The sequence below is a fragment of the Aurantimonas coralicida DSM 14790 genome, assembly GCF_000421645.1.
Classification (GTDB): Bacteria; Pseudomonadota; Alphaproteobacteria; order Rhizobiales; family Rhizobiaceae; genus Aurantimonas; species Aurantimonas coralicida.
The window spans coordinates 171560-398901 of record NZ_ATXK01000003.1 but is presented as its reverse complement, the minus strand read 5'-3'; the positions used below and the strand labels follow the sequence as shown (position 1 = coordinate 398901).

Below are 227342 nucleotides of genomic sequence, written 5' to 3'. Positions count from 1 at the left end.
ACTGGGCAAGTTGGGCACGCAGGGAGTTGTGACGGCCGCCGTCGGTCTCGTCGCCATCCTGCTTGCGATCGGCTGGGTCACCCGCGAAACCGATGCGGACCGTCCCTACCTGACGATCGCCGGCTCGAGTTTCATCTTCAATTATCGCGAAGCCGAGGCCTTCTATGGCTTCACCGCGGTCGTGCAGCGACCGGTGAAGAGCTATTCGCGCATCGAGGCGGTGTTCGAGGAACCTGGCGGTGGCCCGCCGATCCCGGTCAGCGCGAAACTGACGGCCCGCACGACGCGCTACGGCCTGCGCACGCCGCCACTGCGTGGGATCGTCAAGGGTCGTCCCTACCGCGTCGTCGTGCGCCTGGTGCAGAACGGCGACGGGGCCGTGCTGTTCGAGGATAGCTTCACGGTCACCTCGCAGATGTCCGACGCGGTGATGCCGCCCGCACCACTCACCGTCGGGCCGGGCTATACGCGCAATCCTGATCTGCCGGATGGCTGGAAGGCTTCGCAGGCCGACAAGACTGACCGGGCCCGCCGTTAGGCCCGCCATTCACGGCGCTGTCTTGTCCATCCGCGCGCCTTGGGGTATAGGCACGGCGTCCGCGCAGACACCCTTGGAGGCAGCGCGGAGTTGAGCGGTCCCTCGCAGGTCCGCTCTTCGTCGTTTCAGGCACACCGTCTGATCGACCACCTCACAGCACGAAGGACAAAGCCATGAGCGAGACCTTTACGGTCAAGGCCGAGGCGCGCGAGAAGGTCGGCAAGGGGGCCGCCAGACATCTTCGCCGCAACGGTATGATCCCCGCAGTCATCTACGGCGACAAGCAGGACCCGCTGCCGATCGCCATCCCCTACAAGGAAACCTTCCTGGCGCTCCACGCCGGCGGTTTCATGACCCACGTCGCGACCATCGAGGTCAACGGCCAGAAGATTTCGGTCCTGCCGAAGGACTATCAGCTGGAGCCGGTCCGCGACTTCCTGATGCATGTCGACTTCCTGCGCGTCTCCGAGAAGACCCGCGTGACGGTCAACATTCCCGTGCATTTCGAGAACGAGGAAGCATCCCCGGGTCTCAAGCGCGGCGGTGTCATCAACGTCGTCCGCCACGAGGTCGAGGTCCATGCCCCGGCCAGCGCGATTCCGGAGTACTTCACGCTCGACCTGACCGGTCTGGAAATCGGCGACTCGATCCACGCCTCGGCACTCACCCTGCCGAAGAACGTCGAAGTGACGATCACCGACCGCGACTTCACCATCGCGACGATCGCCGCCCCGGCCGCCCTACGGTCCGAGGATGACGAGGCCACCGAGGTCGAGGCCGATGCGGTCGAGGCTACCGAGGTCAGCGAAGACGGGTCCGGCGAGGACAAGTAAGTCCCAGCCTCGGCTCAACGCCGAACGAAACAGAAAGGAGCCGGGCGATGTTGCTGATCGCAGGATTGGGCAATCCCGGCTCCCGTTATGCCGGCAATCGGCACAATATCGGGTTCATGGCGCTCGACGAGATCGCCCGCGACCCTGCCTTTTCCCCCTGGTCGAAGAAGTTCTCGGCGGAAATCTCCGAGGGCCAGATCGGCGGCGAGAAGGTCGTCCTCATCAAACCCCAGACCTTCATGAACGAGTCCGGCCGCTCGGTCGGCGACGCCGCGCGCTTTTTCAAGCTGGAGCCGTCGCAGATCGTCGTCATCCACGACGAGCTCGATCTGCCGCCCGGCAAGCTGCGGGTGAAGACGGGCGGCGGTAATGGCGGCCACAATGGCCTGCGTTCCATCGACGCTCATCTCGGCACCAAGGACTACCGCCGCGTGCGCATGGGCATCGGCCATCCGGGCAACAAGGACGCCGTCTCCCCTTATGTCCTCGGCGATTTCGCCAAGGTCGACCGCGAATGGCTGGAGCCGTTCATCGAAGCCGTCGCCCGGCATGTCGACAGTCTCGCCAAGGGCGAGGACGCGGTGTTCATGAACAAGGTCAGCCTTTCGACGAGCTCGAACGAGCCATCGGGCGCCAAGGGTGCGGCCAGCGCAAGCAAGCCCGCGGGCCCGCCCAAGGGGCGCAGCCACATTCGTCAGGCGCGCGGAGCGCCGCCGCCAGTGAAGGTGCCCGACAAGGGCCCGATGGCCGACATGCTGAAGCGGCTCTTCGGCAAGGACTGACCGTCGCCGCCTTCCCGGATGGCGCCAGAGTTGACCCCTCGCCGCGAAGGCTGCAAACAGCCCCCAAGATCGGCGCGATACGCGTCAGACACGACCATCTTCGAAGGACCACCCCATGGGTTTCAGATGCGGGATCGTCGGCCTGCCGAATGTCGGCAAGTCGACGCTGTTCAACGCTCTCACCAAGACTGCCGCCGCGGCCGCAGCCAATTATCCGTTCTGCACGATCGAGCCGAACACCGGCGACGTGCCGGTTCCCGATCCGCGGCTGAAGGACATCGCCGGCATCGCCAAGTCGGCGAACATCCTGCCGACGCGGATTACCTTCGTCGACATCGCCGGACTGGTGCGCGGCGCCTCCAAGGGCGAAGGCCTCGGCAACCAGTTCCTCGCCAACATCCGCGAAGTGGACGCGATCGTTCACGTGCTGCGCTGCTTCGAGGATGACGACGTCGTTCATGTCGAGGGTCGTGTCGATCCCGTCGCTGACGCCGAGACGGTCGAGACCGAGCTGATGCTCTCCGACCTCGAGAGCCTGGAGCGCCGCATCGTGGCGACCCGCAAGAAGGCGACCGGCAAAGACAAAGAAGCGATCCAGGCCCTCCCCGTGATGGAAGCGGCGCTGGCGAAGCTGCAGAACGGCGAGCCGGTCCGCGTGCTTCTGGCCGGGATGGATGCCGAGGAGCGCAGCGAACTGAAGACGTTGAACCTCCTGACTTCCAAGCCGGTCCTCTATGTCTGCAACGTCGCCGAGGACGATGCGGCGAGCGGCAACGCCCATTCGGAAGCCGTCGCGGCGATGGCCCAGAAGCAGGGCGCCAAGAGCGTCGTCATCTCGGCCGCCATCGAGGCGGAGATCGCGCAGCTTCCCGCCGAGGAAGTCGGCGACTATCTGGAGGCGATGGGCCTGACCGAGCCCGGCCTCGACCGGCTGATCCAGGCGGGCTACTCGCTGCTCGACCTGATCACCTACTTCACGGCAGGCCCGAAGGAGACCCGCGCCTGGACGGTCCGGCGCGGCGCCAAGGCTCCGCAGGCTGCTGGCGTGATCCATACCGATTTCGAGAAGGGTTTCATCCGGGCCCAGACCATCGCCTTCGACGACTTCGTCTCGCTCGGCGGCGAGGTCGCAGCCAAGGAAGCGGGCAAGGCCCGCGACGAAGGCAAGGAATACGTCGTCCAGGACGGCGACATCCTGATGTTCAAGTTCAACAACTGAGCTTGCGGGGGCTGGCGCAGAGCTGCGGCGGCCCCCACGGAATTCGGCGAAAGGAGGGAGAGCCTTTTCGCCACTGGGGAGGCCCAATGCGCACATACGAGGACTTCACGGAAGGGCTTGAGATCGATCTCGGCCCCTACCCCGTGACCCGGGACGAGGTGATCGAGTTCGCCCGCGAATTCGACCCGCAGCCCTTCCATCTCGATGAGGAGGCGGCGAAGGATACGCTTCTCGGCGGTCTGTCGGCCTCGGGCTGGCACAGCTGCGCCATGATGATGCGCATGATGGCCGACGCCTACATTCTCGATTCCTCGTCGCAGGGCTCGCCCGGCGTCGAGTACGTCCGGTGGAAGCGGCCGGTCCGGCCGGGCGACGTTCTTCGCGGCACTGCCCGCGTCGTGTCGCGCCGCCTGTCCTCCAAGCGTCCGACCCTCGGCATCCTCAAGATCACCACGGATCTGCGCAACCAGACCGGCGAAACGGTTCTGGAAAGCGCCTACACCCTGCTCGTTCTGACGCGGGAAGGCCTTGCCGCATGACCTTCTGGGACAGTCTGATCGTCGGCGAAGCCCGTGAGATGGGCTCGCACACCTTCCTCGCCGAGGACATCAAGCGCTTTGCGGCCAAATACGACCCGCAGGCCTTCCATCTCGACGCAAACGCAGCGAAGGCGTCCGTTCTCGGCGGCCTGTGCGCGTCCGGCTGGCACACCGCCGGCGTCTGCATGCGGCTGAATGTCGAAAGCCAGGTTGCGCTCGGCCGGGCATGGGTCGCCGCCGGCAACCAGCCGCCACGCATGGGCCCCTCCCCCGGCGTGAAGAACCTTGCCTGGCCGAAGCCGGTCTACGCCGGCGATACGGTGACCTTCACCCAGACGCTGACCGGCAAGCGGGCGTCTGCCAGCCGCAAGGGCTGGGGCGTCCTCGAGTTCACGACGCAAGGCGTCAATCAGCACGGCGACACCGTGTTCTCGTTCGACGGCGCTGCCTTCTGCGGAACCGACTGAGCATCGTCGCCCGTCGCGACCCGCGCGTAGCCTCGGTCATCACGCCAGACCGGGGCTGCGGACAGCAACCCAGCCGCTTCGTTCCGGATGCCGGAGCGGGGCCGCTGCGCTCATACTTTTGACCTAAACCAATCAAAAATCTGCGATTACGCGCGCCGCTTTACGTCATGTTAGATGGCAACGGACATTGATGAGTGGATCAGTTCGTCAGCGGCACCCATCCATCATGTTCGACGCATCATCCGCCAAGCCTGCCCGGGAAGAGCCTCAAGGCCACGCCGCCGATCGTCTGCGCGGCGTCCAGCTGACGAGCATCCTCAAGACCACCCCGGTCATGATGTTCGGCAACGTGATGAACGCGATCATCATTCTGGGCATGTCATCCGGCGAGGCGTTTTCTCCCTGGGCGCTGATCTGGCTCCTGGGCCTGTCCTATATCGTTCTGGTCTCGATCCGCGCCTGGTCGCGCTTCCAGCGGCGTGCACCGCTGGTGTCGGCATCGAGCCGCGCCACCGCGCATGCCGTGCGGAACGCTTTCATCCTCGGCACCTGGTGGGGTCTGGCGATCCTGACCTTCTATCCCTCCTCCGATGGTGATGCGAAGAGCGTCATCGCCGTGATCGCCATGGGAATGATCTGCGGCGGCGGCTTTGCGCTGTCCGCGCTGAAGCGAGCCCTGCAGGCCTTCATCATCCCGCTGTTCGTCGGATCGGCGGCCGCACTCGGCATCTCGCAGGGGACGAACGACTATTTCCTCCTGGCTCTGCTTTTGGGTTTCACCTTCATCGTCTATCGCGCGAGTTGCGCACGTGGCGAACTGTTGCAGGAGAATTTCGAAGGCCATCAGAAGCTCGCCGAACAATCCTCGATCATCGAGCTCCTCCTGCGCGAATTCGAGGAAGGCACGAGCGACTGGATCTGGCAGACGGATCACGACGGACAACTGGTGCGCGGCGGCGACCGATTCTCGCAGATCTTCGGTCGCGGGACCGACAGTCTGATATCGAACAGCGACCAGACCTTCGCGGGACAAGGCCTCGACCTGTCGCCCGTCGCCCAGCCGATGCTCGAACGCACCCCGTTCCGCGAGGCGATCATCAAGGTGCCCGGTCAGCAGGGGTCGGCATGGATCGCCATGACGGGCAAGCCGATCTTCGGCCATGATGGCGCCTTCACCGGCTATCGCGGGGTGGCGTCGGATATCACCGCGACCACGCATGCCGAGCGCCGGATCGCCTATCTCGCCCATCACGACAGCCTGACCGGCCTGGCCAACCGCAGCCGGTTTGCCGAAGAGATCGACCGCATCTGCGCGTCCCCGCCGCCACACGGCCCAACCTCCAGCCTGCTCTATCTCGACCTCGACAATTTCAAGCTGATCAACGATCGCAACGGTCACCTCACCGGCGACCAGCTCCTGCGGCAGGTCGCGGCCCGTTTGCTGCGCATCGTGGAGCCGGGCGACATGGTGGCGCGGATCGGCGGCGACGAGTTCGCCATCGTCGCCCACTCGGCGCCCGATACGGCCTCGGCCGACCGTCTGGCGGCAGCCATTCTGGCGTGCTTTGCCACGCCCTTCAGCCTGGGTGCCGAATTGGCCAATGTGGGCTGCTCGGTCGGCATCGCCTTTCCGGGGCTCGATGGCGCCAATCCCGACGATCTCCTGCGTAACGCCGACCTGGCGCTCTACGAGGCCAAGGCAGCCGGCAAGAACACGTTCTGCTTCTTCGAAAGCGAAATGGCACAGCGCCTGCGGGATCGGCACCGTCTCGAATACGATCTGCGATGCGCCGTCGAACGCAACGAACTGGTTCTCAACTATCAGCCGATCGTCGACAGCCGCACCCGCCAGACGCTCGGCTTCGAGGCCCTTGTCCGGTGGGAGCATCCCTTGCACGGGCGCGTCCAGCCCGACCATTTCATCCCGCTTGCCGAACAGACCGGCGCGATCTGCGGGATCGGGGCCTGGGTCCTGCGCGAAGCATGCCGCAACGCGGTCGCATGGGGCGATCGTCTGACCGTGGCGGTCAACGTCTCGGTCGACCAGTTCCGGCACGGCACGATCAAGGCGGATGTGGAAGACGCGCTCGCCAGTTCCGGCCTTGCGGCGCACCGGCTCGAACTGGAGATCACAGAGAGCCTCTTCATCGACGATCCCGAGACGGTCGTAGCCGTGCTGCATGGGCTGCGAGCGCTCGGCGTGCGGATCGCGCTCGACGACTTCGGAACCGGCTATTCCAGCCTCTCCTATCTGCGCAAATTCCCGTTCGACAAGCTGAAGATCGACCGGTCCTTCGTCAACGCGATCAAGGACGATCGGATTGCCCACGGAATCCTGGAAACGATCCTGGCGCTCGGCCGCGTGCTCAATCTCAGCGTGACGGCAGAAGGTGTCGAAGATGCCGAACAGATCGACATCCTCACCCGGATGACCTGCAACCAGTTCCAGGGCTATTATTTCAGCCGTCCGATGGAGGCCGCCGATCTCGGCGCCTACCTCCTGCGCGATTTCTGCGCCACGGCCGAGGCCAGCCGGGCGTCCAGCGCGGCTCTGGCGACCGCCTGACCGGCAAATCTGCCTGCCATTGCCGTCCGCGCCGTCAGTCGCCTTCGAATGCGATCAGCGTGCGCACTTCCACGCCGAGCGCTTCGAGCCGCTTGCGTCCGCCCAGATCGGGCAGATCGATGACGAAGCAGGCCGCGACGATCTCGGCGCCCAGTTCCCGCAGCAGCTTGACCGCGCCTTCCGCCGTGCCGCCCGTAGCAATCAGATCGTCGGTGAGCAGCACGCGCTGGCCCGGACGGACGGCATCCCGGTGCATCTCCATCTCGTCGACGCCGTATTCCAGGCTGTAGGCCACGCGGATCGTGTCGTGCGGCAGCTTGCCCTTCTTCCGGATCGGTACGAAGCCCGCGGAAAGCTGGTGGGCGAGCGCACCGCCGAGGATGAAGCCCCGCGCTTCAATGCCGGCCACGAGATCGACCTTTTCGTCCCGATGGCCATCGACCAGCGCATCGACGGCGCCGCGGAAGGCATCCGCGTCGGCTAGAAGCGTCGTGATGTCGCGGAACTGGATGCCGGGCTTGGGGTAGTCCGGGATGGTCCGGATCGCCGCGGTGAAGTCGAAGCCCTTGGCCATCGAAGCTGCCTTGCTCGTGCTCACGCGCCGTCCTCTCGTCCAATGGTCTGGATCACGTCGAATCCTTCAAACTGCGGATGCCCGTCATAGAGCGGGCGCGTACCGCCGGCCTTGCCGTGGGCGGCGCGGAACGCCTCGGATCGCGTCCAGGCTTCGAACGCACCATGATCGCGCCAGACGGTGTGCGAGGCATAGAGCGTGTGCTCTTCGCTGGCCGGGCCCTTCAGCATATGGAACTCGACGAAGCCCGGCACGTCCTGCAGCCGGGATTCCCGGTTGAGCCAGAGCGCTTCGAACTCCTGTTCGGCGCCCGGCAGCACCCTGAAGCGGTTCATCGCGATATACATGCAACGCGTCTCCTCGGCTGAAGTGGATCATGCGAACGGGTCGGCAGGCCACATGCTGCCCTTGCACCGGCGCAGGAAAAAGGGGGCCGTAGCCCCCTCGATTCCATCATCGTTCACGTCGTCGACGATCAGTGCGGCGTACCCGCCCATACCCGGCGCTTCACCAGGAACAGCATCGCGGCGAAGATGATCAGGAAGACCATCACGATGAGGCCGGTTGCCTTGCGCTCGACCATGTGCGGCTCGGCGGCCCACATCATGAAGGCGGTCACGTCGCGCGAATACTGATCGACGGTCTGGGGCGCCCCATCCGGATACTCGATCAGGTCGTCCGACAGCGGCGGCGGCATCGCCAGGGCGGGGCCCGAGATGAAGTACGGGTTGTAGTAGGTCCCCGGCTGGATCGTGATATCGGCCGGTGCCTCTTCGCCGTATCCGGTCAAGAGGGCATGGATGTAATCCGGACCGCCTTCGGCATACTGGGTGAAGATGTCGAACACGAAGGTCGGGAAACCCCGTTCGACGGCGCGCGCCTTGGCGAGCAGCGAGAAGTCTGGCGGATGGGCACCGCCATTGGCCGCAGCGGCGGCTGCCGGGTTCGCAAACGGCGCCGGGAAGTAATCCGACGGAATACCGGGCCGCTCGAACATCTCGCCGGAATCATCCGGGCCGTCCTGGACGGTGTATTCGGCGGCGAAGGCCTTCACCTGCGCTTCGCTGTAGCCGAGATCGGTCAGCGTGCGCATCGCCACGAGGTTCATCCCGTGACAGGAGGCGCAGACTTCCTTGTACACCTTTAGACCGCGCTGCAGCTGGCCGAGGTCGTAATGACCGAACGGGCCGGCAAAGCTCCAGCTCATCTCTTCCGGCTTGCGAAGCGGGTAATGCGGCGTTTCGCCGTGTCCCTCTTCGGCTGCGGCCTCGTGTTCCGCCTCGGTCTCGGCTGCACCTTCGGCCGCCGCACCCTCGGCTTCCGTGCCTTCGGCCTCGGCCTGAGCCTCGACCGCTTCCGGCTGTGCGTCCTGAGCCATCGCCACCGACATCGGAGCGGTGAAGACGCCGGCCGCGAGCAGGGCTGACAATAGTCTAATCATGGAATGTTCTCTCCGAAGCCGTCCGAGCTCAGCCTTTGGTCTCTGGTGAAGCAGTCGCGCCGGCCGGCCGACCGCTGCCGCCATGCTTGGCCAGCACGGCCTCCGTGATCGAGTTCGGCAGCTTCTTCGGCTTCTCCACGAGACCGAGGATCGGCAGGATGATCAGGAAGTGCGCGAAGTAGTAGATCGTGCCGATGAGGGCGAGCGTCGGGTAGATGCCCTCCGCCGGCTTCGCACCGAGCCAGCCCAGGAACACGCAGTCGAAGGCGAAGACCCAGAACAGCACCCGGTAGATGGGACGATAGGCCGCCGAGCGCACCCGCGAGGTATCGAGCCACGGCAGGAAGAACAGGACGATGATCGATCCGAACATCACCAGCACGCCGCCGAGCTTGGAATCGATCGGGCCGATGTTGAAGGTGATGGCGCGCAGCATCGCGTAGAACGGCAGGAAGTACCATTCCGGAACGATGTGAGCCGGCGTCTGAAGCGGGTTTGCCTCGATGTAGTTATCGGGATGGCCGAGGAAGTTCGGCAGGTAGAAGACAAAATAGGCGAAGATCGCAAGGAACACGACCATCGCGAAGCCGTCCTTGACCGTGGCGTGCGGCGTGAACGGAACCGTGTCCTTCGACGACTTGACCTCGACGCCGGTCGGATTGGTCTGGCCGGTCACATGCAGCGCCCAGACGTGCAGGATAACGACGCCGGCGATCATGAAGGGCAGCAGGTAATGCAGCGAGAAGAAGCGGTTCAGCGTGGCGTTGTCCACTGAGAAGCCGCCAAGCAGCAGCTGCTGGATCGGCTCGCCGATCAGCGGGAAGGCGGTGAAGAAGCCGGTGATCACCGTGGCGCCCCAGAAGGACATCTGGCCCCAGGGCAGAACGTAGCCCATGAAAGCGGTCGCCATCATCAAGAGGAAGATGATCACGCCGAGGATCCAGAGCACCTCGCGCGGCTGCTTGTACGAGCCGTAATAGAGGCCGCGGAAGATGTGCAGATACACCGCAATGAAGAAGAACGACGCGCCGGTGGCGTGCATGTAGCGCAGCAGCCAGCCCCAGTTGACGTCACGCATGATCTTCTCGACCGACTCGAAGGCGATGCCCGAGGAGGCCGCATAGTGCATGGCCAGGACGACGCCGGTGAGGATCTGCGAGACCAGGAAGATCGCGAGGATTCCGCCGAAGGTGTAGGCGTAGTTCAGGTTGCGCGGCGTCGGATATGCCACGAAGGAATCGTAGACGAGGCGCGGTAGCGGCAGACGGGCGTCCAGCCACTGCATGACACCGCTCGACGGCACGTAGGAAGAATGACTGCTCATTATGGGTAACCTTCTCCCGGATCAGCCGATGCGGACGGTGGTGTCGGACGTGAACGTATAGGGCGGGATGTCCATGTTCGTCGGCGCCGGCCCCTGCCGGATGCGGCCGGCGGTGTCATAGGACGATCCGTGGCACGGGCAGAACCAGCCGTCGAACGGGCCGGAATTGCCGAGCGGGATACAGCCCAGATGCGTACAGACACCGACCATCACCAGCCAGGCTTCCTTGCCCTCCGTCGCACGGTTTTCGTCGGTCGCCGGCGCGTCACCCGAAAGGTTCGCGTTCCGGGCGATCGGATCCTTCAGCTCTTCGAGCGGAACCGCACGGGCCTCCTCGATCTCGGCTTCCGTACGCTGACGGATGAAGATCGGCTTGCCGCGCCACTTGGCGGTGATCGACTGGCCCACCTCGACCTGGCTGACATCGACGTCGATCTCGGCGAGAGCGAGCGTCGCGGCATCGGGGTTCATCTGGTCGATGAACGGCCAGGCCAACGCCGCCGCGCCGACTGCGCCGACCGCACCAGTGGCGATGTAGAGGAAATCCCGACGGCTGGGTTCGGTGGTTTCGTTGAGGCTCACGGCGGCTGCCACTCCTTGACTGATCGTGCGCGGATCGCCCCGCTTGTTGCGGATTCGACCCCGTGCGGCAAGAGGAGACATGACGCAATATCGCCACGCTCCTGACAGGATTACGATTTCGGGCGTTTCTATGCGCGAACCTTGGCGCTTGTCCAGACTGGAAGGGCTCCAAGGTCCAAGTGTCGCTGTGCGATCACAAGCCTCAGGGCAGCCGGGTGGGTGCCGGCTGACCAGTCATGGCCCTCATGCGGGGGCGCGATCGGGCTCCTGAGGAACTGGTTCGGTCCTCGTGGCGTCGCCCGCATAGAGGAAGCCGCCGGACTGGCGTGCCCAAAGGCTTGCATACAGTCCCCCGCCGGCGATCAGCTCCGCATGGGTCCCCTCCTCCACGATCCGCCCTTCGTCGAGCACGATCAACCGGTCCATGGCGGCCAGCGTCGACAGGCGGTGGGCGATGGCGATCACGGTCTTGCCCTGCATCATGGTGGACAGATTGTCCTGGATGGCAGCCTCCACCTCCGAATCGAGCGCCGAGGTCGCCTCGTCGAGAACGAGGATCGGGGCGTCCTTGAGGAGGACGCGGGCAATGGCGATCCGCTGGCGCTGGCCACCCGAGAGCTTGATGCCCCGCTCACCCACATGGGCATCGTAGCCGCTGCGGCCCTTCGGGTCACGCAGGCCGGGAATGAACTCCTCGGCGCTGGCGCGCTCGGCCGCCGAGAGGATGTCGCCATCGTCGGCGCCGGGCCGGCCATAGGCGATGTTGTCGCGGATTGAGCGGTGCAGCAGCGACGTGTCCTGCGTCACCACGCCGACGGCGCCGCGCAGCGAGGCCTGGGTCACCGCGGCAATGTCCTGCCCGTCGACCAGGATGCGGCCGCCCTCGAGGTCGTAGAGCCGCAGCAGCAGGTTGACGAGCGTCGTCTTGCCGGCGCCGGAGCGGCCGACGAGCCCGACCTTCTCGCCCGCCCGGATCGTGAGCGACAGATCCTCGATGACCCCGCCACCCTTGCCATAGTGGAACGTCACGTTCTCGTAGCGGATCTCGCCGCGCGTCGCGGTCAGCGGCTGTGCGTCCGCACGGTCGACCAGCGCAGGCTGCGCGGTCACGGTGGCGACGGCGTCCTGGATGGTACCGTAATTGCGCACCAGACCGTTGATGTTGAACATCATCCAGCCCGACATCTGGTTGAGGCGCAGAACCAGGCCCAGCGCGATCGCAACGCCGCCGGTGGTGACGCTGCCCGCCTGCCAGCCGAGGATCGCGACCGCTCCGACACCGGTCATCATCAGGCCGTTGAGGACGGCGACCGCGGTGCGCACGCCGGTGAGCGCCCGGGTCATGCGTCGTACCGCGTCGACGAGATAACCAAAGCCGTCCTTCACGAAGGCATCCTCGCGCCGGGACGAGTCGAACAGCTTCACCGAGAGGATATTGGTGAAGCTGTCGACGACGCGGCCGGAAACGACCGACCGGGCCTCGGCGGCCGCCCGGCCGTTCTCGCGGATCTTCGGCAGGAGATTGCGGATGATCCAGACATAGCCGAGCGTCCACAGGCCCAGCACCATCGCCATTCGCCAGTCGATGGCGCCGAGGATGCTGACGGTCAGGATGATGAAGGTGACGAAGGACCAGAAGGTCTGGAGGATCGTCGTGATGAAGTCGCCCGTGGCCTGCCCGACCTGCTGGACCTTCTGCGACAGCCGTCCGGCGAAGTCGTTCTGGAAGAAGGTGTAGGTCTGCTCCATCAGCCGGCGATAGCTCTGCCATCGGATGCGATTGTAGAAGCTCGGCGAGATCACCTGCTCTTCCAGCACCGAGGAGGCAAACAGCACCAGCGCGCGGCCGATCAGCGTCAGGAAGGCGAGGATCGCCACCAGCCAGAAATTCTCCGCCAGGAACGTCGCCGGCGTGGACCGCTCCATGGCGTCGATCAACCAGCCGACGCCGGTATAGAGCGCTGCTTCGATGCCCCCGGTCAGCCCGCCCGTGATCAGCAGGGCTCCTAGCGGCCATTTCGCCTGACGAGCGAAGTGCCAGATGAAGCGGTTGGTCTCCGACGGCAGCGGGGCCAGATGGCCGGTGCGATTGAGCCGCGCATCCTCGCGGTTCTCCCCCTGATCCTCGAAGGGATCGAGCAGCGTCTCGAAGCGCCGGAGAAAGCGGTCCATCATTCGGCGGCCCTTATGGTCGAGGCCGCATCCGCGTCGGGGTCACCGAGCAGGAAGCCGCCCGTCTGGCGGGTCCACAATTGCGCATAGAGGCCGCCCCGGTCGAGCAGTTCGGAATGGGTCCCCTCGTCGACGATGCGGCCCTGGTCAAGGACGATCAGCCGGTCGAGGGCCGCGATAGTCGAGAGGCGATGGGCGACCGCGATGACGGTTTTGCCTTCCATCAGACGGTAGAGATTGCCGGCGATCGCCGCCTCGACCTCGGAGTCCAGCGCCGAGGTGGCTTCGTCGAGCAGCAGGATCGGCGCGTCCTTCAGCATGACGCGGGCAATGGCGATGCGCTGGCGCTGGCCGCCCGAGAGCTTGACGCCCCGCTCGCCGACCTCCGCGTCGAGCCCGCTGCGTCCCTCGATGTCCCGAAGCTCGGCGATGAAGTCGGCCGCCTCGGCGCGTTCGATGGCGCGCAGAAGATCGGCCTCGGTGGCGTCGGGCCGCCCGTAGAGGATGTTGTCGCGGATCGAACGGTGCAGCAGCGAGGTGTCCTGCGTGACCATGCCGATCTGGCTGCGCAGCGATTCCTGCTTCACCGTCGCGATATCCTGCCCGTCGATCAGAACGCGGCCGGATTCCACGTCGTGGAAGCGCAGGAGAAGATTGAGGATGGTGGACTTGCCTGCCCCCGAACGCCCGACAAGGCCGACCTTCTCGCCCGGCCGCACGGTCAGCTCGAAATCCTGCAAGACGCCGTCGCCGCGGCCATAGTGGAAGGCGACGTTCTCGAAGGCGATCTCGCCGCGGTCGACGACCAGCGCGGGCGCGGTCTTGCGATCGGTAATGGCGTGCGGGATCGTGAAGGTGGACATGCCGTCGCGGATCGTGCCGATGTTCTCGAACAGCGCCGAAACCTCCCACATGATCCATTGCGACATGCCGTTGATCCGCAGAACGAGGCCGATCGCCGCGGCGATGGCGCCGACGCTGACCAGTTCGCCGAGCCACAGCCAGATCGACAGGGCGCCGACGGCGAAGAGCAGCAGCGAGTTCAGCGCGTAGAGCGAGACATAGAAGAGGTTCACCAGCCGCATCTGACCGTAGACCGTGCCGAGAAAGCCGCGCATGGAGCGCTGCGCGTAGTCGGCCTCGCGCCGGGTGTGGGCGAAGAGCTTGACGGTCGCGACATTGGCATAGGCGTCGACCACGCGGCCGGTCATCTCGGCACGGGCATCGGCCTGACTCTGCGAGACCCGGTCGAGGCGCGGGATGAAGTACCACAGGATCAGCGCGTAGATCGCGACCCAGGCGGCGAAGGGCAGAACCAGCTTCCAGTCGGCCGCCGCCACGAGGACGACGATGCCGGTGAAATAGACGACCACATAGAGGAAGACGTCGATCGACTTCATCACCGTCTCGCGCACGGCGAGCGCGGTCTGCATCAGCTTGGTGGAGATCCGTCCGGCGAATTCGTCCTGATAGAAACCCATCGAATGGCCGAGCATCCAGCGATGCACCATCCAGCGGAAACGCATGGGAAAATTGGCGGCGAGGCCCTGGAAGGTAACGAGCCCTTCGAGAAAGACGAGGCCCGGAAGCAGCACCAGCACCACGGCCGCCATCAGCGCCAGCGTCAGGCCGTTCTCGGCCATGAAGGTCTCGCGCGAGACGCCCGAGAACCAGTCGACGATCTGGCCGAGGAAACCGAACAGCGAGACCTCGACGATCGAGATCAGCGAGGTCAGGATCGCGGTCGCAACGAGCAGCGGCCAGACGGGCTTGGCGTAGAACCAGACGAAACGGAACAGGCCGCCCTGCGGCGGCGTGGTCAGATCCCGCGGCGGGAACGGCTCCACCATCCTCTCGAACAACGAGAACATCAAAAAGGCTTTCCAATCGGTGTGTCGGGGCGGCTCCGCCGCTCCGGAAACACCCGAACGGCGGCGGAGCGGCGCTCCCGGATCCCGGCGACCATGCCGCGGGACATTGACTGCAGACTGTGTCGTCGTTGCGAAGGATGGCGCGCTCGCCCCCTGTCAGGAGCATCGCCGACATATTCGGGATATAGGAAGCCTGGCTGCGGAATCACGGGGCCGGACAGCGCAGGCGAGTGACAGCATCGTGAAACCAGACAGCACCGACACGCCATCCGAGAGCGGGCCGCAGATCTCGTTGGCGCTGTACCAGCCCGACATCGCCGGAAACACCGGCACGATCCTGCGGCTGGGCGCCTGTCTGGGACTGCCGGTCGAGATCATCGAACCGGCCGGCTTCGACTTGTCGGACCGGGCGCTGAAGCGTGCGGGGATGGATTACCTTGCCATGTCGCGGCTGGTCCGGCACGTCGATTTCGCCGCGTTCGACGCGGCGCGCCGCGCGGCCGGACGGCGGATCGTGCTGTTCACCACCCGCAGCTCCGAAGTCTATACGGATTTCGCCTTCGCACCGGGAGACGTCGTGATGTTCGGTCGCGAGAGCGCCGGCGTCCCCAACGCCATCCATGCGATGGCGGACGCAAGGGTGACGATCCCGATGGATGGCGGTGGACGGTCGCTCAATCTGGCCGTCGCCGCCGGAATGGCGGCGGGTGAAGTTCTCCGACAGTTACGCTGGCAACAATAACTCAAGTCGGAATCGTCATCGTTAGCGTCCGATTAAGCAAATCCAAGCAATATGAGGAACCGACCTGCGAAAGGCACGTTGCCTGTCCAACGTTGGAAATTTGCTCTCTTCTACCTGAAAGGCCAATGAAATGAGTGAACTGGCCAGAACGCTTTCGAACAGACGGCGCCAGTCGGAGATCGCGCGTTTTCTTCAGAACACGCCGAGCTTCTCGGCGCCGACAGGGCTGCCACAGTCGATCCGCGAACAACTCGAGCGTCTGCAGGTTGCCGAAGCCAAGATGCCGCAGCCGGGCAGCAATCCGCGCTGATCGCGAAGCCGCGCCGTTCCAGGCGCGGAACTGTCGCTGATTCCTGATCGGCGAAGACAAACCGGCCTGCGTCGACGATGTTCCGAGGCCTTTCATCGCTCAACTCGCGCGATTTCTTTCCTCCCCCCCCTTTTTCCGATGCCCCCATTCGTCCGCAGCGTCGTGTCGCCGGCTTGCAGGATGCGGTTTCTGCCGGATCTCCTTCCCACAACGCTTGGCGGAACGAAGATGGCTTCCCACATCGCCGATGTCGGACAGGCAGTACGCCTGAACCATCACCGGGCTTGCTGCCCTCGAATTTCGGGTTGAGACCGCATTGCCGATCGTCTGGGATATTGCCTACCTCGTTGCCGGTGCCGTCCTCCTGTTCGGTGGCGGCGAGTTCCTGGTTCGCGGCAGCGTCGCCATCGCCACCCGCTACGGAATCTCGAAACTGGTCGTCGGCCTGGTCATCGTGGGCTTCGGCACGTCGGCGCCGGAACTGCTGGTTTCCGTGCAGGCAGCGCTCTCCGGTTCGCCGGACATCTCGGTCGGCAACGTCGTCGGCTCCAACATCGCCAATGTCCTGCTGATCGTCGGCGCCGCCGGTCTCATCGCGCCGGTCGTCAACGGCGATCCGGCAATCCGGCGCGACCTGATCATGATGGTTGCGGCCTCGCTCATCGCCGTGGCGCTTTTCCTGACCGGCAGTATCGGCCGGCTGGCCGGCGCCGGCCTCCTCGCCGCTCTTGCCGTCTACCTCTTCACCACCTATGCGCTGGAGCAAAAGCGGCGGCGGCTTGCGAAAGGGTCGGACCGCGACGACGCAGACAGGGATGACGACGAAGAGGGTCTGGCGCTCCTGCCGGCGCTGCTCCGGGTGGTCGCCGGCATCGTGATGCTGGTGGTCGGGGCCCGGCTGATGGTCACGGGCGCGGTCGGCATCGCGCGTGACTTCGGCGTATCGGAAGCCGTGATCGGCGTGACCGTTGTCGCGATCGGAACGTCCCTTCCCGAACTGGCAACGGCGCTCATCGCCGGATGGAAGCGGCAGTCGCAGGTGGTTCTCGCCAACGTCGTTGGCTCGAACATCTTCAACATCCTGAGCATTCTCGGCGCGACCGCGGTGATCGCTCCGATCGCGGTGTCCGGCCGCTTCGCCATCTGGGACGGGCCGATCATGGCCGCGATCGCGGTGGCCATGCTGGTCTATCTCTTCGCGTTTCGCACCATCGGGCGCCCGATGGCGGCGGTCATGCTCGTCGCCTATGCCGGCTACATCGTGGTTCAGGCGGGGCTCTGAAACGCCGCGGCCGGAGATGCGCTGCGATCGGCCGTGCTTTCGCCGTCAGTCGGCGCTGGGCAGCCGGCGCATGGTGAACTCGATGTCGCCCTCCGGCAGGGCACGCCAGCTTTCCACCGACGTCCAGTAGGCCGCCTTGGGGTAGCGATCGAGCCATTCGCGCGCCTTGGTGCGCGCGGCGTCGCGCGGCAGGATGAAGGTCTCGCGCACGAAGCTGTCGCCTGCCGATCCCGCCATTCTGCTGGCATCGCGGCCGACGCCGCGTGAGCCGCGCGTCCGTTTGAGCTGGCGGGAAAGACCGCCAAGCGGCGGCGGTGTCAACCGGGACATGCTGGTCGTCTCTCGAACTTCCGATCGTCAGGACCCACAAGATAGCGGGCAGCGAACGCTTTTGCGAATCGCGCGATACCGGCACAACGGAGACCATCCGCCTCGTCACGAGGTTGGCATTTTGCGGTTCGGCTCCAGATGTCGTGCCTGTAAGACCGGCGGCGCATCGGTCCGAGAGACCGGCGCAAGTGCCAGACAGTCAGTGCGGGATGTCCCGCCAGCATCGAAAAGAGTGCGTCGCATGGAACGGCCGAATTTGCCCGAGGGGCTTCCCGAAGACATCGAAACCAAGAAGGCGACCGCCCAGGCCTGGTTCGAGGCCCTGCGCGACCGCATCTGCAAGGTATTCGAGGAGATCGAGGACGGTTTCGGCGAGGAGACCGGACTGGAGCCGGGCCGGTTCGAACAGACCGAATGGTCGCGCGAGAACGAAGGCGGTGGCGGCCTGATGTCGATGATGCATGGCCGCGTCTTCGAGAAGGTCGGCGTCCATACCTCGACGGTGCATGGCGAGTTCTCGCCCGAGTTCCGCAAGCAGATCCCCGGCGCCGAAGAGGACCCGACCTTCTGGGCCTCCGGCATTTCGCTGATTGCCCATATGCGCAATCCCAACGTGCCCGCCGTCCACATGAACACCCGCATGGTGGTGACGACCAGGCAGTGGTTCGGTGGCGGCGCCGACCTCACTCCGACGCTCGACCGGCGCAGGACCGACGACGACCGCGACACGCTCGCCTTCCACAAGGCCCTGCAGTTCGTGTGCGACCGCCATTCGGGCGTCGCCGACTACGCCAAGTTCAAGGAATGGTGCGACACCTATTTCTATCTGCCGCATCGCAACGAGGCGCGCGGCGTCGGCGGTATCTTCTATGACTGGCTGCACTCGTCCGACGAGGCCGGGGGCTGGGACGCCGATTTCGCCTTCACCCGCGATGTCGGCAAGGCGTTTCTCGTCGTCTATCCGCACATCGTCCGGCAGAACGTCGTCCAGCCGTTCACCGAGGCCGATCGTGAAGAGCAGCTCATTCGCCGGGGTCGCTATGTGGAGTACAATCTGCTCTACGACCGGGGCACGCTGTTCGGCCTGAAGACCGGCGGCAACGTCAACTCGATCCTGTCGTCGATGCCGCCCGTGGTGAAATGGCCCTGACAGGCAGCGAAACTTTCCGTCGACCTTGAACCATTTAAAAGATCGGACGTTTTTCCTGCTCTAGTCGTGACGGATCAGGGAGGATCTCATGTATGAGCTGGATTGTTCAGGCGTAATTCCCGGTTGCCGGAGAGTCATTCGCGCCGAGTCCGAGGCGGAAGTCATCCGCAGGGCCATCGTTCAGGCCCGCCAGTTCGGCCTCGAGCACATCTCGCCGGCAATGCTGGATGCGATGCGGACCCGCACCCGCGAAGAGGCGAATATCCGTCGATCGACGATCGCGGCGTAGAAAAAGCGGGCGCGAGGCCCGCTTTTTTGTATCGGTGCGATGCTGCGGACCGAGTCAGACCCGTTCGAGCAGGCTCTCGCGCCCGAGAACGAAGCCGCTGCTCGCCCACAGCTTGCGCAGCCTGTCGAGGGTCTTGCCCATCTCCGGCCCCGGCGCGATACCGGCCGATTTCAGATCCTCGCCGCTGACCGGGAAGGCAGGTGGCGCGAAAGTGGCGACGATTTCCAGCTGGCTGGTTAGCCTGGCGATGGCGTCGAGCGTCTCGCGCGAGAATTCGGCCTTGCCGCGCGCCGATGCGACGGCCAGCCGCAGCCGGTCGGCGATGGCGGCCCGATCTCCGAAATACAGCCGGGAGCGAAAGGCGGAGTCGCTCTCTTCCGGTTTTGCCGGTTCGGCGATGGCGAAGCCGACGATGCGATCGCGATCGGCGTTGGACAGCTTCAACCGTTCCGCCATCTGGGTCAGGCGCGCCGGATCCGGCGGCACAATGGCTGCGAGCCGCAGCATCGGATCGGGTGCCCAGCCGAAGGCTCCCTCGCTCTCCACCAGCGAATGGATCGCGTCGATCCCCCAGCGCTCACTCTCCGGCAGTATGCGGGTCAGGACGCCGGTCTGGCGCATCCACAGCAGCGCACGCGACGGGTCCGGTGCCGCGAGGAGCTTCTTCAGCTCGGTCCAGACCCGTTCGACCGACAGTCCGTCGAGCCCCTCCTTCAGGCGCGTCGCAGCCCGTATGCCGGCGGCGTCCGGCCGGCCCTTCCCGTACCAGGCGAAGAAGCGGAAGAAGCGCAGGATGCGCAGATAATCCTCGCGGATCCGGGTCTCCGAATCGCCGATGAAGCGCAGCGTCTGGCTGCCGAGATCCTCGATGCCGCCGACGAGGTCGACGATGCTGCCGTCGGCACGGGCATAGAGCGCGTTGATCGTAAAGTCCCGGCGCTCGGCATCGGCTTTCCAGTCGCGGCCGAAATGCACGACCGCGTGGCGGCCATCGGTCTCGATATCGCGACGAAGGGTCGTGACCTCGTAGGCATGCTCGGGCGTCACGACGGTTACGGTGCCATGCTCGATCCCGGTCGGGACCGCGCGGAAGCCGGCCGCCTCGACGCGGCGCACCGTCTCGCCCGGCACCGTCGTCGTGGCGATGTCGATGTCGCTTACCGGATGGCCGAGCACGGAGTTGCGGACGGCGCCACCGACGATCCGCGCCTCCTCGCCATCGGCCGACAGGGTTGCCAGCAGGGTCTGCAGAGCCGGCGTCGTCAGCCAGTCTGCCTCGATCGTCGTGGCGGTCATGCGTAAAGTCCTTCGTACAATGTGCGGATGATGCCCGCGGTGACGCCCCATATGAAGCGCTCGCCGAAGGGCATCACATAGTAACGCCGCTCGATGCCCTGCCAGATGCGGCTTTCCTCGCGGTGGTTCGCTTCGCTCATCAGGAAGCCGAGCGGCACCTCGAAAACGTCCTGCACCTCGTCGGGATTGGCGACGAGGCTGAAACCCGGCCGCACGATCGCGACGACGGGGGTGATGCGGAAGCCTGTCGTGGTCAGGTAGCGCGGCAACCGGCCGACCGGTTCCACGTGGTGCGGATCGAGCGCGATCTCCTCGACGCTTTCCCGGATGGCGGCGGCTTCCGGCGACGCATCCTCCGGATCGACGGAGCCTCCCGGAAAGGCAATCTGGCCGGAATGCTTGCGCAGATGCGCGGTGCGGGTGGTCAGGATCACCGTCGCACCCTCGCCCCGGTCGACGATCGGCACCAGCACGGCGGCGTCCCGCGCCCGGTCGCGCTCCATCAGCTGGACGAGATCGGGGTTCAGCAGATGGTCGCCATATTCACGCGTCGGCGCGGCATCGCCGGCCCAGCCGCGCGCGGCGATCCGCGCCCGCAGATCGGTCGCGGTGAAGTCGTTGTAGCGCCCGGCAGGCGCGTCATCGGCGGCGCCCCGTCCGGTCGGGTCTGCGGCCAGCACGGTCAGGACCCGGCCTGCGATGCGGCTATGTCGAAGGTCGCGCCGCCGGAGCGCACGAACTGGCGTTCGCCGTCGGTCTCCACATGGTCGGCGAGATCGAAGGCCAGCGCCCGGGTCAGCCGCGCCTCCAGCCGGCCGCGCACCGTGACATAGGGGCGAAACTCGCCATTCGGACCGATGCTAAGGCGCAGGGGATTCTCCGGCCCTGCGGCGCAGACGTCGCCGACATCGGTGCGGAACGTCAGGAGCGGTTCACCGTCATGGATCTCGCGATTCATCTCCACGGCCTGGAAATGCGCGTCTTCGACGGTGATGCCGAGCTTTTCCACAGGGGTAACGAGATAGGTGCGCCCGTCGGCATCCTTGCGCAGAACGGTGGAGAACAGCCGCACCAGGGCCGGGCGACCGATCGGCGAGCAATTGTAGCTCCAGTGGCCATCGGCGTGGATCACCATGTCGATGTCGCCGCAGAACTCCGGTTCCCAGCGTTCCACCGGCGGGGCGCCCTTGCCTGCACGCTCGGCACGGGCGACAAGAGCCGCGAGGCTGGCGCCGGCATCGGTCGGCACGGTTCCTGTTGCGTCGTCCTGCGTGTCGCTGGGCTGGTGCGGCAATGGGTCCTCCGATCGGGATTCGTCTTATTTTGGCCGGCCTTCGCAGTCACGAAATAGTTGCTCCTCGCCAGCTTGCCAGGAGTCTCGGTGGCCGATTTGATGAGTGGAAGCGGCCGTGCGACGGCCATCGCACGTCGACGCTGATCTGGCCATTTCCCTTCGATACCTGACGGAGACCGTCCCGATGACGATGATGAAGCCCGAGGAGGAGACCCTCAGCGAGGACGCCATCGTGGGGCTGGCGGAGACGGCACTGACCGACATCGCACGGGTTCGCGAATCCGTCGGGCGGGTCATCTTCGGCCAGGAAAGCGTCGTCGAGCAGAGCCTCATCGCGATCCTCTCCGGCGGGCATGCTCTGCTGGTCGGTGTTCCGGGCCTTGCCAAGACCAAGCTGGTCGACACGCTCGGGCTGTCGCTGGGCCTGGATGCCCGCCGCATCCAGTTCACGCCCGATCTGATGCCGTCCGACATCGTCGGCACCGAGGTGATGGACCAGGACGAGACCGGCCGCCGGTCGTTCCGCTATGTGAAGGGCCCGGTCTTCGCCCAGCTCCTGATGGCCGACGAGATCAACCGCGCCTCGCCGCGCACCCAGTCCGCGCTGCTCCAGTCGATGCAGGAATACCATGTGACCGTCGCCGGCGAGCGGCACGATCTGCCCAAGCCCTTCCATGTGCTGGCGACCCAGAACCCGCTGGAGCAGGAAGGCACCTATCCGCTGCCCGAAGCCCAGCTCGACCGCTTCCTGATGCAGGTCGATGTGTTCTATCCCGATCTGGAATCGGAACGCCGCATCCTGCTGGAGACCACGGGCGGCGCCGATCAGGTCGCCGAGCCGGTGATGACGTCGGACCGCCTGCGCGAGATCCAGACGCTGGTGCGCCGCATGCCGGTCGCCGAGAACGTCGTCGACGCGATCCTCCGGCTGGTGCGATCAGCCCGGCCGGGCAACGGCCACAAGGAGGCCGACGCCCACATCGCCTGGGGTCCCGGCCCGCGCGCCAGCCAGGCGCTGATGACCTGCGTGCGCGCCCGCGCTCTCTACGACGGGCGCTTCGCACCGTCGGTGGACGACGTGATGGCGCTGGCCGAGCCGATCCTGCAACATCGCATGGCGCTGAACTTCTCGGCCCGCGCCGAGGGCATGAATGTCCGCGACGTCATCGGCGCGCTGAAGCGCGACGCGGCGTAGGGTCAGGGTCCAGCATGCCGATCGGCTCCACCGTCGACCTCACCGCCGCACCGGACGCGCTGGCCCGTTCGCGTCAGCGTGCCGCTTTGATGCCCGACCTTCTGGTCGAGGCACGGCGCGTGGTGTCGACGGTCATCGCCGGCTGGCACGGCCGTCGGCGGCGCGGCGTCGGCGAGAATTTCTGGCAGTTCCGGCCCTTCGTGCAAGGCGAGCCGGTCTCGCGCATCGACTGGCGCCGCTCGGCCCGCGACGACCATGTCTATCTGCGCGACCGCGAGTGGGAAGCTGCCCAGACCGTGTGGCTGTGGGCCGACCCGTCGCCGTCCATGCGCTTCATGTCGAGTGCCGCCCAGGTCTCCAAGGAATCGCGCGCATTGGTCATCGTCCTGGCCCTTGCCGAGATCCTGTCGCGCTCGGGCGAGCGCATCGGCTATCCCGGCGTCGTCGATCCGATCTCCGCGCGCAATGCCGCCGAGCGGATCGCAGGTGCGCTGCTCTCCCGGCGACCCGACGATCCCTTCCCGCCGGACGACCGGCTCAAGCGTTTCACCGAACTGGTCATCGTCAGCGATCTTCTCGATCCGGTCGACGAGGTGGTGGCGCGCATCGACCAGCTCGGCCGGCGCGGCATTCGCGGCCACATCGTGATGATCTCCGATCCGGCGGAGGAGATGTTTCCCTATGCCGGCCGGACCGAATTCCGCGATCCCGAGACCGGCGCGACGCTGACGGCAGGACGTGCCGAGACCCTGCGCGAGGAATACGCCACCGTCTACCGGGCGCGCCGCGAGCACATCGCCGAGCATTGCCGCCGCCTTGGCTGGAGCTTCATACCGCACCGCACCGACCATCTGGCCTCCGAAGCCCTGGTGGCCGTCCACGGGCGGCTGAGCGGCGCACCGCAGGCCGTCGCGCCGCGCGTAGCGGGAGCCTCGGCTTGATCGGCGGGCTCGCCCTTTCGTTCGGTGCGCCACTGGTGCTGTTCGGGCTTCTGGCACTGCCGGCGATCTGGTGGCTCTTGAAGCTGACGCCGCCGCGGCCGCAGATGGAGACCTTTCCGCCGCTGCGCATCCTCGAACGGGTGCTCAAGCGCGAGGAGACGCCGTCGAAGAGCCCATGGTGGCTGACGTTGCTGCGCCTGCTGCTCGCCGCGCTGATCATCTTCGCCTTGGCCGCCCCGACCCTCAATCCGCGCGAGGGCCAGTTGACCGGCACCGGGCCGTTGGCGCTGCTGGTCGACAATGGCTGGGCCAGCGGCGGCGATTTCGATGTGCGGCGGACGGCTGCCGAAGGGCTGATCCGCGAAGCCGGCGAAGCTGGGCGCCCTGTCTCCCTCGCCTTCACGGCCGAGGGCCAGTCCGACGACGCGACCCCCGTCGAAGCCAACGCCGCGCTGGAGCGCCTCGCCGCGGCTTCACCGCGCCCCATCCCCGCCGACCGGGCAGCCGCAGCCGAGCGTATCGCGACCGCGCTTGCGGGCAACCGCGTCGGCTCGCTGGCCTTCGTCGCCGACGGTCTCGATGCCGAGGGAACCGACGCTGCCAGCCGCAGCCTTGCCGCCCTCGCCCCGTCGCAGGCCATCGTCTATGCGCCGGAGGTTGGCGGTCTCGTCGGCCTCACGGGCGCCGACAATTCGACGGAAGCGCTGGTCGTGCAGGCTGTCCGCCCCGGGGTGGCCGAACCGCGTAGCTTTGCCGTTCGCGCGATCGACGCGCAGGAGCGCGAGATCGGTCGCACGTCCCTCGATTTCGCAGCCGGGTCGGCCAGTGCCGAAGCCCGCTTCGCGATCCCCGTGGAACTGCGCAACGACATCGCGCGGCTGGAGGTCGAGGGCGCCGAGACCGCCGGCGCGGTTCGGCTGGTCGACGACAGCTTCCGGCGCCGCCGGGTCGCGCTGGTCTCGGGCGAATCCTCTGACCTCGCCCAGCCGCTGCTGTCGCCGCTCTACTACATCACCCGGGCGCTGGAGCCCTTTGCCGATCTCGTGCGACCGCAGAGCGCCAATCTCTCCGAGGCCATCCCGGCGCTGATCGCGCGGCGGCCCTCGGTCATCGTCCTTGCCGATATCGGCATTCTGCCCGACAATGCCCGCGAGGCGCTGCAGGGCTTCGTCGAGGATGGCGGCTATCTCCTGCGCTTTGCCGGCCCGCGCCTCGCCGCCGCGCCGGGCGACGACACGCTGGTGCCGGTGCGCCTGCGTACGGGCGAACGCCAGCTCGGCGGCGCCATGTCTTGGTCCGAGCCCCAGAAGATCGCGCCGATGCCCGACGACGAACCCTTTGCCGGGATCGCCGTGCCGGAAGACGTCACAGTGACCCGCCAGATCCTCGCCGAGCCGGCGGCGGATTTGTCCGAGCGGACATGGGCGAGCCTTGCCGACGGTACCCCGCTTGTGACCGCCGAGACGGTGGGGGCCGGCACCATCGTCCTCTTCCACGTCACCGCCGAGGCGACCTGGTCGAACCTGCCGATCTCCGGTGCCTTCGTGGAAATGCTGCGGCGGATCGTGACGCTGTCGCGGGCGGGTGCCGGCCCCAGCGAAGGCCGCACCGCCGCCGACAGCCTGCCGCCCTATCGCGTGCTCGACGGTCAGGGCCGCCTTACCAGCCCCGGAGCCGACGTCCAGCCGCTGCAGCCCGTCGCCAATGGCGACCAGCCGGTGACACGCGAAAACCCGCCGGGCCTCTATGGCAGCGAGGAAGGCTATCTCGCCCACAACCTCCTGCCGGCCGACGCCGAATTGCAGCTGCTGCCTGCGCTGGATCTCGGTGCGCCGGTCGAGGCGCGCGGCTATGGCGGCGAGAATGCCGTCGATCTGGCGCCCTGGCTGTTTGCCGCCGCCCTTGTCCTCTTCGCGCTCGACGCGCTGGCTCTGCTCTGGCTGAACGGTGCGGCGACCCGCATCGGCAACAGCTTTTCGCGCGGCCGTGCCGGCGCGCTCCCTTCGATCCTCGCGATTGCGGTGATCGGACTGGTCGCCACGGTCCCGGATGCCCGCGCACAGGAGCCGGCACCGACGCAATCCGGTCAGCCGGCAGCGGACGACGACGTCGATGTCGAACGGGCGATCCGGGCGACGGAGACGACGCATCTGGCCTATGTGCTGACCGGCGACGAAGCGACCGACGAGATCTCGCGCCAGGGCCTGTCCGGCCTGTCGCAATTCATCACCGCCAAGACGGCGCTGGAGCCAGGCGAGCCGATGGGCGTCGACATCGCCACCGACGAACTCGCCTTCTTCCCGATCATCTACTGGCCGATCGACGCCAGTGCACCGATGCCGAGCGAAACCGCAATCGGGCGCATGGATGCCTACATGAAGCAGGGAGGCACGGTGCTGTTCGACGTGGCCGACGATCCGATCTCCGGCCTGTCCGGCGGCAACGTCTCGGCAGGACAGCGCCGGCTGCGCGAGATCCTCGCCGATCTCGACGTGCCGCCGCTGGACCCGGTGCCGACCGACCACGTCCTGACCAAGGCCTTCTACATGCTGGACGACTTTCCCGGCCGCCACACCGGCTCCCAGCTCTGGGTGGAATCGCTGGTGCGCGACGGCGAAGGCGGCGCGCGGCCGGCGCGCGGCGGTGACGGCGTCTCCTCGATCATGATCACATCGAACGATTTCGCCAGCGCCTGGGCGGTCGACAGCCAGGGCCTGTTCCTGTTCCCGACGGATTCCGCCGATCCCGCGCAGCGCGAATATGCCTATAGGGCGGGCGTGAACATCGTGATGTACGTGCTGACCGGCAACTACAAGGCCGATCAGGTGCATGTGCCGGCGCTCCTGGAAAGGCTGGGCCAATGAACTGGTCGGTCGATTTCGCGCCGTTCTTTTCCTGGACGGTGATCGCCCTGCTCGCGGTCCCGGCGGTGCTGCTCGCGCTGGCGCTGGTGGTTGCGCGCATCCGCGGCGCGCTGGTGCGCATCCTCGCCATTGCGGCGCTGCTGCTCGCGATCATGAATCCGGTGGTGCTGCAGGAAGAGCGTGATCCGCTGAAGAGCGTCGTCGCCCTCGTGGTCGACCGCAGCCAGAGCCAGACCATAGGCGAGCGCAACGCCCAGGCCGACGCTACGGAAGCGGCGCTGAAGGAGGGCCTTGCCCGCTATCCCGAATTCGAAGTGCGCACCGTCGAGGCCCGCTCCGGCGCCTCACCCACCGACGGCGCCACCACGGCCCTGTTCGCCGCTCTCTCCGGCGCGCTCAAGGATGTCGCGCCGGCCCGCGTTGCCGGCGCCATCATGGTGACGGACGGCCAGATCCACGACATTCCGGCCGAAGCCCAGGCACTCGGCTTCGACGCGCCGGTGCATGGTCTGATCACCGGTCAGCCGGACGAATTCGACCGGCGCATCGAGATTACCACCAGCCCGCGCTTCGGCCTGGTCGACGAGGACCAGAGGCTGCGCTACCGCGTCCTGGAAGACGGCCCGGCCGCTTCCGACCGGCCGGTCGAGGTGCAGGTCTTCCTGAATGGCGACCTGATCTCCCGCGAGAGCGTGCGCCCCGGCGGCGATGGGGAGTTCGTCTTCCAGCTGCCGCGCGCCGGCAAGAACATCCTCGAACTCGTTGCCGCCCGTGACCCGAACGAGATCACCCCCGTCAATAACCGCGCGATCGCGGTGGTCGACGGTATCCGGGAGAACCTGCGCGTGCTGCTGGTCTCGGGCGAACCCCATGCCGGCGAACGGACCTGGCGCAATCTCCTGAAATCCGACGCCGCCGTCGATCTGGTGCATTTCACCATCCTGCGGCCGCCGGAAAAGCAGGACGGCACGCCGATCGACCAGCTGTCGCTCATCGCCTTCCCGACGCGCGAGCTCTTCGTCGAGAAGATCGACGATTTCGACCTGATCATCTTCGACCGCTATCAGGAGCGCGGCGTGCTGCCGTCGCTCTATTTCGACTACATCGCCCAGTATGTGCAGAATGGCGGCGCGATGCTGATCGCCTCCGGCCCGGAATATGCCAGCCAGGAGAGCGTCGCCCGCACGCCGCTGCAATCGATCCTGCCGGCCCTGCCCACGGGCGACATCGAACAGAGTGCCTTCCGGCCGCAGATCTCGGAGATCGGCCGCAAGCATCCGGTGACGCGCAACCTGCCCGGCTCGGCCAGCGAGCCGCCGGACTGGAGCCGCTGGTTCCGCTCGATCGACGTCAGCGAGCCGGAGGGCGAAACCGTGATGGACGGGCCGGACGGCAAGCCGCTCCTGGTGCTGGACCGGGTCGGCGAAGGCCGCATCGCGCTTCTCCTGTCCGATCAGGAATGGCTGTGGTCGCGCGGCTTCGAAGGCGGCGGTCCGCATGTCGCCCTGTTCCGCCGTCTCGCCCATTGGCTGATGAAGGAGCCGGAACTGGAGGAAGAAGCGCTGGACGCCGAGGCCCGCGGTTCCGACCTCGTCGTCACGCGCCAGACCATTGGCGATGCCCCCGGCCCTGCCACCGTCCTGACGCCATCGGGCGGAGCGGTGACGCTGCCGCTGAACGAGGTGGGTGCCGGCCGCTACGAAGGCGTGCTGGAGACCGAAGAACTCGGACTGTTCCAGGCGGCCAACGACGATCTGCGGGCGCTGGCCAATGTCGGTCCGGTCAATCCGCGCGAATATCGCGAAGCCATCTCCACCGGCGACAAGCTGCAGCCGCTTTCGGATGCCACCCGCGGCAGCGTGCGCCGGGTGGCCGACGGTGACGGCGAATTATCATTCCTGCGGGTCGTGCCGGTCAGCGGCCGCGCCAATGCCGACGGTCGCGACTGGATCGGCCTGAAGACCACCGACGAGACGGTGCTGCGCGGCGTCGACCGCACGCCTCTCTTCGCCGGCTTCCTTGGCCTTGCCGTGCTGCTCATGGCGCTGTCGGCGACCTGGTATCGCGAAGGGCGGTAAGACTGGCGCCTCTGTCGAGAGCCTTGCCTAACGCATCGGCACCTCTAGTGTGAGGAACACGTCGACACGCCGAACATGCTGGAGCCGCCATGTGGTCTCGCCTGCTTGCCACGGTCTTCGCGGTGCTTCTGCTGCAAGTCCAGACCGCCGCTGACGTCAAGGACAGGGTCGCGTCCCTCGCGCCGTCCGGGCTGGTGTTCGTGCTGGACGAAGACGGCAACGAGCTGCTCGCCCAGAACGCCGACAAGCCCTTCGTCCCTGCGTCGGTCGCCAAACTCGTCACGGCGTGGCTGGCGATGGAGGTTCTTGGCGGCGACTACCGCTTCAAGACGCAGTTCTATCTCGGCGACGACAGGGTCCTGTATGTGCGCGGCGGCGGCGACCCGTTCCTGGTCTCCGAGGAACTCGCCGTGCTCGCGCCGAAGCTCCTCGAGGAAACCGGCACGGAGCCCTTCACCGGCATCGTGGTCGATGCGAGCTACTATCCCGCCGAGCTTAGCATTCCGGGGATCGAGGCCACCGACGAAGCCTATGATGCGCTGAATTCGGCCCTCGCCGTCAACTTCAACACGATCAACGCCCGTCGCAACGGCCAGACGGTCCGGTCCGCCGAGGAGCAGACGCCGATCACGCCCCTCGCCATCAGCCAGTTCCGTGCGCGCGGCCCCAACGGCCGCAGCCGGATCAGCCTGACCCAGGAAGATCCGAGCATCGGCATCCGCTATGCCGGCGAGCTGCTTGCCGCCTTCATCGAGCGGTCCGGCGGCAGTATCGAGGGCGACATATCGCTCGGGCCGGCCCCCGCCGGGATGACACCGGTCTATGTGCACGAGCAGTCGCGCGATCTTGCTGAAATCCTGCGGCAAATGCTGATCGGCTCGAACAACTACATCGCCAACCAGGTCTTTCTGGAGATCGGCGCGCATCGCGAGGGCGGCCCGGTCAGCCTCGAGAAATCGATCCGTGTCGCGCGCGAGATCTTCGCCGCGCATAACGTACCCGACGCGATGCAACTGGTGGAAGGCTCGGGCATCAGCCGCGACAATAGCTTCACGGCGCGCGGCCTTGCCCGCGTGCTGGGCCATTTCGCCCCTCACGCCGAGCTCCTGCGCAAGACCCGCGCCGGCTCCCGCTACAAGACCGGCACCTTCTCGGGCGTCAGCACGCTGGCGGGCTTCGCCAGGACCGCAGGGCACGGCGACGTGCGGTTCGTGATCTCGCTGAACGGCGGCGGCAAGCTGCGCTTCCGCCTGCTCACCGCCATCGAACGCGGCTTCTGACAAAAGCCGGCTGTGCACTGAACGGCCCGATCGTGCGAGCGCTGCATTCGCGTGGGTAATGGACCAATCTGCCCCGACCGGAAGACGTGAACCGACCGGTCGGGGCGATCGCTGACGGGGAGACCGCCGATCTAAATCGAATCGGTCAGAAGCCTTCGAGGACGATCTTGCCCTTGGCCCGGCCGGTTTCGGACTTGCGGTGTGCTTCCTTCAGGGTCTCGGCATTGATCGGCGTCATCACCTCGCCCAGCGTCGTGCGGACCTTGCCGGTGTCGATCAGCTCGGCGACCTTGTCGAGCAGCTTGCCCTGTTCGTTCATGTCGGCGGTCTCGAACATCGATCGCGTGAACATGAACTCCCAGTGGGTGGAGACGGATTTCTGCTTGAACGCCGAGACATTCAGGGCCTCGGGGTCGTCGATCAGGCCGAAATGTCCCTGCGGCGCGATCAGCTCGGCGATCGCGTCCAGATTGTCGGCGGTTCCGTTGGTCGAGAAGACGAAGCCGGGCGCACCGATGCCGAGGGCCCTGATCTCGTCGGCCAGCGACTTGCTGTGATCGATGACGTGGTGCGCGCCGAGATCCATGACCCAGTCGCGGGTTTCGGGACGCGAGGCCGTGGCGATGACCGTCATGTCGGTCAGGGCCCGAACCAGCTGAATGGCGATCGACGCGACACCGCCGGCGCCGCCGATGATCAGGATGGCGTTCGCCGAACCCGGCACCGGCCGGGTCAGGTCGAACCGGTCGAACAGCATTTCCCACGCCGTGATCGCGGTCAGCGGCAGCGCCGCCGCTTCGGCGTCGGAGAGCGAGGTCGGCTTGTGTCCGACGATGCGCTCGTCGACGAGATGGAACTGGCTGTTGGCCCCGGGACGCACCAGCGATCCGGCATAGTAGACGTCGTCGCCGACCTTGAAGCCCTCGACGGATTCGCCGGCCTCGACGACACGGCCCACCGCGTCCCAGCCCAGCACCTTCCACGCGCCGGCCGGATCGACATTTGCCCGGATCTTGTAGTCGACCGGATTGACCGAGATCGCACGCACCTCGACGAGAAGATCGCGGCCGGCCGGAACGGGGCGGTCGAGTTCCACGTAGACCAGCGCGTCCGGCCGATCGATCGTTCCGGCATTCCTGTACGCAATCGCTTCCATCATCCTGCTCCGTCACACCATCCGATTGAACAGGGCCGAAGATGTTCCTATGCTCGCATGAGAGCAATACGCACAAATGACGCCACTAGTATCAAGAAGGATACCACCATGGCGAAGATCCGGCATTCCCGGTTCGACTGCACGCCCGGCTGCTCCGTCGAGGCGGCCATCGGGCTGATCGACGGCAAGTGGAAGTCGGTGATCCTGTTCCATCTGCTGGACGGGACGTTGCGGTTCGGCGAACTGAAGCGGCATCTCGTCAGCATCACGCCGCGGACGCTGACGAACCAGCTGCGGGAGATGGAGGAAGACGGCCTCATCGACCGCAAGGTCTATGCGCAGGTGCCGCCGAAGGTCGAATACAGCCTGACGCCGCTCGGCCGCAGCATGGAGCCGATCCTGCGATCGCTGAAGCAGTGGGGCGACGCCAATATCGGCCTCTACGGCAAACCGCAGAAGCTGGAACCGCGCGCCGAACACGCGGCTGCGTGAACCGAGGCCGGCGGTACGCGGATCACGCGGCGGGGAGGCAGTCGACGGGCAATCGTCGGGTCGGACGGTGGCCTGCCTCGAAGCGGTTTGCGGACATGTCAGAGCATGGCGCCGCTGGCAGATCCCCGATCGCGCCTTCGGCTTGGGAAACGAACGCACTCGGCGATCACCGCGATCCCGTTTCGCGGTCTCTCACCTCTTCGACGCGGCAGACGGGGTCACGATCTTCAACCCTTGCATCGAGTCCGCCTCGACGTCGACGCTTCCGCTGACAACGCTCCCGTCCGGCCCCAGGGTCTCAAGGGTGTAGGTTCCGGGCGGAACGTCATCGAACTGGAAGTAGCCGGAATCGTTCGTCACGGCCTGCATGCAGGTGTCCGGCTCCGAACAGAGGCTGATGAGCTGATCGGCCAGCGCCTTCTCCCTGCCTGCGCGGCTTCTCGGCGCCCTGGGGGATGCGTCGTCGCCGGTATTGGCGGCCTCGCTCGCCACCAGATCGCCGAACAGGCCGCCGGCATGAACGGGTTTCATTGCGAGCGCGATCGCCAGGGCGGGAAGCGCCAGGCACAGCGCAATCGCTGATCGAGAAGTCCTGGTCTCAATCATCCGCGCGGCCTCCCGCTTCGCTGAGGATGATCTCCGATGCTCTTCCCCGGCGCACGGGCTCGAGGACCTGCTTGCCGTAGTCGATCGTGTCGATCCCGCTCAGCAGGGTCCCGCCATTGACCGGGATCATCTTGCTCTGGTGCCCATCGTAGGAGACGACGAAATAGTCGAAAAACCAGGGGGATTTGCCGTCGGGGTTGATCTTCCTGGGAACCGACGCCGTCCACCGCACCAACTGAGGGCCGACCGTGCCTTCCTGTCCCCATTGCCGCGGACTGATACTCATCCGGAAGGATCGCATGTCGAGCTCGTTCTCGGCGACGCCGCCGATCTCGACCGTGCCCTGCATCTTGACGATCTCGTAGCGGGGCGAGCTGATCGTCATGGGTTTCAGGAACAGGATCGCGATGAGGAAGATCACGACATAGCCGGCGACAGCGCCGCCGAGCTTGAAATTCACGCCGGCCAGCGCGCCACTCGCCTGTCCGGTGGACGGGACGGACCTGTAGAGCAGGATCGCCGGCACCAGCGGTGCCAGGATCGTCACCAATATCGCGACTATGTCGATCATGGCGGGCATTGCGTCGAACCTTCCGCATTCCCCTACGGAATTTTAGGACGGATTGCCGCTCGGCGCAATCCGGCGCTTGCCTGTGGTTCATCGAGCCTGCCGGACAGCGCTAAGAGGCGCCGCGCGCCGACATGTCCCGTCACCCCGCCGAGCGCACCGTCGACGAGCTCCAGGCCAAGGAGCCGGGCCAGATCGACGGGGCCCGGCATGATCACCGAGCCGCGCGGCAAGGGTCGATAGCCGAGCGGCGCGTAATAGGGCGGATCGCCGACGAGGATGATCGAGTTCTCGCCGGCCTCGCGGGCAGCCGTAGCGGCGCGCTGCATCAGCGCCTTGCCGACGCCACGGTTCTTGAAGGCCGGCCGGACCGCGAGCGGCCCCAGCATCAGCGACGGCGCGTTACCGATCGCGATCGGGGTCAGCCGGACCGAACCGATGATCGCCCCACCGTGCTCGGCGACGAAGGAGAGCGCCGGCGCATGGCGGGCCATCTCGCGAACACGCTCGGCGGCGCGGGTGAAGCGACCGGGGCCGAACGCCTCTGCGGCAATGGCATCGATGGCGGCATGGTGATCAGGATGTTCCGGCAGATACCGGACGTCGGAAAGGGCAAGCATGAGGGGCATTCCAGGTCGGGCGGGCGTCAGCGCCGCTCGCTGGGCTCCCATCGGCTGATCGGGATACCGGCAAACGACGACGGTCAGTGCGCGTGCGCGCAGATCCTGTGTCGTCGTCGGCGGATGATCATCGGAGCACTCCTCAAGTCCGGCAATCCGGTTAGCACTGCGATCCGGCAAGGTCCAGCCGGGCCCCTCCGGCCGATCGGTGCCGGAGCGTTGACGCTGCGTCGCGGCTGCCACAGGAACGCGCCGGGGCCACTTCGGTTAGTCTGACGAACCCGAACCGAAGGAGATCGCCAATGGGACTGCTCGTAGACGGCCAGTGGCAGGACAAATGGTACGATACGAAATCGACCGGCGGCAGCTTCCAGCGCTCGACCACGAGCTTTCGCGACTGGATCACCGCCGACGGATCGCCCGGCCCGGACGGCCAGACCGGCTACAAGGCCGAGCCCGGCCGCTACCATCTCTACGTCTCCCTCGCCTGCCCTTGGGCCCACCGCACGCTGATCGCCCGCAAGCTGAAGAAGCTGGAGGACGTCATCTCCCTGTCGGTGGTCGATTACCACATGGGCGAGGAAGGCTGGGTCTTTTCCGACCGTCCCGGGGCAATTCCCGATCCGATCTTCGGCAAGAAGCGGCTCTATGAAATCTACCTCGAAGCCGACCCGCACTACACCGGGCGGGTGACCGTGCCGGTCCTCTGGGACAAGCAGACCGGGACCATCGTCAACAATGAATCCTCGGAAATTCTGCGCATCCTGAACCGCGGCTTCGACGCCTATGGCGACGCCTCGGTCGACCTGTCACCCGACGATCTGCGCGACGACATCGACGCGATCAACGCGGATGTCTACGACCACGTCAACAACGGCGTCTATAAATGCGGTTTCGCGACGACGCAGCGGGCTTACGAGAAGCCCTTCGAACAGTTGTTCGATGCGCTCGACCGGCTCGAGGCGTTGCTGTCGAAGCAGCGCTACCTCGTCGCCAGCGCCGCACCGACCGAGGCGGACTGGCGGTTGTTCACGACGCTGATCCGCTTCGACCCGGTCTATTTCGGGCATTTCAAATGCAATCTTCAGCAGATCAGGGACTACCCGAACCTCTTCAAATACATGCTTGAACTCTATCAGGTTCCGGGTGTGGCCGAGACGGTCGATTTCGACCATATCAAGGGCCACTACTATTCCAGCCATGCAACGATCAATCCGACCGGCATCATCCCCGTCGGTCCGAAGCAGGATCTCACCGTGCCGCATGGGCGCGAGCGGCTGGCCGTTCACCAATAGGGATCGCGCGCCGTCTCGCCGGCCAGTTCGGCGAGACGGCGCCGGGTTGCGTTGGTGGTACCATCCGGCAGCTCGCCTGGCGCGAAGAACCCCATCTCGGCGATCTCGGCGCCCGGCTTGTGGTTCGCCTCGCGCCGGAACGCGCCGCAGCGATAGAGCAGCACGTGGTCGCGGTTGGAGGCATTGCGGTTGAAATGGGCCGAGACCAGCTCCGGCTCGTCCAGAAGCACGATCCCCGCCTCCTCTCGCACCTCGCGCGTCATCGCCTCGGCCGCCGTCTCACCGGGATCGACCCCGCCGCCGGGCAGGTACCAGCCGGAGACATAGGTGTGCCGCACGAGGCAGATCCGCCCCGCGTCATCGAAGACGAAACCGCGGACGCCGAGGGTCATGGGCCGGGCCACCACATGCACGCCGTGCAGGATGCGTACCATCAGTTTCTCGAAACGCATCGCCGTCCTTCGTTCGCCAACCCTAGCAATCCGTCTCTCCTCACCTAGGATGACAGGCATGTTTCGTCTTGCCCATCTCTCCGATATCCATCTCGGTCCATTGCCTGAATTGTCGATCCGCGAACTCGCGTCGAAGCGTGTGACCGGCTACGTCAACTGGCATCGCAATCGCCGCAGGGTGATGTTCGGCGACACGCTCGCCAACCTCATCCAGGACCTGCAGCAGGAAGCACCGGACCACATCGCCGTCACCGGCGACCTCGTCAATCTGGCGACCAAGGTCGAGACCATGGCGGCTCGCATCTGGCTCGAGGAACTCGGCAAGCCGCACGACGTCTCCGTGGTGCCAGGCAATCACGACGCCTATGTCCCCGGCGCGCTGAAGCGGTCCTACCGGGAATGGTACGAGTACATGATTGGCGACAATCCGCTGAACGCCATCGGCAACTCGTTCCCCTATGTGCGGGTCCGTGGTCCCGTCGCGATCTTCGGCGTCTCGACCGCCGAAGCGACGGCGCCGTTCTTCGCCACCGGCACGTTCCGCCGGCGCCAGGCGATGGCGCTGGCCAAGCAGCTCGAGCACGCCGGCGCGCATGGCCAGTTTCGCGTGGTGCTGATCCACCATCCGCCGATCTCCGGCTCGACGGCGTGGCACAAACGGTTGATCGGCAAGCAGTTCTTCTCGAAGGTGATCCACGAGATGGGCGCCGAGCTCGTGCTGCACGGCCACACCCATCTCGATACGCTGCATTGGCTGAAGGGGCCGCAGGGCATGGTGCCTGTGGTCGGCGTGCCGTCGGCGAGCCAGGCCCCCGGCAGCTCGCATCCGGCCTCGCGCTACAATCTGTTCGAGATCGACGGCGAGCCGGGAAAATGGTCGCTGATCCAGCGCGAACGCGGCGCCCGTGAAGAGCGTCCGGGCATCGGCTGGGTACGCCAGCGCGAACTGCTGACCGACGGGCGCGCCGTCAACACGACCTCGCGCGAGGATTCGCGGCCGGCGGCCTGATCAGCCGACGGAGACGCCGAGATAGGACGAAATCGCCAGCAACAGGCCGGCGCCGACGACGACGCCGATCATCAGCCAGACGGCCGCGATGACGAAGTCGGTCGAACGCGAGCGCTGCGGCTCCGGCTGGCGCAGCGGCGCCTCGTTGGTGCGGCGAACCGGATGCGCCGGCTTGGCGATCCGCTCGTTCAGCTCGTCGTTGACCGCGAAAGCCTTGTCGCGCTCCACGATCCGCTCGGCGACGTAGTCCGTCACCCGATCGGCAATGATCCGCGCTTCGGTGGATTCGACCAGCGTCACCCGGCCGAGGCGCGTTTCACGGACGAGCCGATAGGTGCGCCGGTCGCGGGCCATGACGACGTTGGCGGTGCCGTCGATCCACAGCCGCGCATGGGCACCGCCCGACAGGGTGAAGTCGAACATGTCCTCGCCCGCCGGCAGTTCGTCGATCAGCGGCTGCAGCTCTTCCTGCAGGATTTCGAGCCGCGCGCGATCGGCCTCGCGGATATCGACGACGACGTCCGAGCGCTGCGCAGCAGCGATCTTGGCCTGTCGCACGGCATCGGCCAGTCGCTTCGTCCCCATCAGGGTCGCGACATTGTCCTTGCCTTCGCCCATCGATCGTCGCCTCGAATCCAATTCGTTAACTGGGGGTTTATCATATTCGGAATCGCGATTGGAAGAAACTGCGTGACGCTCCGGCTCAGGCGCCATCGACCCGCTCGATCGACGCCAGAATCGCGCTCTCGCAGGCGTCTTCCGCCTCCAGCATCAGCATGTGGCCGTGTCCGGTCAGCGCGGTCACGGCGAAGCCTGGCGGCGCCTCGGCGCCCTGCGCAAACGGCGTGACCGGATCCTCCGTACCCCACACGAGCGAGATCGGCACGCCGCTCGCCGCGATGGTCTCGAGCGGCAGAACGCCCTGCGTCCCGCCCCCGCCGCCATCCCTGGCCGTGAACAGGAGATCGAACATCTGCGCGACCGCGGCGCGGTCCTCTGGCGTGCGGGCGGCGGCGATCGCGGCGGCCGTCTCGCTGTCCGGCTGCCAGTCCGGGGCGCCCATCGCGCCAAGCGACGTGCGGACCGCCTCGGCGCCCTCGGCCGTCATCACCGCTGCGATCAGGTCGCTGCCGATCTCCGGACCAAATCCGCCCGGGGCAAGCAGCGTCAGCGAGGCCATGCGGTCCGGTGCGAACAGGCTGACGAGGCAGGCGATGGCGCCGCCCATCGAATGGCCGACGAAATGGGCGGAGGCGATGCCCCGCGCCGCCATCTCGGCGATCACCGCCCGCGCCGCCACTTTGGGCGGACCGAAGCCGGGATAGTCCCGCGACCGGCCATGGCCCGGCAGGTCGAAGGCGAGAATCCGCCGCTGCGGAGTGGCGAGGCGCCGTTGCAGCGCCTCCCACACGGCCGCCCGACCGTCGAAGCCGTGCAGCAGCACGACGGGCCGCGCTGTGCCGCCGGCTTCGCCGCCCTGTTCGGTGGCAAACAGGCGCGGTGCTTCGGCGTCGCCCATCAGCGCGACGCCAAGAGGCGGTTCGCCGCGGCGACCAGCGCTTCGAGCGAAGCCGTGACGATGTTCTTGTTCATGCCGACGCCGAACAGCCGTCCGCCCTCGTGCTGCACTTCCATGTAGCAGATGGCGCCCGCATCGGAGCCAGCTCCCAGCGAGTGTTCCGAATAGTCGAACACCGAGAACTCCAGCCCCAGATGGCGGCAGAGGGCGTTGACGAACCCGTCGATCGGCCCGGTTCCGATCCCCTCGATCGTGGTCTCCACGCCATTGTCGAGGATGGTCGCCTCGACGATCCGCTCGCCCTTCACGTTCGCGCTCGGCCGGGTGGTGTGTTCGACGAAGCGGATGCGGCCGTCGGGCTGCTCGACATAACGCTCGATGAAGCGCTCGTAGATGCGCTTGACCGGCAGCTCGCGGCCTTCCTCGTCGGTGATGTGCTGGATATCCTCGCGGAACTCCACCTGCAGGTTGCGCGGCAGGTTGAGGCCGTAATCGGCCTGCAGCACATAGGCGATGCCGCCCTTGCCCGACTGCGAGTTGATGCGGATGATCGCCTCGTAGGACCGGCCGACATCCTTCGGATCGATCGGCAGATACGGGACTTCCCACAATTCCTTGTTGGCGACCTTGCGGGCCTTCATGCCCTTGTTGATCGCGTCCTGATGCGACCCGGAGAAGGCCGTGTAGACCAGTTCGCCCACATAGGGATGACGCTCGTGGATCGTCATCTGGTTGCAGTACTCGAAGATTTCCTTGATGTGGTTGATGTCGGAGACGTCGAGACCCGGATCCACCCCTTGCGTGAACATGTTCAGCGCCAGGGTGACGAGATCGACATTGCCGGTGCGCTCGCCATTGCCGAACAGCGTGCCCTCGACCCGGTCCGCCCCGGCCATCAGGCCCAGCTCCGTCGCCGCGACCGCGGTGCCGCGGTCGTTGTGGGGATGCAGCGAAACAATCAGGCTGTCACGATTGTCGAGATTGCGGCACATCCATTCCATCTGGTCGGCATGGATGTTCGGCGTCGACATCTCGACCGTCGCCGGCAGGTTGAGGATCAGTTTGTTGTCCGGCGTCGGCTGGACGATCTCGGCGACCGCGTTGCAGATCTCGACGGCGAAATCGAGCTCGGTCCCGGTGAAGCTTTCCGGCGAATACTGGAAGCGGTAGCCGCCGCCGGCTTTGGCCGCCATGTCGACGACCATCTTGGCGGCGTCAGTAGCGATCTCGCGAATGCCGGCGCGATCCTTCTGGAACACGACGCGGCGCTGCAATTCGCTGGTGGAATTGTAGAAATGCACGATCGGCCGGTGCGACCCCTCCAGCGACTCGAAGGTGCGCGAGATCAGCTCAGGCCGGCACTGCACCAGCACCTGCAGCGACACGTCGTCAGGTGTCTCGCCCTCCTCGATGCACCAGCGCACGAAGTCGAAATCGGTCTGCGAGGCGGACGGGAAACCGATCTCGATCTCCTTGAAGTTCATCGCCTTCAGGAGCGCGAAGAACCGGGCCTTGCGGTCCTGTCCCATCGGATCGACCAGTGCCTGGTTGCCGTCGCGCAGGTCCACCGAGCACCAGATCGGCGGCTCGGTGATGGTCTTGGACGGCCATGTCCGGTCAGGCAGATCGACCTGGCCATAGGGCTGGTACTTGCGGGAGGCCAACGGCATCGTGCCGCGGCGCTCGGCCGTTTCGGGCGGCGCCTGCCGGACGTCTGCGGCCGAACGGGTGGCGGGTGTAACGGACATGGTCTTCGCACCTTGATCGCTGGGCGGATGACGGCTGCGGCGGCTTCGCGCGCATCTGGCCGGTCATCGGCAATTGGAACCGTCTTGTAAAGCGAGAGGGGCTGAGCGCGCGGGCCGGGTCGGACCACAGTGCCGGCTCGACCGCCGGACGCCCCCTTCAGGTCAACGGGTCCGACGGCCGCAGCTAAGAAGGAGAAGGCGTAGAAGCGAGAGCGGACGCGCGGCATCGCCGGCCCGGCTCTGGGCCGCGATCATGCCGAAAGTGGATGGCGTCGCGTTCATGCGGCGAAGAGTAGCCGCAAATCCGTCGATGGCAAGCCGAAAATGCAACAGTCGCGGGCGCCCGCTCAGTCCGCCGGCGCTTGCGCGAAGGCCGGCCGCGCCTCGAAGACGAGCGTCGCCACCGCGCCGCCGTCGTTCGACGTCTCGAAGCGTCCGCCGATCTGCTGGGTCAGAGAGGCGACGATGCGCATGCCGAGATTGCGGGACGCGGCAATGGAAAAGCCGTCCGGCCAGCCGGGCCCGTCGTCGGCGACCTGCAGCCGCTGGGTCCAGCCCTCGCCCGCAGTGCCCGCCATGTCCTCGCGGCGAAGCGAGACCCGGATGGTGCCCGGCCGGCCGTCGGCGCAGCCATGCTCGATCGCGTTGGAGATCAGTTCGGTCACGATCAGCGCCAGCGGCACGGCCGTCTCGGCATCCACCTCGGTGGGCGCGACATCGGTCAGATAGGTGACGTTGGTCACCCCCGATGCCGCCAGGAGGTCCGGCCCGAGCTGCGCCAGATAGGGCGCCATGTCGAGGCTCTGGCGGCTCGGATCGTGGAGCTGGCGCTGGATCTTCGACACGAGGCCGATGCGGGCGGAGGCCTGCTGCAGGGCGGCTGTCGCCTCGGCGGAGGAGGACACGCGCGCCTGGGTGTTCAAGAGCGCCGACACCACGGCGAGATTGTTGGAGACCCGGTGCTGGAGCTCGCGGAACAGGAGGTCGCGCTCGTTTGCGTAGCGGGCGGTCGCCTCCTTCTCGACGGTCAGCCGGTCGAGCGCGACGTGCATCCAGTGGATCAGCACGATGTCGACCGTCACGATGAAGACGTAGAAGACCAGCGCCAGCAGCGAACCGCCGGTGAGCAGGAAGGAATCGAAGGGCGGAATGAAGAAGTACCAGGCCGACAGGCCGCCAAGGAGACCGACCAGCGCTCCCGGCGCCGTGCCGGCGAGGAAGGTCGTGATGATGACGGCCGGGAAGAACGACAGATACGGGAAGCCGGCCGGCAATTGCTCGTCCAGCCCGTAGCGGACCCAGAAGGCGAGCCCGATCGCCACGATGGCGAAGACCCAGCGAAGCACCGGCCTCTCGCGCCAGGAGATGGCGATGAGAAACGCCTGCACGCCGTTCAGGCCGGCGAGATTGGCCCTGCCGCGCGGCGCGCCGATGTCGACCCCCATGGTGATCCCCGTCCAGTTGCAGTGCGCCGCGAACCCGTCACGACTCCAGCGTCCCTTCCGCCGCCAGCTATTGCCGCTGCGGCGGGAAATGGCAAGCAATCGTCGTTTGATTTCAAGGGGCTGCCCCTGGTCTCAGAGCCTTGGCGAGCCGGCGGGGTCAGAGAACCGGTACGCCCGTCTGCTTGGCCTCGCCTTCCGGCTCGACATGGATCGACACCCGGGCCCCGTCGAAGGCCACCTGCAGCGCATCCTCGATGCGATCGCAGATTTCATGGGCAATGCCGACGGTCATGGTTTCCGGCACGACCATGTGAAACTCGATGAAGATCGCCCGGCCGGCCAGCCGTGTCTTCAGATCGTGAACTTCGAGCGCTCCATCCGCATGCGAGGAGATGATGTCGCGGACGGTGGCCTCCTCCTCCGGGTCGATCGCACGGTCCATCAGCCCGGACAGCGAGCTCATGACGACGAGATACCCTTCGCGCAGGATATTCAGGGCGACGAGGGCCGCCATTAGCGGATCGAGGATCGTCCAGCCGGTGCTGGTGGCGATCAGCAAGCCGCCGATGACGCCGACGGAGGTCACGACATCCGCCATGATGTGGCGCCCGTCCGCCGCAAGCGCGGGCGAGCGCCGGGCGGCGCCCTGGCGGATCAGATAGGTCGCCCAGACGGCATTGATGGTCGTTGCCGCGGCATTGATGGCGATGCCGATCAGCGGCTCCTCCATCGCCCGCGGCACCAGATAGGCCTGCCATGCCTCGCGCAGGATGAGCAGCGCCGCCAGAACGATCAGCACGCCCTCGATCACCGCGGACAGATATTCCGCCTTGGTGTGACCGAAGGGGTGGTCGCTGTCGGCCGGCTTGTAGCTCAGCGTGACCGCCCAGAGCGCGATCAGGCCGGCGACGACGTTGACGATGGATTCCAGCGCGTCGGAGAACAGCGCGACCGACCCGGTCATCCGGTAAGCGGCGTATTTGATCGCAAGCACGATCACCGCCACGGCGACCGACGCCATGGCAATGCGCTTCACCAGCGGGGCACCAGCACCCGCCGCCATCTCCGACCCGCCGCTCACCGTGTCAGGCCGCCTGTTCGCGGGCCCGGCGCGGAAGTGCCGCGACGATGTTCTCGATCATCCGCATGCCGGCATCGCCGCCCAGGCTCATGATGCTCTCCGGATGAAACTGCACGGCCGCGACCGGTTCGGTCCGGTGCTCGAAGGCCATGACGATGCCGTCCTCCGTCTCGGCGGTCACGTTGAAGTCCTTGGGCAGACGGACGGGATCGGCGAAGATCGAGTGGTAGCGCCCGACGGTGACCTCTGCCGGCAGGCCGGCGAAGATGATGCCAGGATCGGAAATGCGGATGCGCGACGGCTTGCCGTGCACCGGCATGTGCAGCGTCCGCAGTGTGCCGCCATAGGCTTCGGCCAGGGCCTGGAGACCGAGGCAGACGCCGAAGATCGCCGCGCCGTGCTCGCGCGCCCGGGCAATGGTGCCCTTGCAATCGAAGTCGGACGGATTGCCCGGTCCCGGCGACAGTACCACCAGATCCGGTGCGATCCGCTCGAAGATCTCGGCCGGCACCGGCGTGCGGACCGTCGAGACCTCGGCGCCGGTCTGGCGGAAATAGTTCGCCAGCGTATGGACGAAGGAATCCTCGTGATCGACGAGGAGGATGCGCAGCCCCTCCCCCACCTTGGCGGAATCGCGCTTGGCGGCGGCCGGATCGGGCGCACCCGCCTCGCGGATGGCGCCGATCAGCGCCGAGGCCTTCAGTTCGGTCTCGGCCTCTTCGTCCTCGGGGTTCGAATCGTAGAGCAGCGTCGCGCCGGCCCGCACTTCCGCGATGCCGTCCTTCAGACGGATCGTGCGCAGGGTCAGGCCGGTGTTCATGTCGCCGTTGAAATGCACCATGCCGACGGCGCCGCCATACCAGGTGCGCGGGCTCTTCTCGTTGTTCTCGATGAAGCGCATGGCCCACAGCTTGGGTGCACCGGTCACGGTCACCGCCCAGGCATGGGAGAGGAAGGCGTCGAAGGCGTCCATGCCGTCGCGCAGCCGACCTTCGATGTGATCGACCGTATGGATCAGGCGCGAATACATCTCGATCTGGCGCCGGCCGATCACCCGCACCGAGCCCGGATCGCAGACCCGGCTCTTGTCGTTGCGGTCGACGTCGGAACACATGGTCAGCTCCGACTCGTCCTTCTTGGAGTTCAAAAGCTTCAGGATCTGCTCGGAATCGGCGATGGCGTCGTCGCCGCGCTTGATCGTGCCGGAGATCGGGCAGGTCTCGACCCGGCGACCGTTGACCCGCACGAACATCTCCGGCGACGCGCCGATCAGGAACTCGTTTGACCCGAGATTGACGAAGAACGAGTAAGGCGACGGGTTCACCGCCTTAAGCCGGCGCGAGATTTCCGATGGCCGGTGTTCGGCGCGCTCGTAGAAGACCTGCCCGGGCACGACCTCGAAGAGATCGCCGCGCATGAACTTCTCCTTGGCGGAGCGCACGAGGTCGGCATATTCGCCAGGCTTGTGGTCGCCGCGCGGCGGGATCCGATCCGAGGGCGCGAAGGGCGCATCCGGCCCGCCGCCTTCCAGACCTTCCGTCGAGGCGCCGTCCATGGCGAAGTCGTAGCGGGTCCGGAATGCCGAGGCCGAATAGTGATCGACCTCGAGCAGCTCGTCGGGCAGGTACAGCACCAGGTCGCGGCGCTCGGCATCGCGCTCCAGCACTTCCGGCACCGGCTCGAACTGATAGGCGAGATCGTAGCCGAAGGCGCCGTAGAGGCCGAGTTCGCGCCCCTCCTCGGAGCGGAACAGCGACACGATGGTCCGCAGCACGGAAAAGACGCTCGGCATGCGCGAACGCTCTTCCTCGGTCACCGCCGCGGTCGGCTCGACGATGGTCAGGTCGATGATGTCGTCGCTACGCGTGCGGCTCGCGATGTCGTCATTGCCGGCCAGCGCCGCGTCGATGAAGCCGAGCAGCACACGGCCGCGCGGGTTCAGCGCCTCGATGCGCATGTCGCGCCTGTCCGACGAGATGACCAGCGGCGGATCGACGAAGGCGACGTCCTGGCGCGTGTAGCGGCCGGGATATTCGTAGTTGGAGAACAGGACGGCCCCGCGGCGGGTGTCGAGCCAGTCGAAATAGGGCTCGATCGCGCCCTCATACGCCACGGCCTGCCGGCTGCGGGTGATGACGATGCCTCCGGCGGTCACATACCGTTCCCGTCCGTCTTCGGTCTGTTCGGTCACCATGAATCTTCTCCGGGTCTTGCGACAAGCTCGTTGCGGGTCTCGTGCCCGGACCCCCGGCGACATAGCAAAAAGGCCGCCGGATGATCCGAGGCGGCCTTGAGGTACTGATCACATGCGTGATGGTCCGGCCGCTATCAGCGAGCCCACCACCAGTTCTTTGCAGAGATCATCGTGTCCATGGGAATCGGATAGACGACCCGGCCCCAAAGGGCAATGGGAAAGGCTGCTAGCCGGCGGCGCGATCGGTTCCGGCAATCTTCCGAAACCCTATGCGGCCTTCGCGATGAGCTGATCCGGACGGCTTGCGTCGGCAAGGAATCCCGCGAAGGGCTCGATCCCGAGGGGCCGCGAGATGTGGTAGCCCTGCACGAAGTCGATCGCCGGGCGGAAGGCGCGTAATTCCTCGAGACGTTCGGCCGTCTCGATTCCCTCGACCACCATCATCCGGCCGGAGGAATGGATCATCTCCACGGCGTGATACAGCATCCGGGCCATCATGCTGTCGGCCGGCGCCATGGCAAAGGCACGGTCCAGCTTGACCCCGTCCACCGACAGCGCCGCCAGGTTCTGGATGTTCGAATAGCCGCTGCCGAAGTCGTCGATGTAGGTGCGGATGCCGGTGTCGCGCAGCCTCTCGATCTCGCGGGGCGCCGTCTCCATGTCGATGGCGTCGCTTTCGACGAGTTCGATGATCACCCGGAAGCGCTCAGGCTCGGCGAGGAACGGCCCGAAGATGTCGCAGAGCACGGCACTGTCGAGATCGCGCGGGAAGACGTTGAACGTGACCTTCAGCAACAGCCCCGCCGGCATCGCGGCGGAGAGTTCGCGGTGCGCCTTCTCGACCACCATCCGGGTGAACTGCCGGGTCAGGCCGTAGCGCTCGACCAGCGGAATGAAGCGGTCCGGATAGACGATGGTGTCGTCGATGTCGCGCCAGCGCGCCAGCACCTCGCAGCCGGCGATGCGGCCGGTCGCGAGCTCCATGATCGGCTGGTAGCCGCACACCACGGTCTCTGCGTCGAGATAGCGGCGAAAGCGTGCATCGAAGGCCCAGCGCCGGACGATCAGCGCGCGCGCCTGGATGGCAAGGACAGCCGACAGCAGCGCAGAGAACAGGAGCGCCACGATGGCATAGGGCGCTACGCGTGCGAGCAGGGAGGTCAGCGAGGCCTGGGTGGCCACGCAGATCATTCCGTCGTCGCCGCAATCGATGCTGCGAACGGTGCCGGACAGCGGCGCGGTGCCGTCGATGGCGGCCTGGCGGTTGGCATCGAAGACACCCTCGACGCCATCGAGGTGCCATCGACGACCGCTCGAAGCCGTTGCAACGGTCTCGAACTCCATCCATTGCGGGACCGCGTGCGGCACTTCGTCCTGACGCACGACAATGGCGAAGTCGCCTTCCTGGACGATGCTCCCAAAGAGACCCTCGAATCCCGAGAAGGACAGGTCGCGCTGCATCCAGACGACGGTCTCCGCGCCGACCCGGATGTCCGGCTCGCCGAACTGCAGGGGTGTCTCGAACACCCCGATGCTGGCCGAGCAAAGCGCCGCGCCATCAACAACGTAGAGGAACTCGTGGAAGCCGTCCGGAAGGAAGGCCACGCGGCGGAGCTGTTCCCGGAATTCAGCGCTGCAGGGCGCGGCCGTGACCTGCTTTTCCAGCTCGGCAAAGGTCGAGTCGAGATTCCGGCGGATCTGGGCGTAGGGCGCCAGCGCCACGCGGCTCTCGGCCCGCATCGACTGACGCGCCTCGTACAGCGCGAACACACCGGCCCCGCCGGTCAGCACAAGAAAGATCAAGCTCCCCACGACGATCGCGATGATCGTCTGCTGGCGACGGGAGATGAACAGACTGACAAGCTTCGCCATGGCGTTACGGCCTATTCTTCGGTCATCTCAGTGAATGGGAAAGCCCTCTATGAGTGCTTAAGAAGCAGGCAGATCCGGCCGGTATCGCGAAGGTTTTGCGCGATGGCGAGCGCGCGACTTCCGTAACGGCTGCGCGCAATCGACCGCACCGGCCGACATTCCCCAAGCCGAAAGTTTCGGCTAGAGCGAGGTCATGGAAGAATTCGACTATATCGTCGCCGGGGCCGGTTCGGCCGGATGCGTCCTCGCCAACCGGCTCTCCGCCAATCCGCGCAATCGCGTGTTGCTTCTGGAGGGGGGCGGCAAGGACAACTGGATCTGGTTCCACATCCCGGTCGGCTATCTCTTCGCCATCGGCAATCCGCGCTCGGACTGGATGTTCAAGACGTCGGCCCAGGCCGGGCTGAACGGGCGGGCCCTCTCCTATCCGCGCGGCAAGACCCTCGGCGGATCGTCCGCGATCAACGCCATGATCTACATGCGCGGCCAGGCGGCGGACTACGACCATTGGCGCCAGCTCGGCCTCCGGGGCTGGGGCTGGGACGACGTGCTGCCGCTGTTCAAGGCGATCGAGGACCATGCCGACGGTCCGAGCGAGTTTCACGGCGCGGGTGGCGAATGGCGGGTCGAGCATCCGCGCATCCGCTGGGAGATCCTCGACCGGGTCCGGGACGCGGCACATGCGGCCGGCGTGCCCAAGATCGATGACTTCAACACCGGCGACAACGAGGGCTCGGCCTATTTCCAGGTCAACCAGAAGGGCGGGCGACGCTGGAGCGCAGCACGCGGCTTCCTGAAGCCGGTCCTGCACCGGCCGAACCTGAAGGTCGTGACCGGCGTGATGATCGACCGGGTCACGGTCAAGGATGGGCGCGCCGTCTCGCTGCAATATCGCCGTGACGGCCAGACCTTCGAGGCGAAGGCGGCCGGCGAGATCGTGCTGTCGGCCGGCGCGGTCGGCACGCCGCTGATCCTCGAGCGGTCCGGCATCGGCGACACCGACCGCCTGCGGCCGCACGGCATCGCCCCGGTCCGGCACCTGCCCGGCGTCGGCGAGAATCTGCAGGACCATCTGCAGATCCGGCCGATCTACAGGGTCGACGGCATCAAGACGCTGAACAGCGAATACAAGAACCTCTTCCGCCGGGCGATGATGGGCGCGGACTACGCGCTGCGCCGCCGTGGGCCGATGACCATGGCGCCGAGCCAGGTCGGGGCCTTCGTCAAGTCGCGCCCGGACCGGGCGACCGCGGATCTGGAATTCCACTTCCAGCCGCTCTCCCTCGACGACTGGGGCAAGGGTCTCCACCCGTTCTCCGCCTTCACTGCCAGCGTCTGCAATCTGCGACCGACGAGCCGCGGCAGCGTCCACCTGACCGGCTCTCTGGTCGAGGACACGCCGGACATCTCGCCCAACTATCTCTCCACGGACGAGGACCGACAGGTCGCGGTGGACAGCCTGAAATGGGCCCGCCGGATCGTCGCCCAGTCGCCGCTCGCGCCCTACAAGCCGGAAGAATACAAGCCGGGTGCCCATGTCGTGTCGGACGATGACATGCTGGTGGCGGCAGGCGATCTCGGCACGACCATCTTCCATCCGGTCGGGACGGCGAAGATGGGGCCGGACGGCGATGCCGGCGCCGTGGTCGACGAACGGCTGCGGGTGCGCGGCATTGAAGGGCTGCGGGTCGCCGACGCCTCGGTGATGCCGACCATCACCTCCGGCAACACCAACTCGCCGACGATCATGATCGCCGAAAAGGCCGCCCGGATGATCGTCGAGGATTCCCGCAGCTGATTGCCGTAACACCGCTCGCTGGACCGCCCGTCATCTTCCTGTCACGGGTGGCGCTGTAGTCGCCCTGCCCGTGGGCGCCGACCTTTCCGCGAACCCCGAACACGATCTGAGGAGACCACCATGATCCGCAGCCTCGGCTTCGCCGCCGCCACTTTCGCCGCCATTCTCCTCTCCGACACGGCCTTCGCCCAGTCCGGCAAGCTGGCGCTCTATACGAGCCAGCCGAACGAGGACGCCCAGGCGACCGTCGACGCCTTCAAGGCGAAGCATCCCGACGTGGACGTCGAATGGGTCCGCGACGGCACGACCAAGGTCATGGCCAAGCTGCAGGCCGAGTTCGCCGCCGGCAACCCGCAGCCGGACGTGCTGCTCATCGCCGACAGCGTGACCATGGAAGGCCTGAAGCGCGACGACCGGTTGATGCCCCATGCCGACGCCGACACGACCGGCTTCGCGGACGGCCTGTTCGACACCGACAAGACCTATTTTTCGACCAAGCTGATCACCACCGGCATCGTCAACAACACCCGCGCCGAGACCACGCCGTCCTCCTGGAAGGACCTGGCGGACCCGGCGCTCAGCGGCCAGACGACCATGCCGAGCCCGCTGACCTCGGGCGCTGCGCTGGTGCATCTGGCGACGCTTACCCAGAACCCCGATCTCGGCTGGGACTATGTCGCGGCGCTCGCCGAAAACGGCGCCACGGCGTCCGGCGGCAATGGCGGCGTCCTGAAGGCGGTGGCCGGCGGCGAGAAGCCCTACGGCGTGATCGTCGACTTCCTGCCGATCCGCGAAGCTGCGAACGGTTCGCCGGTCAATTTCGTCTTCCCCGAGGAAGGCGTTTCCGCCGTCACCGAGCCGGTCGCGATTCTGAAGACCGCGCAGAACCCGGAGGCCGCCAAGGCCTTCGTCGATTTCGTCCTCAGCGAGGACGGCCAGAAGCTGGCGGCGAGCCAGGGCTACCTGCCGGCCCGCGACGGCGTCGAGGCGCCTGCCGGCTTCCCGGCCCGCGACGCGATCAAGCTGATGCCCTTCGATGCGGCCAAGGCGCTCGCCGACGAGGAGGCGAACAAGAAGCGCTTCGCCGAACTCTTCGGCGGCTGACCTCTGCCCGCCATCACTTCCATTGCCAGACGCTGGAACGGCGAGAGCATCACTCTCGCCGTTCTCGTCGTTTTCGTCGGCCTCGTCAGCGTCCTGCCGGTCACGCGGCTCGTCGTCGAGGCCTTCGCGCCCGGCGGCACGCCCGACCTTGCCAATATCCGTACCGTGCTCACCGCCGGTTCCACTTGGACGGCGGCCTGGCATTCGCTGGTCACGGCCACGCTCGGCACGGCGATTTCGCTCGTCCTCGGCACGCTCTTCGCGCTGATCGTCGCCCTCACCGATATCCGCGCCAAGGCGGCGCTGGTGTTCTGCTTCCTGCTGCCGTTGATGATCCCGCCGCAGGTGACGGCGCTGTCCTGGGCGCAATTGTTCGGACCGGCGAGCCCGCTCCTGATCACGCTCGGCTTCGCCCCGCCGCTCGGCTCGCCCAACCCGATCTACAGCCCCGGCGGCATCGTCCTGCTGCTCGGCATCCAGCATGCGCCGCTGGTGTTTCTCGCCGTGCGCGCCGGCCTGCGCGGCCTGCCGCGCGAGATGATCGAGGCAGCACGCGCCTGCGGCGCCGGCCGGCTGCGGGTCATGGCGACCATCGTCCTGCCGATGATGACCCCGCCGCTGGTCGCCGGCGGCGCCTTGGCCTTCGTCTCGGCCGTCGGCAATTTCGGCATTCCGGCGCTGCTCGGCATTCCGGCCGGCTACACCGTTCTGCCGACCCTGATCTATCAGCGGCTGGCGAGCTTCGGCCCGTCGATCATCTCGGAGGTCGCGGTGCTGTCGATCGTCGTCGGCGCCCTCGCCTTCGTCGGCTTCGCGGTGCAGGCGCTGGTCATCGGCAAGCGCGACTATCGCACCGTCGGCGCCCCCGCTCAGGCCCTGCGCTACGCCCTCGGCCGCTGGCGCGGACCCATCGAGGGGCTCGCCTGGGCGATTATCGTCGCCATTCTGGTGGTGCCGCTGATCGCGCTCCTCGCGACCTCGCTGGTCACGGCCTATGGCGTGCCCCTGACCGGCCGGACGGTGACTTTGTCCAACTACGCCGAGGTGCTGTTCCGGCAGGATTCCACCGTGCGCGCCTTCCGCAACTCGTTCCTCCTCGCGGCCGGGACCTCGCTATTCCTCGTCGCGGTCTGCGTGCCCTTCGCGGCCTTCGTCGTGTGGCGCAAGAGCCGGCTTCTGGATGCTCTGGCGATGATGGCGGAACTGCCCTACGCCCTGCCCGGCATCGTGCTCGGCATTGCCGCGATCCTGATCTTCATCATGCCGCTACCGGTGCTCGGCATCAGCCTCTACAACACGATCTGGATCATCTTCTTCGCCTATCTGGCGCGCTTCCTGACCCTGTCGCTGCGCCCCGTCGTAGGGGCGGTGCAGCAGGTGGACCGGGCATTGGAGGAAGCTGCGCGCATGACCGGCGCACGCTATCTGTTCCGGTTGCACACGGTGGTCTTCCCGCTGCTCGCGCCGGCCGCGGCGGCGGGCGCGATCCTCACCTTCATGACCAGCTTCAACGAACTGACCGTCTCGGCGCTGTTGTGGTCGGCCGGCAACGAGACGCTCGGCGTGGTGGTCTTCAATCTCGACGATTCCGGCGCGACGGTGCTGGCCTCGGCAGTGGCGGCGGTCACCGTGGTGGCCATTGTCGCAATCATGGGCGTGACGGCCCTGTTTGCGCGGCGCCTGCCGCGCGGCGTCCTGCCCTGGACCGACTGAGCGGCCGACCGCCGGTTCAGGCAGCGCGTGCCGGCTTCGCCGCAGAGGCGTGACCGGACGGCAGCAGCCAGCCATCCTTCGCCCTGACCCGGATCATGCTGCCGATAGCCGCCAGATGCGGGGCCCAGACCGGCAGCACGGTCTCGGGTGCCGCCTCAGGCGACACGTCGAGGATCACATGCGAGCCCTTGAAGGTCGCCTTGCGCACGGTCGCGGCAAAGCCGGCGCCCTCGGTCGGCTCAAGATGCTCGGGCCGCAGGCACAGACGTGCGGTGGTGCCGGTCGCCGGCATGGCGTCCGGCTGGCACCGCACCGCCACCTCGCTGCCGAACAGCTGGACGGCGATGCGGTCCGGCCCGAGCCCGCGCAGGATGCGGCCATCGACGATCTGGCCGTTGCCGACGAACCGGGCCACCTGCTGCGAGCCCGGCTCGGCATACAGCGTCACCGGGTCCGCGACCTGCAGGATCCGGCCCGCCTCCATCACCGCCACCCGGTCGGCCATGGCCATCGCCTCGGCCTGATCGTGGGTGACATAGACCATGGTCGCGCCGGTGCGCTGGTGGAACTCGCGGAAGGTGTCTTCCATCGAGGCGCGCAGATTGACGTCGAGATTGGCCAGCGGCTCGTCGAGCAGGACCACTGCCGGATCCATGGCAAGGCACCGCGCCAACGCCACACGCTGACGCTGCCCGCCGGACAGATCGGCCGGACGCCGCGCCTCGAAACCGGTCAGGTCGACCGCCGCCAGAGCCTCGGCGACCTTTCCGGCCCGCGCCGTTCCCTTCAGGCCCCGCACCCGCAGCGGATAGCCGACATTCTCGGCCACGCTCATATGCGGCCAGAGCGCATAGGACTGGAAGACGATACCGACATTGCGGTCCTCCGGCGGCACATGCTGGCCATCGCCGGCCACCAGAGCCCCGTCGAAGCGGATCGCACCGCCGGACAGCGTGTCGAAGCCGGCGATCAGGCGAAGCAGGGTCGTCTTGCCGCAGCCCGACGCACCGAGCAGCGCGACGAACTCGCCCGCCCGGATCTCGAGGAAGACGTCGTCGACGGCCGCGGTCTCGCCGAAGCGTTTGGTGACGGCGGCGAGCGAGATGGCGGACATGCAAGGCTCATGGCTGGACTGCGGACGGCCGGAGAATAGTGCGGGCGGGCGCAAAGGGCGAGCCGCCGGCGCACCGGCTAGCGGAGCTACCGTCCTATGCGGAGAACGGCAACGCTGTCGTGACGGACGATCGCGAGACCGACCTGTCCCGCTCGGCGATCAGAACAGCCCCTCGACCTCGCCGTCGGCATTCAGACGGATGGTCTCGGCAGCCGGTTTCGACGGCAAGCCAGGCATGGTCATGATCTCCCCGCAGATGGCGACGACGAAGCCGGCCCCGGCGGACAGGCGCACTTCGCGTATGTGGACGGTGTGGCCGTCCGGGGCGCCGCGCAGGGTCGGGTCGGTGGAGAAGGAATATTGCGTCTTGGCCATGCAGACCGGCAGGTCGCCATAGCCGGCCTCCTCCCAGGCGGTGAGCTGCTCGCGCACGCTCTTGTCGGCGGTCGCCTCGGCGCCGCGATAGATGCGCTTGACCACGGTCTCGATCTTGTCGAACAGGCTCATCTTGTCGGGATAGAGCGGCGCGAATTGCGACGCACCGCTGTCGGCGAGCGCCACGACCCGGTGCGCCAGCTCCTCGATACCGGCCGAGCCATCGGCCCAGTGGCGACAGACGATCGCCTCCTCCCCGAGCTCCGCGACATAGGCCTTGATGGCCTCGATCTCGGCGTCCGTGTCGGTGACGAAATGGTTGATCGCCACGGTGGCGGGCACGCCGAACTGGCGGATATTCTCGATATGCCGACCGAGATTGGCGCAGCCGCGCGTCACCGCGTCGACGTCCTCGGTCCCCAGCGCGTCCTTGGCGACGCCGCCATTCATCTTCAGCGCCCGGACGGTGGCGACGATGACGGTCGCGGCCGGCTTCAGCCCGGCCTTGCGGCACTTGATGTCGAAGAACTTCTCGGCACCGAGATCGGCGCCGAAGCCGGCTTCGGTCACCACGTAGTCGGCGAGTTTCAGCGCCGTCGTCGTGGCGACCACCGAATTGCAGCCATGGGCGATGTTGGCGAAGGGGCCGCCATGGACGAAGGCCGGGTTGTTCTCCAGCGTCTGGACGAGGTTGGGCTGCATGGCGTCCTTGAGAAGGACCGCTATGGCGCCGTCCGCCTTCAGGTCGCGCGCATAGACCGCGCTCTTGTCGCGGCGGTAGCCGACGATGATCGCGCCCAAGCGTTTTTCCAGATCGGCGAGGTCCTTGGACAGGCACAGGATCGCCATGACCTCGGAGGCGACGGTGATGTCGAAGCCGGTCTCGCGGGGATACCCGTTGGCGACACCGCCGAGGGAAGCCACGATGCCGCGCAGCGCCCGGTCGTTCATGTCCATCACCCGGCGCCAGGTCACGCGGCGTGTGTCGATCTCCAGGGCGTTGCCCCAGTAGATGTGGTTGTCGATCATCGCCGACAGGAGATTGTGGGCAGTGGTGATGGCGTGGAAATCGCCGGTGAAGTGGAGGTTCATGTCCTCCATCGGCACGATCTGCGCATAGCCGCCGCCGGCCGCACCGCCCTTCATGCCGAAATTGGGGCCGAGCGAGGCTTCGCGGATGCAGATCGCGGCGCGCTTGCCAATCCGGTTGAGGCCGTCGCCGAGGCCGACCGTGGTGGTGGTCTTGCCCTCGCCGGCCGGCGTCGGATTGATCGCGGTGACGAGGATCAGCTTGCCGTCCGGCCGATCCTGCAGGGACTTGATGAACGGGGCGGAGATCTTCGCCTTGTCGTGGCCGTAGGGGACGATGTCCTCTTCCGCGATGCCAAGCTTGGCTGCGATCTCGCGGATCGGCTTCTTCGCCGCGGCACGCGCAATGGCGATGTCGGTTTTGATCTCGGCCAAGCCCGGTTCTCCCTGTCTGGTCTGCCTCGCAGGCGACCATAGGCAGCCTGACGCGCCAATGCCAATGCCTGTCCGCGTCAGGATTTCCTATCCCGCGATAAGCCGCACTTGGTGCGGCGGCCGGACAGGAAGCCGGCTGGCCGTGGCGCATGGCGGAAGGCCGAAACGGAAAGAGCCCGGGCGCAGGCGCACCGGGCTCTTCATTCCATGATCACGATGGGCGGCGTTGGGAGGAGGAACACCGCACTCGGATCGGTATCGCGGCTGTGGTGTCGAACGAGCCCGTCAACAGGGAGGATGAAGTCGGGGTCCCCGTCCGTCCAATACCGCAATATCCAGACTGTAACCCAAGTCGCCGCAAGACGCTGTCACTATTTTGCTACGGACCGTGCCAAATTCGCACAGTTGATGCTGCGAGGAGACATGCACGCCATTGCGGAAAATGCCCGAACGGCGTGTAGGCGGCGGCCCCGCATCCAACTGCGAAAGCCCGGAATTCCCGGCTGTTCGAGGCCGTGCAAGGCGCTGTCGCAGCCGACAATAAGTCCTGCGAACTGTTGCGTTCACGGGCTACCGCGGCAATAACAATCGCCATCACATTCATGCAGCAGCGGGGCGTGCCCAGCGTCCCCGGCCTGCCGACCAGGAGACGATTCCTATGAAGCTTTCCCGAATGTTCGCAGCCGCCATGCTCGGCACCGCTTTCATCGGCACCCCGGCGCTCGCCCAGGAAGCGGAGTCCTGTTCGACGGTCCGTTTCTCCGATGTCGGCTGGACGGACATCACGGCGACGACCGCCGTCACCACGGAAATCCTCAAGGGCCTCGGCTACGACACCGACACCAAGGTCCTGTCGGTGCCGGTCACCTTCGCCTCCATGAAGAACGAGGACATCGACGTCTTCCTCGGCAACTGGATGCCCTCCATGCAGGCCGACATCGCGCCCTATCTCGAGGACGGATCGGTCGAGGACGTCAAGACCAACCTGACCGGCGCCAAATACACGCTGGCGGTGCCGCAGTACCTGTTCGACGAGGGGCTCAAGAGCTTCGCCGACATCGCCAAGTTCTCCGACCAGCTGGACGGCAAGATCTACGGCATCGAGCCGGGCAATGACGGCAACCGCCTGATCCTCGACATGATCGAGAAGGACGCCTTCGATCTCGGCGATTTCGACATCGTGGAATCCTCCGAGCAGGGCATGCTCAGCCAGGTCGCCCGCGCCACCCGTTCCGAAGACCCGATCGTCTTCCTCGGCTGGGCGCCGCATCCGATGAACAAGAACTTCGACCTGCAGTATCTGGCCGGCGGCGACGATTTCTTTGGCCCCGACTTCGGCGGCGCCACGGTCCACACCACCGTGCGCAAGGGCTATCTCGAAGAGTGCCCGAATGTCGGCGCGCTGCTGTCCGACCTCACCTTCTCGCTGGAGATGGAGAACGCCGTGATGGGCGCGATCCTCGACGATGGCGAGAAGCCGGAAGCGGCGGCCCAGGAATGGCTGAAGGCCAATCCCGACCAGATCGCCACCTGGCTTGAAGGTGTGAAGACCAAGGACGGCGAAGATGGCCTGCCGGCGGTCAAGGCCTATCTCGGCCTCTCGTAAGCCGCAGAACACCTGACGAGGGCCGGCCGGCGCCGGCCTTCCGTGGCATTGGCAGGCCGGGCCGCTCAAGTTCCGGACTGCGTCCCGCACGGGGCGCCCGATCTGATGCCGGGCGTCCGGCCGAAACGGCCAGTCTCGCGCCGAACATCCTGCCGTCACGGCGCTTCAGCCGCCGTGACGCGACCCTGAAGGACCCGATTGCCCGTGCAGTGGCTCGTAGATCACCCGCTCCCCATCGGCGATTACGCCGAAGCCTTCGTCGATTGGCTGACCGCCAATTTCACGTTCCTCTTCGACGCGATCCGCGACGGGCTGGGCGCCTTCATCGATGCCATCCTGTACATCCTGCAATGGCCGCATCCGCTCATCGTCGTCGCGGTCTTCGCCGCCATCGCCTATGCCGCACGGCGCTCCATCCCGATCGTCATCTTCACGGTGGCCGGCCTGCTCCTCATAATCAATCTCGGCTTCTGGGAGGAGACGACGGAGACGCTAGCGCTGGTGCTGGCCTCGACCGCCGTCTGCATGCTCATCGGCGTACCGGTGGGCGTGGCGGCGGCGCGGCGCGAATGGCTCTACGCCATCCTGCGGCCGATCCTCGACCTGATGCAGACGATCCCGACCTTCGTCTATCTGATCCCGGCGCTGATCCTGTTCGGCCTCGGCCTCGTGCCGGGCCTCGTAGCGACGGTGATCTTCGCCCTGCCCTCGCCGATCCGGCTGACGCGCCTCGGCATCGCCTCGACCCCGCGCCAGCTTCTCGAAGCGGGTGACGCCTTCGGCGCCACGCCAATGCAGCGCCTGATGACCATCGAGATCCCCTACGCCCTGCCGCAGATCATGGCCGGGCTGACCCAGACCATCATGCTGTCCCTATCGATGGTGGTGATCGCCGCCCTCGTCGGCGCACCGGGCCTCGGCGTGCCGGTGCTGCGCGCCCTGAACACGATCAATATCGGCCAGGGCTTCGAGGCCGGGCTGGCGATCGTGCTCCTGGCGATCATCCTCGACCGCTTCTTCCGCATCGACGAGGAAGGCCGTTCATGAGCCCGATCGTATCCTTCCAGAACGTCTCGATCGTCTTCGGTCGCAATCCCGAGCAGGCGCTGCCGCTGGTCGATGCCGGCAGGAGCCGGGCCGAGATCCGCGACGAGACTGGCGTGACCCTCGGTGTCGCCGATGCCTCCCTCGACATCCAGGAAGGCGAGATCGCCGTGCTGATGGGCCTGTCGGGCTCCGGCAAGTCGACGCTGCTGCGGGCGGTCAACGGTCTTGCCCCGATCACCCGCGGCAAGGTGCTGATCGATACGGGCAAGGGCATCGTCGATCCCAAGGATTGCGGTGCCAAGCGGCTGCGGGATCTGCGCCGCCACGAAGTGGCGATGGTGTTCCAGCAATTCGCCCTGCTGCCTTGGCGCACGGTGGCCGACAATGTCGGGCTCGGTCTGGAGTTTTCCGGCGTGCCGCGCAGCCAGCGGCGCGAGCGCGTTGTGGAGCAGCTCGAGCTCGTCGGCCTCGGCGACTGGGTCGACAGCCGCGTCGGCGAACTGTCCGGCGGCATGCAGCAACGCGTGGGCCTTGCCCGCGCCTTCGCCACCAACGCCCCGATCCTCCTGATGGACGAGCCGTTCTCGGCCCTCGATCCGCTGATCCGTTCGCGGCTTCAGGACGAGCTTCTGGAAATCCAGCAGCGGCTGAAGAAGACCATTATTTTCGTCAGCCACGATCTCGACGAGGCGTTCAAGATCGGCAATCGGATCGCGATCATGGAAGGCGGCCGCATTGTCCAGGTCGGCACCGCGCAGGACATCGTGCTGCGCCCGGCCGACGACTATGTCGCCGACTTCGTCGCCCACATGAACCCGCTCAACGTCCTGACGGCGGCCGACGTGATGAAGCCCTACGACCGCACGGGCGAGGCCAGCCCCGCCAATGTCGCGCAGATGGCCGAACCCGGCACGCCGCTGCAGAAGGTCATGTCCGCCGTCAGCCACGGCAAGGGCACCGTGGTGGTCGCGCGCAAGGGCGAAATCCTCGGCCAGATCGGCCCGCAGGACATCGTCGACGCACTGGAGCGGCATCAGGCCGGCTGATCGAAGGTGTAGATCCTTGGACCGCGTTGTTTCTCGTACCCGGATCGTCGTTTCATCATCGCCAGGCAGAGGTTATAGTCGGGGGCTGAAGCTGCGAGAGGAGTTCGAGGTGGCCGATGGAACTGATCAATAAGGTCCAGATTGCCACCATCCCGCATTGGGCTAGGGTGCTCATTGGACTGATCATACTGGCGTTGGCAGTAGTTTGCGGTGCGCTCTTCTTCGTGGCGATGTATGAGGGGGACCGATCAAGCTGGGTACAGGCTGCTGCCCATCTCACCGGCGTAATCGCTCCGATATTACTATTCACACTCTGCATCGCGGCGGTGCAGTCTGGAACACTCTCAATCGCGAAGCGAACCGAACAGACCTTAAATTCCGTAATCCCGAGCCAACTCAGGCTGATTCCAGAGTCAGCACCTGATTTCAAGCGATGGTCGCGGAACTTCCGCTCATCCCAAGATGATCGAACGGCCGATGTTTCGATAAGTCATATTCGTGGGCGGTGCTACGCCGACTACGAAATCAAATATCAAGACGATGACGGCCAAGAGATCACCTGTCGCATACGTGTGGAGCTGAACGTCCACCGGGTGAACTTCAATCTCTACATCCCCTGCCACGAGCCTGTGTACCTTGAGGCGTGCTCCGAGCATGAATTGGACGCGACCGTTTTGATCGACAATCACCTGAGGCATACTGTCGGGGCAAACAAGAAACATTCGGATGCAGGAGGCCTCGCAGCTCCGATTGGTTGTTACGTGTTCCGTCCGGACTTGCTCCGCCGAAGGCTAGGCACCGATGAGTACGTTGTACTCGTTGCCTCAGCAACACTGCCGTCAGATCTCCTCTGGAACCCGGCGGAGCGCCTTTATTTCGCACAGGATCTGATGTTCATGGTCCGATCGATCGTGAACGAGGCGCCTTATCTTTTCAGAAATGAGAAGCCTAGCAGATCAACTGGGACGCCTATGCGTACAGAATTGGCCGCCTCAGCTTAGCCCAGCCTTATCGGAGCAGCTTCTTGGGACCTTTCGTTCCCCGCCCGATCAGGGCGGCGGAAGCCGGCCTTCGTCCACCGCGAAACAGGCGACCTTGGTCTCGCCGTGCTGGGTCAGCACCGGCAGCTCGGAGCGGCAGCGCTCGTTGGCATAGGGACAGCGCGGATTGAACGAACAGCCCGGCGGCGGGTCGAAGGGCGACGGCAATTCGCCGGACAGGCGGATACGCTCGCCGCGGTCGCTCGGCCGCGTCGCCGGCGTCGCCGACAGCAGCGCCCGCGTATAAGGGTGCAGCGGGTTGGCGTAGAGCGCGTCGACCGGCGCGATCTCGACCGGACGGCCGAGATACATCACCATCACCCGATCCGCGACATGCCGGACCACTGACAGATCGTGGCTGATGAAGATGTAGGTGAGGCCGAGCCGCTCCTGCAGATCGGCCAGGAGGTTCAGAATCTGCGCCTGGATCGACACGTCGAGGGCCGAGACCGGCTCGTCGAGGACGAGGATCTTCGGCTCCAGGATGATCGCCCGGGCGATCGCGATGCGCTGCCGCTGGCCACCGGAGAACATGTGCGGATAGCGGGCGTAATGCTCCGGCCGCAGCCCCACCTCGGCCAGGGCCGCCTCGGCCTTCCTGCGCCGCTCGGCCGACGACAAATTGGTGTTGATCTTCAGCGGCTCCTCGATGATCGTTCCGACCTTCTGGCGTGGATTGAGCGCGCCATAGGGGTTCTGGAACACGATCTGCACGGTGGAGCGGAGCTTCTTGACGTCGCCCTTGTCCTTGCCGGACACGCGGACGCCATCGATGTCGAGCACGCCCTCGGACGGGGTCTCGATCATCGTCAGCATGCGCGCGAGGGTGGACTTGCCGCAGCCGGACTCGCCGACGATGGCGAGGGTCTCGCCCTCCTCGACGACGAAATTGGCCTCCTTCACCGCCCGCAGGTCGAGCGGCTTCTGGAACATGCCGCGCCGGACCTCGTAGGACTGGCTGAGATCGGTCGCGGTGACGATTGCGGTCATCGTGCGTCTCCCCGCAGATCCGTTGCGATATCGGCGGGGCGGCCCGCCCCCTCCTGGAAGCTACCGTCCGGGCCGAAGCCGGCCGGCACGTCGCCCGGCGCACGCGGATCGGCGCCCAGGGGATAATGGCAGAGCGCCTCGCCCAGAGCCGGAGGCTGGCGCGGCGGCACGACCGTGCGGCAGACATCGTCGGCCTTGGGGCAGCGCGGATTGAACAGGCAGCCATCCGGCCGGTCGCCCTGCCCCGGCACGACGCCCGGAATGGTCGGCAGGCGTGTGCCCGTCGCCCGCTCGGGAATCGCCGAGAGAAGGGCCGCCGTATAGGGATGGTGCGGCTCGTCGAAGAGGGTCGCCACCGGCTGGCGCTCGACCTGCTGGCCGGCATATTGCACCACCACCCGCTCGGCGGTCTCGGCGATGACGCCCATGTCATGGGTGATCAGGATCATCGCCATGCCGTGCTGCTTTTGCAGATCGAGCAGAAGATCGAGGATCTGCGCCTGGATGGTGACGTCGAGCGCGGTGGTCGGCTCGTCGGCGATCAGCAGCTTGGGATTGCAGGCGGTCGCCATGGCGATCATCACGCGCTGACTCATGCCGCCCGACAGCTGGTGCGGGAACGCCGTCAGCCGCCGCTCGGGTTCGGGAATGCCGACGAGCTGCAGCAGTTCGACGGCCCGCGCCTGCCGCGCCTTGCGGTCCAGTTCGGTATGCGCCTTCAGCGCTTCCTTGATCTGGTAGCCGACATTGAAGCACGGATTGAGGCTGGCCACCGGCTCCTGGAAGATCATCGCGATGTCGCGGCCGATGATCTTGCGGCGCTCGCGGGCCGACATCGCCTGCATGTCGCGCCCCTCGAAGGAGATCTCGTCGGCGGTCACGGTGGCCGACGGCGGCAGCAGGCCCATCAGGCCGAGCATGGCCACGGACTTGCCGGAGCCGGACTCGCCGACGATGCCGAGCACCTCGCCGGAATCGATGACGAGATCGATGCCGTCGACCGCCTTGAACGGACCGGAGGCGGTGTCGAAGGTCACCGACAGATTGCGGATGGAAAGCAGGGGCATGGCTGTCAGCTTCGCTTCATCTTCGGGTCCAGCGCATCGCGCAGGCCGTCGCCGACGAGGTTGATCGCGAGCACCGTGATCAGGATGGCGAGGCCCGGGAAGGTTACCACCCACCAGGCGCGCAGGATGAACTCGCGCGCCTCGGCCAGCATGGTGCCCCATTCGGGCGTCGGCGGCTGCGCACCCATGCCGAGGAAGCCGAGCGCGGCGGCATCGAGAATGGCGTTGGAGAAGGACAGAGTCGCCTGGACGATTAGCGGTCCGAGACAATTGGGCAGGATCGTCACCAGCATCAGCCGCAGCGGTCCCGCGCCGACGACGCGGGCGGCGGTGACGTATTCGCGCTGCTTCTCGGCGAGAACCGACGCGCGCGTCAGGCGGACGAAATGCGGCTGCAGGACAAGCGAGATGGCGATCATCGCATTGGTCAAGCCCGGTCCGAGCACGGCCACGAGAACCAGCGCGAGGAGCAGCGACGGAAAGGCGAGGATGATGTCCATCACCCGCATGATCACCGTGTCGACCCAGCCGCCGACATAGCCGGCGATCAGGCCGACGGCGATGCCGACACTCACCGCGATGACGACGACCACGACGCCGATAAACAGCGAATAGCGCGAGCCGTAGATCAGCCGCGAAAGGATATCCCGGCCGATGGCATCGGTGCCGAGGAAATAAGCCCACTGGCCGCCTTCCTGCCAGGCCGGCGGCAGCAGCTGCGCGTTGGAGTTCGTCAGCACCGCCGAATGCGGCGCCAGCAGCGGCGCCGCCAGGGCGATGAAGACGATCGTGAGGAACACGACGAGGCCGACCACCGCGCCCTTGTTCTCGGAGAAATAGAACCAGAACTCGGCCAGCATCTGCCGGCGCACGCTCTTGGCCGGCTTGCGGTCCGGAATGTCGGTGCCAACGCCTTCGGCGGCTTCCTGGGCTTCGATATGGCTCATCGCTCGCCTCCTACTTCGCCCGAACGCGGGGATTGATGACGCCGTACAGGAGATCGACGATCAGGTTGACGAGCATGATCATCATGGCGATCAGCAACAGGCCGCCCTGGACGACCGGGTAGTCGCGCCGGAAGACGCTGTCGACCATCCACTTGCCGATGCCCGGCCACGAAAAGATCGTCTCGGTGAGGATCGCGCCGGCCATGAGCACGCCGACCTGCAGGCCGATGGTGGTGACGACCGGGATCAGCGCGTTGCGAAGCGCATGAACGCCGACAACGCGCTTGCGGGCGAGGCCCTTGGCCCGGGCGGTGCGGACATAGTCCTCGCCGAGAACCTCCAGCATGGCCGACCGGGTCTGCCGGGCGATGACCGCGAGCGGGATGGTCGCAAGGACGATCGACGGCAGGACGAGATGCGACAGCGCCGAGGTGAAGGCGCCCTTTTGACCCGACAGCAGCGAATCGATCAGCATGAAGCCGGTTTCGGCAGGGAAATAGTAGAGCAGCGAGATGCGGCCGGAGACCGGCGTCCATTGCAGGGTGCCCGAGAACAAGATGATCAGCAGCAGGCCCCACCAGAAGATCGGCATGGAATAGCCGACGAGCGCCGCGCCCATGACGCTCTGGTCGAACCAGGATCCCCGCTTCACCGCCGCGATCACGCCGGCCGGAATGCCGAGGCAGATGGCGATCACGATGGCGCAGAAGGACAGTTCGAGGGTTGCCGGGAACAGGGTGAAGAACTCGCCGGCCACGCCGCGCTTGGTGACGATAGAGGTCCCGAAATCGCCCTGGAACAGGCCGAAGAGATAATCGAAATACTGGACGAAGAGCGGCCGGTCGTAGCCGAGCTGCTGCATGATCGCCGCGTGGCGCTCGGGGTCCATGACCCGCTCGCCGGCCATCAGCGCCACGGGATCGCCCGGCAGAAGCCGGATGAAGGCGAAGGCGACGATCGAGACACCGATGAAGGTCGGGATCAGGACCAGTAGTCGAGAGAGAAGAAAGCGCTGCATATTGGCTTGTCGCATGTTTCGGGTGAGGCCGGTAGCGGTCTCGCGGCAGCGTCCTACACCATCGCGGCACCAAAGCGAACCCGCAAAGGTCAGGAGTTCTGCGTCTTTTCAACCGCTTAGCGTTACGCCACGGCACTGGCGACGGATGTCCGACGCCCAACGCAAACGGGGCGGCTCGATGCCGCCCCGTTCCATGCTCGCAATGTCGCGTCGAAGTTACTCGGCGATGTCGACGCCGTCGAAGCGGTGATAGCCGAGCGGGTCCTGAACGAAGTTCTGGACCGACTTCTGCATCGGCATGAACACCGTCGAATGGTCGATGGTCATCCAGGGCGCCTCTTCCTTGAAGACCTTCTGCGCCTGCTTGTAGAGCTCGACGCGTTCGGCCTGATCCGAGGTTTCCTTGGCCTTGCTGACCAGCGAATCGAACTCCTCGTTGCACCACTGGGCGCGGTTGTTGCCGCCGACGGCATCGCAGCCGAGCAGCGTGTCGAGGAAGTTGTCCGGATCGCCATTGTCGCCGGTCCAGCCGAGCATCACCGCACCGTCGCGGTCCGCGGCCTTCGACTTGTCCAGATACTCGCCCCACTCGTAGGAAACGATCTCCGAAGTCACCCCGACCTTCTGCAGATCGGCCTGCATCAGCTCGGCCGCGCGGCGCGCGTTGAGCATGTAGGGACGGCTGACCGGCATCGCCCAGAGCTTCATGGAGAGGTCGGTGACGCCGGCCTCCTCGAGCATCTTCTTGGCAGCTTCCGGATCGTAGGTGTCGTCCTCGATGCTGTCGTCATAGGACCACATCGTCGGCGGGATCGGGTTCTTGGCGACGGTGGCGGCGCCCTGGAACACGGCGTCGACGATCGCCTGCTTGTTGACCGCCTTGTTCAGCGCCTTGCGGACCTCGACCTTGTCGAAGGGCGCCTGGGTGGTGTTGTAGGCGAGATAGGCAACGTTCAGGCCTTCCTGCTCGAGAACCGTCAGGTTCTCGTTTGCCTGCATCGACTCCACGTCGGCGGCGTTCGGATACGGCATGATGTGGCATTCGCCGGCCAGCAGCTTCTGGGCGCGGACCGAAGCGTCGGTGGTGATGGCGAAGACCAGGTCGTCGATCGGCTGCTTGCCGGCCCAGTAGTCCGGATGCGCGCCATAGCGGATCACGGCGTCGGGCTGATAGGCGACGAACTGGAACGGGCCGGTGCCCAGCGGCTGCTGGTTCAGCATGGCCATGTTGCCGTCAGCTTCCAGCTTGTCGGCATATTCCTTCGACATGATCGAGGCGAAGTCCATCGCCAGATCGGCCAGGAACGGCGCTTCGGGCCGGGTCAGCGTGAACTTCACCGTAAGGTCGTCGACCTTCTCGATCGACTCGATCAGGTCCGGGAAGCCCATGCCGTTGGCATATTCCCAGCTGGCGCCGGTCACATACTGGTTCCACGGGTTGTCGGACTTCAGCTGACGCTCGAAGGAGTAGATCACGTCGTCGGCGTTGAGCGGCCGGGTCGGCGTGAAGAAGTCGGTGGTCTGGAACTGCGCGTCGGCGCGCAGCTTGAAGGTGTATTCCTTGCCGTCCTCGGAGACTTCCCAGGATTCGGCGAGGCCCGGCTCGATCTCGGTGGAGCCGTGCTTGAACTCGACGAGGCGGTTATAGACCGTGCGCGACGCCGCGTCGAAGGTGGTGCCGGCGGTGTAGAGCGCCGGATCGAAGCCCTCGGGCGACCCTTCCGAGCAATAGACGAGCGTCTTGGCCGATGCGGCCGAGCCGAGCGCCATGGTCAGCGCGGTCGCGGCCAGCAGCCGGGTTGCAAACTTCATGGATGACATCTCCCGAATAGCGATGCGGACGGAGAGTCCGCTGAGGCCGGCATCCCACAAGTTTTGCAAAAATCATGCAAGCGCAATTTTTGACCAGTTACTCAAAAACGATCTCGGGAGCCGGCGCCGCATGGGCCCCCAGTTCCAGGCGGGCCAGCGTGCGCGCGGCGATGTCCTTGTAGATGGCGGCATGTGGGCCGTCCGGATCCCCGGCGACGACCGGATGGCCGCTGTCCGAGCTCTCGCGGATCGCCATCTCGATCGGCACTTCGCCGAGGAACGGCACGCCCAGCCGCTCGGCCTCGTCGCGGGCGCCGCCGTGGCCGAAGATATCGTAGCGATGGCCGGTATCGGGTGCGATGAAATAGCTCATGTTCTCGACGATGCCGAGCACGGGAACATCGACCTTCTGGAACATGGCGAGACCCTTGCGGGCGTCGATCAGGGCCAGGTCCTGCGGCGTCGAGACGATGACCGCCCCGGCCAGCGGCACATTCTGCGCCATGGTGAGCTGCGCGTCGCCGGTGCCCGGCGGCATGTCGACGACCAGAATGTCCAGCTCGCCCCATTCCACTTCGCGCAGCATCTGGGTCAGCGCCGACATCACCATCGGCCCGCGCCAGATCATTGGCACCTCCTCGTCGACGAGGAAGCCCATGGACATCGCCTTCAGCCCGTAGGCCTCGAGCGGGATCATGGTGCGGCCGCCGGAGGTGCGCGGCTTGCCTTTCAGATTGAGCAGACGCGGGATGGACGGGCCGTAGATGTCGGCGTCGAGAATGCCGACCTTCATGCCGACCGCGGCAAAGCCGAGCGCCAGGTTGACTGCGGTCGTCGACTTGCCGACGCCGCCCTTGCCCGACGCGACGGCAACGATCCGGGCAATGCCGGGGATGCCGGGCTTCTGCGACGGCTGACGCTGCGGGGCCGGCGACGATGGTGCCTCGCCCTGCCGGATCGCCTGCCCCGGACGGGCTGACGGCGCCGGCCGCTCGGGCGCCGAGCCGGCGGGGCGTTCGGCGGTCAGCGCGACCAGTGCGCTGGTGATCCCGTCGACGCCCGCGACGGCGCTTTCGATGCTGCGGCAGAACGGCTCGAAGCGCTCCGCTTCCGTCGTGGGAACCGACAGCGAGAAGAACGCCTTGCCGTCGGCGATGAAGATGTCGGAAACCATGTCGCGCGAAACGACGTCGCCCTTGCCGTCCGGCGCGTCCATCGCTTTCAGGATGGTCAGGATGCGCGACTTCTGCGCTTCGCTCATTCTCGGCTCCTTCGGTCTGGCCGCGCCCGCCGATCCGCTTCTGCCTTGCCAGGCATTCAGCGGCCCATGCGGACGATGCCGGCGCGTTCGCCCCGGCTCGGCCCCGTGCTCGTGTGCTTGATGCTTCTGCGCTGATATCGTGCCTCGGCGGCGATATCCAACCGGGGTGCCCGGACTTAATGCAACGCCGCCGTCCTGATGCGCATCGCCGCGCGCCGGGCTAGTCTGCCGGGATGACCGATCGCACCGCACCACCAGAGACCCCCGCCGCCTTTGCAGAATGGGACGCCGCGCCGGCGCCGCGCGCTGGCGATTCCATGCCATCCGTCCTGCAGCCGGTGGATGATTCGGCGCGGCAACTGGCGCGGTCACTGCTGCGCGGCGCGCGGGACGGGATGCTGGCGGTGCTGCGACCAAGCGACGGACATCCGTCCGCGAGCTTGGTTCTTGTTGCAACGGACTTCGAGGGCCGCCCGCTCCTGCTTGTCTCCGCGCTGGCGCTGCACTCAACGGCGCTCGACGCCGACCGGCGCTGCTCGCTGCTGGTTTCGCGCCCCGGCAAGGGCGATCCCCTCGCCCATCCCCGGCTCACGATCTTTGCAACCGCCAGCGTCATTGCGGCGGACGATCCCGAGCGGCCAGGGCTGCGGGACCGCTTCCTGGCGCGGCACCCGAAGGCAGCGCTCTACGCGGACTTCGCAGATTTCCGGATGATCCGGCTCGAGCCGGAGACCGCTTCGCTCAATGGCGGCTTTGCCCGAGCCTTCGCCCTCGAACGGGGTGACCTTGTCGACCCGCCTGTGCCGGAACTTGCGGCGACGGCAATGCGCGCCCGCGACCACATGAACGACGACCACCGCGACGCCATCGACACGCTGGCGGCGTCGGCCGGGCTTTCGGAAGACGGATGGCGGATCGCGACCATGGATCGCTTCGGGTTCGAAATCATTCGCGGAGATCGCATGGCGCGGATCGAATTCGGCCTCGATGCGGCCGCGCACGGCTATCGCGACGCGTTCGTTTCGCTCGTTCGCGGCCAATCGGACTGAACCCGATCGGCGCAGATCGGAAACGCGCTAGAGCCTGTAGCCGTCCGGGCAGGAAGAGCGGAACCGCAGATTGCTGTTGCCGCGCACATAGATGCACTGGCCGGCAGCATTGGCGGCCTGACCGATGACCCGGTCGCCTGGCTCCGCGGCGACCTGCGGAAGGCGCCCGACGCGGTAGGGTGCATCCTCGGCGCCCTCTAGTCCGAACACCGCGCCGAAGACCAGCGGCAATCCCGTGCCCGAACATCCCGAGACGAGCAGCAGGCCGGCCATTGCGGCTCCGCGCGCAATGAGAGCCGGCGCGCGCCGCTTTCCCGGTGCCTGTCGGCAATCCTTCGTCATGTGAGCCAGATTCCCCTGATCCGCGAATAGCTGTCTGTGCACCCAAACGAAAAACGGCCGCCGAGCGCAAGCTCGACGACCGTCATTCTCGTCAGCGGGTCGCGAGACCCGCTGTAATCAATAGCCGTCCGGGCAGCGGTAGATGTTACCGTCCGAGTAGCGGCAGTAACCTTCGCGCTCCTGGGAGCGGCCAATCACGTTACCCGCGATGGCGCCACCGGCCGCACCGATCGCGCCGCCAATCAGCGCGCCTTCGGCATTGCCGCTCACGCCCGCTCCGATCGCCGCGCCGCCGAGGCCGCCGAGCGCCGCACCGCCTGCCGTGTAGCGATCTTCGGTCGTGCAGCCTGCTGCCGCCAGGGTCAGTGCGGCGACAGCCGCGATCGAAAGCTTCTTGAACATATTTCCACCTCTCACAAACACAGTCGTCCCACCACGGAACGCTACGCTATCGTTTTGGTTCCATCACCCGTGCACGATCGTATCCCCCGGCCGATCCGGCCGAACGATCCTTAGCGCGATGCGACCATCTGCGGCTCGGCGTCGAAGGTGATCAGCAGCTGACCGTCCCGGCTGACCGCCCAGTCGATGGACGCGGACTGCTCGAAGACCTTTTCGTCGACAGCCTTGCAGGCGCCGTAGACCTTGCGCTGTTCCGAACCGCTCAGGCGGATCTGCAGACCCAGATCCTGCTGGCATTCGGCAACGGTTTCGTATGCGGGGACGGGAACTGGAATTTCCTTGCAGACGGAAGCATCGCCTGAACATCCGACCAGCAGCATGAAAGCAGCAACGTGTTCCATCGAACCTCTCCTTTGGCTCTACAACGGGCCTTCGGCAGAGAGGTTCCACAGCGGTAGGTTCGGATCGCGATTTTTCCGGAACTACATGATCACGGGGGCGTGTCACGAAGCTTACGTTACGGCGCGCTTACGAAACCGGCGTCAGGCGGAATCGCGCCGGCCGTTGGAGGTGATCTCGTACTGCGCCGCTGGAATGACCAGCGTGTAGCGGATCCCATCGGGGAGATATTCGAGCCTCGCTTCGCCGCCGACGGCGTTCGGAACGATGCGCTCGAGCGTCGAGGTGCCGAAGCGCGGGTCGCGCTCCAGCCGCACTCGCGGCCCATTGCGCTCCTGCCAGACGAAGACGATCACCTGATCGTCGCCACGCCAGTCGAAGCTGGCACGGATCGAGACGGATCCGCCGGGGACCGACAGCGATCCGTAGGAGGCCGCATTCACCGCCAGTTCGTGCAGCGCGAGTCCGACATGAAGCGACGCCGTCGGCGACAGATAGACGTCGAGCGCGTCCACCGCGATCTGGTCCATTCCGTCCGGCGCATAGCGCTCGACCTGCATCCGCACGAGGCTCATTAGGTCGGCGCCGCGCCAGTCCGCATCGGTGACGATGTCCTGCGAGGAGGCCAGCGACTGGATACGGCCGCGGAAGCGGACGAGGAATTCGGGGACGGTGACGGAATGCCGCGCGGTCTGGCTCGCCAGGCTCTGGATGATGGCCAGGAGATTCTTGGAGCGGTGCGACAGCTCGCGCAGCAGCGTCTTGAGGGTGTCTTCGCGGCGTTTCTGCTCGGTGATCTCCACCGACGTGCCGATGATGCCGCAGACCTCGCCGGCTTCGTTCTCGTCGACGTCGATGCGGATGTCGAACCAGCGCACCGAGGCGCCCTTGATCGTCGACAGCTCGAACCGGGCCGGCTTGCGGGTGTCGATGACGTCCTGCTTGAGCTTTTCGGAGCGTTCGGCCGCGCCGGCCGGCAGGATGTCGCGATCGGCCATGCCCTCGACCGCCAGAGCAAGCCAGGACTCGCCGGCATTGTAGACCCACGCATAGCGTAGATCACAATCCTGGGCGAAGACGGACACCTCCGTATTCGCCAATGCCCGCAAGACCTTGTTCACCAACATCGTATGCTCAATCGACACGAATACAACGGAGCGCATCCGTCACCATTCGGGTTGCCGCCTCGCCTTGCGAAACGACCGCCCGTCCTCGACGACGCCCTGCCCCGTCCGGACCGTGGCGACCGGCGCCCGGTGTCGGGCGATGCCACCGCGGCACCGCAAGCAAAGTGCTCCCGGCGGGTCGCGTCCGGCCGATCACGGGTCGACACGCACCGCGCCGGGGACAACAGGCGACGTCCGTCAGGCCGCCGCCTTCTTGTCGGTCTCGAAGAACAGCGCCTGGCTGATCAGCGCCTTGACCATGTCGGGATTGAACGGCTTAGTCACCAGGAAGGTCGGCTCCGGGCGCTCGCCCGTCAGCAGCCGCTCCGGGAAGGCGGTGATGAAGATCACCGGCACCGACACCTTGTTCAGGATGTCGTTGACCGCGTCGATGCCCGAGCTGCCGTCGGCGAGCTGGATATCCGCCAGCACCATGCCGGGCCGCTGCTTGTCGAAGAGCTCGATCGCTTCCTTGTGGGTCCGGGCGATGCCCGTCACCGCATGACCGAGGCTCTCGACCATCTGCTCGATGTCCATCGCGATCAACGGCTCGTCCTCGATGATCATGATCTCGGTCGAGACCTGGCGGCCGATATCGGTGCTTGCCTGATCGATCAGCTCGGAAAAGCGCGTCTCGTCGATGCTCAGGATCGTCGCGGCTTCCTCCGAGGTGAAGCCCTCGACGGCGACGAGCAGGAACGCCTGCCGCGGCAGCGGCGAGATCGCCTTCAGATTATGCGACGCCTTCTCTTCCCAGGCCGAGGTCGGCGCATCCTCACGGATGTTCACTTCGACGGACTGCCAAAGGGAGGAAAACAGCTTGTAGAGCGAGATGCGCGGCGTCTGGTCGTCCGAGAACAGGCTCGGATCGGCGATCAGCGCTTCCAGAACCGCAGCCACGTAAGCGTCGCCGCTCGCCTGCGAGCCACTCAAAGCCCGGGAATAGCGCCGAAGATACGGAATATGCGGCGCTATGCGGGATGACATCGACATATAAAAACCCCTCGATTCGATCGAGACAAACACGTTCACAATGCGCTCGGAAACGTCCTTGTCGAAATAAAGTTCCGTGACCGGGAACCGGATCCGCCTCCCAGCCCTTTCAGATGGGATGTTGAAGTCGGATGGAAACCTCGGCGCTTGGATTCCAGGGCAAAAATTGCCTTGGACTTGAGGCGCCGATGTCTGCGTCTATATTCCGACCTCGACTGGAAGCAATGCGAGCTACGAATGCACACCATGCCGAACGCCAGACACGCGAATTCGAACAGAGCGCTGCGCTCCGGGACTGCCGTAACCGTGCTTCGAGACGCGTGATGGACGACCGAAAGAGCAAGGACGAGAGCATGCAGACTTCCCACGCACAGCGATCTGAGCGCTCGTCGGACAACGGCGTCCAGTCCGCCATCGGCAAGCGTCTGAAGGCCTATTACGACGATGTCGCGAGCGAGCCGGTCCCCGACCGCTTCCTGTCGCTGCTGGATGCGCTGGATGCCGCCGAGTCGTCGTCCAAGGCGGGCAGCAAGTAGGCTCCCATGACAGAACAGACGGATTTCCGCAGCGATCTGATCGCCATCATCCCGAATCTGCGTGCTTTCGCGGCGTCGCTCGCCGGGTCGTTCGACCGTGCCGACGACCTCGTGCAGGAGACCCTCGTCAAGGCCTGGGACAAGCAGCACACCTTCCAGCCCGGCACCAACCTGAAGGCCTGGCTGTTCACCATCCTGCGCAACGAGTTCTACACGCAGATGCGCAAGAAGGGCCGCGAGGTTCAGGATGTCGACGGGATCCACGCCATGCAGCTGGCGGGCCATCCCGAACAGCACGGCCATCTGGACCTGCAGGATTTCCGCAAGGCGCTCGACATGCTGCCCGACGATCAGCGCGAAGCCCTGATCCTGATCGGCGCATCCGGCTTCTCCTATGAAGAAGCAGCCGAAATCTGCAAATGTGCCGTCGGCACCATCAAGAGCCGTGTGTCGCGGGCCCGGACCCGCATTGGCGAACTTCTCGGCATCGAGGGTGACGGCGAATACGGGCCGGACTCCATCTCCTCCCAGATCATCGGCGTCGCGCCCGCCGCCTGAGGCCACGTCAGCAAACAGCGCGGCGCCGCGCTGCATCGCGAGAAAACCCTCGCGAAACCGGGAACCCCAAGCCCTCGAAACAGTTTCAGTCAGAACCGGATCGCTCACCTCTGAATGGAGGAGACAACCGGATCGTCAGTTTCATTTCGAATGAGGTTCAGCATGGTTTCCGACACCACCCCCCACAATTTCCAGTCCGGCGGCACTCCGGGGGGCGCTTCCACCGCTGAGGACAAGGCGGATTTGGAAACCCAGATCGATCATCTCCGCAAGGATCTCGCCGGCGTGACCGATGCGCTGAAGTCGCTGGCCTCCAACCAGGCCGACGATGCCCGCCGCAACGTGTTTGCCCTGCGCGACGACGTGCGTGAGCGCGGCGAGCGCTACATCCAGCAGGCTCAGGACGCAGCGTCCGACCTGGAAGAGCAGCTGAGCGAGCGCGTCCGCGCCGAGCCGATCAAGAGCGTCCTGATCGCCGCGGCCGCCGGCTATCTCTACGCGCGCATCTTCCGCCGCTGATCATGCTCTCTCAGCTAGTTACGAAGCTGATCACCGGCGAGGCGGGCGTCTTCCTCGCGCGGATGAAGCGGGTCGTCGCGCTCTATGTCGTGATGGCCGTCTTCGCCCTCGGGATGGCGATGTCGCTGCTTCTGGCGCTGTTCGTCTACCTCGCCCAGATCTTCGGCCCGCTTCCGGCCGCACTCGGTTTCGCCGGCGTGTTCCTGGTACTGGTGATCCTGACCTACATCGCGGTCATCATCGCCCGGCGTCCGCCGAAGAAACGGGCGGACGACCGGCTGCAGCGTGACATCGCGTCCATCGCCGGTGTCGCCGCCGTCTCCAACCTGCCGCTGATCCTCGGCACGGTGAAGCGCAAGAAGAGCCTGCTCATCCTGCCCATGGTCGCCGCCGGCGGCTGGGGCGTGTGGCGGGCGATCGCCGCCTACAAACGCGACGGCCGCTACCACTGAGACGTTCGGCGCGCCCGCGGCCCGGTCGCGCCGAGCCTCCTCCTCATCGCGGTCCCGAACGAAACGAGGTGCTCCCATGACAGCTCCGACCATCGACCACGACACATGGATTCTCGTCGCCGACGGGCAGAAGGCACTGTTCCTCTGCAACGAGGGCGACGACGAGCTTCGCAACTTCGCGGTTCGCCGCGTCGAGGAACAGGACAATCCGCCGGACCGCGAGCAGGGTACCGATCGCCCCGGGCGGATGGGCGACCAGGGGTCGGCGCATCGCTCGTCGGTGGCGGAGACCGACTGGCATCAGCTCGCCGAAGACCGGTTCGCCAAGGACCTCAGCGATATCCTCTATCGCATGGCCCACAAGAACCGCTTCGAGAAGCTCGTCCTTGTCGCTCCCCCGAGGGTTCTCGGCGAACTGCGCCAGGAACTGCACAAGGAAGTCCAGGACCGGATCGTCGGTGAAGTGCCCAAGACGCTGACCAATCATCCGATCGACCGGATCGAGACGCTTCTCGCCGACTGACAACAATCGACGCCACCCGCCGCCCAGACGCAGCGGGGTCGTCCGGAGGAACCCATATGTCCAATATCGATCCCAATCGCGCCCGTCAGGGCGAAAAGGGCGCACCGGTGCTGATGATCCTCGTCGCCGGCCTTGCCCTGTGCGCCGTGGTCTTTGCCGGTCTCGGCATCTACGCATGGACGATGCCCGATGAGGATGTCGCCGTCGAAGGCGAGGCCATCGAAAAGCCGGCCGAGGCGCCGACGACGGACGGCAGCGGACTCGCAACGCCGCAGGATTCCGACACGGCCGCGCCCGAAGCCGAGAGCGCCCAGTAATTTCGCATATCGGCGTCCGTCATGGACGTCCAACACAAGGAGAGGTGCCATGCCCGATCCGAACGAACATCCGCAGAGTGAAGTGATCGCGGTCGATCAGGAGCCCGGCGGCGACGCCGACCAGCCCGGCATCGCCCAGCCGATCTCGCAGGACGAGATCAGCGACCTGCTTAACAACACCCAGATGCCGATCGAGGAACGCGAAGCCCGTCTGCACGCGATCGCACAGCGTCTCGGCACCCGCGAAAATATCGATCTCGCCGACGAGTTCGATCCGATGCGCGAGCAGGTCAACGAAGCGCTGAACATGCTGGCGAGTGGCGGCCACAGCTACGGCTCGCTCGACGCCGCCGGCTTCGATCCCGACGAGCGCTCGGATGCACAGGCGCCGGACGATACCGGACCGTCCAAGGTCTGATACCGAAGATCGCCGCAGCCGCAGCGACACGACATTTGATATGAGAAGGGGTGCAGCCGGGCTGCGCCCCTTCTTGCGTTGTCAGCGCAGATAGGTCGCGTCGCTCGGCGCGAGGACGTTCAGCCCCTTCGGGGTCAGCGTCACGGTCATTTCCGGCTCGATATCGACCAGTTCGCCATCCCGGACCGCACGGTTGCGATGGTGGCGTCCCCGGTAGAAAATTCGGACCTCGTGCGCGGAGGTCACCTTCAGGCTCCGGTTCTGGCGCCAGGTTCCCAGCATGATGTCCACGGCGACCTTCAGGACCGAACGCAGGTCGCGGTCGATGCAGATATAGATGCCGAGCTCGCCGCCCCTCGGATCGTCGGCATAGGGAATATGGCCGTCACCGTAGAGATTGTTGGAGATGGCGATCGCCGGGCTGGCGATCCGCTGCATGACGCCGTCGATTTCCAGTTCCAGCTCGACCACCGGGAAGCGCCGCAGCGCCATGAACACGGCGCGGGTCGTCGCCATCATCTTGCCGAGCCGCGAGGCGTAGGAGATCTTCTTGCGCATGCGCACCATGCGGGCATGCAGGCCCACGGCATATTGATGCACGAAGGGCGTGCCGTTGACGGAGGCGATATCGACCGGGGTGATGACGCCCGATGCGAGCGCGGCCACCGCCTGATCCAACGGCAGCGGAATCTGCAGCGTGCGGGCGAAGAGGTTCATCGTGCCGGCCGGCAGGATGCCCAGAGCAATGCGCCCGTTCGCCAGCGCCGTGGCCGCCGCCGAGACCGTGCCGTCGCCGCCGCCGACGAGCAGAACGTCGATATCCTCGCGCTCGGCCGCCTTTCCGATGGCAGCGACGATCTCGTCCCCTGAGCAGTCGTCCACGGTCAGCTCGTGGCCGTGCATCCGGAACTCGTCCTGCATCAATGTCGTGAGTTGTCCGAGATCGGTTGTCTTCAGACTGCCGCCGTCGCGGTTGAGGAGAGCGAGAATCTTCATGGGGGGTGATCCGGAACGCGTATTGCGGGAGCCTGGGCAGCGGACGACTAACTAGGCCGCCCCTGTAGCATCGCCACGTCCGCCAGACACGACCAATCGCATCCATCGATAGTTGCCGATCGGAACCACCGGGACGATGGGGCGTTCGCCCCCATACAAACGCCAGGCGCCGGTTCCCCCGCGCCCTCACTAGGAGACTCCCATGATCGAATGGATCGTCATTCTGCTCATCGTCGCCGCCGTCGCCAGCCTTCTGGGCTTTCGCGGCGTCGCCGGGGCCTCTGCCGGCATCGCGAAGATCCTGATCTTCATCGTGCTGGTGGGCCTGCTGCTCATGCTGCTGTTCGGCGTTCTGGTGTTTGCCTGAAGCAGGACACAAGCATGCATCCGGCGCAGCGCGGCTGCGCTGGATGGCAAAAAACAGGAAGAGAACCGGAACCTTACGGCCGCTCAGTTCTTCCTCTCCCAGATGCCGCGCGACACATGTTTTCCACGACACCATGCCGCGCGGCAGTCGCCTATCGGAAACAATAGACCAGGAGGTCTTATCATGATCCGCACGTTGCTTGCCACTACCGCTCTCGCATCCGTTATCGCAACGGGTGCCTATGCGCAGGACGCCGCCACGACCGCAGAGACCACGGCCCCGGCCAAGGTCGAAGCATCCGCCGATGCCAACGCGACCGCCACGGCCGCCCAGTCCGGCAATTATCTCCGCAATCTCTCCGCCGACCAGTATCTGGCGTCGGAGCTGAACGGCAAGACCATCTACGCGAGCGACGCCGAGGATGCAGAATCGATCGGCGAGATCGAGAACTTCCTGGTCGGCAGTGACGGCAAGGTCGTCGCAGCGGTCGTCGATGCGACCGTGAACGACGAATCGCGCCGCGTCGCCATTCCGTTCGATCAGATCTCCTGGTCCATGACGGATGAGGACGATGTCCGCGCCGTCCTGAGCGCCGGTGCCGATCAGCTGGCACAGGCTCCCGAGTTCACCATGCCGGACGAGCAGCAGGCTGCTGCAACCGACGCCGGCATGAGCGGCGACGCCATGGGTACGGGGACTGCTTCCACGCCGCAGACCGAGACGGCCACCGCACCGGCGGCGCCGGTCGCAGCGGATGATGCCGCGGAGACCAATACGATGGCTGCCGGTTCCGCGACCTCGGAGACGGCTTCCCAGCCGGTCGAGACCGCTGCCGCCGGTCAGGGCGAGTATCCGAGCACCGTTGGTGCCGACCAGTATCTCAGCGAGAACCTCATCGGCGCGTCGGTCTATTCCGGCCCGGGTGAGGACGCGGAAAGCCTCGGCGACATCGGTGATCTCGTCGTCTCGTCGTCCGGCCAGGTCGAAGCAGGCGTCGTGGGCGTCGGTGGCTTCCTCGGCATCGGCGAGAAGGACGTCGCCGTTCCGTTCGACCGTCTCGAGATGACCCGCGCCGACGGTGACGAGGTTCGCATCGTAGCCTCCGCCACCCGCGAGGAACTCGAGCAGGCTTCCTCCTTCGAGGACGAGCGTCCGTCCGAGATGGCGGCCGAGAACGAAGGCGAGATGACGCCGACGGCCGAAGCTCCGACCGATGAGCCGACCGAGCGCGTTGCCGATGCGGCCGAGACCACCGAGCAGCCGGCCGACAACATGGCCGCGACGGACGGTGTCGTGACGGCGACCGGTACGGCAGCCGGCACGGGCATGGCGGCGAACTCCACCGCCGAGAACGACACGACCGCTTCGGTCGGTGGTTCGTCCGAGCGTTCGCAGATGACCCCGGTCACCGACTCGGCTCAGCTGACCGCTGACAACCTGATGGGCACGACCGTCTACGGTCCCGATGACTCCACCGTTGGCGACATCGGTGACATCGCCCTCAACGCCGAAGGTTCGGTCGACGCCGTGATCGTCGATGTCGGTGGCTTCCTGGGCATTGGCGAGAAGCCGGTGGCCGTGGCCATGGACAACCTGCAGTTCATGCAGGACGCCAACGGCTCGATGTATCTCTACACGCAGTTCACCGAGGAGCAGCTCGAGAACGCGCCGGAGTACAACGCCGACACCTACGCCGACAACCGCGAGACCATGCGGATCCAGAACGGCGGCATGATGGGCAACGACGCCTCGACGTCGGAGGCACCGGCCGTCGCAAACTAAGCGACATCCGACTGCACGCATCGAAGGGGCTCGCCGAAAGGCGGGCCCTTTTTCGTTGGGCGGTTCGGTGCGGGAATGGCCACCCGTGCCGAAGTGCCACGCTTGTGATCGCGTTGTTACGGCTGAATTACAGTTCGTAACAAATCCAGCCGCAAACCGCCGAAATCTCTCCTATACTGGCAGCTTCGGCCAAGGCGGCCGGACCTCGCGCAATCCTTACGAGTACAAGCGATCCCATGGGTTTCCTGAAGCAGATCTTCGTCACGATCCTGGTGCTGGCCGTCGCGGGTGCGGCCTACATCAAGTTCGACCCGTCGGCGGGGCGTTCCCTGCTCGCCTCGGATCTGCCTCTGCCCGATCCGCTGCGCTCGGCCATTCTGTGGATCGCCCCGGAAGCCGGCGAACCCGCCCCGGAGATCGCCAGCGGCCAGGGTCAGCGCTCCGGCGGGCGTCGCCGCGGCGGTGGTGCGACGATGGTCGTTTCCGCCCCGGTGACGACGGGCTCCACGCGGACCCGCATGCGGTCCATCGGCACCGGCGAAGCCGCCCGTTCGGTGGTCGTCCATCCCGACAACACGGCAGGCATCATCGAGGAAGTCGTCGTCCAGTCTGCCGACATGGTGGAGGAAGGCACGGTTCTGGTCCGGCTGGAACGGGCCAGCGAGGAACTCGCGGTCGATCGTGCCCGGCTCGCCCTCGAGGCCGCGGAAGACAAGGTCGCCCGCTTCGAGCGCCTGCAAAGGGCCAACACGCTCAGCGCCGTCGAGGTCACCGACGTGACCCGCGAGCGCGACAACGCCAGGCTCGACCTGCGGTCCGCCGAGATCGCGCTTGGCAAGCGCGACATCCGCGCGCCGATCTCCGGGCGGGTCGGCATCATTGCCGTCGATCGCGGCGATCTGGTCTCCACCGATACGGTGATTGCCACCGTGGACGATCGCGAACATCTGAAGGTCATCTTCTACACGCCGGAAAGCTTCGTGCAGCAGCTGGCCATCGGCACGCCGGTCGAGGCGGTGTCCACCGCGCGGCCCGACACGGTCTATGAGGGCGAGATCACCGCCATCGACAGCCGTCTCGACGAGGCGAGCCGAACCCTGCGCACCGAGGCGCGCATCGAGAACGGCTCCGACGATCTGCGTCCGGGCATGTCGTTCAGCGTGTCGCTGTCGCTGGAAGGCGAGACCTTCCTGTCGGTCGACCCCATTTCTGTCGTCTGGGAGCGTACCGGTCCGATCGTCTGGAAGATCGTCGACGGCAAGGCACAGAAGGCATCCGTGCGGATCGTCGAGCGGACGATCGACCGTGTGCTGGTCGCCTCGGACGATCTCGCCGCCGGCGACTCCGTCGTCGTCGAAGGGCTGCAGTCGGTCCGCGAAGGCGGCGCCGTCGAAAGCATCAATGACGCCCCCGCGCCGGACGGCGCCGCGCCTGCCGCGCCGGTCCCCTCCGCCAGCACCGCGCCGAAGCCCGGCAGCGACGACCGCGCAACGGCGCAGGGCCTAGTCGGCATTGCGCAGGCCAATGCGGCCGAGCAGCCGCAGGTCGGCGGACAGGCTTCCGCGGGAGCCGCCCGCTGATGAGCACGCCGGCCAAGCCCGACGGCATCACTGCCTTCACCAGCCTGTTCATCCGCCGGCCGGTGCTGACCATCGTGGTCAACCTGCTGATCGTGGTGGCGGGCCTCGCCGCCTTCGGCGCCATCGAAGTGCGCGAACTGCCGAATGTCGACCGCCCGGTCATCAGCGTGTCCATCGACTTTCCCGGCGCGTCTCCCGAAACCGTTGACAGGCAGATCACCAGCGAGATCGAAAGCGCCGTGGCGCGCGTTTCGGGCATCGCCTCGGTGTCGTCGAAGTCGGAATTCGGCGACAGCCGGGTAACGATCGAATTCACCGACACCACCGATCTCAACGTCGCCGCGAGCGACGTGCGCAACGCCGTCAGCCGCATCGCCAACAGCCTGCCGGAGGGCGCGGAGGAACCGCGCATCGTCAAGGCCGACGCCGACGCCTCGGCGATCATGCGCCTGGCGGTCACCGCCCCCGGCCTGTCGATCGAGGACCTGACGACGCTGGTCGAGGACCGGATCGCCGATCAGCTTGCCGCCGTCGAGGGCGTTGCCGACCTGCAGATCTACGGCGAGCGCGAGAAGGTCATCTATGTCGACGTCGATCCGGACAAGCTGGCGACGCGTGGCCTGACGCTCGGCACCGTCTCGACGGCTTTGCAGAACGCGGCGCTCGACGTGCCGGCCGGCTCGCTCGGCTCGCCCTCGCAGGACCTCATCGTGCGGGCCGACGCCAACGTGACCTCGCCGGAAGAGTTCGAGACCATCTTCCTCGACGAGCGCACCCGGCTGGGCGATGTCGCCAGCGTGCGCTTCGGCCCCGATGATGCCGCGTCGCAGCTGCGCCGCAACGGCGAGACCGGCGTCGGCATGGGCGTCGTGCGCCAGGCCGGGTCGAGCACGCTCGACATTTCCGATGGTATCCGCGCCGAGGTCGCCAATCTCAACGAGACCCTGCCCGACGGCGTCACCGTGCGCGTCACCAGCGACGACGCGACCTTCATCAACGGCGCCATCCACGAGGTCGAGATCGCCCTCGGCATCTCGGTCGCCGTGGTGATCTTCGTGATCTTCCTGTTCCTGCTGAATGTCCGCGCGACGATCATTCCGGCGGTCACGATGCCAATCGCGCTGATCGGCGTCGTCGCCTTCATCTATCTCGTCGGCTTCTCGATCAACATTCTGACGCTCCTGGCGCTGGTGCTGGCCACCGGCATGGTCGTCGACGACGCGATCATCGTTCTCGAAAACATCGTGCGCCAGCGCGACATGGGTGCGCGTCCGCAGGCGGCTGCCGTCCTGGGCACGCGCGAAGTGTTCTTCGCGGTCATCTCGACCACGGCGACGCTGGCGGCGGTCTTCGTGCCGATCTCCTTCCTGCCCGGCCAGGCCGGCGGCCTTTTCCGCGAGTTCGGCTTCGTTCTGGCGATGGCGGTGGTGATCTCCTCCTTCATCGCCCTCACCCTTTGCCCGATGCTGGCGGCGTATTTCCTCAAGGCGCGGGAAGCCGAGCGTCGGCCCGGCCCGTTCCAGCGTTCGGTGCGCTGGTTCGGAGCGCGCCTCGCCGGCATGTACGCCGTCTCGCTGCGCTTCAGCCTCGCCTTCCCGCTGCTGATCGTCGTCGGCGCCGGCATCTTTTCCTTCGCGGCCTATCTCACCTTCCTGCAGATGCCGCAGGAGCTGACGCCGACCGAGGATCGCGGCGTCGTTCTGATGAGCATCAGCGCGCCGCAGGGGGCCAGCCTCGAATACACCAACGCCCAGCTTCGCCGGGTGGAAGACGTGGTCATTCCGTATGTGGAGAACGGCGAGGCCGACAACGTCTTCGCGATCTCCGGCCGCGGCTCGGCCAATTCGGCCTTTCTCGTCGTGTCGCTGAAGGACTGGGCGGTGCGGGCACGCAGCCAGCAGGAGATCGTTGCCGAGATCAACGGCAAGCTGCGCCGCATCACCGGCGTGCGTGCCTTTGCCATCCAGCCCAACTCGCTCGGCATTCGCGGCGGTGGCCGCGGCCTGCAGTTCGCCATCGCCGGCCAGAATTTCGAAGAGCTCGCCGAGAGCGCCGACGAACTGCTGGCGGCGATGCAGGCGGACGGCCGCTGGGGCGACGTGCGACTGTCCGAGGATGCCACCCAGCCGCAGCTGTCGGTGGTGATCGACCGGGCCAGAGCCTCCGATCTCGGCATCGACATCGACGGGCTGGCGACCGCCATGCAGGCGCTGCTCGACGGCCGCGAGATCGGCCAGACCTATGTCGAGGACAAGCAGATCCCGATCAGGCTGATCGCCAGCTCCGATCCGGTCAACGACCCCGACGACATGCGCAACATCTTCCTGAAGGCGAGCGACGGGCGGATCGTGCCCATGTCGACGGTGGCAAGCGTCGAGGAAAAGCCGATTGCCCCGGCCCTGACCCGTGAAAACCGCTCGCGGGCCGTCTCGCTGTCGGCGCAGATCCCCGACAGCTACTCGATCCAGGAAGGCTGGACGGATCTGCAGGTCTTCGCCGAGGAGATCCTGCCGGCCGACCAGCGCCTCGTGCCGCTGGCCGAGGCCGCGACGCTGAACGAGACCAATAGCGGCCTCGCCCTCGTCTTCGGCTTCGCCATCGTCATCATCATCCTGGTGCTGGCGGCGCAGTTCGAGAGCTTCGTCTCGGCATTCATCATCATCGCGACGGTACCGCTGGGCATCGCCTGCGCGATCTTCGCGCTCGACTTCTTCGGCATGAGCCTCAATCTCTACAGCCAGATCGGCCTCGTGCTGCTGGTCGGGATCATGGCCAAGAACGGCATCCTGATCGTCGAATTCGCCAATCAGCTGCGCGAAGAGGGTCTGTCGGTCCGCGAGGCCGTGGAGCAGGCGGCGCTGATCCGGCTGCGGCCGGTGATGATGACCATGATCGCCACCGTCGTCGGCGGCGTGCCGCTGGTGCTGGCCTCGGGCGCCGGCGCCGAAGCGCGCGTGGCGCTCGGCTATGTCATCGTCGGCGGGCTCGGCCTTGCGACCTTCTCGACGCTTTATGTCACGCCGGTCGCCTATCTCATTCTCGGCCGGTTCTCGACGCCGAACGCCGAAAAGTCGGCCCGTCTGCAGCATGACATCGCCGAGGCGGAAGCCGCGCAACGCGAGCGCGGCCGAGACCGGGATGCGGGAACGGTGGCGCCGGCCGAATAGGCCGGCGGACACCGCCCACAAGCTGACGCCGAACAGGCGAAAGGCCACTTCCCCCACCGGCCCATCCCCGCTAGAACGCGGCCATGGCACCCCCTCCCCTATTGCGCCTCGATGGCGTCCGCCTCACCTTCGGCGGCACGCCGCTCCTGACCGGCGTCGAGCTGAACGTCCTGCCCGGCGAGCGCATCGCACTGGTCGGTCGCAACGGCTCGGGCAAGTCGACCCTGATGAAGATCGCCGCCGGACAGGTCGAGCCCGACGGCGGCGAAGTCTTCCTGAAGCCCGGCACGACCCTACGCTACCTGCCGCAGGAGCCGGATTTCGGCGACTTCAAGACGGTCGGCGCCTATGTCGCCTCGGGTCTCGGCCCCGCCGACGATCCCTACCGGGTCACCATGTGCCTCGACGCGCTGGGCCTGACCGAGGACATGGAGCCGCATCACCTGTCGGGCGGCGAGGCCCGCCGCGCCGCTCTGGCGCGCACCCTGGCGCCCGAGCCGGATATCGTGCTGCTCGACGAGCCGACCAACCATCTCGACCTGCCGACCATCGAATGGCTGGAAGACGAGGTGCGCCAGATGAAGAGCGCCGTCGTGGTGATCAGCCATGACCGCCGCTTCCTCGAACGCGTCACCCGCTCCACCGTCTGGATCGACCGCGGCGCGGCCAAGCGCCTTGACCAGGGCTTCGGGTCCTTCGAGGCTTGGCGCGACAAGGTGCTGGAAGAGGAAGAGCGCGACCTGCAGAAGCTCGACCGCAAGATCGTGCGCGAGGAGCACTGGCTGCGCTATGGCGTGAGCGCGCGGCGCACCCGCAACATGCGCCGGCTCGGCGCCCTCCACGATCTGCGCCAGCAGCGCCGCGACACCCGCCGCGCTATCGGCCAGGTGTCGATGGAGGCCAGCGCGACGCGCGAGAGCGGCAAGCTGGTCATCGAGGCCTTCAACGTGTCGAAGGCCTATGACGGCCGCACGCTGGTCGACGATTTCTCAACCCGCATCGCCCGAGGCGACCGGGTCGGCTTCGTCGGCCCGAACGGCGTCGGCAAGACGACGCTCCTGAAGATGCTGATCGGCGAGCTGAAGCCGGATTCCGGCCGGGTGAAGCTCGGCACCAATCTCGACCTCGCCTTCCTCGATCAGAAGCGCGCGGCGCTCGCCGACGACCTCTCGGTGCAGGACGCGATCACCGATGGTCGGGGCGATCAGGTGATGGTCAATGGCGAGCCGCGCCATGTGGTCGGCTATCTGCGCGACTTCCTGTTCACGCCCGAGCAGATCCGTACCCCTGCCGGCAAGCTGTCGGGCGGCGAGCGGGCGCGCCTGCTCTTGGCCAAGACGCTGGCAACGCCGGCGAACTTCCTCGTCCTCGACGAGCCGACCAACGATCTCGACATGGAGACGCTGGATCTGCTCGAGGAGCTGATCGCCAATTATCCCGGCACCGTACTCCTCGTCAGCCACGACCGCGACTTCCTCGACCGCACCGTGACCAGCGTCATCTCGCCCGACGGCAACGGCCACTGGCTGGAATATGCCGGCGGCTACAGCGACATGGTCGCCCAGCGCCGCGACGCAGCCAAGGCCGCGGCCTCCGCCGGCAAGCCGTCCGACAGGGGCGGCGCGAAAGCCGGCTCCGGCAAGAGCGGCGGCGGCACGTCGGGTACCCCCAGCGCCGGCGCCGGCAAGGGCGGATCGTCCAAGCTGTCCTTCAAGCAGAAATTCGCGCTCGAGAACCTGCCCAAGGAGATCGCCAAGCTGGAAGCGGCGATCGCCAAGGCCGAAGCCGAGATCGCCGATCCTGCCCTGTTCACGGAGAACCCGGACCGCTTCGCCAAGCTGGCCGCCGGGATCGACAGGGACCGTGCGGCGCTCGCCAAGGCCGAGGACGACTGGCTGGAGCTGGAAATGGTCCGCGCCGAAGCGGAAGACTAGGACGGCCGCGCCTGCGGGCGCGCCTCCCGACCCGAAGGGGTCAGCCCGGTGCAACCTTCGTCTGCGACGAACAAGCGCCGGATGATATGGCGCAATGGGCGATGAAGCCCGTCTGAGCTTTGGGGTCTGGCGGAACGCAATGCCGCAGAAGGGCCCCCTATGGCCGTCGACACGCTGAATCCCATCGCCTCCGTCGAATCCAAGGGTGGGCGCGACATCGGCTTCGCCGTTGCCGTGGTCTTCGTCCTCACCGTCCTGTTCGTTCCGATCCCGGCCTTTCTCATCGACATGGGGCTGGCACTGTCCATCGCCCTGTCGGTGCTGATCCTCATGGTCTCCCTGTGGATCCAGAAGCCACTGGATTTCTCCGCCTTCCCGACCGTTCTCCTGCTCGCGACCATGCTGCGGCTGTCGCTGAACATCGCCACGACGCGCGTGATCCTGTCCGAGGGCCACCAGGGCGTGAACGCCGCCGGTCACGTCATCGGCGGCTTTTCGCAATTCGTCATGAGCGGCGACTTCTTCATCGGCATCGTGGTCTTCGTGATCCTGATCGTCGTGAACTTCATGGTCATCACCAAGGGCGCCACGCGTATCGCGGAAGTCGGCGCCCGCTTCACCCTCGACGCCATCCCCGGCAAGCAGATGGCCATCGACGCCGACATGTCGTCGGGCCTGATCGACGAGAAGCAGGCCCAGGCCCGCCGCAAGGAGCTGGAAGAGGAAAGCGCCTTCTTCGGCTCGATGGACGGTGCCTCGAAATTCGTGCGCGGCGACGCCATCGCCGGCCTGATCATCACCGCCGTCAACGTCTTCGGCGGCATCATCATCGGTATCACACGCCACGACATGGATGCCGCCGGCGCCGCCGAGGTGTTCACCAAGCTGTCGGTCGGCGACGGCCTCGTCTCGCAGATCCCGGCGCTGATCGTCTCGCTGGCCGCCGGCCTTCTGGTGTCGAAGGGCGGCACCCGCGGCGCGGCCCAGACCGCCGTTCTCGGCCAGCTCGGCTTCTACCCGCGCGCCCTCGCCGTCGCCGCCGGCCTGATGGCGCTGCTGGCGCTGCTGCCGGGCCTGCCCTTCATTCCCTTCATGCTGCTGGCCGGGATCATGGCGTCGATCGCCTATCTTGTTCCCAAGCGCCGCAACGAGGAACTGCGCCAGGCCGCGGCGACCGTCGCCGAGGAGAAGCAGGTCGCCCAGAACGCCGAGCGCAACTCGGTCAAGGAATCGCTGAAGATCGTCGAGATCGAGCTGGTCTTCGGCAAGCAGACCTCGGCGCATCTCCTCCTGCAGCGCGACGAGATGGCCCACCGCGTCCAGAAGATGCGCCGCCGCTTCGCCGCGCGCTACGGTTTCGTCGTGCCGGAGATCAAGCTGTCCGACGATCTGGCGCTCGATCCGAAATCCTACGCCATCAAGATCCATGGCACGACCATCGCCACCCAGCCGCTGCGGCTCGGCGAGTCGATGATCGTCCTCGGCGACGCCGGCGCGCCCGACGTGCCGCATGACCTGACCAAGGAGCCGGCCTTCGGCATGCGCGCCGCCTGGGTGTCGGAGACCTTCGCCACGGAAGTGCGCCGCCAGGGCTTCGAGCCGATCGACACGCTGTCGATCGTCCTCACCCATCTGTCGGAGACGATCCGCAACAACCTGGCGCAGCTCCTGTCCTACAAGGACATGCGCACCCTGCTCGATCGCCTGGAGCCGGAATACAAGCGCCTGATCGACGAGATCATCCCGGCCAACATGTCCTATTCGGGCCTGCAGGCGGTGCTGAAGCTGCTGCTCGCCGAGCGCGTCTCGGTGCGAAACCTGAACCTCATCCTGGAGGCCATCGCCGAGATCGCGCCGCATGTGCGCCGGTCCGAGCAGATCGTCGAGCATGTGCGCATGCGCATGGCCCAGCAGATCTGCGGCGATCTCCTGCACAACGGCCAGCTCGGCGTCCTGCGCCTCGGCAACCAGTGGGACCTCGCCTTCCACCAGGCGCTGAAACGCGACGCCAAGGGCGAGGTCGTCGAGTTCGACATCGACCCGCGCCTCGTCGAGCAGTTCGCCACTGAGGCCACCAAGGTGATCCGCGAGAAGATGGACCAGGGCGAGATGTTCGTGCTGGTCGCGGCGCCCGACGCCCGCCCGTATGTGCGCATGATGATCGAGCGCATCTTCGTCACCCTGCCGGTGCTCTCGCATCTCGAGATCGCACGCGGCGTCGATATCCGGGCGCTCGGTTCGATCTCATGAGCGTGGAACTGTCGGAGCTCGTCTTTTCGCTGTTCCTGATCTTCTGCCGCTTCGGCTCCTGCCTCCTGTTGATGCCGGGCTTCTCGTCGTCGCGCGTGCCGCTGCAGGTGCGCCTGTTCCTGTCCCTCGCCGTCTCGGTGGCCCTGTCGCCGGCCCTCCTGCCGACATTGCAGCCGCTGGTCGCAGCGGCCGACGACAACGGCAAGGTGGCACTGATGATCTCCGAGATCCTCAACGGGCTGTTCATCGGCCTGCTCGGCCGCAGCTTCATGATCGCCCTGCAGTTCGCCGGCCATGTCATCGCCAATTCCATCGGCATGGGCATGCAGATGGGCGTGCCGATCGACGAGAGCGATCCGATGCCGGCCGTCGCCTCGCTGATCACGCTGACCGCGACGACGCTGATCTTCGTGCTCAACCTGCATGCCGAGATCGCCCGGGCGCTGGTCGCGTCCTACTCCGCCATGCCGGCCGCCGCCGGCTTCTCGATCCGCGGCAGCCTCGTCAACATCACCGACAATCTCGACGAGGCCTTCCTGCTCTGCCTGCGCATTTCCAGCCCGTTCGTGCTTTACGGCGTCGTCGTCAATTTCGCGATCGGCCTCGCCAACAAGCTGACCCCGACCATCCCGATCTACTTCATCTCGCTGCCCTTCGTTCTCGCCGGCGGCCTCGTGCTGCTCGGCTACACGATCAGCGATTTCCTCATCCTGTTCATGCAGGATTTCGAACGCTGGGTGCTGGTGGGATGAGCGACGACAGATCGCGCGTGCGCCGGCTCGACCGCATCCTCAAGGTCCAGGGCCAGAAGCGGCTCCTGGAGGAATGGCGCCTGTCGAACCTGCGCCAGGAGCGCGAGACCATCGACAAGGACGACGTCGCCCTGCTCGACAGTCTCGGCACGGAATCGCAGCTGCACGGCCTGTTCATCGAGGCCAAGGTCCGCAATCTGCGCCGCAACGAGGTGAAGCGCAGCGCCAATCTGGCCGACCAGAGCGCCACGGAACAGCGCATCACCACGACGCGCCGCGCCGAAAAGGGTGTCGAGAAGGTGCGCGACGACGCCCGTCGCAACCGCGATGCCGACGAGGAAACGCGCAGCCTCGAAAGCAGCGTCGAAGGGCATCTGGCCCGCCGTCACCCCAGCTTCGAATAAGCCTGCGCCGGTAGAAGCGGTTCGAACCTTCCCGTGTTTGAACCGCGAACCCGCCGATGACCAGCACCGCCAGCCTCCATGCTATCCTGCCCGCCGCCCAGACGGCGAGCGCCAGGACAGCACCTGCCCGCAAGAGCCCCGATGGCGGCAGCGAGACCTTCGTGGCGGCCCTCGATGCGGCCAAGACCAACAAGCCCGATGGTGGCAGCGCCCCCGCCGCCCCCATCGTTCCGCTCGTCAAGCACCGCTCCCGGGAGATCTCGCCGCTCGAACAGTTCGAGGGCTTTGTCCTGCGCAATTTCGTCGAATCCATGCTGCCGACCGAAGCCTCGAACTATTTCGGCGAAGGCACGGCCGGCGAAGTCTGGCGCTCGATGATGGCCGAGGAAATCGGCAACGAGCTGGCCAAGAACGGCGGCATCGGCATCGCCGATTCGATCCGCAGCCGCGAAACCACCAGCCTCGCCTCGGACAACGGCGCCGTGTCGGCGACCAGCGGCCTCGAGCGCATGCTGCGGCAGGCGGATCTCGCCCGCGCCGGCGCCATGCGCGACAACATCGCAGAATAGGAGTTGCACATCGTGGACCTCGCCCTCAGCAAAGCCGTCGACCGCCTGGAAGCGGTCCTCACCGCCGAAACCGGCGCCCTGGCCAGCGGTACGCCGATCGATCTCGGCGAGATCGCGGCCCGCAAGAACCAGAGCCTTCTGGAGTTCAGCCGCCTCAGCCGCCGCATGCCGGCGCGCGACGATGTCGAGCCGAAATTCGGCGACCGCCTGAAGCGTCTGGCCGGGCTTCTCGAGCAGAACCGCCGGACGCTGGAGCTGCACGTCACGGCCAGCCACGAAGTCTCGGAGATGATCTCGCGCTCCATGACCGAAGCAGAATCCGACGGCACCTATAGCGCCCAGATGGGCCGCCGGGCAGCCGTACGGTGATCAAGCTCCTCGCGGTCGGTCTGTGGGTTTGTGCCGTGACGCTCGGATCGAGCTACGTCATGGCGTCGATCAACTCCGCCCCGAGCGAGGTGGCGGAGCCGGACTATTTCGAAGGGCTCGACTACCGCAAGACCGAGAACATCACGATCCCGATGATCAAGGATTCGGCGATCCGGGGCTATATCCTGGCGCGCTTCGTCTACACGATCGACGGCAAGACGGTGGCCCAGCTCAAGGTGCCGCCGGACCCGTTCATCCTCGACGAGGCCTTCCGCCGGCTCTACACGACCGACGGCTTCGACTTCGACGAGCCGACGCGGTTCGACCTCAGTTCGCTGACCGACGGGATTCGCGACGCCGTGAACGCCCGCTACAGCGAGGAACTCGTCAAGGAGATCCTGGTCGACCAGTTCGACTACATCGCCAAGGACGACATCCGCAACGGACGGCCGGGGTAAACACCCGGCGCCGTCATCCGGTGACGGCGTAGAAGCGTCCGGTCAGGCGGTGGACGTCGGCCCGCGTGCCGGCGCGCGGCGTGCCGACGAAGCGCACGCCGATCTCCGGCCCCCGCGACCAGATCACCAGCGCAAGGCGGAAGCTGTTGTCCGCCTCGTCATAGACCGCCAGCCGCCCGGGAACCCGGCCGGTGCCGAACCGCCGGATGCGGCACCCAGTCTCCGACACGTCGATGGCCGTTCCGTCCTCGATGAAGCGCCCGGCAACCGTGACGAGCTTGACCGGGCGCAGGCGCGTGCGGCGGCGCGACGCCATCCGGCTTTCGTGACTGTCGGGATTCGGGGGTCCGGCCATGCCCGATGATAGCCTGCACAAGCCGAACAAATCCTGAAGGCGCTGCCTGAGCCCGCCGCACCGGCGGCGCAGAAAGCATTAACCGTTCGATGCGATGTTGGATGGGCAATCCAGCTCCGGACCAGTTCCGGCGGCTGGCTCCCTGAAATCCAGCCTTCGTCGAGGTCGCCTTGTCCGCGTCAGGTTCCCCATCTTCCGACGCCGGTCGCAGGAAAGCTGCGGACGAATCCAGTTCCGACCGGATCGGGTTCCTCGGCGGCACACTCTTTGCGCTGTCCATCCTCTTCTTCGGTGGCGTCAACGCCATCTCGTCGCTGGACCCGGGCTATTTCGACCGACTGCTCTTATCGGCGATGCGCGACGACGCGATCGATCCGATCGAGACCGGATCGACCGACAAGGGCGATGCGCCCGGCGTCGACGCCATGCCGGTGTCGACCGTGGTGCGGGCGGTGCCGCTGAAGCCCGAGGATTTCCAGATCATCATGGTTTTCCAGGCCGAGGCGCATCTGGCCTCGCCGGGCGAACTCTGGCGCGTACGCGTCGGCTCGCAGGTGCCCGGCCTCGGCCGCATACTGGCCATCGAATCGGGCCGCAACGGCGGCACGGTCAAGGCCGAGAAGGCGACCCTGACGGGCGTCCTGAAATAGGCTTCGGAAGGAAGCGGCCCGGGAGCCGCTCCTACTTCTTTTCGAGCAGGACCTGGCCTTCCTTGCGCAGGCGGCCCTTCAGCTTCTCGGCGATGGCGGCGAGGAAGCTCGGCAGGTCGATCTCCAGATGCACCGACTCGTCGAGGACGTCGAGGCGGCCGGTAACGCGCTGGCCCATGACCCGCGCGGTGAAATCCAGATGGTCGCCCGTCCAGGTATCCTCGAACTTGACCATGCCCCCCAGCATCTCCTGACGCACGCGGTCGAAACCGTCGTCGATGCGCTGGCGCGCGGTCTCGCGGGTCAGCTTGTGCGGGATGTCCACCTTGATGGTCTCGGCCATGAATAGCTCCTCGTCTCGTTGCGCCTCATATGGCGACCCCGCCGTCGCCAGACAACGGTCACGCCTGCCGCCGGCTCTGGCGCCTTTCACGGGGAACCCGTGGCGGGATGCCTAGAAACGCAAAAGGGGCGGCCGGTAAGGCCACCCCCTCTCGATGTCGACTGCCGTGCCTGCCCGCTCTTTCGAGGGGGCGGCGGGCCGTGTCAGGCGTAAGTCGCCGAACGGTTCGAGGTGCCGCTGCGCCGCGGACGGCTGCTGCGACCACCGGGCTTGCCGCCCTCGGTGCGCTGGCCACGGCCCTCGCCCGAACGCTGGCCGCCCGCACCCTGGCCACCGCCACCACGGCGACCGGCGCCCTGGGGCTTGTTGCCGAAGCGCTTCGGCGCGCCGCGCGGCGGACGCTTCTCTTCCGGTGCGTTCAGGTCGACATGCGCCGAATAATCGGTCTGCTGCAGGTCGAAGTTCAGGCCGGTCAGACGCTCGATCTGGCGCAGCTTGGACCGCTCCGACGGATCGACCAGCGCGACCGCGATACCGGACTTACCGGCGCGGGCCGTGCGGCCGATGCGGTGCACGTAGCTTTCCGGCTCTTCCGGCAGGTCGAAGTTCACGACATGGGAGATGTCGTCGACATGGATGCCGCGGGCCACGATGTCGGTGGCGACGAGCACGCTGACCGTGCCGGTCTGGAACTCGCCCAGCGCCTTCTGGCGGGCGCCCTGGCTCTTGTTGCCGTGGATCGCGCGGGCGTCGATGCCGGCCTTCTCTAGATCGGCGGCGAGCTTGTTGGCGCCGTGCTTGGTGCGGGTGAAGATCACCGTCTTCTCGAAGTCGGGCTTGGCCAGATGCTCGATGAGCCAGAGCTTCTTGGCCTTCTGGGGGACCAGATAGACGCTCTGGTTGATCTTCTCGACGGTGACGACTTCCGGCGTCACTTCGACCCGAACCGGATTGGTCAGGATCTTGGCGGCCAGCTCTTCCATCGCACGCGGCATGGTGGCCGAGAACAGCAGCGACTGGCGGTCCGCCGGAAGCTGCGCGACGATGCGCATGACGTCCTTGACGAAGCCCATGTCGAGCATCCGGTCGGCCTCGTCGAGAACGACGTGGTGGACTTCGGACAGCGTCAGGGCACGTTGGTTCAACAGGTCGAGCAGACGGCCCGGCGTCGCGATGACGATGTCGACGCCGCGGCGCATCGCCTCGATCTGCGGACGGATCGAGACACCGCCGAAGATCACGTGATGGGTCAGCTTGGTGCCGGCGGTGTAGGACTTGACGTTGCCGGCGATCTGCGAGGCGAGCTCGCGGGTCGGGGTCAGGACGAGAACCTTCGGCGTCTTCGGAGCCGGGCGACCGCCCTTGGCGATCAGCGCGTCGATGACGGGCAGCGAGAAGGCCGCGGTCTTGCCGGTGCCGGTCTGGGCGATACCCAGAACGTCGCGGCCCTTCATGACCGCCGGAATCGCCTGGGCCTGGATCGGCGTCGGCTGGGTGATGTCGAGACGCGCAAGCGCGGAAAGAAGCGTGTCGGCGAGGCCGAACGCCTTGAAATCGGTATGGGTCAAGATATGCCTTGCGGAAGGCGGACACTGTCGGTCCGCTTGAGATGCCGATCGTCTTCGCGCTGGCGGACGGTTCGGCGGGCCGTGTCGGAACGCGGGACCCCGCAAGCTTCAGAAGCTGCGGGCCGGTCCGATGGCGCTGGCTAAGAATTCCGTCAGATGTCGGGAAACAAGCAGGCGCTGCGCGATCACGGCGTGCAGGCTTCATATCGGCGTTTAGGTGCGCCGCGTCAAGGCGTTTGTGCGCCGCCCCATGTCAGGTGCCGGGCCAAGGTGTCGGCGATCCGCTGAAACAGCCCCGCCTCCTCGACCGCGGTTTCGGCCACGAGCGGCACCTGCCGCAGGCTCTCGTCGCCCCGGCCGAACCGCACCCAGCCGAGCCGCTGGCCCTTGGCGACGGGCGCCACGAAGGGACCGTTCTCGACCACCTCGCGCTCGACATCGGCCAGGCTGCCGCGCGGCACCAGCATCCGCAGGTCCTCGGCCGCGGCCATGTCGACGGTCTCGGCGACGCCGCCCCGCACCTGCACGGTGCCGAGGGTTTCGCCCGCGGTCACCAGCACCACTTCCTCAAAGTCCTGCAGGCCGAAATTCATCAGCCGGCGGGCTTCGCTCGCCCGCTCGGCAGTCGAACTCATGCCGCTCATGGCGAGGACAATGCGTCGGCCGTCGCGTTCGGCGGAGGCGACCAGACCGTAGCCCGCAGCCGACGTATGGCCGGTCTTCAGGCCGTCGGCGCCCAGATCCAGGAGCGGATTGCGGTTCTGCTGCTTGATGCCGTTATAGGTGAAGCTCTCCTCGGCGAAGATCGGGTAATCCTCGGGAAATTCGCGGATGAGGTATGTGGCAAGGCGGGCGAGATCGCGCACGCTGACATGCTGCTCAGGGTCCGGCAGTCCATGCGGATTGGTGAAGTGGGAATGCGTCAGGCCGATCTTCTCGGCCTCGGCGTTCATCCGTCCCGCAAAGGCCTCGACCGAGCCGGACAGGCCTTCGGCGACGACGATCGTCGCGTCGTTGCCGGACTGGACGATGATGCCACGGATCAGATCCTCGACGGCGACCTCGGAGTTCAACGGCAGAAACATGGTCGAGCCGCCGGATGACGCGCCGCCGGTGCGCCAGGCGTGTTCGGAGACGACAAAGCGGTCGTCGCGCTGCACCCTGCCCTGTTTCAGATCGTCGAACAGGACCGCGATGGTCATCAGCTTGGCGAGGCTGGCCGGGGGAATCTCGGTATCGGCGTCCTTCTCGTAGAGGACGCGGCCGGTGCCATAATCCACCAGGATGGCGGTCGGCGCTGTGGTCTCGAAGGCGGCGGCGGGCAGAGCGAACAGCGCGGCAAGCATTGCCAGCACGGCAAAGCCGCGACGCAGGCCGGCGCGAAGGGCGCCGCCGGGACGGCGCCGCATTTTATACGATGTCTGGTTTCGACTGGTCCTGAACGCCACCTGCCTGCCCTCTTTCCGTCCGCGACGCGGCCTACCGGCCGGGCGTCGCTCCTGTCACGCTGGGTCAACCTACAGGGTTTGACCGGTCTGCGTGAACAGGAAACGGTGAGTTACGGCGCCATTGCGCTCAGCGGAAGCCGTTCTCGATGCGCGAGTAGGATTCCTGGGTGAAGGCGTAGACCTGCGCGCCGGTGAAGGAGGCGGTCAGCGCGATCACCACGAAGATCGCCAGGATCTTCGGGACGAAGGTCAGCGTGACCTCCTGGATCTGGGTGAGTGCCTGAAACAGTGCGATCAGGACACCCACGAACATGGCGGCGCCGACGGCCGGCCCGCAGGCGGCGACGATCGTCCAGACCGCGGACTGGACGATATCGAGTGCGTCGGCTTCGTTCATGTCTTCTACCCCACGGTGGTGCCGGAGATCAGCGGCAGGCTGTCGCCGCTCTCCAGGATGGCCTCGACGACACCATTGACCGCGCGTACCGCGGCAACCTTGCCGGACAGCGAGCCGTCCGCCGAGGTCGCCGTCTGACCGATCAGCGAGTTCGCCTGGGTCAGCGCGGAGACCGTCATCATAGAGTCCAGCTTCTTATTGGTCTGGATGGCTTGCTCGACGCTGGAGAAGGACGCGAACTGGGCGACATATTCGGTGGAATCCGTCGGGTTGAGCGGATCCTGATTGGACATCTCGGCGACCAGCAGCTTCAGGAAGGCGTCGTAATCCATCCCGGTCTGCTGGGTCGCGGCGCTGATGCCGTTCTGGGCCGCGGTGGCGCTGGTAGCGCCGACACCGGTCACGTTCATCGCATTCCTCCGGCGGCAAGCCGCAGTTCGGGTGTGTGGGGGACGACCGGCGCGCGCGCCTCGCCCTGCCCCTGGATGACGCCGTCCTCGATCGGGATCAGCGTCCGCAGTCCCTTGAGCGCCTCGAAATTGCGCTCGCGGCCGACCAGTTCCTTGATCTCGATGAGGCCCTCGATGATGTCGCGATTGCGGTAGGTGCCGATCATCGCCGCGTGGGTGGTGCCGAAGAGCTCGCGGGCGGCCTCGGCGCTGCCCGGCTCGATCAGCATCATCTGGACGATGAAGTAGAGCTGGCGCAGCGGGGTCGTGGCATCCTCGGCCTGCATCACATGGCTTTCGAGGAGGAAGGTCACGTCGTTGAGGAATTCCAGCGTGGTCTTGCGGTCGACCTTCAGGACGGCCCCGTTGACGAAGATCCGTTCGCCTGCCCGCAGGGTGATGCGCAAACTTGCCATGGTTATTTCAAGCCTTCGCGGATGAGGGTCGTGATCTCGATGATGCCCTTGAAGTTCTCGGACTTGCCGAGACGGATGGCTTCGGCCTCGCGCATGATCCACAGGCCGATCGAGATCAGCTCGGCGCGCAGCGCCTCGGGCAGGCCGTTGTCGGCGCTGGCCAAATCCTCGATCACCAGCGCCCAGAGGCTGCGGGTGGTGTAGATCGCTTCGATCGCCGCACGCGAACGTGGCCCCTCGGCATCGGCTTTCTTCAGCTGTTCGATCGAATGATCGAGCGCCTGCCGCTCGCGCTCACGGGCATCGACTTCGATGTCCTGCGCCACTTCCGCGTATGAGAACTGATACATTCCATCCCCTTGTGATCGTCAGATCGGTTTGGCAGCGCCCCGGACCGACCCTTGCGACCTGTCGTTTTCATGTGCCCGGCCGACAGTCCCCGACGCCGGCCGATCGCTCGGTTGCCGGAGGATTTCGGGTCCGGCGCCCGCTGAAACTACAGGTAGTTCATGATGCTGAGCCGCGAGATGCGGGCGGTCAGCGCGTAGGAAGCCTCAAGCAGATTGGTCAGTGTGGTCACCCGCGTGGATGCCTCGTAGGCGTCGACATCCTCGAAGGAGGAGATCGACATGGTCAGCACGTTCTTGCGGGTTCCCAGCGTCTCGTTGGTAATCTCCAGCCGGCTCTGCTTGCCGCCGATCTCCGCCCGGATTTCGGTCAGCTGCGACAGGCCCAGACTCAGAGTTTCCACTGCCCGGCTTGTGAGAAGCTGACGTTGCTCCTCGTCCATGGTCTTCGCGCCAAGATCGCTGATCATGACGTAGGCCTTGACGATGTTACGGAACGCTTCGTCGCTGGCCGGATAGGACACGTCGAGGGTTTCGCTGTCGCTGATCCGGTTGACCACCGGGGACGAATCCGCCTTCGACCACATGTCCCAGCCGGTGCCGTCGCTCGGCAGCGGGACCTTGAAGAGATCGTTGAAGGCGCCGTCGAGGAAGGCTTCCAGATCTGCCGCACTCGCCGGGGCCGCCGCGGTCAAGGCGTCGTTCAACGCCTTCTTGGCGGTCGAATTGTCTTCGTAGCTGGAGGCGACACCGCCGCCGACCTTGGTGAAGGCGAGCGCGGGCTGGTCGGTCGCGGCACCCGAGAACAGGAAGCGCGAGCCCGAGGCGGCGTTGATCGCGCCCATGAACTGCTGCAGCGCGGCCTTGGACTGCTGCACGCTGGCCGAGATGCCGGCATCGGCAGGGCCGTTCGAGATCAGCGATGCCAGGAGGTTCTCGCCGGTCTTGGCGATCGATTCGAGTGCCGTCTGCATGGTGTCGAAGCGCTGCCCGATGAGGGTGTTGGCTTCCTGGATCCGGATGGCGCTCTCGCGTTCGACGCGCAGCGACACGGTCTGGTTGGTGCGCGATCCGAGCGTGAGGCCAACATCGGCGAAGCGGCCGGTCGTGACCTCCTTCTGCGCGTTGCGCAGCTCATCCTGGATGCGGAAGACGGCCGAGCGCGGCGCCGAGGAAAGCGAGAAGCTGGAGACGAGGAAGTTGCTCATCGATGGTCCGTTCAGGCGATCGCAAGGAGGGAGTCGATCATCTGACCGACCGTGGAAATCAGCTTGCTGGACGCCTGGTAGGAGCGCTCCAGGTCGAGCAGGCGCGTCATCTCGTCGTCGATGTTGATGCCGGTCGCGTCGGAGAGCGTCTCCTGGGTCCGGGACAGCAGCACCGTCTGGTAGGACGAGGCGTCGTTCGCCGTGGCGCGGCGGCCCTCGAACCAGCCGATCGACGAGGCGGTGTATTCGGTCAGGGTCGCCGAGCTGCCGGCGCCGAAGGCCGCATCGAAGCTGCGCGGCGTGGCGAAGCCGGAGATCAGATCGTTCAGGCGGCCAGTGAAGCCGCTCGAGCCGTTTGCGTTGTAGCTGAAATACTGCTCGTTCGCGGTGCCGGCGAAGGCGATGCCGCCGTCGCGCAGGCGGGCCGGTTCGCCGCCGGGCTTGGTCGGATCGACCCCGGCCGCGATCTGGATGCTGCCGGCAAGCCCCTTGGCGCCGGCCATGCTTGCCGGGATGGCATTGCTGCCGCCATCGGTGAACAGGCCGGCGTAGCTGCCGGGCATGTAGCCGGGGTCGCCGGCAGCCCGCTGATCGGTCTCCGCGAAGGCCTGGACCAGCGCATAGGCGATGCCGTCGAGCTGGCCCTGGAAGGTCGCGGCGGTCTCGTCGCGCAGGGTGACCAGACCGTAGACGCTGCCGCCCTTGATCGGCATGGGCGAGGAGGCGCCGGCGACGACGACGCCGTCGATCTTGAAGCTGTTGCCCGCCACGGTGGCGTCGTAGGCCGGCTGCGGCGTGAACTCGACCGACCGCGCGGTCTTGTCGAACATGGTGATGCCGGAGTCGGTGTAGAGGGCCATGTCGTTGCCGGCCCGCACCTGCACGTTCAGGCCGACATAGCCCGACAGGGTGCGCACGATCTGGTCGCGCCGGTCGACGGCGTCGGTGACATCCGACCCGTTCGCGCTGCCGGCCATGATCTTGGCGTTCAGGGTGCCGAACTCGCCGAGCAGGCGGTTCATGTCCTTTGCGGCGAGATCGAGCTGGTCGTCCGCGTCCTTGCGGGCGGACTGCACCGCGCTGGTGGCACGGTTGAGGCTGAGCGCCATGTCACGGGCAGCGTTCACTGCCGCCTCGGCGGTCTGGCCATTCTCGGGGGAGACCGCGAACTGCGACAGCGCTGCCTTCAGCGACGACAGGGTCGCCGCCGGCGAAGTCGGGGAATCGACGTCGCCGATGACCTCGCGGATCCGGTTCAGCGACTCGGCGCTGACACTGGCCGAGCCGAGGGCGGAGTTGGTCGTGATCAGCGAGCGGAACAGGGCCTGGTCGCCCGACTGGGCGATCGACATGATCCGCACGCCGCCGGTCTGGCCAACGGTGAGGCCAGCATATTTCTTGGTCGCGTAGGGACTGTCAGCATTCGCGATGTTGCGCGACACGAGCGCCGACTGGCTGGCGACGCTCGAAAGCGACGCCGTTGCGTTGGAGAAGGCTGACAGAAGTGACATGATGAGGGCTTATCCGGTGCGCAGCAAAGAGCGGGCTCGCGCCTATCGCTTCAGGTTCACGAGGACGTCGAGGATCTCGGCGCCGGTCTGGAAGACTTTCGAGTTCGCGCTGTAGCTGCGCTGGGACTCGATCATGCTGGTCAGTTCCGAGGCGAGGTCGACATTCGACTGCTCCAGACCGCTGGAGACCAGCGAGCCGTAGCCGTTGGTGCCTGGTCCACCGAGGGCCGCGACGCCCGACGAGGCGGTGGCGCTGTAGACGTTGCCGGCCGAGGCCTGGAGCTGATCCGGGCTGGCGAAGCGCGCGAGGGTCATCTCGTAGAGCGGGATCAACTGGCCGGTGTTCATGACGCCGCTCAGCGTGCCGTCGTCGGCAAAGGCAAAGCCCGTAAAGCTGCCGGGAGGGTTACCGTTGGTGACGAGCTTGGCCGAGAAGTCGGTGGCATACTCGGTCAACGAACCGAACTCGATGTCGACGGTGTCGCCGTTGACATGGGTATAGGTCATGTTGGCCGGAGCGGCTGTCGGCCGGCCGGTATTGGGATCGAAGGCGATGGTCGTGGTCTGCGGCCCGCCGGAATCCGTGTAGCTGATCGTCCAGGTGTTGGCGGCAGTCTTCTCCATGTCGACCGGCACTTCGATCGCCTTGCCGATGCTGTCATAGACGACCATCGACGACTTCTTGGTGTCGCCAACCGCGGCCGATTCCGGGAACTGGATGGTGAAGGCGCCCGCATCGGTGGCCTGCGGGGCGACGATCGCGCCGACGGGTAACTCGATGGGGGCGGCCGCGCCGCCACCGACCGGCGTGCCGGTCAGGCGGTAGCCGGCGGTGTTGACCAGAAAGGTGGTCTCCTTGCCGCCGACGGTCTCGGTGCGCTGCACGAAGGAACCGGCGCGGGTATAGAATTCGCGGCCGGCCGTATCCTGCACGACGAAGAACCCGTCGCCCTGGATGGCGAGGTCCGAACCCGAAGACGTCGCGGCGATGCTGCCCTGCTGACTGATCGACTGGCGAACCTGGGTCTTCACCGACCCCGGATTGTACTCGCCGCCGCCCTGGGCGAGGACGAGGGAGGCGAATTCGGTGGAGTTTCGCTTGTAGCCGTTCGTGCTGGAGTTCGCGATGTTCTCCGACACGGTAGACAGCCGGTTGGCCTGTGCATTCATGCCGGACACGCTGGTCCTGAAGACACCGTTGATGCTCATTGCCTGGTACTCCGTGGCGTAGATCTCTCTTCCGCAATACGGAGTGAAGCTTGCGCCGAACTGTCAGGAACCAGCTTTTGCAGTATAGCGAGGAAATAAAAGGCCCCGCCGAACTAACGGCGAGGCCTTTATTCTTAAGGGCTTGTTAACCAGTTCGTGTCAGTCGACGCCGATGCCGTAGCCGAGATAGCGCTTCGAGGAGACCGGATCGTAGCCGAGGCGCATCTTCAGCTTCTTGCGCAGCTTCGAGATGTGGCTCTCGATGACGTTCTCCTCGACGTTCTCGTCGAAGATGCCGTAGATCGCGCTGAACAGCTGCTGCTTGGAGACGCGGCGGCCGCGGTTGGCGACCAGATATTCGAGGATACGACGCTCGCGGCGCGGCAGGGCCATCGGCTTGCCGGCGACTTCGGCGTCGCGACCGTCCTGATAGACCGAGATTTCGCCGACGACGGTGCGGGCTTCCTCGGTCTCGTTGCGGCGGCGGATGGCGCCGACCCGAGCGAGGATTTCCTTGACGTGAACCGGCTTGGCGACGACGTCGTCGACGCCGGCGGCGAACAGGTCGAGCGTGCCGTCCAGGTTGCGGCCTTCCGACAGCGCGATCATCGGCGCCTTGGAGCGGGCCCGGATCAGCCGCGGGCAGATCGTGCGGTCATCGAAATCGCCGAGCAGGAAAGCCTCGACGGCCGAGAGATCCGACTCCGGTGCGGTCTCAACCCAGTCGCGGAATTCGTCGGCCTTGAAGCCTGCTGCCGACACGCCTTCGCGACCGAACATGGACTCGTAGCCGTCCGTCACGAGTTCCCGGTTGTCCACTACAACGATCATTTCCGTCACCCTCGGTCCGCCGTTTGTCTGTGAACAGAGAGTTAAACTGACCCGGAACTTGCGCCTATCCTGAAATTTAGTGATCCGTTAACCATGCCGTTCATTTTCGGACTAAGTCACGAGTCCGACTCACGAATTTTTTTCGTTAACGAAGTCTTAACGGCCCGATCCCCGCCATGATTGCGCCATGGCCGGTCCAACGCGTCGCCGCGATCTGGTCCAGTCGCGCTGTGAAGTCTCAGAGATAAACGGAGGGATCGAGTTCGCGGCGGCGCGCGCCGGTCTCCTCGGCAGGCGACGACGTCATCGCCTGCTCGGGACGCCCACTCCCCTGACGAGCCGAACCCTCGCCGCCAAAGCTTGCGGCGCCATCACGGGCCGCGCCATTCTGCGACTGGCCCGTCGATGCCTGGCCATCGGCCTGGCCCTGCGCATTGGCGATGCCGCCGCGCGGCGCGCCGGCGTCACGGACACCGATGCTGATCGCCGCTTCGTCGACCGAGAAACCGGCCTTGGTCAAAAGCTTGTTCAGGCCTTCGGCATCGTCCTTGATGCGCAGCGCCGTGTCGGCCTCGCTCGCCACGATGTGGATCGCGAGCTTGCCGTCGATCAGACGCATGGTGACATCGAGCTTGCCAAACTGCTCGGGCTGAAGCTGGATCTGGATGGTCTTCAGCGCTGCGCCGCCGGCCCGCATCTGCACGCGTGCGGCTTCGGCGGTATCCCCCGTCGGCAGCGACGAACCTGTGAGCGAGGTGGTCACGGCGTCGGCGACCTGCCGGCCAACAGTCGGCGTCGCACCCGCAGCGGCCATACCGGTCGCCGCGGTTTCGCTCACCTTCGCGCTCACGCCAGCCGCGCCGTTCCTGTTGCCGTCATTGTCGGCACGCGGATTGCGATCGAAGGCCGCGCGCTCGCCCCTCGGCTCGCTGCGGCCGCGACGTGTCTCGTTGCCTTCGCCGGCCGCAAAGACGTCGCCGGCCTCGCCGTCGACAGCCGATCCGCCCTCGCCGTCCGGAGTCGCGCCGTTGCCGGTGCGCATGTCGACGGATGCCAGCAGCTGGTGGATGTTCGTGGTGGCCGCGCCGCCCGGCTTGCCTGCGGCAACGGCTGATGCGCCAGCGGCGGTGGTCGCCGGTTCGAAATCAGTGCGCTGCGAGACCAGGTCGACCCGTGCACGCGCCTGTTCGCCGCCGGTCTGCGCCGAGTTGGCACTCGCCGTTTTGCCCGCGCCAAGCGCCTCGCCCGCCGCTGCGGCGATCCGCGACACGGTCTCGTCAGCATCGTTTGCGGCGAACCGGGCAAGCGGATTGGCGACCTTCTTGTCCTTGCCCATGGCCGTCCTGGCCAGAGCCGCATCGGCAGCTGAGCCCGCCTCGCCATCGGCCGCGTTGGCCATGGTCGCGGCGGTCGCGGTTCCAGAGCGCAGCAGACGGTCCATGTCGGCGAGGATTGCGGCGAGACCGTTGTCGCGCGGCCGCCCGGCCGGTGCTGCGTCGGCCTCCCGGTCGCTGGCCTGCGTCGTCTCGGCGGCGTCCTCGGAGCCTGCAGCCCTCGTCTCGTCGGTCTCGGCCTCGCGGGTGTCCCGGCTCTCGCTGTCGGAACGCGAGGCCTTCGGCGCCTGCTCGGCGTCCTTGACGAAGCTGTCGAAGGCATCGCGCGCCTCGGTCGCGCTTTCCGCGCCACGGCCGGTCGGCGAACGGGTCGCCGAAGCGCGCATTTCGACGGAGGTGCTGACGGATGCGGTCACGGCGTGGCTCTCTTCAGGTCGCCGCGAACGGCGTCGAGGAGCGCGGCTCCCCGGGTCAGAACGGCGGATTGCTCGACGGGCGGCTGCGGACCGTAGCGCTCGGCGGGGTCGATATTGGCGGCCATCAGCGGCTTGCGCATCTCGCTGAGCACCTCGTAGGCGGCCTCGTGCAGCTTGCGATCGGCGGGATGGAGCGTCGCGACGTCGATCGCTTCCAGCGCGACACGCGCCTCGACCGGATTGCCCGTCGTCAGCGTGGCAGCGGTCTTGTAGAGCAGCGCGCGCTGGCTGTCGGCGGGCACGGCATCGCCGTTCTCCAGCGCCTCGGTCGCCATAGCGGCGGCGAGCGGCAGATTGCCGCCGACCAGCGCCCGGCGCGCCACGGCTAGGAAGATCGCCAGCCGCTGGTCGTCCGGGATGCGGGCGGTGGCGTTATCGATCGTGGCGACCGTTGCGTCCTTGGTCTCCGCCGGCCGTGCCGCGTAGACCGCCGAGAAGCGGGCGCGGAAATTGCCGGCATAGGCGGAATCAGCAAAGCGGTCGAAATATTGCCGCGCGTAGCGATCGGCGGCCGCATGGGAGCCGATGCCCTCGGCGAGCAGCACGCCCATCCGCAGCGCCGCCTCTTCCAGAAGCGTGCCGGGCGCCGCCAGCATCACCTGCTCCAGCCGGTGCAGCGCATCGGCCGGCGCGTCCTTCTGCAGGAGCTGCGCGACCGCCAGGTTCAGCTGAGCGGCAAGGGCCGTGTCCATCTCCGACACGTCGATCGGCACCAATGCCGCGCGCGCGTCCCGCGCACGGTTCTCGACATAAGCCAGTGCGCCGTCGAGCAGGGCCCGTTCGTCGCCATCGATGGTCGCGGTCGACAGGATGCCACGCAGGACCGCGGGCGGGCCTCCGCTCAGGACGAACAGGGCCGCGGCGCGCAGATTGCGCGGGTCGGTCCACACTTCGGGCGTCTGTTCGAGGAAGGTAGGGCCGTAGCGACGCAGAAGCTGCGCCTGCACGCGGATCGCGGCCCCGTTGCCACGGGCCACCTGATCCTGCAGGAACTGCACCGAGCGCACGATCTCGTAGGGCATCGGGGCCCGTTCGCGCGGCCAGGGCCCGGTGCCGTCGCCGTTCTCGTCCTCATGCGCGTCGGGCTCGCCATCCGTTGCGGCCTCCGCATGTTCGCGGGCGGCTTCGTCCGAATGGGCCTCCGGTTCGCCCGCGTCGCCGCCTTCGGAGCGGATCGCATCCTCGCCGGCCTGGCGCACCCGCTCGGCGACGCTGGCCGGCGCCGATGCGCTCTCTCCGGCCGCCCATGCCACCGGCATGGCGGTCGTCAGCATCAGGCCGCAGGCGATCACGCCCAGCCCCAGCCGGCGTTCGGTGAACAGGCAACCCATGATCATTGCGCCGGCTCGGTCAGCAGGATCTCGATCCGGCGGTTCGCCGCCGCCTCGGGATCGTCAGCGATCTTCGGCGCGCGGTCGGCGACACCCTCGATCGCCTTGACACGGTCTTCTTCCAGGCCGCCGCGGGCCAGCATGTAATAGGCCATGTGGGCGCGGGCGGTGGACAGGCGCCAGTTGTCGTACTGGGCGCTGCGGAACGGCCGGGAGTCGGTATGGCCGCGGATGGAGACGTTGCCGGGCTGCTTCGACAGGACGGAGGCAATGCGCTCCATCATGGCGACGACCTGCGGCGTCGGCCGGGCCGATCCGACCTCGAACATGCCCGACATCATGTCGTCGGCGATCGAGATGGTCACGCCGCCTTCGCCCGGCACGACCTCGAAATTGGTCGGCAGGTGCTCGCCCTGACGGGCGAATTCGGCGGCGATCTCGGCCTTGAGCTCGTCGGCACGGTCGGCCTGCGCAACGGCATCGCCATCCGCGGGCTCGGCGTCCGCACCGGCCTCGGCCAGTTCGGCTTCTTCGGCATCGGCAGTCCCGGCGTCGGCCTCTGCCTTGGCCTCGGCAACCGCCTCGGCCTGCGTTTCCGCATCCACCGGCACCGGCTCGTCCGACATGTCATTCGGCAGCACCGCGGTCTTGAACTCACTCGGCGGCGCCTCGTCCATGACCGTTGCGCTCTCGGTGGCGTTCGGGGAGAGCTGCCAGGATGCGGGATCGAACGGATCACGATAAGCGTCGCCGCCATTCAGGCCCGGCAGGCCCGTGCCATCCGGCTTGCCCTGCAATTCGCCCGTTGTTTCGGACGCGCCCTCGGCGGCGATCTCGGCGAGCACCGCATAGGGATCGCGGAACAGCGCTTCTTCCTCGCCGCCCTCCTGATCGCCGGCCAGCGGCTTGCCGTGGGGATCGCCGTTGGTGTCGGCCTTGCTGACGCCGTTCTCGTTCTCGTCGCGCGAGGCGCCGTCGTCGGACTGCTCGACGCCGCGCGTGGCCGGCGACGCGTCGTTGAGACGGATCGGATTGAAATACTGGGCGACCTGCTTGCGCGTCGCCATGTCGGAGGCCTGGGTCAGCCACATCACCAGGAAGAAGGCCATCATTGCCGTCATGAAGTCGGCGAAGGCGATCTTCCAGACGCCGCCGTGATGGGCCTCCTCGCCGTTGCCGCCGCGGCGGCGCACGATAATGATTTCCTGACGGTCCAGATGCCCCGCCCCGGACTGATCGGTCACGCGAGCGCCTCTTCCAGTGCCGTGCGCCAGCCCATCAGTCGTGTCTCGACGACGGTCTGGTCGCATTCAATTCTCACCTCGACCATGTCGGGGTCGGGTTCACAAACGATGAAGGCCTTGCGCTTGCCGAGCGCCTGTTCCAGCGCCTCGAGCAGATCGGCCGGGCCGGTGACGCGGATGTTCAAAGCCTTGCCGTCGCCGATCAGCATGTGGACCGCGTCGGCCAGTTCCAGGACGGTCTGACGCCGGCGCGCATCGAGCGCGATCGGCTTCAGAACGCTCGACAGCGAGGCCCGCACGATGGTCTCGATCCGGTCGAGCCGATCGGTCAGGAGCGCGCCCATCTGCTCGCCCTCCTCGCCAGCCCATTCGCCGCGCGCCGCCTCGACGGCCGCAGCCTTCGCCGCTTCCGCCGTTTCTCGCGCCTCGTTCAGTGCCGCCGCCGCCTCGGCCTCGGCTTCCGCCCTGCCCTGCTGGATGCCCGCCTCACGGGCCGCCTCCAGCGGATCGAGCTCGCCCAAAGGTGCGGCGGTGAGGTCCGGCAGACCGGCCTCCGCCTCGTCGCCGAAGCCGTTCATCGCCGCATCGGGATCGAAGTCCGGCGCATCGAAGCCGCCGAGATCCGGCAACCCGCCGGCGGCGCCATCGGCATCGTCGTCATCGAGATCAAGCGCCGAGAAGCCCGGCAGCATGCCGGCCGGTGCCGGGGTCTCGCCGTCGTCCTCGCCGGCGAACTGCGCGGCAAAGTCGATGTCGGCTGCACCGGTCTCGGCCTCGTCCTCTTCCTCGACCTCCATTTCTGGGATCGGCGAGGTCTTGGTCTGGGCCGCGGGGCGTGCCTGATTGGCGGCGACGAGCGCCAGCGGTTCGAAGATTGTCGCCTCGCGGGCCGACGCCCCGGGGCGGGCCGGCATGTCGGTATCGGCGTCCAGCTCGGGCAGGTATTGGGCGAGAGAGATCATGGCTTAGGCCGCCTCTTTCTGGTTGAGCCACTGCTTCATGACGGTGGCGGCATGCTCTTCGTTGTGGTCCAGGAGCCGCTCGAGGCGGGCTCTCGGCGAATTGCCCACATTGAAGTTGAGGTCGTCGAGGAAGCCGATCTCGTTGCCCGAGCCGCCGGCCGGATCGGAATCGTAGTTCAGGTTCTCCAGGAGGCTTTCCGACAGGGCACGGGCATCGTCGTCCAGCTCCGGCATCTCGTCGTCGTCCAGCGCGGCCAGGGTGGTCCCTTCGGCGGCCGGCATGGCGGCGATGGCCCGGACGGCCGGCTTGAGACCGAACCAGATCAGCATGATCGCCACGGCGAGGATGGTGATGGCGTTGATGAGCGTGCCGGACTGGCGTATGAACATCTCGCCGAGACCCGGCGCCGGGATCGGCTCGAGGGCGTCGTCGGAAGCGATGAAGTCGACGGCGGTCACCTCGATCTGGTCGCCGCGATCGGCCGAGAAGCCCGACGCCGAGGCGACCAGAGACTTGATCTCGCCGATCCGCGCGTCGATCTGGGCGTCGGTCGGGTTCTCGCCAATGGCTTCGAGCACACGCTTGCGGTCGACGACAACAGCCACCGACAGGCGTTCGACCTGATAGCCGTCGCTGGTCGTGGAGATGGTCTTCTCGTTGATCTCGTAGTTGGTGAGTTCCTCGCGGCGCTCGGTCTCTTCCGACGATTGCTCGCCGGCACCGCCGCCTGCCGGGGGCGCGTCGACTTCGCGGACGTCCTGCTCGACGCCCACCGGGGTCTCGCTGGCGCGGTTGGCCGACTGGTTGTTCTCGCGGATGGTGCGGGTCGAGCGCTCGACCCGGCTTTCGGGATCGAAGATGCGCTCGCTGATCTGCTTGCGATCGGTGTCGAGCCGGGCAACGACGCTGGTCTGGAAGTTGCCGATGCCGAGATAGGGCGCGAGGGTGCGGCGGATCGACTGCTCGATGTCCTTGGAGACGACGCTTTCGATGCCGAACAGCTTGGTGGGCGCGGCCGAAACGCCTTCGTCGCCGGACGCCAGAAGCGTGCCGTCGGCGTTGAGGATGGTCACCTCTTCCGGCGTCATGGACGGGATCGCCGAGGCGACCAGCGAGCGGATGGCCTGGGCGGAACCGAAATCATTGCCGTTCTCGGTGCGCACGACGACGCTCGCCGACGGCTTCTGCTGTTCGCGGCGGAACGAGCCCTTGTCGGGCAGGACGATGTGGACGCGGGCGGCGCGCACGTTGCGCAGGGTCTGGATGGTGCGGGCGATCTCACCCTCCAGCGCGCGGACCCGGGTGATCTCCTGCATAAAGGAGGTCAGGCCGATCGAGCCGAGATTGTCAAAGAGTTCGTAGCCGGCGTTCTCGGAACGCGGCAATCCCTTTTCGGCGAGCAGCATGCGCGCCGGGGCCGTCTGCGAGAAGGGCGTGAGAATGGCGTCGCCCTTGGAATCGACGTCGAAGGGGATACCCGCTTCAGTCAGCGCCGCGCCGATGCGCGTCACGTCGGTGCGGTCGAGCCCGGAATAGAGCGTCTCCATGTCGGGACGCGACAGGTAGTAGCTGCCGAGTCCGACCAGGGCGACCACGAGCAGTCCGACCAGACCCAGAGCTCCGAGCCTGCGTGGACCGAGCGCGGTCAGATTCGTCAAAAGCTGTTGAGCTTTTCCGCCAACGGCAAGCGCCATGGATCTCTCTACCCTGCCTTAACTGTGACTGCGAAGTACGAGCGGACCATGCCGGTCGAAGCTTGCGCGAGACCACGGTTAATGAAGGGTTAACGAGAGAAACCTGTCGGAGAATGCAATCTGGGCGAGTGACTGGCGTCGTGCGGCAAAGCGCCGGAGCAGTCCGGGCCGGTCAGGAGGCCTGAGAGAACAGTTCCATCTCGCCGTCGGAATCGTCCGACACCGCAGCGGCAACGCCGTGGGCCGAGGGGACGAGACGCAGCTTGAGATCGTTCAGGCGCACGGTCTCCAGCGCCGATTTCAGCGCGACTTCATAGCTCTCCGGCAGTTCGTCCCGGGCGGCCTCGAGGAAGGTGGAGAGATTGCACAGCGTCTGCTGGGTGCGGTCGATCCGCTGCACGGCGCGCACATAGGCGGCATCCTGCTTCGCGTGGTCAGGACAGACGAGGTCGTGCATCGCCTCGGCATCCCTGGCGAGTTCCCGCAGCTCGAGGGAGAGGGTCCTGAAAAGGTCGGACAGGGAGCTCATCGACATGGAAATTCGCTTCGATCGCTAGAATTGAACGAGACAATGGTTCGAGACGGCCCGCCAGAGTACGTCGCGATCCCTTTCAGAAAAGTTCCACGTCGCCGATGGCATCGGGCTTGCGAACAGGACGGGCCACCGGAATCTGCGGCATCGCCGTCGGCGCGAACAGGATCTGCCGGGCCCGGCCGGAATGCGGCCAGTACTCGATGCGGCGTCCCGATTCCCCGCCCAGGCTGCCGCCCAGATAGGTGATCTTCTCGGTACGCAGGAAGCGCTCGGCGAAGACGGCATTCTTCGAGCCGACATTCGACAGGCGATCGACGGTCTGGGCGCCGCCGAACAGCTTCGCCTCGAGATTCTCGCGACGCGCGCCCTGCTGCAGCAGCCCGTTGATCAGCAGTTCCATCAGATACAGGCCGAAGCTCTCCGTGCGGCCGCTTTCCGAATCGCCGGCGCCCGGCAACAGGAAGTGGTTCATGCCGCCGACCCCCGCCACCCGATCGTGGATGCAGGCCGCAACGCAGGATCCCAGCAGCGTCGTCAGAACCGTATCTGGTCCCGTCGCCACCCGGGCCTCGCCTTGCATGACATGTATGCGCTGCATTCCCGACCGGTTCAGCATTACTGAAGACGACCGACCACCGCTTCCATGGTCTTCTTGAGGACAGGGACGGTGATCGGCTTGGCCAGGAAGTTGTTGACGCCGAACTGGGCCGCGCGCTGCACCAGCTCGCGGTCGCCCTGTCCCGTCAGGATGATGAAGGGCGTCTTCTTCGTCGGCGCATAGGACCGCACGGCCTTCAGGAGCTGGATTCCGTCCAGCTTGGGCATGTTGAAGTCCGAGATGATGATGTGGCATGGCGACGTCATCATCGTCTGCAACGCTTCTTCACCATCGACGGCAAAGATGATCTGCTTGATTCCAAGTTGTTCCAACGCGTCGCGTATCAGCATTCGGCTGGTACGATGATCGTCGACGATGAGAACTCTGATCCGGTCTGCAATGCTCATGGGGTCTATCCTTGTCGGATCCCTATTAGAGGGGAATTTTATGAAGAGATTCTCTCATCCGGATCGAATTTTGCGCTGACTTGAAACAATGTTCGAGAAACATCGACCGGTCAGGCAAAGACTTGCCGTGTCACTCTGGCAAGAGGGACCCTCTTCTCCGCGGCGCCGATCTCGTAGGCCACCCGCGGCATGCCGTAGACGAGCGAACTCGCCTCGTCCTGCGCTAGGGTACGCGAGCCACCCTTGCGCATTTCCAGGAGCCCCTGCGCGCCGTCGCGGCCCATGCCGGTCAGGATCACGCCGCTGGAGCGGCCCTTGAAGTTCTTGGCGATGGACGCGAACAGGACGTCCACCGACGGGCGATGCCCGGAGACCGGATCGTCGGCGACCAGCGAGATATAGGGCTGCATCGCCTTGCGCAGGACCATGTGCCGGCCGCCACCGGGGGCCAGATAGATATGGCCGGGCCGCAGGACGTCGCCATCCTTGGCTTCGGTCACACGAGCCGGGCAGAGCCGGTCGAGCCGCGCCGCGAAGGAACCGGTGAAGGCAGCGGGCAGATGCTGCACGATCAGCGTCGGCGGGCAGTCGGCCGGGAACTCGGCCAGAACCTGGGTCAGCGCCTCGACGCCGCCGGTCGACGAGCCGATGCCGATCAGCTCGGGGCCGGTGGGCGAGCAGGAGATCTCGTGCGGCGCGCGCGGAGACGGCGCGGTGCGCGTCGCCGGTGCAGCCACCCTCCCCCGACGCTTCACCAGACGGCCCTTGGCCTGCGCGGCCTCCTTGATCAGCCCCGGCAGGGTATCGAACGTGTTGTCGCCGGCGCCGGGCTTGGCAATGCAGTCGAAGGCGCCGATCTCCAGAGCTTCGAGGGTCGCCGACGCTCCGGGCGCGGTGAGGTTCGACACCATGATCACCGGGGTCGGCCGCAGTTGCATGATCTTCTGCAGGAAGTCGATGCCGTTCATGTTGGGCATCTCGACGTCGAGCGTCACCACGTCGGGATCGAGCGCCTTCATCTTCTCGCGCGCCTCGAAGGGATTGGCCGCCTCGCCGACCACTTCGATGCCGCGGTCGTTCTTCAGAACGTTGCGGATGAGCGCTCGCATGGTCATGGAATCGTCGACGATGAGAACGGTTGCGGGTGCCGTCATCGGTGCTCTGCTCCGTCCGGAATCACGCGGGTCGGATCCACTGGACGAATCCGCAATCTGGTTCGGGTCGGCGCGGTCCATCACGATCAGCCACCAGCCTTGCGATAGGAGGTGTTGGATTCGTAGCTGAGCGTGTTGGACGCCGGTCCGGTGACCCGCTCGGAATGGCCGACATAGAGAAAGCCGTCCGGCAGGATGCGCTCGGCGAAGCGGTTCCACACCTTTTCGCGGGTCGTCTGGTCGAAATAGATGGTCACGTTCCGGCAGAAGATTGCGTCGAACATGCCCTTCATCGGCCACTGGCCGATCAGGTTCAGCTCGCGGAAGGCAACGAGATCGCGCATCGTGTCTGCGACCTCGAAGGCCATTTCGTCGGTCGCCCCGCGCTTGCCGCCGGGGGCTCCGTGCACCGGGCGGAACCACCGCCGGCGCAGATCGGCCGGCACGTTTTGCAGGTCGCTCGACAGATAGATACCGGCGCGGCCCGTCGCCACGACGTTCGGGTCGATGTCAGAGGCCAGGATGCGCACGTCATGATCGGCCGCATCCGGCATCATCGACAGGACGGTCATGGCGATCGAATAGGGTTCATGGCCGTTGGAGCAGCCCGCCGACCAGATGCGCACGCGTCCGCCCCGCTTGGCGCTCGCCAGGAGCGGCGGCAGCAGGTTGTTGCGCAGATGGTCGAAATGATGCTGCTCGCGGAAGAAATGCGTGACGTTGGTGGTCAGCGAGGCGAGCATCTTCATCCGCTCGTCTGCGCCGCCCGCACCGGCGACATGCTCGCAATAGTCGCGGAAGCTTTCCATGCCGAGGCTGCGCAGCCGCTTTGACAGCCGCGAATAGACCAGCGTCGCCTTGGATGGCGACAAATGGATGCCCGCGTCATCGTAGAGAATGCGCGCGATGTTGGTGAAATCCGCCTCGGTCATCGGGAACTCGCCCGCCCCGATCGACGCGGAATCGGCCCGCCGCCTGCCTACCGGCTTTTCCTGCTGATATCCGGCCGCCAAACGCCCCACTCCACTTCGGGCACGGGAGCCGGGCAATCCATGCCCGGCTCCATCGCACCATTTTCTGTCATCTTGTCTGCTGTTGCGTACCGTGCTGCGCCCGGCTCAGGCCGCGTCGCGCAACTGCGGCAGCACGTTGTCGGTGGCGATCAGGGAGACCATGCGGCCTTCCAGCGCCATGACGCCGCGCACGAACTGCTTGGCGAATTCCGTCGCCATGTCCGGCGGCGGCTGCAGGGCATCGTCGGTCACCGTCAGTATATCGGAGACCGCGTCCACCAGCAGGCCGAAGAGCTGCTGCTGCGAGCGGGCGACGATGATGACGCTGCGCGCCGTCGGCTGCGTCTTCGGGAAACCGAGACGGGCTGCCAGGTCGACGATCGGCAGAACCGCGCCGCGCAGGTTGATGACGCCGTTAACGTAGGACGGAGCGTGCGGGATCGGGGTTGCCGGGGTCCAGCCACGGATTTCGCGCACCGACATGATGTCGACGCAGAATTCCTGCTCGCCGATGCGGAAGGCGACGAGCTCGCGGCCGTTGCCTTCACCGCGATTGTCGTTCTGGGCGGGCTTGCCGATCTGGTTGTGAGAAGTCGTCATCTGTCCTACTCCGCGGCCTGTTGCATGGCGTTGCTGGCGAAGGCGATATCGCCCCGCGATGTCGCGACGACGGTATCGACGTCGAGAATGAGGGCGACACGACCGTCGCCGAGAATGGTGGCCGCGGCGATGCCGGGCACATTGCCGTAGTTGGTCTCGAGGCTCTTGATCACGACCTGGCGCTGCCCCTGGATGGCATCGACAAGGAGCGCCGAACGCAGGCCCTTCTCCGCCTCGACCAGGATCGCGACGCCGCCGGTGGCGTCCGTCGGCTGATCGGTGAAGCCGAGTTCCCGGCCGACATCGACCAGCGGCAGGAAGCTGTCGCGCACCTTCACCAGCCGGGCGTCACCGCCGAAGCTCTTCACCTCTTCGGGCTTGGGCTGCAGCGTCTCGATGATCGCGGTCAGCGGCACGACGACGGTCTGGTCGCCGACCGAGACGATCATGCCGTCGAGGACGGCCAGCGTCAGCGGCAGGCTCATCGTGAAGATCGAACCCTTGCCCGGTTCGGAGGTGATCGACACGCGACCGCCGAGGGCCTGGATCGAACGCTTGACGACATCCATGCCGACGCCGCGGCCCGAAAGCTCGGACACCGAGGAGGCGGTCGAGAAGCCCGGCGCGAAGATCAGATTGTCGATCTCCTCGTTGGTCAGGTTCGCATCGGCCGGGACGAGGCCCTTGCTGACGGCGATCTCCTGGACCTTCGGACGGTTGATGCCGGCGCCGTCATCGGTGATCTCGATGACGATGCGGCCCGAACGGTGCATCGCCGCGACCTTCACCACGCCTTCGGCGGGCTTGCCGGCGGCCAGTCGCACGTCGGGCTTCTCCAGCCCGTGGTCGATGGCGTTACGCAGCATGTGGGTCAGCGGATCGGCGAGGCGCTCGATGACGGTCTTGTCGACTTCGGTCCACTCGCCTTCCGTGACGAGGCGCACGGTCTTGCCGGAGATCTCGGCGACTTCGCGGGCAAGCCGCGGCAGCCGCTGGAAGACTGACTTCACCGGCTGCGCGCGGATCGCCATGACGCTGTCCTGGATGCCGCGGGTCAGCTGCTCAAGCTCGTCGAGACCGACCGCCAGCTCCGAGGTGCGGGCAAGACCCGCCTGATAGGCGCGCTGGGACAGCATGACCTGATGGATGACCAATTCGCCGACAAGGTCGATCAGCCGGTCGACGCGCTCCAGATCGACGCGGATGGTCTGGGCGGCCGCGGTGGTGGCCGTGGCCGGCTTGCCGTCGGATTCGGGAGCCGCCTTGGCCTCGGAAGGCATCGCCTTCGGTACGGCGTTGGCGGCCGAAGCCGGTGCTGCGGCCGGAACACTTGCCGGCTCGGGCGCGGCGGTCACTGCCGGGGCGGCCGGCGTCTCGTCCTCGGCGACGGGTTCGGCGTCTGGCGCGGCTGCTTCCGATGCCTCGGCGATCTCCTCAGGAGCCTCCGCCGGCACGTCACCGCGGATGCGGGCGAGGATCTCGGCCAGGTCGGAATCGAAGCCGCCGGCGTCGCCTTCCGGCTTGTCGGCCTCGATCGTCAGGTCGCAATCCCACTCGACGAATTCGAAGATTTCGCGCACGGCCTCTTCGGTCGCGGAGGTTCGCAGCTCGATGTTCCAGGTGAGATAGGCACTCTCGGGATCGAGATCCTGAAGCTGCGGCAGCTCGCTGGTGTCGCAGGTCACCTCGGCCTCGCCGAGTCTGCAGAGATCGCGCAGGACGACCGCCGCCTCGTTGGCCTTGGAATAGAGACCTTCATGCGGCTTGAAGGAGATCTGGAAAACCGTCTCGCCGTCATCGTCCGCGTCATCGCCGCCGCCGAGAAGATCATCGAGATCCACGGCAATCGGGACGAAGTCGAGATCGCCCATGCCCTGGTTGTCGTCCTCGCCGGCCGCGTCCTCGGTCTCGACCGCGCCGCCGCCGACCAGTGCCTTGAGCTCGGCAGCCAGCCCGTCATTGCGAGCCGCATCGGCCACGCCGCCGTCGCGGGCGACGGTGACGAGATCGGCCAGCGCGTCGCCGGAACGCAGCATCACCTTGATGACCGTGTCCGTCGCTTCCAGGCGGTTGGAGCGTAGCTCGTCGAGCGTCGTCTCGAAAATGTGGGCGAAACGGACCAGATCGTCGAGGCTGAAGGCACCGGCCCCGCCCTTGATCGAATGGACGGCCCGGAAGACGGCGTTGACCGTATCGGAATCGGCCTCGCCATTCTCGATCGCCAGCAGCCCGGCTTCCAGCTCTGCAAGCTGCTCGGCACATTCCTCGAAGAATGTCTGCCGGATTTCGGCCATCGCGTCCATGTCGCTACCTTCTTGTTCCTGCTCGGACTGCTGTCTGCGTCGCGGTCCTCGGCCCACTGGAGCCATGCGACCGCCGACAGGGCGCTCTGCCTATGCGGCGACGCGGTTGATCGCGTCGACCAGCTTTACCGGGTCGAACGGCTTGACGATCCAGCCGGTGGCGCCCGCGGTGCGGGCCCGCTGCTTCTTCTCGGCATCGCTCTCGGTGGTCAGCACCAGGATCGGGATGGCGCGGCGCCGGGGATCGACCCGCACTTCCTCGATGAACTGGAAGCCGTCCTTGCGAGGCATGTTGATGTCCGTGATGATGACATCCGGCTCGACTTCCATGCCTTCCAGGACTTCGATCCCGTGGGCGCCGTCCTCGGCCTGCACCACGATGAAGCCCTGCGACGACAGCGTCGCCCGCAGCATCTCGCGCATGGTGCGCGAGTCGTCGATCGTCAGAACTGTCCTGCTCATGCGAGGCTTCCCTTGTCGCTGATGTGCTCGGGCGACAGCCCGAGAAGTTCGAGGCCGCTCAAAAAGGCGTCCGAAGGTGTGTCGAGGTCGAACGGCGTGTCATCGACCTTCCAGGTGGCGGCTGCCGAGAGCAGAACCTGAACGCACTGGCCGCCGAGCCGGGTGACCTTGGAGGCGTCGACCTTGACCGGTCCGCCACGCAGGGCCAGGAGCTGTTCCGCCAGTGGCGCGGCTGCCTTGATGTCGAGAACTTCCGGCAGGCCGACGGATGTCGCCTTGCGGGTTGCGGGCTTCCGGGCCATCAGAACTCCTCCCAGCTATCTTCTTGAATCTGCGTGGCGCGGGCGGCGCCGCCCGACCCGGTCGTGCGCATCTGCGTCACACCGCGGGACGGGGCATGGCGCTGCGGCTGCGTCCGGCCTTCGCTGCGCCGGGCGCCGGCATTGCCGGCACTGGTGCGGAACTTGGCCATCGCGTGGGCCAGTTCGTCGGTTTCGTTGGCCAGCGTCTGGCTGGCCGCCGTTGCTTCTTCGACCATCGCGGCGTTCTGCTGGGTCACCTTGTCCATCTGGTCGGCCGCGCCGGACACTTCGCGCAGGCTGGTCGCCTGTTCACGGGCGCTCGAAGCAATGGTCGAGATGACCTCGGCCATGGCGCTGACTTCCGAGACGATCTCCTCCAGCGACTTGCCGGAGGCCGTGACCAGCTCGACGCCGGTGCCGACCTGCTCGCGCGAGGTCGCGATCAGCGTCTTGATCTCCTTGGCCGCTTCCGCCGAGCGCTGGGCAAGCCCACGCACTTCCTGGGCGACGACCGCAAAGCCCTTGCCCGCCTCGCCGGCCCGTGCCGCCTCGACGCCGGCGTTCAACGCCAGCAGATTGGTCTGGAAGGCGATCTCGTCGATGACCGAGATGATCGAGTTGATCTTCTCGGACGACTGCTCGATCTGGCCCATGGCTGCGACCGCCTTGCCGACGACCTCGCCGCCCTTCTGGGCCTTCTCACGGGCACCGGACGCGACCTGCTGGGCCTTGCCGGCGCCCTCGGCGGTCTCGTTGACGGCCTGGGTCACTTCGCCCAAAGCCGCAACGGTTTCTTCGAGGCTGGCCGCCTGCTGCTCGGTGCGGTGGGCCAGATCGTTCGAGGCGGTGTTGATCTCGCCGAGGCCGGTACGGATCGAGGCGATGGACGTCACGACATGGCCGATGGCCTCTTCCAGCGAGGCGACGCTGGCATTGAACTTGGCCCGGATCGGCTCGAATTCCTCGGCCACCTTGTCCTGCATGCGCACGGTCAGGTCGCCGGCCGATAGTCGCTCGAAGCCCACTTCGACGACGCCGACGAAGGCGCGCAGGTCTTCGGCCTTGGCATTGTCGAGCGCGGCCTGACGCTTCTTTGCCTGGTCCTGGCTGATGCGGGCAGCCTCGGCCGTTGCGGCGAGTTCGTCCCGCTCGATCGCGGCCTGCTTGAAGGTCTCGACTGCGCCGGCCATCTCGCCGACCTCATCCTTGCGCTTCGCGCCCGGGACCGTGATGGTCTTGTCGCCATCGGCCAGCTTGCGCATCACGCCGGTCATCTGGACGATCGGGGTAGCGATACCGCGCGACAGTGCCCAACCGAGACCGGCCGCGAACAGGATCAGCGCGCCCATGCCGGCCAGAAGGGCGGTCTCGGCAGCGACATTCGCAGCGGCTTCGGCACTGCTGGCTGCGGTGACACCGGCCGTCGTCGTCTCGCGGACGCCGTCGAGAATGGTCTCGATCGGCTCGATGAACGCGTCGGCCTTGCCCGAATTGAAGAGCGCCAGCGCCTGCGGGTAGGTGAGTTCGTTGCCGGCATCGCGGATGACGGGGTCGGCGATCTCGGTCTGCCAGGCCTGCATCGCCGCCGACACCTGCGGCAATTGCGCGGCGATCGGGCTGCCGGCACCGGCGACCTCACCAAGATGCGCGACGTTCTTCTGGAAGGTCGCGTAATGCTCCTTCACCCGGCCCGAGAAATAGGCGTCGCGGGTGATCATGAAGCCGCGCAGGGAGTTCTCCTGACGCGCCAGCGCAAAACGCGCATCGATCGCGGCGTTCGACAGCGCGACCTGATGGTTCTTGTCCCCGGAAGCCGTTTCGATCTGGAGCATCGACTGGAACAGCAATGCCCCCATGCAGGCGGCGATCACGACGAGGATCGCGAAAGCTGCGGCGATCTTCGTTGATATCTTGAGATTGGCCATTTGCATGGGGAACGTCCTTGGAAAGCGGCGGCGGCAGCTCCAAAATTCCGGAGCGACGCCGATGGGAAATTAGGGGAGCGATGGTTAACGGATTCTTATCGTCGGCCCGTCGAAGCTTGCGTCAGGGATGCGCTGCATCGTCGTTGCAGTCGCCGCATCATCTGGACTGAAATTGCTTTAATTTGTCTTGCGGACACGGCCGGGACGTTCGTTCTCGCAAAATTAAATCCGTAAGATTCTCTTGGGGTTGCCGTCGGCAAGCTAAGGTTGCCGTACAGTTCGCGAGCCGATCTGCTCCAATCTCTCCCCTCACCCCGAACCGAACGCCGGACGCAAAACGGGCCCGGCCTTGCGGCCGGACCCGTTCGGTCCCTTCGGACTGTGCGATCCGATTAACGGAAGAGCGACAGCACCGACTGCGAGGACGAGTTGGCGATCGACAGCGCCTGGACGCCCAGCTGCTGCTGCGTCTGCAGCGCCTTCAGCCGGGTCGACTCCTCGGTCATGTCCGCATCGACCAGCGTACCGACGCCCTTGTCGATGGAGTTCCGCAGGTTGGAGACGAACTCCGACTGGATATCCATGCGGTTCTTGGAGGCACCCAGGTTGGACGCTGCGGTTGTCATGTCCGAAAGGATCTTGTCGACGACGCGCACCATGGCATTCACCTGTGCATCCGTTGTGGTGCTGGCGAGAGCGATCACCGTACCCGTGGCTGCTACCGACTGAGTACCGGCAACATCGATCAATCGATAGTTTTCCGGCGTGCCCGTCGGCGTGGCCAGCAACTGGTCGGCATCGTAGTCCTTGGTCAGAAGACCCAGGGTCTCGTTGTCCGTGCCGATCAGCGTCATGCTGGAAACGTTCAGGCCGATGGTGCCCACCGAAACGGCGCCGCCGCTGTCGCGGTTGAACGACGACACGACGTTCTTGGTGCCGGCTGCGGTCGCGGTCGAGTTCTGCAGCCAGTTCTCGCCCGAGAAGCTCGCCGAAGACGCGATGCTCGACAGCTGGTTCTTCAGCTCGGTCAGTTCCGAGTTGATCTTGGTCTTGTCGACGCCCGGCTCGATCGCCGCCAGAAGCTTGGCCTTGATCTCGGAGGTGACGTCGATCGCCGCTTCCATGCCCGTATAGGCCACGTCGACCTTCGCCTGGCCAAGGCCGAGCGCGTCTTCGACGGCTCCGAGGGCCTTGTTGTCCGAGCGCATGGTCGTGGCGATCGACCAGTAGGCGGCATTGTCCGACGCCGCACCGACGCGGTAGCCGGTCGATATGCGGTTCTGGGTCTGGTCGAGGCTGCTGTTGATCGCCGACAGGCTCTGCAGAGCCGTCATTGCCGACGTATTGGTGTTGATAGAGGTCATTGTGTTGTCCCGTAACGCGGAATTTCAAACAGGGGACAGTCCGGATCGGCCGGCATAACGAAGCGGCATCATGCCCGTGACCGACGATCTCTTCACCGGCCACCTCGCTATGAGGGCACCTTCGAACGGCATCGACTACCGGCTGCTTAAATTCATTGGTTAACGCGGCGGCAGATCCGGTTCGGATCGCGGTCATCGTGAACGATCCATTAAGAAACTCGCATCTGCCGAAAATACTTCGGCAAGCGCCATGCACAGACGCGAAAACGGGCCCGGCCTTGCGGCCGGACCCGTCTATCTCAGTGTCGAGTTGTCGTGTGTTAGCGGAAGAGCGACAGCAGCGACTGCGAGGAGGAGTTGGCGATCGACAGCGCCTGGACGCCCAGCTGCTGCTGCGTCTGCAGGGCCTTCAGGCGGGTCGACTCTTCCGTCATGTCCGCATCGACCAGCGTGCCTACACCCTTCTCGATGGAGTCACGCAGGTTGGAGACGAACTCCGACTGGATGTCCATGCGGTTCTTGGCAGCGCCGAGGTTCGAGGCGGCCGTCGTCATCGCACCGAGGGCCTCGTCCACGTCCGAGATCATGGTGGAGATGTTCGCGTCGGTGGTGGCACCGGTCAGCGTGAAGGTGGAGACAACCGTGCCACCCGTGCGACCCGTGCGACCCGTGCGACCCGTGCGACCCGTGTCGAGGATACCGGCCGCGCCGTTCGAGTCGAACAGCTTCGTCTTCGACGTGTCGACGCCGATGGTGCCGACCGAGACCGCGCCGGCGCTGTCGCGGTTGAACGACGACACGACGGACTTCGTCGCCGTGTAGCCCGCGGCACCGCTGTTGACCGACAGCCAGTTCTCGCCCGAAAAAGACGCGGAGGAAGCGATCGACGTGAGCTGGCCCTGCAGCTCCTTGATTTCGGAGTTGATCTTGGTCTTGTCGACACCGGGCTCGCGCGCGGCGACAAGCTTCGACTTGATTTCGTCGACCACGTCGATCATGCCGGTGTAGGCCGTGTCGACCTTCGCCTGGCCGAGGCCAAGCGCGTCCTGCACGGCGCCGAGCGCCTTGTTGTCCGAGCGCATCGTGGTTGCGATCGACCAGTAGGCGGCGTTGTCAGAGGCTGCACCAACGCGGTAGCCGGTGGAGATGCGGCTCTGGGTCTGGTCGAGACTGTTGTTGATCGCCGACAGGCTCTGCAGAGCCGTCATCGCCCAAGTATTGGTATTGATCGAGGTCATTGTGTTGTCCCGTAACGCGGATTTCAAACAGGGGACAGTCCGGATTGGCCGGCATAACGAAGCGGCATCATGCCCGTGAGCGACGATCTCTTCATCGGCCACCTCGCTATGGGGGCACCTTCGGCCGGCATCGACTACCGGCTACTTAAGTTTGAGAGTTAACGCCGGATCCGCTTCGGTCTTTGCCTCGCGATCCTGAATCAAGCTCTAATGAAACCTTGCGCAATCGCGACAATAAGCGCCCGCATCAACGCGAAAACGGGCCCGGCCTTGCGGCCGGACCCGTCTATCTCAGTGTCGAGGTGTCGTGTCCTAACGGAAGAGCGACAGCAGTGACTGCGAAGAGGAGTTGGCGATCGACAGCGCCTGGACGCCCAGCTGCTGCTGTGTCTGCAGCGCCTTCAGGCGGGTCGACTCTTCCGTCATGTCGGCATCGACCAGCGTGCCCACACCCTTCTCGATGGAGTCACGCAGGTTGGAGACGAACTCCGACTGGATGTCCATGCGGTTCTTGGCAGCGCCGAGGTTCGAGGCGGCCGTCGTCATGGTCTTGATCGCCGTATCGACGTCGGTGATCATGTTTGTCAGCGCGGTATCGTTGGCCGCCGAGATGTCCATCGCGAGCACGGAAACGCCGCTGGCCGCACCATTGGTACCGAGGGTTCCACCGGCGGCGCCAGCTGCATCCATCAGCTGGGTCGACGTTACGGCAACGCTAATGGTGCCGACGCTGACGTTTCCACCGGAATCCCTGTTGAAGGAGGCGACGATTGAGCGGCTCGCGGTGTTGTCCGTTGCCAGCCAGTTCTCGCCGGAGAAGGAGGCCGCCGTCGCGATGGACTTCAGCTGTCCCTGAAGCTCCTTGAGTTCGGACTGGATCTTGGTCTTGTCGACGCCCGGCTCCTTGGCGGCGACCAGCTTCGCCTTCATCTCATCGACGACGTCGATGGCGGCGGTCATGCCGGTGTAGGCCGTGTCGACCTTCGCCTGGCCAAGGCCAAGGGCGTCTTCGACCGCGCCGAGCGCCTTGTTGTCCGAGCGCATCGTGGTCGCGATCGACCAGTAGGCGGCATTGTCCGACGCCGCACCGACGCGGTAGCCGGTGGAGATGCGGTTCTGGGTCTGGTCGAGGCTGCTGTTGATCGCCGACAGGCTCTGCAGAGCCGTCATTGCCGACGTATTGGTGTTGATAGAGGTCATTGTGTTGTCCCGTAACGCGGAATTTCAAACAGGGGACAGTCCGGATCGGCCGGCATAACGAAGCGGCATCATGCCCGTGACCGGCGATCTACGCCCGTCACCTCGCTATGGGGACACCATCGGCCGGCATCAGCTACCGGCTACTTAAGGTTGTTGGTTAACGACTTCGGCAGAGGCTGCTTCGTGCGCCATCCTGAATGAATTGCTAAGGGTCCGGCCGGCCACATGCCCTCCCCTCACGCGAAAACGGGCCCGGCCTTGCGGCCGGACCCGTCGATCTCAGTGTCGAGTTGTCGTGTGTTAGCGGAAGAGCGACAGCAGCGACTGCGAGGAGGAGTTGGCGATCGACAGCGCCTGGACGCCCAGCTGCTGCTGCGTCTGCAGCGCCTTCAGCCGGGTCGACTCTTCCGTCATGTCCGCATCGACCAGCGTGCCGACACCCTTCTCGATGGAATCGCGCAGGTTGGAGACGAACTCCGACTGGATATCCATGCGGCTCTTGGCGGCGCCGAGGTTCGAGGCGGCGGTCGTCATCAGCCCGATCGCTTCGTCGACGTCCGAGATCATCGTCGAGATGTCCGCGTCGCTGGTCGCACCGGTCAGCGCCAGCGTCGACACGACGGTCGATCCCGAGCGCGCACCGTCCAGGATGCCGTTCGTACCGTCGGTATCGAACAGTTTGGTCTTGGTGGTGTCGACGCCGATGGTGCCGACCGAGACCGTGCCGTCAGCGGCGCGGTTGAACGAGGCAACGACATTCTTGGTGCCGGCCGTGATACCCGTGCCGATCGACAGCCAGTTCTCGCCCGAGAACGAGGCGGAGGACGCGATCGAGGTCAGCTGACCCTGCAGTTCCTTGATTTCGGACTGGATCTTGGTCTTGTCGACACCCGGCTCGCGCGCCGCAACCAGCTTGGTCTTGATCTCGTCGACCACGTCGATCGCGGCGGTCATGCCGGTATAGGCCGTGTCGACCTTGGCCTGGCCGAGACCGAGGGCGTCTTCGACGGCGCCGAGCGCCTTGTTGTCGGAGCGCATAGTCGTGGCGATCGACCAGTAGGCCGCGTTGTCGGACGCCGCACCGACGCGGTAACCGGTCGAGATGCGGTTCTGGGTCTCGTCGAGGCTGCTGTTGATCGCCGACAGGCTCTGCAGCGCCGTCATGGCCGAAGTATTGGTATTGATCGAGGTCATGGTGTTGTCCCGTAACGCGGAATTTCAAACAGGGGACAGTCCGGGCCGGCCGGTATAACGAAGCGGCATCATGCCCGTGACCGGCGTTCCCTACGCCCGTCACCTCGCTATGGCGCTACCTTGCGCCGCCGGGCCTACTCACTACTTAAGTTTGATAGTTAACGGCGTCTGCCGACTTTCGCTTCAAAGTTCATCCTGAATCAAATGCTAAGATGCGGGCTGCCCCTCCCCCAAACGCAAAACGGGCCCGGCCTTGCGGCCGGACCCGTTCGCTTCAGAATGACTGCGTTCCGGATTAGCGGAACAGCGACATCAGCGACTGCGAGGACGAGTTGGCGATCGACAGCGCCTGGACGCCGAGCTGCTGCTGCGTCTGCAGCGCCTTCAGGCGGGTCGATTCTTCGGTCATGTCCGCATCGACCAGCGTGCCGACACCCTTCTCGATGGAATCGCGCAGGTTGGAGACGAACTCCGACTGGATATCCATGCGGCTCTGGGCAGCACCGAGATTGGAGGCTGCGGTCGTCATGCTCTTCAGCGCCGTATCGACATTCGTGATCATCGCGTCGATGACGGTCTCGACGGTCTCGGCCCCCAGGTAGGCAGCATCCACCGCGGCCTGGTCGAGGACTGCCGTGCTGATGTCGATGTCCATGACGTTGCCGGCGATCTTCGTGGCATCGTCACCGATCAGCGCATCCTTGTTGAGGATGCCGTCATCGGTCGCGGCACCGTCGGTGCCGATCAGCTTCACGGCCGAGGCGTCGATGGCGATCGTTCCGACCGAGACGGCGCCGGCGCTGCTGCGGTTGAACGAGGCGACGACGTTCTTGGTGACGGCCGCACCGTCGAAATTCAGCCAGTTCTCGCCGGAGAACGACGCCGACTCGGAGATCGACGTCAGCTGGTTCTTCAGTTCGGCGATCTCCGACTGGATCTTGTTGCGATCGACGCCAGGCTCGCGCGCGGCAACCAGCTTGGTCTTGATCTCGTCGACAACGTCGATGGCAGCCTTCATGCCGGTATAGGCCGTGTCGACCTTCGCCTGGCCGAGGCCGAGCGCGTCTTCGACCGCGCCGAGCGCCTTGTTGTCCGAACGCATCGTGGTGGCGATCGACCAGTAGGCGGCGTTGTCGGAAGCCGCACCGACGCGGAAGCCGGTCGAAATGCGGTTCTGGGTCTCGTCGAGATTGCTGTTGATCATCGACAGGCTCTGGAGAGCCGTCATCGCCGACACGTTGGTGTTGATCGAGGTCATATTGGTGTCCCGTAACGCGGAAAATGAACAGGGGGGACAGTCCGGGCTGGCCGGGATAGCGAAACGGCGTCATGCCCGTGGCCCGACCGGCCACCTCGCTATGCCCGCAACATGCCAGCGGCTGGCTACCAAGCGCCTAAGGAAGGTGGTTAACGTATTCTTTTTCAACGCAAATTCGAAACCATAGCAAGTTGCAACTATCCTGCCATCGATGACGGTCATCTCATTAAGCCCCTGCCGGCCGCCTATCCGCGCATGCAAAAACGGGCCCGGCCTTGCGGCCGGACCCGTCGATCTCAGTGTCGGGTTGTCGTGTGTTAGCGGAAGAGCGACAGCAGCGACTGCGAGGAGGAGTTGGCGATCGACAGCGCCTGGACGCCCAGCTGCTGCTGCGTCTGCAGCGCCTTCAGGCGGGTCGACTCTTCCGTCATGTCCGCATCGACCAGCGTGCCGACACCCTTCTCGATGGAATCGCGCAGGTTGGAGACGAACTCCGACTGGATATCCATGCGGCTCTTGGCGGCGCCGAGGTTCGAGGCAGCCGTCGTCATCCGCTGGAGGGCGTCGTCGACACCGCTGATGTAGGAGTTCAGCGTCGTCACGTCGCCGGCAGCGTCCGTCAGGGCCGAGATGTTGAGGGTCGAGACGGTAAAGCCAGGGTCGGTCTGAGTGGCAAGGTAGCTGCCGTTGGCCGCGCTGTACTTGCCATCGAGGATGCCGGTACCGGCAGACGCCGCATCCGTGGCCGCATCGAACAGCTTGGTCTTCGAGGTGTCGATCTCGATCGTGCCGACGGAGACGGCGCCTGCGCTGTCACGGTTGAAGGAGGCGACGACCGACTTGGTGGCGTTGGCCGGTGCCGTGGAATCGACCGACAGCCAGTTCTCGCCCGAGAACGATGCCGAGGTCGCAATCGATGTCAGCTGGCCCTGCAGTTCGGTAATTTCGGCCTGGATCTTGGTCTTGTCGACGCCCGGCTCACGCGCTGCGACGAGCTTCGCTTTCATCTCATCGACGACGTCGATGGCGGCTTTCATACCGGTGTAAGCGGTGTCGACCTTCGCCTGGCCAAGGCCGAGTGCGTCCTCGACAGCGCCGAGCGCCTTGTTGTCCGAGCGCATGGTGGTGGCGATCGACCAATAGGCGGCGTTGTCGGATGCCGCACCGACGCGGAAGCCGGTCGAGATGCGGTTCTGGGTCTCGTCGAGGTTGCTGTTGATCATCGACAGGCTCTGGAGAGCCGTCATCGCCGACGTATTGGTGTTGATCGAGGTCATGATGGTGTCCCGTAACGCAGAAAAATGAACAGGGGGACAGTCCGGATCGGCCGGCATAACGAAACGGCATCATGCCCGTGGCCCCTGAACGATCGGCCACCTCGCTATAGGCACACCATGCCAGTAGCTGGCTACCAAGCACCTAAGGAAGGTGGTTAACGCTTTCTGTTTCCAGCAATTTCTGACGCAGGCCGGATTGCGCCGCTTTCCGTCACCGGGCGGTGGGCATTCCTGCCCTGTCCGACAGAGACCGCCTGCAACGCAAAACGGGCCCGGCCTTGCGGCCGGACCCGTCGATCTCAGTAGTTGTGGGTGGTGTCTTAGCGGAAGAGCGCCAGCAGCGATTCCGAGGAGGAGTTGGCGATCGACAGCGCCTGGACGCCCAGCTGCTGCTGCGTCTGCAGCGCCTTCAGGCGGGTCGACTCTTCGGTCATGTCCGCATCGACCAGCGTGCCGACGCCCTTCTCGATGGAGTCGCGCAGGGTCGAGACGAATTCCGACTGGATGTCGACGCGGTTCTTGGCGGCGCCGAGGTTCGAGGCGGCCGTCGTCATCGCCTGCAGCGCCTCGTCCACGTCCGAAATCATGGCGGAGATGACGTTGTCTGCCGTGGCACCGGTGATCGTGAAGGTGGAGACGACGGTGCCGTTGGTGCGTCCGACGTCCAGAATGCCGTCGTTGTTGTCGAAATCGAACAACTTCGTCTTGGTGGTGTCGACGCCGATGGTGCTGACCGAAACCGAGGCGTCGGCCGCGCGGTTGAACGAGGACACGATCGTCTTGGTGCCGGCCACGATGCCGGTGCCGATCGACAGCCAGTTCTCGCCCGAGAAGGAGGCCGAGGTCGCGATCGAGGTGAGCTGGCCCTGCAACTCGGTGATTTCCGCCTGGATCTTGGTCTTGTCGACGCCCGGCTCGCGCGCGGCAACCAGCTTCGCCTTGATCTCGTCGACCACGTCGATGGCGGCCTTCATGCCGGTATAGGCGGTGTCCAGCTTGGCCTGGCCGAGGCCGAGCGCGTCCTCGACGGCGCCAAGCGCCTTGTTGTCCGATCGCATGGTCGTGGCGATCGACCAGTAGGCGGCGTTGTCGGACGCCGCGTTGACGCGGTAGCCGGTCGAGATGCGGCTCTGCGTCTCGTTGAGGTTGCTGTTGATCATCGACAGGCTCTGGAGAGCCGTCATTGCCGACACGTTGGTGTTGATCGAGGTCATGATGATGTCCCGTAACGCGGAAAACTGAATGGGGGGACAGTCCGGGTTGGCCGGCATAGCGAGACGGCATCATGCCCTACGTTCCCGACCTGCAAGGTGGAACGCATCGCTATGAGGACGACTATCGCGGCAGGCTCCTTCCGAGGCGTTAACGGTAACGCCCCGTTGTCTTTCATGGTTAACAGAGGCTTTCAGGCCGCCTCCCCTCGCCCGCCTGCGCCGTACTTCAGAACGCAAAAAGCCGCCCCAGGGGGCGGCTTTCGTTCGTCACGCCGGCGTACCGCGAGGGGCGCCGCCGAAATGTTGCTTCGATTAGTTCTGGAAGAGCTGCAGGATCGCCTGGCTCGAGGAATTGGCGATCGACAGCGCCTGCACGCCGAGCTGCTGCTGCGTCTGCAGTGCCTTCAGCCGGGTCGATTCCTCGGTCATGTCCGCATCCACCAGCGCGCCGATGCCCGACGAAATGGAGTCGGTCAGGCTGGAGACGAAGTTCTGCTGCAGCTCGATGCGTGACTTGGCCGCGCCGAGATTGGCGGCGACATTGGTCATGTCGGTCAGAATCTTGTCCACGACGCGAACCATGGCGTTCACTTCGGCCGGGGTCGTCGCGCTATCGAGTTCGATCACCGTACCGGCCGCGGCCGTGGTCTCGCCCGGCACGTCGATCAGCCGGTAGTTCACGGGAGTGCCGGTTGGCGTGGCGAGCAGCGCGTCGGAATCATAGGTCTTGGTCAGAACGCCGGTGGTCTCGTTGTCCGTTCCGATCAGGGTCATCGCCGACACGTCGACGGTGATCGTGCCGATCGAGACCGAGCCGGTGGAGTCGCGGTTGAAGGAGGCGACGATGTCCTTGGAGCCGGCGGCGGCCGCGGCGTCGTTCTGTAGCCAGTTCTCGCCGGAGAACGAGGCGGAGGACGCGATGCTCTGAAGCTGCTTCTTCAGCTCGCTGATTTCCGACTGGATCTTGGTCTTGTCGACACCCGGCTCGCTGGCCGCGACCAGCTTTGCCTTGATCTCGTCGACCACGTCGATGGCGCTTTCGAGCGCGGTGTAGGCGATGTCGACCTTCGCGGCGCCGAGACCCAGCGAGTCCTCGACTGCCGACAGGGCCTTGTTGTCCGAGCGCATGGTCGTGGCGATCGACCAATAGGCGGCATTGTCCTTGGCTTCGGCGACACGGTAGCCCGTCGAGATGCGGTTCTGGGTCGCATCCATCGACCGGTTGGTCGCCTGCAGCGTCTGCAAGGCCGCCATGGCCGCGATATTGGTATTGATGCTGGTCATGACACTCTACCCTCGGTGCTAACTTCGCCCGCATTCCGCTAAGGCGACGCACGGAGGCCCGCCTGCGCTCGCCCCCATTGGTCGTGAAGGTAGTTTGTTAACCTTAATGGGGAGTTAAGGCTGACGACGCGGCAGGCGGAACGCGCCCGGAAAATCGCGTCGTCAGAAGAAGGATCGGACCAGGGATCCGACCAGCATGTTCCAGCCGTCGATCAGGATGAAGAACAGGATCTTGAACGGCAGCGAGATGATTGTCGGCGGCAGCATCATCATGCCCATCGACATGGTCAGCGTGGCGACGATCATGTCGATCACCAGGAACGGCAGAACGATGAGGAAGCCGATCTCGAAGCCGCGGCGCAGCTCGGAGATCATGAAGGCCGGGATCAGCTCCCGCAGATCGACATCACGTTCGTCGGCAGCGCCCTGCTCTTCCGGCTCGACCCGCTCGCGGCTGGTGGCCGCCGCGATGTCGCCGAACAAGGTCAGGTCTTCCGGCCGCACCTGCGTCAGCATGAAGTCCTTGAACGGCTCGCTGATCCGGTAGAACGCCTCTTCCTCGGTGATCTCGTTGTTCAGCAGCGGCTGCAGGCCGTCGTTCCAGGCCCGGTCGAAGGTCGGCGCCATGACGAAGAAGGTCATGAACAAGGACAGCGAGATCAGGATCAGGTTGGCCGGCGTCGTCTGCAGGCCGAGACCGGTGCGCAGGATCGACAGCGCGATGACGATGCGCGTGAAGGACGTGACCATGACCAGGAGGCCCGGCGCGATCGACAGGATGGTAACGATGCCGAAGAGCTGGACGATGCGGCCGGAGGCGGTCGAGTCGCCGGCCGGCAGGAGGCTGGCGAGATCGGGCAGTCCCGAGGTCTGGGCGGTCTGTGCGAGCGCCGGTCCGGCAAACAGCAGCGCCGCCAGAAAGAGGAGCGTTCTCATTCGGCGATCATCGTCTGGATGAGGTAGTCGACAACGGCGGGCGAGCGCAGCTTGGCGCGCTGGCGCAGATCCTCGCGCAGATGCATCAGGCCGCGGGTGCCCTCGACCTGGGACAATTGCACCGAGCGCAGGAAGGCCAGCGTGTCGGCCTCGATCTGGGCAGCCAGCACCTCGGGATCGGCCGAGCCGTCGTCGCGATAGACCAGGGCCGCCTCGACGCGGAGCCAGGTCTGGGGCGGCGAATAGATGTTGGTGAGGACCGGCTTGAGCGGCATCAGCTTGAGCGGCAGCTTGTCCGCGCTCTCGGCCAGATCGCCGGCCTCGATGTCGACGATCTCGGCGCCGGGCGCCTCGGCCGGCGCCGTCGTGGCCGCTGCGGGTTCCGGCGAAGCGAGCATCATGCCCAGCACCGCGCCGCCGCCGCCGCCCACGAGCGTCAGTATCGCCACTGCGATCGCCGTGGGGATCAGACCCCCTGCCTTTTCGGTCTCTTCGTCCGATGCGCCAATGCTGGCCATGCGCCGAACCCTTCCGCTGTTTCGTCGACGGACGGACCCTCATGGTCCAGCCCTGCCCGACGATCGAGCGTTAACGGTTCAGCCTGTCGCGAGACTTGCCTTGACGGCAGCGTCCCCTACTGGATGGCGACGGCGTCGTAGATCTGCTGCCCCCAGCCGGGTTGCTGGACATCGGTGATCCGCCCGCGGCCGCCGTAGGAAATCCGCGCCTCGGCGATCTTGTCGTAGTTGATCGTGTTGTCGGGCAGGATGTCGCGCGGCCGGATGATGCCGGCGATCGACAGCACGCGCACCTCGAAATTGACCCGCACTTCCTGCTGGCCCGAGATGAACAGATTGCCGTTCGGCAGCTTCTGGCCGACGACCGCTGCGACCGACAGGTCGATGTCCTCGGAGCGTTTGATCTTGCCCTTGCCGGTCATGTCGGAGCTGTTGTCCGAGCCGAGCTGGGCGCCCACCGTCGGCAGCGTGTACTGGCCGAGATTGCCGGCCAGATCGAGACCGGCGGCGATGCCGGACTTGCGCGAGCGTTCGGAATTGTTGTCGATCGAGGCCTGGTCGCGGATGCGGATCTTGACGGTGACGATGTCGCCTTCACTGAGGGCCCGCGGGTCCTGGTAGAAATCGGCCCGGGCGTCGGACCACAGCGAGTGCGACGTATGCGGCTTGCTGGCCGGGAAGGACGCCGGCTGGGCGATGATCGGCGGATATTCGTAGAGCCCTGCGCCGACCGGCGAGAGCGACGGCTCGCGCAGCGCGTCATTGCCGGCTGTCGAACAGCCGGCGAGTGCCGCGACGGCGAGAAGGATCAAGGGCTTCACGTGCGCTTCTCCGCAACCTGCTCGGCGCCCTGCGTGCTGCCTGCCGACGTCTTGGCGACGATGAGCGAGGCGATCTCGGCGGCCACCTTCGGTTCCATCTCGCTGAGGATGTCGCTCGCCAGGCGCGATTTCAGGCGCACCAGCACCGACGCGGCATCGCTGCGCGAGACGATCGCAAGCTGCGACGCGGCGGCGACGGAATCCATGTTGGTGTAGATGTCGACGACGATCTTGGAGGCGTCGTCGAGAAAGCGCTGACGCTCGGCGAGCCAGGCGTTGTAGTCCTCGCGCTTGGCCTGCAATTCGTCGATCTGCTCGGAGACCGCCGCTTCCAGTTCGGTCAGCTGCTTCTGCTCGAGGGCATAGCGCGCGTCCTGGGCCTTGTCGGCGATGCTCAGGCAATAGGCCTCGACCTCGGTCGAGGGCTTGGGCGGCGTGATCACCTCCCCCTTCGGCCCGACGACCCGCACTTCCTGCGGCGGCAGTTCGTCCGGCTGCACCGGCTTCTTGGCTTCGACCGCATGGGCGGTACCCGCGGCAAGGGAGACGGTCAGGAACAGGGCGAGGCACCGCCAGCGGGGATGGAAAGCCTGGATCATCATTGCACCACGAGTTCGGCCTGAAGGGCGCCGGCCGTCTTGATCGCCTGCAGGATCGCGATGATCCCGGTCGGCTTGAGTCCGATGCGGTTGAGGCCGCGGACGACTGTTTCGAGATCCGCGCCGCCGACGAAGGCGAAATTGCCGCCATCCTCGCGAGCGTCGATGATGGTCTCCGACGTGACGACCGTCTGGCCGTCCGAGAGCGGGGCCGGCTGCGACACCGACGGCATCTCGCTGATCCGCACCGTCAGATTGCCGTGGGTCACGGCGACGAGGGAGATCTGCACGTCCTTGCCGATGATGACGGTGCCGGTGCGCTCGTCGATCACCACGCGTGCCGGCTGGTCCGGTGCGATCCGCAACTCGCCGATCTCGGCGATGAAGCGCGTGCTGGAGACCTCGGACGGGCGCTTGAGATGCACCGTGCGGAAATCCTCCTCGCGCGCCACGGGCTGGCCCCAGCGGCTGCGGGCATAATCGTTGATCACGTCGACGACGCGGATCGAGGTGCGGAAATCGGGATTGCGTAGCTCGATCGCCAGCTTGCCGTCGTCGTTGAAGCCGCCGGGCACCTCACGCTCGACCAGCGCGCCATTGGGCACGCGGCCGGTGGTCGGCACGCCCTGGGTCAGCTTCTCGCTGTCGCCTTCGGATGCGAAGCCGCTGACGGCGAGCGACCCCTGCGCAACCGCATAGATCTCGCCATCGGCGCCGTAGAGCGGCGTCATCACCAGCGTGCCGCCCATCAGCGAGGTGGCGTCGCCGAGCGAGGACACGGTCACGTCGATGCGCGAGCCGGTACCGATGAAGGCCGGCAGCTCGCTGGTCACGGTGACGGCGGCGACGTTCTTGCTGCGCGAATTCTGCGAGCGGATGTTGACGCCCATGCGGTCGAGCATCGACTGCATCGACTGTTCGGTGAAGGGCGAGTTGCGCATGGAATCGCCGGTGCCCTGCAGGCCGATGACGAGACCGTAGCCGACGAGCTGGTTGGGGCGCACGCCGCGGATGTCGACGATGTCCTTGATGCGCACGCTGCCGCGGGCGCTCGCCGCATCGCCGATGACCGGCGCCGGCAGCGACGGCACGCCGCCGCCCGAGCCCGGATAATCGGCCGCCAGACTGCTGTTCACCAATGCGGCGACCAGGCCGGCGACGAGGATCAGACGCTTGCGGATCATCCCGATATCCTGATGCTGCCGTCCGCCGACACGATGCCGGAGACGATGATGCCGCTGTCGGCATTGCGGACGCGTATGGTCTCGCCGGCGCCAGCGGAGCGCAGCGCGGTGCCCTGGCCGGTGATGACGAGGCCCGCCTCGCTGTAGACGAGGGTGACGGCGGCTCCGGCGCGCACCAGATCCGGCTCCTTCAGGTCGGACAGGCGGATCGCCTTGCCCGGCAGAAGGGTGCGGCGGGCGACCCGACCGATCAGCGCGCTGTCATCGACGGCATAGAGCCCGATCTTGTCGTCCTTGACGTAGAAGGCCTTGTGGTTGAGCCCCGGCGCGGTGACGCTCTGGCCGGGATAGATGACCGTCGTGGGCACCGGCAGTTCGAGTTCGGCCGCCAGGGCACGAACCGGAACCGACAGGATGACGAGGGCCGCGAGCGCCAGCGCCACGGCGTAGAGTACGGCCATGACCCGGCCGGGATCGCGCGTACCGCCGCCCATGATTCAGCGAATCCCCTTCGAGACGACGCTCGCCATCTCGTCGGCGGCCGAGATCACCTTGGAGTTCATCTCGTAGGCGCGCTGGGCCGAGATCAGCTCGGAGATTTCCTTCACCGGATCGACGTTGGAATCTTCCAGATAGCCCTGCTGGATGGTGGCGTAGCCCTCGTCGCCCGGCACGCCGGCCGTCGGGGCACCCGATGCGATGGTCTCGCGGAACAGATTGCCGCCCTGCGCGGCAAGGCCGGCATTGTTGGCGAAGGTGGCGAGGGTCAGCTGGCCGAGCTCTTCCAGATCGGCGGCACCGCCGACGCGGGCGAAGACCTGGCCGCTCTCGTTGACGATGACCTCGCTGGTGTTGGCCGGCACGGTGATCGCCGGATCGACCAGCAGGCCGTCGAGGGTCACGAGCTGGCCGTCGCCATTGGTGTTGAAGGCACCGTCGCGGGTGTAGAGGATCTCGCCGCCCGGCCCCTGGACCTGGAACCAGCCTTCACCGTTCAGGGCGAGATCAAGCTTGTTGCCGGTCTGGTTGAGCGTGCCCTGGATATGAAGGTTGCGGATGGCCGCAAGCCGCGTACCGAGGCCGAGCTGGGCGCCCTCGGGCACCACGCCCTGTCCGCCGCGGGCTGCGACGCCCTGTGCGCGCTCGACCTGGTAGAGCAGATCGGTGAACTCGGCACGGGCCCGCTTGAAGCCGGTCGTGTTGATGTTCGCGATGTTGTTGGCAATGACCTCGACATTGGTCTGCTGCGCATTCATGCCGGTCGCGGCGATCGCAAGGGCTCGCATCGGATGCTTCCTTCAGGACGGTGTACCCGGTCCCCGTCGATACGGGGCGCCGTGGAAAGTTTCAGGTGGCGGAGACCGCCGGATCAGATCGCCATCCGCGACAGTTCCATGTAGGCGCTGACCGCCTTGTCGCGGATCGAGACTGCGGTCTGCAGCGTCCGCTCGGCTTCCATGACCGCCTCGACGACGGCCTGGGTGGTCGCCTGGCCGTTGATTCCCCGGATCGAGGTGGCCTCGGCGGACTGGACGGTGGTGACGGCGTCCTTGGCGATCTGCGACAGGACGGCGCTGAAATCGGCGCCGGCGCCCTGCGGGGTCGCGGTTGCGCCGGTGGTGGCGAGGCCGGCATCCACGCTGCCGGTCTGGATGCGGGGCAGGCTCGCTCCGATAGCAGGAATCATGGTCAGCTCCTCAGCAGGTCGATGGTCATGTTGATGATTTCACGCGCCTGCTTCACCACCTGGATATTGGCTTCGTAGGAGCGGTTGGCTTCGCGCATGTCGGCCATCTCGACCAGCATCCGCACATTCGGCATCTTCACGTAGCCGTCGGCATTGGCGGCCGGATTGCCGGGATCGCTTTCCAGGATGAACGGCGTGTCGTCGCGGCCGACCTTGTCGACCGAGACCATCTGGGCGCCCGAGACCCGGTCGAGCTCGCTCTGGAAGCTGACCATCTTGCGCTGATACGGGTCGCTGCCGGGCGTCGTGCCGGTGGTCTGCGCATTGGCGATGTTCTCGGAGACGATGCGCATGCGCGTCGACTGCGCCTGCAGGCCGCTGGCGGCGATCTTCAGAGACGAGAGCAGTGGATCGGCCATCGGATTATCCCTTCGCGGACATGATGAGCATGCGGTGGAACGACTTCACCACCGACGTGCCGAGGGCGTATTCGCGCGATACTTCGCCGGCCTTCAGCATTTCCTGCGGCAGGCTGACGGAGTTGCCCGAATGCTTGACGCTCCAGGGCATCTCGTTGACAACGTCGGAACTGCCGCCCGCACTGTCCATTGAGGCCAGATGCATGGACTGCGACCGCGACATGCGCAGCGCCGTGGCGTCGAGCGCCTCGGTGAAGGACGAGAGATCCTTGGAGGTGTAGCCGGGCGTGTCGACATTGGCGACGTTCTCGGCGACCACCGTCTGGCGCTGGGCCAGATAGGCGGTGCGCTGCGATGCGAGCCCGAAGATGTAGAGACTATCCATGACGATCCGCGCTGAAAACTTGCGACGGGTCCAGCCTTAGGACGAGGCGCTTGTCCGAAGCTTGATGGATCGGCAGGAACGACTTGAAATGAAACGGCAGGGGGAAAGTATTGCCCGCAGGAGGCCATAATCCCGCATCCGCGGCATGGCGCGCGGAGCGGGGCTGGTGCGGGACTTGCGGAGGGGGATCGGAGCGGTCCGCCGGACAGCCCGGATCAGGACGCGCGCGGCTTCAGATGCGCGTCGTGGATGGCGTTTTCCAGACGCTCGACGCCCTCGTCGGGGCAGGCCGGGCTGTCGAAGGAGATGTAGGTGATGTCGACGGCCGCGGTGGCGGCGCCCAGCTCGAGCTGGAAATGCGCGGTCACGCCGTCATAGACGAATTCCAGCGCCAGGCAGACGATCGGCACCGTGCCCCACGACACCCGGACATGACCGGAATTGGCGAAGCGCAGAACACCCGGCTTGAGAAACAGCTCCGCCGAGGAGGTCACGATGTCGGACAGATTGCCGTAGCGCTCCAGTCGCAGGAAGGCGATGTAATCGACCACTTCGACCAGCCGCAGCTCGGCGGCGACTTCCTTGATGCCTTCGGCGAGCGCGCGCTCCCGGGACAAGGTCCTGTGCTTGCGAATATCCAGCATGGCTACGCTGTAGCAACTCCTACCTTGGATCCCGTGCGGGAGTGGAGGAAATAGATGATCTCAGCGATCGCCTTGAAGAACTGGGGCGGAATCATCTGATCGATTTCGACATGATCGTACATCGACCTTGCCAAGAGCTTGTCTTCGATCACCGGAACATCGTTGGCTTCGGCGATTTCACGGATCTTCAGCGCGACCAGATCGGCGCCCTTGGCGACGACCATCGGAGCGCCGCCCTCTTCGCGATTGTAGCGCAGCGCGATGGCGTAATGGGTCGGGTTGGCGATCACCAGGGTGGCCAGCGGCACGTCGGCCATCATGCGGCGGCGCACCCGGTCACGACCGATCTGGCGCTGGCGCGCCTTGATCTGCGGATCGCCCTCGGCCTGCTTGTTCTCGTCCTTGATTTCCTGCTTCGACATCATCAGGTCGCGGCGCCAGTGGAACCGGGTCATGGCCAGGTCGGCGGCGACCAGCACGATGGTGGCGATCGAGATGCCCGACAAGAGCTTCATCGCCATCTGCAGGATCAGCTCGGGCACCAGCACGGGGTCCGCGAACATGGCCTGCATCATCGTCGGGAAGCTCGACACGAGCAACATGCTGACGACGACGCCGATGGTGATGAACTTGAACACCGCCTTGCCGAACTCCGTCAGCCCGCGCAGGCCGAAAATGCGCGTGAAGCCGGATGCCGGCGACACGTTCGACCATTTCGGACGAATGCGCTCGATATTGATCTGGGGCGGATTTTGCAGGACGGAAGAGATGACGCCGCCGGCGACGAAAAGCCCTGCGGCCGGCAGGATGAACCAGACGGCCTCGCGGGCCAGCATGTGCAGGACGTGTAGAGCATCGGCACTCGTATCCAAATCCCACTGAAGCGGGTTCTCGAACGTCGTCTGCAGCGACAGCAGGAGGCGCTGGACGCCCTCACGGGCCTGCAGCGCGATGAACGCCATGATGGCCAGAAGCGAGGCCAGAATAGGCGCTTCCCGCGAAACCGGAAGGTTGCCCTTCTCGACCGCGTCGCTGATCTTCTTCTCGGTCGGGAACTCTGTTTTTGAGGATTTGTCCTCGCTATCCGACACTGGCGATTAAGCTCCGCAGGTGTTGACGTTCAGTGAAGAGAACGGCTTTCCCGGCCGATGACGGGAAAGCCGTGGAGGACACGCGGCGCTTTCGCGCCGCTATGCTTCGGATTCGCCGTGCAGATCCAGCTTGCCCTGGCTCCACAGCTCGAGCGCCGTGCTGGCCACCTGGCGGCGGGCGCGATCGATGTCGGCCGCCGGCTTTTCGTCGCCGCGCTTGAACTCGGCCTCGACCATGCGCCGCGAACGGGCGCTGAGCGAGGACAGTGCGGCCTCCTTCAGCTCTTCGCTCGCGCTGACGAAGGCGGTGATGATCACCTCCGTGTCGATCGCATCGAACAGCACCATGCGGGCGCGCTTGTCGAGCGCCACGATGTCGTCGAAGGCGAAGAGCAGGTTGCGGAGCTTCTCGGCATCCTTCGGCGAGGTCTGGTCGAGCATCACGATCAGGTCGTCGGCATGGCTCTTCGACATGCGGTTGACGATGTCGGCGAGGATCGTGTGGCTGCTCTGCTGCTCGCCCCTGTCCGGCGACGCCAGATAGGCCTGCCGCAGATGGACCTCGAGCAGGCGCTGCACCGGCCGCGTCAGCGACTTCAGCGTCAGCACCCGGCGCATGACGTCATGCCGGAAGGCCGGATCGAATTCGCGGGCAACGGTCGCGGCCGTGTCGGGCCGGATCTTCGACAGGAGCACAGCCACGACATGCGGGTGTTCGCGCGACAGCCTCGGCGCGAGGATCTCGCCCTGCAGCTCGGCGACCGAATCCCAGACATTGCGGGAATCGCGCTCGGCAGCCTTCGCGCCGTCGTCGCCTTCGCCGGGCGACACCGAGAAGATCGTCTCGAATTCTTCTTCCGACAGCGATTCCTTGAGCAGATTGGTCATCTGCTGGGATGGCGCGTCCAGCCCCGGCGCCTTCTTGAAGGCGTCCTGGAACTCGTCGACCAGCTCGGCGATCTGTTCGGGCGTGACCGATTGCAGACCGGCCGCGCTTTCCTTCAGAAGCTTGATCTCGCTGGCGGAGAAATGCTTGAGCAACCGGGACGTGCCGGGTGCTCCGAGGGTAAGGAGCAGAACAGCCACGCGGGCCTTGCCGCTTGCCGGCAGTTCCGGAACGTTATCCTGAAAAGCGGCGATCATCGACATGATCGTCAGGCTGCCCGCTGGTTCTTGGCGGCAATGCGCGCGCCCGGCTTGGCGACCTCGGTGAGGGTGACGCCGAAGCGCTGCTCGTCATTGTCGAGGACGACGATCTCGCCGCGGGCGATGACACGACCGTTGATGATCACGTCGACCGGGTCGCCGACCTTGCTCTCCAGCTTGACCACGGCACCGCGACCCAGGTCGAGCACTTCGGCGACGGTCATGCTGGTCGAGCCGAGCACGATGTGCATCGTGACCTGCAGATCCTTCACCAGGTCCAGATCCATCCGGCCGGTGCCCAGGTCAGCGCTGCTGGTGGCGAAGTTGTCGTCGGTCATGGCGTTTTCGTCCTTGGGTCTTCAGCCGTCCGCATCATGCGGGGGCCGTGTCACACGGGAGTGATCAATCCGATTTAGCCGGCCAGACTGGCGTGAAGCCTGCGATCGGTCCATTCGCCTGCCGGCGGCAGGACGCGATGGACGCGGCCGGCCTCCGCACGGCGCGGCAGCGCGTCCGCCTCGGCGACCAGCCGCTCGAGCCGGTCGGTGGCGTCGTCGGCTTCGGCGATCCGGAATTCCAGGCGGTGCAGCGTCTCGACGCCCTCGTGCTTCAGCCCGACCACCACTTCGGCGGCGCGGGTGATCGAGGCATCGGCCTGCGCCAGCGAGGCGGAGAGCGCGCTTTCCGAGGAGCGCAGGGTCCGCAGCTCGCGCTGCATGCGGGTGCAGCGGAACGCCGTCACGACCAGCGCCACGACGAGAGCGAAATCAAGCAGATAGGATATCATCAATAAACTCCTCGGCGGGGTCGATGCGCTCTTCGATGCGGACGACGTAGGAATCGCGCGACCGGCCCATATGGGCGCGGAACAGCGGCTGGTCCTCGCATTCGATGGCGATCAGGCTGTTGGCGCTGACATCCAGCGGAATGGTGTCGCCAACGGCAAAGCCGGCGATCGTTCCCAGGTCGATCTTTTTCTTGGTGACGATGGCACTGAGACGAAGATCGCTCTTGGCGAAGCTTTCCTTGATGGCGTTCGACCAGCTTTCCTCGCGATCCGGCGGCGGCATCTTCGGCGGCTCGCGCAGGAAGCGGAGATGCGGCGCAAAGAGCGCGCCCGGCAGCGCGAAGGTGATGGTCGTCGACAGCGAGGCGACCGTCAGATCGAAGCGGAACAGGATGAACCGGTCGGTCTCGCCGGCCAGCTGCTCGCCGAGTTCGGCCGCGTTGATGATGTTGCCCACCGACAGACGCAACTCGCCGATCATCTCGAACACCGACAATGCGGAGTCGGCGATGGTCGCCAGCCCCAGCTTGACGATGCTGCGGTCGAGATCTGTCGGCGTGCGCGGCGGGGTTCCCGGCGGTGACGGCTCGGCGGCGAAGAGCGCGGAGATCAGGGCCTCCAGCGCCTCGTGGTCGAGCATCGCATAGCCGGGGCTGCGAAAACGCGGCGAAGACAATGGCGCATACATGGTGCCGTCGTCTTCGGCCTCGTCGAGCTCGGGACCGAAATCCGACTCCACCTCGCGAAGCGTCAGGTCGAGGCTCGCGCCGGCGATCGCGGAGATCTTGGTTGCGGCCGAGGCGGCCCAGGTCTCGGCCATGTGCTTGAGGCGCGGCAGGCGCCGGGGTTCAAATTCGGCGGCATTGCGAAGGCGTTCGCCGACATCCGCTCCGCTGATCTGTTCGGTCTGGCTCATCGGATCAGGCTCCACCGCCGATGGTCTCGGTCTCGACCTGGTCGATGGACGGGCGGTCGTAGGCAGAGATGGTCTTGCGGCCGTATTCGAGGGCGACCTGCGGGATGGCGCCGTTCATGTAGGCGATCAGGGTGGAGCGCACGATGACGAAGACGCGGATGTTCTTCTCGCGCACCGACTTCACCTTGGTGGCGACCGGGCCGACCACGCCATAGGAGAAGAAGATGCCGGCGAAGGTGCCGACGAGGGCGGCGCCGATCAGGTGACCGAGCACTTCCGGCGACTGGTCGAGCGCGCCCATGGCCTTGATGACGCCGAGAACGGCGGCGACGATGCCCAGTGCCGGCAGGCCGTCGGCCATGTCCTGGAGGGCGTGCTTGGGCTTGAGCCGATCCGAGGAGATCGTCTGGATCTCTTCTTCCATCAGCGCCTCGATCTCGTGCGGACGAGCGTTGCCGATGATGATGAGGCGGCAATAGTCGCAGATGAAGTGGACGAGCGACTCGTCCTTCATCAGCTCCGGATAGGCCTGGAAGATCGGCGACTCCTTCGGCTCGTCGATATGCGCCTCGACCTCGCCGCGCGACTTGGAGCGCATCTCGCGCATCAGCTGGTGCAGGAGGGCCAGCACCTTCAGATAGTCGTTCTGCGTGGGCACCTTGTTGGCGAAGGCTTCCTTGACCGCCTTGCCGGTGTCCTTGACCACCTTGGTGGGGTTGGCGACCAGGAAGGTTCCGATCGAAGACCCGAGAATGATGACGTACTCGAACGGCTGCACGAGAACGCCGAGATGGCCACCCATGGCGACGAAGCCGCCGAGAAGGCAGCTCAAGGTGACGATCAGTCCGACTACAATGCCCATGCGGCCCCCGAATGCGAATGTTGCAGACCACCGGTAGGAAGTACCGCTTGTGCGAGCCTTGCCCTCGCACCCATTCGGCGGCGCTGGCGGCCGGATCGGGCTTGAACGGCGCGTGGCGACAGGCTGGCGCAAGGGTGAGCCCGGATTTTCACCGCATACATTCTTCTACCGGAGGCCCGTATGCCGGCCGCAACCAACCGATCGACCCTCAAGCGCCGCGATATGGCCGGTGCCATCGTCCGCATGGCGGGACGGGCCCGCATCGAGCGCGTTCTTGACCGGTCGGCCCTGTCCGCCGGTTCGGCCGCCACTTCCGGTCTCCTCCAAGACAGTCGGGATATCTGACGATGGAAACTGCTCTTCCAGTCGCCCTGTCGGCGCAGCTCGCCATGTCGAAGCGCCTCGACACCATTGCCCACAACGTCGCCAATTCGCGCACGACGGGCTTTCGCGCCGAGGAGATCAAGTTCGAGGAGCTGATCTCGCTCAGCGCGCCCGAGCCGGTCTCCTTCGCCTCCGAGGGCACCACCTATTTCTCCACCCGCTCCGGCGAGATGACCCAGACCGGCAACCCGCTGGACATGGCCGTGGACGGCGATGCCTTCTTCGCCTTCCAGGGGCCGAACGGGCCGGTCTACACCCGCGACGGCCGCATGCGGATCAATGCCCAGGGCATGGTCGAGACGATCAGCGGCTATCCGCTCGTCGATGTCGGCGGCGCGCCGCTGCAGGTCGATCCGAATGCCGGCCCGGTGACCATCACCCGCGACGGCATGATCACCCAGAACGGCGCCCAGGCGGGTGCTGTCGGCCTGTTCCAGCTGCCGGCCGGCGCCAAGCTGACGCGCTTCGAGAATTCCGGCCTGATCCCGGATCGCGCCGCCGTGCCGATCGTCGAATTCGCCGATGTCGGTGTGATTCAGGGCTTCCAGGAAGGCTCGAACGTCAATCCGATGCTCGAGATCAGCCGGCTGATCTCGCTACAGCGCGCCTTCGAGAACGCGTCCAACCTCGTGCAGAGCTCGGAGCGCACGCTGGATGACGCGGTCAAGACGCTCGGGACGAACTCGTGACGGCTGCGCCGACCTCCGGTTCCGGCCAGACCCGGCTCGACGATCATTGCCTGTCGATCACCGGCCACATCATCGACGTGTCGCCGCAGGCCTTCCGCGTCGCGGGCCTCTCGCCCTTCGTGCGGCTGGGCGATCGCATTGCCTGCCCGGGCGATGATGGCGACGCCATCGGCGAAGTGGTGCGCATCGAGCAGGGCAGCCTGACCGTCAAACCCTTCGCCAACCGCTTCGTGCGCGGCGTCAAGGCGCCGGCCCGTCAGATCGGGCCCTTCATGGTCTCGCCCTCGCGCAGCTGGAAAGGCCGCGTTCTCGACGCCTTCGGCCGGCCGACCGACGGCAAGGGACCGGTAACGGAAGGCGACGATCCGCGCCGCGCCGACGCGCCGCCGCTTCCCGCCATGCAGCGTGGCCGCACCGGCAAGCCCGTCGCCACGGGCGTGCGCGCCCTCGACATCTTCACGCCGCTCGTCCGCGGCCAGCGCATCGGCATCTTCGCCGGCTCCGGCGTCGGCAAGTCGACGCTGATGAGCATGCTGGCGCGCGCCAAGGGCTTCGACACCGTGGTGGTCGCCCTCGTCGGCGAGCGTGGCCGCGAAGTGCGCGAGTTCCTCGAAGAGACCATGGCCGGCAATCTGTCCAAGGTCGTCACCATCGTCGCCACCGGCGACGAGAGCCCGATGATGCGGCGCCTGGCACCGCGCACCGCCACCAGCGTCGCCGAATATTTCCGCGACCGGGGCGACAGCGTGCTGTTGATCGTCGACAGCGTTACCCGCCTTGCCCATGCCGCCCGGGACGTGGCCCTTGCGGCCGGCGAGCCGCCGGTCGCGCGCGGCTATCCGCCGAGCGTCTTCTCCGAACTGCCGCAGCTCCTGGAGCGTGCCGGACCGGGGCTCGAAGGCTCCGGCTCGATCACCGGCATCTTCTCGGTGCTGGTCGATGGCGACGATCACAACGATCCCATTGCCGACGCCATCCGCGGTACGCTGGACGGCCATATCGTGCTGGACCGCGCGATCGCCGAACAGGGCCGTTTCCCGGCTGTGGACGTCCTGAAATCCATCTCGCGCCTCGCCGACCGGGCCTGGAACCCGCAGGAGCGCGAGCTGGTCAGCCGCCTGCGCAGCATGATCTCGCGCTACGAGGACACGCGGGATCTGCGTCTCCTCGGCGGCTATCAGCGGGGCAGCGACCAGACGCTGGACCAGGCCGTCGATCTGGTGCCGCATGTCTACGAACATCTCGTCCAACATCCGGAGGAAGGGCCCTGCAAGCAGCCCTTCGAGGATCTGAGCGCGCGGCTGAAGAAGAGCTTCCAGCCGCCCGCTCCGGTCGTCCCCGCGGGGCCGGGCAAGCCCGCCGCCGGCTGATCGGCCCCCGTCTGTGACATTCAGCCGTAGCTGAACGATTTGTCTTCGTTCAGTCTTGATTGAACGGCCCGGCGCACGTATCTGCGCCGGATGAACATCGTCCTCGATCCCCAGTCCGTCCCGGCCGACGACGGCAGCGCCGTGCGCGCGCATTTCGTCGACCGCATGGGACACCATCTCGAAGTGGAAGGCCTGCCGCGGATCGCGGGCCGTCTGTTCGGCTATCTGATCCTTGCGCCCGAACCGGTGAGCTTCGGCGCGCTGGCCGAAACGCTCGGCGTCAGCCGCGGTTCGATCTCGACCAATGCCCGGCTCCTCGAGAGCAAGGGCCTGATCGAGCGGATGGCCGTGCCGGGCGAGCGCCAGGACTTCTTCCGCCTCGCCGAGCGCCCTTATGCGAACATGATGCGCGGCATCATCGCGCGGATGCAGGACATGCTCGCGACCCTTGCCCAGACCGCCGACGCCCTGCCCGGCGACGCCGCTGTCGAGCGCGCCCGGCTCGACGAAGCACGCCAGTTCTTCGAAACGTCGGTCTCCGCCTTTGCCGACATCGCCGCGCGCCTCGCCGATCAGCCTGTGCCCGCGCAAACCCCGGACGACCGATGACCAGCACCGACGAAAACCGGACGCAGACACCGGCTGCCGACACCGCGCCCCCCGCCAGGGAACCGAGGTCCTATGCCGGCTGGCTGGCGACCCTCTTCGTTCTCGCCCTCGTGGCGTGGATGGGCTCGGGCTATCTCTACCCTGCCGAGGAGACCGCCACGGCGCCGCAGGCGCGCCAGCAGCAGCCCTTTACCGTCGAGGCCTTCGCCTCGACCGCCAAGGCGGTGACCCAGTTCGTCGCCGCCGAGGGTCAGGTCTCGCCCGACCGCATCACTCCGGTGCGCGCCAAGGTCGGCGGCACGGTGGAAGAGGTGCTCGTCGCCAAGGGCGATTTCCTTGAGGAAGGCACGCTGATCGCCCGGATCGCGCTCGACGATCGCAGCGCCCAGGTCGCCCAGGCCGAGGCCGAGCTGTCGCGCCGTCAGGGCGAGTACGACCGCGTCTCGGGCCTGGCCGATCGCGGCTATTCGACCGCCGCCGAAGTCGAGGCCGCGCAGGCCGAACTCGCCAGCGCCAAGGCAGCACTGGCGGCGATCCGGCAGACCACCGGCGATACCGAGATCCGCGCGCCGATCACCGGCGTGCTCGACGCCTTCGACCTCGATCTCGGCGAGTTCGTCGCCGCCAGCGCCGAGATCGGCCAGCAGATCGACATCGATCCCCTGACCGTCGACGTCCAGATCGCCCAGCAGAATGTCGGCAAGGTCCGGGTCGGCCAGCCGGCCGCCGTCACCTTCATCACCGGCGAGGCGCGCGAGGGCATGGTGCGCTACATCGCGGCCAATGCCGATACCGCCACCAGGACCTTCCCGGTGGAGGTCGTGGTCGAAAATCCCGACCGCGACATCCCGGCCGGCATTTCGGCGCAGGTCCGCATCCCCACCGGCGAGACGCCGGCGCATTTCATCTCCGCGGCCCTCCTGGCGCTCGGCCCGGACGGCACGCTCGGCGTCAAGGCGGTCGGCGAAGGCGACGTCGTCAGCTTCCACCCGATCGAACTGGTGCGCGCCGAGACAGACGGCATCTGGGTGAGCGGACTGCCCGAAGAGCTGCGCATCATCTCGGTGGGCCAGGGCTTCGTCGCGGCCGGCGAGACCGTGCGCGTCGTGGCGCCCGAACCGGGTAAGTCGGGCGAGCCGGAGACGGCGGCGGATCCGCAGGTGGAGCTTCCCGAACCGGCACCCGACATCGTCGGCGAGACGGTGAGCGAACAGGGAGAGGGCAACGGCGGGATCGTAGCGCAGGGCGATGCCGACGCGGACATGCCGGAGACCGCGACCACCGACGAGAGCACGGAGACCGCCGCAATCGCCCCGCAGACCGCCGCCGAGATCGAAGCGTCGCTGGAGGCCCTCCCGGTGCGGGCGCTGCAGCAGCGGCTGGAGACGCTCGGCTATTCGCCCGGCACCGTGGATGGCGTTCTCGGCGCATCGACCCGTTCGGCGATCCGCGCCTATCAGCGCGACAACGGCATGGAGGTGACCGGCGAGGTGACGCCGGCGCTGGCGGGCGCCCTGCTTCTCGACGACGCCGCGGAAACGGGCCAGTGAGAGCCCTCATCGACGCCGCCTTCGACCGGTCGCGCACGGTCCTCCTGTTCCTCATCCTGGTGCTGATCGCCGGTGTCGCCGGCTATCAGGCGATCCCGAAGGAATCCTCGCCCGACATCCCGATCCCGGTGATGTATGTCAGCGCAGTGCTGGAAGGCATCTCGCCGGAGGACAGCGAGCGCCTGCTCGTGCGGCCGCTGGAGACCGAACTATCGTCGCTCTCAGGGCTCGACGAGATGGAGGCGCACGCTTCCGAGGGCTTCGCCTCTGTGCAGTTGAAGTTCGAGGCGGGGTTCGACGCCGACGAGGCGCTGACCGACGTCAAGGACGCCGTCGACCGCGCCAAGCCGAACATGCCGGCCGAGGTCGACGAGCCGGTGGTCACCGAGGTGAACACCTCGCTGTTCCCGATCCTGACCGTCGTCCTGTCGGGGCCGATCCCCGAGCGGTCGCTGGTCAACATCGCCGGCGACCTCAAGGACGATCTGGAAGCCCTGTCGGGTGTTCTGGAGATCGACATCGGCGGCGAGCGCGAAGAGCTGATGGAGGTCCTGATCGACCCCACGGTCTTCGAGACCTACAATCTCTCCTTCGACGAACTGGTCAGCCAGATCAGCCGCAACAACCGGCTGATCGCCGCCGGCGCACTCGATACCGGGGCCGGACGCATCGTCCTCAAGGTGCCCGGCCTGATCGAGGACGCGCAGGACGTGCTCGACCTGCCGATCAAGGTCGACGGCTCGACGGTTCTGACCTTCAAGGACGTTGCCATCGCGCGGCGCACCTTCGAGGACCCGGAGGGCTTTGCCCGCATCGACGGCGAACCGTCGCTGGCACTGGAAGTGAAGAAGCGCTCGGGCGCCAACATCATCGAGACGGTGGACGCCGTGCGCGAGGTGGTCGCGCGCCAGAAGGAAGCCTGGCCCGAAACGGTCAGCGTGCGCTACCTGCAGGACGAGTCCGAGCAGGTGAAGACCATGCTCGGGGACCTCGAGAACAACGTCATCTCGGCCATCGTCCTGGTGATGATCGTCATCGTCGCGGCGCTCGGCTTCCGCACCTCGGTGCTGGTCGGCCTGTCGATCCCGGGCTCCTTCCTCGCCGGCATCGCGATCCTCTGGCTCGCCGGCTACACGATGAACATCATCGTCCTGTTCTCGCTGATCCTCGTGGTCGGCATGCTGGTCGACGGGGCCATCGTCACCACCGAGCTCGCCGATAGGCGGCTGCTGGAAGGCGCCTCCCCGCGCGACGCCTATCGCCAGGCGGCCAAGCGCATGGCCTGGCCGATCATCGCCTCGACGGTCACGACGCTCGCCGTGTTCCTGCCGCTTCTGTTCTGGAGCGGGATCGTCGGCGAGTTCATGAAATTCCTGCCGATCACGGTGATGATCACCCTCGCCGCGTCTTTGTTCATGGCGCTGGTCTTTATTCCCGTCCTCGGCGGCATGATCGGCAAGGCCCAGCCGATGCCGGCACGGCAGCGCGCGGCCATCGAGGCCGCCGAGACCGGCGACATGTCGCAGATCGGCGGCTGGACCGGCACCTATCTGCGCGTCCTGCGCAGTGCCGTGAAGGCGCCCTTCGCCACGCTCGTCATCGCCACCGTCCTGCTTGTCGGCGCCTTCTACGGCTATTCGCAGCACGGCAAGGGCGTCGAGTTCTTCCCGTCGATCGAACCGGAATTTGCCCAGGTGCAGATCCGCGCCCGCGACAATTTCTCGATCTTCGAGCGCGACGCGCTGGTGCGCCGGGTCGAGAACCGGCTGCTCGGCATGGAGGAGGTGCAGACCGTCTATGCCCGCACGCTGAGCGAAGGCGGCGCCCGCCAGGTCGGCGCCGACGTCATCGGCACCGTCCAGCTCGAGCTCGACGAATGGGACGAGCGGCGCAAGGCGACCGCGATCTTCGACGACATCCGCGCCCGGGTCGCCGATATTCCCGGCATCACGGTCCAGGTGCAGCAGGAACAGAACGGCCCGGCCAGCGGCAAGCCGGTCAATCTCAAGCTGCTCGGCCCGTCGCTGGACACGCTGGCCGACGGCATCGCCACGGCCCGCGGGCTGATGGAGGAGATCGGCGGCTTCACCAACGTCACCGACACGCGCCCCCTGCCCGGCGTCGAATGGCAGCTGCAAGTCAACCGCGAGGAGGCCGCGCGCTACGGCGCTGATGTCTCGCTGCTCGGCCAGGCCGTCCGGCTGCTGACCGCCGGGATCGAGGTCTCAAACTATCGGCCCGAGGATGCCGGCGGCGACGGCGAGGTGCCGATCCGCGTGCGCTTCCCGGCCGGCGACCGGACGCTGGAGCGCCTGCAGGATCTGAGGATCCCCACCGCGCAGGGCCTCGTGCCGATCCGCAACTTCGTCTCCTTCAAGCCGGCGCCCAAGGTCGGCACGATCATCCGCATCGACCAGCGCCGGGTCATGGCTGTGGAGGCGGACGTCGCCGAAGGGCTGCTGGTCAACGACCAGATCGTCGCCCTGCGGCAGGCGCTGGAACAGGCCAGCCTGCCGCCCGGCGTCGATTTCCGCTTCGGCGGCGAGGCGGAGGACCAGGCGGAAGCGATGAGCTTCCTCGCCGGCGCCTTCGGCGCGGCGATCTTCCTGATGTTCCTGGTGCTGGTGACCCAGTTCAACTCGATCTACCAGGCCATCCTTGTGATGAGCGCCATCGTGTTCTCGACGGCCGGGGTGTTCTACGGCCTGCTTCTCACCGGACGGCCGTTCGGCGTGGTGATGGGCGGCATCGGCGTGATCGCGCTGGCCGGCATCGTGGTCAACAACAACATCGTCCTGATCGACACCTACAACGATCTGCGGCGCTCAGGCCAGCCGCCGCTGGAAGCACTGCTGCGCACCGGCGCCCAGCGCCTGCGGCCGGTGTTCCTGACCTCGATCACCACCGTTCTCGGGCTGATGCCAATGGTGATCGGCGTGAATATCGACTTCATCCACCGCACCATGGCATTCGGCGCGCCCTCGACCCAGTGGTGGACGGAGCTGTCGAGCGCCATCGCCGGCGGCCTGACCTTCGCGACGGTGCTGACGCTGGTGCTGACCCCGGCCATGCTGATGCTGGGCGAATGCCTGGTCGCCTGGTTCAAGCGCAAGCGCGGCGAGAACGTGCCGAGCCCGCTCATTGGCGATCCGCTGGCCAAGCACGCGACGCCGCCGGCAAGCGCCGCGCCCGCCCCCGCCTGACGACACCGCAACCCGTGGCGTCGCCGCGGCTTCAATATGCAGAAAGGCCGGGGACATACCCCGGCCTTTCGCTTCTCCGCACTGACCGGCAGGCGGTCAGTCCATCTCGGCAGCCTTGTCGGTGACGACGCTGGTCCAGGCGCCCTCCGGCTCCTTGGTGATCACCGGGTCGGAGCCGCCCGACATCAGGACGCCGACGGTGTTGTCGGCCGCCGCCGTGTCCAGCGCCCCGTCGTCACCGAGGAGCTTGGCGATCTCGCCCATCATGAAGGTCTGGTGCGCCATGGTCTGCGCGCCGGTCATGTCGTTGTCGAGAACGATCTCGGCCGCCTCTTCCGGGTTTTCGGCCGCATAGGACCAGCCCTTCATCGACGCCTTCACGAAGCGGGCATAGGCATCTACCATCTCCGGCTTCTGCAAATCCTCCTCGAGAACATAGAGGCCGTCCTCGAGCGTCGCGACGCCCTGATCGGTGTAGTTGAACACCACCAGTTCCTCGGCCGGAATGCCGGCGTCCAGAACCTGGCCGTATTCGTTGTAGGTCATGGTCGAGATGCAGTCGGCCTGCTTCTGGATCAGCGGATCGACATTGAAGCCCTGCTTGATGACGGTGACGCCCTCGTCGCCGCCTTCGGTCGACAGGCCGAGCTGCGACATCCAGGACAGGAACGGATATTCGTTGCCCGAGAACCAGACGCCGAGGGTCTTGCCCTTGAAGTCGGCAGGCTTCTCGATGCCGGTCTCCTTGCGACAGGTCAGCATCATGCCCGAGCGCTCGAAGGGCTGGGCGATGTTGACCAGCGCGACACCCTTTTCGCGGGCGGCCAGCGCCGATGGCATCCAGTCGACGACGATGTCGGCGCCGCCACCGGCCAGCACCTGGACCGGGGCAATGTCGGGCCCGCCCGGCTTGATGGTGACGTCGAGATCGGCCTCCTCGTAGAAGCCCTTCTCCTTGGCGACGTAGTAGCCGGCGAACTGTGCCTGGGTGACCCATTTGAGCTGCAGCGTCAGCGCATCCTGCGCCATCGCGGGCATCGCCAGACCAAGACCTGCCAACGCCACCGTGGCGCCTGCCAGTAGCTTCCTCATGCGCATTCTCCTTTGCTGCTGCGTTGCGTCGCCGCCTAACCCTTGCGGTAGGACGGATGCCAGAAGGTCGTGATCCGCTCGAAGACGGACAGAATGCCATAGGTCAGCGAACCGGCGAGCGCGGCGACCGCGATCTCGGCCCAGACCATGTCGGTGTTCATCCGGCCGATCTCGGCCGAGATGCGAAAGCCCATGCCGACGATCGGCGTGCCGAAGAACTCCGCCACGATTGCACCGATCAGGGCGAGGGTCGAGTTGATCTTCAGTGCGTTGAAGATGAAGGGCATGGCCGCCGGCAGCCGCAGCTTCAGGAGGCTCTGCCAGGGGCCGGCGGCATAGGTGCGCATCAGGTCGCGCTCCATCGCCCCGGCCGCCGAGAGGCCGGCGACGGTATTCACCAGCATGGGGAAGAAGGTCATCACCACGACCACGGCGGCCTTGGACGGCCAGTCGAAGCCGAACCACATCACCATGATCGGCGCGACGCCGACAATGGGCAGCGCCGAGACGAGGTTGCCGACCGGCAGGAGCCCGCGCTTGAGGAAGGACGAGCGATCGACCAGCACCGCGACGGCGAAGCCGCTGGCACAGCCGATGACGTAGCCCGCCACCACCGCTTTCAGGAACGTCTGGACGAAGTCGACCCACAGGATCGGCAGCGAGTTGGCGATCCTGACACCGATGTCGGAGGGGGCCGGCAGGAGCACGATCGGCACCTGCAACGCCCGCACCACGAACTCCCAGAGGAACAGCAGCGAGACGCCGAAGACGACCGGAATGAGCACCTGGAGCGCGACGTGCCCTGCCCGCCTCCGCGGTTCGATCGCGGCGAGACCGACGGTCAGCCGCCAGGAGGCGGCCCAGAAGGCGAGGATCGCCAGGATCAGAAGCGGGCCACGCTGGTTCACGCCGAGCAGCGCCAGAGCGGCAATTGCCGCCATCGCCGCAAGGCCGCTAGTCAGGGCGATCGCGCCGGGACCGGGGCCGGCGCCGTTCCGCGCGGCGCTCATGGCCGGGCCCCCATGCGCTTGAGCGACGCCTTTTCGCCGAGCCCGATCAGCCAGACGAGGACGCCCGCCATGATCGCGGCGGCGACGAGCGCCGACCAGATCTGGATGGTCTGGCCATAATAGGAGCCGGCCAGAAGCCGCGCGCCGAGACCGGCCACCGCGCCGGTCGGCAGTTCGCCGACAATGGCGCCGACGAGAGCCGCTGCCACGGCCACCTTCATGGAGGTGAACAGGAACGGCATGGAGGCCGGCCAGCGCAACTTGACCAGCGTCTGGCGGCGGGTCGCAGAATAGGTGTGCATCAGGTCGATCAGCATCGCGTCGGGCGAGCGCAGCCCCTTCACCATGCCGACCGCGACCGGGAAGAAGGACAAATAGGTGGAGATGATCGCCTTGGGCAGAAGGCCGGTCACGCCGACGGAATTGAGGACGACGATCACCATCGGCGCGATGGCAAGGATCGGGATGGTCTGCGAGGCGATGATCCAGGGCATCAGGCTCTTGTCGAGCGTGCGCGAATTGAGGATGCCGACGGCCAAGAGCACGCCCAGCGCGGTGCCGATGAGAAAGCCGAGCAGCGTCGAGGAGAGCGTCACCCAGGCGTGGTAGAGCAGCGAACGCGGCGAGGACGGTTTCACCCCGACCGTGGAGTTCCAGATTTCCACGACGATCTGGTGCGGCGCCGGCAACACCGGCCGCTCCGCCGACCAGGTGGCGGCGACCGTATCGAGGGCGCCATAAGCCTCGCCGGCGCGCTCCAGCTTCACCGTCTCGGTCGCCCAGTTCATGCCGATGGCGGCCAGATACCAGATCGCAAGGATCGCCAGAACGACGGTCAGAACCGGCACGCTCCGCCCGTCGCGCATGCGCCGGCCGAGCCGCCGCAGCGGACCGGCATAGCCGATGGCGGCGCCCGGCTCGGCGATGGGTGTTGACGGCGGCGTCATCGACACCGCTCAGTCATAGCCGTGCCCTGCCCGCAGCCCTTCGCGCACCCGGTGGGCGATGGCGAGGAATTCCGGCGTGTCGCGGATGTCGAGAGGACGGTCCGGCCCGAGATCGCAGTCGATGATCTCGTGGATGCGGCCGGGGCGCGGGCTCATGACGACGATCCGCGTCGACAGGAACACCGCTTCCGGGATCGAATGGGTCACGAAGACGACGGTCTTCTGCGTCTTGGCCCAGAGCTTCAGCAGTTCCTCGTTGAGATGGTCGCGGACGATCTCGTCGAGCGCGCCGAACGGTTCGTCCATCAAGAGGAGGTCCGGGTCGAAGCACAGGGCGCGGGCGATCGAGGCCCGCTGCTGCATGCCGCCGGACAATTGCCAGGGATATTTGCGGCCGAAGCCGGCAAGGCCGACCAGTTCGAGATTGGCGTCGATCCGGCGCTTCCGCTCGGCCCGGTCGAAGCCCATGATCTCCAGCGGCAGCGCGACGTTCTTCTCGATGGTGCGCCAGGGATAGAGCGCCGCGGCCTGGAAGACATAGCCATAGGCCCGCGCCTGGCGCGCCTGATCGGGCGTCATGCCGTTGACCGAGATCGATCCGCCGGTCGGTTGCTCCAGATCGGCGATGACGCGCAAGAGCGTGGTCTTGCCGCAGCCGGACGGCCCGATGAAGGAGACGAACTCGCCGCTATTGACGGTAAGGTCGATGCCCTTCAGCGCATGAACCGGTGTGTCGGCGGTCTCGAAGACGAGGTCGAGATTGCGGGCTTCGATGACCGGCGCGGCGGCCGCGGCAGACGGCTCGGTCGATCGGGACGTGGTCTGGCTCAAACTGTCAGACCCCGCTCGCCGGAATGCCGGTGCGCTCGATCCTGCGCGGCGCGGTGAGTTCCTTCCAGGTCGACAACGCCTTGGCGGCGGGCGCGCTGGCGGGACGCTCGACGAAGCGGCCATTGCCCTTTTCGGCCCGCACGTCGCCCTCCTTGTAGGCGAGGCGACCGCGCGAGAACGTCATCACCGGCAGGCCGGTCAGTTCGATGCCCTCGAAGACGTTGTACTCGATCACCGATTTCTGAGTCCTGGCCGAGATGGTCTTGGTGGCGGCCGGATCGAAGATCACCAGATCGGCGTCGGCCCCGACGAGGATCGCGCCCTTCTTGGGATAGATGTTGAGGATCTTGGCGATGTTGGTGGAGGTGACGGCGACGAACTCGTTCATCGTCAGCCGGCCGGTGCCGACGCCCTTGGTCCACAGGACCGCAAGCCGGTCTTCCAGGCCGCCGGTGCCGTTGGGGATCTTGGTGAAGTCGCCGAGCCCCATGCGCTTCTGCTCGTCGGTGAAGGCGCAATGGTCCGTCGCGACGACCTGCAGCGAGCCGGCGGCGAGCCCCGCCCAGAGGGAATCCTGGTTCTTCTTGTCGCGGAAGGGCGGCGACATCACCCGGCGGGCGGCGTGCTGCCAGTCGGGATGGAAATACTCGCTCTCGTCCAGCACCAGATGCTGGATCAGCGGCTCGCCATAGACCCGCATGCCCTTCTGGCGGGCCCGGCGGATCGCTTCATGGGCCTGCTCGCAGGAGGTGTGGACGACGTAGAGCGGCACGCCCGCCTGATCGGCGATCATGATGGCGCGGTTGACCGCCTCGCCCTCGACCTCGGGCGGGCGCGAATAGGCATGGCCCTCCGGCCCGTTATTGCCCTCGGCCAGCAGCTTCTGCTGCAGGAAGGCGACGACGTCGCCGTTCTCGGCATGGACCAGCGGCATGGCACCGAGCTCGGCGCAGCGGGTGAAGGACGCGAACATCTCGTCGTCATTCACCATCAGCGCGCCCTTGTAGGCCATGAAGTGCTTGAAGGTGTTGATGCCCGCCTCGACCACCTTGGGCATCTCGTCGAAATATTTCTGCCCCCACCATGTCACGCCCATGTGGAAGGAATAGTCGGTGCGGGCCGGGCCGGCCTTCTGGAACCAGGTCTGCAGCGCGTCCAGGGGGCCCTGGTCGGGCCCCGGCAGGCAGAAATCGACGGTCATGGTGGTGCCGCCGGCCAGCGCCGCGGCCGAGCCGGAATCGAAATCGTCGGCCGAATGGGTGCCCATGAAGGGCATTTCCATATGGGTGTGCGGGTCGATGCCGCCGGGCATGACGTAGGTGCCGGAGGCGTCGATCACCTCGTCGCCCGACAGGTCCGGTCCGATCGCCGCGATGGTGTCGCCGTCGATCAGGATGTCGGCCTTGTAGGTGAGATCGGCGGTTACGATCGTGCCGCCCTTGATGACGATGGTCATGGGCTTTCCCCTCCTGCTGCAATGATCGATGCGGCTTTGCCGAGACCGAGAACATTCATCGCGGCAAATTCGATGCGGGTCATGTCGGCGGGCTCCAGTCGACCGACATGGTGACCGAGATCGCGCGCAAAGGCAGCCGCCATCCGGTCGACCATAACGTCGGAATCGACCCGCAACCCATTCGACGGCGCGGTTCGATCCGCACGCGAATCGACGCGGCATCCGCCAGTTCACTCGTCATCGGGCAGACAATGACCGGACCATCCGACCGGATGAACTCATCGGCGTGGATCACGACAGTCGGCCTCGGCTTCCCCGAGGGACCGCGCATAGACGCAATGAAGACATCGCCGCGTCTCACGATTCCCCTTCGTCCCACAAATTCGCGCTCATCCCCGCCGTCCATTCGTCGATGCCGGCGTCACGCGAATCCGCTTCGGCGGCGCTCGCAACCTGGCGCTCCGCATCCGCACGGTGGGCTTCGCTGTCGCGATCGATGACCCAGACCTCCACGGGGCGATATCCTCTCGCAAGAAGGTCGGCGCGCGGCCCCTCGGTCAGTTCCTTCGGCCTGCCCATGACGACCTCCTGGCGTTGCGCGATCCCGGTCCAGCCTACTCCACGATCCCCGCGGTCTCCACGACTGCGCGCATCAGGACGTTGGCGCCGGCCGTCGCCCATTCCTTGGAAATCTCTTCCGCCTCGTTGTGGGACAGACCGTCGACGCATGGGCACATGACCATGGCGGTCGGTGCGACGCGGTTGATCCAGCAGGCGTCGTGACCGGCGCCCGAGACGATGTTGCGGTGGGAATAGCTGAGCGCCTCGGCGGCGTTACGGATGGCCGTCACGCAGGTCTCGTCGAAGGTCACCGGATCGAAATGGCCGACCTCGTCGACGGACACGTCGATGTCCAGCGCGTCGGCGATCAGGTCGATGCCGTCCTCGATGCGCTCGCGCATCGTGTCGAGGGTCTCCTTGGACGGCGAGCGGATGTCGACGGTGAAGACGCAGCGGCCGGGAATGATGTTGCGCGAGTTCGGATGGACATCGATCTGGCCGATCGTGCCGACGGCGTTCGGCTGGTAATCCATCGCCACCTCGTGGACGAGCTCGATCACCCGCGCCATGCCGAGGCCGGCATTGCGCCGCTTGTACATCGGCGTCGAGCCGGTGTGGCTCTCCTTGCCGGTCAGGGTGACCTCGAGCCAGTAGAGCCCCTGGCCGTGGGTGACGACGCCGATGTCGATCCCCTCGTCCTCCAGGATCGGCCCCTGCTCGATGTGCAGTTCGAAGAACGCCTTCATCTTGCGGCTGCCGACCGGTTCGTCGCCCTGCCAGCCGATCCGTTCGAGTTCGGCGCCGAAGCTCTTGCCGGCGGCGTCCTTGCGGTCCTTGGCCCAGCTCTCTTCCAGAACGCCGGCGAAGACACCCGAGGCCAGCATGGCCGGGGCAAAGCGGGTGCCCTCCTCGTTCGTCCAGTTGGTGACGACGATCGGATGCCGAGTGCGGATATTGAGGTCGTTGAGGGTGCGCACCAGTTCGAGGCCGGCCAGCACGCCGAGGACGCCGTCGTACTTGCCGCCGGTCGGCTGGGTATCGAGATGACTGCCGACATAGACCGGCAGCGCGTCGGGATCGGTGCCTTCGCGGCGGGCGAACATGTTGCCCATCGTGTCGAGGCCCATGGTCAGTCCGGCCGCCTCGCACCATGCCTTGAAGAGCGACCGCCCCTCGGCGTCCTCGTCGGTCAGGGTCTGGCGGTTGTTGCCGCCGGCGATGCCCGGGCCGATCTTCGCCATCTCCATCAGCGAATCCCAGAGGCGGTCGCCGTCGATCTGGAGATTGGTGGCTGGGCTCATGGGGTCACTCTCTCGATCTGTTGCGGTGCCGTCAGGCGAGGGTCTTCAGGATGCCGCGCAGCGTTTCGACGATCTCGCCGATCTGGTCCTCGGAGATCATCAGCGGCGGCGACAGGGCGATGATATCGCCGGTGGTGCGGATCAACAGCCCCTTTTCGTAGGCTTCCAGGAAGGCCGAGAAGGCCCGCTTGGTCGGCTCCCCGGCGATCGGCTCCAGCTCGATGGCGCCGATCAGGCCGATGGTGCGGATGTCGATCACATGGGGCTCGCCCTTCAGCGAATGGATCGCCTCGGCCCAGACCGGCTCCAGCGCCTTCGCCCGCTCGAACAGCCCGTCTTCCTTGTAGGTCTCCAGCGTTGCGAGACCCGCCGCCGCGGCGATCGGGTTGCCGGAATAGGTATAGCCGTGAGCGAACTCGATCAGATGCTCGGCGCCGCCCATGAAGGCGTCGTAGATCTCGTCCTTCACATAGACTGCGCCCATCGGGATGACGCCGTTGGTCAGGCCCTTGGCGGTGACCATGATGTCCGGTGTCACGCCGAAATAATCGGCGGCGAAGGCCGTGCCCATGCGCCCGTAGCCGGTGATCACCTCGTCGAAGATGAGCAGGATACCGTGCTGGTCGCAGATCTCGCGCAGCCGCTTCAGATAGCCCTTCGGCGGCGGCAGGACGCCGGTCGAACCGGCCACCGGCTCGACGATCACCGCCGCGATGGTCGAGGGATCGTGCAGGGTGGCGATGCGCAGGAGGTCGTCGGCCAGTTCGGCGCCATGCTCGGTCTCGCCGCTGGAATAGCCGTTGCGGACCGGATCGTGGGTGTGGCGCATGTGGTCGACGCCGGTCAGGAGCGTGCCGAACATCTTGCGGTTGCCGACAATGCCGCCGACCGAGATGCCGCCGAAATTGACCCCGTGATAGCCGCGCTCACGCCCGATCAGGCGGAAGCGGGCTCCATCGCCCTTCGCCCGGTGATAGGCGAGCGCGATCTTCAGCGCGGTCTCGACCGACTCGGAGCCGGAATTGGTGAAGAACACGTGGTCGAGGCCGGACGGCGCGATCGCGGCAAGGCGCGAGGCCAGTTCGAAGGCCTTCGGATGTCCCATCTGGAAGGCCGGCGCGTAGTCGAGCTCGGCCGCCTGCTTCTGGATCGCCTCGACGATCCGCGGCCGGCAATGGCCGGCATTGACGCACCACAGGCCGGCGGTGCCATCCAGTACCTGGCGCCCGTCGGACGTGGTGTAGTGCATGTCCTTGGCCGCGACGAACATGCGCGGCGTCTGCTTGAACTGCCGGTTCGCGGTGAACGGCATCCAGAAGGCTTCGAGATTGTTGGGCGCGATCGGTGCGTTCTCGTTCATCGGCTGCCGCCTCAATGGGACGGTTCCGAAGCCCGGATCGTCCGAAATCTTGACTAATTGGTCAAAAGCGAGGCTAGAAGGTCGTCAGGAACCGGTCAAGCGTCCTGCTGAAGATCTGCGCAGAATATCGCAGTGCAAAATAGGCGGGCAGACTCCGGTTTGGAGAGGGCGGAACGCGTGGACCAGACAGTCGAGCATTCCGGCACAGAGTTGCCGCATGGCGACCGCCAGCCGACCCGCATCCAGGCGATCAACCGCGAGATCATCCTGGACGCCGCGCTCGAAGTGTTTTCGGTCAACGGCTTCCGGGGATCGACCGTCGACCAGATCGCCGTGCGGGCGAAGATGTCGAAGCCGAATCTCCTCTATTATTTCCGCCGCAAGCAGGACATCTACCGGGCGGTGCTGGAGCACACGCTGGACGACTGGCTGGCGCCGCTGGAAGCGATGAACGCCGACGGCGACCCGATCGAGGAGCTGCGCCGCTACATCACCGCCAAGCTCGCCATGTCGGAAGACAATCCGGCCGCCTCGCGCCTGTTCGCCAACGAGGTCCTGGCCGGGGCCCCGGTGGTCGGCGACTTTCTCGCCACCCGGCTCAAGCAGCTCGTCGACGTGAAGGCGCGGGTCATTCGGGACTGGGTCGATCGTGGCCAGCTCGCACCGGTCGATCCGTACCATCTGATCTTCATGATCTGGGCGACGACCCAGCACTATGCCGATTTCGACGTGCAGATCCGCGCGATCGTCGGCCGTCAGGTCGATGCGCCCGGCTTCCGCGAGCAGACCGCGCAGGCCGTGCTGTCGGTCGTCCTCAACGGCATCCGGCCACGGGATTGACGTTCACTCGCGGTCGGACGGATTGCGCTCGCCCACCGCTCAGGCGGCGGTGGCCGCGGTGCTGCGCGGCTCGATCGCGTCCTGGGTCAGCGCCTCGAATTCATGCGGCCAGCGGTCGGCGATCTCGACCAGCATCTTCGGCAGGTCCGAAGCCGGGCGCGGCCGCGAGAAATAATAGCCCTGCATCTCGCGGCATCCCTCGGCGTAGAGAATGCGCATCTGCTCCGGCGTCTCGATACCCTCGGCGATGACCCGCATGTCGAGGGCGTTGGACAGGCCGATGACCGAACGCACGATGGCGATGTTCTCCGGCCGCGACATGTCGCGCACGAAGGACTGGTCGATCTTGATCTTGTCGAAGGGGAAGCGGTTCAGATAGCCGAGCGAGGAATAGCCGGTGCCGAAATCGTCCATCGAGATGGTCAGGCCCATCCGGCGGAATTCCGTCAGGATCGAGAGCACCTTGTCGCCCTCGTCGAGGAACAGGGATTCGGTGACCTCGATCTGCAGTCGCGACGGCTGCAGCCCGGACTTGGCCAGAACGCGCCGCACATCGGCGACGAGGGTCGGGCTCTTGAACTGCACCGCCGAGAGGTTGACCGAGATGGCGAGATCGCTGACCCAGCTCGACGCCTGCTCGCAGGCGGTTTCCAGCGCCCACAGGCCGATCTGGGTAATCAGCCCGGTTTCCTCGGCCAGCGGGATGAAGGTGGAGGGGCTGACGCGGCCGCGTTCCGGGTGGTTCCAGCGCAGCAGGGCCTCGAAGCCGCTGATCGCGCGGCGCCCGGTATCGACGAAGGGCTGGTAGAACAGCTCGAACTGGCCCTCTTCGATCGCCTTCTGCAGGTCGATCTCCAGTTCGCGGCGCTGCTGCAGCTTCTGGCGCATGCTCGGCTGGAACATGCGGTAGCTGCTGCCGGCCGACTGCTTGGCCTGGTAGAGCGCGAGGTCGCAATTTTGCAGCGCGATCGCGGCGTCGAGATCCTCGGGCCGCTTGCCGCCTGCAACATAAAGGGCGCCGACGCTGCCGGCGGCGCTGATGTTGCGCCCCTCGACCTCGAAGGGCTCGTCGAAGCTGGCGACCATCGAACGAGCGAGATCCTCGGCATCGGCGGCGGAGCGGCCGCCGAGGAGGATGACGGCGAATTCGTTGCCGCCGAGGCGCGCAACCGTCGCCTTCGTGCCGGCCTTCTCGATCAGCCGCGCACCGCACTGGCGCAGGATGGCGTCGCCGACGGGATGGCCATAGGTGTCGTTGATGGTCTTGAAGCCGCGAATGTCGATGACCGCGATGGTCAGCGCCTTGCGGCCCTTGCCGAGCGCCTCGTCGAGGATTTCGGCGAAGACGCCGCGATTGGGCAGTTCGGTCAGGGCGTCGTGGCCGGAGAGATGCTGCAGGCGCCGGGCGATGGCCTCGCGCTCGGTGATGTCCTCGAAGGTGATCAGAAGGCCGTCGCCGGACATGCCGCGACGCTTCACTTCCATGATCTGACCCTCGCCGACTTCCTGGACATGCGACGCCGTGTCGTTCGGGGCGACACGGCCGGTCAGCCGCGCATCGGTGAAGAAGTCGCGGGCGTTGGTGCCCGCCGGATGATCGCCGAAGAGTTCGGTGAAGGTCTCGTTGCACAGGATCATGCGCTTCTGGCCGTCCAGCATGCAGAGCGCCTGGGTCATGTTGTTCAGGGCCGCGGTCAGCTGGTCCTGCTGCGTGTTGAGCCGGCCGGCCATCAGGTCGACCTTGTCGAGCATCATCGTCTCGAGCTTCTCGCAATGCTCCTGCATCTGGCGAAGGGCATTCAGAACATCGCGCACCTCGCTCGGGCCGCGGGCCTCGATCATGTCGCACTCGATGCCGCTGGCCAGGTTGCGGGCAAGGCCCGACACCCGCCGCAGCGAGGCGCCGACGGAGCGCGACAGGAAGACGGCAAAGCCCGCCATGCCGATGAGGATCGCAGCCAGGCCGGCGAAATTGCGCAACCGCGCGCTTTCGATGGCGCCGACCGCCTCGGCCTTGGTCTGAACCAGGTCGGCGTTCATCGCCGTGACCGCGCGGTCGAGAACCAGCGCGGTGCTGGCGATCTCGCGGGCCGCCATGCGGGCCGACATGTTGCCGCCGGAGGCTTCCAGCCGGCTCAACGGATACAGGAGCTCGGACAGGATGGCCTGAACCTCGGCGGAGCCGGACTGGGCGAGGGCTGTCTGCACGTCGGCCTTGATCGAGGAGATGGTGCGCATCGCCGGTTCCAGCCGGACCTGCGCGTCGCTGCCGCTGGCTGTCTCCTGGGCGCCGAGGCTCTCGGCCAATGCGACCGTCTTGCCCTTGGCGACCTGAAGCCGCCCCAGCGGATCGATCCCGCCGTCGTAGAAATTCTGCGCGAAACCGAGGGAGACGGACTGGGAATGATAGGAAAAGGCCGCGAACAGGAGCGCCAGCACCGCGAAGATCGAACTGCCGATAATGAGACGCAAATGGATCGACATACAGCTCATTTCCCAATCGGCTGCCATTTCAGGCAACCGCATTCTCGACGCGCACGCAGCAGTTCTGACAGAAGAATGCTTCGGCTAGGTTACTTCACGGTTACGTGACGACGGGTCGCGCGAATTATTTTCGCCGGTTTTTCAACCTGTGGCTTTGGCTGCATACCGGCCGGCGCGGCGTCCGGAGAACAGGCAGCCGCCAAGAAAGCCGCCTTCGAGCGCATTGTATCCGTGGTAGCCGCCGCCGCCGAAGCCGGCGATCTCGCCAGCGGCATACAATCCCGGGATGGGCCGATCGTCCGCCGCGAGCACCCGGCCGTCCAGATCCGCATGAAGACCGCCGAGAGTCTTGCGCGTCAGGACGTTCAGGCGGACAGCGATCAGCGGTCCATGGGCGGGATCGAGGATCGCATGGGGCCTGGCGGTCCGGATCAGCCGGTCGCCCAGATACCGGCGGGCGCCGCGCAGCGCGATGATCTGCGCATCCTTGGAGAAGGGGTTGGCGATCTCGCGATCGCGCGCGACGATCTGCGCTTCCAGATGCGCCCGGTCGAGCCTCGGCTCGCCGGCAATCGCGTTCATGCCGTCGACCAGTTCGCCCAATGTGTCGGCAACGACGAAATCCTCGCCATGCCGCTTGAACGCCTCGACCGGTGGCGGTGCATTGCGGCCGCGCCGGTTGCGCAGCACGGCGCGCCAGTCCTTGCCGGTCATGTCCGGGTTCTGTTCGGACCCGGACAGCGCGAATTCCTTCTTGATGATCGACTGGGTCAGCACGAACCAGGAATGGCAATGGCCGGTCGACAGGATCCGCTTGAGGGTCGCCAGCGTGTCGAAACCCGGCAGTGCCGGCGGCTCCATGCGATTGCCGAGCGCATCGAACCACAGGGACGACGGGCCGGGCAGGATGCGGATGCCGTGCATCGGCCAGATCGGGTCGTGATTGGTGACACCCTCGGTATAGTGCCACATGCGGTCGCGGTTGATGACGCGGCCGCCGGCCGCCTCGGCGATCTCCAGCATGCGACCGTCGACATGGGCTGGAACGCCCGAGATCATCTTCTGCGGCGCCGGTCCGAGCCGCGCGACCGGCCAGTTGCACCGTACCATCTCGTGATTGCCGCCGACCCCGCCGGCCGTCAGCAGGATCGCGCCGGCCTCGATCTCGAAATCGCCGATCACCGCGCGGGACGAGGTTTCTCCGCGGGCCGTCGTGGCCGGGGCGAGGATTTCGCCCGCAACGCCCGTCGCCGTGCCATCGACGATCCGCAATTCGCTGACCCGGTGGCGGCCTTTCAGGATGATGCGCCCGGCCGCCATGTGCGCGCGCACGCGCCGCTCGAAGGGCGCGAGCACACCGGGACCGGTACCCCAGGTGATGTGAAAGCGCGGCACGGAATTGCCATGGCCGGTGGCCAGGCTGCCGCCGCGCTCGGCCCAGCCGACGACCGGAAACCAGCGCAGGCCCATCGCATGCAGCCAGGACCGCATCTCGCCGGCGGCGAAGTCCACATAGGCCTCGGCGACGATGCGCGGCCAGTGATCCTCCTCGCGGTCGAAGCCGGCCGAGCCCAGCCAATCCTGCAGCGCCAGTTCGCGGCTGTCGCGAATGCCCAGGCGGCGCTGTTCGGGGGTGTCCACCATGAACAGGCCACCGAGCGACCAGAAGGCCTGCCCGCCGAGATGATCGGCGCTCTCCTGATCAACGATGACGACGCGGCGTCCGGCGTCGGCCAGTTCGCTCGCCGCCACCAGTCCGGCCAGGCCAGCGCCCACGACGACCGCATCGGTGCGTTCGCTCAAATCGGTCCCCTCCCCCCGATGCTTGTCCCGATGCCGCCCTCCGTCAGCCAGGAGATGCCTACGGCCGTCGCCTCCGCGCGACGCCGTGTCGCGTCACTCGGCGGCGTCGGGCAGCACCACCGGCTCGGCGGCGTGCTGCTGGCGCTCCTTCGCCATCGGATTGTTCGGATGGCTCGTCCAGTTGCCGTAGGTGTCGGGGATCGGCCGCTTGGTGCGCGGATCGAAGCCGGTGATCCGCTCCATGGTGATGCAGTCCTCGACCGGGCAGACGTCGACGCACAGATTGCAGCCGACGCATTCCTCGTCGATCACCTCGAACTTGCGGATGCCGTCGACCATGCTGGTGATCGCCTGATGCGAGGTGTCCTCGCAGGCGATGTGGCAGCGCCCGCAGGAGATGCACTTGTCCTGGTCGATCCGCGCCTTGGTGACGTAGTTGAGGTTGAGATACTGCCAGTCGGTGACGTTGGGTGCGGCGCGGCCGCGGAAATCCTCGATCGAGGCATAGCCCTTCTCGTCCATCCAGTCGGACAGGCCGGAGCTCATCTCCTTCACCACCTTGAAGCCGTAGGTCATCGCCGCCGTGCAGACCTGCACGGTGCCGCAGCCAAGCGCGATGAACTCCGCCGCGTCGCGCCAGGTGGTGATGCCGCCAATGCCCGACATGGGCATTCCGGCCGTCTCGGGATCGCGGGCGATCTCCGCCACCATGTTGAGCGCGATCGGCTTGACCGCCGGGCCGCAATAGCCGCCATGGCTGCCCTTGCCGTCGATGGACGGGGTCGGGGCGAAATTGTCGAGGTCGATGGAGACGATCGACGAGATGGTGTTGATCAGCGACACCGCGTCGGCGCCGCCCTTCCTGGCCGCCCGGGCCGGAAAGCGGATGTCGGTGATGTTCGGGGTCAGCTTGACGATGACCGGCAGCTTCGAGTGCTGCTTGCACCAGCGCGCGACCATCTCGATATATTCGGGCACCTGACCGACCGCCGCGCCCATGCCGCGCTCGCTCATGCCGTGCGGGCAGCCGAAATTCAGTTCCACACCGTCGGCGCCGGTCTCCTCGACGAGGGCGAGGATCTTCTGCCAGGGCGCCTCCTCGCAGGGCACCATCAGCGACACGATCATCGCCCGGTCGGGCCAGTTGCGCTTGACCCGCGCGATTTCCTCGAGGTTCGTATCGAGCGCCCTGTCGGTGATCAGCTCGATATTGTTCAGACCCAGCAGCCGCCGGTCCGGGCCATAGATCGCGCCGTAGCGCGGGCCGTTGACATTGACCACCGGCGGGTCCTCGCCGAGGGTCTTCCAGACGACCCCGCCCCAGCCCTGCTCGAAGGCGCGCTGGACATTGTATTCCTTGTCGGTCGGCGGCGCCGAGGCGAGCCAGAACGGATTCGGCGAGGAGATGCCGAGAAAGTTCGTCGCGAGATTGGCCATGGCTCGTTCTCCCTAGATCCGACCGGGGGTCAGTGCTTCGACCGCATCGGACATGACACCAGCGATCCGGGCGCCGAGCCCCTTCTCCGCCGCCAGCTCCGCATGGATGCTTTCGGCTGCGACCTTGCCGTCCTCGACGGCCACGACGGTGAGGTCCTCGCCCTCGAAAATGCAGTCGCCGCCGGCCCACACGCCCTTGAGCGACGTGCGTCGCTCGGCATCGACGCGGATGCGCCCGCGCTCCAGCGCGATGCCGTCGCTCTCGTCGTCGAGGCCATCGGGCAGGAAGCTCTGGCCGATCGCCTTGAAGATCTGGTCGGCCTCGATGGTCACCGTCTCGCCGGTGCCCGTCAGCCGGCCGTTCTCGATGGTCGTGCGCTCCAGTTCGATGCCGCGGACATGGCCCCCCTCGGCGAGAATGCGCTTTGGCTGCAGATGGCAGCGGATCTGCACGCCGCGGGTCTGGGCGATCTCCTGCTCGTAGGCCGAGGCGTTCATGGCGTCCTGGCCCCGGCGATAGGCAATGGTCACCTCCTCCGCGCCGAGCGCCTTGGCCTGCACGGCCGCGTCGACGGCGGTCATGCCGCCGCCGATGACGACGACGCGGCGGCCGACCGGCAGGTTGGTGAGATCGGTGGTCTGGCGGAGATCCGCGATCCAAGCGACGGCGTCGGCCGAACCGCTGCTCGTCTCGCCCTCGGCGCCGAGGGCGTTGACGCCGGCCAGACCGAGCCCGAGGAAGACCGCGTCGTAGTCGCGGCGCAGATCGGCGAGATGGATGTCGCGACCGAGCGCCTTGCCGGTCTCCAGCGTGATGCCGCCGATGGAGAGGATGAAGTCCACTTCGCGCTGGGCGAACTGTTCCGTCGCCTTGTAGGCGGCGATGCCATATTCGTTGAGGCCGCCGGGCTTGGGCCGTGCGTCATAGAGCGTGACGTCGTGACCGTGCAGGGCGAGCCGATGGGCGCAGGAGAGGCCGGCGGGCCCGGCGCCGACCACGGCGATCGTCTTGCCGGTCGGCTCGGCGCGGGTGAAGGGATGCTCCCCCGCCTCCATCAGATGGTCGGTCGCATAGCGCTGCAGGAGGCCGATCTTCACCGGCTTGCCCTCGCCCACTTCGCGGACACAGACCTCCTCGCACAAGGTCTCGGTCGGGCAGACCCGGGCGCACATACCGCCGAGTATGTTCGACGAGAGGATGGTCTTCGCCGCGCCGGTCGGGTTGCCGGCCTGGATCTCGCGGATGAACAGCGGGATGTCGATCGACGTCGGACAGGCCGTCATGCACGGCGCGTCGTAGCAGAAATAGCAACGATCGGCCTCGACCAGCGCCTCGTGCTGCTCGAGCGGCGGATGGATGTCAGAGAAATTGCCCGCCAGCTTGTCGGAAGCGAGGCGCCCTGCGCCGATATCGGGCCGGAACGGTCGGGTTTCGTTCATGCGTCGCATCCCCCTCGAAACCTTCCAGGGAGCCGGCGACGGCGATCTTCCGGCCTTCGACGGCTCGTGGAAGATTAGAATGATGCCAGTTTTTCAAAAGGTCAAATTTTTTATCGTCTGGTCAAAAATTGACCCGATTGCCTCTCGGGCAACAGCGATTATTGCCGCCACTGCCTAGGCGGTAACCGCGATCCGATGCGCGCACCGAACGACACGCCGGTCCCACCGCGTGTCAGCGCTGCGCCTGGAAAGCCGAAGAGGATTGTGGCCAGGCCCTACTGGCCGGTGGCCGTCTGCAGCGTGCCGCCGAGATTGCGGCCCATATTGCCGACCTGCCGGCCGAACTCTTCGCGGCCGCGCTGGCTGATGAGCGCACCGGGGGCGGTGACCACCGCACCGGCCGCCGAGCCGACGGTCTGGGCCGTGCCGAGGGCCGCCGCGCCCAGGGTCTCGCCAAGAGAGATGCCCTCTTCGCCGATCGCCTGCCCGGCGATCAGCCGCTGGCCGATGAGCCGCACGATCTGCGGGCTCTCGGCGAATTTCGAATGATTGAGGGCCGAGCCCGACTGCAGCGCGGACAGGTCGATCACGTCGACGCCCTTGGCTTCGATCCCGCTGCGATACGGTTCCTGCGACACGTCGATGGCGCCGAGGCGCTGGACGCCGCCGGCCAGCCGCCGCGACACCTGCAGGGCGCGGTCGTCGGTCGAGGCGAAGATGGTCAGCTGCGTGCGCTCGGTGTCGATCTCGTCGAGCTGGTGGGAGAAGACATCGACGTCGAGATCGGGCGAGGCGAGGATCACGTTGCGGACCTTGGCCGGCAGCTTGCCGCGGCGGATCGACAGCTGCCGCAGCGCCTCCATGGTCAGCCAGCTTCCCATCGAATGGGCCATCACCGTGACATTGCGCACGCGCGGATCGTCGGCGGCCTTCTCGATGATCTCTTCCAGCGCGTTGCGCGAGAAATTGGCGCTTTCGCGGTCGTAGAGATAGTCAAAGACGCTGCCGTGGGACGGCCAGGAAAACAGGATCGGCGCCGCCGAGGCCGCCGTGTCATGGGCGATCTGGGCGAAGCGGAAGACCGATTCCTCGTAGGTCGTATTGAAGCCGTGGACGAAGATCAGGACGTCGCCCTGCTTGGTGCCGGCCACCCGGTCGAACCAGCGCTGCGCCGCCGCATCGTCCATCGGCGCCAGCTTCAGCACCGCGAATTCGGTCTGCGGATTGGCCGCGTTGGCGGTGGGATAGGTCAGTTCGCCGGCATTGCGATTGGCGGAGGGCGGGACCGAGACGACGATGTTGTCCACCGACAGGGTGCTGCCGCGATTGCCGGTATAGACGACGCCGGCGACCGGCGACGGCGCGCGCGTGGTGGCGACCAGCATGTCGACCGTGCTGGCGCCGGCGACGGTTCCGGCGATCGGGACCATCGTGCCCAGCGGCCGCCCCGCGCAGCCCGCCACGGCGAGAAGCAGGCAGACAAGGAGCGACAGGCCGGGGCGAGGAAGGCTGCAGGTCAGGATCGAAGCCTCCGATGGGCGCGGAACGGCACGGGCCGGCGGGCAACCCGCCTCGCTTAACATCACGGCGGCACGGCGGCCGACGGCCGGCATCGAGAAGCCGACGTTGCGTTGCCAGTGAACCGCGCCTTCGGCATAGCCGCTCCGGAGGCGAATCTCCAGACCGGGCGGGCGTCCAGTATGGTGCCGCACTGTCGCTCGCGGAGCCGGCAAGACTAGTATCGCGGCGGTTTCCCCGGAATCCCGCCGGAATTTCAGACAATTTTAACGATGCCGATGGATGGGTCGCCGGGCGCCGCGTCATCTGAACGCCCGGTTAAGAAATTTCGGCGATTTGTCGGGTTTGGGCGCCGGCGATGCTGGCTGTGCCCCGACACCCTGCCGAGGCTTGCCGCATGGCATTTCGACCCACCATCACGCGCGCCCGGGCGACACTGGCGCTCCTTGCCCTGGTCACGGTGCTGGGCGCCTGCGCCGGCGGGCCGCGCCTGCGGCCGATGACGGCGCATGAATGCATGACGCGGGTGATGTATTTCGAATCCAACCGCAGCAGCGAAGAGGGCATGATCGCGGTCGGCACCGTGGTGATGAACCGTCTGGAGAGCGGCCGCTACCCCAAGACCGTCTGCGGCGTTGTCGGCCAGAAGAACCAGTTCGCGCCGGGCGTCCTCACGCGCTCGATGGAAAAGGGCAAGGATCTCGCGTCGCGGACCGCCACCAAGGTGCTGAACGGCGCCCGCCACCGCAATGTCGAGAAGGCGATGTTCTTCCACACCGCCGGCATGACCTTCCCCTACACCAACATGCATTACCTCGTCGAAGCGGGCGGCAACGTCTTCTACGAGAAACGCAAGAATGCCCGCCGGCTGAGCGACCCGCCGTTCCGCAATCCCGAGCCCTACGATCCCAGGCGCCCCGCTGCCCAGCCGTCCGCCATGGCAACCATGGCCGCGTCCCGGTCGGCGGGTTCCACCAGCGCCGCGCTGGAGCCGATCAGCATCGACGATCTGATCCGCGCCGACCGCTACTGATAACCGCCTCGCTCGCCTTACCATGGCGCGCCTTTTCCGCGACGGCCCCTTTGCGTACGGATCGCGCATGGGCCATAGCGGGGCCTTGCGTATCCACAGGGGATGCGCAGCGCCTTCTGGAGATCAGCCGTGCCGACGATCCGCTTTTCCGCCAATCTCGGATTCCTGTGGCAGGAGCTTGCCCTGCCCGACGCCATCCGGCGCGCCAGAGACGCCGGCTTCGACGCGGTCGAGTGCCACTTCCCCTATGCGGTCGATCCGGCTGCCGTGAAGGCCGCCCTCGACGAGACCGGCCTGAAGATGCTCGGCCTCAACACCAGCCGCGGCGACCGCGAGAGTGATTTCGGCCTCGCCGCCCTGCCCGACCGCGTCGAGGAAGCCCGCGCCGCCATCGACCAGGCCGTCGATTATGCCAGGGCGATCGGCGCCGGCGCGGTGCACGTGATGGCCGGCAAGTCGCACGGTGTGGACGGCGCGCAGGCGACGTTCGAGGCCAATCTCGCCTATGCCTGCGAGGCCGCCGGCGACATGACGATCCTCATCGAGCCGATCAACCAGCGCGATGCGCCGGGCTATTTCCTGTCCTATCAGGCGCAGGCCGCCGAGATCATCGCGCGGGTCGGCAAGCCCAATCTGAAGATCATGTTCGACTGCTATCACGCGCAGATCATGGAGGGTGACCTCCTCAAGCGCTTCGAGCAGCATCTGCCGGTGATCGGCCATCTGCAGATCGCCGCCGTTCCCTCGCGCGGCGAGCCGGACGAGGGCGAGATCGCCTATGACCGCCTGCTGCCGGCCATGGCCGACCTCGGCTGGGACGGCCATGTCGGCGCGGAATACCGCCCGCGCACGACAACCGACGCCGGTCTCGGCTGGATGACCGCCTACAAGTCGCCGGCGCGCAGCTGACACCCAGAACCCAAATCACCCGGCTGCCGATTCATTCACCGCGTGATACCGCGTCACGGGTTGGAACCGGCGCCGGGTTAATGTATACATTGCGTCAGAGGCTGCCCGCGCTGCGGATGCAACCAGAGATCGACGTTCCGGAGACCCCATGACCAACGACATCAAAGCCGGCCCGCTGCGCTCGCGCGCGTGGTTCGACAATCCTTCCAATCCGGACATGACCGCGCTGTATCTCGAGCGCTATCTGAATTTCGGCCTCAGCCAGGAAGAGCTGCAGTCGGGCAAGCCGATCATCGGCATCGCCCAGACCGGCTCCGATCTCAGCCCCTGCAACCGCCATCATCTCGAACTCGCCAAGCGGGTGCGCGAGGGCATTCGCGAGGCCGGCGGCATCGCGCTCGAGTTCCCAGTCCATCCGATCCAGGAGACCGGCAAGCGCCCGACCGCAGGCCTCGACCGCAACCTTGCCTATCTCGGCCTCGTCGAGGTGCTCTACGGCTATCCGCTCGACGGCGTCGTGTTGACCATCGGCTGCGACAAGACCACACCCGCCATGCTGATGGGCGCGGCCACCGTCAACCTGCCGTCGATCGCGCTGTCGGTCGGCCCGATGCTGAACGGCTGGTTCCGCGGCGAGCGCACCGGTTCGGGCACGATCGTCTGGAAGGCCCGCGAGATGATGGCCGCCGGCGAGATCGACTATGCCGGCTTCGTCAAGCTGGTCGCCTCCTCGGCGCCGTCGACGGGCTATTGCAACACCATGGGCACGGCCTCGACGATGAACTCGCTGGCCGAGGCGCTGGGCATGCAGCTGCCAGGCTCGGCGGCCATCCCCGCCCCCTACCGCGACCGCCAGGAGGTCGCCTATCTGACCGGCAAGCGCATCGTCGAGATGGTCCATGAGGACCTGAAGCCGACCGACATCATGACCAAGGACGCGTTTATCAACGCGATCCGCGTCAATTCGGCCATCGGCGGCTCGACCAACGCGCCGATCCATCTGAACGGCCTCGCCCGTCACCTCGGCGTCGAGCTGACCATCGACGACTGGCAGACCTATGGCGAGGAAGTGCCGCTGCTGGTCAATCTGCAGCCGGCCGGCGAATATCTGGCGGAAGACTATTACCATGCCGGCGGCGTGCCGGCGGTGGTCAACCAGCTGATGGAACGGGGCCTGATCCACGAGGACGCCCCGACCGCCAACGGCAAGACCATCGGCGACAATTGCCGCGGCGCGATCATCGAGGACGAGAACGTCATCCGGCCGATCGACCGGCCGCTGATCGACCATGCCGGCTTCCGCGTCCTGAAGGGCAATCTCTTCGACTCCGCCATCATGAAGCTGTCGGTGATCTCCAAGGAGTTCCGCGACCGCTACCTCTCCAATGCCGACGACCCGATGGCCTTCGAGGGCAAGGCGATCGTCTTCGACGGCCCGGAGGACTACCACCACCGGATCGACGATCCGGCGACGGCGGTGGACGAGCGCTCGGTCCTGTTCATGCGCGGCGCCGGCCCGATCGGCTATCCGGGCGCGGCGGAAGTCGTGAACATGCGGGCTCCCGACTATCTCCTGAAGCGCGGCATCCACTCCCTGCCCTGCATCGGCGACGGCCGGCAGTCCGGCACGTCGGGCAGCCCGTCGATCCTCAACGCCTCGCCCGAGGCGGCGGCCGGCGGCGGTCTCGCCATCCTGAAGACCGGCGACATGGTCCGCATCGATCTGGGCCGGGGCACCGCCAACATCCTGATCTCCGACGAGGAACTCGCCGCGCGTCACAAGGCGCTCGAGGAAGCCGGCGGTTACGCCTACCCGGCGCACCAGACGCCGTGGCAGGAGATCCAGCGCGGCATCGTCTCGCAACTCTCCACCGGTGCGGTGCTGGAGCCGGCGATCTCGTATCAGCGCCTCGCCCAGGGCGGCATCGACGGCAAGTCTGCCCCGGTGCCGCGCGACAACCACTGATCTGACGGGGCGGACCGCGCATGACGCGGCCCGCCCTTTTCACACCATCGCCGCGCATCGCTTCGCGCACCGAGAGGAACGGGACAGAGCCATGACGAAACGCCTGGACGGCAAGACCGCCGTCTGCACCGCGGCCGGCCAGGGGATCGGCCGCCAGGTGGTCGAGACCTTCCTGAAGGAAGGCGCCACCGTCTATGCAAGCGATCGCGACGCGGAGAAGCTGGAGGGCCTCGACGCCTTCGGCCCGGTCCATACCGCCGCGCTGGACGTCACCGACGGCGAAGCGGTGAAGGCGTATCTCGCGGGCGTGCCGACCCCGGACATCCTGTTCAACTGCGCCGGCTACGTTCACCACGGCACCATTCTCGACTGCGACGACGCGGCCTGGGACTTCTCCTTCGATCTCAATGTCCGCTCGATGCACCGGATGATCGCCGGCCTGCTGCCGCGCATGCTCGAGGCGGGCGGCGGTTCGATCGTCAACATCTGCTCGGCCGCCGGCCCGGTCAAAGCCGCCCAGAACCGCTATGTCTACATGTCGACCAAGGCCGCGGTGGCGGGCCTCACACGCTCGGTCGCGGTCGACTTCGTCGGCAAGGGCATCCGCTGCAACGCCATCTGCCCCGGCACGATCGAATCCCCCTCGCTGGAGGAGCGGATCGCCGATCTCGGCAAGACCATCGGCGGCACCGACAAGGCCAAGGCGATGTTCATCGAGCGCCAGCCCATGGGCCGCCTCGGCAAGCCGTCGGAGATCGCCATGCTGGCGGTCTATCTCGCCTCGGACGAGAGCACCTTCACGACAGGAACAATGCAGGTGATCGACGGCGGCTGGACGCTCTAGGAGCGCAGCACAAGCGACGACACCGAACGACAACAGGGAAGAGGACACGATGCGGATTCTGGTACTGGGCGCCGCCGGCATGGTCGGCCGGCAGCTGATCGAGGCAATCATCGCCGACGACACGCGCCTCGGCGACAAGGTCACTGAGATCGACGCCTTCGACGTCGTCAAGCCGGCCTTCGACAGCCAGGCTGGCGGCATCACCATCGAGTGCAGCGCCGGCAACATCGCCGACGAGGCGACGGTGCGCGCCCTGGTCGACAAGCGGCCCGACATGATCTTCCATCTCGCCGCGATCGTTTCCGGCGAGGCCGAGGCCGAGTTCGAGAAGGGCTACGCCATCAATCTCGACGGCACGCGCTATCTCCTCGAGGCGATCCGCCAGCAGGACGGCGTCTACCGGCCGCGCCTCGTCTTCACCTCCTCCATTGCCGTCTTCGGCGCGCCGTTCGAGGACCCGATCACCGACACCTTCCTGTCGGCCCCGCTGACCAGCTACGGCGCCCAGAAGGCGATCGGCGAGCTGCTGCTGTCGGATTACAGCCGCAAGGGCTTCGTCGACGGCGTCGGCATTCGCCTGCCGACCATCGTCGTGCGCCCCGGCAAGCCGAACAAGGCCGCGTCGGGCTTCTTCTCCGGCATCATCCGCGAGCCGCTGGCCGGCCACGAGGCGATCCTGCCGGTCGACGACAGCGTGCGCCACTGGGTTGCCAGCCCGGCCGCTGCGGTCGGCTTCCTGCTGCATGCCGCGACGATGGACACCGAGACGCTGGGCGCCCGCCGCTGCCTGACCATGCCGGGCCTGTCGATCACCATCGGCGAGATGATCGAGGCGCTGCGCGAGGTTGCCGGCGACGAGGCCGTCGCCCTTATCCGCCGCGAGCCGGACGCCACCATCGAGAAGATCGTCGCCGGCTGGCCGCGTGATTTCGACGCCTCGCGGGCGTCCGAGGTCGGCTTCGTCGCCGACGACAATTTCGCGGACATCATCCGCGCCCATATCGCCGACGAAGCGGCACGCAACGCCGCGGCCTGACCGCCGCGCAGCGTCCCCGGCATTCGACCAGGAGTGTACATGACGAACCGTCCCAGCATCGGCTTCATCGGCGTCGGCCTGATGGGCCACGGCATGGCCAAGAACATCGTCGAGGCCGGCTACACGCTGACCGTCCTCGCCCATCGCAATCGCGAGCCGATCGAGGATCTGAAGTCCCGCGGCGCCAGCGAGGCCGACAGCGTCGTCGGCGTCGCGAAGGCCGCCGAGATCATCTTCCTCTGCCTGCCAGGCAGTCCGCAGGTGGAAGCCGTCGTCGGCGAGATCCTCGCCGCGAACGGCGCCTGCAGGACGATTATCGATTGCTCGACCGCCAATCCCGTCTCGACGCGGGCGCTGGCCGAACGCTGCAGCGAGGCCGGCGTGACGCTGATCGACGCGCCGCTGTCGCGCACGCCGAAGGAAGCCTGGGAGGGCACGCTCGACACCATGGTCGGCGCGTCCGAGGCCGATTTCGAGCGGGTGAAGACGCTTCTGGAAACCTGGGCCGGCAAGATCGTGCGGGTCGGCGACATCGGCGCCGGGCACACGATGAAGCTCCTCAACAACTTCGTCTCGCTCGGCTATGCGGCGCTCTATTCCGAAGCGCTGGCGATCGGCGCCAAGAACGGCATCGACGCCAAGACCTTCCACGGCGTGATCAGCGGCGGCCGGATGGATTCGGGGTTCTACCAGACCTTCATGAAATACGTGGTCGACCGCGACCGCGATGCCCACAAGTTCACGATCCGCAACGCCCACAAGGACATGCGCTACGTGGTGTCGATGGCCGACCAAAGCGGTATTGCCACGCATGTTTCGGCGTCGGTAAAGAACGGCCTCGCCACGGCCGAGGCGATCGGGCGCGGCAGCGACTATCTGCCGATGCTGTCCGACATCGTCTTCGAGCTGAACGGGGTCGCAACGCCCGACGGCTCGAAGAGCTGACGAATACGACCGGGAGAAGGATCCCCGGCAGATGAACAAGGGAGGCCGGCACTGACGAAACAGGATGCGACGAACGCACCCCATCGCCGTCCTCCCGCCAGCGGCTCGCGCCCCCGGCCGAGCATGCAGGGCGTCGCCAAGATGGCGGCACGCGAGCGGGCCTATCACGAGCTGAAGTACCGGATCCTGGAGGGTCGGCTGCCGCCCGGCACCACGCTCCTGGAGACGGAGGTCGCCAATCTCCTGTCGCTCAGCCGCACGCCGATCCGCGAAGCGCTGATCCGCCTCGAGGAGGAAGGGCTGGTCGAGGTGAAGCCCCGGCACGGGGTCACCGTCCGTGCCCAGTCGCTCGACGATCTGGCGGAAATCTACGAGGTCTTCTCGGCGCTGGAGGTGCAGGCCGCGCGCCTTGCCGCCGTGCGCGGACTGGAGCCGAGCGAGAGCGAACGGCTGAAATCGCTGATGGACCAGATGGAGAAGGCGACGCGCAGCGACGACATCGAGCGCTGGTCGCAATTCGACGATGCCTTCCATTCGGACATCGTCTCGCTGTGCGGCAATTCCCGCCTGCAGGCGACCCTGCGGCAATATTGGGAACAGCAGTACCGGGCCCGCATGGCGATCATCCCGCTGCGCATCAAGCCGGTCCAGTCCGACCAGGAACACCGGCAGATCGTCCAGGCGATTCTCGACCGCGACAGCGAGGAAGCCGGGCGCCTGCATCAGCTGCACCGCGACCGCACCGACCGGCAGGCGCTGGAACTGCTGCGCCGGCAGGCCGGCAAGCTCTAGCCCGCCGGGGCCCGCCGCGAGGCGCTTGCACTCGACGCTGGGGAACCTTCAGCGCCCCGGACCCGGTTTGACGGCCGGAAGGCTTGACCTTGCGCGGCCTTGCCGCTAGTCACAAATCGCAATTCTGGGCGTGGCACTGCCGCGCCTGTTTGTTTTCGCCCATTCAGTAACCGACTGACAAGAAGACGGTCCGGGTCCCGCGGGACACGAGAACCGATCGAACGAACGGAGCTAAAATGTTCGCAGTCATTAAGACCGGTGGCAAGCAGTACCGCGTTGTCCCCAACGACAAGTTCACCATCGAGCGTCTCCCGGGCGCCGCCGGTGATCTCGTGACCTTCAACGAGGTCCTGATGGTCGGTTCGACCATCGGTGCGCCGTTCGTTCAGGGCGCTGCCGTCACGGCCGAGATCGTCGAGCAGACCCGCGGCAAGAAGGTGATCTCCTTCAAGAAGCGTCGTCGCCAGAACTCCAAGCGTACCCGTGGCCACCGTCAGGACCTGACGATGATCCGCATCGCCGAGATCCTGACCGACGGCAAGGCCCCGTCGCAGACCGCCGCCGCGCCGAAGCCGGCCAAGGTTGCTGCGCCCAAGCCGTCCGCCGAGACGACCGACGCCACGCCGGACGTGCCGATGTTCACCGCCCCGACCAGCGGCGAGCAGGACAAGCTGACCAAGATCAAGGGCATCGGCCCGGTCGCCGAGAAGCAGCTCAACGAGCAGGGCATCACCACCTATGCCCAGATCGCGGCCCTGTCCGACGAGGACGTTGCCCGTATCGACGCGAACATGCCGTTCAGCGCCGCGCAGATCGAAGACTGGCGCGCCCAGGCCGGCGAACTGGCGAAGCAGTAATTCCGGGGCCATATCCCCCGCGAGCCCTGACAGGCAAGGAGACCTACGATGGCACATAAAAAAGCAGGCGGCTCTTCGCGCAACGGTCGCGATTCGGAGTCCAAACGCCTTGGCGTCAAGAAGTTCGGTGGCGAGTCCGTCATTCCGGGCAACATCCTGATCCGTCAGCGCGGCACGCGCTGGCATCCGGGTGCCAATGTCGGCATGGGCAAGGACCATACCCTCTTCGCGAAGGCCGAAGGCAACGTGGCGTTCCAGCACAAGGCGAACGGTCGCACCTACGTGGCCGTCATGCCGAAAGCCGAAGCCGCCGAGTGACCGGAGCTTCAGAGCGCCGGCGTTCCACCGACCCGGCACTCTGAACCCTCCGAACGATCGGACCTTCAGAGCACGACAGGGGAGATGGACCGCCATCTCCCCTTTTCGCGTCTGGAAGGAACGATGCGATGCTTGAGGACACGACCGTCGAACGGGACGGCGAGACGATCGAGACCCGCAGGCTGCTGTTGCGGCCGCTGACGATGGACGATGCCGGCGCGCTGGCGAAGCTGATCAACGACCGCGAGATCGCCCGGATGCTGGCCCGCGTGCCGCATCCCTACGGTCTGGCCGATGCCCGCGCCTTCATCAGCGACCATGCACCGGAAACGGTCTTTGCGCTCTGCCTGAAGGATGGCGGCGACCTCGTCGGCTGCTGCAGCCTGAAGCCGGAGAGCGTGCCCGGCCGGCTCGACATCGGTTACTGGGTCGGCCGCCGTTTCTGGGGCAAGGGTTTTGCCACCGAGGCAGCGCAGGCCGTGATCGATTTCGGATTCGCCGCGCTGAAGGCCGACGCCATCGCCGTCGATTGCCGCGTCGTCAACGAGGCGTCGCGCCGGGTGATCCGCAAATGCGGCTTCCACTTCACCGGCAGCGGCCTCATCGACACGATCAGTTCCGGGCGCGTGGCCAGCGAGCATTTCGTCATGGACCGGCGGTGCTGGACGTCGCTCAAGGCATGGGGTCGGGCATGAGCCGCCGGATGATCGTTGCGCGCAGGATCGGTGGCGCCCTCGCCGGGGCGCTGCTGCTGGCCGGACTTGCGGCCTGCGGCGACGATCCTGCCGACGTGCCCCCCGCGTCCGTCGCCGACGGCCTGGCGCTGGAGGAGTTCTTCGCGGGGGCGTCCTATTCGAAGGGGTCGGTCACCACGGCGCTGTTCTTCACCGAGGACTTCACCGCGCGCTTTTCCGGCACGCGCCAGGATGGGCGGCTGCTTCTCGACGAGCAGTTCAGCTTTCCCGACGGCGACCGGCTGCAGCGCTGGGACCTCGGCATGACCGGCCCCGGCCTCTACGCCGGCACGGTGCGGACCGAGGGCGGCGACGGCGAATTGTCGCCGCCGGTGGCCGTTGCCGGCAGGCTGGCGCCGAACGGTGTCGTTCTCGACTATGACGGCTACGCGCCGGGTGGCGGCGACACGCTGCTGCACTTTCGCCACCGCATGACGCGACAGTCGGACGGGACGGTCGCCAACCAAGTCAGCGTGTCGAAATTCGGCGTACCGCTGGCCACGTCCGACGTGGTCTTCGCCAAGGACAAGGCTGCGCTCGACGCCCACTGACGGCCCGGGCCGACCGGGTCCGCCAACATGAACCTTCCGGATCGCCCGCCTCTTGGCCGGCGATCCGTTCACAAGTCCTGACCGGCCCGCTAGAAGGGGCCGTCCGCCATACCGACCGCATGCTCAGGAGAGCACAGAGATGAAATTCCTCGACCAGGCCAAGGTCTATGTCCGATCCGGTGACGGCGGTGCCGGCTCGGTGTCGTTCCGCCGCGAGAAATACATCGAGTTCGGCGGGCCGGACGGCGGCGATGGCGGCCGCGGCGGCGACGTCTGGGTGGAGGCGGTTGCCGGCCTCAACACGCTGATCGACTATCGCTACCAGCAGCATTTCAAGGCCAAGACCGGCGGCCACGGCATGGGCCGCAACCGCAATGGCGGCAAGGGCTCGGACATCACGCTGAAGGTGCCGGCCGGCACCCAGATCTTCGCCGAGGACAACGAGACGCTGCTGTTCGACCTGACCGATATCGGCGAGCGTCACTGCATTGCCGCCGGCGGCAATGGCGGCTTCGGCAACGCCTATTTCAAGACCTCGGTGAACCAGGCGCCGCGGCGCGCCAATCCCGGCCAGGAGGGCGAGGAGCTGACGATCTGGCTGCGGCTGAAGCTGATCGCCGATGTCGGCCTCGTCGGCCTGCCCAATGCCGGCAAGTCGACCTTCCTCGCTTCGGTGACGCGCGCCCGGCCGAAGATCGCCGACTACCCCTTCACCACGCTGCATCCCGGTCTCGGTGTCGCCGAGGTCGACGAGGCGGAATTCGTCATCGCCGACATTCCGGGCCTGATCGAGGGCGCCCATGAGGGCGTCGGCATCGGCGACCGCTTCCTCGGCCATGTCGAGCGCACCAGCGTGCTGCTGCATCTCGTCTCGTCCAGCGAGGACGACGTCGCCGGCGCCTACCGCACGGTGCGGCGCGAGCTCGAAGCCTATGAGCACGGCCTTGCGGACAAGCCCGAGCTCGTCGCCCTGTCGAAGGTCGACACGCTGACGCCGGAGGCGCGCGAGGAGAAGCTGGCGGAGCTGCAGGAGGCTATTGGCTACGCGCCGCTCGCCCTGTCGGCGGTCAGCCGCGAGGGCATGACCGAGGCGCTGCGCGAGCTGAAGAGCCGCATCAGCCGCCTCGCCCCCACGGAAGAGGAAGAGCCCGACCGCTTTGCCGTGGCCGCGGCCGAACGCGCCGAGGCGGAAGAGGCCGAGAAGAAGGACGCGGAGTGATGAGCAATCCCCTCCACGGCTACCGGCGGATCGTCATCAAGATCGGTTCGTCGCTGCTCGTGGACCGCGAACGCGGACTGAAGCGGACCTGGCTGGAATCGCTGGGCGAGGACATTGCGCGCCTCGTCGGCGAGGGCCGGGAAATTCTCGTCGTGTCGTCGGGCGCCATCGCGCTCGGCCGCAAGATCCTGAAGATGCCGCGCGGTCCGCTGCGGCTGGAGGAGAGCCAGGCCGCCGCCTCGGTGGGCCAGATCGCCCTGTCGCGCACCTATCTGGAGATCCTCGGCCGCCACGGCATCGAGACCGGGCAGATCCTCTTGACCCTCGGCGACACCGAAGAGCGGCGGCGCTATCTCAACGCACGCGCCACCATCGCGACGCTGCTGGCCCTCAAGGCCGTGCCGGTCATCAACGAGAACGACACCGTCGCCACCTCCGAGATCCGCTACGGCGACAATGACCGGCTGGCCGCCCGGGTCGCCACGATGATCGACGCCGACATGCTGGTTCTCCTCTCGGATGTCGACGGGCTCTACACGGCGCCGCCGCATCTCGACCCGAACGCCGAGCACATTCCGCTGGTCGATCAGATCACGCCGCAGATCGAGGCGATGGCGGGCTCCGCCGGTTCGGAACTGTCGCGCGGCGGCATGAAGACCAAGATCGACGCCGCGCGGATCGCGACCGGCTCCGGCACCGCCATGATCATCACGGCGGGCAACCGGCTCTATCCCCTGTCGGCCATCGAGACCGGCGAGCGCGCCACGCTGTTTCGCGCCGTCGATACGCCGGTCGGCGCCCGCAAGCGCTGGATCGCCGGGCAGCTCCATGCCACCGGTCGCCTGTTCGTCGATGCCGGCGCCGTCAAGGCGCTGGTCGCCGGCCGCAGCCTGCTGCCGGCTGGCGTCAGCAAGGTCGAGGGCGAGTTTCGCAGGGGCGACACGGTGGCGGTGTACGACAATGCCCGCCGCGAGATCGCCCGTGGTCTGATCGCCTATGATTCCGACGAGGCACGGCTGGTCGCCGGCCTGCGCTCCTCCGAGATCGGCGCGGCGCTGGGCTATGAGGGCCGCGCGGCGATGATCCATCGTGACGACCTCGCCGTCGATCCGGGCGCGGCGGAGACGCCGGGACAGCAGCTCACCTCAGCCTGAGACAGACGGCGCGAAGGCAAGGCGAGAGGGCCTGCCCCTTGCCGCGACGCAGTACAGATTTCGGAGACCACACCCATGCGTGATAGCACCGAGACCGGATCGATCGACACGCTGATGGACGCCATCGGCAAGCGGGCCCGCGCCGCGGCGCGCCGCCTCGCCCTGGCGCCGACGGAGACGAAGAACGCAGCGCTTCTGGCGATGGCCGATGCGCTGGCCGCCTCCACCGACACCATCCTCGCCGAGAATGCCGCGGATCTCGACCGCGCGGCGGAGGCCGGCATGGCCGCCTCCTTCGTCGACCGGCTGACGCTGACGCCCGACCGCATCACCGCAATGGCCGACGGCCTGCGCGCCATCGCCGCCCTGCCCGACCCGGTCGGCGCGACCGTCACCGCCTGGGACCGGCCGAACGGCTTGGCGATCGAGCGCGTGCGCACGCCGCTCGGCGTCATCGGCGTCATCTACGAGAGCCGGCCGAACGTGACCGCCGATGCCGGGGCGCTCTGCCTGAAATCCGGCAATGCGGTGATCCTGCGCGGCGGCTCGGATTCGGTCCGCTCCTCGGCCGCGATCCACGCCGCCATGGTCGCCGGGCTCACCGCCGCCGGCCTGCCCGAGGACGCGATCCAGATCGTCCCGTCCACCGACCGCGCCGCCGTCGGCGCCATGCTGCGCGGCCTCGACGGGGCCATCGACGTCATCGTGCCGCGTGGCGGCCGTTCGCTGGTCGCCCGCGTGCAGGACGAGGCGCGGGTGCCGGTCTTCGCCCATCTCGAAGGGCTCTGCCACGTATATGTCGACCGGGCGGCCAATCTCGACATGGCGCGGGACATCGTCGTCAATTCCAAGATGCGCCGCACCGGCATCTGCGGGTCCGCCGAAACGCTGCTGATCGACCGCGCCGCCGCGGACACGCATCTGCTGCCGCTGATGGAAGCGCTGCGCGAGGCCGGCTGCGAGATCCGCGCGACCGACGAGGTGCGCCAGCGCTACCCGACCGCCGAGCCGGCCAGCGACGCGGACTTCGTCACCGAATATCTCGACGCCATCATCTCCGTCGCGCTGGTCGACGGCGTTGCGGGCGCGATCGATCATATCGAGAGCCATTCCTCGCATCACACCGAAGCGATCGTGACCGACGACGCGGCCACGGCGGAGACCTTCTTCGCCGGCATCGATTCGGCGATCCTGCTCCACAACGCCTCGACCCAGTTCGCCGACGGCGGCGAGTTCGGCATGGGCGCGGAGATCGGCATCGCCACCGGCAAGATGCATGCGCGCGGTCCGGTCGGCGTCGAGCAGTTGACCAGCTTCAACTATCGCGTCCGCGGCAACGGCCAGACGCGCCCGTGAGGCTGGGCGATACCGCCGCCGCCGCCCTCAAGGGCGTCGATGCGGCGGCGCTGGCCATGCCACCGGCGCAGCCCGGCATGCGGATCGGCCTGTTCGGCGGCTCGTTCAACCCGCCGCATGAAGGCCATCTGCTGGTCGCCGAGACGGCCCGCCGGCGGCTCGGGCTCGATAAGGTCTGGTGGATGGTGACGCCGGGCAATCCGCTGAAGGATCACGGCAAGCTGCGGCCAATCGGCGAACGCCTCGCCGCGGTCCGGGCGCTGGCGCCGGGCCCCCATTCGGTGCCCACCGCCTTCGAGGCGCGCCATCGCATCCGCTATTCGGCCGATACGGTCGCCTTGCTGCGGCGGCGCCATCCGGGCGTGCATTTCGTCTGGATCATGGGCGCCGACAGCCTCGCCAGCTTCCATCGCTGGCAGGACTGGCAGGAGATCGCGACCAGCCTGCCGATCGCCGTGGTCGACCGGCCCGGCTCGACCCTCTCCGTCCTCTCGGCGGTCACGCCGCAGGTGCTGTCCCGCTTCCGCCTGCCGGAGACGGCGGCCAGGGCCCTGCCCCTGCGTCGGCCGCCGGCCTGGGTGTTCCTGCACGGGCCGCGCTCGACCGTCTCCTCCACCTTGCTGCGGCGGCAGAACGGCGACTGAGCCGCCGTTGACGGGGCCGGTCAGGCGTCGAGCAGACCGTAACGCTCGCGCAGCAGGAAGCGGGCATTGAGCAACAGCGCCGCGGTGGACAGCCCGAAGGCCAGCCCCCACCACAGGCCGACGCCGCCCCACCCCACCATGAAGGCGAGGACATAGGCCACCGGCATGCCGACCAGCCAATAGCTGAACAGCGCGATCAGCATCGGCGTGCGGGTATCCTTCACGCCGCGCAGGATGCCGGCGGCCACGACCTGCAGCGCATCGGCGATCTGGAAAAGCGCAGCGACCACCAGCAGCGGCACGCCATAGGCCAGAACCGCCTCGGCGTTGGCGTTGTCCCGATCGAGATAGAGCCCGATCAGTTCCTGCGGCCAGAACCAGAACAGGCATGCGCCGCCGATCGAGATCAGCGTGCCGATGCCCAGCGCCACTGCCGATGCCCGGTCGAGATCGCGGCGGTCGCCGCGCCCGAAGGCGAGCCCGACCCGCACCGTTGCGGCGCTCGACAGGCCGAGGGGCACCATGAAGGCGATGGAGGCGATCTGCAGCGCGATGCCATGGGCGGCCAGCGGAATGGTGCCGAGCCAGCCCATCATGATCGAGGAGGCGACGAACAGCCCGACCTCGGCGATGATCGTCGCGCCGATCGGCCAGCCAAGCCGCAGCACCTCGAAAAAGTCCGGCCAGTCCGCCCGCCAGAAGCGGGCGTAGAGCTCGTAGCGGCGCAGGCTCGGCGCCAGCGCCGTATAGGCGACCAGCAGGCCGGTCATCAGGAGATTGCTGCCGAGCGTCGCCACCGCCGCCCCGACGATGCCGAGCGCCGGCGCGCCGAAATGGCCGAAGATCAGGAGATAGTTCAGCCCGGCATTGACCACGGCGCCGACGAGGATCACCGCCAAGACGAGATAGGCGCGGTTGACGACGGTCAGGTAGGATCGCAGTCCCAGGACCAGCAGCGCCGGAAACATCGACCATTGGGCAACGCGCATATAGGCCCCGGCGAGGGCCGAGATCTCCGGGTCCTGGCCGAGCGCCACCAGGATCGCCTCGGTGTACCAGAGCGGCAGCATGACGAGCGCGCTGTAGAGCATCAGCACCCACAGACCCATGCGGATCGAGCGGCGCACGTCGTGCACGTCGCCGCGGCCCTCGGCGCCGGCCGCCAGCGGCAGCACCGCCTGGGCGAAGCCGGCCCCGAAGATGAAGACGATGAAGAAGGTCTGGGTGGCCAGGACGCCGGCCGCCAGCTCGGTGGCGCCGAGCCAGCCGATCATCACCGTGTCGGTGACGTTCATGGTCATCTGCGCCAGCTGCGCGCCGATCAGCGGCACCGCCAGAACGACCGTCGCGACGGCGTGGCGCAGCCACGACTGCACCGGCCCACGGCCATCGGCCCCGGGCAGCGGCAGCGTTTGCGCGCCGGACCGTTCTGAAACATTCGTCTGCATGACATCACCGCCTGATGCCCGGTGGCCTAGAAGGGTGCGACGGGGAAGTCCAGCGACGCCGTCGCCGCGCGCTGGCCTCCGGCGACATGGCTGCCACGAGGGTGGCGCAGGGCTGGACCGATTATCCCGGATGTCGACCCTTAAGCCGAGCCGATCGGCTTTTCAGCGCCGCGGCTTTCCAGTAAGCAACGCTTAGCAAAGGCGTCGATCCCGTGAAATCCTTCAGTTCTCTCCTGACCGGCATCCTGTTGACGGTCCTTGCCGGCAGCGTCTTCGCGGGCATGGATTCCCTCGGCAAGCATCTGACGACGCTGGTGCCGGTGCTGCAGGTGATCTGGGGCCGCTATTTCTTCCAGACGCTGATCCTCGGCAGCTATCTCGGCGCCACCACCGGCACCGGCTTCCTGAAGGCCCGCCACCCCTATCTGCAGCTCGTGCGCGGCATGCTCCTCCTGGCGGCGACGATCTGCATGTACAACGCCCTTGCCCGCGTGCCGCTGGCCGATGCGACGGCCGTCCTGTTCTTCACCCCGATCGTCGTGACCATCCTGTCGGTCATCGTCCTGAAGGAGAGCATCGGCATCCACCGGATCGGCGCGATCATCGCCGGCTTCTGCGGCATGCTGCTGATCCTGCGGCCGGGCTTTGCCGGCATCGAACCGGCGCTGGGCTTCGCCCTGGCGGCATCGGGCTTCAACGCCTGCTACCTGTTGATGACCCGCCGCCTCGCCGGCACCGAGGACGCCGCCTCGACGCAGTTCAACACGACGGCGGCCGGTGCGGTCATCCTGACCCTCGTCATCATCCCCTTCTGGGAGACGCCGACCCCGGCAACGCTGGCCCTTCTGGTCCTCAGCGGCGTTGCCGGATCGATCGGCCATTTCACCCTCGTCACGGCCTTCTCCCACGCCCCGGCCTCGCTGCTGTCGCCCTTCCTCTATTCGCAGGTGCTGGTCGCCAGCATCCTCAGCGTGGTTCTGTTCGGCGACCCGTTGCAACCGCCGATGATCCTCGGCACCGTGATCCTGGTCGCCAGCGGTCTCTACATCTGGTGGCGCGAGAACCGCTGAACCGGCACGATTCCGACGCCGTCGGTGCCGCGCACGATCGGCAGTTGCTTTCCGCAACCCGTTTCGATTGTATCCAATCATGCCCATGGAGCCTCGGGACCGGCCATGACCGGAAGTCGCCATCGCAATGCCAAGCAGCGGACCGTCGACCGCGTCTATGAGGACGTGCGGGCCGACATCATCCGCGGCCAGCATCCGCCCGGATCGCGGCTGACAGAGGAAATGCTGGCCGAGCGCTACGAGGTGAGCCGCACCCCGGTCCGGGCCGCCCTGCACAAGCTCGCCAGCGACGGCTTCGTCGACATGATCCCGCGGATCGGGGCGCTGATCAAAACCCGCTCGCAGGCCGAACTCGCCGAGATCTACGGCGTCCGCGCTCTGCTCGAAGGCACGGCCGCCGGCCTTGCGGCGACCCGGCGCAGCGAGGCCGACCTTGCCCGGCTGACGCATCTGGCCGAGGAAATGGAGCGGATCGTCGCCGATCGCGGCCAGATCGAGCGGCTGTCCCGGCTCAACCAGGAGTTCCACCAGGTGATCGCTGCGGCGAGCGGCAACAGCACGCTGGAGGAAGCCGCCCTGCGCCTGATGGGGATCGGCCTCCTGATCCACACCTATGGCAGTTTCGGCAGCCCCGACATCCGACGCTCCCTCGCCGAGCACCGCGTCCTCATCGACGCGCTGACCGCCGGCGACAGCGACTGGGCCACCGCGGTGATGCGCTCGCACATGCTGGCAACGCGCACGGCCCTGACGACGGTGCGCGATACGATCCCGGAAGCCCCCGAGACATCGCCACCGACGCGCTAGCCGGTCCCCGGCCGAACGCGCCACTTTCCGGCTTGTCGGGCCGCGCCGGCCGCGCCTTGGGTGCAGTGCAAGATTGACGCATTGGATACAATAGCGATAGCGTGCCGGCGCAAGCTCGGTTCGGGCTGGCGACGGCCGCGGTGGGACGCGGCCGTGGAGGACATGCCCGGGAGGATCGATGAAAGCGCTAGACGGAATCCGTGTGCTCGAAATGGGCCAGCTTATCGCCGGTCCCTTCTGCGGGCAGCTGCTGGCGGATTTCGGCGCCGAGGTCGTGAAGATCGAGCCGCCGCGCGTCGGCGACGCCATGCGCCAGTGGGGCCGCACCGATGCCGAGGGCCATCCGCTGTGGTGGCCGGTGATCGCCCGCAACAAGAAGTCGTTGACGCTCGACCTGCGCAAGCCGGAAGCGCAGGAACTGGTCCGCGAACTCGTCGCGTCGACCGACATCATCGTCGAGAATTTCCGTGCCGGACGCATGGAGGCCTGGGGCCTCGACTACGAGACGCTGAAGGCGATCAATCCGCGCCTGATCATGGTCCGCATCACCGGCTTCGGCCAGACCGGCCCCTACAGCAACCGCGCCGGCTTCGCCGCCGTCTGCGAGGCGATGGGCGGCATGCGCTACATCGGCGGCTACCCCGACCGCCCGCCGGTGCGCATCGGCCTGTCGATCGGCGACACGCTGGCCGGCCAGAGCGGCTTCCAGGGCGCGCTCCTGGCGCTGCAGCACCGCAATGTCACCGGTGAAGGCCAGATGGTCGACGCCTCGATCTACGAGGCCGTCCTGTCGGTGATGGAGAGCGTCGTCACCGAATACGACCGCGGCGGCCATGTGCGCGAGCGCTCCGGCAGCTTCCTGCCGGGCATCGCGCCGTCCAACGCCTATCCCACCAAGGACGGCGACACGATCATCATCGGCGCCAATCAGGACAGCCTGTTCCGCCGGCTGACGGCCCTGATGGGCCAGCCGGAGCTCGCCGACGACTCGCGTTTCTCCAATCACCAGGCGCGCGGCCGCAACCAGGCGGAAATCGACGCGATCATCGGCGAATGGACGCAGACGCAGGAGGCGCATCCGCTGGTCGAGCTCCTCGCCGAGGCCGGCGTCCCGGCCGGCCTGACCTATCGCGCCCACGACATGCTGGAGGACCCGCACTTCATCGCGCGGGAATCGATCGTGCGGGTCGAGGACGAGACGCTGGGAGCGACCGCCATGCAGAATGTCTTCCCGCGCCTTTCCGCCTCGCCCGGCGCCGTCGAGCGGACCGGGCCGAAGCTCGGCGAACACACCCGGCCCGTGCTGCGCGAATGGCTGGACTACGACGACGCGCGGATCGACGCGCTGGAAGCTGCCGAAATCATCTAGGGAACGCGACCGGACGCGCGACGCGGCAGGGAGCCGGGCGTCGCGCGAACCGGCCAGTGGGAGGAATGTCATTGCCACTCGAATTGCGGATGCGCGCGACGAAGGCTGATGCCGGCCGCCGGTCGGCCTCTGGTGCAGAGCGCACGCGGCAACCCGCCGCGCATGGCATGGTGGCGCCGCGATGATCGAGCCCATCATCGTCGTCGTCATCCTCCTGGCGATGATCGCCATCGGGGCGCCGATCTTTCTCGCGCTGGGCGCTGCCGGCCTCACGGGCCTCTACATGGCGCGCGGGTCGATGGCCTTCTTCTTTGGCCCGACCTCGCTGTTCGGCCAGCTCAACAGCTTTGAATTGCTGGCGCTGCCGCTCTTCGTGCTGATGGGCAATTTCCTTGCGGCGACGCCCGTCGGCAAGAACCTCTTCCACGCCGCCGTCGTCTGGCTGCAATGGCTGCGCGGCGGACTGGCGATCGCCACCGTCGGCGCGTCGGCCGTCTTCGGCGCGGTCTCCGGCGTCTCCATCGCCGGCGTCGCGGCGGTCGGCTCCATCGCCGTGCCGGAAATGCTGGCGCGCGGCTACAGCCGCTCGATCGCCGCCGGCAGCGTCGTCAGCGCCGGGGCGCTGGCCATGCTGATCCCGCCCAGCGTGCCGCTGATCATCTACGGCGCGGTCTCCGGCGTCTCGGTGGCCGACCTGTTCATCGGCGGCATCGTGCCGGGCATCTCCCTCGCCGTGGCACTTTCGGTCTATCTCTATTTCCGGGTGCTGCTCAATCCGGCGGAAGCGCCGCGCCAGGCACATGTGGAATACAGCTGGGGTGACCGCCTGCGCGCCATCGGCGGCATCTGGCACGCCATCCTGCTGATCGTCGTCGTCCTCGGCACGATCTACACCGGCGTCGCCACCCCTTCGGAGGCCGCGGCCTTCGGCGCCGTCGGCGCCTTCCTGATCGCCGCCGTCATCTTCCGCAGTGTCGACGTCCGCGGCACGATGAAGGTGCTGGGCTCCAGCGCCCGCATCTCCGGCGCGATCCTGCTGATCATGGGCTGCGCCCGGATCTTCGGCGACTATCTCAATCTCGTGCGGGTGCCCGACGCGATCACCGGCCTTCTGATCGGCACCGAGTTGCCGCCGGAGGTCATCCTCGTCCTGATCATGCTGGCCCTTGTCGGCCTCGGCATGCTGGTCGATGCGGTGTCGCTGATCGTCGTCACCACGCCGATCCTGCTGCCGCTGATCACGACGCTCGGCTACGACCCTTTGTGGTTCGGCATCATCCTGGTGATGAATTTGGAGATCGCGGTTGTCACGCCGCCGGTCGGCCTCAACCTCTACACGCTCAAGGCGGTGGCCCCGATGCTGAAGATCGAGGAGATCGTCCGCAGCGTGGTGCCCTTCGTCATGGTGCAGTTCGTGATGCTCATCATCTTCGTGCTGTTCCCCGCCATCAGCCTCTGGCTGCCCAATCTCATGCGTTGAGTTTCATCAAGGGAGGAAAAGACATGACCATCGACAGACGCAGGCTCATCACCACCACGGGCGCCGTCGCGCTGGCTTCGGCCCTGGGCCTTGGCACCACAAGGCAGGCCGCCGCCGCCCAGAAGCTGACGGGCGTCACCTACCTGCCGCCGTCCTACGCGGATCTCGCCTATGGCTCGCAGGGCCTGGTCGACCGGATCAACGAGAAGGCCGGCGAAACCGTCGCCATCGACTTCTACGATTCCGGCCGCCTGCTGTCGGCCGACGAGCAGCTGCCGGCGCTGCGGTCGGGCACCATCGACTTCATGTTCCACACCACGTCCTACGTCACCCGTTCGCTGCCGATCCTCGGCATCACCGGGCTGCCGGGCGTCGTCGGCGACCTCGCCCGCAATCCCGACCGGCTGAAGCGTGGTTCGCCGCTGTTCCAGCTCATCCAGGACGAGCTGAAGAAGAACGGCCTCACCGTCCTCAGCCTCGGCGGCGGCATCATGGAGCCGGAATACATCTGGAGCACCAAGGACGCGCCGATCCGCAATCTCGACGACATCGAGGGCAAGAAGATCCGCGTCGTCTCTTTCGAGGCGACCAAGGCGATCGAGGATCTGGGCGGCGCTTCGGTGCGTATCCCCTCCTCCGAGCTCTATCTCGCGCTGCAGCGCGGCACCGTCGATGCGGCCGTCGCCAACATCTCGACGATCAACGGCCGCAGCATCCAGGAGCAGGTCGGTCACGTCTACCGCATGCCGCTCACCGGCTTCGCCATCGGCGTGTTCGTCCAGACCGATCGCTGGGAAGCGATGGACCAGGCGGTGCGCGACGCCTTCATGGACGGCGTCGAATGGTTCGACACCCACAGTGCCCAGGTCGCCAACACCGACTATTTCGAGCAGAAGTACTGGCCGGCCTTCCGCGAGCTCGGCATCGAGGAAATCGAGCCCGACGAGGCCGCCGTGGAGCGCTTCAACGAGATCAGCGCCAATGTCCGCGAGAGCTGGGTCTCGGAGGTCGGTGAAGAGGTCGGCCGCCGCGCCATTGCGCTCGCGCACGGCGAAGACGCGTAAGGGGAACCATCATGCTCGCCGTTCCGGTCAGGCTGTTCGAACATTTCGCCAGGCTTCTGCAAATCATGGGCCAGGTCGTGCTCGCCTTCATGGCGCTGACGATCACCTATGACGCGACGATGCGCTACATCTTCGCGGCGCCGACGTCGTGGAGCCTAGAGATCAACGCCTTCCTGGTCGTCTATCTGGCGGTCATGACGGCGGCGGACGTGCAGCGGCGCGGCGAGCATATCGGCATCACGCTCCTGCCCGACAGCATGGGCAGCAACGGGCGGCGCGTGCTGTCCGCCATCGTCGGCATCGTCGGCTGCGTGTTCTGCGCGATCATCACCTGGCGCGGCGGCCTCATGGCCTACGATGCCTGGGCCTATGGCGAACGCGTCTCGAGCGGCTTCGGCACGCCGATGTGGCTGCCCTACGGCATGCTGCCGATCGGCTTTGGCGCGCTCGGCCTGCAGTTCCTGATCAACACCCTGCAGGGCCCGCCGCCCCGCTCGGACGTGATCCACCACGTCTGAGCCCGATATTCCTGAGCGGCGGCGGTCTCCGGATCATCGCCGCTCAGGCCATCATGCCGCGTGCGGCAACCGGCCAGACGGCCTCGACCCAGCCGTCCCGCACCCCGACATACCAGTCGTAGCGATCGACCGTCGGGTCGCAATGCCCCGGCACCAGCCGCAGGCGCTCGCCCACCGACAGTGTCGTGCCCGCCGCATAGGCCAGTTGGCCGTGCTCGTCCGACGCGCCGGCATAGGTCACGCCGGGCCGTTCGTGGACCAACGGCAGCCCGCTCTCGATGGCGATACCCTTGTGGCCGCAATCCACCACCGCGACACCCTCGCGCGCCGCGCTCATCACGGTCGCCGCGACGAACAGCGACTGGCGAAAGTCCGGCGCCGGGCGGTTGCGGCCGTAATCGGCATCCATGAAGGCGTAGGAGCCGGCCTGCAATTCGGTGAAGACGCCGCTCGCCGCCTCCAGCTCGAAGGTGCCGGTGCCCGCGCCGGTCACCGCCGGGCAGGCGATTCCCCTCGCGGCAAGACCGTCGACGACCGCCCGGGCGGCATCGGCCACCGAAGCGATGGCGGCGCGGCGCGCATCAAGGTCGCGCAGATGCTGGGCGCCGCCGTGATAGGCCTGCAGGCCGCCGAAGATCAGTGCGTGACTGCTTGCGATGCGCTCGCCCAGGGCGATGGCGGCGGCCGGCGAGCCGACCCCGGCGCGATTGGCGCCGACATGGATCTCGACCAGCACCGTCAACCGGCAACTCGCCGCTTCGGCGGCGGCCTCGATGAGGTCCACCATGCCCGCATCGTCGGCGCAGAGCGCGATGTTCGTCATCTTCGACAGCGCCGCGACGCGCGCCAGCTTGCGCGGCGAGACGATCTCGTTGGTGATGAGAATGTCGGGAACGCCCGCCCAGGCGAGGATCTCGGCCTCGCCGACCTTCTGCACGCATTGCCCGACGGCACCACGCTGGGCCTGCCAATGCGCGATGACCGGTGATTTATGGGTCTTGGCGTGGGGCCGCAGGCGGATGCCGGCCCTGGCAGCGAAGGCCGCCATGCGGTCGAGATTGTGTTCCAGCGCGTCGAGGTCGACGAGGAGCGCCGGGGTGTCGACCTCGTCCTCGGCCATGCCCGGCTCGGCCGGCGGATTCTGCAGCATGCGCGGCGGTCCGTTCCTGTCATCGTCAGACGCCGGAAAGGCCGGCGTGCCTTTCCGGTATTGTCGACGCTCAGGTCGCGGCGGTCCAGTCCGTCAGGTCGAGCTGCACCTTCATCGCCTGGCTGCGGTCGCTGGCCAGATCGAAGGCCTCCACCGCCCGGCCCGCTGGCATCCTGTGGCTGATCAACGGCGCCAGATCGACGAGCTGGCGCGAGACGAGATCCGCGGCCAGCGCGAATTCCGTGTCGAAGCGGAAGGAGCCGACCATCTCGATCTCCTTGGCCACCAGCGAGGCGAGCGGGAACTCGACCGGGCCGCCATTGCCCACCGCGACCAGCCGGCCGCGCGGCCGCACGCATTCGACGGCGGTGGTGACGGCGGCCGGGTTGCCCGAACATTCGAACACCACGTCGATGCGGCCCTTGTCCGCCTTCAGCGCGTCGAGCCCGCTGCGGTCGCTGCCGAGATCGATCACCGCGTCGGCGCCGAGCTTGCGGGCGGTCTCCAGCGGTTCGTCGACGACGTCGCAGGCGGTGATGTGCGCCGCCCCGGCGCGGCGGGCCGCGGCCACCGCGAGGCAGCCGATCGGGCCACAGCCGGAGACGAGCACGCTGGCGCCGAGCAGCGGACCGGCCTGACGCGCGGCGTGCAGGCAGACGGCGAAGGGCTCCGCCAGCGCGGCCAGGCCTGTATCGGTCGCCGCGCCCACCGGCACGGCCTGCGCCGCCGGCACCACCAGCACTTCGCGGAACATGCCCTCGACATGCGGGAAGCGCATGGCGCTGCCGCTGAACACCATGTCGAGACAATGATTGCGCATGTCCCGGCGGCAGTATTCGCAGTTCTCGCAGGGCCGCGACGGATTGATCGCGACCCGGTCGCCGATGGCGAGGCCGGAGACGCCGGCGCCCAGTTCCTCGACGATGCCCGAGGCTTCGTGCCCGAGGATCATCGGCTCCTTGATGCGGATCGTGCCGAAGCCGCCATGGTGGTAGTAATGCAGGTCGGAACCGCAGATGCCGCCCGACTGGACGCGCAGCCGCACCTCACCCGCCCCCGGCGCGCCCGGATCGGGGCGCTCCTCGATGCGGAGGTCGTGGGGGCCGTGTGCAACGATCGCTTTCATGGTGTCTCCAGCTTTCGCGGTCTTAGAGGACCGACAGCATGCCGCCGTCGACATAGATGATCTGGCCGTTGACGTAGTCGGAGGCCGAGGACGCCAGGAAGATCGCCGTGCCGACGAGTTCCTCCGGCTGGCCCCAGCGCCCGGCCGGCGTGCGGCTCTTCACCCAGTTGTCGAAATCCTTGTTGGCGACCAGCGCCTCGTTCATGTCGGTCAGCATGTAGCCGGGTCCGATGGCATTGGCCTGGATGCCGGACGCGGCCCATTCGGCGGCCATGCCCTGGGTCAGGAGCTTGATGCCGCCCTTGGCGACCGTATACGGGATCACCGTCGCACGGGCGAGCGCGCTGGTCAGCGAGCCGATGTTGATGATCTTGCCGCGGCCGCGCGGAACCATGCGGCGGGCGGCCTCGCGGCCGATCAGGAAGGCGCTGGTGAGGTTGGTGTCGATCACCCGCTGCCAGTCGGCCAGGGCCAGTTCGAGCATCGGCTGGCGATGCTGGATGCCGGCATTGTTGATGACGATGTCGATCTCCAGGCCCTCGGCGTCGAACTTCTCGAAGGCGGCGACCACGGCGGCTTCGCCGGTCACGTCGAAGATCGCCTCGTGGACGGTGTGGCCGGCGTCGCGCAGTTCCTTGGCGGCGGCAGCGACCGTCTCGGCATTGCGCCCGTTGAGGATCACGACCGCGCCGGCCTCGGCCAGTCCCTGCGCCATCGCCTTGCCGAGGCCGCGCGAGGAGCCGGTGATCAGCGCCGTGCGGCCTGTCAGGTCGAAGGATGCGGTTTCGGTCATGGTGTCTTCCCCTCTAGATTTCACTGATGCGGCGCATGAGATCGGCGCGCTCGAACACGTCGGATTTCAGCTCGACGCCGAGGCCCGGCCCCTCCATCGGGTAGACGTAGCCACCCTCGATTCTCGGCACCGCGGTCACGAGTTGCGTATACCAGCCGCGATAGAAGGCCCTAACGGATTCCTGGATCAGCGTGTTGGGCTGGCTGAATGACATGTGGACGGCGGCGACGAAGCCGACCGGGCCGATGCAGTCATGCGGTGCGAAGGGCCGGTGCCAGGTTTCGGCGAGCGCCGCGATCTTGCGGCCCTCGGTGAGGCCGCCGGACCAGCACAGATCGACCATCGCCACCGACAGGGCGTCGCGGTCGAGCATGTCCTTGTAGGGCCAGCGCGAGCCGAGGGTCTCGGAGGCGCAGACCCAGACGTCGGTCGAGCGGGCATATTCGGCGAGCGCCTGCGGCGAGTTCATGCGGATCGGGTCCTCGAACCACATCGGCTTGTAGGGCTCGAGTTCCTTGGCGATCATCTTGGCGGCCGGCAGGTTCCACAGCGAGTGGAACTCCACCATGATGTCGATCCTGTCGCCGACGGCCTTGCGGATCTTCTCGAAGGGCTCGAGCCCGCGCCGCATCTGCTCGGCGGTGAGGTAGAGGCCGCCGGTCTCGTTGGCGATCGGATCGAAGGGCCAGATCTTCATGGCGTCAATGCCATTGTCGAGGAGGTCCTCGGCCAGCGTGCCGGCATCGGTCATGAAGGCGTCGAGGTCCTCGTAGGGACCGGACGTCTCGCCGAGATTCCAGTTCGACACGGGTCGGATGTTGCTCGAGCTGACATAGCGGGTGCCGGCACAGGTGTTGTAGATGCGCAGACGGTCGCGGCACAGGCCGCCCAGCATCTGGTGCACCGGCTGGTCGCAGAGCTTGCCGAAGATGTCCCACAGCGCGATGTCGATCGCCGAGGCGGCGCGGTACTCGACGCCGGTCGAGGATTGCGCCATGGGCAGATTGACCATCTCCTTCGACAGCGCCTCGATATGCAGCGGATTGCGGCCGATCAGGCGCCCGGCCAGCGTGTCGTGGATGTGCGCCGCGACGGCGCCGGCGCCGTAGAAGGTCTCGCCGAGCCCGATGATCCCCGCATCGGTGTGGACGCGCACCCAGAGGACATTGGCGAATTCCTCGGTCCGCAGCGTCTCGATGGCGGTGATCTTCATGCCGGCAGGTTCCCCCTTTGCGATTCCCCTCGCAAATCCCCGGCTCTTCTTCGTCGGGATGGACGGCCGCGGTCAAGGCATGCGCCTGTTACGAAGCGTGTCACGCCGGGCGGATCGCGACGGCGCCATCACCGGCATCGGCGCTGGCGTCGATCGCCACGACATCGCCGTCGCCAATGCCGGCGATGTCGCAGACGACGATGGGGCAGTCCGGGCCGTAGAGGGAGGCGGCGACCATCGCGCCGACGGTAAGGATCGGATCGGCGTGCGCCAAGAGCACGCCAAGCGGCCCGGTGCCGCGCCGGATGGATTCGGCGAAGACAGAGGCGGAGGACGACGAGCCGCGGCCGCTGGGCATGACTAGGATGCGCCCGGTGACGCTGGCACCGAGCGAAGGGTGCGAATGATCGATGATGGCGCCGGTCTCCACGTCGATCCCGCCCCAGAAGCTGAGCGGTTCGGCAAGAACCAGTGCCGTCCCTTCCGCGCGGCCCGCGACGACGACCGTCCCCGTGCGCGTCATGTCCGCGTCCTCACGACCCTGCCGCTGGCGGCGGAGAGGATGCAGTCCTCCAGCGAGCCGAAGCCGACCGAAACGCCGATATTGCCGGGTGCGTAATGCGCCCATTTGCCGGAATTGGTCATCACCGCCCCGTCGATGTCGCGCAAGATTGCGGTGACATAGGTGCAGGTGTCGACGACCGGAACGAGGCCGGAACCCTCCAGTCCCGCCAGCGCCGCGTCGCGGCGCAGCCCGTCCAGGGTCGCGCGGCTGGTGTTGACGTAGATCGGCAGGCCGCGGTCCGGCCGGATTTCGCGCAAGAGCGGCAGCAGCCGGTCCCATTCGCCGCGCGAGAAATGCGGCGTGCCGAGACAGACCGCGTCGATCGGCGCGCCCTCCGGCACGGTGGACAGGCGGGCGAGAACGGCATCGACGGAGGCCGGCGTGATCGCAACGACGCGGTCCGGCTCGTGGCCACCGAACGCGTCCGCCAGCGTCAGGGCTTCCGGCGTGATGCCGACCGCGTGGAACAGGCCGACCGCACCGGCGGAGGCGGCGGCAGCGCCAAGAGCCTTCAGCTGGTCCTCGTCGCGCGGCGGCGGCAGGCCCTCGATCACCGGAACAAGCTCGCCGGAGGCCGCACCGATGATCAGCCCGACCGCCACATAGAGGGCATCGTCGGGCGTGAGCGACGGCGCAAAGCCCTTGAGTCGAAACAGCACCCGACCGCGGCGGTGCTCGTCCAGATGCAGGCCATAGGCCGGGGCCCGGCCGGTGATCGCGCAGCACAGATCGATGAAGTCGCCATAGCGGTTGGTGCGCGCGCCGATCACCGAATTGGCGAAGACGATGGCGTTGGATTCGCCCCAGGCCACCTGCTCGCCGAAGCGCGGCCGGAACAGGGTCTGGTAGGGCGCGCAGGTGAAGGGGGCCTGGCAGCCCAGCGCCTCGTGGGCCTGCATGAGTCGCCGCCGGGGCTGCCGTTCGCCGGCGTCGAGGCGAACGAGCTCGGGATGGATGAGATCGAGCGAGCCGACATTGAGGGTGGTCGGCACTCTTACGCGGCCGCCGCCGGCCAGCAGCCGCTCGACGAAATCGAGGCTGACGGCGCCGTGATAGAGGCAGCCATCGACATGGGCGCCGGCGATGTTGAGCAGTGCCTCGGCGCCCACCGACCGGGCGAAGCCGGTCAGGATCTGCATGGCGAAGGCCGCGGCGGCGCCCGCCTCGCCGTTCAGCAGTGCGCGGTCATGGTCTGTGAGGCGCAGGGTCATCGCCCACCTCCCCGGGAAGCGTGGACCGCCGTGACGGCGCGGCCCATCCGGCGGCCCTTGCGGACATATCGCTTCGCCCCTCGTCCACAGGTCAGTCGCGCGGGATCGCCAGAGTTAAGGATCCGGTTACCGACCCCGTCGATATTGCGGCTCCGGATTCGCAAAGGAGAAACCATGAGTGACACGGCCATGATTGCGGGCGGACAGATCCGTTCGTTCGTCGAGCGCATCGAGCAGATCGAGAGCGAGATCCAGGACCTCAACGACGGCAAGAAGGAAGTCTTCGCCGAGGCCAAGGGTGAGGGTTTCGACGTCAAGGTGATCCGCGAGATCATCAAGCTGCGCAAGCAGGACAAGGATGAGCGGGACGAGCACGAGACGCTGCTCGACCTCTACATGCGGGCGATGGAAGAAGCCCCGTCCGCCGTCGCCGCCTGAGCCGGCCAGACCCGATCATCGCAGACGGCGCCGCAACCGGGGCGCCGTCTTGCGTTTCAGGGCCGGCGCGCGGCACCGGCGCCGCCCTCACGCGGCGGCATAATCCAGGTCGCTGACATGCTCCAGCCAGTCGATGGCGACGCCGTCGAGCGCCTCCTGGATCGAGACATGGGTCATCATCGTGTCGGGACCGGCGCCGTGCCAGTGCTTCTCGCCCGGCGGGATCCAGATCACGTCGCCGGCGCGGATCGTCTCGACCGGCCCACCCTCGGTTTGGAACCGCCCGGCCCCCGCCGTCACATAGAGCGTCTGGCCTAGCGGATGGGTGTGCCAGGCGGTGCGCGCGCCGGGCTCGAAGGTCACCAGGTTGGAGCGCACACGTGCCGGCTCCGGCGCCTCGATGATGGGGTCCTGCCAGACCGTGCCGGTGAAATAGCTGGCCGGCCCGCGCCGTGTCGGGACCGATCCCCCGCGCTTGATGTCCATGGTCGTCTCCTCCTCGCAGGATCGTCCGGTGCCCCGCGCCGAACGCACCATGGCATCGCCCGCGGCCCGATGCCAGCCACCCGGCGCACCGCGAAGGCCGGGCGCCGGCACGCGGCGAAACCCCATCGCAGCACGACAATCCCGGACGCTGCATATGCGAACGATACCGGCAACCTTATCGCAACTGTATGTCCCTATGCTGGGTGTTTTCGTCGTGGCGACACATGGGAGACCCGGTGCAGATATTTACGAGGATCATGCGGTTTCGTCGCGAGGAGACCGGCAATGTCGCCGTGGTCTTCGGACTGACGCTGCCGGTCCTCGCGCTCTGCTTTGCGACCGCGGTGGACCTGTCGGGCATCTACGGCGCCAATCGCAGCCTGCAGCAGGCGGCCGACGTCGCCGCCCTCGCCGCCGGCCGGGAGTACGGCCGAACCCAGGACGCGGATTATCTCAAGAGCGTCTCGGAAGCCTTCTTCTTCCACAATGCCGGCGAGGAGACGCGCGGCACCACCCAGTTCAGCTATGACGGCGTGTTTCGCGAGGACGGCCTGACGATCCTCAAGGTCACCGCCCGGCGGCAATTGCCGACCTTCTTCGGCGATGCGCTGATGTGGGTCACCGGCGGCACGCTCGACTGGCGGCAGTTCCCGCTCTACGCCAAGAGCGAGATCGTCGTGCAGAACCGCTCGATCGAGCTGGCGCTGGTGCTCGACAATTCCGGCTCGATGCAGGACCGGCCACGCTCGGGCGGCACCAAGAGCAAGATCGACATCATCAAGGACGCCGCCGAGGACCTCGCCGAGCAGTTCCTGTCGGCCGACAAGGGCTCGACCGAAGAGTTTCCCGTCCAGTTCGCGGTCGTCCCGTTCTCCAGTTCGGTGAATGTCGGCCCGCAATACAAGAATGCCGACTGGATGGACACGCAGGGCCGCTCGCCGATCCATCACGAGAATCTCGACTGGGGCGGCTGGCTGTCCGGCGCGACCAGCGGCGGCTGGGAGTGGATACGGGACAGGGGCTGGGTCTACACCTCGCCCTCCAGTGGCACGCCCCTGGCGCGGTACAACGGGTCCTACTGGACGCGGATCACCACCGGCGAGCCGCTGACCCGGTTCTATGTCTACGACAATGCGCGCTACAAGAGCCAGTTCGGCACATGGCGGGGCTGCGTCGAGGCGCGGCCGAACGGGCTCGCCGCCACCGACACCGAGCCGGTCAGTTCCAAGCCGGAGACGCTGTTCGTGCCGACCTTCGCGCCGGACGAATACGACGATTCCGCCTATGGCTGGAACGACTATCTCGACAGCGGCAGCGGATCGCCCGACTCGGCCAAGGAGGCGATGGCCGAGCAGGCCAAGGTCGCCAAGTATTTCGACAGCGGCTACTCGATCACGACGCCGAGCAGCAATCGCAGCGACTGGGGCCCGAACTCCACCTGCGCGACGACGCCGATCACGCCGCTGACCAAGACGCTCAAGACAGTGACCGACGCCATCGACGTGATGGACGCCCAGGGCGCCACCAACATTCCGCACGGCCTGGCTTGGGGCTGGCGGCTGCTGACGGCGCGGCCGCCCTTCACCGAGGGCCGCAGCCACGACGAGCCCGACAATCTGAAGGTGCTGGTGCTGATGACCGACGGCAACAACACCTACAATCTGAACTCCGGCGGACGGCCGCTGGAGATCCGCGACTACAACCGCTCCACCTATGGCTCCTACGGCTATGGCGCGGCCTATTCCCATGGCAGCAGCACCCGCAAGCCCGGCCGCATCTACGACGGCACCACCGGCAACGCGAAGGACTACAGCGTCGACAGCTATGTCGCCGCCATGGACCAGAACGTCGCCAAGGTCTGCGAGAACGTGAAGGCCGATGGCCGCAAGCCCGGCGGCACGGACGGCATCCTGATCTTCACCATCGCCTTCGACCTGCGCGACGGCGAACCGGTGAAGAAGCTGATGGAGGACTGCGCCTCGAACGGCCTGATCGATGCCAGCGAGAAGCTCTATTACGACGCCCAGAGCCAGGAAGAGCTGGCCGCCGCCTTCCAGTCGATCACCGAACAGATTTCCAGCCTGCGCATCGCCCGCTGACGCGCGGGCACCACATGGATGCCGTGGCCCGGCCGTCCGGCAGTCGGACGATCCGCGTTCCAGCTGATCCAGCGCCGCGCGGATCGGCACCTCATCCGGCCCGCGCCATGATCGCGGACCTCATCGTTCCTCGCCCCGGAGGCATCGGCACATGCTCGCAACGTCCCTCGTCCTCCTGAGCTTCGGGCTCGCCCAGCCGGTTGTCGCGCCCGGACCGGTTCCGCTCGCGTCCGGCATCGCGACCAGCGTCGCCCCCGCCAGCGCGGCCCCGGCGGGCGAACCGGCCGGAGCATTCCGCCTCGTGCAGCATCGCGGCGACGGGCGTCGTCACCGGCGCGGTGGCGACCGAGGCGGCCGTGACGGGATCGACCGCGGCAGTCTCGACGCCGACCGGTATCTCTACGATTTCCGCGACGCGCCGCGCTGGCGCGCCGAGGAGCGCGCACGCCACGACGGCCGCGGACGCGATGGCCGGCGCGACGACAGGCGCCGGGATGGCGACCGGCATGATCGCGATCATCGCGATCGCGACGACCGGCATCGTGCGGACCATCGCGACCGGGACGAGGATCGGCGGGATTGGGGCTCGGACGGCGACTGGGACTATGGCCGCGGCTTCGACAATGACCGGACCCGCGACGACCAGCGCGGCGACAGCCGCTTTCGCGAACGGCGCGAGCGCTTCGAGGAACGCCGCAAGCGCTGGTAGCCTTTCGCCCGGCCGGCGTCAGTCCGGCCCCGACGCTCCGGCGAGACCGGTCTCGGCCAGGACAAAATCCGCCATGGCCGCGATGTCATCGAGGCCGAAGACCGGCAGCGCGCTGTCGGTCACCGGATGATCGGCGGCGATCGCCGCGATGCCTGGTGCGTGGTCCTGCATCGGCCGGCGATCGCGTGCCTCCTGTCGCCGGCACTCGATCTTGGGGTGCGGCTCGCGCTTGTAGCCCTCCACGAGAACCAGGTCACAGGGCGACAGCCGGGCGACGATGTCGGCAAGGCTCGGCTCTTGCGCGCCGCGCAATTCGTGCATCAGCGCCCAGCGTGTTCCCGAGACGATCGCCACCTCGCCAGCGCCGGCGCTGCGATGGCGGAAGGAATCGGTGCCCTCCCGATCGATCTCGAAGGCATGGTGGGCGTGCTTGACCGTCGCGACCCGGTAGCCGCGGGCGGTGATCTCGGTCACCAGCCGCTCCGTCAGGGTCGTCTTGCCGGAGTTCTTCCAGCCGGTGATGCCGAATATGCGCTGTTCCACCTGGCACCCGTCCCTTCGCTGCATCCTGCCCGCCCGGCGGGGTCCCTGCCCTTCTATGCGAGGAAGGAAAGCCCGGTCGAGATGCCATGCGTCCTGCCGGTTCGCAGCGCGTGCGACGGCGAAGAGACGTTGCCGCCGCTGGACGCTTGGCGATAGATGGAGCGATGTCCGATACCGCGCCCACCTATCTGACCACCCGCGAACTCGCCGATCTCATGCGCATCAAGGAGCGCAAGGTCTACGACCTGGCGGCCAGCGGCGAGGTGCCCTGCATCCGCGTGGTCGGCAAGCTGCTGTTTCCGCGCGAGGAGGTCGCCGCCTGGATGGCCGCCGCGCGCTCCGGGCCGGTGGCGACCGAAACCCGACTGCCGATGATCCTCGCCGGCAGTCACGATCCGCTGCTGGAATGGGCGCTGCGCCAGTCGGGCAGCGGACTGGCCGCCTTCTTCGACGGCAGCTCCGACGGCATCGGCCGGGTCGCGCGGCGCGAGGCGGCGGCCTGTGCCACCCATATTCGCGAAGCCGGTGGCGACTGGAATGTCGCCACGGTGCGCGACATGCTGGGCGACGCCCCGGTGGTGCTGATCGAATTCGCCCGCCGCCAATGCGGCCTGATCGTCGCCCCCGGCAATCCGCATGCGATCGAGGCGGTCACCGATCTGGCGCCGCTGCGCTTTGCGCGGCGGCAGCCCGGCGCCGGCGGCCAGAAGCTATTCGAGGCGCTGGCGATGGAAGCCGGGCTCGACCCGGCGGCGCTCGCCGGCCCGCCGGGCGTCGCCAAGACCGAGGACGACGTCGCCCGGCTGGTGCTGGACGGCAAGGCGGATGCGGGCTTCGGGCTGGCGGCGATGGCGGCCCAGTACCGACTCGGTTTCGTGCCGCTGGCCGAGGACCGCACCGATCTGCTGGTCTGGCGGCAGGCCTTCTTCGAGCCGCCGCTGCAGGCGCTGATGCGGTTCCTGCACACGCCCGAATTCCACGACAGGGCGGCCGAGATGAGCGGCTACGATGTCCGCGCGGCAGGCACGGTACATTACAACGCGCCCGGCCCCTGACCGGCAGCCGTGAAAGCGCGCCGGTGTCAGCTTCGATCGCCGGTCATGTCGGCATTCGGAAAGAACAGCTGCTGGCCATCGACCCTGTAGTTCGCGATGGCCGCCTGCCCCTCGTCTCCGGTCAGCCAGTCGATGAAGGCCTGCCCTGCTTCGGCCTTCACCGCCGGATGCCTGTCCGGGTTCACCAGGATCACGCCATACTGGTTGAACAGTTCCGGGTCGCCCTCGACGACGACCGTGTGATCGCCCTTGTTGCCGAAGGAAATCCAGGTCGCCCGGTCGGTCAGGACGTAGGCGCCCATGCCGATTCCGGTGTTAAGGGTGGCGCCCATGCCCGATCCGGTTTCGCGGTACCAGCTGCCGGAGGCGGCGGCGAGGTCGATCCCGGCGTCCTTCCAGAGGCGCAATTCGGCCTTGTGGGTGCCGCTGTCGTCGCCGCGCGAGGCGAAGGGCGCCTTGGCGGCCGCGATCTTCCCGAGCGCGGCCTCGGCGTCCTTCATGCCCGCGACACCGGCGGGATCGGCGGCGGGGCCGACGACGACGAAATCGTTGTACATGACGTCGAAGCGCTCGACACCGCCGCCGGCCGCGACGAACTTCTCCTCGGCGGGCCTGGCGTGAACGAGCAGCACGTCGCCGTCGCCATTCTCGGCGTTCTTGATCGCCTGGCCGGTGCCTACCGCGACAACGCGAACCTCGATGCCGGATTTTTCGATGAAGGCCGGCAGGATGGCGTCCAGCAGTCCGGAATTCTGGGTGGAGGTCGTCGACTGGACGACGATGAAGTTCTCCTCGGCCGTCGCCGGAGCGACCATGGCGCCCAGCGCCAGCGTGGCGGCGGCGATGGCCCCGATCAGTTGCGTCTTCATGCTTTCCCCTCCTTCGCCGCGAACGGCGTTACAGAACCAGCCCACCGGCGAGAAACTGCCGCGCCGGCTGTGAAACAGGCTCATAGAAAAACCGGTCGACCGGCGTCTGCTCGACGATGCGGCCGCCGTGAACGAACACGATCTCGGCGGCCAGACGCCGCGCCTGGCCGATGTCGTGGGTGACCATGACGATCTTGGTGCCGGCCGCCGCGACGCGGCGCAGCAGGCTCTCGATCGCCTGGGTCGCCCCCGGATCGAGGCTCGATGTCGGCTCGTCCATGAACAGGATGTCGGGCGCGGTCGAGATCGCACGGACCACCGCCAGACGCTGCTGCTCGCCGCCCGAAAGGGTGCGCGCCGGCTGGTTTGCGCGGGCCGCCAGATCGCCCATGGCCAGGAGCGCGGCGACGCGTTCGAGGCGCGCGATGCGTGGCATGCCATGGACCTTCAGCGCGTAGTCGACATTGGCGGCGACGGAGCGGCGCAGCAGCACCGGCCGCTGGAACACCATGGCCTGACGCCGGCGCACGGCCTTGTCGAGACCCTGGCCATTGTAGCGCAACTGCCCGGAGGCCGGCGTGATCAGCCCGTGCAGCAACCGCAGGAGCAGGCTCTTGCCGGCGCCGTTCGGCCCGAGAATCAGGGTCGGACCGCCGGCAGCAATGGTCAGTCCGGCAACGTCCAAGAGTGTCCGCCCGCCGGCCCGGAACACAAGGTTCTCGGCCTGCAGCGGCAGGACCGAGGCCTGGGTCGTGCCGGCGGCCGGGAGCGCTTGGACCGGTGACAGGTCGGCGTCGCTCCGCTCAAGGGCGATATCGTCACGCATGGGCGGCCTGCGGGCGGCCGGCGCCGATGAGCCCGACCGACGCGTTGATGGCGATGGCGATGATCAGCAGGATCGCGCCGAGGGCGAGGGCCAGCGAGAGATTGCCCTTCGAGGTTTCCAGCGCCACCGCCGTCGTCATCACCCGGGTCACGTGGTTGATGTTGCCGCCGACGATGATCACCGCGCCGACTTCCGCGATGGCCCGGCCGAAACCGGCCAGCAGCGCGGTGACGAGGCTGTGCCGCCCGTCCCAGAGCAGCGTCGGCACCGCCGCGAGACGCGAGACGCCGAAGGAGCGGAGCTGCTCGGAATATTCGGCGTCGAGATCCTCGACCACCTGGCGGGTCAAAGCGGCGATGATCGGCACCACCAGGACAACCTGCGCGATGATCATCGCGGTGGGCGTGTAGAGCAGCTGCAGCACGCCCAGCGGTCCGGCATTGGACAGCATCAGATAGACCAGCAGGCCGACCACGACCGGCGGCAGCCCCATCAGGGCGTTCAACAGCACGATGGCGACGCGTCGGAGCGGGAAACGGCCGACGGCGAGGAGCGCACCGAGCGGCATTCCGACCGCCGCGGCGATTAGAACAGCGGTCAGGGACACCCTGAGCGAGAGCAGGACGATGGCCAGCAATTCCGGATCACCGGACAGGATCAGATGACCTGCCAGTGCAAATGAGTTCGCGAAATCCTGCATTTTCTCCTGTTTCGTCCGCCTGCTTGCGTCGTCGTGGGAGATTATGCCCGGGAACGCCCTTTTCGTCCAGCTTAAGCAATCGTTACCGCATCTGCGTTGTATTCGAACGCAGTTGCGAGACGTGCCCCGGGAAGTCGTACGCAACGCAGAGTATATAAATATGAGTGAAACAGTCATGTTTAAGCAAGCCGCTCGGCGACATTGCCGCAGGGCCAGAAAACCGTTGTGAATCGGACGATTTGTTGCTCTACTGGAGTGGGAGAACAGCCTTGCAGAACCACAATCTCGCTGTAACGACGGAACCGGCCGAGGCCGAGGCCTTGCGCGCCAACCTCTACAGGTTGCTTGCGCGCCTTCTGGCGCGTCCGGCCGACGAGGCGTTGCTGGCGATGCTGCAGGGCCTGTCCGGCGATGACAGCCCGCTCGGCCGGGGCATCGGCGATCTCGCCGGCGAGGCGCGCGCGATTTCGCTCGCCGCAGCCCGCGAGGAATATCAGGAGCTGTTCATCGGTGTCGGGCGCGGCGAGCTCGTGCCCTACGGCTCCTACTACCTGACCGGATTTCTCAACGAAAAGCCGCTGGCGCGGCTGCGCTCCGACATGGTGCCGCTGGGCATCGCCCGCTCCGAGGACAGCCGCGATCCCGAGGATCACGCCGGCGCTCTGATGGAGATGATGGCCGGGCTGATCGAGGGCAGCTTCGGGCAGATCCAGCCGCTTGCCGTCCAGAAGGATTTCTTCCGCAAGCATGTCGGCTCCTGGGCCGGGCATTTCTTTGCGGATCTGGAGACCAACCGCACGGCGCGGCTCTACCGCCCGGTCGGCACGATCGGCCGGCAGTTCATGGCCATCGAGGAATCGGGCTTCGACATGTAGCCGCCCAACCCGCGGGGACGGCGGCACCCCGCAAAAGGAACGAGACCAGGGCACGGCCCTTCGACCACGGAGAAACGAGATGAGCGACAAGAGCACGGGAACGAAGGGCGGCACCCAGGCCGATCGCCGGGCTTTCCTGAAGTTCGCAGGGCTGGGCGGCGTGGCCGGCGGCGCCGCGCTGGTCACCGGCGCGCCCGCCGAAGCGGCGATCACCGAGGACGACACGACGGGCGCGGGCTACCGCGAAACCGATCATGTCAGGACATTCTACAAGTCGGCACGGTTCTAACCCACCCGCCAGTCAAACGGATCGCGGGCGGCCGCACATCAAGGATCGGAGGCAGATATGCTCAGGAAAAAGGCAAACGGCGCGGCGCGGAGCAACCGAATGGCGTCGGCGCTGTCGGAGCTGGGGACGGCCGCGGTTGATCGCCGGACCTTCCTGAAGCGCTCGGGCCTGACCATCGGTGGCGCCGCCGCCGTGGCGACGCTGTCCGGCGGCATGGTGCGCCGCGCCGAGGCCGCGGGCGAGACCGCGACCGGCGAGATGGAGATCCGCAAGTCGGTCTGCACTCATTGCTCGGTCGGCTGCACGGTGCTGGCGGAAGTGTCGAACGGCGTCTGGGTCGGCCAGGAGCCGGGCTTCGATTCCCCGTTCAATCTCGGTGCCCACTGCGCCAAGGGCGCCTCGGTGCGCGAGCACGCCCATGGCGAACGCCGCCTGAAATACCCGATGAAGCTCGTCGGCGGAAAATGGCAGCGCATCAGCTGGGACGAGGCGATCAACGAGATCGGCGACAAGATGCTGGAGGTCCGCGAGGCCGCCGGCCCCGATTCCGTCTACTGGCTCGGCTCGGCCAAGCATTCCAACGAACAGTCCTACCTGATCCGCAAGTTCGCCGCCTATTGGGGCACGAACAACATCGACCATCAGGCCCGGATCTGTCACTCCACCACGGTCGCAGGTGTTGCCAACACCTGGGGCTACGGCGCGATGACCAATTCCTACAACGACATCCACAATTCCCGGGCGATCTTCCTGATCGGCGGCAACCCGGCCGAGGCGCATCCGGTCTCGCTGCTGCATCTGTTGAAGGCCAAGGAAGAGAACAACGCCCCGCTGATCGTCTGCGACCCGCGCTTCACGCGCACCGCGGCCCATGCCGACGAGTATGTGCGGTTCCGGCCGGGCACCGACGTCGCGCTGATCTGGGGCATTCTCTACCACATCTTCGAGAATGGCTGGGAAGACAAGGAATTCATCAACAGCCGCGTCTGGGGCATGGACCAGATCCGCACCGAGGTCGCCCGCTGGACGCCCGAGGAGGTCGAGCGGGTCACGGGCGTTCCGGGCTCGCAGCTCCAGCGCGTCGCGCGGACCATGGCCGAGAGCCGTCCGGCGACGCTGATCTGGTGCATGGGCGGCACCCAGCACACCAACGGCAACAACAACACCCGCGCCTACTGCATCCTGCAGCTCGCCCTCGGCAACATGGGCAAAGCCGGCGGCGGCACCAACATCTTCCGCGGCCATGACAATGTGCAGGGCGCGACCGATCTGGGCGTCCTCGCCGACACGCTGCCGGGCTATTACGGCCTGACCGCCGGCTCCTGGGCGCACTGGGCCCGGGTCTGGGAAGAGGAACTCGACTGGCTCAAGGGCCGCTTTGCCGTGATGCCGGGCGCCGGCGACGAGGGCAAGGACCGCCTGATGATGAACGAGACCGGCATCCCGGTCTCGCGCTGGATCGACGGCGTTCTCGAGGCCAGGGAAAACCTGGAGCAGCCCGACAACACCAAGGTCATGGTGTTCTGGGGCCATGCGCCGAACTCGCAGACCCGCCTGCCGGAAATGCAGAAGGCGATGGGCATGCTGGAGATGCTGGTCGTCATCGACCCGTATCCGACCATGACCGCCGTCCTGCAGGACCGCACCGACGGGGTCTATCTGCTGCCGGCCTCCACGCAGTTCGAGACCTCCGGCTCGGTGACCGCGTCAAACCGGTCGCTGCAGTGGCGCGAGAAGGTGGTCGAGCCGCTGTTCGAATCCCTGCCCGACCACACGATCATGCACAAATTCGCCGAGAAGTTCGGCTTCGCGGACCGCATGTTCCGCAACATCGAGGTCAAGGACGGCGAGCCGGTCGTCGAGGACATCACCCGCGAGTTCAACCGCGGCATGTGGACCATCGGCTATACCGGCCAGTCGCCGGAGCGCCTCAAGTCGCACATGCAGAACCAGCACACCTTCGACCGCACCACGCTTCGCGGCGTCGGCGGCGCGCATGACGGCGAGTTCTACGGCATGCCCTGGCCGTGCTGGGGCACCGCCGAGATGAAGCACAGCGGCTCGGCCAATCTCTACGACACCTCGATCCCGGTGGCGCAGGGCGGCATGGGCTTCCGCGCCCGCTTCGGCGTCGAGCGTGACGGCGACAACCTTCTCGCCGAGGGCTCCTGGCCGGTCGGCTCGGAGATCGAGGACGGCTATCCCGAGTTCACCTTCGCCATGCTCAAGGAGCTCGGCTGGGACAAGGACCTGACGCCCTACGAGCGTCGCTACATCGATTATGTGGCCGGCTTCGCCGACCAGCGTCCGAGCCAGGGCGACGATGTCGGCGAGCAGTCGCAGACCGGCGAGATCGATTCCGACTACGACGAGAAGGTCGGCGGCGTGAACTGGAAGACCGACCTGTCGGGCGGCATCCAGCGCGTGGCGATCGCCCATGGCTGCGCCCCCTACGGCAACGCCAAGGCCCGCGCCGTGGTCTGGACCTTCCCCGATCCGGTGCCGATCCATCGCGAGCCGCTCTACACGCCGCGCCGCGATCTGGTGACGGATTATCCGACCTATGAGGACAAGACCTTCTGGCGCGTGCCGACGGCCTACGCCTCGATCCAGAAGAACGACTATTCCAAGGACTTCCCGATGATCATGACGTCCGGGCGTCTGGTGGAATACGAGGGCGGCGGCGACGAGACCCGCTCCAATCCGTGGCTCGCCGAGCTGCAGCAGGACATGTTCGTCGAGATCAACCCGTCGGACGCCAACGATCTCGGTCTTCGCGACCGCGACACGGTGTGGCTGCACAGCCCGGAAGGCGGCAAGATCCGCATCATGGCGATGGTCACCGAACGCGTCGGTCGCGGCGTGGTGTTCACGCCCTTCCACTTCGGCGGCTACTTCCAGGGCAACGACCTGCGCGGGAAATATCCCGATGGCGCCGACCCTTACGTGCTCGGCGAAGCCTGCAACACGGCACAGACATACGGCTACGATTCGGTGACGCAGATGCAGGAAACCAAGACCACGCTCTGCCGGATCGAACGGGCGTAAGGGAGGATCAGACCAATGGCACGAATGAAGTTCCTCTGCGACGCCGAGCGCTGCATCGAATGCAACGCCTGCGTGACCGCCTGCAAGAACGAGCACGAGGTTCCGTGGGGCGTGAACCGCCGGCGCGTCGTCACCATCAATGACGGCAAGCCAGGCGAGCGGTCGATCTCGGTCGCCTGCATGCACTGCTCCGACGCACCCTGCATGGCGGTCTGCCCGGTGGACTGCTTCTACCAGACCTCCGACGGCGTGGTTCTCCACTCCAAGGACCTGTGCATCGGCTGCGGCTATTGCTTCTACGCCTGCCCCTTCGGCGCACCGCAATATCCGCAGGCCTCGAATTTCGGTTCGCGCGGCAAGATGGACAAGTGCACCTTCTGCGCCGGCGGTCCGGAAGAGGACAATTCGGCGGTGGAGTTCCAGAAATACGGTCGCAACCGTCTGGCCGAGGGCAAGCTGCCGCTGTGCGCCGAGATGTGCTCGACCAAGGCGCTTCTCGCCGGCGACGGCGACACGGTGTCGTCGATCTACCGCGAGCGTGTCGTGGCCCGCGGCTTCGGCGCCGGCGCCTGGGGCTGGGGCACCGCCTACGACCAGAAGCTGGGCGGCTGATACAGCCGCGCATGCACTTCCGGCGGACGGCTCCGGCCGTCCGCCGCCCGACCATGACCGGTGGCGCACCGCGTTGCCCATTCCCGCCGCATCTTTCACCCGAACGGGGATAGAGGACATGCCTAGCCTCAGAGCGTCTCTCGCTGTCTTGTCACGCTCCGCCCCGCTACGGCGTCTTGCAGCTCTCGTGCCGGTCCTCGCCATCGCCGTCTTGATGCTGTTCGCCGCAGCCGGCACCGGCCAGGCCCAGAGCTCGGTCCGGCCGCCGGACAACGCCTCGCCGACCGGCGGCGCCGTCCCCGGCGACGCGCTCGGCACCACCTCTGACGCCGAAATCTGGCGGTCGGTGCGCCAGGGCATTTCCGGCGGCGTCTCGATCCCCGACAAGAAGGCCTCGGTGCTGGTGCAGTCCGAGGGCGAGTCCTGGCGCCTGCTGCGCAACGGTCCGATGTTCGACTATCTCGGACTGGCGATGATCGGCATGCTGGTCCTGCTCGCCGTCTTCTTCGCCGTTCGCGGCCGCATCCGCGTCCAGCACGGTCTTGCCGGCGTGACCATCAAGCGCTTCGGCCTGGTCGAGCGCACCGCCCATTGGGTGATGGCGCTGTCCTTCATCATCCTCGCCATCAGCGGGCTGAACATCTCCTATGGCCGCGAGCTGATCATGCCGCTGATCGGCAAGGAGCTCTTCGGCCCGATGTCCGGCTTCCTGAAGATGTCGCACAACTACGTGGCCTTCGCCTTCATGGCCGGGCTGGTGGTCGCCTTTGTCCTCTGGATCGTCCACAACCTCCCCTCGCGCGCCGACTTCGTCTGGCTGATGAAGGGCGGCGGCTTCTTTTCCAAGGGCGCGCATCCGCCGGCCTGGAAGTTCAACGCCGGACAGAAGGTCATCTTCTGGCTGGTGATGATCGGCGGCCTGTCGCTCAGCGTTTCGGGCTGGGCCCTGCTGTTCCCGTTCGAGCACGGCTTCTTCGGCGACACCTTTACCGCCCTTGCCGGCATCGGCCTCGACGTGCCGGCCTGGCTCGGCCTGCCGCAGCCGCCCTATTCGGTGATCCAGGAGCAGCAGTTCAACACCATCTGGCACGCCGTCATGGCGGTGTTCATGGTCTGCGTGATCTTCGGCCACATCTATATCGGCACGATCGGCATGGAAGGCGCCTTCGATGCGATGGGCAGCGGCGACGTCGACCTGAACTGGGCGCGCGAGCATCATGCGCTCTGGGTGGATGAGGTCCTGAAGAAGGACGGCCGCCCCGAGGCCGGGGCGCATCCCGCACCTGCGGAATAGCGGCCGGCGTGACGCGACCATGCGCCCCGCTTTGAGACTGGCGGCGCTCGCCGCCGCCGCCATCCTCGCGATGCTGTCGAACCCGGCCGGCGCAGAGGCGCTGCCGGAGCGGCTGGTCGGCCACGGCGGACCGGTGAAGGCGGTCGCGCTGTCCGACGACGGCACGCGCGCGCTGACCGCCTCCTTCGATTATTCGATCATCCTCTGGGACATGACCGGCCCGGACGGCACCGTCGCCGCCCGGCTCGCCGGCCACGACGCGGCGGTCAACGACGTCGCCTTCGTCCCCGGCACGGACAAGGCCGTCTCGGTCTCCGACGACGGCTCCTTCGCCATCTGGGATCTTGCGACCGGCGAGCTCGAACAGCGGATCACCGATACGCCGGTCAAGGTGCTCGACGTCGCCGTCAGCCCGGACGGCCGCTTTGCCGCCGCCGCGCGCTGGGACGGAACGGCGCGGATATTTGACATTGCGGAGGGTCGCGAGATCGCGCGCGCCGAGGGCCATCAGGGCAATGTCAACGCGGTCACCTTCGCGCTGGACGGACGGCAATTGTTCACCGCCGGCTATGACGGCGCGATCCGTGCGTGGCCGCTCGACGACGGCCGCATCGCCGGTTCGTCGCGTGTGCTCTACACCCATGGCTGGGGCGTCAACGTCATCACCCCCCTGCCCGGCGGCACCCTGCTCGCCTTCGGCAGCCAGAACGGTGTGACCGGTCTCGTCGACCTGCCGACGCTGGAAACCGTGGAACTCGCCGCGAAAGAGAATCCGGTGCTGTCGATCGCCGCGTCACCACGGGCCGGATGGTTCGCCACCGGCAGCGCCGACGGGCGCATCCGGGTCTTCGACATCGACACCGGCACGCTGGTCGAGGAATATGGCGACGTCTACGGCCCGGTCTGGGGCCTGTCCTTCACGCCGGACGGCAAGGAGCTCTACCGGGTCGGGCTCGACGATTTCGCCATCCGCTGGCAGGTCTCGCCGCGCCAGCGCATGGAGGCGATCCAGTCGGTCTATCCGCGGCGGTTCCAGGCGCATGGCACGGACGATCCCGGCGAAAGCGAGTTCCTGCGCAAATGCTCGGTCTGCCATACGCTGACGCCGGATGACGGCAACCGCGCCGGGCCGACGCTGTTCGGCCTGTTCGGACGCAAGGCCGGCACCGTCGAAGGCTATGCCTATTCGGAGGCGTTGACGGAATCGGATATCGTCTGGACCGAGGACACGGTATCACAGCTGTTCGACCATGGACCCGACGTCGTCACGCCGGGCACCAAGATGCCGGTGCAGCGCCTGAAGAGCGTCGAACGGCGCGATGCGCTGATCGCCTATCTGAAGCGGGCGACCGCAACCGACGCCGAAACGCCGCCGCCGAGCGGGCGACCGGCACCAGAACCGGGGGAGACCACACCACAATGAAGGCATTCCTGCTAAGCGTGGCCATCGTGCTGCTCATCGGGCTGGGCGTCGGCCTCCTGCTCAACACCGAGCTGGAACAATCGGCCAGCGAAGCCTATTCGACCGAGAACGTCCGGCTGCAATAGGCCCGATCGACCGCGCACGCACGCGTCGCGGGACGCGGCGGCACGGTGCCTTCACACGCCCGGTGAGAGACCGATCATCACGCGGAGCGCCGCCGGCGGCACCGCGACAGCAAGGAACAGGACCGATGAGCGAAGAAGCCTTCAACATGTCACTGCGCAAGTTTCTCAAGCAGGTCGGCGTGACCTCGCAGCGCGAGATCGAGGAACTGGTGCGCTCCGGCAAGGCCGGCTCGGGCCCCTTGAAGGTGCGCATGCATCTGACCGCCGAGGGTGAGCCGTTGGACCATGTCGTCGAGGGTGAAATCCAGCTGCCGTGACGCTCAGCCAGATCGACATCGCGCCCCTGGCGGACCCTGAATTCCCCCCCGCCTTCACCGGCCACCCGGTGGCTGCGGGCGTCGACCCCTTCGCGGCGGCGATCGATGCCGCGCGCGCGCAATCCCATGGCGCGGGCGATCTGTTCTGGAGCCGCGACACGGACTGTGCGGCGGCCGCGCTGATCCTGGAGCCGGACGTCGCGCTCGCCAAGGCCGCGCAGATGCTGCCGCTCCTGATGGTGGCGATCGGCGACGCGCTGGGCGGCATCGGACCGCCGAATCTGGCGCTGACCTTCCGCTGGCCCGGCACGATCCTGGCCAATGGCGCGACCGTCGGCGCCGCGCGCCTGCATGTTCCAGAACCGCGCGATCCAGACGGGATCCCCGACCACATGGTCGTCGGCTACGCGCTGACCATCGAGGCGTCGCGGAACGGCCCTGCCGAGCCGGGCCACGATCTGGCCGCGACCGCCCTGATGGAAGAAGGCTGCGGCGAACTCGACCGCACCCTCATCGTCGAGGCGGTGGCGCGGCATTTCCTGTCGTGGATCGACGGATGGACCCATGACGGGTTCCGTGCCGCGCATCAGAGCTGGACGTCCCGCGCCGATGCGATGGGCGAGACCGTGGACATCGTCCTCGGCGGCGTCCGGCATTCCGGCACCATGATCGGCCTCGACGACGCCGGCGGGGCCCTGTTGAAGACCGATGGGCGCACGGTGCTGCTGCCCCTGACCGATGCCGCAAGCGGAGCCGATTCCTGATGCAGATGCCTGCGAAACCCCTCGCGCCACAGGGCCGTGTCGTCTGGAAATCCGCCGGCCTGCATCTGACCCACAAGCTGGACAATGGCTGGCTCGCGGTCACACCGGATTTCCTGCGCGCCTACTACACCCGGCCGGAAATCCACCCGATCGAGGAAAGCTGCGACAACGAGCATCGCCTGTTCGAGCGGCTGATGGAGACGCCCGACGCGACGGTCACCGAGGCCGATCTGGCGGCGCTCGCCGATGCCGACACGGCCGACAATTACCGCATGCTGCTGGCCTATCGCGACCATCTCCTGCGGCACGGTTCCATCGAGGCCGGCTATCTCGCCCTGTTCCGTCCGGAGGCACCGCGCGTGCCGCCGGTCTTCATGGAACAGCTGGTGCACCTGATCCTCGGCGGGCTTCTGGCCGAGGAAACCGACCCCTTCGTTCTGCGCGCCGCCGAACTGTTCTTCCGCGACCAGATGGCGACGACGGGCGACGGCCAGCTGACGCTCGCCGACGCCGAAGTGGTCGAGATGTATTCCGAATCCGGTGGCCTTGGCGGGCTGGGCTCGCTTCTGGCCGAAGCCGGCACGCCGATGCGCGAAGTCTCGCTCGACGTGCTGAGCGAGGAGAATTGCGAGACCTATTGGGGCCGGGCCGACCAGTTCAATTTCGCCCTCGATTTCCGCTTCACCCAGCCGGGGCAGGATGCGCTGGCGCGGGTGATCGAGCGCTGGGTTGCGCATTTCCTGCACCTGCCGGTGCGGGTCCAGGCGATGCAGTCGATCACCGACCAGCACTGGTCCTGGCATGTCGGGCTTGATGCCGAGGCAACGCAGACCCTGAACGGGCTCTACGAGGGCGAAACGGTCGACGAGGACCGCATCGGCCGGATCGCCGCGCTGTTCCGCATGGAATTCAAGGACGACGACCGGATCCTGCCGACCATGCGGGGCAAGCCGGCCTATCTCGGCGTGGCGGTGAACCCCACCGGTCTCATCCGGCTGAAGCCCCAGAACCTTCTGACCAATCTGCCCCTCACCTCCGGCGTCCAATGATCAAGGAATCGACATGACGACTTCATCACACAGCGTCGCGAACTCGCCCTGGATGCGCCTCGTGGCGCTGGTCTTCGCGATCGCCCTCGCCGCCCTCGCCTTCCTCGTCTACATCCAGACCGAAGAATGGGTGGCCGGTGTCGAGGAGCGGGGCGAGGAGCTCGGCACGCTGCGGGTCGATCCCGACGTCGCGGCCTGCGTGGACAAGCGCTTCGCCGACATCGACGTCATGGTCCAGCAGGATCTGATCACCGCCGAAGCCGCCGAGAAGTCGCGCGCCGATGCGCGCTCCCTCTGCTACCAGCGCAACTGATCCTCAGTCGGTGGTGAGGAAGTCGTCGACCGTCAGGCCGCGTCGGCCGGCTTCCAGATAATCATCGGTGGTGCGGACCTTGGGCCGCTGGGCGATGGCGAAGGGGTCGCCGCCGTCGGCCGCCAGGGCTTCCAGCCGGCAGCTCTCGCACATGCTCAGAAGCGCCACCCGCTCCTCGGTCTGGAACATCCAGTGCTTGCCGCCGAGCGTTTCCCTGACCCGGTCGAGCATGCCGCGCGCGGCGAAGGGCTTGCCGCAACAGGTGCATTCGGCCGGTTCGTCCTCGTTCAGCGTCACCGGCTGCATCACCGTCGGCGCCAGATTGTAGCGCGGATCGAGCGTGATCGCGATTTCCGGACAGGTCGCGGCACAGATGCCGCACTGGACGCAGGCCGCCTCCACGAAGCGCAGTTCCGGCTTGCCCGGCGTGTCGCGCAGGGCGTCGGCCGGACAGGCCGAGACGCAGGCCATGCAGAGCGTGCAGCGTTCCTTGTCGACGAGAATATTGCCGTAGGGCGCCGATGACGGCAGGCGGATCAGATCGTCGGCCGGGCCTGAACCGGCGGCTGCGGCGATCGCGATGCCGGCGCGCGCCACCTCGCGCTTGCCGCCGACCGGCGCGAACGCCGTGCGGGCGATCTCGGCAGCCTCCTGCCGGTCATACAGCAGCGCCTCGACGATTTCCGGATCGCGCTCGGCGACGATCCGCACCCGGTCGGGCGCATGGCCGAGCCCGGCGAGCAGCGCCTCGGTCAGCGCGATTTCCTCGTGCAGCGCGTGCAGTTCGCCCGATTTGCGCGGATCGACCAGGACCGCCAGCGAGCGGAAGCCGGCGGCCAGCGCCGCGACGATCAGGTCGTGGCCCAGCGCCGTCGTCGAATGCATCTCCAGCGGAATGACGTTGGCCGGCAGGCCGCGACCGAAACGCGCCATGGCGTTGATCAGCGATGCGCCATGCTCGCGCTCATGCACCATCAGCACGGGCGCCTCGCCGCCGGCGGCCAGATAGGTGCGGGCCAGCGTCTGCACCCGTTCGATCGACTGGGCACGCGCCGGATAGTCGTAGGAGACCGCGCCGGTCGGGCAATGGGCGGCGCAATTGCCGCAGCCACCGCAGATCGCCGTGTCGATCAGGATGTTGTCGCCGTCGGGCGAGATCGCGCTGGGCGGGCAATTGTCGATGCACTTCGTGCAGCCGGTCTTCTTCGACCGCTCATGGGCGCAGATCGACGCGTCGTAGCTGACATAGATCGGCTTCTCGAACTCGCCCTCGTAGCCGCTGGCGTCGAAGACGCTCCGCATGACCGCCGCCGGATCGGCGGGATCGGCGCGGAAATAGCCGTCGCGACCGGTCGGGCGGGCAAAGAGCGGCGCGTTGCCGCTCATGTCGAAGAGGACGCTGCAGGACGATTTGGCGCCGTTGCGCGGCAGGGCGAATTGCGGCTCGCCGCGCGACGACGGCAGCATGGCGGCGTAATCGTCGACGACGATGTCGAAACCGCCGAGCGTGCCGGTGGCCGAAACCACCCGGCCGCGGAAGACCGGGAAGTCGAGCACTTCGGGCAGCAGGATGTCGTCGGCATCGGTCAAGAGCAGCGTGACCGACAGCGTGCGGTTGAGCAGCGTCGCGGCGTCCAGGGCCGCCTGCCCCCGGCCGGTCACCAGGCACAACCCGTCACTTTCGATGGCCCGCAGGCGCGCCGGCGCCACCGGCAGCGAGGCCGCGCCGATCAGCGCCGCCATCTTCGGCGCGATCGACGCCTTGTCGGCGGTCCATCCGGCCATTTCGCGAATGTTGACGAAGGCGGAAACCTCGCGCCCCTTCTCCTCGGCGATCTCGGCGAAGAGCGGGCTCTCCTGGGTACAGGCGACGACCACGGGCGCATCGCCCTCCATGGCGCCCTCGAAGGTGCCGATCTGGCTGCGGCACAGATGCGTGTGAACCGGCAGGTCCACGCCACCGAGGGCACGGCCGATCGCCCTGCCGTCCACCTGCATGGTCTTCTCGCAGTTGCAGACCAGAATCCGTTGGCTCGTCGCTCTCATGACTTCTCCCTTTGTCGATGAGGAATAACACGTTACGCTGTTTATGGCGGGTGAAAAACGAGCTCGCGGACTGCGAAAGGTGCGCCAATTTGGCCCGTGAACTGACGATCATGCTGGGTGTTCTGGCCGAGCGGCGCCGATCCGTCTCGCGCTGGGCGAAGGAGTACTGGATCCCGGTGGGAATCGCCCCGGCATCCGGGGGCCTGACCACCGGCGACGTGATGCTCAGCGACGACGAGCGGACGCGCTATTTCATGGGCGTGCATGCGCTCACCTGCCATGCGGCCGATACCGAGGCGTATGTGCACAATTTCAACAGCCAGGTGCCGGCGCTGTTCATCGTGCTGCGCCGCTCCCCGTCGGAAGATGGCCACCCGCTGCCGTGGTTCGTCCACAGCGTCACCGCCTCACCCTATCTCGCGCAGGATTACGACGACAGCGGCGAGGACATCGTCGAGCGCGTCCCGATGCCGCCGGACATCACCGAGACGCTCAAGGACTTCGTGAACCGCTATCACCAGGAAGAGGAGTTCAAGAAGCGCCAGCGCGACAAGCTGGATCTCGAGGACCACAAATTCGGCAAGGACCCGATCTTCCTGCAGCGCGAGAAGCCGGCCGGAGGCAATCTCGATGGCTGATGGCACGGGCGAAAACGACAGCTTCCTGTCGCGCTGGTCGCGCCGCAAGCGCGAGGTCGAGGCGGCCGAAGCCGCCGAGGCGGCGGACGCTCAGACGCCCGACGTCGTCGATCCCGAGGCCGTTGCCCGCGAAGCCGAGGAGCTGGAGCAGAACCGGCTGGCGGCGGAAGCGGTCGACATCGATTCCATGAAGGCCGGCGACGATTTCGGCCTGTTCATGAAGCGTGGCGTTCCGGAGCTCCTGCGCCGCAAGGCGCTGCGCAAGCTGTGGCGCTCCAATCCGGTCTTCGCCAATCTCGACGGTCTGAACGATTACGACGAGGATTTCCGCAATCCCGCGCACAATCGCTACACCTCGCTGTGGCAGCTCGGACGCGGCTTCCTGAGCACCGAGGAGCAGAGCACCCAACAGGCGACCGGCCGCCTGACCCGGCCCGAGCCCGAAGCGGATTCCGTGGCGGCGGAGGCGGAGGATCAGGGCGACGCGGACGCGGTCGCAGACAGTGCGGCAGATGCGCCCGTAGACGCCGCCGTCGACGAAGACTTGGGGGCCGAGCCGCAGACCGCCGTCGCCGAAGCGGGCCCGCAGGCTGCCGGCAACGACGGGCGGCTGATCACGGAGGAGACGGGCGTGTCGATCGCCGCCGTGCCGGAGCCCGAACCGGTCGAGCGAATCGAGAGCCGGGCACAGCCACAGCCGCAAGCGCGGCGCGTGTCGATCCGCCAGCGCCTGCAGGGTTAGGCCGGCGGCGAATCAGAGGTTCGGATCGGCCAGATGGTTGCGGAGCATCTCCTTGTAGGTGGCCGCCATCTCTTCGATGTAGACCTCGTGATCCTCCACTTCCCGCACCTTGTTGCCGACAAAGGCGTTGTAGCGGGCCGCGGCGTAGAGAAACGCCATGTGGATGTCAGTCGCCAGAACCTTCTGGTTGGCGCGGTTGGCCACGTCGATGAAGCGGTCCGCCAGCTTCAGGAAGGCGTCCGGATCGAGCGTCGGCGGCGTGCCTGCGGCGCGGCGCTGCTTGCGGTTTCCCTGGGATTCCAAGTCTTCGGGCCTCCGTTCGCGCTGTGAGGTCCGCGCCGATCCGCCCCGGGATCGCGATTGGCCAGGAGCGGCATTTGCCGTAAGAGACGCGGGACCCAATTCATAGCAGCGAGAGACCCTTTGGCAATCGACAAGGCAGACATCCTGGAGCAGCTCAAGCGGGTGAAGGGACCGGATCTCACCGGCAACATCGTCGATCTCGGGCTGGTCTCCGACATCTTCGTCGCCGACGGCAAGGTGTTCTTCTCTCTCACCATTCCGGCCGACCGCGCGGAAGAGCTGGAGCCGCTGCGCGCCGCCGCCGAGAAGGCCGCGTCCGGCGTTCCGGGCGTCGAGAAGGCAACCGTCGCGCTGACCGCTGAAGCGACCAAATCCTCGGCCCGTCCGGTCCGTCCGGCCCCGAGCCCGGCGCAGGCCGCTTCGGTGCCGCCGCCGATGGCTGCACGCGCACCGCAGCCTCCCAAAGCGCCCGAGAAGGCCGGCGTTCCGGGCATCGGCGCGATCATCGCGGTCGCCTCGGGCAAGGGCGGCGTCGGCAAGTCGACCACCTCCGTCAATCTCGCCCTCGGCCTGCAGGCGAACGGCCTGAAGGTCGGCATCATGGACGCCGACATCTACGGCCCGTCCATGCCGCGGCTCCTGCACATCTCCGGCCGTCCGCAGAACGTCTCGGGCCGGATCATCCGGCCGATGGAAGGCTACGGCCTGAAGGTCATGTCGATGGGCTTCCTCGTCGACGAGGAAACCCCGATGATCTGGCGCGGGCCAATGGTCATCTCGGCGCTAACGCAGATGCTGCGCGAGGTCGAATGGGGCGAACTCGACGTGCTCGTCGTCGACATGCCGCCGGGCACCGGCGACGCCCAGCTCACCATGGCGCAGAACGTGCCGCTGGCCGGTGCGGTCATCGTCTCGACGCCGCAGGACCTGGCGCTGATCGACGCCCGCAAGGGCCTCGCCATGTTCCGCAAGGTGGACGTGCCGATCCTCGGCATCGTCGAGAACATGAGCTATTTCGTCTGCCCCGATTGCGGCGGCCGGCACGACATCTTCGGCCATGGCGGCGCCCGCAAGGAAGCCGAGCGCATCGGCGTGCCCTTCCTCGGCGAAGTGCCGCTGGACATGCAGATCCGCTCGACCTCGGATGGCGGCACGCCCATCGTCATGTCCGAGCCGGACAGCGTGCACGCGAAGACCTATCGGGAGATCGCCCGGACCGCCTGGGAGCGGGTCGGCGAGGAACGCCGGATGGTCAGCGCGCCGTCGATCGTCTTCGAATAGGCGGCCGGTTCAGCAAGCGGCAGCCCGGTGATCAGCGCTCCGGGCCGCCGCCGATTGCCCAATCCCTGCCGGTTCAGAACAGGCTGGCATAGGGGATGAAACCGACCGTCTCGCCCGGCGCGACGGCGACGACATCCTCGCCCAGTTCGACCAGGCCGTCGGTGTCGACCAGCGAGGACAGGAGGCCCGCCCCCTCGCGCGGGAACTTCTGCACCTCCAGCGTGCCGTCGGCGGCGCGGCGGAGGCTCGCGCGGACATATTCGCGCCGGCCGAGCTTCTTCCTGTACGCAAAGGCCGCGCGCACCGGCGTTGCCACCGTCGCTTCGGGCTCCGCCCCGGCCAGCGCCAGGATCGCCGGGCGGGCAACATGGGCAAAGGTCACGAAGCTGGCCACCGGATTGCCCGGCAGGCCGATCAGCGGCGTGCCGTCGATCACCCCCATCGCCACCGGACGCCCCGGCTTGATGGCGATACGCCAGAACACCATCCGGCCCGTGCCCTCGACCGCGTCCTTGACGAAATCCGCCTCGCCCGTCGAGACGCCGCCCGAGGTCAGGACCAGATCGTGGTCCCTTGCCGCCGCGCGCAAGGTCGCAGAGATCACTTCGCGGTCGTCCGGCAGGATGTTGAGGTCCGAGACCGCGCAGCCGAGGCGCCGCAGCATCGCCATCAGCATGAAGCGGTTGGAATCGAAGAGCTGCGACGCGGCGCGTTCGGCGCCCGGCGCGACGATCTCGTTGCCTGTGGAAAAGATCGCCACCCGCACGGGGCGGCGAACCGTCAGCTCCACCTGCCCCAGCGCCGCAGCCATGGCGATGTCCTGCGGCCGCAGCCGGCGCCCCGAGCACAGCACAATGGCGCCCGTTGTCACATCCTCGCCGGCCGGCCGCATATTGGCCCCCGGCTTCAGGCCGGCAGGCAGCAGCACCGCCCCGTCGGGCTCGACGCGCACATCCTCCTGCATGAAGACGGTATCGGCGCCGCCCGGCATCGGCGCGCCGGTAAAGATGCGCGCGGCTTCGCCCGGCTGGACGGCCTCGGCGGAACGCGAGCCCGCCTGGACGCGGCCGCCAATGGCGAAGCGGAGCTCAGCCTCCTGCGGCAGATCGGCGCTGCGGATGGCGTAGCCGTCGACGGCGGAGTTGGCGAAAGGCGGCAGCGGCATCGGCGCGACGAGATCGGCGGCAAGGATGCGGCCATCGGCCTCGGCCAGCGGCACGGCCTCGATGCCGGCCAGCGGCTGCAACCGGGCGGCGATCAGCGACACGGTCTCGTCGACGGTCATCATCGGCCCGCCGAATGCGAAGCAATCGTCCGAAAGTTGCGCCATCCCCGCACCCGTTCATCGCATCGGCCGCCGCGGTGACCGCGCGACCGGTCCGGTCCCTATATGAGCGCCGGATCACATTCTACCCTTGCACGACACGCCGGACGCCCGCACACCATCGGATGCGCCGCCCATGCACCAGCCTATCGACAGGACCCCCATGTCAGACACCGACGATCGGCCGACCGTTGCGACCATCATGCCGGAGCCCGGCAATCCGCGCCTGACCGAGCGCGTTACCGGCCTCGACCAGACCGGGGCGCAGGTGGCGGTCTCGGTGCCGGTCGAGCGGGCGCTGACGCTCTATCTCAACGCCCAGGAGATCGTCACGATGATGACGATCAACGACTATCCGGAATATCTGGCGCTCGGCTATCTCCTCAACCAGAACATGCTGAAGCCCGACGATGTCGTCACCGGCGTCGACTATGACGACGATCTTGAGGTCGTGGTGGTGCGCACCGAGCGCGGCACCAATTACGAGGAGAAGCTGAAGAAGCGGACCCTGACCTCGGGCTGCGCGCAGGGCACGGCCTTCGGCGACCTGATGGAAGCGCTGGACGAGATCGAACTGCCGGCCGCCAGCCTGCACACGTCGTGGCTCTACGAACTGGCGAAGACGATCAACACCACCCCGTCGCTCTATCTGGAAGCCGGCGCCATCCATGGCTGCGTCCTCTGCGTGAAGGGCCGGCCGCTCTGCTACATGGAGGATGTCGGCCGCCACAACGCAGTCGACAAGATCGCCGGCTGGATGTTCCGCCACGGGGTCGATCCGGCCGACAAGATCCTCTACACGACCGGCCGCCTGACCTCGGAAATGACCATCAAGACCGTGCGGATGGGCATTCCCATCCTGGTGTCGCGGTCGGGCTTCACCGCCTGGGGCGTTGCGCTGGCGCGGCAGGTCGGGCTGACACTGATCGGCCGGGCCAAGGGCAAGCGCTTCGTGGCGCTGTCGGCTGCCGAGCGCATCGTCTTCGACCAGGATCTCGCGACGGTGGACGACGAACCGAAGCGCAGCAGACGCAAGGGCGCAGACCATGACAACTGACAATGCGGCGCCGGTCGGCGTGATCCTCGCAGGTGGCCTTGCCCGGCGCATGGGCGGCGGCGACAAGCCGATGCGGACCATCGCCGGCCGACCGATCCTCGCCCATGTGATCGAACGCTTCGCGCCGCAATGCGACGGAGTGATCCTCAACGCCAATGGCGATCCGGACCGGTTTTCCGGCTTCGCCCTGCCGGTGGTGCCGGACAATGTCGAGGGCCATCCCGGCCCCCTCGCCGGCATTCTCGCGGCGCTCGACTGGACGGCGGAACACCGGCCGGACGCGGAGTGGGTTGTCAGCGTCGCCGGCGACTGCCCGTTCCTGCCGCGCGATCTGGTGGCACGGCTCGGTGCCGCACGCGATGCCGAAGCCGCCGACCTTGCCGTCGCCGCGTCGGGCGAGCGCACCCATCCGCCCATCGGCCTGTGGAAGGTCGCCCTGCGCGGCGCCCTTCGCGAGGCGCTGGTCGGCGAGGAACTGCACAAGATCGACCGCTGGACCGCGCGCTACAGGCTGGCGACCGTCTCTTGGCCGGCCGAACCGGTCGATCCGTTCTTCAATGCCAATACGGTCGAGGATCTCGCCGACGCCGAGGCGTTGGCGCGGCAGACCGCCGACTGAGGGTCAGGCCGGCCGGAAGCCGGCTTCCTCCAGCGCGTCCCGCGCCGCCGGCGAGGCGAGCGCGGCGAGAAACGCCTGCACCGCGGGCCGGTCCCGCCGCGCCGTCACCAGCGCGAAATCGTAGGCTTCCTCGGCCAACGGCAGGAAGCCGAGACCGGCCGCCTTCGCCACAGGCGCAATGGTTACGCCCCAGTCCGCCCGGCCCTGCACGACGGCCGCAGCGACCGCATTGTGGGATTTCGGCTGGTTCCAGTAGCCGTCCGGCCGTGCCGTGCCCAGCAGCCGGTCGATCAGGATGCGCGTGCCGGCGCCCTGGTTGCGGTTGACCATCAGGCAGTCCGGATCAGCCAGCGCCGCCGCAACCGCGTCGTCCGCCGAGCGGCCGGCAAAGCGCGGATCGCTCTCCCGGAAGACGATGCCCTGCATGCGCCGCCAGCCGGGCACGAGCTCCAGCCCCTCGGTCAGGAAGGGCTCATTGTAGCTGTCGCTGCGCGGGTCGAAGAGATGGATCGGCGCCAGATCGCATTCGCCGCGCTTGGCCGCCGCGAGCCCGCCCAGACTGCCGACGGCGAGCGTGCGCACGGCCCGCCCCTCGTCTGCCAGCGGCGCCAGCACCCGGTCGAGCCCGGTGCAATGGCTGCCGATGATGACGAGATCGGGAATGCGCAGCGACGGCGTGAACAGGGTGACGGACGCCTCGGTCCCGGCCGGCAGATGATCGGCCAGCGCCTCGATGCGCAGGAAGCCAGCGGCCTGGGTGAAGGAGGTGATCGCACCCGAGCCCTTGCCGGTCGGATAGGCGATCAGCTCGCCCTCGCCCTGGACCAGCGAGACCATGGCGAATTCGGTGCGGCCGAGTTCGGAGGCTATGCGCAGCGGGACGCGCGCCGTCACCTGCGTCTCCGTCCGCGGCGGCAGGCCGCCCATGCGGCGCAGGACCGGCGCGACCATGTCGTGGAAGGTGAACATCGCGGAGGTCGGAAAACCCGGCAGGATGACCACCGGCTTGCCGTCGCAGACGGCGAGGCACAAGGGCTTGCCCGGCTTCAGCGCCACGCCGTGGGCGACGATGCCCGGCGCGCCGAGGCGGTCGATGATGCGGTGGCTGACATCGCCGGCCCCCTTGGAGGTGCCGCCCGACAGGACCACCATGTCACTGTCCGCCAGCGCTGCCCGCAGCACGGCCTCGAGCCCCGCCTCGTCGTCGGGAAAGGCGCCAAGACGCGCCACGTCGCCGCCATTCTCGCTGATCGCCGCCGCGACGATCGCACCATTGGTGTCGTAGACCGAGGCCGGCTTGAGCGGTTCGCCCGGCTGCACCAGTTCGTCGCCGGTCGACAGCACCGCGACGCGGACCCGGCGTGTCACCGGGATTTCGGCGATGCCGCAGGCGGCCAGCATGCCGATCTCGCGCGAGCCCATGACGGTGCCGGCGCGCAGCAGCAATTCGCCGGCGGCCATGTCCGAACCGGCATGGGAGACGAACTGGCCCGGCGCCGCCGGACGCCTGATCTCCACACCGCCGTCGCCGGCCGGTTCGGTATGCTCGACCATCACGACCGCGTCGGCGCCGCGCGGCACCACGCCGCCGGTGGCGATCGGCGTCGCCGTCCCCGGTGCGACCGGCAGGGTCGGCGCGACGCCGCAGGCCAGCGTTTCGGCATTCAGGGACAGCCGCACCGGCCGGCCCTGCCCGCTCGCCGCGACATCCGCGGCACGCAGGGCAAAGCCGTCGACATTCGCGCGGTCGAAGGGCGGCACGTCGATGGGCGACAGGATGTCGATCGCCGAGACGCGCCCCAGCGCGTCCGCGAGCGCGACGGTCTCGCGCGGCAGCGGCCGCGGAAACAGCGCCGCCTCGAAGCGCTGCAACGCCTCTTCCCGCGACAGGATCGACAGGAATTGCTGCTGGTCGAGGCCCGTCGTTGCCGTCTCGGTAGGCGCGTCGCGGGGATCGGTGGTCATGGCGCCTCGTTGAGGAGTGAGCCGGACAGCATGGTGCCGGCGGCATGGCCTTCGCTGGAGGCCGGCACAAGGCACCAGGCATCGGCGGCGGCCATCTCGGCGAGCGGCAGGGCGCCGCAGGCGAGCGGCGTCCAGTCATCGTCCGAGCGTTTCAGGAGAGCGAGTTCCATCATGCCGATGGCCGAGGATATCTTGTGGGTCAGCCGGCGCGCAACCATCGGCCGCGGACGGGCACCGGCAAGGCGCGCCAGCAGCGTCTCCCCGAGCGCAAGCCACACGGCCATGGCCTGATCCGGCTGTCCCGGCAGCGCCACGACCGGCACCGGGCCGATCCGACCAACGGCTGCGGTCCGGCCGGGGCGAAGCGCGAGCCCGTGGGCGTGAAGCGCGCCTGCGCGGGCAAGCGCCGCAGGCGTTGCGTCGTCGGGCCCGGCGCCGGTACCGCCGATAACGACCACCAGATCCGCCGCTCCCGTCATGGCGGCGGCGATGGAGGCCGCGTCGCGCTCGCTCGTTATCCGTATTGTCTCGGCTCCGGCCGCTACCGCCCGTGCGGCGATCAGATCGGCGGTCAATCCGATGCCCTCGCAGGAGAGATCAACGAGCCGCAGGCGCGGCCGACGGACGGGCAGGGTCGCAAGGCCGAGGGCCCGCGCGCAGGCGATATCGAACGCCGAAATGCGCTGCCCCGGCTGCAACAGGCCGGCACCCGCGGCGATATCGTCGCCGGCCCGCCGCACACCCTCGCCGGGAATGGCTTCGCAGGTCACCTGCGTGAAGGGGCCGTCCGCCTCGACCCATTCGGCGTCCACGACGCAGTCGCAGCCCTCCGGCATCGGCGCGCCGACTGCAATCCGGCTCGGCGGCACGGCCAGCATCGCCGGCGCATAGGACGACGCCCCGACGAGATCGGCGGAGGCCAGCGCCCAGCCATCCAGCGCGGCCTCGTCGCGGTCCGGCACGGCGTGCGCAGCCGACACCGCGTTGGCCGCGATCAGGCCGCAAGCATCGGCCAGCGCCGTGTCGAGGGGGGCAACGGCCTCCACGCCATCCAGCAGCCATGCCGTGACGGTCTCGACATCGGCCAGCGATCCGCCCGGTCCATGAACCGTCATGCGCCGTGACCGCAGGAGGCTGCGCGCAGGCCTGCCGGATCGCGACGGCCTGTCGGCTGGCCGTCAGACAAGCGAGCGCAGGCGCGCGCCGGCGTCGGGGTGTGGAGGGAGATCATCGGATATGGCACGTCGTTGTCATGTCGCGGCGGCAGCCGCCTGCGACGAGATTACCGTCTTTGCCGGGTCGGGCAAACCCGTGAACCAATAGAGGCCTTGCATCTCGCACTGCACAACAGGCGGTGCGCCCCTCCCTTGTTTCCGCTATGGCGGTCGTGCAGTCTCGTCCAAAACCCATTCACGCCGCTGCCCAGCATTCGTTGCGCGCGCGTCTGTCAGCCAAGCCAGGTGACGCATGACTCCAGAAACGACCGCCGCCCTTCGTGGCACCGGTGACCGTCAGGCCGTGCGGCAGCGCTACGGCGAGGACGAGGCCATCGTGGTGAAGGATCTGGCCGCCCGGATCAGCCTGAGCGAGGCCGACCGCGCAGCCATCAGCGCCGCCGGCGCCGACATCGTCCGGCGGGTGCGCCGCGAGACATCGCCCAGCATGATGGAGAGCTTCCTCGCCGAATACGGCCTGTCCACCGAGGAAGGCGTCGGGCTGATGTGTCTCGCCGAGGCGCTCCTGCGCGTGCCCGATGCCGAGACCGTCGACGAACTGATCCAGGACAAGATCGAGCCCTCCGACTGGGGCGCGCATCTCGGCCACTCGTCCTCCTCGCTGGTCAATGCCTCGACCTGGGCCCTGATGCTGACCGGGCGGATCCTCGACGACGATCCGAGCCGCCCCGCCGCGGCCCTGCGCGGTCTCGTGCGACGGGTCGGCGAGCCGGTCGTGCGCCGCGCTGTCGCCCAGTCCATGCGGCTTCTGGGACGGCAGTTCGTGCTCGGCCAGACCATCGAGGAAGGCATGCGCAATGCCCGCGAGCGCGAGCGCCAGGGCTATACCTATTCCTACGACATGCTCGGCGAGGCGGCCCGGACCGAGGCCGATGCGCTGCGCTACCTCAAATCCTATTCCGACGCGATCGCCTCCATCGCGAAGGCCGCCAAGGGCGACGTGCGCTCCAATCCCGGCATCTCGGTCAAGCTGTCGGCGCTGCATCCGCGCTACGAGACCACCCATCGCGACACGGTGATGGCGACGCTGGTGCCGCGAGCGCTGGAACTCGCCCGGCAGGCGGCGAAGGCCAATATCGGCTTCAACATCGACGCGGAGGAGCAGGACCGGCTGGACCTGTCGCTCGACATCATCGAGGCGGTGCTGTCGGATGAGAGCCTGAGGGGCTGGGATGGCTTCGGCGTCGTCGTCCAGGCCTATGGCCGTCGCGCCGTGCCGGTCATCGAATATCTCGACACGCTGGCGCGCCGGCTCGACCGGCGGATCATGGTGCGGCTGGTCAAGGGCGCCTACTGGGACACTGAGATCAAGCTCGCCCAGGAGATGGGCACGCACACCTTCCCGGTCTTCACCCGCAAGGTGAACACCGATCTCAGCTACATGGCCTGCGCCCAGATGCTGCTCGACCGGCGCGACCGCATCTACCCGCAATTCGCCACCCACAACGCCCACACCTGCGCCGCCATCCTGAAGATGGCCGGCAATGATCGCGACAGCTTCGAATTCCAGCGCCTGCACGGCATGGGCGAATCGCTGCACGACATCGTCCACCGCCAGAACGACACGCGCTGCCGCATCTATGCGCCGGTCGGGGCACATCGCGATCTCCTCGCCTATCTGGTGCGCCGGCTCCTGGAGAACGGCGCCAACAGCTCCTTCGTCAACCAGATCGTCAACGAGGCCATCGCGCCGGAAGACATCGCCCGCGACCCGCTGTCCGAGGTCGAGGCGCTGGGCGAGGCCATCGCCAACCCGACCATCCGCACACCCGCCGAACTCTTCGCGCCCGAACGGAGGAACTCGAAGGGCTTCCGGGTCAACGAGCCCGCCTCGATCACCCCGCTGATCGAGGCCCGGCAGGCCTTTGCCGACGCGGTCTGGACCGCCCGGCCGATGCTGGCCGACGATCTCCCGGTCTCCGGCGAAGGGCGCACGGCCACTTCGCCGGCCGATCCGGGCCGTATTGTCGGCACGGTGCATGAGGCGAGCGCCGAGGACGTCCACCGGGCGCTCGCCGCCGCCGAGGCGGGCTTTGCCGCCTGGTCGGCCGTTCCCGTGGCCGAGCGCGCGGCGATCCTGCGCGCCATCGCCGATCTCTACGAAGCCAACATCGCCGAGCTGACCGTGATCGCCACCCGCGAGGCCGGCAAGACGCTGTCCGACGGCATCGCCGAGATCCGCGAGGCGGTCGATTTCCTGCGCTACTATGCCGACGAGGCCGAGCGGCTGGAGATCGAGGAGCCCGGCACGCCGCGCGGCATCTTCGTCTGCATCAGCCCGTGGAACTTCCCGCTGGCGATCTTCACCGGCCAGATCGCCGCGGCGCTGGCCGCCGGCAACGCGGTCCTCGCCAAGCCGGCCGAGCAGACGCCGCTGATCGCCACCCGCGCGGTCGAGCTGATGCGCGAGGCCGGCCTTCCCGCCGCAGCGCTGCAATTGCTGCCCGGCGACGGTCCGAATGTCGGCGGCCCGCTGACCTCCGACAAGCGGATCGCCGGCGTCTGCTTCACCGGCTCCACCGAAGTGGCGCAGATCATCCACAAGGCACTGGCCGCCAATGCCGGCCCCGATGCGGTGCTGATCGCCGAGACCGGTGGACTGAACGCCATGATCGTCGATTCCACCGCGCTGACCGAACAGGCGGTGCGCGACATCCTGATCGCCTCCTTCCAGAGCGCCGGCCAGCGCTGCTCGGCGCTGCGCATGCTCTATGTGCAGGAGGACGCGCGCGACCGGCTGCTGCACATGCTGGAGGGGGCGATGGACGCCCTCGTCGTGGGCGATCCGTGGCGGATCGACACCGACGTCTCGCCCGTCATCGATGCCGACGCCCGCGACGACATCACCGGCTATGTCGCAAGCCGCAAAGCCGCCGGCCAGGTGCTGAAGACCCTGCCGGTACCGCAGGACGGCCTCTATGCCGCGCCCTCGGTGGTCAGCGTCGGCGGCATAGACGACCTGAAACGCGAGGTGTTCGGGCCGGTGCTGCATGTGGCGACCTTCAAGGCCCGCGAGATCGACAACGTCGTCGACGCCATCAATGCGCGCGGCTACGGCCTGACCTTCGGCCTGCACACCCGAATCGACGACCGGGTGCAGCAGATCGTCGAGCGCATCCAAGTCGGCAACACCTATGTGAACCGCAACCAGATCGGCGCCATCGTCGGCTCGCAGCCCTTCGGCGGTGAAGGCCTGTCGGGCACCGGGCCGAAAGCCGGCGGGCCGTTCTACGTCGCCCGCTTCCGCCGCACCGAGCCCGCCGAGGACCTGCCCGCACCCGCAGCACCGGAGATTCCCGCCGCGAAGATCGCCGAGGCCATCGCCGGGCTCGACGCCCGCAACTGGGCGGCCCGCGGCGACCGCGTGTCGGTGCTGCGCCGCGCGCTGTCCGGCAAGGGCGGCATCATCCGACGCGCCTGTTCGGCGGTCGGCGCCTTCGATCCGGGTCCCTTCACCCTGCCGGGCCCGACGGGCGAGAGCAACCGGCTGAGCCTCTATCCGAGGGGCACCGTCCTCTGTCTCGGCCCGACGGCGGAGATCGGCCTGGCGCAGGCCGTCCAGGCGCTGTCCGCCGGCTGTGCGGCCATCATCGTGGCGCCCGGCGCCGCGGCACTCGCCGGGCCGGTGATCGCCGCGGGTGCGCCCCTCGCCGTGTTCGACGGAACGCTGGCACCGGGAGACATCGAACATCGCGACGGCATCGACGTGGTCGCCGCCGCGGGCCGGTCGGACTGGACCCGCGCGCTGCGCAACGCGCTGGCCGCCCGCAAGGGCGCGATCATTCCGCTGGAGACCGCGATCATTGGGCCGAGCCGCTATGTCGTCGAACGGCATCTGTGCATCGACACGACGGCGGCCGGCGGCAATGCCAGCCTGCTCGCCGCGGCCGAATAGGTCTTTCGACGCAACCGGCGCGGCGACACCCCGTCGCCCGCCGCCCTATCTGCCGGAACGCCCCGCCCCCCCCTGTCGGCGACAGGCAGTCTCCGGTGCCATGGAACGGCCTTCGGCCGTCAGACGAGGAAATGCCCGTGAACCAGTTTTCGCCCCTGCGCCGCGCCTCCGGGCGCCTGACCTTCCGTGCCGCCGATCGCGCGTCCCAGGCCATCGGCCGGGTTCTCGATCTCGACGAGGATGTCGCCGGCCGGATCTTCACCCGCTTCGATGCCGGGCGCGTCGTCGCCGAGGCCGAGGCGCTGGACCGGGACCCGGCGCGCCTCGCCGGGCCGCTGGCCGGCCTTCTCGTGGCGATCAAGGATCTCTTCGACGAGGAAGGCGAGGTCACGACCGCCGGCTCCGTCCACTTCGCCGGCAACACCCCGGCAACGCGCGATGCCGTCGCCGTGGCGCGGCTGCGGGCGGCCGGCGCCATCGGCTGCGGCCGCACCAACATGTCGGAATTCGCCTATTCCGGCGTCGGGCTGAACCCGCATTACGGCACGCCGGGCAACAGCCACGATGCCGAGCGCATTCCCGGCGGCTCGACCTCGGGCGGCGCGATCGCGGTTGCCTTCGGCATTGCCGATTTCGCGCTGGGTTCCGACACCGGCGGTTCGGTGCGCATCCCCGCCGCCTTCAATGCGCTGGCCGGCTTCAAGCCGACCCAGGCGGCCGTCCCGCTCGACGGCGCCTCGCCGCTGTCTGGCACCTATGACAGCGTCGGGCCGCTGGCGCTTGACATCGCCACCTGCGCGGCGGTCCACGCGGTGTTGTCCGGCGAAGATCGGCCGGCACCGTCCACAGGCGACAAGCCGCTGCGGCTCGGCGTGATGCGCACGCTCCTGACCGACAACATGGACAAGCAGGTCAAGGCCGATTTCGAGGCCGCGCTCAAGGCGCTGCGCGACGAAGGCATCGAACTGGTCGATGTGGAGCTGGCCGAGATCGCCCAGGCGGGCGCGGTGAACCGCATCCTCGTCGCCAGCGAAGCCCACGCCATCCATCGCGGCTATCTCGACGCGCTGGAGACGGCCGGCGATCCCCGCGTTCTCAAGCGCATCCGGGCCGCCGAGAGCTTCGGCTCCGGCGAGGCTGCAGCGGCCCGGCAGACCCGCGCCGAGGCGATCGTCGCCTTTGCCGATCTCGCCGACGGCTTCGACGCGATCATCGCGCCGACCGTTCCCATCGTGCCGCCGCTGATCGAGGAGGTCGAGGACGATTTCGACCGGCTCAACGCGCTGGTCCTGCGCAATCCGTCGACCATCAACTTCCTCGACGGCTGTGCCGCGACGGTGTCGATGCACCGCTCCGGCGAGTTGCCGACCGGCCTGATGATCTTCGCACCCGGCGGCCGCGACTGGCATGTGCTCGACGTGGCCGAAGAGGTCGAGGCCATCGTCGGCGACCGCTGAATTCGTCGCGGCGATCGGTTCGTTCCGGCCGGTCGCCGCGTCTTCAGTCGAGAACGTTGCGGATGGCGCGCAGGAAGATGCGCGCGCCGAGCCCGATCAGTTCGTCCGGGAAGTCGTATTGCGGCGTGTGCAGGCCGGGATGGCCTTCGCCCGATCCCAGCAGGAACATCGCCGAACGGGCCGTCGTGCCGAACCGTCCGAAATCCTCCGAGGCGCGCATGGGCAGAAGGCTGGTGTCGTGGGGCACGCCTTCCTCGTCGAGCGCCCGGCGCAGGATGGCGGTCGCCTCCCTGTCGTTGACGCAATGGGCGAAGATGTCGTCATAGCGGATCGCGACGCCGAGGCCGGACCGGCTTGCGGCGTCCCGCACCAGCGCCTCGGCGCGGGCGACCAGCTCGCCCATGCGGGCGTCGGTGAGGGTCCGCAGCGTCGCCCAGAGCTCGGCCGACCCCGGCGCGATGCCGGCTTCGCGTTCGCCCATCGACGCATGGGTGATCGTCACCAGCGAGAAATCCGCGTCGAGGTCGCCGCCGCGGCTGAGCGCCGTCAGGCCGGGCATGAGCTCGCATAGCGCGGTCATCGGCGAGCGCCCCTGATCGGGCGAGGAGGCATGGGCCGTGGTGCCCGACAGCGCGACCTGCAGGCTGCGCGAGGCACAGTTCGCCGGCCCCTCGATCAGCGCCCCCCGGCCGCGGGCGATGCCCGGCATGTTGTGCAGGGCGATGGCGATGTCCGGCGCGATGGCGTCGAAGGCCGGGTCGGCCAGCACTGCCGCCGCGCCGCTGCCGTCTTCCTCGGCCGGCTGGAACAGCAGGACCGCGCGCCCTTGGCCGGGACGTTGCCGGCCGAGCGCCAGCGCGACGCCGGCCAGCGTTGCCATATGGCCGTCATGGCCGCAGAGATGCGAGGTTCCCGGCCGCGTCGAGCGCCAGGCACGGTCCGACATCTGCTCAATCGGCAGGGCGTCCAGCTCGGCACGCACCATCAGCGTGGGGCCCGGCTCGCCACTGTCATAGACCGCGGCAACGCCGTGACCGCCAAGGCTCGTCACCAGCCTGTCGGGCTGGGTTTCGCCAAGGAAGGCGGCCACCCGGCGCGCCGTCTCGGCTTCCTCGCCGGAAACCTCCGGCGCCCGGTGCAGCGCGTGGCGCAGGTCGCGCAGCACGCCGAGATCGGCGGCGGACAGGAGCCGCTCGGCGGCGTTCTCCATCACCCGTCCCTCAGCCGTTGCGGGCGTTGCCGCGCAGGGTCGGCAGGCCGATGCCCGTCGCCCCGAAGCCACCGTCGACGCCGAGGATCTGGCCGGTGATGTAGCTCGCCCGTTCGCTGCAGAGGAAGAAGATCGCCTCGGCGATTTCCTCTTCGAGGCCGTAGCGGTTGAGCGGGACCGTGTCGTGGTAGTCGGCGCGGATGGCGGGGCTGTGCACGGCCTTGGCCATGGCCGTGTCGACCGGCCCGGGCGCCACCGCATTGACGCGGATGCCGAGCCCCGCCAGTTCCACCGCCTGCTGCTTGGTCAGATGGGCGAGACCGGCCTTGCTGGTGCCGTAGGCAACGCGCAACGTCGAGGCGCGCATGCCGGAGATCGACGTGATGTTGACGACGCTGCCGCCGCCGGTATTCGCCATAATCGGCGCGGCCTTCTGGGTGCACAGGAACGGGCCGCCGAGATTGACCGCCAGCGAACGCTGCCAGTCCTCGAAGGACGTCTCGAGCATCGGCTTGAAGACGGCGATGCCGGCATTGTTGACGAGGGAATCGAGCCGGCCGAAGCGCTGGATCACCGCGTCGAGCGCGGCGGCGACCGCATCGGGATCGGCGACATCGCAGGTCACGGCGAGCGTGCGGTCCAGCTGGCCGATCTCCGCGACCGCAGCCGCGAGCGTCTCGTCGTCGATGTCGAGCAGTGCGACCTGCCAGCCTTCGGCCAGGAACCGCCTGGCGGTCGCCAGCCCGATGCCGCGTCCCGCGCCCGTGATCAACGCGACCTTGTCCTGATGCTCCAACGCTCTGCCCTCCCCGGATGGAATTTCCAAGGCAGACATACCGTTGCGGCGCGTCCATGGCGAGGG

The 227342-nt window shown here is 66.8% G+C and carries 219 protein-coding genes and 1 pseudogene (1 of these 220 cut by a window edge); 98 read left to right on the top strand and 122 right to left on the bottom strand.

Annotated features, from left to right (window positions below):
* From H536_RS0110460 to H536_RS0110430, 7 genes are all read left to right on the top strand, one after another.
* Positions 1 to 538, top strand: partial view of a hypothetical protein gene (locus tag H536_RS0110460; RefSeq protein WP_024350428.1) — the 3' portion only. Its footprint begins 11 nt before the window's first position; 538 of the gene's 549 nt are visible here — the last part of the coding sequence; the start codon falls outside the window, past its left edge; it ends in the stop codon at positions 536 to 538.
* 173 nt (positions 539 to 711) lie between these two features.
* Positions 712 to 1371, top strand: a complete 660-nt coding sequence (locus tag H536_RS0110455) for a 50S ribosomal protein L25/general stress protein Ctc (protein ID WP_009210245.1) — start codon at positions 712 to 714, stop codon at positions 1369 to 1371.
* A gap of 47 nt (positions 1372 to 1418) precedes the next feature.
* Positions 1419 to 2153 carry an aminoacyl-tRNA hydrolase gene (gene pth / locus H536_RS0110450; protein ID WP_024350427.1) on the top strand — a complete coding sequence of 245 codons (735 nt, stop codon included), beginning with the start codon at positions 1419 to 1421 and terminating at the stop codon, positions 2151 to 2153.
* 115 nt (positions 2154 to 2268) lie between these two features.
* Positions 2269 to 3372 (top strand): redox-regulated ATPase YchF, encoded by a 1104-nt coding sequence (gene ychF / locus H536_RS0110445; RefSeq protein WP_024350426.1) that lies wholly within the window; start codon positions 2269 to 2271, stop codon positions 3370 to 3372.
* An 86-nt stretch (positions 3373 to 3458) separates the two neighbouring features.
* Positions 3459 to 3911 (top strand): MaoC family dehydratase, encoded by a 453-nt coding sequence (locus H536_RS0110440; protein ID WP_024350425.1) that lies wholly within the window; start codon positions 3459 to 3461, stop codon positions 3909 to 3911.
* A complete protein-coding gene (locus H536_RS0110435) occupies positions 3908 to 4378 on the top strand; it encodes a MaoC family dehydratase (RefSeq protein ID WP_024350424.1) in 471 nt (156 codons plus the stop codon). Before H536_RS0110440 ends, H536_RS0110435 begins: the two co-directional genes overlap by 4 nt.
* Before the next feature lie 226 nt (positions 4379 to 4604).
* Positions 4605 to 6944 carry a putative bifunctional diguanylate cyclase/phosphodiesterase gene (locus tag H536_RS0110430; protein WP_024350423.1) on the top strand — a complete coding sequence of 780 codons (2340 nt, stop codon included), beginning with the start codon at positions 4605 to 4607 and terminating at the stop codon, positions 6942 to 6944.
* Positions 6945 to 6978: 34 nt separating this feature from the next.
* Here H536_RS0110430 and H536_RS0110425 read toward each other — a convergent pair whose 3' ends face one another.
* The 7 genes from H536_RS0110425 to H536_RS0110390 form a co-directional block, all read right to left on the bottom strand.
* Positions 6979 to 7518, bottom strand: coding sequence for an adenine phosphoribosyltransferase (locus tag H536_RS0110425; protein WP_024350422.1), 540 nt, complete (start codon positions 7516 to 7518; stop codon positions 6979 to 6981).
* A gap of 20 nt (positions 7519 to 7538) precedes the next feature.
* A complete protein-coding gene (hmuQ, locus tag H536_RS0110420) occupies positions 7539 to 7865 on the bottom strand; it encodes a heme-degrading protein HmuQ (RefSeq protein ID WP_024350421.1) in 327 nt (108 codons plus the stop codon).
* Positions 7866 to 7993: 128 nt separating this feature from the next.
* On the bottom strand, positions 7994 to 8959 hold the full coding sequence (locus tag H536_RS0110410) for a cytochrome c1 (RefSeq protein ID WP_024350420.1): 966 nt from the start codon (positions 8957 to 8959) through the stop codon (positions 7994 to 7996).
* A 28-nt stretch (positions 8960 to 8987) separates the two neighbouring features.
* Entirely contained in the window at positions 8988 to 10286 is a 1299-nt protein-coding gene (locus H536_RS0110405) for a cytochrome b (protein WP_155898452.1), read from the bottom strand.
* An 18-nt stretch (positions 10287 to 10304) separates the two neighbouring features.
* Complete coding sequence (gene petA, locus H536_RS0110400) at positions 10305 to 10865, bottom strand: ubiquinol-cytochrome c reductase iron-sulfur subunit (RefSeq protein ID WP_024350418.1); 561 nt, start codon at positions 10863 to 10865, stop codon at positions 10305 to 10307.
* A gap of 243 nt (positions 10866 to 11108) precedes the next feature.
* Positions 11109 to 13040: an ABC transporter ATP-binding protein gene (locus H536_RS0110395; RefSeq protein WP_024350417.1), complete on the bottom strand. Its 1932-nt coding sequence runs from the start codon at positions 13038 to 13040 to the stop codon at positions 11109 to 11111.
* Positions 13037 to 14908, bottom strand: coding sequence for an ABC transporter ATP-binding protein (locus H536_RS0110390; RefSeq protein WP_024350416.1), 1872 nt, complete (start codon positions 14906 to 14908; stop codon positions 13037 to 13039). Before H536_RS0110390 ends, H536_RS0110395 begins: the two co-directional genes overlap by 4 nt.
* A gap of 241 nt (positions 14909 to 15149) precedes the next feature.
* On the opposite strand from H536_RS0110390, the gene H536_RS0110385 reads away from it, so the two are divergent.
* The 3 genes from H536_RS0110385 to H536_RS0110375 all read left to right on the top strand — a co-directional run bounded on the left by H536_RS0110385 (position 15150) and on the right by H536_RS0110375 (position 17242).
* Positions 15150 to 15650 (top strand): tRNA (cytidine(34)-2'-O)-methyltransferase, encoded by a 501-nt coding sequence (locus H536_RS0110385; protein ID WP_081651888.1) that lies wholly within the window; start codon positions 15150 to 15152, stop codon positions 15648 to 15650.
* A gap of 130 nt (positions 15651 to 15780) precedes the next feature.
* A complete protein-coding gene (locus H536_RS0110380; protein ID WP_024350414.1) occupies positions 15781 to 15960 on the top strand; it encodes a hypothetical protein in 180 nt (59 codons plus the stop codon).
* Between the two features lie 316 nt (positions 15961 to 16276).
* Positions 16277 to 17242, top strand: a complete 966-nt coding sequence (locus H536_RS0110375; protein ID WP_029703039.1) for a calcium/sodium antiporter — start codon at positions 16277 to 16279, stop codon at positions 17240 to 17242.
* Positions 17243 to 17287: 45 nt separating this feature from the next.
* On the opposite strand, the gene H536_RS22545 is transcribed toward H536_RS0110375, so the two are convergent.
* A complete protein-coding gene (locus H536_RS22545) occupies positions 17288 to 17572 on the bottom strand; it encodes a hypothetical protein (RefSeq protein ID WP_024350412.1) in 285 nt (94 codons plus the stop codon).
* Between the two features lie 241 nt (positions 17573 to 17813).
* Between H536_RS22545 and hemF the strand changes: the two genes are divergently transcribed.
* Complete coding sequence (gene hemF / locus H536_RS0110365; protein ID WP_024350411.1) at positions 17814 to 18722, top strand: oxygen-dependent coproporphyrinogen oxidase; 909 nt, start codon at positions 17814 to 17816, stop codon at positions 18720 to 18722.
* A gap of 88 nt (positions 18723 to 18810) precedes the next feature.
* The gene (locus H536_RS22540; RefSeq protein ID WP_024350410.1) at positions 18811 to 19011 is read left to right on the top strand and encodes a DUF1059 domain-containing protein; all 201 of its coding nucleotides are present in this window, start codon (positions 18811 to 18813) and stop codon (positions 19009 to 19011) included.
* A 54-nt stretch (positions 19012 to 19065) separates the two neighbouring features.
* Here H536_RS22540 and H536_RS0110355 read toward each other — a convergent pair whose 3' ends face one another.
* From H536_RS0110355 to H536_RS0110345, 3 genes are read right to left on the bottom strand one after another with little or no spacing between them, the layout of a single operon-like run.
* Positions 19066 to 20307, bottom strand: a complete 1242-nt coding sequence (locus H536_RS0110355) for a CCA tRNA nucleotidyltransferase (RefSeq protein WP_024350409.1) — start codon at positions 20305 to 20307, stop codon at positions 19066 to 19068.
* Positions 20304 to 20987, bottom strand: coding sequence for a CoA pyrophosphatase (locus H536_RS0110350; RefSeq protein WP_024350408.1), 684 nt, complete (start codon positions 20985 to 20987; stop codon positions 20304 to 20306). The genes H536_RS0110355 and H536_RS0110350 overlap by 4 nt, the downstream gene beginning before the upstream one ends.
* A 2-nt stretch (positions 20988 to 20989) precedes the next feature.
* Complete coding sequence (locus tag H536_RS0110345; protein ID WP_029703037.1) at positions 20990 to 21556, bottom strand: DUF1285 domain-containing protein; 567 nt, start codon at positions 21554 to 21556, stop codon at positions 20990 to 20992.
* A 229-nt stretch (positions 21557 to 21785) separates the two neighbouring features.
* On the opposite strand from H536_RS0110345, the gene H536_RS0110340 reads away from it, so the two are divergent.
* The 5 genes from H536_RS0110340 to H536_RS0110320 all read left to right on the top strand — a co-directional run bounded on the left by H536_RS0110340 (position 21786) and on the right by H536_RS0110320 (position 29959).
* The gene (locus H536_RS0110340) at positions 21786 to 22796 is read left to right on the top strand and encodes an AAA family ATPase (protein ID WP_024350406.1); all 1011 of its coding nucleotides are present in this window, start codon (positions 21786 to 21788) and stop codon (positions 22794 to 22796) included.
* Positions 22797 to 22810: 14 nt separating this feature from the next.
* Positions 22811 to 23737, top strand: coding sequence for a DUF58 domain-containing protein (locus tag H536_RS0110335; protein WP_024350405.1), 927 nt, complete (start codon positions 22811 to 22813; stop codon positions 23735 to 23737).
* Entirely contained in the window at positions 23734 to 26601 is a 2868-nt protein-coding gene (locus H536_RS0110330; protein WP_024350404.1) for a DUF4159 domain-containing protein, read from the top strand. The genes H536_RS0110335 and H536_RS0110330 overlap by 4 nt, the downstream gene beginning before the upstream one ends.
* The gene (locus H536_RS0110325) at positions 26598 to 28679 is read left to right on the top strand and encodes a membrane protein (protein ID WP_024350403.1); all 2082 of its coding nucleotides are present in this window, start codon (positions 26598 to 26600) and stop codon (positions 28677 to 28679) included. The genes H536_RS0110330 and H536_RS0110325 overlap by 4 nt, the downstream gene beginning before the upstream one ends.
* Before the next feature lie 89 nt (positions 28680 to 28768).
* Positions 28769 to 29959, top strand: a complete 1191-nt coding sequence (locus H536_RS0110320) for a D-alanyl-D-alanine carboxypeptidase/D-alanyl-D-alanine-endopeptidase (protein ID WP_024350402.1) — start codon at positions 28769 to 28771, stop codon at positions 29957 to 29959.
* Between the two features lie 145 nt (positions 29960 to 30104).
* Here H536_RS0110320 and H536_RS0110315 read toward each other — a convergent pair whose 3' ends face one another.
* The gene (locus H536_RS0110315) at positions 30105 to 31115 is read right to left on the bottom strand and encodes a zinc-binding alcohol dehydrogenase family protein (protein ID WP_024350401.1); all 1011 of its coding nucleotides are present in this window, start codon (positions 31113 to 31115) and stop codon (positions 30105 to 30107) included.
* Positions 31116 to 31223: 108 nt separating this feature from the next.
* On the opposite strand from H536_RS0110315, the gene H536_RS0110310 reads away from it, so the two are divergent.
* Entirely contained in the window at positions 31224 to 31607 is a 384-nt protein-coding gene (locus tag H536_RS0110310) for a winged helix-turn-helix transcriptional regulator (RefSeq protein WP_024350400.1), read from the top strand.
* A gap of 192 nt (positions 31608 to 31799) precedes the next feature.
* Here the strand turns inward: H536_RS0110310 and H536_RS0110305 are convergent, their stop codons facing one another.
* From H536_RS0110305 to H536_RS0110295, 3 genes are read right to left on the bottom strand one after another with little or no spacing between them, the layout of a single operon-like run.
* Positions 31800 to 32213 carry a prealbumin-like fold domain-containing protein gene (locus H536_RS0110305; RefSeq protein ID WP_024350399.1) on the bottom strand — a complete coding sequence of 138 codons (414 nt, stop codon included), beginning with the start codon at positions 32211 to 32213 and terminating at the stop codon, positions 31800 to 31802.
* Complete coding sequence (locus tag H536_RS0110300; protein WP_024350398.1) at positions 32206 to 32793, bottom strand: hypothetical protein; 588 nt, start codon at positions 32791 to 32793, stop codon at positions 32206 to 32208. Before H536_RS0110300 ends, H536_RS0110305 begins: the two co-directional genes overlap by 8 nt.
* A 23-nt stretch (positions 32794 to 32816) precedes the next feature.
* Positions 32817 to 33644 (bottom strand): GNAT family N-acetyltransferase, encoded by an 828-nt coding sequence (locus H536_RS0110295; protein WP_306302717.1) that lies wholly within the window; start codon positions 33642 to 33644, stop codon positions 32817 to 32819.
* A 59-nt stretch (positions 33645 to 33703) separates the two neighbouring features.
* Between H536_RS0110295 and H536_RS0110290 the strand changes: the two genes are divergently transcribed.
* A complete protein-coding gene (locus tag H536_RS0110290; protein WP_024350396.1) occupies positions 33704 to 34696 on the top strand; it encodes a glutathione S-transferase family protein in 993 nt (330 codons plus the stop codon).
* Here the strand turns inward: H536_RS0110290 and H536_RS0110285 are convergent.
* Positions 34687 to 35148 carry an NUDIX domain-containing protein gene (locus tag H536_RS0110285; RefSeq protein ID WP_024350395.1) on the bottom strand — a complete coding sequence of 154 codons (462 nt, stop codon included), beginning with the start codon at positions 35146 to 35148 and terminating at the stop codon, positions 34687 to 34689. The genes H536_RS0110290 and H536_RS0110285 overlap by 10 nt on opposite strands.
* 58 nt (positions 35149 to 35206) lie before the next feature.
* Between H536_RS0110285 and H536_RS0110280 the strand changes: the two genes are divergently transcribed.
* On the top strand, positions 35207 to 36157 hold the full coding sequence (locus tag H536_RS0110280; protein ID WP_024350394.1) for a metallophosphoesterase family protein: 951 nt from the start codon (positions 35207 to 35209) through the stop codon (positions 36155 to 36157).
* Here the strand turns inward: H536_RS0110280 and H536_RS0110275 are convergent, their stop codons facing one another.
* From H536_RS0110275 to H536_RS0110245, 7 genes are all read right to left on the bottom strand, one after another.
* Positions 36158 to 36775: a hypothetical protein gene (locus H536_RS0110275; protein ID WP_024350393.1), complete on the bottom strand. Its 618-nt coding sequence runs from the start codon at positions 36773 to 36775 to the stop codon at positions 36158 to 36160.
* Between the two features lie 85 nt (positions 36776 to 36860).
* Complete coding sequence (locus H536_RS0110270; protein ID WP_029703032.1) at positions 36861 to 37676, bottom strand: alpha/beta fold hydrolase; 816 nt, start codon at positions 37674 to 37676, stop codon at positions 36861 to 36863.
* Positions 37676 to 39346: a 2-isopropylmalate synthase gene (gene leuA, locus H536_RS0110265; RefSeq protein WP_024350391.1), complete on the bottom strand. Its 1671-nt coding sequence runs from the start codon at positions 39344 to 39346 to the stop codon at positions 37676 to 37678. The genes H536_RS0110270 and leuA overlap by 1 nt, the downstream gene beginning before the upstream one ends.
* A 425-nt stretch (positions 39347 to 39771) precedes the next feature.
* Positions 39772 to 40869, bottom strand: coding sequence for a sensor histidine kinase (locus H536_RS0110260; RefSeq protein WP_051141563.1), 1098 nt, complete (start codon positions 40867 to 40869; stop codon positions 39772 to 39774).
* Positions 40870 to 41026: 157 nt separating this feature from the next.
* Positions 41027 to 41932, bottom strand: a complete 906-nt coding sequence (locus H536_RS0110255) for a cation diffusion facilitator family transporter (protein ID WP_024350389.1) — start codon at positions 41930 to 41932, stop codon at positions 41027 to 41029.
* A 22-nt stretch (positions 41933 to 41954) separates the two neighbouring features.
* Complete coding sequence (locus tag H536_RS0110250; RefSeq protein ID WP_024350388.1) at positions 41955 to 44144, bottom strand: anthranilate synthase; 2190 nt, start codon at positions 44142 to 44144, stop codon at positions 41955 to 41957.
* 267 nt (positions 44145 to 44411) lie between these two features.
* On the bottom strand, positions 44412 to 46016 hold the full coding sequence (locus H536_RS0110245) for an EAL domain-containing protein (RefSeq protein WP_024350387.1): 1605 nt from the start codon (positions 46014 to 46016) through the stop codon (positions 44412 to 44414).
* Between the two features lie 193 nt (positions 46017 to 46209).
* Between H536_RS0110245 and H536_RS0110240 the strand changes: the two genes are divergently transcribed.
* From H536_RS0110240 to H536_RS0110230, 3 genes are all read left to right on the top strand, one after another.
* The gene (locus tag H536_RS0110240; protein WP_029703029.1) at positions 46210 to 47814 is read left to right on the top strand and encodes a GMC family oxidoreductase; all 1605 of its coding nucleotides are present in this window, start codon (positions 46210 to 46212) and stop codon (positions 47812 to 47814) included.
* 120 nt (positions 47815 to 47934) lie between these two features.
* Positions 47935 to 48918 carry an ABC transporter substrate-binding protein gene (locus H536_RS0110235; protein WP_024350386.1) on the top strand — a complete coding sequence of 328 codons (984 nt, stop codon included), beginning with the start codon at positions 47935 to 47937 and terminating at the stop codon, positions 48916 to 48918.
* Between the two features lie 12 nt (positions 48919 to 48930).
* Positions 48931 to 50631, top strand: coding sequence for an ABC transporter permease (locus tag H536_RS0110230; protein ID WP_024350385.1), 1701 nt, complete (start codon positions 48931 to 48933; stop codon positions 50629 to 50631).
* A 16-nt stretch (positions 50632 to 50647) separates the two neighbouring features.
* Here the strand turns inward: H536_RS0110230 and H536_RS0110225 are convergent, their stop codons facing one another.
* Both H536_RS0110225 and H536_RS0110220 read right to left on the bottom strand, forming a co-directional pair.
* Positions 50648 to 51745 carry an ABC transporter ATP-binding protein gene (locus H536_RS0110225; RefSeq protein WP_024350384.1) on the bottom strand — a complete coding sequence of 366 codons (1098 nt, stop codon included), beginning with the start codon at positions 51743 to 51745 and terminating at the stop codon, positions 50648 to 50650.
* Between the two features lie 159 nt (positions 51746 to 51904).
* On the bottom strand, positions 51905 to 53584 hold the full coding sequence (locus H536_RS0110220; RefSeq protein WP_024350383.1) for a formate--tetrahydrofolate ligase: 1680 nt from the start codon (positions 53582 to 53584) through the stop codon (positions 51905 to 51907).
* Positions 53585 to 54242: 658 nt separating this feature from the next.
* Between H536_RS0110220 and H536_RS0110215 the strand changes: the two genes are divergently transcribed.
* From H536_RS0110215 to H536_RS0110200, 4 genes are all read left to right on the top strand, one after another.
* Positions 54243 to 55190, top strand: coding sequence for a choline ABC transporter substrate-binding protein (locus H536_RS0110215; protein WP_081651887.1), 948 nt, complete (start codon positions 54243 to 54245; stop codon positions 55188 to 55190).
* Between the two features lie 204 nt (positions 55191 to 55394).
* Positions 55395 to 56237: a choline ABC transporter permease subunit gene (gene choW, locus H536_RS0110210; protein ID WP_024350381.1), complete on the top strand. Its 843-nt coding sequence runs from the start codon at positions 55395 to 55397 to the stop codon at positions 56235 to 56237.
* Positions 56234 to 57283 (top strand): choline ABC transporter ATP-binding protein, encoded by a 1050-nt coding sequence (gene choV / locus H536_RS0110205; protein WP_024350380.1) that lies wholly within the window; start codon positions 56234 to 56236, stop codon positions 57281 to 57283. Before choW ends, choV begins: the two co-directional genes overlap by 4 nt.
* A 116-nt stretch (positions 57284 to 57399) precedes the next feature.
* A complete protein-coding gene (locus H536_RS0110200) occupies positions 57400 to 58284 on the top strand; it encodes a hypothetical protein (protein ID WP_024350379.1) in 885 nt (294 codons plus the stop codon).
* A 48-nt stretch (positions 58285 to 58332) separates the two neighbouring features.
* Here H536_RS0110200 and H536_RS0110195 read toward each other — a convergent pair whose 3' ends face one another.
* From H536_RS0110195 to H536_RS0110170, 6 genes are all read right to left on the bottom strand, one after another.
* Positions 58333 to 59313, bottom strand: a complete 981-nt coding sequence (locus tag H536_RS0110195) for a dipeptide ABC transporter ATP-binding protein (RefSeq protein ID WP_024350378.1) — start codon at positions 59311 to 59313, stop codon at positions 58333 to 58335.
* Positions 59310 to 60380 carry an ABC transporter ATP-binding protein gene (locus tag H536_RS0110190; protein ID WP_024350377.1) on the bottom strand — a complete coding sequence of 357 codons (1071 nt, stop codon included), beginning with the start codon at positions 60378 to 60380 and terminating at the stop codon, positions 59310 to 59312. The genes H536_RS0110195 and H536_RS0110190 overlap by 4 nt, the downstream gene beginning before the upstream one ends.
* Positions 60381 to 60385: 5 nt before the next feature.
* Complete coding sequence (locus H536_RS0110185) at positions 60386 to 61327, bottom strand: ABC transporter permease subunit (protein ID WP_024350376.1); 942 nt, start codon at positions 61325 to 61327, stop codon at positions 60386 to 60388.
* Positions 61328 to 61337: 10 nt separating this feature from the next.
* A complete protein-coding gene (locus H536_RS0110180; protein WP_009210295.1) occupies positions 61338 to 62345 on the bottom strand; it encodes an ABC transporter permease subunit in 1008 nt (335 codons plus the stop codon).
* A gap of 216 nt (positions 62346 to 62561) precedes the next feature.
* Positions 62562 to 64157, bottom strand: a complete 1596-nt coding sequence (locus H536_RS0110175; protein ID WP_024350375.1) for an ABC transporter substrate-binding protein — start codon at positions 64155 to 64157, stop codon at positions 62562 to 62564.
* Between the two features lie 97 nt (positions 64158 to 64254).
* Positions 64255 to 65418, bottom strand: coding sequence for an Mrp/NBP35 family ATP-binding protein (locus H536_RS0110170; RefSeq protein ID WP_024350374.1), 1164 nt, complete (start codon positions 65416 to 65418; stop codon positions 64255 to 64257).
* A gap of 317 nt (positions 65419 to 65735) precedes the next feature.
* Here H536_RS0110170 and H536_RS0110165 point away from each other — a divergent pair, with 317 nt between their 5' ends.
* Positions 65736 to 66467, top strand: a complete 732-nt coding sequence (locus H536_RS0110165; RefSeq protein WP_035694871.1) for a HugZ family pyridoxamine 5'-phosphate oxidase — start codon at positions 65736 to 65738, stop codon at positions 66465 to 66467.
* Between the two features lie 27 nt (positions 66468 to 66494).
* On the opposite strand, the gene H536_RS0110160 is transcribed toward H536_RS0110165, so the two are convergent.
* The 5 genes from H536_RS0110160 to H536_RS0110140 all read right to left on the bottom strand — a co-directional run bounded on the left by H536_RS0110160 (position 66495) and on the right by H536_RS0110140 (position 69769).
* A complete protein-coding gene (locus H536_RS0110160; protein ID WP_024350372.1) occupies positions 66495 to 66740 on the bottom strand; it encodes a hypothetical protein in 246 nt (81 codons plus the stop codon).
* 186 nt (positions 66741 to 66926) lie between these two features.
* Positions 66927 to 67211, bottom strand: a complete 285-nt coding sequence (locus H536_RS0110155; RefSeq protein WP_024350371.1) for a hypothetical protein — start codon at positions 67209 to 67211, stop codon at positions 66927 to 66929.
* Positions 67212 to 67321: 110 nt separating this feature from the next.
* Positions 67322 to 67612, bottom strand: a complete 291-nt coding sequence (locus tag H536_RS0110150; protein ID WP_024350370.1) for a hypothetical protein — start codon at positions 67610 to 67612, stop codon at positions 67322 to 67324.
* Positions 67613 to 67753: 141 nt separating this feature from the next.
* Positions 67754 to 68710 carry a sensor histidine kinase gene (locus H536_RS0110145; RefSeq protein ID WP_230784646.1) on the bottom strand — a complete coding sequence of 319 codons (957 nt, stop codon included), beginning with the start codon at positions 68708 to 68710 and terminating at the stop codon, positions 67754 to 67756.
* Between the two features lie 264 nt (positions 68711 to 68974).
* Positions 68975 to 69769 (bottom strand): response regulator, encoded by a 795-nt coding sequence (locus H536_RS0110140; protein WP_009210301.1) that lies wholly within the window; start codon positions 69767 to 69769, stop codon positions 68975 to 68977.
* 353 nt (positions 69770 to 70122) lie between these two features.
* On the opposite strand from H536_RS0110140, the gene H536_RS22535 reads away from it, so the two are divergent.
* The 7 genes from H536_RS22535 to H536_RS0110105 all read left to right on the top strand — a co-directional run bounded on the left by H536_RS22535 (position 70123) and on the right by H536_RS0110105 (position 73092).
* Positions 70123 to 70305, top strand: a complete 183-nt coding sequence (locus H536_RS22535; protein ID WP_155898450.1) for a NepR family anti-sigma factor — start codon at positions 70123 to 70125, stop codon at positions 70303 to 70305.
* A 6-nt stretch (positions 70306 to 70311) separates the two neighbouring features.
* Positions 70312 to 70863: a sigma-70 family RNA polymerase sigma factor gene (locus tag H536_RS0110130; protein WP_009210302.1), complete on the top strand. Its 552-nt coding sequence runs from the start codon at positions 70312 to 70314 to the stop codon at positions 70861 to 70863.
* 162 nt (positions 70864 to 71025) lie between these two features.
* Positions 71026 to 71382 carry an ElaB/YgaM/YqjD family protein gene (locus H536_RS0110125; protein WP_230784647.1) on the top strand — a complete coding sequence of 119 codons (357 nt, stop codon included), beginning with the start codon at positions 71026 to 71028 and terminating at the stop codon, positions 71380 to 71382.
* A 2-nt stretch (positions 71383 to 71384) separates the two neighbouring features.
* Positions 71385 to 71834 carry a hypothetical protein gene (locus tag H536_RS0110120; RefSeq protein WP_024350366.1) on the top strand — a complete coding sequence of 150 codons (450 nt, stop codon included), beginning with the start codon at positions 71385 to 71387 and terminating at the stop codon, positions 71832 to 71834.
* Between the two features lie 76 nt (positions 71835 to 71910).
* On the top strand, positions 71911 to 72357 hold the full coding sequence (locus tag H536_RS0110115; protein ID WP_024350365.1) for a host attachment family protein: 447 nt from the start codon (positions 71911 to 71913) through the stop codon (positions 72355 to 72357).
* A gap of 56 nt (positions 72358 to 72413) precedes the next feature.
* Positions 72414 to 72674 carry a hypothetical protein gene (locus H536_RS0110110; RefSeq protein WP_024350364.1) on the top strand — a complete coding sequence of 87 codons (261 nt, stop codon included), beginning with the start codon at positions 72414 to 72416 and terminating at the stop codon, positions 72672 to 72674.
* 49 nt (positions 72675 to 72723) lie between these two features.
* A complete protein-coding gene (locus H536_RS0110105) occupies positions 72724 to 73092 on the top strand; it encodes a hypothetical protein (RefSeq protein ID WP_024350363.1) in 369 nt (122 codons plus the stop codon).
* A gap of 81 nt (positions 73093 to 73173) precedes the next feature.
* Here the strand turns inward: H536_RS0110105 and H536_RS0110100 are convergent, their stop codons facing one another.
* On the bottom strand, positions 73174 to 74088 hold the full coding sequence (locus tag H536_RS0110100; protein ID WP_024350362.1) for a diacylglycerol/lipid kinase family protein: 915 nt from the start codon (positions 74086 to 74088) through the stop codon (positions 73174 to 73176).
* A gap of 202 nt (positions 74089 to 74290) precedes the next feature.
* On the opposite strand from H536_RS0110100, the gene H536_RS23715 reads away from it, so the two are divergent.
* The 11 genes from H536_RS23715 to H536_RS0110045 all read left to right on the top strand — a co-directional run bounded on the left by H536_RS23715 (position 74291) and on the right by H536_RS0110045 (position 87720).
* Positions 74291 to 74455 carry a DUF1328 domain-containing protein gene (locus H536_RS23715; RefSeq protein ID WP_024350361.1) on the top strand — a complete coding sequence of 55 codons (165 nt, stop codon included), beginning with the start codon at positions 74291 to 74293 and terminating at the stop codon, positions 74453 to 74455.
* A 183-nt stretch (positions 74456 to 74638) separates the two neighbouring features.
* Positions 74639 to 76237 carry a PRC-barrel domain-containing protein gene (locus H536_RS23245; protein ID WP_024350360.1) on the top strand — a complete coding sequence of 533 codons (1599 nt, stop codon included), beginning with the start codon at positions 74639 to 74641 and terminating at the stop codon, positions 76235 to 76237.
* A 236-nt stretch (positions 76238 to 76473) separates the two neighbouring features.
* Positions 76474 to 77817 (top strand): efflux RND transporter periplasmic adaptor subunit, encoded by a 1344-nt coding sequence (locus H536_RS0110085; protein WP_024350359.1) that lies wholly within the window; start codon positions 76474 to 76476, stop codon positions 77815 to 77817.
* Positions 77817 to 80984 (top strand): efflux RND transporter permease subunit, encoded by a 3168-nt coding sequence (locus H536_RS0110080; RefSeq protein ID WP_024350358.1) that lies wholly within the window; start codon positions 77817 to 77819, stop codon positions 80982 to 80984. Before H536_RS0110085 ends, H536_RS0110080 begins: the two co-directional genes overlap by 1 nt.
* Positions 80985 to 81067: 83 nt before the next feature.
* Positions 81068 to 82918, top strand: coding sequence for an ABC-F family ATP-binding cassette domain-containing protein (locus H536_RS0110075; RefSeq protein WP_024350357.1), 1851 nt, complete (start codon positions 81068 to 81070; stop codon positions 82916 to 82918).
* 159 nt (positions 82919 to 83077) lie between these two features.
* A complete protein-coding gene (gene flhA / locus H536_RS0110070; RefSeq protein WP_024350356.1) occupies positions 83078 to 85168 on the top strand; it encodes a flagellar biosynthesis protein FlhA in 2091 nt (696 codons plus the stop codon).
* Entirely contained in the window at positions 85165 to 85920 is a 756-nt protein-coding gene (locus tag H536_RS0110065) for a flagellar biosynthetic protein FliR (RefSeq protein WP_024350355.1), read from the top strand. Before flhA ends, H536_RS0110065 begins: the two co-directional genes overlap by 4 nt.
* Positions 85917 to 86324 (top strand): hypothetical protein, encoded by a 408-nt coding sequence (locus H536_RS0110060; protein ID WP_024350354.1) that lies wholly within the window; start codon positions 85917 to 85919, stop codon positions 86322 to 86324. Before H536_RS0110065 ends, H536_RS0110060 begins: the two co-directional genes overlap by 4 nt.
* 56 nt (positions 86325 to 86380) lie before the next feature.
* Positions 86381 to 86893, top strand: a complete 513-nt coding sequence (locus H536_RS23240) for a rod-binding protein (protein WP_024350353.1) — start codon at positions 86381 to 86383, stop codon at positions 86891 to 86893.
* Between the two features lie 12 nt (positions 86894 to 86905).
* Positions 86906 to 87262: a hypothetical protein gene (locus tag H536_RS0110050; RefSeq protein WP_024350352.1), complete on the top strand. Its 357-nt coding sequence runs from the start codon at positions 86906 to 86908 to the stop codon at positions 87260 to 87262.
* Complete coding sequence (locus tag H536_RS0110045) at positions 87259 to 87720, top strand: hypothetical protein (protein ID WP_024350351.1); 462 nt, start codon at positions 87259 to 87261, stop codon at positions 87718 to 87720. Before H536_RS0110050 ends, H536_RS0110045 begins: the two co-directional genes overlap by 4 nt.
* A 13-nt stretch (positions 87721 to 87733) precedes the next feature.
* On the opposite strand, the gene H536_RS0110040 is transcribed toward H536_RS0110045, so the two are convergent.
* Positions 87734 to 88075 (bottom strand): hypothetical protein, encoded by a 342-nt coding sequence (locus H536_RS0110040; protein ID WP_155898449.1) that lies wholly within the window; start codon positions 88073 to 88075, stop codon positions 87734 to 87736.
* A gap of 170 nt (positions 88076 to 88245) precedes the next feature.
* Between H536_RS0110040 and H536_RS0110035 the strand changes: the two genes are divergently transcribed.
* Positions 88246 to 88725 (top strand): hypothetical protein, encoded by a 480-nt coding sequence (locus H536_RS0110035; RefSeq protein ID WP_024350349.1) that lies wholly within the window; start codon positions 88246 to 88248, stop codon positions 88723 to 88725.
* Positions 88726 to 88756: 31 nt separating this feature from the next.
* On the opposite strand, the gene H536_RS0110030 is transcribed toward H536_RS0110035, so the two are convergent.
* The 51 genes from H536_RS0110030 to motA all read right to left on the bottom strand — a co-directional run bounded on the left by H536_RS0110030 (position 88757) and on the right by motA (position 136817).
* Entirely contained in the window at positions 88757 to 89068 is a 312-nt protein-coding gene (locus H536_RS0110030; RefSeq protein WP_024350348.1) for a polyhydroxyalkanoic acid system family protein, read from the bottom strand.
* Between the two features lie 203 nt (positions 89069 to 89271).
* A complete protein-coding gene (locus H536_RS0110025) occupies positions 89272 to 90636 on the bottom strand; it encodes a DEAD/DEAH box helicase (protein ID WP_024350347.1) in 1365 nt (454 codons plus the stop codon).
* Between the two features lie 227 nt (positions 90637 to 90863).
* The gene (locus H536_RS0110020) at positions 90864 to 92045 is read right to left on the bottom strand and encodes a D-alanyl-D-alanine carboxypeptidase family protein (protein WP_024350346.1); all 1182 of its coding nucleotides are present in this window, start codon (positions 92043 to 92045) and stop codon (positions 90864 to 90866) included.
* 166 nt (positions 92046 to 92211) lie between these two features.
* Positions 92212 to 92481: a flagellar biosynthesis protein FliQ gene (fliQ, locus tag H536_RS0110015; protein WP_024350345.1), complete on the bottom strand. Its 270-nt coding sequence runs from the start codon at positions 92479 to 92481 to the stop codon at positions 92212 to 92214.
* A gap of 5 nt (positions 92482 to 92486) precedes the next feature.
* Positions 92487 to 92891, bottom strand: a complete 405-nt coding sequence (gene flgD / locus H536_RS0110010; RefSeq protein WP_024350344.1) for a flagellar hook assembly protein FlgD — start codon at positions 92889 to 92891, stop codon at positions 92487 to 92489.
* On the bottom strand, positions 92888 to 93346 hold the full coding sequence (gene flbT / locus H536_RS0110005) for a flagellar biosynthesis repressor FlbT (protein ID WP_024350343.1): 459 nt from the start codon (positions 93344 to 93346) through the stop codon (positions 92888 to 92890). The genes flgD and flbT overlap by 4 nt, the downstream gene beginning before the upstream one ends.
* A gap of 2 nt (positions 93347 to 93348) precedes the next feature.
* On the bottom strand, positions 93349 to 93696 hold the full coding sequence (flaF, locus tag H536_RS0110000) for a flagellar biosynthesis regulator FlaF (RefSeq protein ID WP_009210323.1): 348 nt from the start codon (positions 93694 to 93696) through the stop codon (positions 93349 to 93351).
* Between the two features lie 146 nt (positions 93697 to 93842).
* Positions 93843 to 94901 (bottom strand): flagellar hook-associated family protein, encoded by a 1059-nt coding sequence (locus H536_RS0109995; RefSeq protein WP_024350342.1) that lies wholly within the window; start codon positions 94899 to 94901, stop codon positions 93843 to 93845.
* Positions 94902 to 94912: 11 nt separating this feature from the next.
* On the bottom strand, positions 94913 to 96412 hold the full coding sequence (gene flgK, locus H536_RS0109990) for a flagellar hook-associated protein FlgK (protein WP_024350341.1): 1500 nt from the start codon (positions 96410 to 96412) through the stop codon (positions 94913 to 94915).
* Positions 96413 to 96454: 42 nt separating this feature from the next.
* On the bottom strand, positions 96455 to 97621 hold the full coding sequence (locus H536_RS0109985) for a flagellar hook protein FlgE (RefSeq protein WP_024350340.1): 1167 nt from the start codon (positions 97619 to 97621) through the stop codon (positions 96455 to 96457).
* 159 nt (positions 97622 to 97780) lie between these two features.
* Positions 97781 to 98452, bottom strand: coding sequence for a response regulator transcription factor (locus H536_RS0109980; RefSeq protein WP_024350339.1), 672 nt, complete (start codon positions 98450 to 98452; stop codon positions 97781 to 97783).
* A gap of 238 nt (positions 98453 to 98690) precedes the next feature.
* Positions 98691 to 99788, bottom strand: coding sequence for a flagellar hook-length control protein FliK (fliK, locus tag H536_RS0109975; protein ID WP_162142658.1), 1098 nt, complete (start codon positions 99786 to 99788; stop codon positions 98691 to 98693).
* Positions 99789 to 100198: 410 nt separating this feature from the next.
* Complete coding sequence (locus tag H536_RS0109970; RefSeq protein WP_024350337.1) at positions 100199 to 101599, bottom strand: hypothetical protein; 1401 nt, start codon at positions 101597 to 101599, stop codon at positions 100199 to 100201.
* Positions 101596 to 102837 carry a MotB family protein gene (locus H536_RS0109965; RefSeq protein WP_024350336.1) on the bottom strand — a complete coding sequence of 414 codons (1242 nt, stop codon included), beginning with the start codon at positions 102835 to 102837 and terminating at the stop codon, positions 101596 to 101598. The genes H536_RS0109970 and H536_RS0109965 overlap by 4 nt, the downstream gene beginning before the upstream one ends.
* Positions 102834 to 103799, bottom strand: coding sequence for a hypothetical protein (locus tag H536_RS23235; RefSeq protein ID WP_024350335.1), 966 nt, complete (start codon positions 103797 to 103799; stop codon positions 102834 to 102836). The genes H536_RS0109965 and H536_RS23235 overlap by 4 nt, the downstream gene beginning before the upstream one ends.
* A 3-nt stretch (positions 103800 to 103802) precedes the next feature.
* Positions 103803 to 105494: a flagellar basal-body MS-ring/collar protein FliF gene (fliF, locus tag H536_RS0109955; protein ID WP_024350334.1), complete on the bottom strand. Its 1692-nt coding sequence runs from the start codon at positions 105492 to 105494 to the stop codon at positions 103803 to 103805.
* 172 nt (positions 105495 to 105666) lie between these two features.
* Positions 105667 to 106029, bottom strand: coding sequence for a hypothetical protein (locus H536_RS0109950; protein ID WP_024350333.1), 363 nt, complete (start codon positions 106027 to 106029; stop codon positions 105667 to 105669).
* Between the two features lie 76 nt (positions 106030 to 106105).
* Entirely contained in the window at positions 106106 to 106645 is a 540-nt protein-coding gene (locus H536_RS0109945) for a chemotaxis protein CheD (RefSeq protein ID WP_024350332.1), read from the bottom strand.
* Complete coding sequence (locus H536_RS0109940; RefSeq protein ID WP_024350331.1) at positions 106645 to 107034, bottom strand: response regulator; 390 nt, start codon at positions 107032 to 107034, stop codon at positions 106645 to 106647. Before H536_RS0109940 ends, H536_RS0109945 begins: the two co-directional genes overlap by 1 nt.
* A gap of 110 nt (positions 107035 to 107144) precedes the next feature.
* Positions 107145 to 108188, bottom strand: coding sequence for a protein-glutamate methylesterase/protein-glutamine glutaminase (locus tag H536_RS0109935; protein WP_024350330.1), 1044 nt, complete (start codon positions 108186 to 108188; stop codon positions 107145 to 107147).
* A gap of 86 nt (positions 108189 to 108274) precedes the next feature.
* Positions 108275 to 109120, bottom strand: a complete 846-nt coding sequence (locus H536_RS0109930) for a CheR family methyltransferase (RefSeq protein WP_244495402.1) — start codon at positions 109118 to 109120, stop codon at positions 108275 to 108277.
* 186 nt (positions 109121 to 109306) lie between these two features.
* On the bottom strand, positions 109307 to 109801 hold the full coding sequence (locus H536_RS0109925; protein WP_009210336.1) for a chemotaxis protein CheW: 495 nt from the start codon (positions 109799 to 109801) through the stop codon (positions 109307 to 109309).
* A 5-nt stretch (positions 109802 to 109806) separates the two neighbouring features.
* A complete protein-coding gene (locus H536_RS0109920; protein WP_024350328.1) occupies positions 109807 to 112104 on the bottom strand; it encodes a chemotaxis protein CheA in 2298 nt (765 codons plus the stop codon).
* Positions 112105 to 112194: 90 nt separating this feature from the next.
* Positions 112195 to 112566, bottom strand: a complete 372-nt coding sequence (locus H536_RS0109915) for a response regulator (RefSeq protein ID WP_009210338.1) — start codon at positions 112564 to 112566, stop codon at positions 112195 to 112197.
* Positions 112563 to 112868 carry an STAS domain-containing protein gene (locus H536_RS0109910; protein ID WP_024350327.1) on the bottom strand — a complete coding sequence of 102 codons (306 nt, stop codon included), beginning with the start codon at positions 112866 to 112868 and terminating at the stop codon, positions 112563 to 112565. Before H536_RS0109910 ends, H536_RS0109915 begins: the two co-directional genes overlap by 4 nt.
* Positions 112868 to 114799, bottom strand: coding sequence for a methyl-accepting chemotaxis protein (locus H536_RS0109905; RefSeq protein ID WP_024350326.1), 1932 nt, complete (start codon positions 114797 to 114799; stop codon positions 112868 to 112870). Before H536_RS0109905 ends, H536_RS0109910 begins: the two co-directional genes overlap by 1 nt.
* Before the next feature lie 386 nt (positions 114800 to 115185).
* A complete protein-coding gene (locus H536_RS0109900) occupies positions 115186 to 116157 on the bottom strand; it encodes a flagellin N-terminal helical domain-containing protein (protein WP_024350325.1) in 972 nt (323 codons plus the stop codon).
* Positions 116158 to 116477: 320 nt separating this feature from the next.
* Positions 116478 to 117395 (bottom strand): flagellin N-terminal helical domain-containing protein, encoded by a 918-nt coding sequence (locus tag H536_RS0109890; RefSeq protein ID WP_024350324.1) that lies wholly within the window; start codon positions 117393 to 117395, stop codon positions 116478 to 116480.
* A gap of 312 nt (positions 117396 to 117707) precedes the next feature.
* The gene (locus H536_RS0109880) at positions 117708 to 118595 is read right to left on the bottom strand and encodes a flagellin N-terminal helical domain-containing protein (RefSeq protein ID WP_024350323.1); all 888 of its coding nucleotides are present in this window, start codon (positions 118593 to 118595) and stop codon (positions 117708 to 117710) included.
* 300 nt (positions 118596 to 118895) lie between these two features.
* Positions 118896 to 119789 carry a flagellin N-terminal helical domain-containing protein gene (locus H536_RS0109875; protein WP_024350322.1) on the bottom strand — a complete coding sequence of 298 codons (894 nt, stop codon included), beginning with the start codon at positions 119787 to 119789 and terminating at the stop codon, positions 118896 to 118898.
* 295 nt (positions 119790 to 120084) lie between these two features.
* Positions 120085 to 121047, bottom strand: coding sequence for a flagellin N-terminal helical domain-containing protein (locus tag H536_RS0109870; protein WP_024350321.1), 963 nt, complete (start codon positions 121045 to 121047; stop codon positions 120085 to 120087).
* 317 nt (positions 121048 to 121364) lie between these two features.
* Positions 121365 to 122324, bottom strand: a complete 960-nt coding sequence (locus H536_RS0109865; RefSeq protein ID WP_024350320.1) for a flagellin N-terminal helical domain-containing protein — start codon at positions 122322 to 122324, stop codon at positions 121365 to 121367.
* Positions 122325 to 122644: 320 nt separating this feature from the next.
* Positions 122645 to 123538 carry a flagellin N-terminal helical domain-containing protein gene (locus H536_RS0109860; protein WP_024350319.1) on the bottom strand — a complete coding sequence of 298 codons (894 nt, stop codon included), beginning with the start codon at positions 123536 to 123538 and terminating at the stop codon, positions 122645 to 122647.
* A 312-nt stretch (positions 123539 to 123850) separates the two neighbouring features.
* Entirely contained in the window at positions 123851 to 124822 is a 972-nt protein-coding gene (locus H536_RS0109855) for a flagellin N-terminal helical domain-containing protein (RefSeq protein WP_024350318.1), read from the bottom strand.
* 162 nt (positions 124823 to 124984) lie between these two features.
* Positions 124985 to 125758 (bottom strand): flagellar type III secretion system pore protein FliP, encoded by a 774-nt coding sequence (gene fliP, locus H536_RS0109850; RefSeq protein WP_024350317.1) that lies wholly within the window; start codon positions 125756 to 125758, stop codon positions 124985 to 124987.
* Complete coding sequence (locus H536_RS0109845; protein WP_024350316.1) at positions 125755 to 126276, bottom strand: flagellar basal body-associated FliL family protein; 522 nt, start codon at positions 126274 to 126276, stop codon at positions 125755 to 125757. The genes fliP and H536_RS0109845 overlap by 4 nt, the downstream gene beginning before the upstream one ends.
* Positions 126277 to 126392: 116 nt before the next feature.
* Complete coding sequence (flgH, locus tag H536_RS0109840) at positions 126393 to 127097, bottom strand: flagellar basal body L-ring protein FlgH (protein ID WP_009210349.1); 705 nt, start codon at positions 127095 to 127097, stop codon at positions 126393 to 126395.
* Entirely contained in the window at positions 127094 to 127696 is a 603-nt protein-coding gene (locus H536_RS23230; RefSeq protein ID WP_155898448.1) for a MotE family protein, read from the bottom strand. The genes flgH and H536_RS23230 overlap by 4 nt, the downstream gene beginning before the upstream one ends.
* Positions 127696 to 128880: a flagellar basal body P-ring protein FlgI gene (gene flgI / locus H536_RS0109830; RefSeq protein ID WP_230784673.1), complete on the bottom strand. Its 1185-nt coding sequence runs from the start codon at positions 128878 to 128880 to the stop codon at positions 127696 to 127698. Before flgI ends, H536_RS23230 begins: the two co-directional genes overlap by 1 nt.
* Positions 128877 to 129374 (bottom strand): flagellar basal body P-ring formation chaperone FlgA, encoded by a 498-nt coding sequence (gene flgA, locus H536_RS0109825; protein WP_024350313.1) that lies wholly within the window; start codon positions 129372 to 129374, stop codon positions 128877 to 128879. Before flgA ends, flgI begins: the two co-directional genes overlap by 4 nt.
* Before the next feature lie 3 nt (positions 129375 to 129377).
* Positions 129378 to 130166: a flagellar basal-body rod protein FlgG gene (gene flgG, locus H536_RS0109820; RefSeq protein WP_024350312.1), complete on the bottom strand. Its 789-nt coding sequence runs from the start codon at positions 130164 to 130166 to the stop codon at positions 129378 to 129380.
* Positions 130167 to 130249: 83 nt separating this feature from the next.
* Positions 130250 to 130567: a flagellar hook-basal body complex protein FliE gene (fliE, locus tag H536_RS0109815; RefSeq protein WP_024350311.1), complete on the bottom strand. Its 318-nt coding sequence runs from the start codon at positions 130565 to 130567 to the stop codon at positions 130250 to 130252.
* A gap of 2 nt (positions 130568 to 130569) precedes the next feature.
* A complete protein-coding gene (flgC, locus tag H536_RS0109810; protein ID WP_009210354.1) occupies positions 130570 to 130986 on the bottom strand; it encodes a flagellar basal body rod protein FlgC in 417 nt (138 codons plus the stop codon).
* A 4-nt stretch (positions 130987 to 130990) separates the two neighbouring features.
* Complete coding sequence (flgB, locus tag H536_RS0109805) at positions 130991 to 131371, bottom strand: flagellar basal body rod protein FlgB (RefSeq protein WP_024350310.1); 381 nt, start codon at positions 131369 to 131371, stop codon at positions 130991 to 130993.
* 215 nt (positions 131372 to 131586) lie between these two features.
* On the bottom strand, positions 131587 to 131988 hold the full coding sequence (locus tag H536_RS0109800; RefSeq protein ID WP_228239723.1) for a hypothetical protein: 402 nt from the start codon (positions 131986 to 131988) through the stop codon (positions 131587 to 131589).
* Between the two features lie 29 nt (positions 131989 to 132017).
* On the bottom strand, positions 132018 to 133106 hold the full coding sequence (gene flhB, locus H536_RS0109795; RefSeq protein ID WP_024350308.1) for a flagellar biosynthesis protein FlhB: 1089 nt from the start codon (positions 133104 to 133106) through the stop codon (positions 132018 to 132020).
* 99 nt (positions 133107 to 133205) lie between these two features.
* Positions 133206 to 134249, bottom strand: coding sequence for a FliG C-terminal domain-containing protein (locus tag H536_RS0109790; RefSeq protein ID WP_024350307.1), 1044 nt, complete (start codon positions 134247 to 134249; stop codon positions 133206 to 133208).
* An 11-nt stretch (positions 134250 to 134260) separates the two neighbouring features.
* Entirely contained in the window at positions 134261 to 134590 is a 330-nt protein-coding gene (gene fliN, locus H536_RS0109785) for a flagellar motor switch protein FliN (protein WP_024350306.1), read from the bottom strand.
* Positions 134591 to 134664: 74 nt separating this feature from the next.
* On the bottom strand, positions 134665 to 135039 hold the full coding sequence (locus tag H536_RS0109780; RefSeq protein WP_024350305.1) for a hypothetical protein: 375 nt from the start codon (positions 135037 to 135039) through the stop codon (positions 134665 to 134667).
* Positions 135020 to 135955 carry a FliM/FliN family flagellar motor switch protein gene (locus H536_RS0109775; protein ID WP_024350304.1) on the bottom strand — a complete coding sequence of 312 codons (936 nt, stop codon included), beginning with the start codon at positions 135953 to 135955 and terminating at the stop codon, positions 135020 to 135022. The genes H536_RS0109780 and H536_RS0109775 overlap by 20 nt, the downstream gene beginning before the upstream one ends.
* Positions 135956 to 135959: 4 nt before the next feature.
* A complete protein-coding gene (gene motA / locus H536_RS0109770) occupies positions 135960 to 136817 on the bottom strand; it encodes a flagellar motor stator protein MotA (RefSeq protein ID WP_024350303.1) in 858 nt (285 codons plus the stop codon).
* Positions 136818 to 136997: 180 nt separating this feature from the next.
* Between motA and H536_RS24345 the strand changes: the two genes are divergently transcribed.
* The 6 genes from H536_RS24345 (at position 136998) to H536_RS0109740 (ending at position 144622) form a co-directional block, all read left to right on the top strand.
* Positions 136998 to 137162, top strand: coding sequence for a hypothetical protein (locus tag H536_RS24345; RefSeq protein ID WP_155898447.1), 165 nt, complete (start codon positions 136998 to 137000; stop codon positions 137160 to 137162).
* Between the two features lie 2 nt (positions 137163 to 137164).
* Positions 137165 to 137890, top strand: a complete 726-nt coding sequence (gene flgF / locus H536_RS0109760; RefSeq protein WP_009210361.1) for a flagellar basal-body rod protein FlgF — start codon at positions 137165 to 137167, stop codon at positions 137888 to 137890.
* A complete protein-coding gene (fliI, locus tag H536_RS0109755) occupies positions 137887 to 139260 on the top strand; it encodes a flagellar protein export ATPase FliI (RefSeq protein ID WP_024350302.1) in 1374 nt (457 codons plus the stop codon). Before flgF ends, fliI begins: the two co-directional genes overlap by 4 nt.
* Positions 139261 to 139350: 90 nt before the next feature.
* Positions 139351 to 139869: a GbsR/MarR family transcriptional regulator gene (locus tag H536_RS0109750; protein ID WP_024350301.1), complete on the top strand. Its 519-nt coding sequence runs from the start codon at positions 139351 to 139353 to the stop codon at positions 139867 to 139869.
* The gene (locus H536_RS0109745; RefSeq protein ID WP_024350300.1) at positions 139866 to 141419 is read left to right on the top strand and encodes an efflux RND transporter periplasmic adaptor subunit; all 1554 of its coding nucleotides are present in this window, start codon (positions 139866 to 139868) and stop codon (positions 141417 to 141419) included. Before H536_RS0109750 ends, H536_RS0109745 begins: the two co-directional genes overlap by 4 nt.
* On the top strand, positions 141416 to 144622 hold the full coding sequence (locus H536_RS0109740) for an efflux RND transporter permease subunit (RefSeq protein WP_024350299.1): 3207 nt from the start codon (positions 141416 to 141418) through the stop codon (positions 144620 to 144622). The genes H536_RS0109745 and H536_RS0109740 overlap by 4 nt, the downstream gene beginning before the upstream one ends.
* Positions 144623 to 144718: 96 nt before the next feature.
* Here H536_RS0109740 and H536_RS0109735 read toward each other — a convergent pair whose 3' ends face one another.
* The 9 genes from H536_RS0109735 to aptA form a co-directional block, all read right to left on the bottom strand.
* Positions 144719 to 145714 (bottom strand): ABC transporter substrate-binding protein, encoded by a 996-nt coding sequence (locus H536_RS0109735; protein ID WP_024350298.1) that lies wholly within the window; start codon positions 145712 to 145714, stop codon positions 144719 to 144721.
* Positions 145715 to 145749: 35 nt separating this feature from the next.
* Complete coding sequence (locus tag H536_RS0109730) at positions 145750 to 146655, bottom strand: ABC transporter permease (protein ID WP_051141570.1); 906 nt, start codon at positions 146653 to 146655, stop codon at positions 145750 to 145752.
* Between the two features lie 65 nt (positions 146656 to 146720).
* Positions 146721 to 147671, bottom strand: a complete 951-nt coding sequence (locus tag H536_RS0109725; protein ID WP_024350296.1) for an ABC transporter permease — start codon at positions 147669 to 147671, stop codon at positions 146721 to 146723.
* 9 nt (positions 147672 to 147680) lie between these two features.
* A complete protein-coding gene (locus tag H536_RS0109720) occupies positions 147681 to 148625 on the bottom strand; it encodes an ABC transporter ATP-binding protein (RefSeq protein ID WP_155898446.1) in 945 nt (314 codons plus the stop codon).
* Complete coding sequence (gene hydA / locus H536_RS0109715) at positions 148507 to 149958, bottom strand: dihydropyrimidinase (RefSeq protein WP_024350294.1); 1452 nt, start codon at positions 149956 to 149958, stop codon at positions 148507 to 148509. Before hydA ends, H536_RS0109720 begins: the two co-directional genes overlap by 119 nt.
* A 79-nt stretch (positions 149959 to 150037) precedes the next feature.
* Positions 150038 to 150364: a type II toxin-antitoxin system PemK/MazF family toxin gene (locus tag H536_RS23710; protein WP_081651884.1), complete on the bottom strand. Its 327-nt coding sequence runs from the start codon at positions 150362 to 150364 to the stop codon at positions 150038 to 150040.
* Positions 150316 to 150537 carry an antitoxin MazE-like protein gene (locus H536_RS24340; protein ID WP_024350293.1) on the bottom strand — a complete coding sequence of 74 codons (222 nt, stop codon included), beginning with the start codon at positions 150535 to 150537 and terminating at the stop codon, positions 150316 to 150318. Before H536_RS24340 ends, H536_RS23710 begins: the two co-directional genes overlap by 49 nt.
* 35 nt (positions 150538 to 150572) lie before the next feature.
* Positions 150573 to 151820 carry a Zn-dependent hydrolase gene (locus tag H536_RS0109700; RefSeq protein WP_024350292.1) on the bottom strand — a complete coding sequence of 416 codons (1248 nt, stop codon included), beginning with the start codon at positions 151818 to 151820 and terminating at the stop codon, positions 150573 to 150575.
* Positions 151821 to 151851: 31 nt separating this feature from the next.
* Positions 151852 to 153180 (bottom strand): omega-aminotransferase AptA, encoded by a 1329-nt coding sequence (gene aptA / locus H536_RS0109695; protein WP_024350291.1) that lies wholly within the window; start codon positions 153178 to 153180, stop codon positions 151852 to 151854.
* A gap of 177 nt (positions 153181 to 153357) precedes the next feature.
* Between aptA and H536_RS0109690 the strand changes: the two genes are divergently transcribed.
* Entirely contained in the window at positions 153358 to 154020 is a 663-nt protein-coding gene (locus H536_RS0109690; RefSeq protein ID WP_024350290.1) for a TetR family transcriptional regulator C-terminal domain-containing protein, read from the top strand.
* A gap of 39 nt (positions 154021 to 154059) precedes the next feature.
* Here the strand turns inward: H536_RS0109690 and H536_RS0109685 are convergent, their stop codons facing one another.
* The 4 genes from H536_RS0109685 to H536_RS0109670 all read right to left on the bottom strand — a co-directional run bounded on the left by H536_RS0109685 (position 154060) and on the right by H536_RS0109670 (position 161193).
* Positions 154060 to 156504 carry a putative bifunctional diguanylate cyclase/phosphodiesterase gene (locus H536_RS0109685; RefSeq protein ID WP_244495405.1) on the bottom strand — a complete coding sequence of 815 codons (2445 nt, stop codon included), beginning with the start codon at positions 156502 to 156504 and terminating at the stop codon, positions 154060 to 154062.
* Between the two features lie 141 nt (positions 156505 to 156645).
* A complete protein-coding gene (locus tag H536_RS0109680; protein WP_024350288.1) occupies positions 156646 to 158307 on the bottom strand; it encodes an FAD-binding dehydrogenase in 1662 nt (553 codons plus the stop codon).
* A 93-nt stretch (positions 158308 to 158400) separates the two neighbouring features.
* Complete coding sequence (preA, locus tag H536_RS0109675) at positions 158401 to 159744, bottom strand: NAD-dependent dihydropyrimidine dehydrogenase subunit PreA (protein WP_024350287.1); 1344 nt, start codon at positions 159742 to 159744, stop codon at positions 158401 to 158403.
* 12 nt (positions 159745 to 159756) lie between these two features.
* On the bottom strand, positions 159757 to 161193 hold the full coding sequence (locus H536_RS0109670; protein WP_029703001.1) for an NAD(P)-dependent oxidoreductase: 1437 nt from the start codon (positions 161191 to 161193) through the stop codon (positions 159757 to 159759).
* Between H536_RS0109670 and H536_RS23700 the strand changes: the two genes are divergently transcribed.
* Positions 161183 to 161362: a hypothetical protein gene (locus H536_RS23700; RefSeq protein ID WP_024350285.1), complete on the top strand. Its 180-nt coding sequence runs from the start codon at positions 161183 to 161185 to the stop codon at positions 161360 to 161362. The two genes, H536_RS0109670 and H536_RS23700, sit on opposite strands and share 11 nt — an antisense overlap.
* A 97-nt stretch (positions 161363 to 161459) precedes the next feature.
* Here the strand turns inward: H536_RS23700 and H536_RS0109665 are convergent, their stop codons facing one another.
* Positions 161460 to 162614: an alpha/beta hydrolase gene (locus H536_RS0109665; protein ID WP_244495406.1), complete on the bottom strand. Its 1155-nt coding sequence runs from the start codon at positions 162612 to 162614 to the stop codon at positions 161460 to 161462.
* A 587-nt stretch (positions 162615 to 163201) separates the two neighbouring features.
* Here H536_RS0109665 and H536_RS0109660 point away from each other — a divergent pair.
* The 15 genes and pseudogenes from H536_RS0109660 to H536_RS0109590 form a co-directional block, all read left to right on the top strand.
* Positions 163202 to 163624 (top strand): annotated as a pseudogene (locus H536_RS0109660) (cell wall hydrolase); the annotation flags it as partial.
* Between the two features lie 240 nt (positions 163625 to 163864).
* Complete coding sequence (locus tag H536_RS0109655; protein WP_483294825.1) at positions 163865 to 164644, top strand: hydroxypyruvate isomerase family protein; 780 nt, start codon at positions 163865 to 163867, stop codon at positions 164642 to 164644.
* 148 nt (positions 164645 to 164792) lie between these two features.
* Positions 164793 to 166610 (top strand): IlvD/Edd family dehydratase, encoded by a 1818-nt coding sequence (locus H536_RS0109650; RefSeq protein WP_024350281.1) that lies wholly within the window; start codon positions 164793 to 164795, stop codon positions 166608 to 166610.
* A 91-nt stretch (positions 166611 to 166701) separates the two neighbouring features.
* Positions 166702 to 167454: an SDR family oxidoreductase gene (locus tag H536_RS0109645; RefSeq protein WP_024350280.1), complete on the top strand. Its 753-nt coding sequence runs from the start codon at positions 166702 to 166704 to the stop codon at positions 167452 to 167454.
* Positions 167455 to 167503: 49 nt separating this feature from the next.
* A complete protein-coding gene (denD, locus tag H536_RS0109640; RefSeq protein WP_024350279.1) occupies positions 167504 to 168490 on the top strand; it encodes a D-erythronate dehydrogenase in 987 nt (328 codons plus the stop codon).
* 39 nt (positions 168491 to 168529) lie between these two features.
* Entirely contained in the window at positions 168530 to 169435 is a 906-nt protein-coding gene (locus tag H536_RS0109635; protein WP_024350278.1) for an NAD(P)-dependent oxidoreductase, read from the top strand.
* Between the two features lie 141 nt (positions 169436 to 169576).
* A complete protein-coding gene (locus tag H536_RS0109630) occupies positions 169577 to 170227 on the top strand; it encodes a GntR family transcriptional regulator (RefSeq protein WP_244495407.1) in 651 nt (216 codons plus the stop codon).
* A 236-nt stretch (positions 170228 to 170463) separates the two neighbouring features.
* Positions 170464 to 171084 carry a 50S ribosomal protein L21 gene (locus tag H536_RS0109625; RefSeq protein ID WP_024350277.1) on the top strand — a complete coding sequence of 207 codons (621 nt, stop codon included), beginning with the start codon at positions 170464 to 170466 and terminating at the stop codon, positions 171082 to 171084.
* 48 nt (positions 171085 to 171132) lie between these two features.
* Positions 171133 to 171402: a 50S ribosomal protein L27 gene (gene rpmA, locus H536_RS0109620; RefSeq protein WP_024350276.1), complete on the top strand. Its 270-nt coding sequence runs from the start codon at positions 171133 to 171135 to the stop codon at positions 171400 to 171402.
* A gap of 128 nt (positions 171403 to 171530) precedes the next feature.
* On the top strand, positions 171531 to 172097 hold the full coding sequence (locus tag H536_RS0109615) for a GNAT family N-acetyltransferase (RefSeq protein ID WP_024350275.1): 567 nt from the start codon (positions 171531 to 171533) through the stop codon (positions 172095 to 172097).
* Between the two features lie 8 nt (positions 172098 to 172105).
* Positions 172106 to 172687, top strand: coding sequence for a DUF3833 family protein (locus tag H536_RS0109610; protein WP_024350274.1), 582 nt, complete (start codon positions 172106 to 172108; stop codon positions 172685 to 172687).
* A gap of 139 nt (positions 172688 to 172826) precedes the next feature.
* Positions 172827 to 173906, top strand: a complete 1080-nt coding sequence (gene obgE / locus H536_RS0109605; RefSeq protein ID WP_024350273.1) for a GTPase ObgE — start codon at positions 172827 to 172829, stop codon at positions 173904 to 173906.
* Positions 173906 to 175060, top strand: a complete 1155-nt coding sequence (gene proB, locus H536_RS0109600; protein WP_024350272.1) for a glutamate 5-kinase — start codon at positions 173906 to 173908, stop codon at positions 175058 to 175060. The genes obgE and proB overlap by 1 nt, the downstream gene beginning before the upstream one ends.
* A gap of 75 nt (positions 175061 to 175135) precedes the next feature.
* Positions 175136 to 176416, top strand: coding sequence for a glutamate-5-semialdehyde dehydrogenase (locus tag H536_RS0109595; protein WP_024350271.1), 1281 nt, complete (start codon positions 175136 to 175138; stop codon positions 176414 to 176416).
* Between the two features lie 56 nt (positions 176417 to 176472).
* Positions 176473 to 177060 carry a nicotinate-nucleotide adenylyltransferase gene (locus tag H536_RS0109590; protein ID WP_051141569.1) on the top strand — a complete coding sequence of 196 codons (588 nt, stop codon included), beginning with the start codon at positions 176473 to 176475 and terminating at the stop codon, positions 177058 to 177060.
* 20 nt (positions 177061 to 177080) lie between these two features.
* On the opposite strand, the gene H536_RS0109585 is transcribed toward H536_RS0109590, so the two are convergent.
* A complete protein-coding gene (locus tag H536_RS0109585) occupies positions 177081 to 178508 on the bottom strand; it encodes an MATE family efflux transporter (RefSeq protein ID WP_024350269.1) in 1428 nt (475 codons plus the stop codon).
* Positions 178509 to 178720: 212 nt separating this feature from the next.
* Between H536_RS0109585 and H536_RS0109580 the strand changes: the two genes are divergently transcribed.
* From H536_RS0109580 to H536_RS0109555, 6 genes are all read left to right on the top strand, one after another.
* Positions 178721 to 179578, top strand: coding sequence for a DMT family transporter (locus H536_RS0109580; RefSeq protein ID WP_024350268.1), 858 nt, complete (start codon positions 178721 to 178723; stop codon positions 179576 to 179578).
* Positions 179579 to 179683: 105 nt separating this feature from the next.
* Positions 179684 to 180385, top strand: a complete 702-nt coding sequence (locus tag H536_RS22525; protein WP_024350267.1) for a GntR family transcriptional regulator — start codon at positions 179684 to 179686, stop codon at positions 180383 to 180385.
* A 178-nt stretch (positions 180386 to 180563) separates the two neighbouring features.
* Positions 180564 to 181754: a CaiB/BaiF CoA transferase family protein gene (locus H536_RS0109570; protein WP_024350266.1), complete on the top strand. Its 1191-nt coding sequence runs from the start codon at positions 180564 to 180566 to the stop codon at positions 181752 to 181754.
* Between the two features lie 181 nt (positions 181755 to 181935).
* Entirely contained in the window at positions 181936 to 183234 is a 1299-nt protein-coding gene (locus H536_RS0109565) for a TRAP transporter large permease (RefSeq protein WP_029702989.1), read from the top strand.
* Between the two features lie 23 nt (positions 183235 to 183257).
* On the top strand, positions 183258 to 184298 hold the full coding sequence (locus H536_RS0109560; protein WP_024350264.1) for a TRAP transporter substrate-binding protein: 1041 nt from the start codon (positions 183258 to 183260) through the stop codon (positions 184296 to 184298).
* A gap of 11 nt (positions 184299 to 184309) precedes the next feature.
* Positions 184310 to 184816, top strand: coding sequence for a TRAP transporter small permease (locus H536_RS0109555; RefSeq protein WP_024350263.1), 507 nt, complete (start codon positions 184310 to 184312; stop codon positions 184814 to 184816).
* 43 nt (positions 184817 to 184859) lie between these two features.
* Here the strand turns inward: H536_RS0109555 and H536_RS0109550 are convergent, their stop codons facing one another.
* The 6 genes from H536_RS0109550 to H536_RS0109525 form a co-directional block, all read right to left on the bottom strand.
* Positions 184860 to 185966, bottom strand: a complete 1107-nt coding sequence (locus H536_RS0109550) for a DSD1 family PLP-dependent enzyme (protein ID WP_024350262.1) — start codon at positions 185964 to 185966, stop codon at positions 184860 to 184862.
* 70 nt (positions 185967 to 186036) lie between these two features.
* The gene (locus H536_RS0109545) at positions 186037 to 187092 is read right to left on the bottom strand and encodes an L-idonate 5-dehydrogenase (protein ID WP_024350261.1); all 1056 of its coding nucleotides are present in this window, start codon (positions 187090 to 187092) and stop codon (positions 186037 to 186039) included.
* Positions 187093 to 187114: 22 nt separating this feature from the next.
* On the bottom strand, positions 187115 to 187885 hold the full coding sequence (locus H536_RS0109540; RefSeq protein WP_024350260.1) for an SDR family oxidoreductase: 771 nt from the start codon (positions 187883 to 187885) through the stop codon (positions 187115 to 187117).
* A gap of 13 nt (positions 187886 to 187898) precedes the next feature.
* Entirely contained in the window at positions 187899 to 189098 is a 1200-nt protein-coding gene (locus H536_RS0109535) for a mandelate racemase/muconate lactonizing enzyme family protein (RefSeq protein WP_024350259.1), read from the bottom strand.
* Between the two features lie 100 nt (positions 189099 to 189198).
* Complete coding sequence (locus tag H536_RS0109530) at positions 189199 to 189621, bottom strand: aconitase X swivel domain-containing protein (protein WP_024350258.1); 423 nt, start codon at positions 189619 to 189621, stop codon at positions 189199 to 189201.
* Complete coding sequence (locus H536_RS0109525) at positions 189618 to 190874, bottom strand: aconitase X (RefSeq protein ID WP_024350257.1); 1257 nt, start codon at positions 190872 to 190874, stop codon at positions 189618 to 189620. The genes H536_RS0109530 and H536_RS0109525 overlap by 4 nt, the downstream gene beginning before the upstream one ends.
* Before the next feature lie 174 nt (positions 190875 to 191048).
* Between H536_RS0109525 and H536_RS0109520 the strand changes: the two genes are divergently transcribed.
* Positions 191049 to 191312, top strand: coding sequence for a DUF2312 domain-containing protein (locus H536_RS0109520; RefSeq protein ID WP_024350256.1), 264 nt, complete (start codon positions 191049 to 191051; stop codon positions 191310 to 191312).
* Between the two features lie 87 nt (positions 191313 to 191399).
* On the opposite strand, the gene H536_RS0109515 is transcribed toward H536_RS0109520, so the two are convergent.
* Entirely contained in the window at positions 191400 to 191798 is a 399-nt protein-coding gene (locus H536_RS0109515; protein WP_024350255.1) for a (R)-mandelonitrile lyase, read from the bottom strand.
* A 257-nt stretch (positions 191799 to 192055) separates the two neighbouring features.
* On the opposite strand from H536_RS0109515, the gene H536_RS0109510 reads away from it, so the two are divergent.
* A complete protein-coding gene (locus H536_RS0109510) occupies positions 192056 to 193897 on the top strand; it encodes a VWA domain-containing protein (RefSeq protein WP_024350254.1) in 1842 nt (613 codons plus the stop codon).
* 151 nt (positions 193898 to 194048) lie between these two features.
* Complete coding sequence (locus H536_RS23225) at positions 194049 to 194606, top strand: hypothetical protein (RefSeq protein WP_024350253.1); 558 nt, start codon at positions 194049 to 194051, stop codon at positions 194604 to 194606.
* An 18-nt stretch (positions 194607 to 194624) separates the two neighbouring features.
* On the opposite strand, the gene mobB is transcribed toward H536_RS23225, so the two are convergent.
* Positions 194625 to 195173 carry a molybdopterin-guanine dinucleotide biosynthesis protein B gene (mobB, locus tag H536_RS0109500; RefSeq protein WP_029702986.1) on the bottom strand — a complete coding sequence of 183 codons (549 nt, stop codon included), beginning with the start codon at positions 195171 to 195173 and terminating at the stop codon, positions 194625 to 194627.
* 140 nt (positions 195174 to 195313) lie between these two features.
* On the opposite strand from mobB, the gene H536_RS0109495 reads away from it, so the two are divergent.
* Complete coding sequence (locus tag H536_RS0109495; protein WP_024350251.1) at positions 195314 to 196204, top strand: helix-turn-helix transcriptional regulator; 891 nt, start codon at positions 195314 to 195316, stop codon at positions 196202 to 196204.
* Positions 196205 to 196230: 26 nt separating this feature from the next.
* On the opposite strand, the gene H536_RS0109490 is transcribed toward H536_RS0109495, so the two are convergent.
* The 3 genes from H536_RS0109490 to H536_RS0109480 are packed head-to-tail and all read right to left on the bottom strand — an operon-like array spanning position 196231 to position 198599.
* Positions 196231 to 197073 (bottom strand): ABC transporter substrate-binding protein, encoded by an 843-nt coding sequence (locus H536_RS0109490; protein ID WP_024350250.1) that lies wholly within the window; start codon positions 197071 to 197073, stop codon positions 196231 to 196233.
* A gap of 28 nt (positions 197074 to 197101) precedes the next feature.
* Positions 197102 to 197899 carry an ATP-binding cassette domain-containing protein gene (locus tag H536_RS0109485; protein WP_024350249.1) on the bottom strand — a complete coding sequence of 266 codons (798 nt, stop codon included), beginning with the start codon at positions 197897 to 197899 and terminating at the stop codon, positions 197102 to 197104.
* Entirely contained in the window at positions 197892 to 198599 is a 708-nt protein-coding gene (locus H536_RS0109480) for an ABC transporter permease (protein ID WP_024350248.1), read from the bottom strand. Before H536_RS0109480 ends, H536_RS0109485 begins: the two co-directional genes overlap by 8 nt.
* A gap of 269 nt (positions 198600 to 198868) precedes the next feature.
* Between H536_RS0109480 and H536_RS0109475 the strand changes: the two genes are divergently transcribed.
* From H536_RS0109475 to H536_RS0109425, 11 genes are all read left to right on the top strand, one after another.
* Positions 198869 to 199474 carry a TorD/DmsD family molecular chaperone gene (locus tag H536_RS0109475; protein ID WP_029702982.1) on the top strand — a complete coding sequence of 202 codons (606 nt, stop codon included), beginning with the start codon at positions 198869 to 198871 and terminating at the stop codon, positions 199472 to 199474.
* Between the two features lie 79 nt (positions 199475 to 199553).
* Positions 199554 to 199763, top strand: coding sequence for a twin-arginine translocation signal domain-containing protein (locus H536_RS0109470; RefSeq protein WP_024350246.1), 210 nt, complete (start codon positions 199554 to 199556; stop codon positions 199761 to 199763).
* A 57-nt stretch (positions 199764 to 199820) separates the two neighbouring features.
* Positions 199821 to 202811, top strand: coding sequence for a formate dehydrogenase subunit alpha (locus tag H536_RS0109465; protein WP_024350245.1), 2991 nt, complete (start codon positions 199821 to 199823; stop codon positions 202809 to 202811).
* Between the two features lie 15 nt (positions 202812 to 202826).
* Positions 202827 to 203423: a formate dehydrogenase FDH3 subunit beta gene (gene fdh3B, locus H536_RS0109460; protein WP_009210417.1), complete on the top strand. Its 597-nt coding sequence runs from the start codon at positions 202827 to 202829 to the stop codon at positions 203421 to 203423.
* A gap of 118 nt (positions 203424 to 203541) precedes the next feature.
* A complete protein-coding gene (locus H536_RS0109455; RefSeq protein ID WP_029702980.1) occupies positions 203542 to 204717 on the top strand; it encodes a formate dehydrogenase subunit gamma in 1176 nt (391 codons plus the stop codon).
* A 19-nt stretch (positions 204718 to 204736) separates the two neighbouring features.
* Positions 204737 to 206140: a c-type cytochrome gene (locus H536_RS0109450; RefSeq protein WP_244495410.1), complete on the top strand. Its 1404-nt coding sequence runs from the start codon at positions 204737 to 204739 to the stop codon at positions 206138 to 206140.
* Positions 206137 to 206265, top strand: coding sequence for a hypothetical protein (locus H536_RS25340; protein ID WP_280137472.1), 129 nt, complete (start codon positions 206137 to 206139; stop codon positions 206263 to 206265). The genes H536_RS0109450 and H536_RS25340 overlap by 4 nt, the downstream gene beginning before the upstream one ends.
* A gap of 125 nt (positions 206266 to 206390) precedes the next feature.
* The gene (locus tag H536_RS0109440; RefSeq protein WP_009210420.1) at positions 206391 to 206582 is read left to right on the top strand and encodes a DUF6494 family protein; all 192 of its coding nucleotides are present in this window, start codon (positions 206391 to 206393) and stop codon (positions 206580 to 206582) included.
* Positions 206579 to 207346: a biotin/lipoate--protein ligase family protein gene (locus H536_RS0109435; protein ID WP_024350242.1), complete on the top strand. Its 768-nt coding sequence runs from the start codon at positions 206579 to 206581 to the stop codon at positions 207344 to 207346. The genes H536_RS0109440 and H536_RS0109435 overlap by 4 nt, the downstream gene beginning before the upstream one ends.
* The gene (locus H536_RS0109430) at positions 207346 to 208395 is read left to right on the top strand and encodes a DUF6352 family protein (protein WP_024350241.1); all 1050 of its coding nucleotides are present in this window, start codon (positions 207346 to 207348) and stop codon (positions 208393 to 208395) included. Before H536_RS0109435 ends, H536_RS0109430 begins: the two co-directional genes overlap by 1 nt.
* Before the next feature lie 13 nt (positions 208396 to 208408).
* The gene (locus H536_RS0109425) at positions 208409 to 208708 is read left to right on the top strand and encodes a hypothetical protein (protein ID WP_155898444.1); all 300 of its coding nucleotides are present in this window, start codon (positions 208409 to 208411) and stop codon (positions 208706 to 208708) included.
* 3 nt (positions 208709 to 208711) lie between these two features.
* Here the strand turns inward: H536_RS0109425 and H536_RS0109420 are convergent, their stop codons facing one another.
* On the bottom strand, positions 208712 to 210754 hold the full coding sequence (locus H536_RS0109420; RefSeq protein ID WP_024350239.1) for a 4Fe-4S binding protein: 2043 nt from the start codon (positions 210752 to 210754) through the stop codon (positions 208712 to 208714).
* An 89-nt stretch (positions 210755 to 210843) separates the two neighbouring features.
* Here H536_RS0109420 and H536_RS0109415 point away from each other — a divergent pair, with 89 nt between their 5' ends.
* Positions 210844 to 211392 (top strand): DUF3305 domain-containing protein, encoded by a 549-nt coding sequence (locus H536_RS0109415; RefSeq protein WP_024350238.1) that lies wholly within the window; start codon positions 210844 to 210846, stop codon positions 211390 to 211392.
* Positions 211385 to 212134, top strand: coding sequence for a DUF3306 domain-containing protein (locus tag H536_RS0109410; RefSeq protein ID WP_051141561.1), 750 nt, complete (start codon positions 211385 to 211387; stop codon positions 212132 to 212134). The genes H536_RS0109415 and H536_RS0109410 overlap by 8 nt, the downstream gene beginning before the upstream one ends.
* Positions 212135 to 212146: 12 nt before the next feature.
* On the opposite strand, the gene H536_RS24765 is transcribed toward H536_RS0109410, so the two are convergent.
* Entirely contained in the window at positions 212147 to 212437 is a 291-nt protein-coding gene (locus H536_RS24765) for a DUF3144 domain-containing protein (RefSeq protein WP_024350236.1), read from the bottom strand.
* 120 nt (positions 212438 to 212557) lie between these two features.
* On the opposite strand from H536_RS24765, the gene H536_RS0109400 reads away from it, so the two are divergent.
* Positions 212558 to 213718, top strand: coding sequence for an Mrp/NBP35 family ATP-binding protein (locus H536_RS0109400; RefSeq protein ID WP_024350235.1), 1161 nt, complete (start codon positions 212558 to 212560; stop codon positions 213716 to 213718).
* A gap of 73 nt (positions 213719 to 213791) precedes the next feature.
* Here H536_RS0109400 and H536_RS0109395 read toward each other — a convergent pair whose 3' ends face one another.
* Positions 213792 to 215048, bottom strand: coding sequence for a molybdopterin molybdotransferase MoeA (locus H536_RS0109395; RefSeq protein WP_024350234.1), 1257 nt, complete (start codon positions 215046 to 215048; stop codon positions 213792 to 213794).
* 157 nt (positions 215049 to 215205) lie between these two features.
* Between H536_RS0109395 and H536_RS0109390 the strand changes: the two genes are divergently transcribed.
* Both H536_RS0109390 and mobA read left to right on the top strand, forming a co-directional pair.
* Positions 215206 to 216099: a formate dehydrogenase accessory sulfurtransferase FdhD gene (locus H536_RS0109390; RefSeq protein WP_024350233.1), complete on the top strand. Its 894-nt coding sequence runs from the start codon at positions 215206 to 215208 to the stop codon at positions 216097 to 216099.
* On the top strand, positions 216089 to 216718 hold the full coding sequence (gene mobA, locus H536_RS0109385) for a molybdenum cofactor guanylyltransferase MobA (RefSeq protein WP_024350232.1): 630 nt from the start codon (positions 216089 to 216091) through the stop codon (positions 216716 to 216718). The genes H536_RS0109390 and mobA overlap by 11 nt, the downstream gene beginning before the upstream one ends.
* Before the next feature lie 3 nt (positions 216719 to 216721).
* Here mobA and H536_RS0109380 read toward each other — a convergent pair whose 3' ends face one another.
* A complete protein-coding gene (locus H536_RS0109380; RefSeq protein ID WP_024350231.1) occupies positions 216722 to 218683 on the bottom strand; it encodes a molybdopterin biosynthesis protein in 1962 nt (653 codons plus the stop codon).
* Positions 218680 to 219798 (bottom strand): molybdopterin-binding protein, encoded by a 1119-nt coding sequence (locus H536_RS0109375; RefSeq protein WP_024350230.1) that lies wholly within the window; start codon positions 219796 to 219798, stop codon positions 218680 to 218682. The genes H536_RS0109380 and H536_RS0109375 overlap by 4 nt, the downstream gene beginning before the upstream one ends.
* Before the next feature lie 352 nt (positions 219799 to 220150).
* On the opposite strand from H536_RS0109375, the gene putA reads away from it, so the two are divergent.
* Together putA and H536_RS0109365 are read left to right on the top strand one after the other, a co-directional pair.
* Positions 220151 to 223813, top strand: a complete 3663-nt coding sequence (gene putA, locus H536_RS0109370; protein ID WP_024350229.1) for a bifunctional proline dehydrogenase/L-glutamate gamma-semialdehyde dehydrogenase PutA — start codon at positions 220151 to 220153, stop codon at positions 223811 to 223813.
* Positions 223814 to 223944: 131 nt separating this feature from the next.
* Positions 223945 to 225270, top strand: a complete 1326-nt coding sequence (locus H536_RS0109365) for an amidase (RefSeq protein ID WP_024350228.1) — start codon at positions 223945 to 223947, stop codon at positions 225268 to 225270.
* A 43-nt stretch (positions 225271 to 225313) separates the two neighbouring features.
* On the opposite strand, the gene H536_RS0109360 is transcribed toward H536_RS0109365, so the two are convergent.
* Both H536_RS0109360 and H536_RS0109355 read right to left on the bottom strand, forming a co-directional pair.
* Positions 225314 to 226480 carry an amidohydrolase gene (locus H536_RS0109360; RefSeq protein WP_029702973.1) on the bottom strand — a complete coding sequence of 389 codons (1167 nt, stop codon included), beginning with the start codon at positions 226478 to 226480 and terminating at the stop codon, positions 225314 to 225316.
* A gap of 10 nt (positions 226481 to 226490) precedes the next feature.
* A complete protein-coding gene (locus H536_RS0109355) occupies positions 226491 to 227315 on the bottom strand; it encodes an SDR family NAD(P)-dependent oxidoreductase (RefSeq protein ID WP_024350226.1) in 825 nt (274 codons plus the stop codon).
* Between the last annotated feature and the right edge of the window lie 27 nt (positions 227316 to 227342).

Excerpts from the sequence above, each read along its gene's own strand:
- H536_RS0110455 (WP_009210245.1), top strand. The coding sequence starts at position 712 with ATGAGCGAGACCTTTACGGTCAAGGCCGAGGCGCGCGAGAAGGTCGGC.
- pth (WP_024350427.1), top strand. The coding sequence starts at position 1,419 with ATGTTGCTGATCGCAGGATTGGGCAATCCCGGCTCCCGTTATGCCGGC.
- ychF (WP_024350426.1), top strand. The coding sequence starts at position 2,269 with ATGGGTTTCAGATGCGGGATCGTCGGCCTGCCGAATGTCGGCAAGTCG.
- H536_RS0110440 (WP_024350425.1), top strand. The coding sequence starts at position 3,459 with ATGCGCACATACGAGGACTTCACGGAAGGGCTTGAGATCGATCTCGGC.
- H536_RS0110435 (WP_024350424.1), top strand. The coding sequence starts at position 3,908 with ATGACCTTCTGGGACAGTCTGATCGTCGGCGAAGCCCGTGAGATGGGC.
- H536_RS0110430 (WP_024350423.1), top strand. The coding sequence starts at position 4,605 with ATGTTCGACGCATCATCCGCCAAGCCTGCCCGGGAAGAGCCTCAAGGC.
- H536_RS0110425 (WP_024350422.1), bottom strand. The coding sequence starts at position 7,518 with ATGGCCAAGGGCTTCGACTTCACCGCGGCGATCCGGACCATCCCGGAC.
- hmuQ (WP_024350421.1), bottom strand. The coding sequence starts at position 7,865 with ATGTATATCGCGATGAACCGCTTCAGGGTGCTGCCGGGCGCCGAACAG.
- H536_RS0110410 (WP_024350420.1), bottom strand. The coding sequence starts at position 8,959 with ATGATTAGACTATTGTCAGCCCTGCTCGCGGCCGGCGTCTTCACCGCT.
- H536_RS0110395 (WP_024350417.1), bottom strand. The coding sequence starts at position 13,040 with ATGATGGACCGCTTTCTCCGGCGCTTCGAGACGCTGCTCGATCCCTTC.
- H536_RS0110390 (WP_024350416.1), bottom strand. The coding sequence starts at position 14,908 with ATGTTCTCGTTGTTCGAGAGGATGGTGGAGCCGTTCCCGCCGCGGGAT.
- H536_RS0110380 (WP_024350414.1), top strand. The coding sequence starts at position 15,781 with ATGAGTGAACTGGCCAGAACGCTTTCGAACAGACGGCGCCAGTCGGAG.
- H536_RS22545 (WP_024350412.1), bottom strand. The coding sequence starts at position 17,572 with ATGTCCCGGTTGACACCGCCGCCGCTTGGCGGTCTTTCCCGCCAGCTC.
- hemF (WP_024350411.1), top strand. The coding sequence starts at position 17,814 with ATGGAACGGCCGAATTTGCCCGAGGGGCTTCCCGAAGACATCGAAACC.
- H536_RS22540 (WP_024350410.1), top strand. The coding sequence starts at position 18,811 with ATGTATGAGCTGGATTGTTCAGGCGTAATTCCCGGTTGCCGGAGAGTC.
- H536_RS0110355 (WP_024350409.1), bottom strand. The coding sequence starts at position 20,307 with ATGACCGCCACGACGATCGAGGCAGACTGGCTGACGACGCCGGCTCTG.
- H536_RS0110340 (WP_024350406.1), top strand. The coding sequence starts at position 21,786 with ATGACGATGATGAAGCCCGAGGAGGAGACCCTCAGCGAGGACGCCATC.
- H536_RS0110335 (WP_024350405.1), top strand. The coding sequence starts at position 22,811 with ATGCCGATCGGCTCCACCGTCGACCTCACCGCCGCACCGGACGCGCTG.
- H536_RS0110325 (WP_024350403.1), top strand. The coding sequence starts at position 26,598 with ATGAACTGGTCGGTCGATTTCGCGCCGTTCTTTTCCTGGACGGTGATC.
- H536_RS0110320 (WP_024350402.1), top strand. The coding sequence starts at position 28,769 with ATGTGGTCTCGCCTGCTTGCCACGGTCTTCGCGGTGCTTCTGCTGCAA.
- H536_RS0110315 (WP_024350401.1), bottom strand. The coding sequence starts at position 31,115 with ATGGAAGCGATTGCGTACAGGAATGCCGGAACGATCGATCGGCCGGAC.
- H536_RS0110310 (WP_024350400.1), top strand. The coding sequence starts at position 31,224 with ATGGCGAAGATCCGGCATTCCCGGTTCGACTGCACGCCCGGCTGCTCC.
- H536_RS0110305 (WP_024350399.1), bottom strand. The coding sequence starts at position 32,213 with ATGATTGAGACCAGGACTTCTCGATCAGCGATTGCGCTGTGCCTGGCG.
- H536_RS0110300 (WP_024350398.1), bottom strand. The coding sequence starts at position 32,793 with ATGCCCGCCATGATCGACATAGTCGCGATATTGGTGACGATCCTGGCA.
- H536_RS0110290 (WP_024350396.1), top strand. The coding sequence starts at position 33,704 with ATGGGACTGCTCGTAGACGGCCAGTGGCAGGACAAATGGTACGATACG.
- H536_RS0110285 (WP_024350395.1), bottom strand. The coding sequence starts at position 35,148 with ATGCGTTTCGAGAAACTGATGGTACGCATCCTGCACGGCGTGCATGTG.
- H536_RS0110280 (WP_024350394.1), top strand. The coding sequence starts at position 35,207 with ATGTTTCGTCTTGCCCATCTCTCCGATATCCATCTCGGTCCATTGCCT.
- H536_RS0110275 (WP_024350393.1), bottom strand. The coding sequence starts at position 36,775 with ATGGGCGAAGGCAAGGACAATGTCGCGACCCTGATGGGGACGAAGCGA.
- H536_RS0110270 (WP_029703032.1), bottom strand. The coding sequence starts at position 37,676 with ATGGGCGACGCCGAAGCACCGCGCCTGTTTGCCACCGAACAGGGCGGC.
- leuA (WP_024350391.1), bottom strand. The coding sequence starts at position 39,346 with ATGCCGTTGGCCTCCCGCAAGTACCAGCCCTATGGCCAGGTCGATCTG.
- H536_RS0110260 (WP_051141563.1), bottom strand. The coding sequence starts at position 40,869 with ATGGGGGTCGACATCGGCGCGCCGCGCGGCAGGGCCAATCTCGCCGGC.
- H536_RS0110255 (WP_024350389.1), bottom strand. The coding sequence starts at position 41,932 with ATGGCGGCGGGTGCTGGTGCCCCGCTGGTGAAGCGCATTGCCATGGCG.
- H536_RS0110250 (WP_024350388.1), bottom strand. The coding sequence starts at position 44,144 with ATGGTGACCGAACAGACCGAAGACGGACGGGAACGGTATGTGACCGCC.
- H536_RS0110245 (WP_024350387.1), bottom strand. The coding sequence starts at position 46,016 with ATGGCGAAGCTTGTCAGTCTGTTCATCTCCCGTCGCCAGCAGACGATC.
- H536_RS0110240 (WP_029703029.1), top strand. The coding sequence starts at position 46,210 with ATGGAAGAATTCGACTATATCGTCGCCGGGGCCGGTTCGGCCGGATGC.
- H536_RS0110235 (WP_024350386.1), top strand. The coding sequence starts at position 47,935 with ATGATCCGCAGCCTCGGCTTCGCCGCCGCCACTTTCGCCGCCATTCTC.
- H536_RS0110225 (WP_024350384.1), bottom strand. The coding sequence starts at position 51,745 with ATGTCCGCCATCTCGCTCGCCGCCGTCACCAAACGCTTCGGCGAGACC.
- H536_RS0110215 (WP_081651887.1), top strand. The coding sequence starts at position 54,243 with ATGAAGCTTTCCCGAATGTTCGCAGCCGCCATGCTCGGCACCGCTTTC.
- choV (WP_024350380.1), top strand. The coding sequence starts at position 56,234 with ATGAGCCCGATCGTATCCTTCCAGAACGTCTCGATCGTCTTCGGTCGC.
- H536_RS0110200 (WP_024350379.1), top strand. The coding sequence starts at position 57,400 with ATGGAACTGATCAATAAGGTCCAGATTGCCACCATCCCGCATTGGGCT.
- H536_RS0110195 (WP_024350378.1), bottom strand. The coding sequence starts at position 59,313 with ATGACCGCAATCGTCACCGCGACCGATCTCAGCCAGTCCTACGAGGTC.
- H536_RS0110190 (WP_024350377.1), bottom strand. The coding sequence starts at position 60,380 with ATGCCCCTGCTTTCCATCCGCAATCTGTCGGTGACCTTCGACACCGCC.
- H536_RS0110185 (WP_024350376.1), bottom strand. The coding sequence starts at position 61,327 with ATGAGCCATATCGAAGCCCAGGAAGCCGCCGAAGGCGTTGGCACCGAC.
- H536_RS0110180 (WP_009210295.1), bottom strand. The coding sequence starts at position 62,345 with ATGCAGCGCTTTCTTCTCTCTCGACTACTGGTCCTGATCCCGACCTTC.
- H536_RS0110175 (WP_024350375.1), bottom strand. The coding sequence starts at position 64,157 with ATGAAGTTTGCAACCCGGCTGCTGGCCGCGACCGCGCTGACCATGGCG.
- H536_RS0110170 (WP_024350374.1), bottom strand. The coding sequence starts at position 65,418 with ATGAGCGAAGCGCAGAAGTCGCGCATCCTGACCATCCTGAAAGCGATG.
- H536_RS0110165 (WP_035694871.1), top strand. The coding sequence starts at position 65,736 with ATGCCATCCGTCCTGCAGCCGGTGGATGATTCGGCGCGGCAACTGGCG.
- H536_RS0110160 (WP_024350372.1), bottom strand. The coding sequence starts at position 66,740 with ATGGCCGGCCTGCTGCTCGTCTCGGGATGTTCGGGCACGGGATTGCCG.
- H536_RS0110155 (WP_024350371.1), bottom strand. The coding sequence starts at position 67,211 with ATGTTCAAGAAGCTTTCGATCGCGGCTGTCGCCGCACTGACCCTGGCG.
- H536_RS0110150 (WP_024350370.1), bottom strand. The coding sequence starts at position 67,612 with ATGGAACACGTTGCTGCTTTCATGCTGCTGGTCGGATGTTCAGGCGAT.
- H536_RS0110140 (WP_009210301.1), bottom strand. The coding sequence starts at position 69,769 with ATGTCGATGTCATCCCGCATAGCGCCGCATATTCCGTATCTTCGGCGC.
- H536_RS22535 (WP_155898450.1), top strand. The coding sequence starts at position 70,123 with ATGCAGACTTCCCACGCACAGCGATCTGAGCGCTCGTCGGACAACGGC.
- H536_RS0110130 (WP_009210302.1), top strand. The coding sequence starts at position 70,312 with ATGACAGAACAGACGGATTTCCGCAGCGATCTGATCGCCATCATCCCG.
- H536_RS0110125 (WP_230784647.1), top strand. The coding sequence starts at position 71,026 with ATGGTTTCCGACACCACCCCCCACAATTTCCAGTCCGGCGGCACTCCG.
- H536_RS0110120 (WP_024350366.1), top strand. The coding sequence starts at position 71,385 with ATGCTCTCTCAGCTAGTTACGAAGCTGATCACCGGCGAGGCGGGCGTC.
- H536_RS0110115 (WP_024350365.1), top strand. The coding sequence starts at position 71,911 with ATGACAGCTCCGACCATCGACCACGACACATGGATTCTCGTCGCCGAC.
- H536_RS0110110 (WP_024350364.1), top strand. The coding sequence starts at position 72,414 with ATGTCCAATATCGATCCCAATCGCGCCCGTCAGGGCGAAAAGGGCGCA.
- H536_RS0110105 (WP_024350363.1), top strand. The coding sequence starts at position 72,724 with ATGCCCGATCCGAACGAACATCCGCAGAGTGAAGTGATCGCGGTCGAT.
- H536_RS0110100 (WP_024350362.1), bottom strand. The coding sequence starts at position 74,088 with ATGAAGATTCTCGCTCTCCTCAACCGCGACGGCGGCAGTCTGAAGACA.
- H536_RS23715 (WP_024350361.1), top strand. The coding sequence starts at position 74,291 with ATGATCGAATGGATCGTCATTCTGCTCATCGTCGCCGCCGTCGCCAGC.
- H536_RS23245 (WP_024350360.1), top strand. The coding sequence starts at position 74,639 with ATGATCCGCACGTTGCTTGCCACTACCGCTCTCGCATCCGTTATCGCA.
- H536_RS0110085 (WP_024350359.1), top strand. The coding sequence starts at position 76,474 with ATGGGTTTCCTGAAGCAGATCTTCGTCACGATCCTGGTGCTGGCCGTC.
- H536_RS0110080 (WP_024350358.1), top strand. The coding sequence starts at position 77,817 with ATGAGCACGCCGGCCAAGCCCGACGGCATCACTGCCTTCACCAGCCTG.
- H536_RS0110075 (WP_024350357.1), top strand. The coding sequence starts at position 81,068 with ATGGCACCCCCTCCCCTATTGCGCCTCGATGGCGTCCGCCTCACCTTC.
- flhA (WP_024350356.1), top strand. The coding sequence starts at position 83,078 with ATGGCCGTCGACACGCTGAATCCCATCGCCTCCGTCGAATCCAAGGGT.
- H536_RS0110065 (WP_024350355.1), top strand. The coding sequence starts at position 85,165 with ATGAGCGTGGAACTGTCGGAGCTCGTCTTTTCGCTGTTCCTGATCTTC.
- H536_RS0110060 (WP_024350354.1), top strand. The coding sequence starts at position 85,917 with ATGAGCGACGACAGATCGCGCGTGCGCCGGCTCGACCGCATCCTCAAG.
- H536_RS23240 (WP_024350353.1), top strand. The coding sequence starts at position 86,381 with ATGACCAGCACCGCCAGCCTCCATGCTATCCTGCCCGCCGCCCAGACG.
- H536_RS0110040 (WP_155898449.1), bottom strand. The coding sequence starts at position 88,075 with ATGGCCGGACCCCCGAATCCCGACAGTCACGAAAGCCGGATGGCGTCG.
- H536_RS0110030 (WP_024350348.1), bottom strand. The coding sequence starts at position 89,068 with ATGGCCGAGACCATCAAGGTGGACATCCCGCACAAGCTGACCCGCGAG.
- H536_RS0110020 (WP_024350346.1), bottom strand. The coding sequence starts at position 92,045 with ATGCGGCGCCGTCCCGGCGGCGCCCTTCGCGCCGGCCTGCGTCGCGGC.
- fliQ (WP_024350345.1), bottom strand. The coding sequence starts at position 92,481 with ATGAACGAAGCCGACGCACTCGATATCGTCCAGTCCGCGGTCTGGACG.
- flgD (WP_024350344.1), bottom strand. The coding sequence starts at position 92,891 with ATGAACGTGACCGGTGTCGGCGCTACCAGCGCCACCGCGGCCCAGAAC.
- flbT (WP_024350343.1), bottom strand. The coding sequence starts at position 93,346 with ATGGCAAGTTTGCGCATCACCCTGCGGGCAGGCGAACGGATCTTCGTC.
- flaF (WP_009210323.1), bottom strand. The coding sequence starts at position 93,696 with ATGTATCAGTTCTCATACGCGGAAGTGGCGCAGGACATCGAAGTCGAT.
- H536_RS0109995 (WP_024350342.1), bottom strand. The coding sequence starts at position 94,901 with ATGAGCAACTTCCTCGTCTCCAGCTTCTCGCTTTCCTCGGCGCCGCGC.
- flgK (WP_024350341.1), bottom strand. The coding sequence starts at position 96,412 with ATGTCACTTCTGTCAGCCTTCTCCAACGCAACGGCGTCGCTTTCGAGC.
- H536_RS0109985 (WP_024350340.1), bottom strand. The coding sequence starts at position 97,621 with ATGAGCATCAACGGTGTCTTCAGGACCAGCGTGTCCGGCATGAATGCA.
- H536_RS0109980 (WP_024350339.1), bottom strand. The coding sequence starts at position 98,452 with ATGATCGTTGTAGTGGACAACCGGGAACTCGTGACGGACGGCTACGAG.
- fliK (WP_162142658.1), bottom strand. The coding sequence starts at position 99,788 with ATGGGCAAGGACAAGAAGGTCGCCAATCCGCTTGCCCGGTTCGCCGCA.
- H536_RS0109970 (WP_024350337.1), bottom strand. The coding sequence starts at position 101,599 with ATGATCATGGGTTGCCTGTTCACCGAACGCCGGCTGGGGCTGGGCGTG.
- H536_RS23235 (WP_024350335.1), bottom strand. The coding sequence starts at position 103,799 with ATGATCTCTCTCGCCCAATACCTGCCCGAGCTGGACGCCGATACCGAC.
- fliF (WP_024350334.1), bottom strand. The coding sequence starts at position 105,494 with ATGGCGCTTGCCGTTGGCGGAAAAGCTCAACAGCTTTTGACGAATCTG.
- H536_RS0109950 (WP_024350333.1), bottom strand. The coding sequence starts at position 106,029 with ATGTCGATGAGCTCCCTGTCCGACCTTTTCAGGACCCTCTCCCTCGAG.
- H536_RS0109945 (WP_024350332.1), bottom strand. The coding sequence starts at position 106,645 with ATGCTGAACCGGTCGGGAATGCAGCGCATACATGTCATGCAAGGCGAG.
- H536_RS0109940 (WP_024350331.1), bottom strand. The coding sequence starts at position 107,034 with ATGAGCATTGCAGACCGGATCAGAGTTCTCATCGTCGACGATCATCGT.
- H536_RS0109935 (WP_024350330.1), bottom strand. The coding sequence starts at position 108,188 with ATGACGGCACCCGCAACCGTTCTCATCGTCGACGATTCCATGACCATG.
- H536_RS0109930 (WP_244495402.1), bottom strand. The coding sequence starts at position 109,120 with ATGACCGAGGCGGATTTCACCAACATCGCGCGCATTCTCTACGATGAC.
- H536_RS0109925 (WP_009210336.1), bottom strand. The coding sequence starts at position 109,801 with ATGACGACTTCTCACAACCAGATCGGCAAGCCCGCCCAGAACGACAAT.
- H536_RS0109920 (WP_024350328.1), bottom strand. The coding sequence starts at position 112,104 with ATGGACGCGATGGCCGAAATCCGGCAGACATTCTTCGAGGAATGTGCC.
- H536_RS0109915 (WP_009210338.1), bottom strand. The coding sequence starts at position 112,566 with ATGAGCAGGACAGTTCTGACGATCGACGACTCGCGCACCATGCGCGAG.
- H536_RS0109910 (WP_024350327.1), bottom strand. The coding sequence starts at position 112,868 with ATGGCCCGGAAGCCCGCAACCCGCAAGGCGACATCCGTCGGCCTGCCG.
- H536_RS0109905 (WP_024350326.1), bottom strand. The coding sequence starts at position 114,799 with ATGCAAATGGCCAATCTCAAGATATCAACGAAGATCGCCGCAGCTTTC.
- H536_RS0109900 (WP_024350325.1), bottom strand. The coding sequence starts at position 116,157 with ATGACCTCTATCAACACCAATACGTCGGCAATGACGGCTCTGCAGAGC.
- H536_RS0109890 (WP_024350324.1), bottom strand. The coding sequence starts at position 117,395 with ATGACCTCGATCAATACCAATACTTGGGCGATGACGGCTCTGCAGAGC.
- H536_RS0109880 (WP_024350323.1), bottom strand. The coding sequence starts at position 118,595 with ATGACCTCTATCAACACCAATACGTCGGCAATGACGGCTCTGCAGAGC.
- H536_RS0109875 (WP_024350322.1), bottom strand. The coding sequence starts at position 119,789 with ATGACCTCGATCAATACCAATACTTCGGCCATGACGGCGCTGCAGAGC.
- H536_RS0109870 (WP_024350321.1), bottom strand. The coding sequence starts at position 121,047 with ATGACCTCGATCAACACCAACGTGTCGGCGATGACGGCTCTCCAGAGC.
- H536_RS0109865 (WP_024350320.1), bottom strand. The coding sequence starts at position 122,324 with ATGACCTCGATCAACACCAATACGTCGGCGATGACGGCTCTCCAGAGC.
- H536_RS0109860 (WP_024350319.1), bottom strand. The coding sequence starts at position 123,538 with ATGACCTCGATCAACACCAACGTGTCGGCAATGACGGCTCTCCAGAGC.
- H536_RS0109855 (WP_024350318.1), bottom strand. The coding sequence starts at position 124,822 with ATGACCAGCATCAATACCAATATCGCGGCCATGGCGGCCTTGCAGACG.
- fliP (WP_024350317.1), bottom strand. The coding sequence starts at position 125,758 with ATGAGAACGCTCCTCTTTCTGGCGGCGCTGCTGTTTGCCGGACCGGCG.
- H536_RS0109845 (WP_024350316.1), bottom strand. The coding sequence starts at position 126,276 with ATGGCCAGCATTGGCGCATCGGACGAAGAGACCGAAAAGGCAGGGGGT.
- H536_RS23230 (WP_155898448.1), bottom strand. The coding sequence starts at position 127,696 with ATGATCCAGGCTTTCCATCCCCGCTGGCGGTGCCTCGCCCTGTTCCTG.
- flgI (WP_230784673.1), bottom strand. The coding sequence starts at position 128,880 with ATGATCCGCAAGCGTCTGATCCTCGTCGCCGGCCTGGTCGCCGCATTG.
- flgA (WP_024350313.1), bottom strand. The coding sequence starts at position 129,374 with ATGGGCGGCGGTACGCGCGATCCCGGCCGGGTCATGGCCGTACTCTAC.
- flgG (WP_024350312.1), bottom strand. The coding sequence starts at position 130,166 with ATGCGAGCCCTTGCGATCGCCGCGACCGGCATGAATGCGCAGCAGACC.
- fliE (WP_024350311.1), bottom strand. The coding sequence starts at position 130,567 with ATGATTCCTGCTATCGGAGCGAGCCTGCCCCGCATCCAGACCGGCAGC.
- flgC (WP_009210354.1), bottom strand. The coding sequence starts at position 130,986 with ATGGCCGATCCACTGCTCTCGTCTCTGAAGATCGCCGCCAGCGGCCTG.
- flgB (WP_024350310.1), bottom strand. The coding sequence starts at position 131,371 with ATGGATAGTCTCTACATCTTCGGGCTCGCATCGCAGCGCACCGCCTAT.
- H536_RS0109790 (WP_024350307.1), bottom strand. The coding sequence starts at position 134,249 with ATGATCGCCGCTTTTCAGGATAACGTTCCGGAACTGCCGGCAAGCGGC.
- fliN (WP_024350306.1), bottom strand. The coding sequence starts at position 134,590 with ATGACCGACGACAACTTCGCCACCAGCAGCGCTGACCTGGGCACCGGC.
- H536_RS0109780 (WP_024350305.1), bottom strand. The coding sequence starts at position 135,039 with ATGATATCCTATCTGCTTGATTTCGCTCTCGTCGTGGCGCTGGTCGTG.
- H536_RS0109775 (WP_024350304.1), bottom strand. The coding sequence starts at position 135,955 with ATGAGCCAGACCGAACAGATCAGCGGAGCGGATGTCGGCGAACGCCTT.
- motA (WP_024350303.1), bottom strand. The coding sequence starts at position 136,817 with ATGGGCATTGTAGTCGGACTGATCGTCACCTTGAGCTGCCTTCTCGGC.
- H536_RS24345 (WP_155898447.1), top strand. The coding sequence starts at position 136,998 with ATGCCGGCCGCAACCAACCGATCGACCCTCAAGCGCCGCGATATGGCC.
- flgF (WP_009210361.1), top strand. The coding sequence starts at position 137,165 with ATGGAAACTGCTCTTCCAGTCGCCCTGTCGGCGCAGCTCGCCATGTCG.
- H536_RS0109750 (WP_024350301.1), top strand. The coding sequence starts at position 139,351 with ATGAACATCGTCCTCGATCCCCAGTCCGTCCCGGCCGACGACGGCAGC.
- H536_RS0109745 (WP_024350300.1), top strand. The coding sequence starts at position 139,866 with ATGACCAGCACCGACGAAAACCGGACGCAGACACCGGCTGCCGACACC.
- H536_RS0109735 (WP_024350298.1), bottom strand. The coding sequence starts at position 145,714 with ATGAGGAAGCTACTGGCAGGCGCCACGGTGGCGTTGGCAGGTCTTGGT.
- H536_RS0109730 (WP_051141570.1), bottom strand. The coding sequence starts at position 146,655 with ATGGCGGCAATTGCCGCTCTGGCGCTGCTCGGCGTGAACCAGCGTGGC.
- H536_RS0109725 (WP_024350296.1), bottom strand. The coding sequence starts at position 147,671 with ATGACGCCGCCGTCAACACCCATCGCCGAGCCGGGCGCCGCCATCGGC.
- H536_RS0109720 (WP_155898446.1), bottom strand. The coding sequence starts at position 148,625 with ATGGCCGCTTCGTCGAGCGTCCCGCCAGCGCGCCCGCCGCCAAGGCGT.
- hydA (WP_024350294.1), bottom strand. The coding sequence starts at position 149,958 with ATGACCATCGTCATCAAGGGCGGCACGATCGTAACCGCCGATCTCACC.
- H536_RS23710 (WP_081651884.1), bottom strand. The coding sequence starts at position 150,364 with ATGGACGGCGGGGATGAGCGCGAATTTGTGGGACGAAGGGGAATCGTG.
- H536_RS24340 (WP_024350293.1), bottom strand. The coding sequence starts at position 150,537 with ATGGGCAGGCCGAAGGAACTGACCGAGGGGCCGCGCGCCGACCTTCTT.
- H536_RS0109700 (WP_024350292.1), bottom strand. The coding sequence starts at position 151,820 with ATGAGCCCAGCCACCAATCTCCAGATCGACGGCGACCGCCTCTGGGAT.
- aptA (WP_024350291.1), bottom strand. The coding sequence starts at position 153,180 with ATGAACGAGAACGCACCGATCGCGCCCAACAATCTCGAAGCCTTCTGG.
- H536_RS0109685 (WP_244495405.1), bottom strand. The coding sequence starts at position 156,504 with ATGTCGATCCATTTGCGTCTCATTATCGGCAGTTCGATCTTCGCGGTG.
- preA (WP_024350287.1), bottom strand. The coding sequence starts at position 159,744 with ATGGCCAATCTCGCGACGAACTTTCTCGGCATCTCCTCGCCGAATCCG.
- H536_RS23700 (WP_024350285.1), top strand. The coding sequence starts at position 161,183 with ATGCGTCGCATCCCCCTCGAAACCTTCCAGGGAGCCGGCGACGGCGAT.
- H536_RS0109670 (WP_029703001.1), bottom strand. The coding sequence starts at position 161,193 with ATGCGACGCATGAACGAAACCCGACCGTTCCGGCCCGATATCGGCGCA.
- H536_RS0109665 (WP_244495406.1), bottom strand. The coding sequence starts at position 162,614 with ATGGTCCCGATCGCCGGAACCGTCGCCGGCGCCAGCACGGTCGACATG.
- H536_RS0109650 (WP_024350281.1), top strand. The coding sequence starts at position 164,793 with ATGACCAACGACATCAAAGCCGGCCCGCTGCGCTCGCGCGCGTGGTTC.
- H536_RS0109645 (WP_024350280.1), top strand. The coding sequence starts at position 166,702 with ATGACGAAACGCCTGGACGGCAAGACCGCCGTCTGCACCGCGGCCGGC.
- denD (WP_024350279.1), top strand. The coding sequence starts at position 167,504 with ATGCGGATTCTGGTACTGGGCGCCGCCGGCATGGTCGGCCGGCAGCTG.
- H536_RS0109635 (WP_024350278.1), top strand. The coding sequence starts at position 168,530 with ATGACGAACCGTCCCAGCATCGGCTTCATCGGCGTCGGCCTGATGGGC.
- H536_RS0109630 (WP_244495407.1), top strand. The coding sequence starts at position 169,577 with ATGGCGGCACGCGAGCGGGCCTATCACGAGCTGAAGTACCGGATCCTG.
- H536_RS0109625 (WP_024350277.1), top strand. The coding sequence starts at position 170,464 with ATGTTCGCAGTCATTAAGACCGGTGGCAAGCAGTACCGCGTTGTCCCC.
- rpmA (WP_024350276.1), top strand. The coding sequence starts at position 171,133 with ATGGCACATAAAAAAGCAGGCGGCTCTTCGCGCAACGGTCGCGATTCG.
- H536_RS0109615 (WP_024350275.1), top strand. The coding sequence starts at position 171,531 with ATGCTTGAGGACACGACCGTCGAACGGGACGGCGAGACGATCGAGACC.
- H536_RS0109610 (WP_024350274.1), top strand. The coding sequence starts at position 172,106 with ATGATCGTTGCGCGCAGGATCGGTGGCGCCCTCGCCGGGGCGCTGCTG.
- obgE (WP_024350273.1), top strand. The coding sequence starts at position 172,827 with ATGAAATTCCTCGACCAGGCCAAGGTCTATGTCCGATCCGGTGACGGC.
- proB (WP_024350272.1), top strand. The coding sequence starts at position 173,906 with ATGAGCAATCCCCTCCACGGCTACCGGCGGATCGTCATCAAGATCGGT.
- H536_RS0109595 (WP_024350271.1), top strand. The coding sequence starts at position 175,136 with ATGCGTGATAGCACCGAGACCGGATCGATCGACACGCTGATGGACGCC.
- H536_RS0109590 (WP_051141569.1), top strand. The coding sequence starts at position 176,473 with ATGCCACCGGCGCAGCCCGGCATGCGGATCGGCCTGTTCGGCGGCTCG.
- H536_RS0109585 (WP_024350269.1), bottom strand. The coding sequence starts at position 178,508 with ATGCAGACGAATGTTTCAGAACGGTCCGGCGCGCAAACGCTGCCGCTG.
- H536_RS22525 (WP_024350267.1), top strand. The coding sequence starts at position 179,684 with ATGACCGGAAGTCGCCATCGCAATGCCAAGCAGCGGACCGTCGACCGC.
- H536_RS0109570 (WP_024350266.1), top strand. The coding sequence starts at position 180,564 with ATGAAAGCGCTAGACGGAATCCGTGTGCTCGAAATGGGCCAGCTTATC.
- H536_RS0109565 (WP_029702989.1), top strand. The coding sequence starts at position 181,936 with ATGATCGAGCCCATCATCGTCGTCGTCATCCTCCTGGCGATGATCGCC.
- H536_RS0109560 (WP_024350264.1), top strand. The coding sequence starts at position 183,258 with ATGACCATCGACAGACGCAGGCTCATCACCACCACGGGCGCCGTCGCG.
- H536_RS0109555 (WP_024350263.1), top strand. The coding sequence starts at position 184,310 with ATGCTCGCCGTTCCGGTCAGGCTGTTCGAACATTTCGCCAGGCTTCTG.
- H536_RS0109550 (WP_024350262.1), bottom strand. The coding sequence starts at position 185,966 with ATGCTGCAGAATCCGCCGGCCGAGCCGGGCATGGCCGAGGACGAGGTC.
- H536_RS0109545 (WP_024350261.1), bottom strand. The coding sequence starts at position 187,092 with ATGAAAGCGATCGTTGCACACGGCCCCCACGACCTCCGCATCGAGGAG.
- H536_RS0109540 (WP_024350260.1), bottom strand. The coding sequence starts at position 187,885 with ATGACCGAAACCGCATCCTTCGACCTGACAGGCCGCACGGCGCTGATC.
- H536_RS0109535 (WP_024350259.1), bottom strand. The coding sequence starts at position 189,098 with ATGAAGATCACCGCCATCGAGACGCTGCGGACCGAGGAATTCGCCAAT.
- H536_RS0109530 (WP_024350258.1), bottom strand. The coding sequence starts at position 189,621 with ATGACGCGCACGGGGACGGTCGTCGTCGCGGGCCGCGCGGAAGGGACG.
- H536_RS0109525 (WP_024350257.1), bottom strand. The coding sequence starts at position 190,874 with ATGACCCTGCGCCTCACAGACCATGACCGCGCACTGCTGAACGGCGAG.
- H536_RS0109520 (WP_024350256.1), top strand. The coding sequence starts at position 191,049 with ATGAGTGACACGGCCATGATTGCGGGCGGACAGATCCGTTCGTTCGTC.
- H536_RS0109515 (WP_024350255.1), bottom strand. The coding sequence starts at position 191,798 with ATGGACATCAAGCGCGGGGGATCGGTCCCGACACGGCGCGGGCCGGCC.
- H536_RS0109510 (WP_024350254.1), top strand. The coding sequence starts at position 192,056 with ATGCGGTTTCGTCGCGAGGAGACCGGCAATGTCGCCGTGGTCTTCGGA.
- H536_RS23225 (WP_024350253.1), top strand. The coding sequence starts at position 194,049 with ATGCTCGCAACGTCCCTCGTCCTCCTGAGCTTCGGGCTCGCCCAGCCG.
- mobB (WP_029702986.1), bottom strand. The coding sequence starts at position 195,173 with ATGCAGCGAAGGGACGGGTGCCAGGTGGAACAGCGCATATTCGGCATC.
- H536_RS0109495 (WP_024350251.1), top strand. The coding sequence starts at position 195,314 with ATGTCCGATACCGCGCCCACCTATCTGACCACCCGCGAACTCGCCGAT.
- H536_RS0109490 (WP_024350250.1), bottom strand. The coding sequence starts at position 197,073 with ATGAAGACGCAACTGATCGGGGCCATCGCCGCCGCCACGCTGGCGCTG.
- H536_RS0109485 (WP_024350249.1), bottom strand. The coding sequence starts at position 197,899 with ATGCGTGACGATATCGCCCTTGAGCGGAGCGACGCCGACCTGTCACCG.
- H536_RS0109480 (WP_024350248.1), bottom strand. The coding sequence starts at position 198,599 with ATGCAGGATTTCGCGAACTCATTTGCACTGGCAGGTCATCTGATCCTG.
- H536_RS0109470 (WP_024350246.1), top strand. The coding sequence starts at position 199,554 with ATGAGCGACAAGAGCACGGGAACGAAGGGCGGCACCCAGGCCGATCGC.
- H536_RS0109465 (WP_024350245.1), top strand. The coding sequence starts at position 199,821 with ATGCTCAGGAAAAAGGCAAACGGCGCGGCGCGGAGCAACCGAATGGCG.
- fdh3B (WP_009210417.1), top strand. The coding sequence starts at position 202,827 with ATGGCACGAATGAAGTTCCTCTGCGACGCCGAGCGCTGCATCGAATGC.
- H536_RS0109455 (WP_029702980.1), top strand. The coding sequence starts at position 203,542 with ATGCCTAGCCTCAGAGCGTCTCTCGCTGTCTTGTCACGCTCCGCCCCG.
- H536_RS0109450 (WP_244495410.1), top strand. The coding sequence starts at position 204,737 with ATGCGCCCCGCTTTGAGACTGGCGGCGCTCGCCGCCGCCGCCATCCTC.
- H536_RS25340 (WP_280137472.1), top strand. The coding sequence starts at position 206,137 with ATGAAGGCATTCCTGCTAAGCGTGGCCATCGTGCTGCTCATCGGGCTG.
- H536_RS0109440 (WP_009210420.1), top strand. The coding sequence starts at position 206,391 with ATGAGCGAAGAAGCCTTCAACATGTCACTGCGCAAGTTTCTCAAGCAG.
- H536_RS0109430 (WP_024350241.1), top strand. The coding sequence starts at position 207,346 with ATGCAGATGCCTGCGAAACCCCTCGCGCCACAGGGCCGTGTCGTCTGG.
- H536_RS0109425 (WP_155898444.1), top strand. The coding sequence starts at position 208,409 with ATGACGACTTCATCACACAGCGTCGCGAACTCGCCCTGGATGCGCCTC.
- H536_RS0109420 (WP_024350239.1), bottom strand. The coding sequence starts at position 210,754 with ATGAGAGCGACGAGCCAACGGATTCTGGTCTGCAACTGCGAGAAGACC.
- H536_RS0109410 (WP_051141561.1), top strand. The coding sequence starts at position 211,385 with ATGGCTGATGGCACGGGCGAAAACGACAGCTTCCTGTCGCGCTGGTCG.
- H536_RS0109395 (WP_024350234.1), bottom strand. The coding sequence starts at position 215,048 with ATGGCGCAACTTTCGGACGATTGCTTCGCATTCGGCGGGCCGATGATG.
- H536_RS0109390 (WP_024350233.1), top strand. The coding sequence starts at position 215,206 with ATGTCAGACACCGACGATCGGCCGACCGTTGCGACCATCATGCCGGAG.
- mobA (WP_024350232.1), top strand. The coding sequence starts at position 216,089 with ATGACAACTGACAATGCGGCGCCGGTCGGCGTGATCCTCGCAGGTGGC.
- H536_RS0109380 (WP_024350231.1), bottom strand. The coding sequence starts at position 218,683 with ATGACCACCGATCCCCGCGACGCGCCTACCGAGACGGCAACGACGGGC.
- H536_RS0109375 (WP_024350230.1), bottom strand. The coding sequence starts at position 219,798 with ATGACGGTTCATGGACCGGGCGGATCGCTGGCCGATGTCGAGACCGTC.
- putA (WP_024350229.1), top strand. The coding sequence starts at position 220,151 with ATGACTCCAGAAACGACCGCCGCCCTTCGTGGCACCGGTGACCGTCAG.
- H536_RS0109365 (WP_024350228.1), top strand. The coding sequence starts at position 223,945 with ATGCCCGTGAACCAGTTTTCGCCCCTGCGCCGCGCCTCCGGGCGCCTG.
- H536_RS0109360 (WP_029702973.1), bottom strand. The coding sequence starts at position 226,480 with ATGGAGAACGCCGCCGAGCGGCTCCTGTCCGCCGCCGATCTCGGCGTG.
- H536_RS0109355 (WP_024350226.1), bottom strand. The coding sequence starts at position 227,315 with ATGTCTGCCTTGGAAATTCCATCCGGGGAGGGCAGAGCGTTGGAGCAT.